199 protein-coding genes and 6 pseudogenes (1 of these 205 cut by a window edge) are annotated in these 229122 nt (G+C 71.9%); 106 read left to right on the forward strand and 99 right to left on the reverse strand.

What is annotated here, in order from left to right:
• Positions 1–846, forward strand: partial view of a multicopper oxidase family protein gene (locus tag AB0R04_RS02560; protein ID WP_363367450.1) — the 3' portion only. It extends 813 nt beyond the left edge of the window; the window shows 846 of its 1659 coding nt (coding positions 814–1659); its start codon lies off the left edge, out of view; it ends in the stop codon at positions 844–846.
• 214 nt (positions 847–1060) lie between these two features.
• Positions 1061–3436 carry a LuxR C-terminal-related transcriptional regulator gene (locus AB0R04_RS02565; RefSeq protein ID WP_363367452.1) on the forward strand — a complete coding sequence of 792 codons (2376 nt, stop codon included), beginning with the start codon at positions 1061–1063 and terminating at the stop codon, positions 3434–3436.
• Here the strand turns inward: AB0R04_RS02565 and AB0R04_RS02570 are convergent.
• Positions 3426–3590, reverse strand: coding sequence for a hypothetical protein (locus AB0R04_RS02570; RefSeq protein WP_363367454.1), 165 nt, complete (start codon positions 3588–3590; stop codon positions 3426–3428). The two genes, AB0R04_RS02565 and AB0R04_RS02570, sit on opposite strands and share 11 nt — an antisense overlap.
• Before the next feature lie 54 nt (positions 3591–3644).
• Here AB0R04_RS02570 and AB0R04_RS02575 point away from each other — a divergent pair, with 54 nt between their 5' ends.
• Entirely contained in the window at positions 3645–3776 is a 132-nt protein-coding gene (locus AB0R04_RS02575; protein WP_363367456.1) for a hypothetical protein, read from the forward strand.
• A 70-nt stretch (positions 3777–3846) separates the two neighbouring features.
• Here the strand turns inward: AB0R04_RS02575 and AB0R04_RS02580 are convergent, their stop codons facing one another.
• Positions 3847–4014, reverse strand: coding sequence for a hypothetical protein (locus tag AB0R04_RS02580; RefSeq protein WP_363367458.1), 168 nt, complete (start codon positions 4012–4014; stop codon positions 3847–3849).
• A 236-nt stretch (positions 4015–4250) separates the two neighbouring features.
• On the opposite strand from AB0R04_RS02580, the gene lxmK reads away from it, so the two are divergent.
• The 6 genes from lxmK to AB0R04_RS02610 all read left to right on the forward strand — a co-directional run bounded on the left by lxmK (position 4251) and on the right by AB0R04_RS02610 (position 11551).
• The gene (gene lxmK, locus AB0R04_RS02585; RefSeq protein WP_363367460.1) at positions 4251–5426 is read left to right on the forward strand and encodes a class V lanthionine synthetase subunit LxmK; all 1176 of its coding nucleotides are present in this window, start codon (positions 4251–4253) and stop codon (positions 5424–5426) included.
• Positions 5423–6487, forward strand: coding sequence for a T3SS effector HopA1 family protein (locus tag AB0R04_RS02590; RefSeq protein ID WP_363367462.1), 1065 nt, complete (start codon positions 5423–5425; stop codon positions 6485–6487). The genes lxmK and AB0R04_RS02590 overlap by 4 nt, the downstream gene beginning before the upstream one ends.
• A 5-nt stretch (positions 6488–6492) precedes the next feature.
• A complete protein-coding gene (locus AB0R04_RS02595; protein WP_363367463.1) occupies positions 6493–7506 on the forward strand; it encodes an LLM class flavin-dependent oxidoreductase in 1014 nt (337 codons plus the stop codon).
• Positions 7507–7830: 324 nt separating this feature from the next.
• Positions 7831–8526 carry an alpha/beta hydrolase gene (locus tag AB0R04_RS02600; protein WP_363367465.1) on the forward strand — a complete coding sequence of 232 codons (696 nt, stop codon included), beginning with the start codon at positions 7831–7833 and terminating at the stop codon, positions 8524–8526.
• A gap of 204 nt (positions 8527–8730) precedes the next feature.
• Complete coding sequence (locus AB0R04_RS02605; protein ID WP_363367467.1) at positions 8731–10125, forward strand: alpha/beta fold hydrolase; 1395 nt, start codon at positions 8731–8733, stop codon at positions 10123–10125.
• A 211-nt stretch (positions 10126–10336) separates the two neighbouring features.
• Positions 10337–11551 carry an alpha/beta hydrolase gene (locus AB0R04_RS02610; protein ID WP_363367469.1) on the forward strand — a complete coding sequence of 405 codons (1215 nt, stop codon included), beginning with the start codon at positions 10337–10339 and terminating at the stop codon, positions 11549–11551.
• Positions 11552–11605: 54 nt separating this feature from the next.
• On the opposite strand, the gene AB0R04_RS02615 is transcribed toward AB0R04_RS02610, so the two are convergent.
• The 4 genes from AB0R04_RS02615 to AB0R04_RS02630 all read right to left on the reverse strand — a co-directional run bounded on the left by AB0R04_RS02615 (position 11606) and on the right by AB0R04_RS02630 (position 16238).
• On the reverse strand, positions 11606–12841 hold the full coding sequence (locus tag AB0R04_RS02615) for an epoxide hydrolase (protein WP_363367471.1): 1236 nt from the start codon (positions 12839–12841) through the stop codon (positions 11606–11608).
• Between the two features lie 74 nt (positions 12842–12915).
• Positions 12916–13950 carry an SMI1/KNR4 family protein gene (locus AB0R04_RS02620; RefSeq protein WP_363367473.1) on the reverse strand — a complete coding sequence of 345 codons (1035 nt, stop codon included), beginning with the start codon at positions 13948–13950 and terminating at the stop codon, positions 12916–12918.
• Positions 13951–14267: 317 nt separating this feature from the next.
• Positions 14268–15095, reverse strand: coding sequence for a lipase family protein (locus AB0R04_RS02625; RefSeq protein ID WP_063352084.1), 828 nt, complete (start codon positions 15093–15095; stop codon positions 14268–14270).
• A gap of 264 nt (positions 15096–15359) precedes the next feature.
• Positions 15360–16238 carry an oxidoreductase gene (locus AB0R04_RS02630; protein ID WP_363367474.1) on the reverse strand — a complete coding sequence of 293 codons (879 nt, stop codon included), beginning with the start codon at positions 16236–16238 and terminating at the stop codon, positions 15360–15362.
• 429 nt (positions 16239–16667) lie between these two features.
• Between AB0R04_RS02630 and AB0R04_RS02635 the strand changes: the two genes are divergently transcribed.
• Positions 16668–17423 carry an SDR family oxidoreductase gene (locus tag AB0R04_RS02635; protein ID WP_363367476.1) on the forward strand — a complete coding sequence of 252 codons (756 nt, stop codon included), beginning with the start codon at positions 16668–16670 and terminating at the stop codon, positions 17421–17423.
• A 172-nt stretch (positions 17424–17595) separates the two neighbouring features.
• Here the strand turns inward: AB0R04_RS02635 and AB0R04_RS02640 are convergent, their stop codons facing one another.
• The 3 genes from AB0R04_RS02640 to AB0R04_RS02650 all read right to left on the reverse strand — a co-directional run bounded on the left by AB0R04_RS02640 (position 17596) and on the right by AB0R04_RS02650 (position 20772).
• Positions 17596–18468: a PIG-L family deacetylase gene (locus AB0R04_RS02640; protein WP_363367478.1), complete on the reverse strand. Its 873-nt coding sequence runs from the start codon at positions 18466–18468 to the stop codon at positions 17596–17598.
• Positions 18469–18645: 177 nt separating this feature from the next.
• Positions 18646–19476: a hypothetical protein gene (locus tag AB0R04_RS02645; RefSeq protein ID WP_363367480.1), complete on the reverse strand. Its 831-nt coding sequence runs from the start codon at positions 19474–19476 to the stop codon at positions 18646–18648.
• Between the two features lie 204 nt (positions 19477–19680).
• Complete coding sequence (locus AB0R04_RS02650) at positions 19681–20772, reverse strand: Lrp/AsnC family transcriptional regulator (protein ID WP_363367482.1); 1092 nt, start codon at positions 20770–20772, stop codon at positions 19681–19683.
• Between the two features lie 150 nt (positions 20773–20922).
• Here AB0R04_RS02650 and AB0R04_RS02655 point away from each other — a divergent pair, with 150 nt between their 5' ends.
• Together AB0R04_RS02655 and AB0R04_RS02660 are read left to right on the forward strand one after the other, a co-directional pair.
• Positions 20923–22107 carry a M20 family metallopeptidase gene (locus tag AB0R04_RS02655; RefSeq protein ID WP_363367484.1) on the forward strand — a complete coding sequence of 395 codons (1185 nt, stop codon included), beginning with the start codon at positions 20923–20925 and terminating at the stop codon, positions 22105–22107.
• Between the two features lie 63 nt (positions 22108–22170).
• Positions 22171–22497, forward strand: coding sequence for a nuclear transport factor 2 family protein (locus AB0R04_RS02660; protein ID WP_363367486.1), 327 nt, complete (start codon positions 22171–22173; stop codon positions 22495–22497).
• A 75-nt stretch (positions 22498–22572) separates the two neighbouring features.
• On the opposite strand, the gene AB0R04_RS02665 is transcribed toward AB0R04_RS02660, so the two are convergent.
• The 4 genes from AB0R04_RS02665 to AB0R04_RS02680 form a co-directional block, all read right to left on the reverse strand.
• Positions 22573–23259 (reverse strand): hypothetical protein, encoded by a 687-nt coding sequence (locus tag AB0R04_RS02665; protein ID WP_363367488.1) that lies wholly within the window; start codon positions 23257–23259, stop codon positions 22573–22575.
• 185 nt (positions 23260–23444) lie between these two features.
• A complete protein-coding gene (locus AB0R04_RS02670; protein ID WP_363367490.1) occupies positions 23445–24254 on the reverse strand; it encodes a hypothetical protein in 810 nt (269 codons plus the stop codon).
• Between the two features lie 366 nt (positions 24255–24620).
• Positions 24621–26033 carry a HAMP domain-containing sensor histidine kinase gene (locus AB0R04_RS02675; protein ID WP_363367491.1) on the reverse strand — a complete coding sequence of 471 codons (1413 nt, stop codon included), beginning with the start codon at positions 26031–26033 and terminating at the stop codon, positions 24621–24623.
• The gene (locus tag AB0R04_RS02680; protein WP_363367493.1) at positions 26030–26716 is read right to left on the reverse strand and encodes a response regulator transcription factor; all 687 of its coding nucleotides are present in this window, start codon (positions 26714–26716) and stop codon (positions 26030–26032) included. Before AB0R04_RS02680 ends, AB0R04_RS02675 begins: the two co-directional genes overlap by 4 nt.
• A gap of 382 nt (positions 26717–27098) precedes the next feature.
• Between AB0R04_RS02680 and AB0R04_RS02685 the strand changes: the two genes are divergently transcribed.
• The 5 genes from AB0R04_RS02685 to AB0R04_RS02705 all read left to right on the forward strand — a co-directional run bounded on the left by AB0R04_RS02685 (position 27099) and on the right by AB0R04_RS02705 (position 33624).
• Entirely contained in the window at positions 27099–28358 is a 1260-nt protein-coding gene (locus AB0R04_RS02685; RefSeq protein ID WP_363367495.1) for a hypothetical protein, read from the forward strand.
• 199 nt (positions 28359–28557) lie between these two features.
• Entirely contained in the window at positions 28558–29766 is a 1209-nt protein-coding gene (locus AB0R04_RS02690) for a UDP-N-acetylglucosamine--N-acetylmuramyl-(pentapeptide) pyrophosphoryl-undecaprenol N-acetylglucosamine transferase (protein WP_363367497.1), read from the forward strand.
• A gap of 56 nt (positions 29767–29822) precedes the next feature.
• The gene (locus AB0R04_RS02695) at positions 29823–30851 is read left to right on the forward strand and encodes an SDR family NAD(P)-dependent oxidoreductase (protein WP_363367499.1); all 1029 of its coding nucleotides are present in this window, start codon (positions 29823–29825) and stop codon (positions 30849–30851) included.
• A 176-nt stretch (positions 30852–31027) separates the two neighbouring features.
• Positions 31028–31819 (forward strand): nucleotidyltransferase domain-containing protein, encoded by a 792-nt coding sequence (locus AB0R04_RS02700; protein ID WP_363368006.1) that lies wholly within the window; start codon positions 31028–31030, stop codon positions 31817–31819.
• A 713-nt stretch (positions 31820–32532) separates the two neighbouring features.
• Positions 32533–33624, forward strand: coding sequence for a hypothetical protein (locus AB0R04_RS02705; RefSeq protein WP_363367501.1), 1092 nt, complete (start codon positions 32533–32535; stop codon positions 33622–33624).
• Positions 33625–33897: 273 nt separating this feature from the next.
• Here AB0R04_RS02705 and AB0R04_RS02710 read toward each other — a convergent pair whose 3' ends face one another.
• The 3 genes from AB0R04_RS02710 to AB0R04_RS02720 form a co-directional block, all read right to left on the reverse strand.
• Positions 33898–34437, reverse strand: a complete 540-nt coding sequence (locus tag AB0R04_RS02710; protein ID WP_363367502.1) for a hypothetical protein — start codon at positions 34435–34437, stop codon at positions 33898–33900.
• A 94-nt stretch (positions 34438–34531) separates the two neighbouring features.
• The gene (locus tag AB0R04_RS02715) at positions 34532–34912 is read right to left on the reverse strand and encodes a VOC family protein (protein WP_363367504.1); all 381 of its coding nucleotides are present in this window, start codon (positions 34910–34912) and stop codon (positions 34532–34534) included.
• Positions 34913–35103: 191 nt separating this feature from the next.
• On the reverse strand, positions 35104–36237 hold the full coding sequence (locus tag AB0R04_RS02720) for a DUF4185 domain-containing protein (protein ID WP_363367506.1): 1134 nt from the start codon (positions 36235–36237) through the stop codon (positions 35104–35106).
• 394 nt (positions 36238–36631) lie between these two features.
• Between AB0R04_RS02720 and AB0R04_RS02725 the strand changes: the two genes are divergently transcribed.
• Positions 36632–37264 (forward strand): peptidase inhibitor family I36 protein, encoded by a 633-nt coding sequence (locus tag AB0R04_RS02725; protein WP_363367508.1) that lies wholly within the window; start codon positions 36632–36634, stop codon positions 37262–37264.
• 2 nt (positions 37265–37266) lie between these two features.
• On the opposite strand, the gene AB0R04_RS02730 is transcribed toward AB0R04_RS02725, so the two are convergent.
• From AB0R04_RS02730 to AB0R04_RS02740, 3 genes are all read right to left on the reverse strand, one after another.
• Complete coding sequence (locus AB0R04_RS02730) at positions 37267–37449, reverse strand: hypothetical protein (RefSeq protein WP_063352045.1); 183 nt, start codon at positions 37447–37449, stop codon at positions 37267–37269.
• Positions 37450–37616: 167 nt separating this feature from the next.
• On the reverse strand, positions 37617–38915 hold the full coding sequence (locus AB0R04_RS02735) for a glycosyltransferase 87 family protein (protein WP_363367510.1): 1299 nt from the start codon (positions 38913–38915) through the stop codon (positions 37617–37619).
• Positions 38916–39329: 414 nt separating this feature from the next.
• Positions 39330–40643: a UDP-glucose/GDP-mannose dehydrogenase family protein gene (locus AB0R04_RS02740; RefSeq protein ID WP_363367512.1), complete on the reverse strand. Its 1314-nt coding sequence runs from the start codon at positions 40641–40643 to the stop codon at positions 39330–39332.
• A gap of 333 nt (positions 40644–40976) precedes the next feature.
• Here AB0R04_RS02740 and AB0R04_RS02745 point away from each other — a divergent pair, with 333 nt between their 5' ends.
• Positions 40977–42368 carry a sporulation protein gene (locus AB0R04_RS02745; protein ID WP_363367514.1) on the forward strand — a complete coding sequence of 464 codons (1392 nt, stop codon included), beginning with the start codon at positions 40977–40979 and terminating at the stop codon, positions 42366–42368.
• A 22-nt stretch (positions 42369–42390) separates the two neighbouring features.
• On the opposite strand, the gene AB0R04_RS02750 is transcribed toward AB0R04_RS02745, so the two are convergent.
• Positions 42391–42984 carry a helix-turn-helix domain-containing protein gene (locus tag AB0R04_RS02750; RefSeq protein WP_363367516.1) on the reverse strand — a complete coding sequence of 198 codons (594 nt, stop codon included), beginning with the start codon at positions 42982–42984 and terminating at the stop codon, positions 42391–42393.
• Positions 42985–43109: 125 nt separating this feature from the next.
• Here AB0R04_RS02750 and AB0R04_RS02755 point away from each other — a divergent pair, with 125 nt between their 5' ends.
• Entirely contained in the window at positions 43110–44237 is a 1128-nt protein-coding gene (locus AB0R04_RS02755) for an NAD(P)/FAD-dependent oxidoreductase (protein WP_363367518.1), read from the forward strand.
• Positions 44238–44480: 243 nt separating this feature from the next.
• On the opposite strand, the gene AB0R04_RS02760 is transcribed toward AB0R04_RS02755, so the two are convergent.
• Positions 44481–45212, reverse strand: a complete 732-nt coding sequence (locus AB0R04_RS02760) for an SDR family NAD(P)-dependent oxidoreductase (protein WP_363367519.1) — start codon at positions 45210–45212, stop codon at positions 44481–44483.
• 260 nt (positions 45213–45472) lie between these two features.
• On the opposite strand from AB0R04_RS02760, the gene AB0R04_RS02765 reads away from it, so the two are divergent.
• A complete protein-coding gene (locus AB0R04_RS02765) occupies positions 45473–46495 on the forward strand; it encodes a hypothetical protein (RefSeq protein WP_363367521.1) in 1023 nt (340 codons plus the stop codon).
• A 108-nt stretch (positions 46496–46603) separates the two neighbouring features.
• On the opposite strand, the gene AB0R04_RS02770 is transcribed toward AB0R04_RS02765, so the two are convergent.
• Complete coding sequence (locus tag AB0R04_RS02770) at positions 46604–47299, reverse strand: hypothetical protein (protein ID WP_363367523.1); 696 nt, start codon at positions 47297–47299, stop codon at positions 46604–46606.
• A gap of 37 nt (positions 47300–47336) precedes the next feature.
• Positions 47337–48014 (reverse strand): hypothetical protein, encoded by a 678-nt coding sequence (locus AB0R04_RS02775; RefSeq protein WP_363367524.1) that lies wholly within the window; start codon positions 48012–48014, stop codon positions 47337–47339.
• A 306-nt stretch (positions 48015–48320) separates the two neighbouring features.
• On the opposite strand from AB0R04_RS02775, the gene AB0R04_RS02780 reads away from it, so the two are divergent.
• From AB0R04_RS02780 to AB0R04_RS02810, 7 genes are read left to right on the forward strand one after another with little or no spacing between them, the layout of a single operon-like run.
• Positions 48321–49253 carry an alpha/beta fold hydrolase gene (locus AB0R04_RS02780; protein ID WP_363367526.1) on the forward strand — a complete coding sequence of 311 codons (933 nt, stop codon included), beginning with the start codon at positions 48321–48323 and terminating at the stop codon, positions 49251–49253.
• Between the two features lie 23 nt (positions 49254–49276).
• Entirely contained in the window at positions 49277–50272 is a 996-nt protein-coding gene (locus AB0R04_RS02785; RefSeq protein WP_363367528.1) for a 3-oxoacyl-[acyl-carrier-protein] synthase III C-terminal domain-containing protein, read from the forward strand.
• Positions 50269–51948: an AMP-binding protein gene (locus AB0R04_RS02790; RefSeq protein WP_363367530.1), complete on the forward strand. Its 1680-nt coding sequence runs from the start codon at positions 50269–50271 to the stop codon at positions 51946–51948. Before AB0R04_RS02785 ends, AB0R04_RS02790 begins: the two co-directional genes overlap by 4 nt.
• The gene (locus tag AB0R04_RS02795) at positions 51945–52940 is read left to right on the forward strand and encodes an NAD-dependent epimerase/dehydratase family protein (RefSeq protein ID WP_363367532.1); all 996 of its coding nucleotides are present in this window, start codon (positions 51945–51947) and stop codon (positions 52938–52940) included. The genes AB0R04_RS02790 and AB0R04_RS02795 overlap by 4 nt, the downstream gene beginning before the upstream one ends.
• A gap of 35 nt (positions 52941–52975) precedes the next feature.
• A complete protein-coding gene (locus tag AB0R04_RS02800) occupies positions 52976–53248 on the forward strand; it encodes a phosphopantetheine-binding protein (RefSeq protein WP_350876141.1) in 273 nt (90 codons plus the stop codon).
• Positions 53245–54468: a beta-ketoacyl-[acyl-carrier-protein] synthase family protein gene (locus AB0R04_RS02805; protein WP_363367534.1), complete on the forward strand. Its 1224-nt coding sequence runs from the start codon at positions 53245–53247 to the stop codon at positions 54466–54468. The genes AB0R04_RS02800 and AB0R04_RS02805 overlap by 4 nt, the downstream gene beginning before the upstream one ends.
• Positions 54440–56686 carry an MMPL family transporter gene (locus AB0R04_RS02810; protein ID WP_363367536.1) on the forward strand — a complete coding sequence of 749 codons (2247 nt, stop codon included), beginning with the start codon at positions 54440–54442 and terminating at the stop codon, positions 56684–56686. Before AB0R04_RS02805 ends, AB0R04_RS02810 begins: the two co-directional genes overlap by 29 nt.
• A gap of 66 nt (positions 56687–56752) precedes the next feature.
• Here AB0R04_RS02810 and AB0R04_RS02815 read toward each other — a convergent pair whose 3' ends face one another.
• Positions 56753–57820 (reverse strand): hypothetical protein, encoded by a 1068-nt coding sequence (locus AB0R04_RS02815; protein ID WP_363367538.1) that lies wholly within the window; start codon positions 57818–57820, stop codon positions 56753–56755.
• Between the two features lie 227 nt (positions 57821–58047).
• Positions 58048–58605, reverse strand: a complete 558-nt coding sequence (locus AB0R04_RS02820; protein ID WP_363367540.1) for a hypothetical protein — start codon at positions 58603–58605, stop codon at positions 58048–58050.
• A 294-nt stretch (positions 58606–58899) separates the two neighbouring features.
• Between AB0R04_RS02820 and AB0R04_RS02825 the strand changes: the two genes are divergently transcribed.
• Positions 58900–59817, forward strand: coding sequence for a hypothetical protein (locus AB0R04_RS02825; RefSeq protein ID WP_363367542.1), 918 nt, complete (start codon positions 58900–58902; stop codon positions 59815–59817).
• Between the two features lie 365 nt (positions 59818–60182).
• Here the strand turns inward: AB0R04_RS02825 and AB0R04_RS02830 are convergent, their stop codons facing one another.
• Positions 60183–60890: a hypothetical protein gene (locus AB0R04_RS02830; RefSeq protein WP_363367544.1), complete on the reverse strand. Its 708-nt coding sequence runs from the start codon at positions 60888–60890 to the stop codon at positions 60183–60185.
• 51 nt (positions 60891–60941) lie between these two features.
• Complete coding sequence (locus tag AB0R04_RS02835) at positions 60942–62252, reverse strand: MFS transporter (RefSeq protein WP_363367546.1); 1311 nt, start codon at positions 62250–62252, stop codon at positions 60942–60944.
• Between the two features lie 639 nt (positions 62253–62891).
• On the opposite strand from AB0R04_RS02835, the gene AB0R04_RS02840 reads away from it, so the two are divergent.
• Positions 62892–63965, forward strand: a complete 1074-nt coding sequence (locus tag AB0R04_RS02840; RefSeq protein ID WP_363367548.1) for a hypothetical protein — start codon at positions 62892–62894, stop codon at positions 63963–63965.
• 38 nt (positions 63966–64003) lie between these two features.
• Here AB0R04_RS02840 and AB0R04_RS02845 read toward each other — a convergent pair whose 3' ends face one another.
• The gene (locus tag AB0R04_RS02845; RefSeq protein WP_363367550.1) at positions 64004–65383 is read right to left on the reverse strand and encodes a hypothetical protein; all 1380 of its coding nucleotides are present in this window, start codon (positions 65381–65383) and stop codon (positions 64004–64006) included.
• Between the two features lie 375 nt (positions 65384–65758).
• Here AB0R04_RS02845 and AB0R04_RS02850 point away from each other — a divergent pair, with 375 nt between their 5' ends.
• The 13 genes from AB0R04_RS02850 (at position 65759) to tcmP (ending at position 78852) form a co-directional block, all read left to right on the forward strand.
• Positions 65759–66802, forward strand: coding sequence for an acyltransferase domain-containing protein (locus AB0R04_RS02850; RefSeq protein WP_363367552.1), 1044 nt, complete (start codon positions 65759–65761; stop codon positions 66800–66802).
• Positions 66799–68778 carry a hypothetical protein gene (locus AB0R04_RS02855; protein ID WP_363367554.1) on the forward strand — a complete coding sequence of 660 codons (1980 nt, stop codon included), beginning with the start codon at positions 66799–66801 and terminating at the stop codon, positions 68776–68778. Before AB0R04_RS02850 ends, AB0R04_RS02855 begins: the two co-directional genes overlap by 4 nt.
• Positions 68779–68795: 17 nt before the next feature.
• The gene (locus AB0R04_RS02860) at positions 68796–69893 is read left to right on the forward strand and encodes a ketoacyl-ACP synthase III (protein WP_363367556.1); all 1098 of its coding nucleotides are present in this window, start codon (positions 68796–68798) and stop codon (positions 69891–69893) included.
• Positions 69894–69921: 28 nt separating this feature from the next.
• Positions 69922–70761, forward strand: a complete 840-nt coding sequence (locus AB0R04_RS02865) for an SDR family NAD(P)-dependent oxidoreductase (protein WP_363367558.1) — start codon at positions 69922–69924, stop codon at positions 70759–70761.
• Complete coding sequence (locus AB0R04_RS02870; RefSeq protein ID WP_363367560.1) at positions 70758–71876, forward strand: beta-ketoacyl-ACP synthase 3; 1119 nt, start codon at positions 70758–70760, stop codon at positions 71874–71876. The genes AB0R04_RS02865 and AB0R04_RS02870 overlap by 4 nt, the downstream gene beginning before the upstream one ends.
• Positions 71873–72172, forward strand: a complete 300-nt coding sequence (locus AB0R04_RS02875) for an acyl carrier protein (RefSeq protein WP_363367562.1) — start codon at positions 71873–71875, stop codon at positions 72170–72172. Before AB0R04_RS02870 ends, AB0R04_RS02875 begins: the two co-directional genes overlap by 4 nt.
• Complete coding sequence (locus tag AB0R04_RS02880) at positions 72169–73413, forward strand: beta-ketoacyl-[acyl-carrier-protein] synthase family protein (protein ID WP_363367564.1); 1245 nt, start codon at positions 72169–72171, stop codon at positions 73411–73413. The genes AB0R04_RS02875 and AB0R04_RS02880 overlap by 4 nt, the downstream gene beginning before the upstream one ends.
• Before the next feature lie 81 nt (positions 73414–73494).
• Complete coding sequence (locus AB0R04_RS02885) at positions 73495–73848, forward strand: antibiotic biosynthesis monooxygenase (RefSeq protein WP_363367567.1); 354 nt, start codon at positions 73495–73497, stop codon at positions 73846–73848.
• A 128-nt stretch (positions 73849–73976) separates the two neighbouring features.
• Entirely contained in the window at positions 73977–74795 is an 819-nt protein-coding gene (locus AB0R04_RS02890) for a maleylpyruvate isomerase family mycothiol-dependent enzyme (RefSeq protein ID WP_363367569.1), read from the forward strand.
• A 141-nt stretch (positions 74796–74936) separates the two neighbouring features.
• A complete protein-coding gene (locus AB0R04_RS02895) occupies positions 74937–75503 on the forward strand; it encodes a Uma2 family endonuclease (RefSeq protein ID WP_063352015.1) in 567 nt (188 codons plus the stop codon).
• 212 nt (positions 75504–75715) lie between these two features.
• Positions 75716–76114 (forward strand): hypothetical protein, encoded by a 399-nt coding sequence (locus AB0R04_RS02900; RefSeq protein ID WP_363367571.1) that lies wholly within the window; start codon positions 75716–75718, stop codon positions 76112–76114.
• A gap of 201 nt (positions 76115–76315) precedes the next feature.
• Complete coding sequence (locus AB0R04_RS02905; protein ID WP_363367573.1) at positions 76316–77422, forward strand: hypothetical protein; 1107 nt, start codon at positions 76316–76318, stop codon at positions 77420–77422.
• A gap of 278 nt (positions 77423–77700) precedes the next feature.
• Positions 77701–78852 carry a three-Cys-motif partner protein TcmP gene (tcmP, locus tag AB0R04_RS02910; protein WP_363367575.1) on the forward strand — a complete coding sequence of 384 codons (1152 nt, stop codon included), beginning with the start codon at positions 77701–77703 and terminating at the stop codon, positions 78850–78852.
• Here tcmP and AB0R04_RS02915 read toward each other — a convergent pair.
• The 16 genes from AB0R04_RS02915 to queC all read right to left on the reverse strand — a co-directional run bounded on the left by AB0R04_RS02915 (position 78842) and on the right by queC (position 90128).
• Positions 78842–79588 carry a phage Gp37/Gp68 family protein gene (locus AB0R04_RS02915; protein WP_363367578.1) on the reverse strand — a complete coding sequence of 249 codons (747 nt, stop codon included), beginning with the start codon at positions 79586–79588 and terminating at the stop codon, positions 78842–78844. The two genes, tcmP and AB0R04_RS02915, sit on opposite strands and share 11 nt — an antisense overlap.
• Before the next feature lie 247 nt (positions 79589–79835).
• A complete protein-coding gene (locus tag AB0R04_RS02920; protein WP_363367580.1) occupies positions 79836–80087 on the reverse strand; it encodes a hypothetical protein in 252 nt (83 codons plus the stop codon).
• A gap of 10 nt (positions 80088–80097) precedes the next feature.
• Positions 80098–80520: a hypothetical protein gene (locus AB0R04_RS02925; protein ID WP_363367582.1), complete on the reverse strand. Its 423-nt coding sequence runs from the start codon at positions 80518–80520 to the stop codon at positions 80098–80100.
• A 34-nt stretch (positions 80521–80554) separates the two neighbouring features.
• The gene (gene folE, locus AB0R04_RS02930) at positions 80555–81151 is read right to left on the reverse strand and encodes a GTP cyclohydrolase I FolE (RefSeq protein WP_363367583.1); all 597 of its coding nucleotides are present in this window, start codon (positions 81149–81151) and stop codon (positions 80555–80557) included.
• Positions 81152–81204: 53 nt separating this feature from the next.
• Positions 81205–81825 carry a hypothetical protein gene (locus tag AB0R04_RS02935; protein ID WP_363367585.1) on the reverse strand — a complete coding sequence of 207 codons (621 nt, stop codon included), beginning with the start codon at positions 81823–81825 and terminating at the stop codon, positions 81205–81207.
• Positions 81819–82682 carry a 5'-3' exonuclease H3TH domain-containing protein gene (locus AB0R04_RS02940; protein ID WP_363367587.1) on the reverse strand — a complete coding sequence of 288 codons (864 nt, stop codon included), beginning with the start codon at positions 82680–82682 and terminating at the stop codon, positions 81819–81821. Before AB0R04_RS02940 ends, AB0R04_RS02935 begins: the two co-directional genes overlap by 7 nt.
• Positions 82682–83815 carry a glycosyltransferase family 4 protein gene (locus AB0R04_RS02945; protein ID WP_363367589.1) on the reverse strand — a complete coding sequence of 378 codons (1134 nt, stop codon included), beginning with the start codon at positions 83813–83815 and terminating at the stop codon, positions 82682–82684. Before AB0R04_RS02945 ends, AB0R04_RS02940 begins: the two co-directional genes overlap by 1 nt.
• Complete coding sequence (locus AB0R04_RS02950; protein WP_363367591.1) at positions 83812–84369, reverse strand: phosphoribosyltransferase family protein; 558 nt, start codon at positions 84367–84369, stop codon at positions 83812–83814. Before AB0R04_RS02950 ends, AB0R04_RS02945 begins: the two co-directional genes overlap by 4 nt.
• The gene (locus AB0R04_RS02955; protein ID WP_363367593.1) at positions 84366–85313 is read right to left on the reverse strand and encodes a radical SAM protein; all 948 of its coding nucleotides are present in this window, start codon (positions 85311–85313) and stop codon (positions 84366–84368) included. The genes AB0R04_RS02950 and AB0R04_RS02955 overlap by 4 nt, the downstream gene beginning before the upstream one ends.
• Positions 85310–86347 (reverse strand): glycosyltransferase, encoded by a 1038-nt coding sequence (locus tag AB0R04_RS02960; RefSeq protein ID WP_363368009.1) that lies wholly within the window; start codon positions 86345–86347, stop codon positions 85310–85312. Before AB0R04_RS02960 ends, AB0R04_RS02955 begins: the two co-directional genes overlap by 4 nt.
• Positions 86347–86790, reverse strand: coding sequence for a hypothetical protein (locus AB0R04_RS02965; RefSeq protein ID WP_363367595.1), 444 nt, complete (start codon positions 86788–86790; stop codon positions 86347–86349). The genes AB0R04_RS02960 and AB0R04_RS02965 overlap by 1 nt, the downstream gene beginning before the upstream one ends.
• Positions 86787–87350 (reverse strand): SUMF1/EgtB/PvdO family nonheme iron enzyme, encoded by a 564-nt coding sequence (locus AB0R04_RS02970; RefSeq protein WP_363367597.1) that lies wholly within the window; start codon positions 87348–87350, stop codon positions 86787–86789. Before AB0R04_RS02970 ends, AB0R04_RS02965 begins: the two co-directional genes overlap by 4 nt.
• A gap of 10 nt (positions 87351–87360) precedes the next feature.
• Complete coding sequence (locus AB0R04_RS02975; RefSeq protein ID WP_363367599.1) at positions 87361–88143, reverse strand: reverse transcriptase domain-containing protein; 783 nt, start codon at positions 88141–88143, stop codon at positions 87361–87363.
• 160 nt (positions 88144–88303) lie between these two features.
• The gene (locus AB0R04_RS02980) at positions 88304–89017 is read right to left on the reverse strand and encodes a 7-carboxy-7-deazaguanine synthase QueE (protein WP_363367601.1); all 714 of its coding nucleotides are present in this window, start codon (positions 89015–89017) and stop codon (positions 88304–88306) included.
• On the reverse strand, positions 89014–89415 hold the full coding sequence (locus AB0R04_RS02985; protein WP_363367603.1) for a 6-carboxytetrahydropterin synthase: 402 nt from the start codon (positions 89413–89415) through the stop codon (positions 89014–89016). The genes AB0R04_RS02980 and AB0R04_RS02985 overlap by 4 nt, the downstream gene beginning before the upstream one ends.
• Positions 89412–90128: a 7-cyano-7-deazaguanine synthase QueC gene (gene queC, locus AB0R04_RS02990; RefSeq protein WP_363367605.1), complete on the reverse strand. Its 717-nt coding sequence runs from the start codon at positions 90126–90128 to the stop codon at positions 89412–89414. Before queC ends, AB0R04_RS02985 begins: the two co-directional genes overlap by 4 nt.
• A 383-nt stretch (positions 90129–90511) precedes the next feature.
• Between queC and AB0R04_RS02995 the strand changes: the two genes are divergently transcribed.
• Positions 90512–91261, forward strand: a complete 750-nt coding sequence (locus AB0R04_RS02995; RefSeq protein ID WP_363367607.1) for a helix-turn-helix transcriptional regulator — start codon at positions 90512–90514, stop codon at positions 91259–91261.
• The gene (locus AB0R04_RS03000; RefSeq protein WP_363367609.1) at positions 91258–91728 is read left to right on the forward strand and encodes an NUDIX domain-containing protein; all 471 of its coding nucleotides are present in this window, start codon (positions 91258–91260) and stop codon (positions 91726–91728) included. Before AB0R04_RS02995 ends, AB0R04_RS03000 begins: the two co-directional genes overlap by 4 nt.
• Here AB0R04_RS03000 and AB0R04_RS03005 read toward each other — a convergent pair whose 3' ends face one another.
• The 6 genes from AB0R04_RS03005 to AB0R04_RS03030 form a co-directional block, all read right to left on the reverse strand.
• Positions 91729–92274 (reverse strand): HD domain-containing protein, encoded by a 546-nt coding sequence (locus AB0R04_RS03005; RefSeq protein ID WP_363367611.1) that lies wholly within the window; start codon positions 92272–92274, stop codon positions 91729–91731.
• 34 nt (positions 92275–92308) lie between these two features.
• Positions 92309–93183, reverse strand: a protein-coding gene (locus AB0R04_RS03010) for an IS5 family transposase (RefSeq protein WP_363367613.1) whose coding sequence is annotated in 2 segments (ribosomal slippage) — positions 92309–92836 and positions 92839–93183 — 873 coding nt in all. Because the reading frame shifts where the segments join, the coding sequence is not laid out codon by codon here.
• A gap of 268 nt (positions 93184–93451) precedes the next feature.
• Positions 93452–97801: a serine protease gene (locus tag AB0R04_RS03015; protein WP_363367615.1), complete on the reverse strand. Its 4350-nt coding sequence runs from the start codon at positions 97799–97801 to the stop codon at positions 93452–93454.
• Positions 97801–98172, reverse strand: coding sequence for a CU044_2847 family protein (locus AB0R04_RS03020; protein WP_363367617.1), 372 nt, complete (start codon positions 98170–98172; stop codon positions 97801–97803). The genes AB0R04_RS03015 and AB0R04_RS03020 overlap by 1 nt, the downstream gene beginning before the upstream one ends.
• Before the next feature lie 163 nt (positions 98173–98335).
• Positions 98336–99796, reverse strand: coding sequence for an IucA/IucC family protein (locus tag AB0R04_RS03025; protein WP_363367619.1), 1461 nt, complete (start codon positions 99794–99796; stop codon positions 98336–98338).
• 40 nt (positions 99797–99836) lie between these two features.
• On the reverse strand, positions 99837–101180 hold the full coding sequence (locus AB0R04_RS03030) for an IucA/IucC family C-terminal-domain containing protein (protein ID WP_363367621.1): 1344 nt from the start codon (positions 101178–101180) through the stop codon (positions 99837–99839).
• Between the two features lie 631 nt (positions 101181–101811).
• Between AB0R04_RS03030 and AB0R04_RS03035 the strand changes: the two genes are divergently transcribed.
• The 3 genes from AB0R04_RS03035 to AB0R04_RS03045 are packed head-to-tail and all read left to right on the forward strand — an operon-like array spanning position 101812 to position 105197.
• The gene (locus tag AB0R04_RS03035) at positions 101812–103017 is read left to right on the forward strand and encodes a phosphatidylserine decarboxylase (protein ID WP_363367623.1); all 1206 of its coding nucleotides are present in this window, start codon (positions 101812–101814) and stop codon (positions 103015–103017) included.
• 27 nt (positions 103018–103044) lie between these two features.
• Positions 103045–104457, forward strand: a complete 1413-nt coding sequence (locus AB0R04_RS03040) for a hypothetical protein (RefSeq protein WP_363367625.1) — start codon at positions 103045–103047, stop codon at positions 104455–104457.
• Positions 104454–105197, forward strand: coding sequence for a pyridoxamine 5'-phosphate oxidase family protein (locus AB0R04_RS03045; protein ID WP_363367626.1), 744 nt, complete (start codon positions 104454–104456; stop codon positions 105195–105197). The genes AB0R04_RS03040 and AB0R04_RS03045 overlap by 4 nt, the downstream gene beginning before the upstream one ends.
• Positions 105198–105419: 222 nt before the next feature.
• Here AB0R04_RS03045 and AB0R04_RS03050 read toward each other — a convergent pair.
• Both AB0R04_RS03050 and AB0R04_RS03055 read right to left on the reverse strand, forming a co-directional pair.
• A pseudogene (locus AB0R04_RS03050) lies at positions 105420–105746 on the reverse strand (phospholipase domain-containing protein); the annotation flags it as partial.
• Positions 105747–105834: 88 nt separating this feature from the next.
• Positions 105835–106353 carry a tyrosine-type recombinase/integrase gene (locus AB0R04_RS03055; RefSeq protein WP_363367628.1) on the reverse strand — a complete coding sequence of 173 codons (519 nt, stop codon included), beginning with the start codon at positions 106351–106353 and terminating at the stop codon, positions 105835–105837.
• 439 nt (positions 106354–106792) lie between these two features.
• On the opposite strand from AB0R04_RS03055, the gene AB0R04_RS03060 reads away from it, so the two are divergent.
• On the forward strand, positions 106793–107002 hold the full coding sequence (locus AB0R04_RS03060; RefSeq protein ID WP_063352004.1) for a DUF6243 family protein: 210 nt from the start codon (positions 106793–106795) through the stop codon (positions 107000–107002).
• Positions 107003–107480: 478 nt separating this feature from the next.
• Here AB0R04_RS03060 and AB0R04_RS03065 read toward each other — a convergent pair whose 3' ends face one another.
• Positions 107481–107687 carry a hypothetical protein gene (locus AB0R04_RS03065; protein WP_363367630.1) on the reverse strand — a complete coding sequence of 69 codons (207 nt, stop codon included), beginning with the start codon at positions 107685–107687 and terminating at the stop codon, positions 107481–107483.
• A gap of 312 nt (positions 107688–107999) precedes the next feature.
• On the opposite strand from AB0R04_RS03065, the gene AB0R04_RS03070 reads away from it, so the two are divergent.
• Entirely contained in the window at positions 108000–109154 is a 1155-nt protein-coding gene (locus AB0R04_RS03070; RefSeq protein ID WP_363367632.1) for an ATP-binding protein, read from the forward strand.
• Positions 109155–109468: 314 nt separating this feature from the next.
• Complete coding sequence (locus AB0R04_RS03075) at positions 109469–117070, forward strand: LamG-like jellyroll fold domain-containing protein (RefSeq protein WP_363367634.1); 7602 nt, start codon at positions 109469–109471, stop codon at positions 117068–117070.
• Between the two features lie 158 nt (positions 117071–117228).
• Here the strand turns inward: AB0R04_RS03075 and AB0R04_RS03080 are convergent, their stop codons facing one another.
• The 5 genes from AB0R04_RS03080 to AB0R04_RS03100 are packed head-to-tail and all read right to left on the reverse strand — an operon-like array spanning position 117229 to position 122254.
• A complete protein-coding gene (locus tag AB0R04_RS03080; protein ID WP_363367636.1) occupies positions 117229–118755 on the reverse strand; it encodes an MFS transporter in 1527 nt (508 codons plus the stop codon).
• Entirely contained in the window at positions 118752–120047 is a 1296-nt protein-coding gene (locus tag AB0R04_RS03085; protein WP_363367638.1) for a hypothetical protein, read from the reverse strand. Before AB0R04_RS03085 ends, AB0R04_RS03080 begins: the two co-directional genes overlap by 4 nt.
• Complete coding sequence (locus tag AB0R04_RS03090) at positions 120044–120826, reverse strand: creatininase family protein (protein ID WP_363367640.1); 783 nt, start codon at positions 120824–120826, stop codon at positions 120044–120046. The genes AB0R04_RS03085 and AB0R04_RS03090 overlap by 4 nt, the downstream gene beginning before the upstream one ends.
• On the reverse strand, positions 120823–121737 hold the full coding sequence (locus tag AB0R04_RS03095) for a dihydroorotate dehydrogenase (RefSeq protein WP_363367642.1): 915 nt from the start codon (positions 121735–121737) through the stop codon (positions 120823–120825). Before AB0R04_RS03095 ends, AB0R04_RS03090 begins: the two co-directional genes overlap by 4 nt.
• Position 121738: 1 nt before the next feature.
• The gene (locus AB0R04_RS03100; protein ID WP_363367644.1) at positions 121739–122254 is read right to left on the reverse strand and encodes a hypothetical protein; all 516 of its coding nucleotides are present in this window, start codon (positions 122252–122254) and stop codon (positions 121739–121741) included.
• A 511-nt stretch (positions 122255–122765) separates the two neighbouring features.
• Here AB0R04_RS03100 and AB0R04_RS03105 point away from each other — a divergent pair.
• Genes AB0R04_RS03105 through AB0R04_RS03140 form a run of 8 tightly spaced genes read left to right on the forward strand, consistent with a single transcriptional unit; the run spans position 122766 to position 129273 of the window.
• Positions 122766–123173, forward strand: a complete 408-nt coding sequence (locus AB0R04_RS03105; RefSeq protein WP_363367645.1) for an acyl carrier protein — start codon at positions 122766–122768, stop codon at positions 123171–123173.
• Positions 123170–124555 carry an aminotransferase class III-fold pyridoxal phosphate-dependent enzyme gene (locus AB0R04_RS03110; RefSeq protein WP_363367647.1) on the forward strand — a complete coding sequence of 462 codons (1386 nt, stop codon included), beginning with the start codon at positions 123170–123172 and terminating at the stop codon, positions 124553–124555. The genes AB0R04_RS03105 and AB0R04_RS03110 overlap by 4 nt, the downstream gene beginning before the upstream one ends.
• Positions 124552–125100, forward strand: coding sequence for a thioesterase family protein (locus AB0R04_RS03115; RefSeq protein WP_363367649.1), 549 nt, complete (start codon positions 124552–124554; stop codon positions 125098–125100). The genes AB0R04_RS03110 and AB0R04_RS03115 overlap by 4 nt, the downstream gene beginning before the upstream one ends.
• Positions 125101–125107: 7 nt before the next feature.
• A complete protein-coding gene (locus tag AB0R04_RS03120) occupies positions 125108–125491 on the forward strand; it encodes a polyketide dehydratase (protein WP_363367651.1) in 384 nt (127 codons plus the stop codon).
• A 5-nt stretch (positions 125492–125496) separates the two neighbouring features.
• Positions 125497–126594, forward strand: coding sequence for a beta-ketoacyl synthase N-terminal-like domain-containing protein (locus tag AB0R04_RS03125; RefSeq protein WP_363367653.1), 1098 nt, complete (start codon positions 125497–125499; stop codon positions 126592–126594).
• Positions 126591–127109 carry a polyketide synthase gene (locus tag AB0R04_RS03130; protein ID WP_363367655.1) on the forward strand — a complete coding sequence of 173 codons (519 nt, stop codon included), beginning with the start codon at positions 126591–126593 and terminating at the stop codon, positions 127107–127109. Before AB0R04_RS03125 ends, AB0R04_RS03130 begins: the two co-directional genes overlap by 4 nt.
• Positions 127106–128464, forward strand: a complete 1359-nt coding sequence (locus AB0R04_RS03135; RefSeq protein WP_363367656.1) for a class I adenylate-forming enzyme family protein — start codon at positions 127106–127108, stop codon at positions 128462–128464. The genes AB0R04_RS03130 and AB0R04_RS03135 overlap by 4 nt, the downstream gene beginning before the upstream one ends.
• Positions 128461–129273, forward strand: coding sequence for a TIGR03619 family F420-dependent LLM class oxidoreductase (locus tag AB0R04_RS03140; protein ID WP_363367658.1), 813 nt, complete (start codon positions 128461–128463; stop codon positions 129271–129273). Before AB0R04_RS03135 ends, AB0R04_RS03140 begins: the two co-directional genes overlap by 4 nt.
• A gap of 96 nt (positions 129274–129369) precedes the next feature.
• On the opposite strand, the pseudogene AB0R04_RS03145 reads toward AB0R04_RS03140, so the two are convergent.
• A pseudogene (locus AB0R04_RS03145) lies at positions 129370–130218 on the reverse strand (helix-turn-helix domain-containing protein); the annotation flags it as partial.
• Between the two features lie 138 nt (positions 130219–130356).
• Between AB0R04_RS03145 and stsA the strand changes: the two are divergent.
• The 6 genes from stsA (at position 130357) to AB0R04_RS03175 (ending at position 134950) form a co-directional block, all read left to right on the forward strand.
• Positions 130357–130491, forward strand: a complete 135-nt coding sequence (stsA, locus tag AB0R04_RS03150; protein ID WP_279634967.1) for a StsA family sactipeptide RiPP — start codon at positions 130357–130359, stop codon at positions 130489–130491.
• Between the two features lie 91 nt (positions 130492–130582).
• Positions 130583–132028 carry a StsB family radical SAM/SPASM domain sactipeptide maturase gene (gene stsB / locus AB0R04_RS03155; RefSeq protein WP_363367661.1) on the forward strand — a complete coding sequence of 482 codons (1446 nt, stop codon included), beginning with the start codon at positions 130583–130585 and terminating at the stop codon, positions 132026–132028.
• On the forward strand, positions 132016–132309 hold the full coding sequence (locus tag AB0R04_RS03160) for a PqqD family protein (protein WP_363367663.1): 294 nt from the start codon (positions 132016–132018) through the stop codon (positions 132307–132309). The genes stsB and AB0R04_RS03160 overlap by 13 nt, the downstream gene beginning before the upstream one ends.
• A complete protein-coding gene (locus AB0R04_RS03165; protein ID WP_363367665.1) occupies positions 132302–133147 on the forward strand; it encodes a S24/S26 family peptidase in 846 nt (281 codons plus the stop codon). Before AB0R04_RS03160 ends, AB0R04_RS03165 begins: the two co-directional genes overlap by 8 nt.
• Positions 133144–134094: an ABC transporter ATP-binding protein gene (locus AB0R04_RS03170; protein ID WP_363367667.1), complete on the forward strand. Its 951-nt coding sequence runs from the start codon at positions 133144–133146 to the stop codon at positions 134092–134094. Before AB0R04_RS03165 ends, AB0R04_RS03170 begins: the two co-directional genes overlap by 4 nt.
• Complete coding sequence (locus AB0R04_RS03175; protein WP_363367669.1) at positions 134075–134950, forward strand: ABC transporter permease; 876 nt, start codon at positions 134075–134077, stop codon at positions 134948–134950. Before AB0R04_RS03170 ends, AB0R04_RS03175 begins: the two co-directional genes overlap by 20 nt.
• A 38-nt stretch (positions 134951–134988) precedes the next feature.
• On the opposite strand, the gene AB0R04_RS03180 is transcribed toward AB0R04_RS03175, so the two are convergent.
• Positions 134989–135516 (reverse strand): GNAT family protein, encoded by a 528-nt coding sequence (locus AB0R04_RS03180; protein WP_363367671.1) that lies wholly within the window; start codon positions 135514–135516, stop codon positions 134989–134991.
• Positions 135517–135848: 332 nt separating this feature from the next.
• Between AB0R04_RS03180 and AB0R04_RS03185 the strand changes: the two are divergent.
• The 8 genes and pseudogenes from AB0R04_RS03185 to AB0R04_RS03220 all read left to right on the forward strand — a co-directional run.
• Positions 135849–136931 (forward strand): annotated as a pseudogene (locus tag AB0R04_RS03185) (M4 family metallopeptidase); the annotation flags it as partial.
• A 324-nt stretch (positions 136932–137255) separates the two neighbouring features.
• Positions 137256–137828, forward strand: coding sequence for a hypothetical protein (locus tag AB0R04_RS03190; protein ID WP_363367673.1), 573 nt, complete (start codon positions 137256–137258; stop codon positions 137826–137828).
• 279 nt (positions 137829–138107) lie between these two features.
• On the forward strand, positions 138108–139313 hold the full coding sequence (locus AB0R04_RS03195) for a serine hydrolase domain-containing protein (protein ID WP_363367675.1): 1206 nt from the start codon (positions 138108–138110) through the stop codon (positions 139311–139313).
• 326 nt (positions 139314–139639) lie between these two features.
• Positions 139640–140002, forward strand: coding sequence for a hypothetical protein (locus AB0R04_RS03200; RefSeq protein WP_363367677.1), 363 nt, complete (start codon positions 139640–139642; stop codon positions 140000–140002).
• 306 nt (positions 140003–140308) lie between these two features.
• Positions 140309–140911 carry a PadR family transcriptional regulator gene (locus AB0R04_RS03205; RefSeq protein WP_363367679.1) on the forward strand — a complete coding sequence of 201 codons (603 nt, stop codon included), beginning with the start codon at positions 140309–140311 and terminating at the stop codon, positions 140909–140911.
• On the forward strand, positions 140908–142671 hold the full coding sequence (locus AB0R04_RS03210) for a sulfatase (RefSeq protein WP_363367681.1): 1764 nt from the start codon (positions 140908–140910) through the stop codon (positions 142669–142671). Before AB0R04_RS03205 ends, AB0R04_RS03210 begins: the two co-directional genes overlap by 4 nt.
• A 128-nt stretch (positions 142672–142799) precedes the next feature.
• Positions 142800–144143, forward strand: coding sequence for an MFS transporter (locus tag AB0R04_RS03215; protein ID WP_363367683.1), 1344 nt, complete (start codon positions 142800–142802; stop codon positions 144141–144143).
• Between the two features lie 163 nt (positions 144144–144306).
• On the forward strand, positions 144307–145161 hold the full coding sequence (locus AB0R04_RS03220; RefSeq protein WP_363368011.1) for a formylglycine-generating enzyme family protein: 855 nt from the start codon (positions 144307–144309) through the stop codon (positions 145159–145161).
• A gap of 87 nt (positions 145162–145248) precedes the next feature.
• Here the strand turns inward: AB0R04_RS03220 and AB0R04_RS03225 are convergent, their stop codons facing one another.
• The 3 genes from AB0R04_RS03225 to AB0R04_RS03235 form a co-directional block, all read right to left on the reverse strand.
• Positions 145249–146565, reverse strand: a complete 1317-nt coding sequence (locus tag AB0R04_RS03225; protein ID WP_363367685.1) for a HAMP domain-containing sensor histidine kinase — start codon at positions 146563–146565, stop codon at positions 145249–145251.
• Positions 146565–147266 (reverse strand): response regulator transcription factor, encoded by a 702-nt coding sequence (locus AB0R04_RS03230; RefSeq protein WP_363367687.1) that lies wholly within the window; start codon positions 147264–147266, stop codon positions 146565–146567. The genes AB0R04_RS03225 and AB0R04_RS03230 overlap by 1 nt, the downstream gene beginning before the upstream one ends.
• An 88-nt stretch (positions 147267–147354) precedes the next feature.
• Positions 147355–148959 (reverse strand): alpha/beta hydrolase, encoded by a 1605-nt coding sequence (locus AB0R04_RS03235; protein WP_363367689.1) that lies wholly within the window; start codon positions 148957–148959, stop codon positions 147355–147357.
• A 407-nt stretch (positions 148960–149366) separates the two neighbouring features.
• Here AB0R04_RS03235 and AB0R04_RS03240 point away from each other — a divergent pair, with 407 nt between their 5' ends.
• The 4 genes from AB0R04_RS03240 to AB0R04_RS03255 are packed head-to-tail and all read left to right on the forward strand — an operon-like array spanning position 149367 to position 155259.
• Entirely contained in the window at positions 149367–151271 is a 1905-nt protein-coding gene (locus AB0R04_RS03240; RefSeq protein WP_363367691.1) for an ABC transporter substrate-binding protein, read from the forward strand.
• Between the two features lie 46 nt (positions 151272–151317).
• The gene (locus AB0R04_RS03245) at positions 151318–152262 is read left to right on the forward strand and encodes an ABC transporter permease (RefSeq protein WP_363367693.1); all 945 of its coding nucleotides are present in this window, start codon (positions 151318–151320) and stop codon (positions 152260–152262) included.
• On the forward strand, positions 152262–153179 hold the full coding sequence (locus tag AB0R04_RS03250) for an ABC transporter permease (protein WP_363367695.1): 918 nt from the start codon (positions 152262–152264) through the stop codon (positions 153177–153179). The genes AB0R04_RS03245 and AB0R04_RS03250 overlap by 1 nt, the downstream gene beginning before the upstream one ends.
• A 19-nt stretch (positions 153180–153198) precedes the next feature.
• A complete protein-coding gene (locus AB0R04_RS03255; protein ID WP_363367696.1) occupies positions 153199–155259 on the forward strand; it encodes an ABC transporter ATP-binding protein in 2061 nt (686 codons plus the stop codon).
• Positions 155260–155469: 210 nt separating this feature from the next.
• Here the strand turns inward: AB0R04_RS03255 and AB0R04_RS03260 are convergent, their stop codons facing one another.
• Positions 155470–160665, reverse strand: a complete 5196-nt coding sequence (locus tag AB0R04_RS03260) for an RICIN domain-containing protein (RefSeq protein ID WP_363367699.1) — start codon at positions 160663–160665, stop codon at positions 155470–155472.
• Between the two features lie 912 nt (positions 160666–161577).
• Between AB0R04_RS03260 and AB0R04_RS03265 the strand changes: the two genes are divergently transcribed.
• Both AB0R04_RS03265 and AB0R04_RS03270 read left to right on the forward strand, forming a co-directional pair.
• On the forward strand, positions 161578–162204 hold the full coding sequence (locus tag AB0R04_RS03265) for a YidB family protein (RefSeq protein WP_363367701.1): 627 nt from the start codon (positions 161578–161580) through the stop codon (positions 162202–162204).
• Between the two features lie 50 nt (positions 162205–162254).
• Entirely contained in the window at positions 162255–163259 is a 1005-nt protein-coding gene (locus AB0R04_RS03270; protein ID WP_363367703.1) for a flagellin, read from the forward strand.
• A 392-nt stretch (positions 163260–163651) separates the two neighbouring features.
• Here AB0R04_RS03270 and AB0R04_RS03275 read toward each other — a convergent pair whose 3' ends face one another.
• Both AB0R04_RS03275 and AB0R04_RS03280 read right to left on the reverse strand, forming a co-directional pair.
• On the reverse strand, positions 163652–163933 hold the full coding sequence (locus tag AB0R04_RS03275) for a hypothetical protein (RefSeq protein WP_363367705.1): 282 nt from the start codon (positions 163931–163933) through the stop codon (positions 163652–163654).
• Between the two features lie 220 nt (positions 163934–164153).
• Positions 164154–164975, reverse strand: coding sequence for a lipase family protein (locus tag AB0R04_RS03280; protein ID WP_363367707.1), 822 nt, complete (start codon positions 164973–164975; stop codon positions 164154–164156).
• A 316-nt stretch (positions 164976–165291) separates the two neighbouring features.
• Between AB0R04_RS03280 and AB0R04_RS03285 the strand changes: the two genes are divergently transcribed.
• The gene (locus AB0R04_RS03285) at positions 165292–165726 is read left to right on the forward strand and encodes a hypothetical protein (RefSeq protein ID WP_363367708.1); all 435 of its coding nucleotides are present in this window, start codon (positions 165292–165294) and stop codon (positions 165724–165726) included.
• Between the two features lie 50 nt (positions 165727–165776).
• Here the strand turns inward: AB0R04_RS03285 and AB0R04_RS03290 are convergent, their stop codons facing one another.
• Positions 165777–166148 carry a hypothetical protein gene (locus AB0R04_RS03290; RefSeq protein WP_363367710.1) on the reverse strand — a complete coding sequence of 124 codons (372 nt, stop codon included), beginning with the start codon at positions 166146–166148 and terminating at the stop codon, positions 165777–165779.
• An 87-nt stretch (positions 166149–166235) separates the two neighbouring features.
• A complete protein-coding gene (locus AB0R04_RS03295; RefSeq protein ID WP_363367712.1) occupies positions 166236–166760 on the reverse strand; it encodes a MepB family protein in 525 nt (174 codons plus the stop codon).
• A 230-nt stretch (positions 166761–166990) separates the two neighbouring features.
• Between AB0R04_RS03295 and AB0R04_RS03300 the strand changes: the two genes are divergently transcribed.
• Positions 166991–167440 carry a hypothetical protein gene (locus AB0R04_RS03300; protein ID WP_363367714.1) on the forward strand — a complete coding sequence of 150 codons (450 nt, stop codon included), beginning with the start codon at positions 166991–166993 and terminating at the stop codon, positions 167438–167440.
• Between the two features lie 391 nt (positions 167441–167831).
• Here AB0R04_RS03300 and AB0R04_RS03305 read toward each other — a convergent pair whose 3' ends face one another.
• The 5 genes and pseudogenes from AB0R04_RS03305 to AB0R04_RS03325 form a co-directional block, all read right to left on the reverse strand.
• Positions 167832–170159 carry a collagenase gene (locus tag AB0R04_RS03305; protein ID WP_363367716.1) on the reverse strand — a complete coding sequence of 776 codons (2328 nt, stop codon included), beginning with the start codon at positions 170157–170159 and terminating at the stop codon, positions 167832–167834.
• A 543-nt stretch (positions 170160–170702) separates the two neighbouring features.
• On the reverse strand, positions 170703–171587 hold the full coding sequence (locus AB0R04_RS03310; protein WP_363367718.1) for a hypothetical protein: 885 nt from the start codon (positions 171585–171587) through the stop codon (positions 170703–170705).
• A 471-nt stretch (positions 171588–172058) separates the two neighbouring features.
• Complete coding sequence (locus AB0R04_RS03315; RefSeq protein WP_363367720.1) at positions 172059–172445, reverse strand: SsgA family sporulation/cell division regulator; 387 nt, start codon at positions 172443–172445, stop codon at positions 172059–172061.
• Positions 172446–173001: 556 nt separating this feature from the next.
• Positions 173002–173178, reverse strand: a pseudogene (locus AB0R04_RS03320) (alpha/beta hydrolase); the annotation flags it as partial.
• A gap of 370 nt (positions 173179–173548) precedes the next feature.
• Positions 173549–174421 (reverse strand): aldo/keto reductase family oxidoreductase, encoded by an 873-nt coding sequence (locus tag AB0R04_RS03325; RefSeq protein WP_363367722.1) that lies wholly within the window; start codon positions 174419–174421, stop codon positions 173549–173551.
• A gap of 130 nt (positions 174422–174551) precedes the next feature.
• On the opposite strand from AB0R04_RS03325, the gene AB0R04_RS03330 reads away from it, so the two are divergent.
• The 5 genes from AB0R04_RS03330 (at position 174552) to AB0R04_RS03350 (ending at position 181669) form a co-directional block, all read left to right on the forward strand.
• A complete protein-coding gene (locus tag AB0R04_RS03330; RefSeq protein ID WP_063351967.1) occupies positions 174552–174995 on the forward strand; it encodes a helix-turn-helix domain-containing protein in 444 nt (147 codons plus the stop codon).
• Between the two features lie 323 nt (positions 174996–175318).
• On the forward strand, positions 175319–177775 hold the full coding sequence (locus AB0R04_RS03335; protein ID WP_363367724.1) for an FtsX-like permease family protein: 2457 nt from the start codon (positions 175319–175321) through the stop codon (positions 177773–177775).
• Between the two features lie 163 nt (positions 177776–177938).
• Positions 177939–179057, forward strand: a complete 1119-nt coding sequence (locus AB0R04_RS03340; protein WP_363367726.1) for a basic secretory protein-like protein — start codon at positions 177939–177941, stop codon at positions 179055–179057.
• A 336-nt stretch (positions 179058–179393) separates the two neighbouring features.
• On the forward strand, positions 179394–180518 hold the full coding sequence (locus AB0R04_RS03345; protein ID WP_363367727.1) for a hypothetical protein: 1125 nt from the start codon (positions 179394–179396) through the stop codon (positions 180516–180518).
• A gap of 212 nt (positions 180519–180730) precedes the next feature.
• Complete coding sequence (locus AB0R04_RS03350; protein WP_363367729.1) at positions 180731–181669, forward strand: CAP domain-containing protein; 939 nt, start codon at positions 180731–180733, stop codon at positions 181667–181669.
• 269 nt (positions 181670–181938) lie between these two features.
• Here AB0R04_RS03350 and AB0R04_RS03355 read toward each other — a convergent pair whose 3' ends face one another.
• On the reverse strand, positions 181939–182295 hold the full coding sequence (locus AB0R04_RS03355) for a beta/gamma crystallin domain-containing protein (protein ID WP_363367731.1): 357 nt from the start codon (positions 182293–182295) through the stop codon (positions 181939–181941).
• Positions 182296–182774: 479 nt separating this feature from the next.
• On the opposite strand from AB0R04_RS03355, the gene AB0R04_RS03360 reads away from it, so the two are divergent.
• On the forward strand, positions 182775–183323 hold the full coding sequence (locus AB0R04_RS03360; RefSeq protein ID WP_363367733.1) for a hypothetical protein: 549 nt from the start codon (positions 182775–182777) through the stop codon (positions 183321–183323).
• A 16-nt stretch (positions 183324–183339) separates the two neighbouring features.
• Here AB0R04_RS03360 and AB0R04_RS03365 read toward each other — a convergent pair whose 3' ends face one another.
• The 3 genes from AB0R04_RS03365 to AB0R04_RS03375 form a co-directional block, all read right to left on the reverse strand.
• Positions 183340–183513 (reverse strand): zinc-binding dehydrogenase, encoded by a 174-nt coding sequence (locus tag AB0R04_RS03365; protein WP_363368013.1) that lies wholly within the window; start codon positions 183511–183513, stop codon positions 183340–183342.
• Positions 183514–183757: 244 nt separating this feature from the next.
• A complete protein-coding gene (locus AB0R04_RS03370) occupies positions 183758–185122 on the reverse strand; it encodes a nitrate/sulfonate/bicarbonate ABC transporter ATP-binding protein (protein ID WP_363367735.1) in 1365 nt (454 codons plus the stop codon).
• Between the two features lie 30 nt (positions 185123–185152).
• Entirely contained in the window at positions 185153–186829 is a 1677-nt protein-coding gene (locus AB0R04_RS03375) for an ABC transporter permease subunit (RefSeq protein ID WP_363367737.1), read from the reverse strand.
• Between the two features lie 366 nt (positions 186830–187195).
• On the opposite strand from AB0R04_RS03375, the gene AB0R04_RS03380 reads away from it, so the two are divergent.
• Together AB0R04_RS03380 and AB0R04_RS03385 are read left to right on the forward strand one after the other, a co-directional pair.
• Positions 187196–187966, forward strand: a complete 771-nt coding sequence (locus AB0R04_RS03380; protein ID WP_363368015.1) for an XRE family transcriptional regulator — start codon at positions 187196–187198, stop codon at positions 187964–187966.
• Positions 187950–188423: an NUDIX domain-containing protein gene (locus AB0R04_RS03385; RefSeq protein WP_363367739.1), complete on the forward strand. Its 474-nt coding sequence runs from the start codon at positions 187950–187952 to the stop codon at positions 188421–188423. Before AB0R04_RS03380 ends, AB0R04_RS03385 begins: the two co-directional genes overlap by 17 nt.
• Here the strand turns inward: AB0R04_RS03385 and AB0R04_RS03390 are convergent.
• From AB0R04_RS03390 to AB0R04_RS03410, 5 genes are all read right to left on the reverse strand, one after another.
• Positions 188411–188980 (reverse strand): HD domain-containing protein, encoded by a 570-nt coding sequence (locus AB0R04_RS03390; protein ID WP_363367741.1) that lies wholly within the window; start codon positions 188978–188980, stop codon positions 188411–188413. The two genes, AB0R04_RS03385 and AB0R04_RS03390, sit on opposite strands and share 13 nt — an antisense overlap.
• A gap of 150 nt (positions 188981–189130) precedes the next feature.
• On the reverse strand, positions 189131–190429 hold the full coding sequence (serS, locus tag AB0R04_RS03395; RefSeq protein ID WP_363367743.1) for a serine--tRNA ligase: 1299 nt from the start codon (positions 190427–190429) through the stop codon (positions 189131–189133).
• A gap of 427 nt (positions 190430–190856) precedes the next feature.
• Positions 190857–191300 carry an NUDIX hydrolase gene (locus AB0R04_RS03400; RefSeq protein WP_363367745.1) on the reverse strand — a complete coding sequence of 148 codons (444 nt, stop codon included), beginning with the start codon at positions 191298–191300 and terminating at the stop codon, positions 190857–190859.
• Between the two features lie 400 nt (positions 191301–191700).
• Positions 191701–192426 carry a class I SAM-dependent methyltransferase gene (locus AB0R04_RS03405; protein WP_363367747.1) on the reverse strand — a complete coding sequence of 242 codons (726 nt, stop codon included), beginning with the start codon at positions 192424–192426 and terminating at the stop codon, positions 191701–191703.
• Positions 192427–192575: 149 nt separating this feature from the next.
• Positions 192576–193424: a hypothetical protein gene (locus AB0R04_RS03410; RefSeq protein WP_363367749.1), complete on the reverse strand. Its 849-nt coding sequence runs from the start codon at positions 193422–193424 to the stop codon at positions 192576–192578.
• A gap of 376 nt (positions 193425–193800) precedes the next feature.
• Between AB0R04_RS03410 and AB0R04_RS03415 the strand changes: the two are divergent.
• Positions 193801–194391, forward strand: a pseudogene (locus AB0R04_RS03415) (amino acid permease); the annotation flags it as partial.
• Between the two features lie 236 nt (positions 194392–194627).
• Here AB0R04_RS03415 and AB0R04_RS03420 read toward each other — a convergent pair.
• The 9 genes from AB0R04_RS03420 to AB0R04_RS03460 form a co-directional block, all read right to left on the reverse strand.
• Positions 194628–196151, reverse strand: coding sequence for a LuxR C-terminal-related transcriptional regulator (locus AB0R04_RS03420; RefSeq protein WP_363367751.1), 1524 nt, complete (start codon positions 196149–196151; stop codon positions 194628–194630).
• A gap of 220 nt (positions 196152–196371) precedes the next feature.
• Entirely contained in the window at positions 196372–196884 is a 513-nt protein-coding gene (locus AB0R04_RS03425) for a helix-turn-helix transcriptional regulator (protein ID WP_363367753.1), read from the reverse strand.
• 36 nt (positions 196885–196920) lie between these two features.
• A complete protein-coding gene (locus tag AB0R04_RS03430; RefSeq protein WP_363367755.1) occupies positions 196921–198387 on the reverse strand; it encodes a hypothetical protein in 1467 nt (488 codons plus the stop codon).
• A complete protein-coding gene (locus AB0R04_RS03435; RefSeq protein ID WP_363367757.1) occupies positions 198384–198548 on the reverse strand; it encodes a hypothetical protein in 165 nt (54 codons plus the stop codon). Before AB0R04_RS03435 ends, AB0R04_RS03430 begins: the two co-directional genes overlap by 4 nt.
• 9 nt (positions 198549–198557) lie before the next feature.
• The gene (locus tag AB0R04_RS03440) at positions 198558–198773 is read right to left on the reverse strand and encodes a roadblock/LC7 domain-containing protein (RefSeq protein ID WP_363367759.1); all 216 of its coding nucleotides are present in this window, start codon (positions 198771–198773) and stop codon (positions 198558–198560) included.
• Between the two features lie 295 nt (positions 198774–199068).
• Positions 199069–199956 (reverse strand): aminoglycoside phosphotransferase family protein, encoded by an 888-nt coding sequence (locus tag AB0R04_RS03445; RefSeq protein WP_363367761.1) that lies wholly within the window; start codon positions 199954–199956, stop codon positions 199069–199071.
• Entirely contained in the window at positions 199953–201305 is a 1353-nt protein-coding gene (locus AB0R04_RS03450; RefSeq protein ID WP_363367763.1) for a helix-turn-helix transcriptional regulator, read from the reverse strand. The genes AB0R04_RS03445 and AB0R04_RS03450 overlap by 4 nt, the downstream gene beginning before the upstream one ends.
• A 154-nt stretch (positions 201306–201459) precedes the next feature.
• Entirely contained in the window at positions 201460–201759 is a 300-nt protein-coding gene (locus AB0R04_RS03455) for a DUF397 domain-containing protein (protein ID WP_363367765.1), read from the reverse strand.
• Complete coding sequence (locus AB0R04_RS03460) at positions 201756–202613, reverse strand: helix-turn-helix transcriptional regulator (protein ID WP_363367767.1); 858 nt, start codon at positions 202611–202613, stop codon at positions 201756–201758. Before AB0R04_RS03460 ends, AB0R04_RS03455 begins: the two co-directional genes overlap by 4 nt.
• A gap of 484 nt (positions 202614–203097) precedes the next feature.
• Between AB0R04_RS03460 and AB0R04_RS03465 the strand changes: the two genes are divergently transcribed.
• Genes AB0R04_RS03465 through AB0R04_RS03495 form a run of 7 tightly spaced genes read left to right on the forward strand, consistent with a single transcriptional unit; the run spans position 203098 to position 208995 of the window.
• A complete protein-coding gene (locus tag AB0R04_RS03465; RefSeq protein WP_363367769.1) occupies positions 203098–204141 on the forward strand; it encodes a cytochrome P450 in 1044 nt (347 codons plus the stop codon).
• The gene (locus AB0R04_RS03470) at positions 204138–204641 is read left to right on the forward strand and encodes a deoxycytidine deaminase (protein ID WP_363367771.1); all 504 of its coding nucleotides are present in this window, start codon (positions 204138–204140) and stop codon (positions 204639–204641) included. Before AB0R04_RS03465 ends, AB0R04_RS03470 begins: the two co-directional genes overlap by 4 nt.
• Entirely contained in the window at positions 204638–205177 is a 540-nt protein-coding gene (gene dcd / locus AB0R04_RS03475; RefSeq protein WP_363367773.1) for a dCTP deaminase, read from the forward strand. The genes AB0R04_RS03470 and dcd overlap by 4 nt, the downstream gene beginning before the upstream one ends.
• A complete protein-coding gene (locus AB0R04_RS03480) occupies positions 205170–205823 on the forward strand; it encodes a hypothetical protein (RefSeq protein ID WP_363367775.1) in 654 nt (217 codons plus the stop codon). Before dcd ends, AB0R04_RS03480 begins: the two co-directional genes overlap by 8 nt.
• The gene (locus tag AB0R04_RS03485) at positions 205820–207586 is read left to right on the forward strand and encodes an amino acid--tRNA ligase-related protein (RefSeq protein ID WP_363367777.1); all 1767 of its coding nucleotides are present in this window, start codon (positions 205820–205822) and stop codon (positions 207584–207586) included. Before AB0R04_RS03480 ends, AB0R04_RS03485 begins: the two co-directional genes overlap by 4 nt.
• Complete coding sequence (locus AB0R04_RS03490; protein ID WP_363367779.1) at positions 207583–208428, forward strand: class I SAM-dependent methyltransferase; 846 nt, start codon at positions 207583–207585, stop codon at positions 208426–208428. Before AB0R04_RS03485 ends, AB0R04_RS03490 begins: the two co-directional genes overlap by 4 nt.
• A 27-nt stretch (positions 208429–208455) precedes the next feature.
• On the forward strand, positions 208456–208995 hold the full coding sequence (locus tag AB0R04_RS03495; protein ID WP_363367781.1) for an AAA family ATPase: 540 nt from the start codon (positions 208456–208458) through the stop codon (positions 208993–208995).
• An 87-nt stretch (positions 208996–209082) separates the two neighbouring features.
• On the opposite strand, the gene lysS is transcribed toward AB0R04_RS03495, so the two are convergent.
• From lysS to AB0R04_RS03510, 3 genes and pseudogenes are all read right to left on the reverse strand, one after another.
• Positions 209083–210744, reverse strand: coding sequence for a lysine--tRNA ligase (gene lysS, locus AB0R04_RS03500; protein WP_363367783.1), 1662 nt, complete (start codon positions 210742–210744; stop codon positions 209083–209085).
• 576 nt (positions 210745–211320) lie between these two features.
• Entirely contained in the window at positions 211321–211806 is a 486-nt protein-coding gene (locus AB0R04_RS03505) for a hypothetical protein (protein ID WP_363367785.1), read from the reverse strand.
• A 205-nt stretch (positions 211807–212011) separates the two neighbouring features.
• Positions 212012–212190 (reverse strand): annotated as a pseudogene (locus AB0R04_RS03510) (pirin family protein); the annotation flags it as partial.
• On the opposite strand from AB0R04_RS03510, the gene AB0R04_RS03515 reads away from it, so the two are divergent.
• Positions 212168–212344 carry a hypothetical protein gene (locus AB0R04_RS03515; protein WP_363368026.1) on the forward strand — a complete coding sequence of 59 codons (177 nt, stop codon included), beginning with the start codon at positions 212168–212170 and terminating at the stop codon, positions 212342–212344. The pseudogene AB0R04_RS03510 and the gene AB0R04_RS03515 sit on opposite strands and share 23 nt — an antisense overlap.
• A 49-nt stretch (positions 212345–212393) precedes the next feature.
• On the opposite strand, the gene AB0R04_RS03520 is transcribed toward AB0R04_RS03515, so the two are convergent.
• Complete coding sequence (locus tag AB0R04_RS03520; protein WP_363368017.1) at positions 212394–213281, reverse strand: serine hydrolase; 888 nt, start codon at positions 213279–213281, stop codon at positions 212394–212396.
• An 86-nt stretch (positions 213282–213367) separates the two neighbouring features.
• Positions 213368–214315 (reverse strand): LysR substrate-binding domain-containing protein, encoded by a 948-nt coding sequence (locus tag AB0R04_RS03525; protein ID WP_363367787.1) that lies wholly within the window; start codon positions 214313–214315, stop codon positions 213368–213370.
• Positions 214316–214430: 115 nt separating this feature from the next.
• Here AB0R04_RS03525 and bla point away from each other — a divergent pair, with 115 nt between their 5' ends.
• Entirely contained in the window at positions 214431–215366 is a 936-nt protein-coding gene (bla, locus tag AB0R04_RS03530) for a class A beta-lactamase (RefSeq protein WP_363367789.1), read from the forward strand.
• Between the two features lie 79 nt (positions 215367–215445).
• A complete protein-coding gene (locus AB0R04_RS03535) occupies positions 215446–216489 on the forward strand; it encodes an MBL fold metallo-hydrolase (RefSeq protein ID WP_363367791.1) in 1044 nt (347 codons plus the stop codon).
• A gap of 9 nt (positions 216490–216498) precedes the next feature.
• Here AB0R04_RS03535 and AB0R04_RS03540 read toward each other — a convergent pair whose 3' ends face one another.
• Entirely contained in the window at positions 216499–217059 is a 561-nt protein-coding gene (locus AB0R04_RS03540) for a MarR family transcriptional regulator (RefSeq protein WP_363367793.1), read from the reverse strand.
• A gap of 115 nt (positions 217060–217174) precedes the next feature.
• On the opposite strand from AB0R04_RS03540, the gene AB0R04_RS03545 reads away from it, so the two are divergent.
• Positions 217175–218671, forward strand: coding sequence for an MFS transporter (locus tag AB0R04_RS03545; RefSeq protein ID WP_363367795.1), 1497 nt, complete (start codon positions 217175–217177; stop codon positions 218669–218671).
• A 190-nt stretch (positions 218672–218861) separates the two neighbouring features.
• On the opposite strand, the gene AB0R04_RS03550 is transcribed toward AB0R04_RS03545, so the two are convergent.
• Complete coding sequence (locus AB0R04_RS03550) at positions 218862–220316, reverse strand: DUF2079 domain-containing protein (protein ID WP_363367797.1); 1455 nt, start codon at positions 220314–220316, stop codon at positions 218862–218864.
• Between the two features lie 130 nt (positions 220317–220446).
• Between AB0R04_RS03550 and AB0R04_RS03555 the strand changes: the two genes are divergently transcribed.
• The 3 genes from AB0R04_RS03555 (at position 220447) to AB0R04_RS03565 (ending at position 223584) form a co-directional block, all read left to right on the forward strand.
• Positions 220447–221121 carry a response regulator transcription factor gene (locus AB0R04_RS03555; RefSeq protein WP_363367799.1) on the forward strand — a complete coding sequence of 225 codons (675 nt, stop codon included), beginning with the start codon at positions 220447–220449 and terminating at the stop codon, positions 221119–221121.
• The gene (locus AB0R04_RS03560) at positions 221114–222610 is read left to right on the forward strand and encodes a HAMP domain-containing sensor histidine kinase (protein WP_363367801.1); all 1497 of its coding nucleotides are present in this window, start codon (positions 221114–221116) and stop codon (positions 222608–222610) included. The genes AB0R04_RS03555 and AB0R04_RS03560 overlap by 8 nt, the downstream gene beginning before the upstream one ends.
• A 521-nt stretch (positions 222611–223131) precedes the next feature.
• Positions 223132–223584, forward strand: coding sequence for a hypothetical protein (locus tag AB0R04_RS03565; protein WP_363367803.1), 453 nt, complete (start codon positions 223132–223134; stop codon positions 223582–223584).
• Between the two features lie 8 nt (positions 223585–223592).
• Here AB0R04_RS03565 and AB0R04_RS03570 read toward each other — a convergent pair whose 3' ends face one another.
• Positions 223593–226475, reverse strand: coding sequence for a BTAD domain-containing putative transcriptional regulator (locus tag AB0R04_RS03570; RefSeq protein ID WP_363367805.1), 2883 nt, complete (start codon positions 226473–226475; stop codon positions 223593–223595).
• Positions 226476–226701: 226 nt separating this feature from the next.
• Between AB0R04_RS03570 and AB0R04_RS03575 the strand changes: the two genes are divergently transcribed.
• Entirely contained in the window at positions 226702–227274 is a 573-nt protein-coding gene (locus AB0R04_RS03575) for a hypothetical protein (RefSeq protein WP_363367807.1), read from the forward strand.
• A 516-nt stretch (positions 227275–227790) separates the two neighbouring features.
• Positions 227791–229122, forward strand: a 1332-nt coding sequence (locus tag AB0R04_RS03580; protein ID WP_363367809.1) for a hypothetical protein, incomplete at its 3' end; no start/stop codon positions are given.

A 229122-nucleotide genomic window follows, 5' to 3' on the forward strand; every position in this document is an offset into this window, starting at 1 on the left:
TCGCTGCGCCTCGCCGACGGCCAGCCGTTCATCCAGATCGCCTCCGACGGCGGACTGCTCGCCGCGCCGGTGACGCTGCACGAGCTGACCCTGACCGGCGCGGAACGCGCCGAGATCGTCGTCGACTTCGCCCGCTACCCGGTCGGCGGATCGGTGGTGCTGGAGAACACGGCCGCGCTGGAGAGCGAGCGGCCCGAGGTACTGCGCTTCGACATCACCCGGACGGCCGAGGACCGGAGCCGGATCCCGGACGTCCTGGCCACCCTGCCGCCGATCCCGAAGGCGACGGTGCACCGGGAGTTCGCGCTGACGACCTTCCCGGACGCCAGGATCAACGGGCGCAAGTACGACCCGAAACGGACCGACGTGCGGACCACCGTCGGCAGCAGCGAGATCTGGACGATCCGCAACCACCTCACCCGCCAGCCGGCCGGGGTCTTCCACGCCCCCCACTCCTTCCACACCCACCTGGTGCAGTTCCGCGTGCTGGACCGTGACGGGGTGGCGGTCGGCCCGGCCGAGGCCGGGCTGAAGGACACCGTCACAGTCCACCCGGGGGAGAGCGTCCGGATCGCCATGACCTGGGGCCAGTACCCGGGCGAGTACGTCTACCACTGCCACCACATGGTGCACTCCTCGCACGGCCAGATGGGCCGGATCGACGTGCTGCCCGCGGGATCGAAGGACTCCGGTCGGGAGTCGGACGACGCCTTCGCCGACTCGTCCCGGTCCACTGGAGCGTCGGCGTCCGGGGCCTCGGCGGCAGGAGCCGGTCGACGGCGGTGGCGACGGCGCAACCGGCACCACCACCACGTGGGCCGCCGCCGGCACCGGGGGCTGAGGTGAATCCGGAACCGAACGGCAGGCCGGTCCGGACGAGGGGTTGAGCCTGGCCGCGCGCCGATGCTGAACCGGCGGTGCTGAACCGGCGGTGCTGAACCGGCGGCGTCCCAGAAGTCTGGGATACCGCCGGTCGGCGCCGCCGTCCAGGATCAGTACGGACGATCCCGCCGGCGCACCTGCGCTGTGTAGGCGGGCGGAGCCAGCTCTGGAGCCGTCCATGACCATCTTGTTCGAGTCCGGCATCCCCCGGCAGGAACCCGCGGACCACCGGGCCTTCGCGGGTGAGCTGTTCGGGCGAGCACGTGAGACGGCCGAGCTGCTGCGGCTGCTCGCCGACCCCGCCGTACCCGGCGTGCTGCTGCACGGCCTCCCGGGCAGCGGCAAGACCCGGCTGGCGCTCGCGGTCGCCGAGCAGTACCGGGCGGCGGGCGGGACGGCCGGAACTCCGGGACCAGTCGAGCTTCTGACGGCCGATCAGATCGAGCCGGACGACTACCTGGCGCTGCTGGCCCGGTGTGCCCCGCGTGGGGCGAAGCTGCTCGCCACCGGTCGGCTGCCACCCGCCGGCGCCGGCGTGGCGTACCGGGTGGACCCGCTGGCCGTTCCGGTGGACTGGTCGCCGACCGGCCTGGACGCCTTCTGTCGCACCCCCGCGGTGCAGGTCTTCACGGCCGCCCGGCGGGCCTGGAGCCCGGGCTTCACGGTGACCTCCCGGAACCAGCAGACCGTGGGCCGGATCTGCGTGGAACTCCGGGGCCTGCCAGGGGCGTTGGTGCTCGCGGCCCGGGTGGCGGCGCTGGAGGGCGTCGGCACCGTGCTGGCCGCACTCGGCGGGGCGGGGGCGGGCCGCCTGGTGGCCGCCTATGTCGAGCCGCCCGTCCGGCCTCCCGTCCCGTCGCCGGACCGGTTGTCGGGACGAGAGGCGGGGGGACCGGTGGGGCGGCCATCAGGGCGGTGCGGCCCGCTCGGCGCCGACGCGGCGCGGCTGATGTCCTGCACACCCCTGTTCGCCGGCGGGTTCGGGCCCGAGGCGCTCCGGGCGGTGTCCGGGATCGCGCCGAGCGCCTTCCCGGCGGCGCTGGAGGCCCTGCTCGATCGGCAGTCGCTGACGCTGGAGGACCGGCCGTCCGGCCGATTGGACGGTGCGGCCGAGACGCGACTGTACGTGCCGTTCGGCGACCTGCCCGAGGTCCGGCCCGCCAGCGGTCCGCTCGTCGTCCTCACGCTCCGCCATGCGCGCTACTACGCCCGGCTCGCCGCCGGGGCCGCCCGGCGGCTGGCCGCCGGCGACCATCCGGCAGCCCTGCTCGCCCTGCGCGTCGAGGAGGCCAACTTCCGGCTGGCGGTCGACACGCTGAGCCGGCACGGGTTCACTGTCGAGGCCCTCGACCTGATGGAGCAGTTGCTCGCCCACGCCCGAGTCGTCGGCCTCGGCCCGGACTGGGCCGACCGGCCCGCCGTGCCGCTCGGCACCACCAGTCCCACCAGCCCTACCAGCCCCACTGATCCTGCCGGTGTCGCCGATCCCACCGGCATCACCGGTGGGCGAGTGAGGGTCCGGCTCGCGCTGATCCGCGCCGAGGCCCGACTGCTCGACGGCGACCACGAGTTGGCGAGTGCCCTGCTGGACGAAGCCGAGGCGGCCTCATCCGTGCCCGACCGATCCCGGACCACGCCCGACGAACCCTCCACGGCGGCCCGACTCCTGCGGCTGCGGGGCCTGACCGGATGCGACCGGGACCCCGACCGAGCCCTCGCCGCACTCGCCGGGGCAGCAGCGCTCCTCCGCGCGGCCGGCGGCGAACCGGCGGCCCTGCGCGTCGAGTTGGAGGCGGCCCTGGCCGAGCTTCGGCTCGGCCGGACCGGGCCCGGTGGCGCACTGGCGGGCCGGGTGCTGACCGCGGCCCGGCGCTGGGGGGACGTGCTGCTGGCCGGAACGGCCCTGCTGCACCTGGGCCTGCTCGCCGCCGCCGGCGGCGATCCGTCCGCGTCCCGCGCCCACTACGTCGAGGGGCTGGCCCAGCTGCGCCCACTCGGCGCGGTCGCCACGCTCGGCGCGCTGGTCGGCCTGGTCGCGAGTCCCCTGCGTCCCGCACCGGCGCGGGCGACCGACGCCGCCCGGCTGCTGGGCAGCTTCCATCCGGGGCGAGCCGGCATTCCCGGCGACCCCGCGGATCCCGACCTGGCCACCGCTCGGCTGCTGCCCGGCATCCGCCGCCGGCTCGCCGAGGACGAGTTCACCCACGCGCTGGCAACCGGCGCGGCCACCGCGCTCCTGGACCTGCTCTGCTCCCTCTCCCTCGCTGAGTCGAACTCCATCAAGGCGCCACCGAAGCAGCAGCTGACCAGCCGCCAACTGGAGGTCTCGCTCCTGGTGGCCGACGGATTGACCAACCATCAGATCGCGAGCCACTTGGGCATTTCGGAGTGGACGGTGGTCAACCACCTCCGCGAGACGATGCGGCGGTTGCAGTGCTCCTCACGGGTCGGCGTCGCGGGCTGGGTGCACCGCTCCGGCCGTCGGCCGGTCCTCGCTCGCAGCGCGCGGCGGGGCTCGGACGACGCGACGCTCGACGAGTCCGTCAGCCGATGATGCTGAACGTGCCGGGCGTGACGATGATCGTGGGGATCGAGGCGAACTCCAGCTCTGCCGGGGCGCCGTCGATGCCGATGCTGGCGAGCTCCGCGATCGCGGCGTTCGGGGTGGTGTAGGCGTCGTAGCCGCCCATCAGGTCGGCGGTACTCATGTCGAACTCCCTTGAGATGGAGGGGAAATCAGGTCTACGAGCGGATCACAGCCGGTGGCGATGGAGACCACCGCCAGGGAGATCGCCTCGGTCCACGGGGTGACCGTGAGGACCGGGGTGAACTCCAGCTCGGCCGTGATGCCAGTGCTGGCGAGCTTCTCGATCGCCGCGTTCGGAGTGGTGTAGGCGGCGTAGCCGCCGGGCCTCGCTCGCAGCGCGCGGCGGGGCCCGGACGGCGTGACGCTCGACGAGTCCGTCAGCCGATGACGGTGAACGTGACGAGCGAGAGGATGACGATCGTGACGCTCGGGGAGATCTCCAGCTCTGCCGGGACGCCGGCGACGCCGGTGCTGGCGAGCTCCGCGATCGCGGCGTTCGGGGTGGTGTAGGCGGCGTAGCCGCCCATCAGGTCAGTAGTACTCATGGTTATCCTCTCGACTCGTCGGATTCGAGCTCGGATCGGGCCCGGTTTCGGCTTCGGTTTCGGCTTCGGTTTCGGATTTCGGCGAGGTGCGGGTTCCTCGACCGCCCCCAGCAGATCAGGCGTTCGATGCCAGTGCCCAGTAGCAGGAAAGTGGGGGCATCCTGCCCCTTGCCCGCTCGGGCATGACAGGATCCTGCCCGTGGTGACCGCCCGTCGGGATCCCTAGCGTGGCCGCCATGGCAGCGACAGTCTCGACCCCACCGGCAACGCCGGCAGCCGACCGGGCCGGCCCCGGCCGCACCCCGGGCCTCTTCGAGTACGCGCCCGAAGTGCCGGTGGCACTGGCCGCGTTGGGCTTCGCCCCGCTGGACCCGGACAGCCTGGTGAGCCATCTCGGCCGCAACGACTCGTGGGCGGGACGCACCACGGACGGCACCGGCGTCTTCATCAAACGGCTCGACGGCCAGGCCCCCGACGGAACCGACCGCTACGACCGCTCCTGCGCCTTCGAGTCGGCCCGGACCGGGGCCGGCGCACTCTCCTGGGAGTCGCCGGCGCTGCTCGGCGGCGACCGGAAGCGGTTGGTGCTGGTCTTCGACCTGCTGGCGGACGCCGTCACCGGGAACACCCTCGCCGACGAGGACGGCTTCGACACCGCACTCGCCCGGCGGGCCGGCCGGGCGCTCGCCGAGCTGCACGGCTTCCCGACGGCCGACGTCCGACCGAAGCCCCGCCCCGGCGCGCGCACCGGCCACCGGCTGGCCGCGCTGACCGTGGCCGAGTACACCGCGAGCAGCGGCGCCGAACTGGCCCTCTGGGGCCTGCTCCAGCAGGACCGCCGACTGCACGGCGCCCTGCGCGCGTTGGACGCCCGCTCGGCCGCCGCCGACCACCGTCCGGTCCACGGCGACCTGCGGCTGGACCAGTTCCTGCTCTGCGACGGCACGCTCCAGCTGACGGACTGGGAGGAGTTCCAGCTCGCCGACCCTGCGATCGACCTCGGCGGCTTCGTCGGGCAGTGGCTGTACCGGGCGGCGAGCCGGATGTTCACCGGCGTCGACACCGACGAGGTCGACGTGGAGGTCGACCCCATTGACGCTGAGGCCGACGGCGGCCGACCCGCCGACGCCCACGGCACCCTCATGCGCAGCGGAGAGCGCGAACTGGCCGCGGTCCTCCCCGTGATCGGCGCCTTCTGGCAGGGCTACCGGCAGCACGCCGACCGGCTCGATCCCGAACTCGCCGAGCGGGTGGTCGGGTACGCCGGCTGGCACCTCTTCGACCGCACCATGGCCACCGCGAGCGTCCGGCCCACCCTGAGCGCGGTTCAGCGGGGCATCGCCGGTGTGGGACGCGGGGCACTGCTCGCCCCGGACCGGTTCATCGAGGCGATCGGGCTGGTGGCGTCATGACACACGTGTCCGAACAGCTCGCGGCCGCGCTCACCGGCATCGATCTCACCGAGTACCCGCAGGCCATCACGGTGGACGGCCACCGCGTCAGCGCCGACTCGCCGCGCGGCCTGCGGATCGCCCTGAGCACGGCGCTCTACGAGCAGTGGCACGCCGGCCTCGACCGGTCGCGCCTGGACCGGTCCCGCACCGCCACTCGACTGCCCCGCCGTGACGTGGAGTTCGAGCGGCAGCTGATCTCGGCGACGCCGCACGCGGACACGCTCGCCCCAGCCCGCCTGCGCGCCGCCGTCCCGACCGAGGCCGGGATCGGGGCCGGGGCCGGGACCGGGGCCGTAGCTGGGGCAGGGGCAGGGGCAGGGGCAGGGGCAGGGGCTGAGCCCGGGGCCGGAACCGGGGGCGCCGCCACGGAGTTCACGGTCGAGCTGGGCGGCGTGACGGTCCGCGTCCCGGCCGCCGCCGTCCGGAGCGACGGCCCGCGACCGGCGGACAGCTCCGTGACCGTCGAGCTGCCTGCCGTCCGCCCCGCCCTGTCGCCCGGCTTCCTGCTGGTGGACGGGCCGCACGGCGGGCCGCACGAGGGCGAGTCGGTGCGGCGGCTCTACCTGCACGTCGAGGACCCCACCGCCGCGCCCGCGCTCTGGGCGGCGCTGCTCCGGGAGTCGGCCGCCCGTTCGCTGCGGTACCGGGCCAAGGTGCTGTCCCGGCCCTGGTCGTACCCGCGTCGCGACGCGGTCGTGCTCTACCTCCCCCGTTCCCACGCCGGCGAGTTGACGGCCTTGGCGGCGGCGCTGCGCGACCTGCCCGGCCTCGGCGCGCAGACCTCGGTCTTCGCCCACCCGTTGGGGCCGGGCATCGCCACCGCCGACGAGCCCGGCGACACCAGGGCCGGGTGGCGCGGCCGGAGCTTCGGCCAGCACCGGGCGGCGGCGGTGGCCGAAGGAGTACTGCGACACGCGGCCGCCCCGGACGGCCCCGTCGGATCGGCGCTCGCCGCCTCCGTCGCCCGAGCGCTGCGCGACGCGGCCACCGACCCCGCCGACCCCTCGCGGAACGGCTGAGCGGCATGCGGATCTCCGTCCTCTTCCCGCACGCCCTCCGCGACCGGGCCGACCTCACCGCGCTGACGGCGCTCGCCTCGCTGGTGAGCGCCGGCGCGGCCGACCGGCTCTGGCTCGGGCAGTCCCTGGCGGTGGAGAGCCACCAGGCGCTGGCCTGGCTGGCCGGTACGGGGCAGCGGATCCCGGTCGGACTCTCGGTCACGCTGACTGCCCTGCGGCACCCCTTCGAGGCGGCCGCCCAGGCCCAGTCCTTGGCCGTGCTCACCGGACACCGGCCGGTGATCGGCTACGGCGCGGGCGAACCCTCGCTCGTCGGCGGCCTGTTGGGCGCCCCCTACGCCCGACCGGCCGAGGCCGTGGCGGACTACATCGGGGCCGTCCGCACGCTGTTGGACGGCCGGTCGGCCGGGCCGCCCGCACCGGGCCCCGGTTCCACCGCGCCAGGGCTTCGGCTCCCGCACGGGGAGCCCCCGCCGGCGGTCGAGCTGGGCGCGGGCGTCCTGCGACCCGCCATGGCCCGCGCGGCCGGGCGGGTCGCGGACGTCGCGATCACCTGGATGACCCCGCCCCGCTACGTGGCCGAGGTCCTCGTCCCCGCCCTGGCCGAAGGCGCAGCGACGACGGGCCGGGTGGCGGCCCCGCCGAGACCAGCGGCCCCGCCGCGCGTGGTGACCGTGGTGCACGCCGCCGTCGCCCGGCCGGGCCGCCACCCGATGGTGCTGGCCCAGCACGGCGCCGGCCGGCACCTGGGCGCGCCGCACTACGCCGACATGCTCCGCCGCGCGGGCCTGCACCTGGACACTCGCGACCCGGTGGCCGGCGCCCGCGAACTCGTCGAGTCCGGCGTCTTCCTCTACGGCTCGCCCGGCCAACTGGCGACCGAGCTCGCCGCCTACGGGACGGCCGGAGTCGACGAGGTGGTCCTGAACCCCGCCGGCGTGGTGCTGGCCCACGGGTGGGACGCCGCGCTGACGGACCTCACCGAACTCCTCACCCACCTGGGACCACGGGCCGGCTGAGCTCGACGCTGTTGGCGATCCGGGACGATCGGGCCCAAGTGCCAATGGTTTTCCAGGACTTCGGCCGGGAGAAGTCGGTCTGATCCAGAGAGGTCTGGAAGGCGGTCGGTGATCTCGGCGAAGGGGCTTCCTCGGTGACCGACCGGCCGCTGAGGCGTTCGATGTCCATGGCGATGGCCGTGAGGGCGTGTTGCGGGTGAGGTCCGCGTCGTGTTCGGGATCATCGAAGTGGAAGTCGGCTCAGGTGATGGTGCGGACGCGTCTACCGTTGATCGAAAGGCAGCCCGGACAGCCCAGGCAGCCCAGGCAGACGCGGAGGCAACGATGAGGGTGGTGTTCGTGCACGGGGCGTGTGTGCGGGACGGGTCGTGGTGGTGGCACCGCACCGCCGGGCTGCTGCAGGAGCACGGGGTGCTGAGCGTGGCCCCGGCGCTACCGAGCTGCGGCGAGGCGGGCCTGCCCGCCGGTGTCGGCGGTCCGGGGCTGCCCGAGGACGTTGCCGCGGTGCGCCAGGTGCTGCAGGCCGGTGACGAGCCGACCATCGTGGTCGCACACAGCTACGGCGGTATCGTCACCGCGGAAGCCGCCGCGGGAATCGGGTCGGTGCGCCACCTGCTACTGGTCTCCAGCTACCTGCCCGAGGTCGGGCAGAGCCTGTCGGACTTCGGGGACGGCGGCCCCGCCCCGTTCCTCGACGTCGACCCCGACGCCGGCACGTTCGGGGTCCGCCCCGAACTGCTCGTGGACACGTTCCTCCAGGACTGCGCCCCCGAGATCCAGGCGCAGGCGGCGGACCACCTCGCCCGGCAGAGCGTGCGGGTGACCGGCCAGCCGGTCGGGGCGGCCGCATGGCAGCAGTCGCCGTCGACGTACCTCGTCTGCGCTCAGGACCGGGGCACCCCGCCGCGACTGCAGCGCGAGTTCGCCCGCCGGGCCGGCGGCGTCGTCGAGCTCGACGCCGGCCACCACCCGTTCCTGTCCCAGCCCGCAGCGATCCGGGACCTGCTGCTGAGCCTGTGACGGCCGTGACATTCACGGAATCGCGGCCAGTCGCCTTCAGGGAGTGTCATCACCGGGGGTTCCGGCCGCCTTTCAGGGCCATTCGGGTCCTGGCGGTCCGTTCAGGTCGAATCCCGTCCGAACGCTCCCCGTCGAAGAGCCCCGGGGCGCAGGCTGGTTCCGTGACCGCGTCAGCACGGACGCGGCGCGAGCGGAAGGACGAACATGACGAGCACGCGCGGCCGCGTCGCCGCCCTGCTGGGCACCGTCGCGGTGGTCGCCGGCACCACCCTGGCCACCCCCGCAGTCGGCTTCGCCGCCACGGCCGGACCGGCCCGCGTCGGCGGGATCACCGGCCAGGCGCCCTGCCCGGACGCACCCGAGTTCAGCTGCGGGACCCTCACCGTCCCGTTCGACCACAGCGGCGCCACCCCCGGCACCCTCGACCTTGAGGTGGCCGTCACCGGCAACACCACGGCGCCCAAGGGCGACCTGCTGTTCCTCACCGGCGGCCCCGGCCAGCCCGGCGTCCCGGCGATGAAGCGGATGGCGGGCAAGCTGGAGCCCGTCCTCAAGGACTACCGCCTGGTGATGTACGACCAGCGCGGCACCGGCCGGGGCGCGCTCCAGTGCCCGGGCCTCCAGGAGGACATGGGCTCCTCCGACCTCGCCCTGCCGCGCAAGCAGTCGATCGCCGACTGCGCCGCCGCCCTCGGCCCGAACTCCCGTCACTACAGCACGGCGGACACCGTCGCCGACATCGACCTGCTGCGCCGCGCCCTCGGCGACCGGCGCCTCACCCTGGACGGCGTCTCGTACGGCAGCTTCGTCGCCGAGCGGTACGCGCTCGCCCACCCGGCGCACGTGGCCCGGCTGGTGCTCGACTCGGTGGTGCCGCAACAGGGTTTCGACCCCCTCGACCTGGCCGCGCTGCCCGCGAGCGCCCGGGTCCTGCGGGCCGCCTGCCAGGCCACCGGCTGCACCACCGACCCGGCCGCCGACCTCGCCGCCACGGTCCGGCGGTACGGCAACGGGGCGCAGATCCTGAGTGCGCTCACCGGCTACGAGTTCATCGACCCGAACTACGGCGGGGTCCCGGAGATCCTGCACGAGGCCGCCGCCGGGCAGCCCGCGAAGCTCCAGGACTTCTTCGACCTGGTCCGCCGGCAGGTCGACGCCGCCTCGGCCGAGGAGCTCAGCCAGGGGCTGCACTCCGCCGCCCTGTGCGCCGACTCGCGCTTCCCGTGGGGCACCACCGACACCCCCGTCGCGGGCCGCGCGGCGGCGTTGGAGCGCACCCGACAGCGGCTGACCGCCGAGCAGACCTGGCCGTACGACCCGGCGACCGCGACCGGGCTCGGCAGCCTCCTGGTCTGCCTCGACTGGCCGCGCGAGCAGGTGCCGCCGGCGCCGTCGGACCACCGCAAGCTGCCGGACGTACCGGTGCTGCTGCTCGGCGGCGACCGGGACCTGTCCACGCCGTACGAAGTGCTGTACCAGCAGGCAGAGTTGGCACACGACCCGCAGATCGTGATCGTGCCCGGGGCGGCGCACTCGGTGCAGAACCGGGCGGCGAACCCGGCCGGACGGCAGGCGGTGTACGACTTCCTGCTGAAGTAGCGGGAGCGTCGGCGGGCCGTTCCGCGCGGGGGCGGAACGGCCCGCCGCCGCGGCCCGTCCGGCCTGTTGCGCCGGCCCGCCTGTTGCGTCGGCCCGTCCGCCCTCCTCCGCTGGGATGCCCGGCCCTCCTCCGCTGGGATGCCTTACCGCCCTTCCCCGTCCTCCCCTGAGGGGATGTCAACTGCTGCGCCCGCGAACTAGCGTGGCCGGCATGACCAGAATCCGTCGTGCTGCCCTGGCCGCCGTGCTCACGCTCGTCCTGCCGCTGCCGATCATCGGAGCGGGTGCGGCGTTCGCCGCGCCCGGGCCCTCCGCCACAGCTCCCTCCACGGCCCCCTCCGCGGCTCCCTCCGCAGCCTCGGACAGCTCCGGCGTCCACCTGGAGCTGCCCCGCCCGACGGGTCCGCACGCGATCGGACGCAGCACCCTGCACCTCGTCGACCAGCACCGCCAGGATCCCTGGGTGCCGGCCGCGGGCGCCCGGGAACTGATGGTGTCGACGTACTATCCGGCCCGGCCCGGGACCGGCGGTCCGGCCCCCTACATGACCACCGAGGAGGCCCGGCTGCTGCTTCAGCAGGCGGCACAGGGCGGCGCCGTCCCGGCCGAGACACTTGGCGGCACCCGCACCTACGCGCACGCCGACGCACGGCCGGAGCGCGGCAGGTTCCCCCTGCTGGTGCTCTCGCCCGGCCTCGGGCTGCCGCGTGCCACCCTCACCGGCCTCGCCGAGGACCTGGCCAGTCGCGGGCACGTCGTCGCGCTGGTCGACCACACCTACGAGTCCACCGGTGTGACCTTCCCCGACGGACGGACCCGCACCTGCGCCGTCTGCGACCAGACCCCCACCCTCGACGCTCTGGAGGCGATAGCCCGGAGCCGGGCCACGGATCTCTCCTTCGTCGTCGATCAGTTGACCGACCGTCACTCACCGTGGCGGTACGCCGGCATGATCGACCCGCAGCGGATCGGCATGGCCGGGCACTCCATCGGCGGTGACGCCGCCGCCGCGACCATGGCCGGTGACGACCGGGTACGAGCCGGGGTGAACATGGACGGCACCTTCTTCGCGCCGGTCCCCGCCACCGGCCTCCAGGGCCGCCCCTTCCTCATGTTCGGCACCCTGGCCAACCACAGCCCGGGCGGCGCGGACACCAGCTGGGACCGCGACTGGGCGCGCCTGGACGGCTGGAAGCGGTGGCTGACCATCGCCGGCTCCGACCACTCCAGCTTCACCGACATGCCCGTCCTCGCCGCACAGCTGGGCGTGACCGGCCCCGCCGTGCCGATCCCGGCACAGCGCGCGGAGGAGATCACCCGCGCCTACGTCGGGGCCTTCTTCGACCTGCACCTGCGCGGCATCCCGCAGCCACTGCTCGACGGCCCGTCACCGGCCGACCCGGAGGTCGCCTTCCAGCACCCCTGATCCCGCCGTCGACCCCGCGCGGGTCCCGCGCGGGGCAACGCCCGCCCGGCCCGTTCAGGGCCTGCGGTCGTGGAAGGTGCGGCGCAGGTCGCTGACCCAGGCGTCGGGGTTCTCCCAGGGGATGAAGTGGCCGCCGTGGTCGTGGGCGTTGACGTTGACGTGGTTGAACCAGTCGGCCTGCGGGCCGGTCCTGAACGCCCGGACGCGTTCGTCGGCGGTGTGGATGCCGGGCGGGTTCTCGTACGTGACGAGGGTGAGGCCGACCGGGGCCTGTACGACCGGGGTGCGGTCGTGGACGGGAGTCCAGGGGTAGCGGTTGGCGTTGGCGTAGTAACGCATCGACGTGGCGATGGAGTTGTTCACCCAGTAGATCGTGGCGTGGGTGAGCAGGTCGTCCTTGGTGAAGACGGATTCGACGTCTCCGCCGTTGTCGCTCCAGGCGTTCCAGCGCTCCAGCAGCCAGGCGAGCAGCCCGGCGGGCGAGTCGCTCAGCCCGTGGGCCAGGGTGGCGCCGTCGAGCGTGTGCACGGCGAGGTGGGACGCCGAGCGGTGGTCCAGCTCGATGGTGCGGGCGCGGACGTCGGCGGGCTGGTCGTCGGTGAGGGGCCGGTTCCGGGCGAAGTCCCAGGCGCGGGGGCCGGTGAAGAAGTCGAGCGGCAGCCCGGAGCCGATGTGGATGCCGTACAGCTCGTCGGCGTACTTGTGGCCGAGCTGGCTGGAGACGATCCCGCCGATGTCGCAGCCCCCGGCGGCGTACTTCCCGTATCCCAGGGTCTCGGTCATCAGGGTGTGCCAGAGGTCGGAGACCTTCCAGAAGTTGACGTCCGGAAAGCCGGTGAGCGGGCCGGGGAAGCCGAAACCGGGCAGGGAGGGCACGATGACGTCGAACGCGTCGGCGGGGTCGCCGCCGAACGCGGCCGGGTCGGCGAGCGGGTCGATCACCTTCGACCAGTGCCAGAACGTCCACGGCCAGCCGTGGGTGAGGATCAACGGGATCGGGCGGGGGCCGCGGCCGGGCTTGCGCAGGAAGTGCACCGGGACACCGCCGACGCTCACCCGGTAGTGCTCGTGGGCGTTGATGGCGGCCTCGGCCTTGCGCCAGTCGTACCCGTCCCGCCAGTAGGCGACCAGTTCACGGAGGTAGCTGTCCGGGACGCCGTAGGACCAGTCCTCGTTCCCCTCGTCCAGCGGCGGACGAGTCAGTGCGAGACGGGTGCGCAGCTCGTCGAGGACCTCGTCGGGCACATGGATCGGGGTGGGCTGCAGGGGGAAGGCGTGCGGGGCGGTCATGGCGTGGTCCCTTTCCGAGGCGGAGGAAACGGTGCCGCCGGCGTGTCGGGCATCAAGTAGCCCGGCGGATACGGCTACCCGCCCTGCCCGGCCACGGTGGCGAGTCCGTCGAGCAGCGTGGTGACGGCGGCGTCGGTCAACCGGTAGCCGTCGGCAGTCTCGACGATCCGACCCGAGGCGATACGGGAGCTCCACCAGTCTTGGAGGAAGCCGGGGGCGTATCCGCCGGTGCGGAAGCCGTACTGCTCGGACTCCAGGCCGAAGGCGATCATGAGCTCGTAGTCCGGCAGCGCGTAGGAAGGCTCGTCCTGCGCAGGCGTCCTGAGGTACCGTTCGAAGGAGTCGACCCGGTTGAAGCTGCTGAACAGCCAGAACAGGTAGTCGTACATGAGCGTGGAGCGCGCGTCGGCGTGCAGGGCGAAGAACCCCTTGTCGTGCACGAGGGCCTCGGCGAGCGCCCGCATTCGCCGGTCCGCGTCGGGCAGAACGTCCGCGACCTCGCGGAAGGCGCGCAGCAGGACGGGGGAGAAGCTGCCGTCGCGCACCGCGGCCAGGTCGGCGAGCCGGTCCTGCTCCGAGGTGTCGTAGACGGACTCGTCGACCAGGCCCGTGACGAACGCCTCGAAGTTCTCCGCGACCAAGGTGATCGCGAAGTCGGCCTCCTGGCTGACGTGCACCACGGTCGGCTCGCCGTGCCTGCCGCACGCGCGGTAGTCGAGGGCGAGCATGTCGTGGCCGCCCGAGGGCATCGCGGCGAAGTAGACACCGATGTCGGGGTACTCCCACCTGTCGATCCAGAACCGGCTGCCGAACTCGCCGCCGAGCGATTGCGGACGGGTCCGCCCGACACCCCGGATTCCGGTGATCTCGATGTAGTCGTCGGCCCAGGACGTCGCCTCGGGCATGGGGAAGCAGGTCCGGGCCGGGGTGCCGCCGTTGTGCGCGCTCATCAGCGCGATGTAGGAGTCGGGCAGACGGTATCCGCTGAGCTCCTCCTCCAAGGACGCGATCAGCTGCGGCGAGGGTGGGGCCTCCTCCACGTACTGCTCCAGCGCGTAGGCCGAGTCGTCCCAGAACCCGGTGACGTCGAAGCCCTCGAAGTGTCCCACTGCGCCCTCCCGCACTTACTCGTCCGGCGATTGTACGTTCGATGCCCGGCCGACGGCGGCTTCGGAGAAGGGCAGAGTCAGGCGGCACTGACGCGTCGCCGTACTGAGCCGTACTGATGGGCGGCGAGGTGGTCGGCCCAACGAGACATCAACCCGGCTCCGGGCGAAGCAGGACACCGTGCAGTCCCCGTGCCGGTCACGGCCGCTTCGCCCACGAAGCCCGGACTCCTCGCCGTCCGCCGCAGCCTCCCGTTGGGCTGTGGAGCGGACGTCGGGTCGGGCCCGGCCCTGTGGGGTCGGCCCCGGGTGTCCTGCGATCAGGCGGCTGTGGCGAGGTTCTTCTCGAACGCGGCGAGGTAGTTGCGCAGGTGGTGGTCCTTGATGCCGTCGGTCTCGGGGGCGAACATGTCCTGGCGGTAGCCCTTCGCCCGGTCCTTCAGCCCGGCGATGAGCGGCATGGCCTCGTGGAGCTCTCCGTCGGCGTCGAAGTAGCGGAGTGCGTTGACGTGGGTGAAGGCCGGCTCGGGCGGGAGCTGGGGGACGATGTCGTTGTTGTTGACGAAGCGGTAGCAGCGGTCCCTGAAAGCCGTGTTGTGGGCGGCGGCGAGAAGGCGTTCACAGGTGCGGGGCTGGCCGAAGGTGTAGACGCCGTCGGGGAGTTGGCGAGGCTCCTCGAAGTACCAGCAGGCGCCGGCCAGCATGGCGAGGGCGCCGCCGAGGCTGTGGCCGGTGAACCAGACGCTCTGCCCGTTGGTGCGCAGTCCCCGGATGGTGTCGCGGATCTCGGGGTAGACGGACCGCAGGGCCTGGTGGAAGCCGTAGTGGACGAAGCCCTTGTTCGCCGGTCCGGGAACGGGCGGGGTGCTGACGTCGGTGAGCCAGTCGTAGATCTTCAGGACCTCGGTGCCCCGGAAGCCGGTGACGATCATGCGGTCGCTGGCCATGGTGTAGGCCTGGGTGTCCTCGATCGGGAACGGCATCTGGTGCGTCGACTCGAAGTGCCGCACCTCGTCGAAGCCCCAGGCGTGGGCCTTGTTCTCGATGCCGACCCGGTCCAGCACGGCCAGTCCGGCGGCCTGCGCCATCCAGTAGGCGTGGGGGAGGGAATAGCGGGTCGTCGAGTGGTCCAGAGCGGGGATGGCCATCGGTGTCCTCCGGGAAGCGGGCCAGCGGGTCGCCCAGCAACCTAGTGCCGTACGCGAACGGAGGGGAGCCGGAAGCGCTGAAGGCCACCCGTACGGGCGCAACCGCGGCGGAACCCGGATCCCGGCGGGCTGTGCGGGAACCGCCGCAGGACGCGGGATCCGCGGCGTTCGCAACACCGCCCATGGGCTCGACGGCCGTGGTCCCCGATGATCGGCGTGGCGTCGGCGAAGTCGAAGTGGCAGCGCTGCCAGCCGCGTTGAGGACTACCGCGATCTCGCGGAGCCGATGGTGTCGAGTTCGGTGACGGCGTCGGCGGGCAGGACGAGGTCGGCCGCGGCGATGTTCTCGCGCAGGTGGGCGATGGAGGAGGTGCCGGGGATCAGGACGGTGGTGGTCGAGCGCTGCAACAGCCAGGCCAGCGCGACCTGTTGCGGGGAGGCGTCGAGACGGGCAGCGACATCGTTGAGCGCCTGGGACTGGAACGGGCTGAAGCCGCCCAAGGGGAAGAACGAGGCGAAGGCGATGTTCTGGTCAGCGCAGCGGTCCACGAGTGAGTCGTCCTGCCGGTTGGCCAGGTTGTAGAGGTTCTGCACGGTGACGACCGGGGCGATGGCCTGCGCCTCGGTGAGCTGGGCGTCGGAGACGCCGCTGATGCCCAGGTGGCGGATCAGCCCCTGACGGCGCAGGTCGGCCAAGGCGCCGAACTGCTCGGCGATGGGCGCATCGGAGATGTTTTCCACCGAGTCCAGGCGCAGGTTGACGACGTCCAGGGCCTCCAGGCCGAGGTGCCGGAGGTTGTCGTGGACCTGGGCCTTGAGATCTGCGGGTTCCTGCGAGGGGATCCAGTCGCCGGTCTCGTTGCGGCGGGCGCCGACCTTGGTGACGATGTGCAGTCCGGCCGGGTAGGGGTGCAGGGCTTCCTTGATGAGTTCGTTGACGACGAACGGCCCGTAGTAGTCGCTGGTGTCGATGTGGGTGATGCCCAGCTCGACGGCTTCGCGCAGGACCGCCAAGGCCTGGTCGCGGTCCTTGGGAGGGCCGAAGACGCCGGGGCCGGCCAACTGCATGGCGCCGTAGCCCATCCGGCTGAGGGTGAGGCCGGGCGCCAGGGTGAGGGTGCCGCCGGGAGCGCTGGTGGTCATGTCGTGCCTTTCGCCGGTTCCGCTGAGGCCGGGCCCGACGAATCGGATGCTCGTGGACGGCCCGGCGCGATTCCTAACTCTGGGGGAGTGGGGATGGGCGGCGCAGTACCCCGGTGTTCCTGGGCGTGGCAGGGCGTGGCCGGGACACCCATCCGTGGGAGACGTGGGCCTGGCGGCCCGATGTCACCCGTGCGGGCGATCGCCGCTCGGCGCGCGGTGGCTGTCGCCGGCCGGCCTCCGGAGGGAGGCGTCACTCCGTATGAGCTGCGCTTTCCCGGCACCAGCGCCGGAACGAGGGGAAGCGGGCGGTCCTGCCGAACGGAGCGCGATGAGCGTCGGTGGGCTACGAAGGGACGGAAGGAGCGTCCGGGCCGGCGGGCCTGCCCGACTTCCCCTCCCCTTCCCCCGGTTCCTGACGAGGAGAGTTCCATGCCCGGCCATACGCTCAAGGACAAGGTCGTCGTCATCGGAGGCGCATCGAAGAACCTCGGCAGCCTCATCGCCAAGGAGTGCGCCCGGGACGGCGCCAGGATCGTTGTGCACTACAACAGCGATTCCTCCCGCGACAAGGCCGAGCAGACGGCCGCCGACGTGAAGAAGCTCGGCGGCGACGCCATCGTCTATCAGGGCGACCTGAGCAGGGTCGCCGAGGTGGAGACGCTCTTCGACACCGCGGTGCGTGCCTTCGGCAAGGTCGATTGCATGGTCAACACGGCCGGCATGGTCATCAAGAAGCCCATGACGGAGACCACGGAGGAAGAGTTCGACAGGATGTTCGCCGTCAACACCAAGGCGGCGTACTTCATGATGCGCGAGGCGGCCAAACGCCTGGAGGACGGCGGGAAGATCATCACGATCGTGACCTCGCTGCTGGCCGCCTACACCGGCCTGTATTCCGTCTACGCGGGCAGCAAGTCACCCGTCGAGCACTTCACCCGTGCCCTGTCCAAGGAACTGTTCGGCCGCAACATCTCCGTCAACAACGTCGCCCCCGGCCCGATGGACACCTCGTTCTTCTACCCGGCCGAGACCGACGACTCCGTCGTCTACCACAAGTCGTCCTCCATGAACGGGGAGCTCACCAGGATCGAGGACATCGCCCCGCTCGTGAAGTTCCTGCTCACCGACGGCTGGTGGATCAACGGGCAGACCGTGTTCGCCAACGGCGGCTACACCACCCGCTGATCCGACGGCCCGCACCGTTCCGGTCACCGGAGCGGGCACGGGTACCGGCAGCCAGGGCTCCGGTCCAGGTCTGGATCCTCGCCAACTGCCCCCAAGCGGGAGCGATGCAGGCCACGCCCTTCCGGGCGTGGCCTGCATCGTTTAGTCCGAGGCCCCGGGCCTGCCCTGCTGCTCAGCGCAGGCCGGTGAACAGGTCCTTCTCGGGCAGCGCCGCGCCGGTGGTGTCGAGGACCCGGACGAAGGTCTCCACGCCCATCAGTTCGGTGAACCGCTCCCGGCCCATCTTCAGGAAGAAGATGTTCTCGCCCTGGCTGGCGTGCGCGAGCAGCGCGTCGTACTTCTGCCCGCCGAAGGCGGTGGCGTCCACCCAGGTGGTGATCTCCTCGTCGGGCAGCCCGATCGGGGGCAGCTCCACGGCCTCCCCGGTGGGCTCCGGGTTGTCCCCGTCAGCCCTGTCAGCCCTGTCAGCCCCGTCGCCCCCGTCGGCGCCGAACTCGCGCATGAGCTCGCCGAAGCGCTGCATCATCGAGTGCGGCGCCGTCGTCCAGTACACCTTGGGCGTCAGGGCGGCCTGGGTGAGGGCGGCCATGGTGATGCGGTTGGCCTGGATGTGGTCGGGGTGGCCGTAGAAGCCGTTCTCGTCGTAGGTCACGACGACGTCGGGCCGGTAGCGGAGCATCAGGTCGGCGAGCCGGGCGGCGCCGTCGGCGATGGGGGTGCTCCAGAACGATCCAGGAGCGTCGTTGGCGGGCCAGCCCATCATCCCGGAGTCGCCGTAGCCGAGCAGTTCGAGGTGGTCGACCCCGAGGATCCGGCAGCTGGCTTCGAGTTCCTGGCGGCGCAGTTCGGCGATGGCGGCGGGGTCGTGGCCTTCCTCGCCCGGCTTGGTGCCGCCGGGGCCGTCGCCGCAGGCGCCGTCGGTACAGGTGACGAGGACGGTGCGGATGCCTTCGGCGGCGTAGCGGGCGAGGACGCCGCCGGTCGAGGTGGCCTCGTCGTCGGGGTGGGCGTGCACTGCCATCAGCGTCAGGGGCCGGTCGGCCATGGGTGTCGTCCTCCGGTCGGTCGGTCGGGTGTTCGGCTCCCAGTCTGCGCCAGCGCCTCGGGCGGCTCGGGCCCGGGGGTGGTCGAGGCCGCCGGGCAGGTCGGCGGGGTGGTGCCGCCGGGCGGTGTGCTCGGCCTCCCGGCTGCCACGTGGAGCTTCCGGGCGTGGGCGGCGCGGTCAGCCGGTGGTGCAGTTGCTGGGCCGGCAGTCCTGCCAGGGGCCCCAGGCGCCGCCCGGGGCCTGCTCGGAGATCTGGGCGAACCACGAGGGGGCGTTCCACATGTGTGCGACCACCGTCAGCCTCCCGTCGGCCGACTCGGTGACGGAGGAGGGAGTGGCGACGGAGGACGGCAGGGGGCCGGTGCCCAGGGTGGTCCAGGGACCCCAGACACCGGGGGCGCTCTGCTCGTTGACGTACAACTGCGGGCTGCTCGAACCCTGGTAGACCTCGAAGAAGGCCAGCGTGCCGTCCGCCCGCTGGAAGGCCACCGGCGCCCCGAAGAACCTCGGCACGCCCGCCCCGGCGGGGCCGAAGGGTTCTGGCGCCGACCACGGCCCGTCCGGGCCCGCCTGGTGCATCCGTACCAGGACCGACGACTGGTACCCGATGGTGAACACCTCCAGGGCGCCGTCGGCGTCCGCGGCGGCGGTGAGCACCAGGTTCTGGAAATTGAGGTTCATGCCGTTGACCTGGCTCCAGGCGCCGAACGGGCCGCCGGGGGAGGACTGCGTCTGGTACCAGATGGTCTGGCCGGTGGCGTAGTCGGTCGAGAAGACCGCGAACCGCGCCTGGGTGCCGTCGGGACGGGTGACCGTGGTGGACTGCCCCTCGGTGCCCGGGGGCGTGGTGGTGTCCCGGGGCCGGTCCGCCGTCGACGACGCGGCTGTCGGTGCCTGTACGGAGGTTGGTGTCTGGGCCTGGGCGGATGGTGCGAGGAGGCCGACTGCGCCGATGAGTGTGGCGCAGACGGTCGCCGCCACGGTGCATCGCCGTGCGCTCTTGGGCATGGCTGGTCCCTGCCTTCCGATCGGTCTGCGGGGCCCGGCCGGGCAGCGGCGCGGGCCGTCGGCCATCCTGCCCACCGGGGCGGCCGGTTCGGGCGCCTACGCCCGGAAATGGCCGGAACACACGGGCGGGCCGCCGGGCCTGCGCGAGGCGGCCCGCAGCTCCTGGTGACGGCGCGCTGCAGCAGGGACCGACCTGAACGGCCGTCAGGAGACCGGGATCGGATCCCGCCAGATGTCCAGCGGAACGGCGCGGACCGCGCGTCCGTCCGCGTCGAGGATCCGGCCCATCCGCTTCACGGTGCGCAGCGACACGCGGCGCTCGGCCACCCGCAGGTCGGGGAACCTGCGGGCGAGAGCGGTTTCCAGCCGCTGGACGTCGGCGAGGGAGCGCTGCCAGACGGAGAGCAGGAGGTTGTGCGGGCCGGTGACGGACACGCACAGCCGGACCTCGGGGAGTCTGGCGAGCTGGGGGCCGACCTCGTCGAGCCGCTCCGGGGGGAGGTCGGCCCGGAAGGTCGCCAGGACCGGCCGGCCGGCGTCGCGGGCGGCGATCTCGCAGCGGAAGCGGATCGCGTCGGAGGCGGCCAGCCGGTCGAGGCGCCGGCGCAGCGTGGACGGGCTGAGCCCGGTGGCGGCGGCCAGCTCGGCTTGGCCGAGGCGGCCGTCGACGCCCAGTCTGATGAGCAACTCCCGGTCCTCTTCCCGAACTTCGGCTCGTACGCCGGACGGCGTCCCGTAGCCCGCCAGGTGATCGTCGTGCAGTTCCACGCGCTGGGCCGGGTCCAGCGAGTCCAGTCGCCAGCGGATCCCCTCGGCGTAGAAGCCGGTCGCCAGGTGGACGCGGACGGCGTTGACCCCGGGGAGTGGGCCGAGCCGTTCGGCGGTGTACCGGGAGACCGTCGCCAGGTCGGTGAAGGCCACGGTGACGACGAGGTCGCAGCCCTGGGCGACGTGTTCGATGCTCATCACGTGCGGGTCCTCGGCCAGTTCGTCGGCGATCTGCCGGAGCCGGCCGGGAGCGCAGTCGAGGTCGAGGTAGGCGACGCACCCGCGGTCCTCGGGGTGCGGCAGACCGTAGGCGGTCACCCAGGCGATCCCGGCCTGCGAGAGCCGGTGCCAGCGGCGGGCGGCGGTGACCGGGCTGATCCCGAGGGTCTGGCCGAGCAGTGACCAGGGTGCGCGGGGCCGCAGTTGCAGCGCGTTCACCAGGGCGAGGTCCAGCTCGTCCACCGTCACCTCGGTGCCGGTCGCCTCGGCGCCGGTCACCTCGGCACCGGTCGTCGCGGCGCCGGTCACCGTCGGCTGCCGGTGGATTCGTGCATCGAAGGGCCTCCTGGTGGCGTGATCCTGCGAAATCGCGGGCAAATCCCGCCGTGAGATCCAGAATCACGGAACAAGATCGCTCTGCACAAGTTCCCGCCACGCGCGGGATCGACGGAGGTGCCCGTGTCCCTGCACGACGACGCTCTCGCTCTGGCCCCGGACCTGGTCCGGCTGCGCCACGACCTGCACCGGTTCCCCGAGTTGGGCCTGGCCCTGCCGCGCACCCAGGAGCGGGTGCTGCGGGCCCTGGGCGGACTGCCGCTGGAGGTGAGCCAGGGCTCCGCGCTGAGTTCGGTCACCGCGGTGCTGCGCGGCGGCCGGCCGGGGCCGGCGGTGCTGCTGCGCGGCGACATGGACGGCCTGCCGGTCGCCGAGAAGGCCCCGCTGCCGTTCGCCGCCGACAACGGGGCCATGCACGCCTGCGGACACGATCTGCACACCACCATGCTCGCGGGTGCCGCACACCTGCTGGCCGCACGGCGGGAACAGCTCCACGGCGACGTGGTCTTCATGTTCCAGCCGGGCGAGGAGGGGTGGGACGGAGCCGGGGCCATGCTGGCCGAGGGCGTGCTCGACGCGGCAGGCAGGCGCCCGGTCGCCGCCTACGCCCTGCACGTGTCGTCGGCCATGCGGCACGGGGAGTTCGGCTCCCGGCGCGGGCCGATCATGGCCGCTTCCGCTGCGCTGAACGTCACCGTCCACGGTGCGGGCGGCCACGGTTCGGTACCGCACCGGGCCAAGGACCCCATCCCGGCGGCCTGCGAGATGGTCACCGCGCTGCAGACCATGGTGACCCGCCGCTTCGACGTGTTCGATCCGGTGGTGGTCACCGTCGGGCTGATCCAGGCCGGCACCCAGCGCAACATCATCCCCGAGACCGCCTACTTCGAGGCGACCGTGCGCACCTTCTCCGCCGAGGCGCAGTCCAAGGTCGCCGACACCACGGTGGAGCTGGTCAGGGCCATCGCGGCCGCCCACGGCCTGCGGGCCGAGGTCGAGTACCTTCCCCAGTACCCGGTGACCGTGACCGACGGGGCCGAGACCGACTTCCTGGCGGACACCGTCCGGGAGGTCTTCGGCGAGGAGCGCTTCCAGTCGATGCCGAACCCGATGACCGGGTCGGAGGACTTCTCCCGGGTCCTGGACGCCGTGCCGGGATCGCTCGTGTGGCTCGGCGCCGCCCCGAAGGGGACCGACCCCGACGACCTGCCGGTCAACCACTCGCCCTACGCGGAGTTCGACGACGCGGTGCTCCCCGACGGGGCCGCGCTCTACGCCGAACTCGCCACCCGCCGCCTCGCGGCCTGAACCCGTAACACGTAACCCTGCTGAACCCGCAACCCGTACACCGAGGAACGAATGAGCAACCACATGACCGAACCGCGCGACGTGGTCGAGCAGCAGCTCGCCGCCTACAACAGCCACGACATCGACGCCTTCGTCGCCACCTACGCCGAGGACATCACGATCCACCGGGCCGACGGCACCCAACTCCATGGCCGGCAGGCTCTGCGCGACAGGTACGCCGGACAGTTCGCCAAGGGCCGCTGCCGGGCGGAGATCGTGGGGCGGCTCAGCGAAGGCGACTGGGTGGTCGACCACGAAGTCGCCCACGGCCTGGCCGACGAGCCGGTTCGCGTCCTGGTGGCCTACCGGGTGCGCGAAGGTCTCATCGACCGCGTCGACTTCCTGGGCTGAACCAGCGTAGGCCCGTACGGCGGCCGTCGTCGCCGCCGTCGTACGGCCGGCCCGCGCCCCTCCGGTGAACGGCCGTCAGAGGCCGGGGACGGCGTCCTTCGCAACGGTGTGCCAGTTGGTGACGATCGGCTTGTCGACCGGCGTGGTGCCGACGGCGATGCTGGCCGGGTTGGGGTCGGCGTTGCCGATGCCCACGATGACGTCGGTGAACTGGATTGCCTGGTTGGTGTTGGTGGTCTTCGTCATGATGCCCGCGTACGCGACCTTGGCGCCGCTCAGGGTGATCGGTTCGCCGGTGGCCTGCTCGGCGTTGGCGGCCTCGATGCCGCGCGAGCCGAACGCGATGGTGGGGTGGGTCGCGGGGAGCGTGCAGGTGATGCCCGGCTTGGCCTTGGCCGTGATCAGGAGGTAGCCGCCGGCCTGGGATTCGGACTTCGCGCTGAGTGCGAGGTCGTTGGCGCCGCAGGCCTGGCCGTAGCCGGTCTTGTCGGCGGCGGGGGAGGAGGCCGCGTCGGGCGACTTCGGCGTGGAGGACGACTTCGGTGTGGAGGGCGTCGTGGGCGCGGCGGCGGCCTTCGTCGGCGAGGCCCCGGTGGGTGCGGCCCCGGTGGGTGCGCTTGCGGCCCCGTTGGTCGCGGCGGCGGTGGCCGCGGGGCTGGCGGCGGTGGAGCCCGTGTCGCTGTTGTCCGGCCCGCAGGCCGTCGCGGTGGCGGCGAGCGCCGCGACGGCGGCGGCGGTGAGGGCGAGGCGGCGCGTGCGCATGAGGTCTCCCGATGTCGTTCGGCCGGTGAGGTTCACCGGGTGTGATCACCGTAGGCGAGGGTCGTTCACAGGCAGGTGCGGGAAGTATCCCGATCCTGTCCCAGAAACCGATGGGCCTTGTCCGCCGGACAGTTGACGAGGTGTGCCCGGCCGAGGCCGGAGAGCGCTGCGTGCGGGCCGCTGCCTCAGACGCCGTCCTTGTGTCCGTTCGCGACGAGCAGTTGCTCCATGCTCGTGTGGGCGGGGGCGGCCTCGGTGTTGCTGTCGTCGTGGAACATCCTGAGGTACTGGATGAGGGCGCTCACGCACGTGTCCCGCCCGTCGTACTCCGCGTTGTCGACGAGTCGACAGTCCTTCGAGATCTCCCTCATCTGCCCGCCGGGAGCGGTGTACACGGGGTGCCAGATCAGCTTCACGTCCGGGTTCAGCCGCTGGACCAGCCGTAGTTCCGGAACCTCCAGCCTGATCAGGATGCTCTCCGGAGCGTAGGCCCGTACGAAGATGTGCACGGGGCCGGTCGCGCGGGACACGAAGGCCTTGGACAGGACGCTCCACATCGGCCCCGTCAGCTTCCAGCCCGGGTGCAGCTCCAGGACGTTGAGCACGCTGCCGATCCGGGTCCGCCCCAGGGGCGTGTGGCCTTTCCGGTACGCGTAGTCGCTGGTCTCGATGCCGCCCGCCCACAGGGCCATGGTGGGCGTCTCGATCTCCAGGTGCTCGGCCATGAGCTTGACGAACTCCTGGTACCAGGTGTTCGACGCCCGGAGCTCGCGCTGCTCCTGGCGGTCGTTCGTCTTCGCCACGGCCTCGTCGTTCAGCGCGCCCTGCGAGTCGACCCCGCCGAGCAGCAGTTGCCAGGCGGCGTCGGCCTGGGGCTGCGGAATGCCCGCGGCCTTCGTCAGCTCCTGGTACGGACCCCACTCGGGGTGCTCGGTGGGCCTCGTGGCGTAGTGCTCGTTCAGGCCGCCCTTCTGGCGCTGTACCTGGCGTGTCACCGCGGCGTTCCCCACCTGCCGCTGAAGCGCGGCCAGGCCCGTGAGGCGTGCCCCGTGCCCGGCGGCGGCCGGCGCCGTCGTCTGCCGCTCCGTGGCTCTCCGTGTCTCGCGCACGCCCTCCCCGCCCTTCCGGCTGCCCCCGCCCGCCGAGTCTACGGGCGGCGGGAGCGATCGGACGAGGGACGAAAGGGTAGACCCGGGGGCAGGGTCAGCCCCTCCGTGGTATCGGACCGGCAGCCGCCCACTCCCGGGGCGACCCGCCCGACGATCCCGCAGCCCACCGTCGCGCGCCGATCAGGCCGAACCGCCGAACCGCCGAACCGCCGAACCGCCGAACCGCCGAACCGCCGGGCCGCCGCGGCCCGCTCAGCCCGGCAGCCGCAGGCGGAACAGCGCCCCGCCGCCGGGGGCGGCCTCGGCGGTGAGGGTGGCGCCGTGCGCGTGGGCGATCTGCCGCGCCATGGCGAGCCCGAGCCCGGAGCCGGGCAGGGCGCGGGCGGCGGAGGCCCGGTAGAAGCGGTCGAAGACGTACGGCAGGTCCTCGGGCGCGATGCCGGGGCCGTGGTCGCGGACGGTCAGTTCCAGTCCGGCGGTGAGCCGGACCTCGACCGTGGCGCCCGGCGGGCTGAACTTGGCCGCGTTGTCGAGGAGGTTGGAGACCAGTCGGGCCAGCCGGGCCGGTACGCCGGGGACGGTGCGCTCGGCGGCGCCGTGGCCCGCGGCGCCGTCCGCGTAGCTGTCCGCGTCGTCGTCCAGGGTGAAGGCGATCGCCGGCCAGTGGCCGCGCGCGGTGTCGACGCAGTGCCCGACGAGCCGGCCGACCGCGACCTGTTCGAGCAGCGGCTGCGGCTCCTCGTCGCGGGCCAGCTCGATGAGGTCGTTCACCAGCCCGGTCACCTCGCGTAGCTGGCGGTGCAGCGCGGCCGCCGCCCGCTCCCGCTGGCCCTCGGTCAACCGGTCGGCGCGGGACAGCAGTTCGGCGTTGGTGCGCAGCGCGGTCAGCGGGGTGCGCAGCTCGTGCGAGGCGTCGGCGACGAGCCGGCGCTGGGCGGCCACGGACTGCTCCAGTTCGCCCAGCATGGTGTTGAAACTGCCGGCCAGCCTGGTCAGTTCGTCCTCGCGGCGCCCGGGCGGCAGGTCGATCCGCAGCCCCGCGTCCCGGGTGTCGGCGATCTGTTCGGCGGTGCGGGTCAGCCGGGCGACCGGGGCGAGGGCGGTGCGGGCCACGGTGCGCCCGAGTACGGCGGCCAGCAGCAGGCCCGCCGCCGCGACGGCCGCCATCAGCGCGCCGGCCTGCCGCACCCCCTCCTGGACGCTGTCGGCGCGCAGCGCGACCTGGACGGCCTGCCGGGCGCCGGGCGGCGCCGCGATCATCGGGGTGGTGAGCATCCGGGCCGGGTGGCCGCCGATGGTGAGGTCGGTGAAGTAGCCGGCCCGCTGCCGGTTCGCGACCTGGCGGGTGGTCTGCGTGACGGGCAGCAGGTACGGCTCGTTCGGTGGTTTGCCGGGGTCGGCGGAGACGATCTGCGCGCAGGCCGGGGCGGCCAGGTAGTTGCACTCGCCGTAGACGACCTGGGGCCCCTGGTCGCGGTGCTGCTGCTGCACCAGGGTGGCCTGCTGGGTGAGGTGCTGGTCGAGCTGGTGGTTGAGCTCGTAGCGGACGATGCTGAACGCGGCCGCGCTGATCCCGAGCGCCACCACGGCGACCGCGGCCGTGCAGGCGAGGGCCAGCCGGGTGCGCAGCGGGCGCCGGCGCCGCCAGCGCGCGTGCGCCCTCAAGCCCGGTCCAGCCGGTAGCCGACCCCGTGCACCGTGTGCACCAGCCGGGGTTCGCCGCCGGCCTCCAGCTTGCGGCGCAGGTAACCGACGTAGACGGCGAGGGAGTTGGAGTCGGGGCCGAAGTCTGCGCCCCACACCCGCTCCATGATGACCTCGCGCGGGAGTACCTGGCCGGGGTGGCGCAGCAGCACCTCCAGCAGTGCGAACTCGGTGCGCGAGAACTCCACCGGCCGCCCGGCCCTGCTCCCGGTCCGGGTGGCCGGGTCGACCTCCAGGTCGGCGAAGCGGTAGCCGGGCTCCTCGGTGGCCGGGGCGCTGCGCCGCAGCAGGGCGCGCAGCCGGGCGGTCAGCTCGTCCAGGGCGAACGGCTTGACCAGGTAGTCGTCGGCCCCCGCGTCGAGGCCGTCGACGCGGTCGCTCACCGAGTCGCGCGCGGTGAGCACCAGGATCGGGAGCCGGTCGCCCAGGGCCCGCAGCCGGCGGCAGACGGCCAGCCCGTCGAGGACGGGCATCATCAGGTCGAGGACCATCGCGTCGGGCTGCCAGCCGGCGACCTCGTTCAGCGCCGCCAGCCCGTCGGCGGCGCCGCGCACCTGGTAGCCCTCGACGGCCAGCCCGTCCTCGACGGCGGCCCGTACCTCCGGATCGTCGTCGACGACCAGCACTCTCTGCCCGTTGCTCATGCGGACAACCCTCTCAGAACGAATCTGAGAAGCCTCTTAGCTCGTCCTCGCGACGGCCGCGGGGCGCCCCCGGTCGTGTCGCTGCTGGGCCCGGTCCGGCCACGGGGCGTGCGGTGGCCGTGGGAGCCGTCCGGCCGATCGTCCGGGGCGGGGGACTGGGCTCCCGCGCACACTGTGGGTGTGCGACCGGTCGCGCTCCGGTCGGTTCGGGGGCGCCTGCCGGTGCTCCTCCGCTGGTAGGTGCGGCCCGGCTGCCCGGGGAGTCGGCCGTAAGCGGCCCGCGCCGCGCGGCACGAACCGCACGGTCGCCCGATGGCGCACCCGGCACCGTGAACGCGACCCGTTCGGACAACCCGCCCGCTCTCCGAAAGAGGCCCTCGACATGCCTGTACCGCTTCCGCCCGCGACGTCCCGGGCCTCCCTGCACGGCGCGCCGACGTCCTCGATCACCTCCCGATCGCCGGTGCGAGGTCGGACGGGCCCGCGCGGCTGGTCGCGCCTGGGCGTGTCCGTCGCGCTCGCCACCGTGCTGCTGGGCGCGGTGGTGTCCCCGACGGCGGCAGCGTCCGCAGCGGCGCCGGCCGCCGGGCGGCAGGAGTACACCACACCCGGCATCTACTACTTCGTCGTCCCCACCGGGGTGACGTCGATGACCGTCTACCTGGTCGGCGCAGGCGGCACCGGCGGGATGGGTGCCGGCGGGGGCGGTGGGGGTGGCGGAGGCGGCGGCGGGAGCTACTTCGCCGGGACCGGCGACGGGGGTGGCGGCGGAGGCGGCGCCGGCGGTGCAGGGGGCGGCGGCGGTGGCGGGGGTGGCGGCGGGGCGTTCGTCTCGTGTGTGATGCCCGTCGTCCCGGGCGAACGGCTGATCCTGGCGGTCGGTTCCGCCTCGACGCCCAAGAGCGTGGGCGCCGGCGGGAACGGCGGAGGCGGCGGGCGAGCCGATGCCCTGCTCACCCCGGGCACCGGCGGTAGCAGCGGAGGTAGCGGCACCAGCGGCACGGTGGGCCTTACCAACAGCGACGTGACCGAGGTCGGCGGGCAACTGGCCGACGCCCGGGCACTGCCCGGCGCGTTCGGCGGAGCGGGCGGCACCGGAGGCGGCGGCGGAGGCGGGGAACCCGGCGAACGCGCCGTCGGAAGCCGGGGCGGGGTCGGCGGCCTCGGCGGTTCCGGCGCACACGGCGGGGCCGGCGGTGGAGGAGCGGCGGGCGGCCTCGCCGTCACCAAGGGCCCCTTGGGCCCACCGAGGAACACGTGCGGGGGAACTGACGCCGTCGGATCCGCCGGCGCCCCCGGGACGGCCGGCAGGAGCGCCGGATCCAGCATCGACGCCTTCGCCGGCGGAACAGGCGGACAGGGCCGCGAAGGCGCCGGGGGCACCCCGACCCCGGCGACGTTCGGTGCCGGCGGCGGCACCGGCGGCGCGGCCGGGCAGGCGACCGTGCCCGTGCCCGCCGGCACCGGCCGCGGCGGCAACGGCCTGAGCGGCGGCGACGGGGGCGCGGGCGGCGAGGGCGGCCACGGCGGCGGCAACTACCCAAGCCCCTCGGACACCCCCGGCCAGGCCGGCACCAGCGGTCGGGCGCCGGCGAGCTCAGGCAACCAGGCGGGCCCCGGCTACCTCCTCCTCACCTGGTGACCCACCCGCTGGTGACCCACCGGCGCACGAGACGCCCCCGGGGCCGCACCCGGTAGCCCTCGACGACCGGCCCGTCCTCGACGGCGGCCCGCACCCCCGGGCCGCCGTCGAGGCCCAGCCCCCGCCCGCCGCCCATGCCGACGGCCCCCGCCGAACGACTCTGAGAACTCTCTTAGGCGGCCTCAGCAAGCTCGACGGCATGCGGACAGAACACGGCAACCATGCCAACCACGATCCGGCCCGCCCCCTGTCGGTGGTGATCGGCGCCGGCGGCACCGGCGGACACATCTACCCGGGCCTCGCACTGGCCGAGGCGCTGCGCAGAGCCGACCCGCGGGCCGTGATCTCCTTCGTCGGCACCGAACGCGGACTGGAGACCACCCTCATCCCGCAGGCCGGCTACCGGCTGCACACCGTCGACATGATCCCCTTCGACGCCTCCCTCGGCCCGCGCCGCTACCTGCTGCCCGCGGCGCTGCTGCGCTCCGGCCGGGACTGCCGGGAGATCTTGCGGGCCCAGGGCGCGCAGGTCGCGGTCGGCATGGGCGGCTACCCGAGCGCGCCGGTGATCGTCGGCGCCAAGATGGCCGGGCTGCCGAGCGTGGTGCACGAGTCGAACGCGGTGCCCGGGCGGGCCAACCGCTTCGCCGCCCGGCTCACCCCGCACATCGCGCTCGCCTTCGACCGCACCCGCGAGCACCTGCCCGCCGGCCGCTCGGCGCAGACCGTCGGGATGCCGCTGGTCGGCGCCGTCGCCCAGCTCGACCGGGCGGCGCTGCGCGCCGAGGCCCGTCGGCACTTCGCCGTCCCGGACGGCGTCCGGCTGCTGGTCTTCAACGGCGGCAGCCTCGGCGCCGCCCGGCTCACCGCGGCCGCCGTCGAACTGGCCGGACGCTGGCGCCACCGGACCGACCGGCGGCTGCTGATCAAGACCGGCCCGGCCGCGCTGGCACAGGTCCGGGCCGCACTGGACGGCAACCCGGTGGCGCACGCCGTCGCCTACCTGGACCGGATGGACTTCGCCTACGCGGCCGCCGACCTCATGGTGTGTCGCGCCGGCGCGGCCACCGTCGCCGAACTCTCCAGCCTCCGGATGCCCGCCGTGCTGGTGCCCTACCCGCACGCGCCGCACGACCATCAGACCCACAACGCACGCGTCCTCTCCGACGCCGGCGCCGGCCTGCTGCTGCCGGACGGCGAGTGCACCGGCGAACGGCTGGCCGCCCTGGTGGAACCGTTGCTCGCCGATCCGGCCCGGCTCGCCGCGATGGCGCAGGCCGCCGACCCGGGCGACCACGCGCGCGCCGCCGACCTGCTGGCCGCCAAGGTGCTCCGCGTCATCGGCCGGACCCCGGCGCCCGCGCCGCCCGCCGTCCCGGCCCCCGTCCCCGGCCCGTACGACCGCTGACCGCCGATCGCTGACCACTGACCACCCGACCCGCCCCGACCCACCGGAGGACCACCATGAACCGCCCCACCCACCCCAACACCCCCGCCGCCCACCAGGACTGGACCGGCCGGACCGTCCTGGTCACCGGCGCCGAAGGCTTCATCGGCAGCACCCTCGTCGACCTGCTGGTCGCCCGCGGCGCCCGCGTCCGGGCCCTGGTCCACTACAAGCCGTACGCCGAGCGCGGATACCTCGCCCACTACCTGGCCGACCCCGACAGCCCCGTCGAGATGCTCGCCGGCGACGTCCGCGACGCCGGCCGGGTCCTGGACGCCGTCGCCGGCTGCGACACCGTCTTCCACCTCGCCGCGCTCATCGGCATCCCCTACAGCTACCAGGCCCCCGAGGCCTACGTGCAGACCAACGTCGTGGGCACCCAGAACGTCGCCGCCGCCTGCCTGCGGCACGGCGCCCGCCTGGTGCACACCTCCACCAGCGAGGTGTACGGGACCGCGATCACCGCGCCCATCGACGAGCACCACCCGCTCCAGCCGCAGTCCCCGTACTCCGCCTCGAAGATCGGCGCGGACATGATGGCGCTCTCCTACTGGCACGCCTTCGAACTGCCGGTCGCCGTCGTCCGCCCGTTCAACACCTACGGCCCGCGCCAGTCCGCCCGCGCCGTCATCCCCACCATCCTGGCCCAACTCCACTCCGGCGCACGGGAGATCAGGCTCGGCTCGACCACCCCCACCCGGGACTTCACCTACGCCACCGACACCGCGGAAGGCTTCCTGGCCATCGCCCGCGCCGACCGCGCGCTCGGCGAGACCGTCAACCTCGGCACCGGCAGCGAGGTGTCCATCGGCGACCTGGCCAAGGCCCTGATCGTCGCCTCCGGTCGGGACGCCGACGTCGTCGTCGACCCGACCCGGCTGCGCCCCGGCGGCAGCGAGGTCGAACGGCTGCTCTCCGACAACCGCAAGGCACGCGACCTGGCCGGCTGGCAGCCCCAGGTCGGCCTGGACGAGGGCCTGCGCCACACCTCCGACTGGGTCGCCGAACACCTGCACCTGCTCGCCCCGGACCGCTACCAGGTCTGACGCCGCTCCTGCGGCCAACTGTCCCATCGGGCAGGGGCCTTGGTGCCGGAGCCGGCCACCGGCTCCGGCGCACACCCGCCCTCGAAGCCCCCGCATCCGGTGACCGCCGGCGGAAACGGCTGGCCCGACGCATGGGTGACTGCCAGACTCGCTCCGTGCGAGCGATCATCGAGGAGATGGCCAACCGCCTGGCCGAGGTGCCGGGCGTCGTCGGAGTCATGCTCGGCGGCAGCCGGGCCCGCGGAGAGCACCGGCCGGATTCGGACTGGGATCTCGGCGTCTACTACCGTGGCGGGCTCGATCTCGCCGCGTTGCGCGCGCTGGCCGGCCCCGAGGTGGAGGTGGCCGGCCCGGGTGGCTGGGGGCCTTGGGTGAACGGCGGCGCGTGGCTGCAGGTCGACGGCGTGGCGGTGGACTGGATCCTGCGGGACGTGGACCGGGTCGAGCAGGTGTGGGCGGACTGCCGCGAAGGCCGGTACGAAGTCGGCGTGCAGGCGGGACATCCCCTCGGCTTCTGGTCGCCCTGCTACGCGGGCGAGGTGGCACTCGGCCAGGTCCTGGCCGACCCCGCCCGCGAACTGACGAATCTTCAGCAGAAGGCCTCGACCTACCCCGAACCGTTGCGAGAGGCCTTGACGACGGGAGCCTGGGAGGCGGAATTCCTGGTCGCCGCCGCAGCAAAAGGCGCGGCACGGGCGGACACGTTGTACGTCTCGCTCTGCCTGTCCCGGGCCGTCGGCGTGCTGGTGCAAGCGATGTTCGCCGACGGCCGGCGCTGGTGCCTCAACGAGAAGGGCGCGCTGGCCGTCGCCGAGACACTTCCGGGCGCGCCAACCGGCTTCGGCCCGCGAGTCCGCGGCCTGTTGGGGGCGTCCGGAGAGAGCGCCGAACTGCTGGCGGCCACAGTGGCCGAGGCACGGGCGCTGGTAGAGGAGGCCCTCGCCGCGCTTCGGAGCCGCACCGAGTAGCAGCACACACCTTGAGCCGGGCGCTCGTTCGCTGGCGGCCTGTCAGGTCCGGTCGCGGAGCCCCTCCTGCGGCGATCCCCGCAAGCAGGCTTTCCGCGCGGGGTGGCTGGCCGACCGTCAGCGAGACTTTTCGGTTCCGGCGGCCAGGCGGGGTACCCGACTGTTCGATCGCCCGCACCGCCCGCACCGCCAGCTCCGTCGGCCCGCACCTCACCGCGAGATCCCGCAGGCGCATCTCCCCGTCGTGCGGGACCATCAACAGGACACGGGCGTCTCCCGGCAGGAGATCGGCCTGTTCGCCGAGCTGTAGCACGTCCTGTCCGACGGCTGAACATGGTCTTCCCCGTCGATGGTGACCGGACCTGCACGGGGTGCCCCTGACTGAGCTTCCAACGGCGAGCCCGCTGGACGGCGCCGTGATCGACGGCTCGCACCTCAAGGTGTCCATCGGGGCGCCGAGGTAGTCCGGGTGGGGGCACCGGGCGCTCGGAAGGAGCACCAGGGGGGGAAGGGACTGCGGGCGGGCGGTGACGATGGCCACGGAGTCGGGTGGTGCGCCGTCGGGGTGCCGCGGCCTGGTGCGTTCACTGGGAAAGGTGATGGCTGTGTCTGAGGTGGAAAGTGTGCCGTCGGCCGGGGAGCCGGGGCGGCGCCCTGGGAGGCGCGTGGTGGCCGCTGCGGGGGCTCTGGCGTTGGGCTGGACGGCCTTGGGTGTGCCGGCGTGGTCGCAGGCCGCGGTACCCGGCGACGGCCCGGTGGTGGCGGGTACGGTGCGGGCCGGTGGGACCCTGCTGCTCGACAAGCCGGGCACGCAGGAGTTCCTCTTCCCGGCGGGAGTGACGCAGATGACCGTCTCGGTATGGGGCCCGGGTGGGCCCGGTGGCGGGGGCGGCGGTGGCGGCGGCGGGGCCGGGGGCGGTGGCGGGGAGAAGAGCGGTTCGCTCGGGGCCGGGGGCGGTGGCGGGGGCTCCGGTGGCGGCGCCGGCGGCGGGGGCGGCGGGCAGGCCGGCGGCTTCGCCTCGTGTGTGGTGAACATCAGCCAGCTGGCCCGGATCGGCGCTCCCGGGTTCACCCTCACCATCGAAGCGCCCCTGGGGGCCGCCGATGGCGGCGTCGGCGGTGTGGGGGGTGTCGGCGGAGTCGGGAACAACGACGACGGCAGCGGTGGCGGCAGGGGCACCAAAGGAGGACAGGGCTCTGCCCGCATCCCCAGGTCCACCATCAGCATCGGTCCCCCTCAGGGGGCTTTTGCGCTGATCATCTCGCAGTCCTTCGCGGGCGCTGCCGGGTCCGCGGGTGGTGGCGGCACCGGGGGGACCGGCGGCGACGGCGCCGGGGCCGTGCTCGAAGGGGCCGGGTCCGGCGAGCCGGGCGGTTCGGCCGGCAGCGGCGGCAGCGGCGGTGACCAGAGCAGTTCCTCGCACAGGTGCGCAGGAACAAGCCCCCGCAACATCATGGGCGCCTTCGGTGGCGCCGGTACGGCCGGTGAGGCCGGGCGCCGGGGCCTTGACGGCAGCGAGCCGATCGGCGGCGTGACGGGCATCAGCCCCGGGGTGGGCGGTTCCGGTGTCCTGGGCGGCATCGGTGGCCAGGGCGGGACGGGCGGAGCGCCCGCCGCCTCGGGCACGTACGCGTACGGGGCCGGCGGCGCGGGCGGGAACGGCGGATACGGCGGCGGCAGCGGGCACGGCGGCGACGGCGGCCGCGACGGTGGCAGGCCTGGCAGTGGCGGACCCGGCAAGAACGGCGACACCGGAAGCCTGGGCGCGGCCGGCGGCAGCGGCGCGATCCTCCTGCAATGGTGAGCGGCACCTTCCAAACCCGACCCCGAAGGCCCCTGGCCTGTGATCACAGAGGAGCGGCGCAACGACGGTCCCTGAGGATCGAATCAGCGTGTCCAGCACCGTGGAGCGCTCGATCTGACACCCGCCGGGCAGCCGTGGAGGGCCGCTCCCCCCGGGCCGGCCTTTGGGGCTGGCCCGGGCCGCCGCCCACCAGCGGCAGGAGCACTCCGAGGTGACAGTGTGAGAAGCCGCCGAGGTGCTGCACGACGTCGTGCGGGTGGGGTTGTGGCGGGATCAGCTGGTTCGGTCCTTCGGGTTCACCGTGCAGAAGTACACGCGGTTGGTCTGCCTGTCGAAGTAGAAGCTCCCTGTGTACTGGGTCCGCGTGACCGACTTGTCGAAGGCCTCACTGTGGAGCCACGCCATCGTGTCTCCGACCTCGGCGGCGATCTCCTGCGGGACACCGCACCCGATGGAGCCCTCCCGCCACGTCCCGCTGCCCGTGATCGCCGTCAGCGTCGCCGGATCGAGCTGCGCCACCCCGTCCAGGCTCACGTCGGTCGGACCGGGGACCTCCGGCACCGAGTTCTTCGTCAGCACCCGGCCGACCCACTTCGTCGCGGACAGCTCACCCAGCTGCGGGAAGTGGCGCTTCAACGGTTCGACATCCGTCCGCACCTCCGCCGGGGTCGTCGCGACGGCGGTCGGGCGGCGGTCCTCACCTTGCCCGGCGGCGCCGCTCTCCGGTGCGGACGCACAGCCCGAGGCGAGCAGAGCCGCGGCGGGAATCAGCAGCAGAGTCCGAGCGCCGCCCGCTCGCTGCTTCACCTTCACCGGCGCACGTTTCACGGGTTCGTCCTCCCTGGCCTTCTCGGTTGAACGTCTCTGCACACGACTTTCGCCACGCCAGATTCGAGACCGATGGGCATCAGAGCGGGTCGATGCGGGCCTTGAGCAGGCAGAACTCATTGCCTTCGGGGTCGGTCAGGACATGCCACTGCTCCTGCCCGGTCTGGCCGATGTCGGCCGGGCGGGCGCCGAGCGCCAGAAGGCGTTCGAGTTCGGCGTCCTGGTCGCGGTCGGTGGCGTTCACGTCGATGTGCAGCCGGGACTTGCCCGGCTCCGGTTCGTCCCGGCGGCTGAGGAAGATCGTCGGCTGCGCACCTCCGAACCCTTCGCGCGGCCCGATCTCCATCGAGCCGTCGTCCTCGCGACCGAGCACGACGAAGTCCAGGACCTCGCACCAGAACCGCGCCAGCACCTCGGGGTCGCGGCAACCGAGCACCAGCTCACCGATACGACACGCCATGACGAATACCTGCTCTCAGCCGGGGAACCGCCGGGGAGACCCCACGTGAACCACAGGGGCTCCCGGCAGCGAAACAACCCCGCGACCGTACCGGACGAGGCGAGCACGGTCGACATGATTTCCGGGCCGACGCGAGGCCGCCGCGGGCCCGACGCGGGGCCGTCGGCATCGGGCCCGAAGCCAGCACGGGCTCAGGACAGCATGTTGATCCGGTACTGCATGATCCGGTAGTTCGTCGGGTCATACCACTGGCTGACGACGATGTGGAAGTTGCCGAACGTCGAGCCGGGGATGACGAAACCGCCGTACGGGCTGGCGACCAGGTTGGCGACCTCCTGGCCCGGGGCACAGGGGAGGATCATGGCCTGCTCCAGCGTCGTGGTCAGGTCCGAGGTCGGGAGGGCGAAGACCATCGCCCTGATCGACAACTGGTCCATGTTCAGCCACGTGAGGACGTACTTGCCGTCCATGGCGCGGAAGCACATCTCGCCCCACTTGCGGGTGCCGAAGACGGTCGTCGGGGCGGGCGCGTTCCACCGCCAGCCGCCGTCGGCGTAGCCCCACGGCTCGTAGGCGTCCGGATTGCCGAGGCTTTCCTTTCGTACCCGGTGCAGCAGCATTCCCGATTCCACGTCGCGGTTGAAGACCGTGGACAGGACGTAGCAGTAGCCGTCGTCGGCCACGGCGTACGTCTTCTGCTGGAACTGGCCGCCGTACAGGTCGCCCGGCCACTGGCACAGGTACTGCCAGGTCTCACCGTTGTCGGTGGAGCGCCAGAAGTCGGTGTGGTGGGTGTCGTAGATGACGCCGCGCATGAGGTGCATGTACATCACGCCGTCGACGACGAACACGTCGGACGGGATCGCCGTCGTGGCCTTGTCGCCGACCGGGTTGTGCGGCTCGTCGACCAGGCTGTTGGCGTGGCTGCCGCCGACGCTGCCGTCGATGCGCAGGTTGTTCAGGTCGGCGCTGCTGGAGCGCAGGCCGACCGGGGCACGCCAGTCGGCTGCGCCCACTTGGGCGCCGTCGAAGGTGTCGCCGCAGACGAAGAGCATCGTGCCGTCCGGACACAGCACCGGGATGCCGAGGTCGGTCCACGGCGAGGCGAACGGCCCGGTCTCGACCGGGCCGCTGAGGTTCTTCACCTTGGTCGCGACCGTCGGGCTCGGAGGGTCGTTCGGACCGCCGGCGATCGCCGCGGGGGCACCCGAGCCGATGGCCCCCGCCCCCACGGCGACGCCGATGCCGATCTTGAGGACCCGGCGGCGGGAGGGCCCGCCGGTCGTCGCGTCGTTCCCGCCCGATGAGCCCGATGAGAGTGTCATTTCTGCCGATGGCCTTTCCGAGTCGACGAATTCCCGTGGCACCGAACGGATCGCGCACCTCGGCGGCGACGGGTCGCCACCGAGGCTACGGCGCCCCGTCGCCCTGCCGTCGATCGGTGGGCAAACCTTCACCCAAATTGGCTATGCCACACGGAAGTTCCGCATCCGGACGTGGACCAGCCGAAGTGAGGTGAGGCCGAATGTCCGCAGCCGGGCGGCCCACCGGCCACCGGCCGCCCCGTGACCCGAGCCCGGACGAGTCCGGACGAACGCGGCGAGCAGCAGGGGCTCTCCCGGGCGCAGGTTTCGATCGATCGGCGCGTGCATGCCGTCTCACGCCCCCTGATCGAGACGCGAGCATCACATATCGTATGCATATCGCTACCGTTGGAATATGACGCACTCTCGAGTCCGCAGTCTCCTCGTTCGTGGGGTCGTGGCCTTCGTGCTCCTGGCTGCGCCCCTTGGGGCGCGGGCCGCAGCCGCACCCAGTACGGGCGAGGACGCGCGGCCCGCCATCAGAAACCTTGCCCGCGGTGACCGTGACCTGCTGCAGCAGGCGGTGGAGGTCCAACTCGCCGCGAGCAAGGACGGTAAACAGACCGCCGCCAACGAGATCACGTACCCGGACGGGGCGGTGGTGGTCCTGCCGCTGCCCGGGGAGACGCAGGCTCCGCCGTGGAGCGGGGACCACCGCCGTCGGTCCGCCAGGGGCGCGGACTGGAAGAAGTGCCCGGCCCCGACCAGCGAACCCTCCTACTACTGCTTCTACGCCGACAAGAACTGGGGTGGCAGGAGGCTGCAGTTCAACCTCTTCCACGAGGACAAGCCGGTGTACTTCGCCGACTACGGGTTCCGCGACCAGACCAGTAGCTGGGTCAACACCGCCCGCGGCCTGGAGGTGATCGTGGACAACGACCCGGGCGACGGCCAGTGGCAGATGCTCTGGAAGGAGCCGCCGGAGTCCCTGTCCGCGTCGGTCGGCTTCGACAACGCGGCCGACCGTTTCTGGGCGGTTCGTCAGTAGCCCTACCGGGCACCGGCCGAGGCGGGAGGGGAGATCGTGCCTGCGGTGACCGGCTCCGGCGTGACCGTGATGTAGGTCGGGGCCGGAGCGGTCTCCCGGGCACGGGCCGTGTACCAGCCGGCGCCGAACGCGAGGATTCCGATCAGGAGGCCTGCGAGGGCCATGGTGACGTACTGCTGCTTCATGACCGCAAGGGTAGAGGGCTCCGGGTCAACTCCCGTGCCGCCACGGCACGATGGGCCCCTCTCGCGTCAACCACGCTTGACGCGAGAGGGACCCATCATTCCGCGGGAGCCTCCGCTGGAGAGGAAGGTCGCTGCCCGAAGGCGCGTGACCGGGCGCTCCGGCGAACCTACGCGGTCAGCGCCGCCGCCTCCGGGGCCGGTTCCCGACCGCCCGGAGTCCACGAGCTCCGGAACTCCCCGATGGTGGCCCGGAGTACGACTATCAGCGCCAGCAGCATCAGCGCGCCGTGGGCCGGCATCGACAGGTACGGCGACACGCTGGGGGCGATGAACTTGAGGTAACTGCCGAAGGACGACAGCTGGACCAGGACCGGCACGTACCAGAGCCGCCGGGGCAGCTGGAAGGCGATGATCACGCTGATCACGTCCGCGACGTAGAAGTAGCGCTCGTGCATGGACGGCAGCAGGAACGGCACCGCGATCGCGAAGACGGCGGCCAGCAGCAGGATCCCCGTGTCCGTGAGCTTCGGCCGCCCCTCCCGTACCGCCGGTGCCTCCCGCCCGTCCCCGTTCTTCAGCGCCGCCGCCCCGCCGGCGCGGCGGATGGCCCAGACCGCCAGCCCGATCAGCACCAGCACCAGCGTGCCCGCGACCAGCACACCTGCGTGCCGTACGGGGTCCTGCTCCTCGAACGGCACCGAGACGAACTGGTAGACCGACGGCGCGTTGAGCGTGAGGTCCTTGTACGTGTCCGGCTGCCGGGCGTACACCGTCAGCAGCTGCCACGGGTCGGAGCCGAGCAGCATGGCGGGGATGTCGAGCGCCACGTACACCGCCGGAAGGGCCAGCAGGCTTCGCCACGGGATCCGTTGCGCCAGCACCAGGACGAGCAGGAGCGGGAACAGGAAGATCGCCTGGAGCTTGAACGCCAGCGCGATCCCGAAGAACGAGCAGGCCCACCAGGGCCGGTCGCGCAGGATGTGGTAGACGCCGCCGACCAGGAAGGTCGTGAAGATCGCGTCGGCCTGGCCCCACCAGCCGCTGTTGGTCACGACCGTGGGGAGGAAGAGGACGATCACCGCCGCGCCGAGGGCCCGCCAGGGCTGCTGCGGCGACCGCAGGGAGACGATGCGGAACGTGTAGTACGCCAGCGCCAGGTCGAACAGGATCGAGATGCACTTGATCCCCGTCAGCGCGGCCACCGGAAGGTAGGTGAGCGCGGCCATCAGGTACAGGTAGGGGACGTTGTAGTCCGAGAAACCGGTGCCGCTGAGAGCGTGGAACCCGCCGTTGTTCGCGATGTACTGGTACCAGGGCCCGAGGAAGTAGTAGAAGTCCGTCGACTCGTTGTCCAGCATCAGGATGCGGACCGAGAGCGCGGCCATCACCGCCGCCATCGCGGCCAGAATCAGGACCGTCGGGTCGGCCGTGCTCTGCCGCGGCTCCTCGGCGGTTATCTCGGACATCGGTCTCCATTCGGGTCGGCGGTGCGGTGGGCCTGCCGGGGTGCGTGCCGTGGGTCGGACGGCGAGGCCGGTACCGCGCCCTCCGTGGGGGAGCCCCGTCCGCAGGGCGGCAGCCGGACCGGAAAGCCCTCCGTGCCCCACCCCTCGATCCGCCCCCGTGGCCCGTTCCGTGATCCGTTCCCGTGGGCCGGCCCCGACGGTGGCATCCGGCGGGTGGTGCGCGAACGGGCGGATCCGCCCCCGGCCGATCATAGGCGCCCGTGTCCACCGGCACTCTGGTGGCCCCGGACCGTCAGGACACGGAGAAGGGCGGACCCGGGCGGCGCGGACGACGCCGGCCCCGGGGGCAACCGCAGGGGTGGGGCAGGCGCGGAGCCGGACGGGATCGACGTGGCTGCCGGGGCTCCGTGCGGGTCAGGGGCGGCCGAGGGCGCGGAAGGTCCAGCCGGCCGCGCGCCAGCGAGCGGCGTCGAGGGTGCCGCGGGCGTCGATGACCTGGGGGACGGCGATGTGCCGGGCGAGGTCGGCCGGGTCGGCGTCGGAGTACTGGGGCCAGTCGGTCAGGTGCAGCAGCAGTTCGGCGCCGGTGACGGCCTGGGTGGGGTCGTCGGCGTAGTCGAGCCGGGGGTAGGCCCTGCGGGCGTTGTCCACGGCGGCGGGGTCGTGGACGGTGACCTCGGCGCCGGCCCGCTGGAGGGCGTCGGCGACGGTCAGGGCCGGGGAGTCGCGGATGTCGTCGGTGTGGGCCTTGAACGCGGCGCCCCAGACCGCGATCCGCTTGCCGGTCACGGCGTTGCCGAGGGCTTCGCGGGCGAGTTCGACGGTGTGCTCGCGCCGGCGCCGGTTGATCGCCGCGACCTGGCGGAGCAGGCCGGTGTCGGCGCCGAGTTCTTCGGCGCGGTAGGTGAACCCGGCCAGGTCCTTGGGCAGGCAGCCGCCGCCGAACCCGAGGCCGGGCCGCATGCCCTCGGCGCCGATCCGGTGGTCGTGGCCCAGGGCGAGGACGATCTGCCGGACGTCGGCGCCGGTCAGCTCGCAGAGCTCGGCCATCGCGTTGATGAAGGAGATCTTGGTGGCGAGGAAGGCGTTCGCGGCGCCCTTGATCAGCTCGGCCGTCGCGATGCCGGTGACGATCAGCGGGGCGCCGGCGGCCAGGATGTCGGCGTAGACCTGCCGGAAGGCGGCTTCGCTGCCGGTGTCGCCGTCCTCGACGCCGAGCACGATCCGGTTCGGCTCCAGGGTGTCCAGGAGGGCGAACGACTCGCGCAGGAACTCCGGCGACCAGGCCAGGCCGACGCTCACCCCGGCGCGGAGGTGCTCGTCCAGGGTCTGCCGCAGCTCCGTGACCGTGCCGACCGGGACGGTCGATTTTCCGATGATCACAGCGCCGTCGCCGAGCCTGGGGGCCAGGCGCCGGACGGCGGCGTGGAGGTGGGTGAGGTCGTAGGCGCCGCTGCCGTCCCGCTGCGGGGTGCCGACGCCCAGGAAGTGGACGTCGGCGAAGTCGGCGGCCTCCGCGTAGGAGGCGGTGAAACGGAGCCGTCCGGTGGCGGTGTGCTTGGCGAGCAGGTCGTCCAGGCCGCGCTCGACGAACGGGGCCTGGCCCTTGTTCAGCGCGTCGACCTTGTCGGCGTCGGTGTCCATGCCGAGGACCTGGTGGCCGAGCTCGGCCATCGCGGCGGCGTGGGTCGCGCCGAGGTAGCCGCAGCCGATCACGGTGAGCTTCACGAACGTGTCCTTTCGAAGGGGCGGGCGGTGTCGGCGCCGGCCGGTCCTGCGATTCCGCACATCCGGTGGTCACCCTTGCGCGTGAATCGGTGGTGGCCCCGCCAGGAGGAGGTTTCCCCAGGCCCCGGCGGAGGCCCGGAACACCAGGCAACCGCCTGGCAGCCGGTGCGGGGAGGGCTCGCAAGGGGGCTCACAGCTCGTGCATCCGATTCACCGTGAGCAACGAATGTCCTACCCTCGGTGATCCGGCCTCAGGTGCCGGGCCAGCGACTTCTCGTGGCCGGTCGCGTACGACTCCCCGTGCCCGTGCGGGGACCGATCGAGGGGGACGCCGTGGCGTCGACCACCCGCCGGACCAAGCCGCCGAACGACGCGTTGGCCCGGATGATCGACAAGTGCGAGGGCGCCAGCCGCAAATCGCTGGCCCACCGGGTGAACCAGCTCGCCCACGAAGCCGGGCTGACCGCGACCTATACGCACACGTCCGTCGCGAACTGGACGGCGCGCGGCATGGTGCCGGACTGGCCCGTGCCGAAGCTGCTGGCCCGGGCGATCGGCGAGCGGCTCGGCCGGCCCGTGGAACTCGGCGAGATCGGTATGGCCGATGCCGGGACACCGGACGCCGCGATGGGGTGGGATTTCCCGAGGGACCCCGCCGAGGCCGTGCGCACGGCCACTTCGTTCTGGAGCAGCGTGAACCGCCGAGACTTCCTCACCGGTGCGGGCTTCGCCGTCTCCGCGTTCACCACCCCGGTCACCCGCTGGCTGGTCACCCCCGCCGACGACACCGCCGCCCACCGCGGCCACGGCCGGGTCGGTGCCGCCGATCTCGCCGAACTGCGGGACGCCGCCGACGACGCCCGGCGCTGGGACTCCAAGTACGGCGGTGGGAACTGGAAGGCCAACTCCGTCACCGCCTGCCTCCGGGAACGCGCCGCCCCGCTCCTGAACGGCTCCTTCGACGACGAGGTCGGCCGCCAACTGTTCTCCGCGACGGCCGAGTTGTCCCGCCTGGCGGGCTGGACGGCCTTCGACGTCGGCCGACACGACGTCGCTCAACGGCACTTCATCCAGGCCCTCCGCCTGGCCCGGGCCGGTGGCGACGTCCAGCTCGGCTGCTATGTCCTGACCACGATGGCGATGCAGACCCTGCTGAGGGGATTCGCCGGCGAGGCCGTCGACATGGCCCAGGGCGCCTTCGAGCGGGCCAGGGGCCGGGCAGCCCCCAGGGTGCTCGCGTTCACCAAGCTCATCGAGGCCCGGGCCCACGCCCGGGACGACGACGCCCGGGCCGCCTCCGCCGCGCTCGCCGCCTCCGAGAGCCTGCTCGACCAGGCCCGCGACGGCGCCGAGGAGCCGGCGTGGATCGACTTCTACCACCACGCCCGGCTCTCGGCCGACGCCGCCGAGATCTTCCGCGACCTGAAGAACCCCGAGGCCGCCCTCGCGTGGAACGCGCAGGCCGCCGCCATGCCGCCCGGGGTGTTCACCCGCTCGGTCGGGATGCGGCTGGCCATCGTCGGCACCGCCCACCTCCAGGGCAAGGACCTGGACCAGGGCCTCGCGCTCGGCCACCAGGCCGTCGACATCCTCGCCCGCGTCCAGTCCAGCCGGGCCAAGGACTACGTCCGCGAGTTCAACACCGCGCTCACCCCTTGGCGCCGCGAGCCGCAGGTCGTCGAGTTCCTCCGGCGGACCGGCAGGGAACTCGGCGTCGCGGCATAGGGCGAGAGGCGGCGCGGCCGGGTCAGGTGCCCGGGTGGGAGGCTGCCCAGCCGTGTTCGAGCAGGGCGAAGGCCTCGTCGGCGGCTCGGCGTGGTTCAGGGTGCCGCAGGATGAGGCCGCGGGCCTCAAGGGCGAAACGGGCGAGGGCGGCGCAGCTGACGTCGTCCTCGGGGGCGGCGACGGCCTCGGCGATGGCTCGTGCCAGGGCGGTTTCGTGGCGCGTCCACATGCGGTGGGTGTAGTCGCGCAGCGCGGGGGTCTCCTGCACCATGCGCGTGAAGTCGGCGAACCGCGGGTCCGCGGTGTGGACGGCGAACTGGGTCTGCGCCAGCAGGAGGTGCTCGCGCAGCGCCTGCGGGATCGACGTGCCGGGGGTGCGTTCGCGTACGGCGGCGACGAGTGCTGCTTCGATGTCGTCCTCCTGGTCGAAGACCAGGGCTTCCTTGCCGGAGAAGTGCTTGAACAGGGTGGTCACCGAGACGTCGGCGGCCTCGGCGACGTCCTTGACGCCGACCTGGTCGTAGCCGTGTTCGAGGAAGAGGTCGAGTGCGGCGTCGGCCAGGGACTGGCGGGTCTGGGCCTTCTTGCGCTCGCGGCGCCCGGTCGGTTCGGTCACGTGCCCACCATATCGGCGAAGTGCATCCGCTGCAAAAGTTTAGTCGTTGCGCTTATTTAGCGAGTGTGCTTTCTTGGTGGTGTCGGGCCTCCCAACGGCCCACCCACCTCCCGAGGGGCACTCTCATGAACTCTGCCCGCGATCCCCGTGACCCCCGCGATCCCCGCATCGCGATCGTCGGCGCCGGACTCGGCGGCCTCACCTGCGCCCGGGTCCTGCAGCAGCACGGCCGCTCCGTCACCGTCTTCGAGCGCGAGGCATCCGCCGACGCCCGCCCGCAGGGCGGCACCCTCGACCTGCACGCCGACACCGGCCAGGCCGCCCTGCGCGCGGCGGGGCTCCTCGACCGGTTCCACGCCCTCGCCCGCCCCGAAGGAGACGCGTGGCGCGTGCTCGACTTCGCCACCGCCGCGCTCCTGGCACAGCAGGGGCCTTCCGCCGACGGCGGCCGGCCGGAGATCGACCGCGGTCAACTGCGCGGCCTGCTCCTGGACTCGATCGCCGAGGGCACGGTGCGATGGGACCGCGCCGTCAGCGGGGTCACCCCGCTGACGGACGGCACCTGCCGGCTGAGCTTCGGTGACGGTACCGCCGAGGACTTCGACCTGGTGGTCGGTGCCGACGGCGCCTGGTCGCGCGTCCGCCCGGCCCTGTCGCCCGCCGTACCCGGCTACACCGGTGTCACCTTCGTCGAGACCGGATTCGACCACTGCGACATCCGCCACCCCGACCTCGCGCGGCTGGTCGGCAACGGTTCGATGCTGGTGAAGGGCGTCGGCAGGTCCCTGGTCGCCCAGCGCAACAGCAACGGCCACATCCGCGTCTACATCGCGCTGCGCGTGCCGGAGGACTGGCACGCGGCCGCCGGTGTCGACCTCGGCGACCAGCGGGCCGTGCGGACGCACCTGCTGAGGATGTTCGACGGCTGGGACGAGAGCCTGTGCTACGTCCTGCGCAACAGCGACAGCGGGTTCGTCAGCAGGCCCCTGTTCGTCCTGTCCGCCCCGCACACCTGGCAGCACGTTCCCGGCGTCACCCTGCTCGGCGATGCCGCGCACCTGATGCCCCCGGTCGGACTGGGCGCCAATCTCGCCATGCTCGACGGCTCCGACCTCGCCCACGCCCTCGCCACCGAACCCGGCGTCGACGACGCCGTCCGCGCCTACGAGAGCATCATGCTGCCGCGCGCGATCGAGGCCGCGACGGGCAGCGCACAGGGACTCGACCACCTCGTTCCCTCGACGGCCCCCTGAACCGACTCCACTCGGGCTCTGACTGTCTTCGCTCAGGGACCTGGTGATCGGGCACTCGTGGCTGGAGTCGTCCAGGGCGGGTCGAGCGACTGTCGGCTTCCACGGGCTGTCCGGGCCCTTTGGTCGCTGCGTATTTACGCAGGTCAGGGCGGTGGCAGGGACTGAAGCGACTGAGGCTGGGGATTGGGTGCACGGTGTCGCCCGGCGCGGAGAGGCCACCGTGGGCGCGGCTTGAACGTGGCGTCAGGCAACGGGCTTTCCGTCGCTGAACAGCTGTCCGGTGGGCCCGTCGGCGCCGAGGGTGGCGGCTCGGACGATGTCGCGGGCGCTTTCGGCGGCCGGGCGGTCGGTTGCGTCGTCACCGCGTTCGGGGTGGGTGGCGGTGTTGCCGGGGTCGACGGTGTTGACGAGGATCGGGGTGTGCGCCAGGTCCCGGGCGAGCACCGTGGTGAGGGCGTTGAGCATGTACTTGGCCATCGAGTAGGCCGGGGCGCGCAGCGACGCGCCGAGGTCGAGGCCGGTGGCGATCTGCTGGGCGGACAGGCTTGAGACGTTCACGATCCGGGCCGCGGGCGCGGCGGTCAGCAGTGGCAGCATCGCCTGGGTCAGGGCCCACGGGCCGATCACGGTGACTTCCAGTGCGGTGCGCACCGCATCCATGTCGGCTTCCATCGCGGACAGGACCTGGAAGTCGGGCATGGCGCTGGCGTTGTTGACCAAGACGTCGAGGTGGCCGAAGGCCTGGGTGAGGTGGTCGGCCGCTTCGCGCATGCTGACGGGGTCGGACAGGTCCAGGTGCAGGGCGGTGGCCGCGTGCCCGTCCCGGCGCAGTCGGGCGGCCAGCGGTTCTGCCGTGGAGTGGTCGCGGGCGGTGAGGATGACGTGGTAGCCCTGTTCGGCGAGCGCGCGGGCGACGGCGAAGCCGAGTCCGGCCGGGCGGCTGGTCCCGGTGACGAGTGCGGTCCTGATGGCCATGGCGGGTGTTCCCCTTTCAGGTGGCTTGAACAGCTGCTCGCCTGAGCTTGCACCGCGACGCCGGAGCCGTCACCGGGCACCTGTATGTTGATCACCCGCCGACCCCGTCGGCGTCCCGTCCCGGGGTGTCGACGTGCGGGTCCGGCCTGGGGCGCTGACCGCTTCGCGGAAATCGGGTCGCTGTCGTCGGGGGATCAGGAGATCCTTTGGCGTCGAGGCTGAACAGCCGCTCATCATCTCAAGTGCTTGAAGGATTTTGCATGACCGTTCCTGCCCCGCCCGACAGCCCGCAGCCCGCCGAGGGGCCGGCCGACACCAACGCATGGGCGGCACCGAGCCCGGGTCAGGGTCAGGGTGAGGCCACGGCGCCCGCCGCTACCGCCACCCCTGCCGCACCCCCTGTCGCGGCTCCGAACGTCCCGTACTGGCCGCCGTACGCGTACCCGATGCCGGCGCCGCAGCCTCGCAACGGCCTGGGCACCGCGGCCATGGTGCTGGGGATCGTCGGTGGCGTCCTCAGCCTGGCCGTCATCTTCTTCTGGCTGTCCTGGCTGCCGGCCCTGCTCGCCGTGGTCTTCGGCGCCATCGGGCTGGGCTACGTCCGCAAGGGTCTGGCGACCAACCGGGCGATGGCGCTCGCGGGCGTGATCCTGGGCATTTCCGGCCTGCTGGTCTCGGTCGGCGCGGGGGTGTTCGTCGTGACGCGGGTGCAGGCGGCCAACGAGGAGCGGCGGGTGGACGAGAACGCCGCGCGCGCTCGCGCCGATGCCGCGACCCGGGCCGCCAACGAGCGGGCGGCGAAGGAGCGGGAGCGGATCGAGGCCGAGCGGAAGAGGGTCGAGGCCGAGCAGGAGACGGCGGCCGCGGACGAGCGGGCCCGGCGTCTGTCGTTCGGCCAGTCCTACACGTACGGGGACGGGCTGAAGGTCACGATGGCCGCGCCGACGCCGTACGTTCCGAGCGACAGTGTGTCGGACACCCCCAAGAACGCCAAGATCATCCAGGTGCGGATCACCGTCGTCAACACGGGGTCGGAGGAAGTCTCGCTCAACGGGTCGGGGCTGCCCACCATCAGGGACGCCAACGGCAACCTCGTCTTCACGCTGATCGACGGAAGCGGACGGATGAAGATCCTCAGGGGCTCGCTGGCCCCGGGCGAGGAGGCCACCGGTCTGACGGCGTACGCCCTGCCGGGCAGCGCGGCCGACCGGTTCTCCGCCCGGTTCGACTACGGCTCCGGGCGGCTGCGCAAGGACGTCACCTGGTCCGGTTCTCCGAGCTGACCCGGGGCCGCTCCCACCGGAGATCAGGGTGGGGCGAGGTCTCCGACCCGGATCGTTCGAGGCCGGGGCGCGGCACCTGCCGCGCCCCGGCCCGGTGCCGGGGGAGTCTCAGAGGAGGCTGTTGAAACGCATGACCATTCTGCTGCCCGGGAGGCTGCTGATGGTCCCGGTGCTGCAGTCCGTGATGTCGGCCCCCGGGTAGAGGGTGCCGGTGACGGTGGCGCCGGGCAGGACGGTGCTGTTGAGGGTGACCGTGCCGTTGAGGATGTTGGAGATCTCGTTCTTCGAGGGTTCGCCCTCGACGCGTTGCATGCCCTCGGTGTTGATGGTGGAGACGCCGGCCGGGTTGCCGTTCCCGTCGGCCCAGTTGACGACGATGGTGCCGGTGAGCTGGCCGACCTGCTTGCAGGAGAGGGTCGCCGACCCGGTGAGGGAGACCGTCCCGGCGGACAGGGCGGGGCCGCCGTTCTTCGTCAGGCACCTCTCGACGACGCCGTCGTTCATGGACAGGTCGACCGCGCTGGGGGTGTCCGTGATCGGCGCGGTGCTCCGGGTCGTGCCCTTTACGCCGCACATGAGTTTGAGCGCGGGGTTGGCCCGGGTTTCGGCGACCCCGTTGGCGCCGTCGGTCGCGACCGGCGTGTCGGCGGCCGAGGCGGGGGCGGGCTGCTGGAGCAGCACGGCCGAGGTGGCGGCCACGGCGGCCAGGGCGAGCGGGAGGGCGGCCAGGCGCCACCGGCGGGGCCTGGACGGCGCTGATTCCCGCGTCGGCACGGGGTCGGAGTCCCAGGAGTGCGAAGGCATGGTGTTCCTATTCTGTGAAGTCGGGCAGCTGAGGGAGTCAGCCGAGGAGGCCGGAGAACTGGGCGTCGTGCTTCGCGGTGAGGCTGCTCAGGCCGTTGGCGCAGTGGCTGATGTCGCTGGTGGGCTCGAAGGTGGTGAGGACCGTGGCGAGCGGCAGGACCTTGCTCCCGAGGGACACCGAGCCGTCGGTCGAGTTGAGGATGTCCCCGTTCGCCGGGTCGCCTTCGACGTCCTGTGAACCGTTGGTGGTCACGGTGGAGGTTCCGACGACGCTGCCGGTCTGGTTCAGTCCGCTGTACCAGGTGATGGTCTCGGTGCCGCTGAACGTACTGGGGGAGGAACACGAGATCGAGCCGGTGCCGGCGAAGGTCAACGTCGCCGACAGGACGTTCGTGGGCCCGCCGTTCTCGGCGAAGCACTCGTCGAAGGTGCCGACCGCGGAGATGGACACGCTCGTGGCGGCGTTCGTGATCGGCGCGCTGGTGGTGCCGACGGCCTGCCCCGAGCAGGTGAGCTTGGTCAGGATCGTGTCGCGGCGGCCGGTGGACTCGCTGGCGGCGGCCGAGGTGGCGCCGGCCTGCTGGATGATCAGGCCGGCACCGGCGACCGTGGCGGCCAGGGCGAGCGGGACGGCGGCCAGGCGCCAGCGCCGGACCGAGGGGTTTCTGACGTGCGGGCCGGACGGTGTGCCCGGGGCGGCGGGTTGGGCTCCCATAATGCTCTCCTTTGTTTATGTACGAACTGCTGCTGTCAGAATCACCGCCAGTGCGGAGCTGCGCGATCCGGGTGGGGCCGGATTCGCCTTTACGGTGCGATATTGATCCGACTGTCGCAGCGCACGCTCGAACTCCTTTGAAGTCGCCTTCTTGCTACTGAAGATCGTGAACAATCTTTACTGTCGGGCAGTCGGGGGATACCGGCGCGTGCTTGCCGGGTCTTCCCCCGGCGCCGGGTTACGTTCTGCGGCAGACCTTTTCAGTTCCGGCCCGCCGGGCTGCCCGACGGACAAGGGAAGACACCGATGCCGCCCAGTCCACCCCTCCCGCCCGGCGGCCTTCGCCCCCCGGCCGCGGATCGCCTGCCCGGTTTTCCGGGTGCGGAGCACTGGCGGCGCGAGGAGAGGTCCGGACTGCACTACGTCGACCACGGATCCGGCGACGTCGTGCTCATACTGCACGGCAATCCGACATGGGGATATCTGTGGCGGCGTCTGATCACCGCGCTGGCCGGGGATTTCCGCTGTATCGTGCCGGACCAGCTGGGTATGGGGTTCTCCCAGCGCAGGACCGGCGCCGGTCCGATTCCGCTCGCGGAGCGGCTGGAGCACCTCGACGCGCTGGCGGCCCACCTGATCGAGCAGGGCCGGGCGCCGTCGGCGGGCTGGACCCTGGCGGTACACGACTGGGGAGGGCCGATCGGTCTGGCCTGGGCGAGGCGGCACCCCGGGTTGGTCGCGAAGCTGGTCGTGCTGAACAGCGTGGGTTTCCGCTGGCCCGAGGGCTACCGGCTGCCGCGCTCGCTGGCCCTGCTGCGCGACGTCCGGCCGCTCGGCGAGGCGGCGCACCTGCTGAACGTCTTCCCCCGGGCGGCGCTGCGGGCCGGGGTGGTCCGGCCGCTGCCCGCCGAAGTCCGCTCCGCCTACCTGCGGCCGTACCGCAGCGCGTGGCAGCGCCGCGCGGTGCGGGACTTCCTGCGGCAGATCCCGCGCAGCGGCGAGGACCCCGTCTGGTCCCTGGTCGATCCCGGTGGCGACAGCGCCGACCTCGCCGGGCTGCCGGCATTCATCGGCTGGGGCCTGCGCGACCCGGTGTTCACCCCGCTCGTCCTGCGGGAGTGGCGGCGCAGGCTCCCGCACGCAGAGGTGCACGCCTTCGCCGACGCGGGCCACTTCGTCCTGGAGGACGCCGGTGAGTCCCTGACCGGGCCGCTCCGGCGCTTCCTGTCCACGCGATGACGAACCATCACGGAGAGGTACCCATGCCCTCGCCCCACAGCAGGATCAGTCTCGTGCGGGTCCATGTCCCCGAGGCCCGTCAGAGTTCCCGCGAGATCGAGGAGGAGCTGCGCCGGCAGAGCCCCGGGGCCGCGCTGCCGGCGGGACTGCTGGAGCACATGTTCGGGCTGCGCGAGCGGTGCGTGGCGGCGCCGGGTGAGTTGCCCTCGGACCTGGCGGCCCGGGCGGGTGCCGCCGTCCTGCGCGACGTCGGCCTCCCGCCCGAGGCGATCGACCTGCTGGTCTACGCCGGGATCACCAAGGACCTCGACGAGCCGGCGACCGCGAATGTGGTGGCCGCCAAACTGGGCGTCACGGCACCGGTCTTCGATCTGATGAACGCCTGCAACGGCGTGCTCAGCGCGTTGGAGAGCGTGGACGCGCTGATCAGGATCGGCTCCTACCGGCGGGTGCTGGTGGTCACCGGGGAGGTGTCCAGCCGGATGACCCGCTGGCGCATTCCGGACCGCGGTCGGCTCGCATCGGCGCTGGCCAGTCTCACGGTGGGCGACATGGGAGCGGCGGTGCTGGTGGAGGCGAGCGAACAGCCGGGCATCCTCGGCAGCCGCTTCTTCGCCAAGCCGGCCGCGTGGCCGAGCGCGGTACTGCGCAACGCGTACGCCACCGGCCGGATGTGCGAGCTGGAGGTCGACGACTCCGCGTTGACGGCCTCCTTCGCGGAGCTGCGGGAACAGGCCCTCAAGGCCGCGGGCGAACTGGTCGGTTCCGTGGCCGACTGTGCGCTGTTCTGCGTCCACCAGCCCTCGGCCGCTATGACCCGCGACCTCTGCTCATCCGCGGGCATCCCCGTCGAGGCCGTGATCCCCACCTTCCCCCACTACGGCAACGTCACCACCGCCACCATCCCGCTGCAGCTGGCACTCGCGCAGGAGCAGGGCCGGCTGCGCGAGGGCGACCTGGTGGGGATCCTCGGCCTGGCCAGCGGCACCAGCCTCGGCGTCATGGCCCTGCGGTGGTGAGCGCGGTCCCCGGGGCCACCCGGGAGCAGGAGGCCTGGCCGGAGACGCTCGCCGCCCACCTGGCCGGCTGGGCCGGCCTGCAGCCGGACCGCACCGCGCTCGTCTGGCCCGCTCCGCGCGGCCGTTGGCACACCGTCGACTTCGCGACGCTGGAGGCCGCCTGCCGGGCGCGCATCCGCGACCTGCGCGAGGCGGGCGTCGGCGCCGGGCAGAAGGCCGTGGTGATGGCCCGCGACCCGTACGAGCTGGTGACCACCGTGTACGGGCTGCTCGCCCTCGGTGCGGTGCCGGTGCTGATCGACCCGGCGCTGCCCCGTCCGGCGCTGCGGGCCTGTCTGGACGAGACGCGGCCCGAGGTGTTCATCGGCGACCCGCTCGCCCAGCTGGCCCGGTTGCTGCTCGGCTGGGCCCGCCCGTACGTCACCGTCTCGCTGCTCACGGGCCGCACGTGGCGCGCGCGCCGGCCGGACCCGGAGCCGGAGCGGCCGGAGCCGTCGTGGCCGAGCCCGCCGCCCGCCGCCTCGCTCGCGATGATCGCCTTCACCTCCGGCTCCACCGGAGTGCCCAAGGGCGTGGAGTACGAGCACCGGCAGCTGGCCGCCCAGGTCCGCTCGATCGCCGGGCTGCTGGGGCTGGGCCCGGGGGAGGTGCTGCTCGCCGGGTTCCTGCCCTTCGCCCTGTTCGGGCCCGCCACCGGAGCCACCACCGTCGTCCCGGCCGTGAACCACCTCAGACCGGCCCGCACCCGGGGCGCCGACCTGGCGCGGGCCGTCACCGAACACTTCACCTCGGTGGTGTGCGCCTCCCCGGCGGTGCTGCGGGCCCTGGCCGGGGAGTGCGAGCACGGCCGACTGTCGCTCGCCCCGGTGCGGCTGGCCTGTTCCTTCGGCGCCCCGCCGTCCGAACGGCTGGTGCGTGCGCTGCGCCGGGCGCTGCCGGAGGAGGCGACGCTGCTCAGCGCGTACGGCGCCACCGAGTGCCTGCCGGTCAGCGTGATCGACAGCACCGAACTGGCCGCCGCGCACGCGGAACCGCTGCACGCCCACCGCGGGGTCTGCCTGGGCCGCCCGGTGCCCGGCATCGCGGCCCACATCCTGGTGCCGGTCGGCCCCGTGTCATACAACAGACCGGTACCACAAGGGAGTTACGGAGAGATCACGGTCGGTGGCCCGCAGGTCAGTCGGGCCTACCACGCCCGCCCGGGAGCGAACGCGGCCGCCAAGGTCGGCGCCGGCGAGGACCTGCTGCACCGCACCGGCGATCTCGGCTGGCTGGACGAGAGCGGCCGGCTGTGGTTCCTCGGGCGTTCCGCGCACCGGGTGCACGGAGCCGGGTTCGCACTCGACACCGCCGTGGTCGAGCGGATCGCCGACGCGGTGCCCGGCATCGGCCGCACCGCGCTGATCGGCCTCGGGCCCGCCGGCCGTCAACGACCGGTGCTCTGCGTGGAGTTGGCGCCGTCGGCGGCCAACTCGGCGACGGCCGTCCTCCAGGGGCTTCGGCACGCCCTGTCGGCGGTGCCGGGCGGCCACCGGATCGCCGCCGTCCTGCTCCACCGCCGGCTGCCCACCGACCCGAGGCACAACTCGCGCGTCGACCGCGACCGCCTCGCCCGCTGGGCCCGCCGCCGGCTGCGCCGACGACGCCCGGGCGGCGTGCTGGGAGGCGGGCGATGAGGGTCCTGGTCACCGGGGGCAGCGGCTTCCTCGGCTTGGAGCTGTGCCGCCGCCTCGCCGGGCGCGGCGAGGAGGTGGTCTCGCTGAACCGCCGCCGGAGTCCGGAGCTGGAGCGGCTCGGGGTCCGCCAGCACCTGGGCGACATCGCCGACCCGAGTACCGTCCGGCGGGCCCTCGCCGGGTGCGAGGCGGTGATCCACAACGCGGCCCTGGCCGGCGTCCGGGGCCCCGAGCGGCCGTACCGCGCGGTCAACGTCGACGGCACCCGGCACGTGCTGACCGCCTGCCGCGCCCTCGGCATCCGTCAACTGGTCTATACCTCCACCGCGAGCGTGGCCTTCACCCCCGAGGGCGTCACGGGAGCGGACGAGTCCCTGCCCGGGCCCCGGCACCACTCGGCCGCCTACCCCCGCACCAAGGCCGAGGCCGAGGCGGCCGTCCTCGCCGCCAACGGCCCGGACCTGGCCACCACGGTGCTGCGGCCCCACCTGATCTGGGGGCCCGGCGACCCGCACTTCCTGCCCGCCCTGCTGCGGGCGACCGAAACCGGGCGACTGCTGATGCCGGGCCGCGGCACCAACCTCGTCGACACCTGCCACCTCGCCACCGCGGCCCACGCCCACCTGCTCGCACTGGACCGGCTGAGCCCGGGCCACCCGGCGGCCGGGCAGGCCTACTTCATCGCCCAGGGCGAACCGCGACCCCTGCGCGAGGTGGTGGCCAGGCTCCTCGCCGCAGCCGGACGCCACGCGAGCTGGCGCCCGGTGCCCTACCCCGTCGCCCTGGCCGCCGCCGTACTGGCCGACGCCACCACGACGGTGCTCCGCCACCACACCCACCACGGCCTCAGCCGGTTCCTGCTCCACCAGCTCACCCGGCCGCACTGGTTCGACCTCACGGCGGCCCGGCGCGACCTCGGCTTCGAGCCGCCCACCACGTTCGACCAGGCCATGGCCGAGCTGACCCGTCACCACCGCACCACCGGCGGCTGAGCCCGCCCCCCCTCACACTCCGGAAAGGAACGACTATGGACACGACGCTCTCCGTGGACGACGTCTGCGACACCGCCCAGACCCTGCTCGTCGAGCGGTTCGGCGTATCCGCCGACGTCATCAGCCCCGACGCCACGTTCGAGGAGATGGACGTCGACTCGCTCGCGCTGGCCGAGTTCGCCTTCGTGCTCCAGGACGAGTTCGGCATCCTGATCAGCCAGGAGGACGCCGACCGGCAGAGCACGCTCATCGACGTCGCCCGGATCGTCCAGGCCCGACTCGGCGACGCGACCGAACCCGTCGCGTGAACCGCCCCGAGATCGCCGTCACCGGCCTGGGGCTCGTCACCCCGGCCGGGGTCGGCGCCGAGGAGACCTGGCAGCGGATCTGCGCCGGAACCCCCACCGCGGCACCGGACCCCGAGCTGGACAGCGCCCCGGTGACGTTCTCCTGCCGCATCCCCGCCATGGACCTGGACACGGAGGTCGGGCGCAAGAAGGCCTGGCGGATCGGACGGTTCGGCAAGCTCGCGCTGCTCGCGGCCCGGGAGGCCGTCCAGAACGCGGGACTGGCCGCCGACAGGTGGGACGGCGCCCGGGTCGCCGTCGTGCTCGGGGTGGGCTTCGGCGGCGCGCCGCACTGGGAGGACCAGCTGCGCCGACTCCATCAGCGCGGGCCGGCCCACGTCTCGCCGACACTGATCCCGATGGTCATCGGCAACATGGCCGTCGGCGAGGTGGCCCAGGAGTTCGGCGCGCGCGGCCCCACCCTCGCCTGCGCCACCGCCTGCGCCTCCGGTGCCACGGCGCTGGCCATCGCCCACGACCTGCTGGTCGCCGGGTCCTGCGACATCGTCCTGGCCGGTGGCGCCGAAGCCGCCCTCAGCCCGCTGGTGGCGACCGGCTTCCACCGGATGGGCACCCTGTCGGCGCGCGGGCACGACGTACCGGGCGCCTCCCGGCCGTTCGCCGCCGACCGGGACGGCTTCGTCCTGGCCGAGGGCGCCGCCGTGCTCGTCCTGGAGCGCGCCGCGGACGCGAAGGCGCGCGGCGCCCGGGCGCGCGCCGTGCTCGCCGGACACGGCGCCAGCAACGACGCCTACCACCCGACCGCGCCGCCCCAGGGCGCAGCCGGTGCCGAGCAGGCGCTGCGGACGGCGCTGCGCAGTGCGGGCCTGGGCGCCGGCGACATCGGCCACGTCAACGCCCACGGCACCTCCACCCCGCTCAACGACGCCGCCGAGGCCGGCCTGATCGCCCGCGCCCTGCCGCACCAGCCCAGCGTCACCGCCCCCAAGGGCGTGCTCGGCCACAGCCTCGGCGCGGCCGGTGCGATCGAGGCGGCGCTCACCGTGCTGACCATCGAACGCGGGCTGGTACCGCCGGTCGCCAACCTCACCCCCGACATCGCCGAGTTCGACATCGACTGCGTCACCGGGACGGCGCGCCGGCAGCGCATCGACGCGGCGGTCAGCCACTCCTTCGGCTTTGGAGGCCACAATGTCGTCCTCGCCCTGCGCCGGGACTGACCCCCGGGCAGGCACGGTCCGAGCCGCCCCGGCGCCGCCCGACGGCACCGGGGCCCGGCTCGGCGCACTCGTCGCCCGCCACCGCTGGGCGGTGCTGTGGACGACCGTCCTGCTGCTGGCCGTCGCCGCGGTCGTCGGGGCCGGGCTGCCCGCGCGGTTGTCCCACGGCGGCTTCACCAACCCCGGGGCCGAGTCCGGCCGGGCGATCGAAGCCATCGAGCACCACTACACCGCGGGTGGCGCCGGCACGGTCGTGGTCTTCCGCAGCGAGACCCTCGGCGTGGACGACCTGGAGTTCGGCGAAGCCGTGCGCTCCGCGCTGGCCACCGTGCCCAGGACCGTGCTGACGGGTGCCCAGCACTACTGGAACACCGGCAAGCGGGATCTCCTCTCCGACGACGGGCATGCGGCCTGCGTGGTCGTCGGACTGGCCGGAACCGGCGACCAGGCCAAGACCGCCTCCTACGAGCGGCTGCGCCAACTGCTGCACGCCGACGGGTTCACCGTCTCCTACGCCGGGCAGGTACCGCTCCAGGCCGATGTGGACCGCACCGTCGACGACGACCTCACCCGCGCCGAGCTCTACGTCTTCCCCCTGCTGTTCCTGCTGCTGCTGCTCTTCTTCGGCAGCCTCGCCGCAGCCCTGCTGCCGCTGGCCGTGGCCGGGGCGAGCCTCACGCTGTCCTTCGCGGTGCTGCGCATGCTCGCCCCCCTGGTGCCGGTCAGCTACATCACCCGCAACGTCGTCGTCATGATCGCTCTCGGGCTGTCCGTCGACTACGCCCTGTTCGTCGTCGTCCGCTTCCGGCGCGAGCTGCGCCACCGGGGCGACCCGCACCGGGCCGTCGCCGCCACCATGGCCTCCGCCGGGCACACCGTGCTCTACTCCGCGACGGCCATCTCGCTCGCCGTCCTGGGCCTGACCCTGCTCCCCTTCCCCATCACCCGCTCCCTCGGAATCGGCGCGGCCGTCACCGTCGCACTGGCCGGCGCCGCCAGCCTCACCGTGCTGCCCGCCGTGCTGGCCGTGCTCGGCCCGCGCGTCGAGGCCGGGTGCGTGCGGCTGCCGGGCTTCGGGCGGGCCGGTCTCGGACGCGCCTGGGCGGAGGGCGAGGAGACGGGATTCTGGTACCGGCTGGGCCGGAGCGCCGTCACGCACCCGTGGGCCTGGATCACCGCCGCCGTCGCGGTGATCGCCGTGCTGAGCGTCCCGGTCGCCGGCCTGCACCTCGCCGCGAGCGATCAGCGGACCCTGCCAGCCGGGGCGGCCAGCCGCAGAGCCCAGGAGCTGCTGCACGAGGACTTCCCGGCGGCCGGGCTCGACCAACTCCAGGTCGTCGCCCACCTGCGGGATGACATCGGCGGCGAGCCGGGCAAGGCCGCACTGGCCCGCTGGCAGCAGCGGCTCGCCGCACTGCCGGGCGCCCAGGACGTCCGGTTGCGCGTCAGCACCGCGCACAACGCGCTGCTGACCGTCACCACCGACGCGGCCCCGGACGCCCCCGCCGCCGAGCAACTGGTGCGCGCCGTGCGGGCGCTCGACCCGCCCGACGGCGGCCGGGTCCTGGTCGGCGGACCGGCCGCGGCCAACGCCGACGTCCTGGACACGTTGAAGGCCAGGCTCCCGGCGCTGGTCGGGTACCTGCTGGTGGTCACGTTCGGCCTGCTCTTCCTGGCCTTCCGGTCGCTGCTGGTCCCGCTCAAGGCGGTCGTCACCACGACGATGTCCCTCGGCATCGCCTTCGCGGCCGTCACCTGGACCGTCCAGGACGGCCACGGCGCCCGGCTGCTGGGCCTTCAACCCACCGGGTACGTCGGCGCGTTGGAGGCCGCCATCATGCTGATGTTCGTCTTCGCGCTCTCCGTCGACTACGAACTCTTCCTGATCGCGCAGATCCGCGAGCTCCACCGCGGCGGCATGGACAACGCGAGCGCCGTGGTGACCGGCCTCGGGCGCACCGGCGGGCTGATCTCGGCCGCGGCGGCCCTGATCGTGCTGGTCGCCGCGGCCTTCGCGACCAGCCCCGTCGTCACCGTGAAGGAGATCGCCCTCGGTGTCCTGGTGGCCGTGGCCGTCGACGCCACCGTGGTGCGCATGCTGCTCGTCCCCGCCACCATGCGCCTGCTCGGCGAACTCAACTGGTGGACACCGCGCTTGCGGCGGCCGGCGGCGCAGCTCCTCGACGTCCGCCCGGCCGGCGGGGGCGGTGGGCTCTGAGCAACGGTGTCCTGCGTCGGAGATCCGGCGCAGGACACCAGGAGCGATGCCGGTGGTCCGACCGGGCTACACAGCGGTGTTGACGACGGAGACCATGCCGAAGTGGTGGTGGGCGATGGTGAGGTCGCCCTGGGTGTCGCCGCCGGTGGGGGTGATCATGGCAGAGGAGACGGTGTACTCCCTCGGGCCGCCGCTCTGCATCAGGAAGGGGATGCCGATGGTGGTCGGGGTCTGCGGCCCGAGGGCGCCGAGACCCGGCGGGACGGAGAGCCGGTAGACGGAGGGGATGGCGGGGTCGTTGTTCTCGTACAGCGCGGTGAGGCCGGGCGGGCGGCCCGCGGTGGGGACCTCGGTGTAGAAGGGGGTGGAGAAGGTGAAGTTCGCGGGGCTCCGGGTGCCGTCGAACAGGGTGCCGGCGCCGTTGTAGAAGTGGAACGGGATCTCGGCCGGCGCACCTCCGGCGATCAGGGGGAGCTGGGGGGAGGTGAAGTAGAGGTTGGCGTTGCCGGCGGGCGGGGCGGCCAGGCTGGAGCGGACGAAGCCGAACTCCCACACGTTGCGGGTCAGATCGCTGTCCATGTCGGTGGTGTTGCTCGCGTCGGTGGTGAAGATCGCCCGGCCGATCGGGGGGATGTTGGGGGCGGCGGGCAGCAGGGTGAAGGTGACGGGCACGGTCACGGCCGTGTTCGCCGGGAAGCCGTTGAACGAGACCTGGATGACGGAGGGCACGTCGGGCGCGCTGTTCTGGTACAGCCAGCGGGAGGTGGCGCCGCTGACGGACGGCAGCGCCGCGACGTTGGCGTGGAACGGGGTGATGACCTTCAGCGACACCGGTCCGGTGGCCGCGGTGCTGCTGAAGTTGCCGATCGTGACCCGCACGGTGGCCGTCCCGCCGCCCATGTAGGTGCCCGCGTCCGCCGAGCAGTGCAGGTTCACGCTGTTCAGCACGTCCGGCCCACGGGTGGCACCTGCGGGGGTCGCGGACCGGTCCTCGGCTGCGGCTGCCGCGGGCACGGCTGCGCCCAGGCCCACCACGGCGGCACCCAGTCCTGCGGCCCTGAGGAGGCTTCGGCGTGCCACCGGTGCTGCCCCCGGCCCGCCGGACTCGTCCTCTTCGCGGATTCCGTCGACCATGTCTGCGCCTCCATCGGCACGTAGCGGTGAAGCGGGCTTCCAGCCCGACGGTTCGCACCCTGACATGCGATCATCTCGCAGCACGGTCAACGCGCTTGACGGCATCCTGTCCGTCACCGTGCCGGAGTCGACGCGGCAACGGTGCACGCCTTCCGGGCAGTGGCCACAGGAATGGCGCGCCCCCGGGCGTCGGACTGCCCGGGGGCGCGGGAGCGCGTGCTGTGCGCTCAGAGCGAGGCGAGGCTGAAGTCCACCTCGTGGTTCCCGGTCAGGGCCGTCACTCCGGTGTCACAGGAGCCGGTGATGCCGGACAGGTCGAAGCTGCCCTGGTAGCTGTTGAGGGGCAGGAGGGTGCTGGTCACGTCCGTGATGCCGGTCTCGTCGTTGGTCACCTCGTTGCCCGAGTTGCCCTTCTCCCCGCCCTTGAAGGAGACGGTGGTGTGGCCGAGGACCCTGTTGTTGACGTCGTACCAGGTGAAGGTCGTCGCTCCGGAGAAGGGGTGGTAGGACACGCAGGAGAACGTCCCGGTGCCGACCGAGGAGATCGTGCCGTGGTCGACGTTCGAGTGGGTTCCGGCGGCGCTGTAACAGTCGTTGAGATGGCCTTGGACCGTGTACGAGTTCGATGCCGCCGCGTCGGTCACCGGGTTCTCGAAGGTCAGCGTCACCGGCCCTGTGCAGGTCAGGTTGTCCAGTACCTCCGTCGCGTGCGCGGACCCGGCCGCCCCCGGGATCGCCACGGCCAGCAACCCGCCCGCGGCCGCCGCCACCATCAGACGCCTCATCGTGTGCCCTTCTTCCTGTTCATCGGTGTCGTGCCTTGGCGCCAAGAATCTCCGGTACTCGATCAACCGGTACGTGCGCGCTGCCGGCGCACTCCGTGTCTCACCTGGACAGGCGTACCCAGTAGGCCGAGAAGCCTTGTTGCCGTTCGGCTGTTCGTCTACGTGCGTGAGCCCGGGGCGCAGCGGGGCGGGCGGGCCCGGTGGCCGCGGCCGGCGCCCCGCTGCGGACGGGCCGGGTCACCCGATCCCCTCTCCGGCGTCGCGGGAGAACCGCGGCCACAGCACTGTTTGAGCATGAGCTACGACCATGGGGTGACGGCCGGAGCCCGTGTGAGGCCTGCCCGCCCCCGGAGGGTGCGCGCCGCCCTCGGTTCCGGATGCCTCGCGGGGGCGCTGGTGCTGCCCGTCGGCGTCACCGCGCCCGCCCGGGACGCGACCACCCGGGCCTTCACCGCCGACGCCACGTTCACCGTCCCGGACGGTGTCACCGGCATCACCGTCACCCTCGTCGCGGCAGGTGCGGGGGGAGGCGGCGGGGGCGGCGGAGGTGGCACCGGCCTCTTCAAGAGCGGCGGCGGGGGCGGGGCGGGAGGCGGCGGCGGGGGAGGCGCCCGGGTCACCTGCACCCTGGCCGTCACCCCCGGCGACGTGCTGACCCTCACGGTCGGCAGCGGCGGAGCCGGTGGAGCGGGAGGCGCCAGCGGTGAGGAGGCCGACCCGGGCGTCGACGGCGCCGACGGGGGCGCCGGCGGCCGGTCCACCCTCACTGGCGGCGCAGTCGTCCTGGCAGCCGTGGACGGCGGGTCACGTCCCGGGGGCGGGGGCGCGGGCAGCGTGCTCGGCGGCGCCGGGGGCGAGGGAGGCCACGGCGGAGGCATCGTCCCCGCCTCCGCCTGCGAGGGCGGAGGGCCCAGCGGCACAGGCGGATCCGACGGTGACCTCGGCGCGGGTGGTGGGGAAGGCATCGACGTGACACCGGCCACCGTCGGTCAGACCGTCCCCGGCAGCACGGGCGGAGTGGGCGGCGAAGGCGGTGCAGCGGGGGCCCATGTGCCGGCCGCCTGCCCTGTGGGCACCGGCGACGGCGGGGACGGCGGGGACGGCGGCGACGGCCAGGATTACGTCGGCAACTTCGACGACCCCCAGACCCCCGGCGAGGACGGCACCGCAGGCACAGCGGGCGGCGGAGGCTGCATCACGCTCGTCTTCTAGGGCGTGTTTCATCATTCGCGTCGGATCAGCGCGCGGCTCCCCCAGCCTTCGGCCGGGAGGTACCCCCATTACGCGCCCGGCTGGGCGTGCCGGCGAAGCGTCCTCGTACTGGGTGTACTTGGACGTTTCGCCGGTGCGGTCAGGCGGGATGCCCGGCGTCGCGCGCCCGGCGGGAATGATGAAACACGCCCTAGACCAGCGGGCTGGGCCCCGGCGCCGGGTTGATCGGCGTCGGGGCCCAGTGCTTCGTCAGGCCGCCGTGTCCGGGAGGCTCGTCCTGCCCGGCCCGAGCCTGCCGGGCACCGCCCGCTCCGCAGCGAGGGGCGGGGCTTGCGGGGGCGCGGCGGTGGGGCGCCGGTTCGGGATCAGGCGTCCTGCGCGGGGACGAAGGGGACGGGCATGGGCCTGGCCGTGGGGGTGGCCGTGGGCGTGGGGGTGGCGGTGGCGGTCGGGCTGGCGGTGGAGGTCGGTGTCGGCGTGGGGGACGGCGTGCCGGTGGGCAGCGTGATGGTGACCGTCCCGTCCAGCGTCATCGACTTCAGGCCGGTCGGGGTGCTGCAGGCCGTGAGGTCGATGTTGGACTTGACCGGGTCGAGGACCACCGTCCAGGTGGCGCCCTTGTAGCGGCCCGCGGTGATGCCGCCGCTGAGGGGGTTGCTCGACTTGAGCAGGTCCTGGATCGGCTGCATGTCCCAGGTGAAGTCGGTGGTGCCCGGGTCCTCCGTGGTGGGCTGGCCGTTCGCGGTCTCCCAGGTGACGCGCTGCAGGGTGCCGGGCGCGTTCTGGTAGCTGCCGGCCGCGCAGGTCACGCCGTTGCCGAGGCCGGTCCCCACGTAGTCGGCCTGGGTGATGGGGGCGTCACCGGTGCAGTTCAGCAGTTTGGGGTTGCCGAGGGTGGCCGTGATGTTGTCCTGGGGGACGAGGGTGAGGCCGGAGCTGAAGGTCATCGTGAAGTTGTCCTCACAGGTGATGACCTGGGGCACTCCGGCGGCGGAGGTGTCGTACACGAGCAGTCCGCCGACCAGGGTGCCGGCCGCGAGGGCGGCGGCCGCGATGCCGATGGGGTGCTTCATAGGGTCGTGCCTTTCTTGGGGTGGGGGAACCCGGTGGTGCTGCGGGCCGGCTCACCCGGGGAGTCCGGGGGCCGGGGCTGTGGGACGGCTCGACGGGGTGGGGAACCCGGAGCCCGAGGGCCCGGCCGCTGCGGGGGAGCCGTCGTCCTCGCCGTGGCGCGCGAGGGTGAGGAGCGCCGTGCCGCTGACCACCAGGACGGCGAGGACGTAGAGCGGGGTCACGGCCGGCGACTTGAACCAGTCGGTGGCCTCGGCGGTCAGGTAGGTGGCGAGGGTGCCGCCGAGGAGTCCGCCCAGTTGGTAGCCGACGGCGGTTCCGCTGAGGCGCACGCGGCTCGGGAAGAGCTCGGAGACCAGGGCCGCCTGGGGGGCGTACATCGCGGCGAAGCCCACCAGCGACAGCAGGTAGGCGAGCACCAGGACCGGGGGAGAGCCGAAGCGCAGCAGGGGCGCGAACGCGGCGGCCCAGACCGCCATGGTGATCGTCCCGGCCAGGCAGACCCGTCGTCTCCCGTAGCGGTCGGACAGCGCGCCGAAGAACGGGATCAGGGCGATCAGCGCGAGCGGGGCGAGGAGCGAGAGCGCGATCAGGGCGTTGAGCGACAGGCCGGCGACGCGCAGCAGGGTGAGGACGTAGTTGAACGAGAAGCCGAAGAGCACGACGTCGGCTCCGGCGGTGATCGCCGTGGTGATGAGCAGCTGTTTGCGGTGCTGGGCGATCAGTTCGACGACCGGCCGCCGGCTGCGGGCCCCGGTGAGGGCGAGCGCCCGGAAGGCGGGGGTCTCCTCGATCCGCGCCCGGGCCCACAGCCCCACCACCACCAGCACGGCGGAGAGCAGGAAGGGCAGTCGCCAGCCCCAGGTCATGAACTGGGCGGGGGTCAGCGCACCGGAGACCGCCGTCATGGCCCCGAACGCCAGCAGGTTGCCCGCCGGCGCGCCGATCTGGGCCCAGCTCGACACCAGCCCCCGGCGCCCCGGTTCGGCGCACTCGTGCGCGACGACGGTGGCGGCCCCCCATGCACCGCCCAGGCCGAGCCCCTGGAGCAGGCGCAGCGTGACCAGCAGGAGGGGGGAGGCGAAACCGATCTGGCCGTAGCCGGGCAGCAGCCCGACCAGGCCGGTGGAGGCTCCGGTCAGCAGCAGCGCGCCCACCAGGGCGGGGCGCCTGCCGTGGCGGTCGCCGAGATGCCCGAAGAGCGCCCCGCCGACCGGCCGTGCCACCAGCGCGGCCCCGTAGAGGCCGATGCCGGTGAGCGTCGCCGCGAAGGGCGAGAGATAGGGGAAGAACTGGTGCTTGAAGACCAGCACCGAAGCGTTGACGTAGAGGAAGAAGTCGTACCAGACGAGCGTGGTACCCATGAGGCTGACGATGACCGAGCGGCGGACATCGCGCGTCGCGAAGCGCACATCGAACTCCATTGCGTGTGACTGCCGTCACTTCTAGCAATATTCCAGCGCCGGTGGCATCGCGCCACGCAGGCCGTCGCGGGCTGGACTATTCGCGTGCGCACCGAACCTGTGCCCCGAACTCGGGAGGTTCGCCCGGGCGCCCGGCGCGGCCGGTCGTCGGTTGGTTCAACTCGGCTCCGCTGCAAGGGGATTCGCGGTTCTTGTGGTCGACTCGACCTCTTGTCCGAATGCGGCGTTCAGGTTAATCCTGTCGCTGGTGAACCATGGTGGCGTGGAGTGGATTTCGACTGTTCGGCCGCCAGGACAATGCGACTTCCATTCGTATACGGCGAACCTGCGGGTCGGATTCAGGGAGAATCCGACTTTCACATCCGGCCCGTCGGCCGCTCCGGCCCCCGCCGCCCCCGCCGAAGCGCTGCCGGCTGCGCCTGCCGGACACCCGTCGGCGACACCTCCGTTCACGGCTCCGTCCACAGCTCGCCGGCGCGGCTTCACCGGGCACACTCGGAAGATCACCAACGGCATCCGCGATCTTCGATCTTCGCCGGAGCCGAATGACGTGGCCAGCCACCCTTGGGAGGAGCCGGCATGAACCGGTCCCGGTTGACGGAGCAGTCCGACGTGGCATCGGGCCCTGACGGTCCGATCACCGTCTTGTCCGGCTACGTCCATCCGACGCGCGGACCGGTGACCTGCCCGGCGGCCCCGCTCGTGGCCGGGTGGTTCCACGAGCGCGGGTTCGCCTCCCGGATCGGCGCCGGCGGGATCCTGCCGGCTGGCCGGGGCGGGCGGCTGTTCGCCACGACCTACATCGACCTGGACGGGGCCGTGGTGGGGATCGCCGTGATCGCTCCGGCCCGCCAGGAGGCGGTGGCGGCGGAGGCCGTCCGCGTCTGGTCGGCCGCGGTGCGGACCAGGCGGCTGATCGTCTGCGCGTCGGAGCCCGCGTGCGGGCCGACCCCGGTCGTCCCGTCCCAGCCCCTGAACCGGCTCGCCCCGTCCGCAGGGGGCGCGGGGCCGGCCGAGTGTCCGCGGGCGGCCGCGACGTGGGCCGCCGTCCGGCAGTACGAGGCTCGCGGGGACACCGTCCTCGTGCTCGGCGGCGGCGGTTTCGCCCCGGCTGGTCCCGCTGCGCAGCAGGCGGGCGCGCAGCAGGCGGGGCGGGTCCGGGTGGCCGACGCGGCCGGGGCGCAGGCCCTGCGGTCCGTCGATCCCGAGCGGCTGTCCTTCGTCCAACACCCGTGCTCACCGGTCGAGGAGGTCGCGGAGATCCTCGGGGTGCTGCGCGCACGGTTCCCGCTGCTCCGAGGCCAGCACCCCGATCAGTGGTGCTACCGCTCCTCCGACCGGCGGCGCGCCGTCCGTGCGGTGGCGGAGTCCAGCGACCTGGTGCTGGTCTCCGCCGGCAGCACCGTGGCGGCGTCGATCCGCTCCGGCACGTTCGTGGCGTTCAACGGTCTGAACGCCCTGCGGCCCGAGGAGATCGCGGCGGCTGCGACCGTCGGCGTGATCGCCCCGCTGCGGGCCGCCGAGGGCGCTGGAGACGCGACGGACGCCGTGGTCGGGGCGATCGGCGGCCTGGGGCCGGTGAGCGTGGCCTACCACCGCACGGTCACGGAGGTCGCGACCGACGTCCTCGCGCGGACTCCGCGCCGCCCCTGACAGGGAGAAGGCCCGGACGGTACCGTGCGCGCGAATCGTCAGGCGCGCCCCAGGGCGGTGGCCCGCTGGATGAGGTGGTCCGCGGCCGGCCGTCGGCGGTGGGGGAGCAGGAGCCCGGGCATCCGCGCCCTGGCCAGGTGGGCTCGGCGGGAGGCCAGCAGCGGGTAGACGTCGAGGAACTCGTGCCAGGTGGCACAGGCGGCTTCGATGTGCCCGGCCGCCAGCTGGCGCTCGGCCAGCCTGCTGAGGATGACGGCACGGGAGCGGGACTCGCCCCGGGGCCTGCGGGCGGCGGACACCTCCAGGAGCTTGATCGCCCCGGCAAGGTCGCCGAGTTCGACTCCGACGAGGGCCCGCTGGTGGTCCCACGAGGCGCGGTGGTAGTCGCCGACCGGCGGTGGCGGGCCCGTGGCGTTCGTGAGAAGGTCGCGGGCGTCGCCGATGTGGCGCAGCGCGGCCGTCCGATCGCCGACGGCGGCCTCGGACAGGGCGAGTTGCCCCAGGACGGAGGCGCGCAGCCGCGGCGCCGAGGAGCTGATGTGGCAGTCGGCGGCGGCCTGCGCCAGGCGCAGGCTCTGGCGCCGGTGGCCGAGTTCGTAGGCCTGGGTGGCCATGGCGCGCAGGGTCATCGCCTGGGCGGCCGTGTCGCCGGCGTGCCGGGCCAGGTCGAGGGCGAGGCGGTAGTACTGGCCGGCGAGGCCGTTGAGGTCGTCGTCGATGTGCATGAAGGCGCACAGGTAGCACAGCCGGGCGGTGGCTCCGAGGATGCCGAAGTGCCGGACGGGCGGGGCGGGTGCGGCGAGCATGGGTGCCGCCGTGGTCGAGAGGAACGCGGCGAGTGCGGTGCGGGCCTGGCCTCCGCCGTGGACGCGGTCGATCGCGGAGAAGACGGGCAGCAGCAGGGCGAGCGCGTCCGGCTGGGGCGGGGGCGCCTTTCCTCCGGCGGGTGCCGACGGGTCGGTCAGGGCCTCGGTCAGGCCTCCGATCGCGGCTTCGGTCGGGCCTTCGGCCAGGCCGGTCGGGCTGCCGGACGGGGCGGGCGGCGGCTGGTAGGAGAGGAGGTTCCCGTGGCGATCGGGTGCGACGGCCGCCGCCGCGAGCCGCGCGAGCACCGCCGGGGAATCCGGCGCCGGGGTGTCCGGCGGCAGGGTGTCCGGCGGCGGGTCGCCGAATCCGGCGTCGGCCAGGGTGACGGGCCGTCGGAGCCGACGACCCAGCGCCGCGCAGACGAGGTGGGGGGCGGGTTTGCGGGGAACAGCTCCGGTGAGCCACTGGTGCACCGAGGCGCGCCCGTAGGCCCGGGCCCATCCGGATTCGGCGCCGATCTGATTGACGGCCCGGGCCAGTTGCTCTCCGGTCCATCGGGCTTCTTTGAGGAGTTCGCGAAGGCGGGCGTTCGGCACACGGCGGACGGCCATGTCTCTCCCGGCGGGTCGTCGACGCCGCGCTCACGGCGGCCCGGTCCGGCCTCCGCGGTACGCGGTCGCGCTGCGCACATCCCGTCATGCTATCCGCTCGCGGTGCCGCCGGGATACCCGAATGGGATTCCCAACTCGATGTAATTCCTTGAAAGTTGACGCCCGGAAAAGCTTGACGGGCCGGCCGTCGAAAAGCGCCCGCGAGGGCGGCCGCAGACTCCACCATCGGTGATGTCGGGGCGTTTCCTTCGAACGTGCCCCAGGGTGGAGGCGGAATCCGTGATGTCCGGCCCGCAGCGTCCGCAGAGTCCCACGGCCACCGGAAAGTTCGTTCACATGTTCCCCGGGCAGGGGGATTTCAGTCTGACTCCGCTGTTGCGGACGCTTCCCCGCGTCGGGTCGCTGGCACGCGCGGTCGCCGAGGTCTTCGAGGAGGCCGACGTGGTCGCCGCCGAGTTCGGGGTGGCGCCGATCGGCCCCCGTCTGACAGGCGGCTCCTGTTTGGGTGGCGGCTCCCGACTGACAGGTGGCTCCCCGCTCAGCGCCGGCGCGCTGGCCGCCGAGCCGGCCGGGACCGTACAACTCGCGCTGTTCGGTGTGTCCCTGGCGGTGCACCGCGCACTCGAAGCCGACGGCTGTCGGGCGCACCGTCTCCTGGCGGTCAGCTTCGGCGAGATCCCCGCGCTGACCGCGGCCGGATGCTGCTCGGTCGCCGACGGGGCCCGGCTGGCCTGCCGGCTCGGGCAGTTGCTGACCGGCCACGGCGGCGGCGGCATGACACTGCTGGGCGCGGGCCCGGCCACAGCCCGCCGACTGCTCGCGGCGGCCGGGCCGGGCACGGGCGTGGTGGTGGCCTGTGTCAACCACGGCGGGGAGACGGTGGTCTCCGGCCCGCTCGACGGGCTCGCCGTCGTCGAACGGTCGGCGACGGCGCACGGCGTGGGGGCGCAGCGGCTGCGGCTCCCGTTCATGAGCCACCACCCGGCTCTCGTCCACGAGGCCGGCGCGTTCGCGCACTTCGCCCGACGGCTGCGCCTGTCCCCGCCGCGCCGACCGGTGTACTCGGCGGTGGCCGGCCGGCTCTACCGCGCGGACAGCGATCTGCCGAGCGGGCTGTCCGCCTGCCTGGTCAGGCCCTTCGACCTGCCCGCGGTGTTCGGCGCGGCCCTGGCGGACGCCTCGCTGGTCGTCGAGGCGGGCACCGGCAGCACGCTGACGAACAGCGTGCGCAGGATCGACCCGCGGCAGGACGCGCTCGCGCCGGTCGCCGACGGCCCGTGGCCGACCGGCCCCCAGGCGCCGCTGCCGCCCCAGGCGTCGCTGGAGCCCCCGCGCTCCTGCCCGCCTCCCGCCGCGCCGGGGGAGGGCACGTCGCACCACCACCACCCGACCACGACGGCCGCACGGGGGGACGCATGAACACCGAACGGAGGCCCGGCGAGGAGGCCGACGCGATCGACGTCCTGACCCGCCTCTCGGCGCTGCTCCCTCCCCGGCGGGCCGCGGAGTTCGGCCAGCTCCTCGCGGACCACCGGGCCGAACACGGGGCGGCAGCCCTGCGCACGGACGTCAGCGCGCACCGGCGGCTGGCCCGCCTGGCGGCCTCGCTGCCGCCGGCGGCCGAGGTGGTCGCCGACGCGGACCTGCTGGCCGCGCTCAGCGAGGCGACGGCACTGGCGGATCCATCGCTCTATCAGACCTTCCTCTCCCACTACACCCTGTGCGTCGGCTCGCTGGTCCTCCTGGGCGGCAAGGCCGCGGACCCGGACGGCGCCCTCGCGCACGCACGCACCAAGGGCTCCTTCCTGGTCACCGAGATCGGCGACGCCGGCAGCCACCTCGGGATCCGTACCGAGGCCCGGTTCGACCCGGCCCGCCGCGCGTTCACGCTGCACACCCCGGACCACCGGGCCGCGAAGTTCTCCTCCGTCGCGGCGCTCGGCCTGCCCCAGCAGGCGGTGGTCTGCGCACGGCTGCTGACGGGCGCCCAGAACGGGGGAGTGTTCTCCTTCCTCGTCGACATCACCGGGGCCGACGGCCGCCCGGCACCGGGAGTGTCCGTCTCCGGCCCGCTCCCGGTGGGCGCGCTCCCGCTGCCCTACGGCCTCGTCCGGTTCCACGGCGCCCGAATCCCGTACGACCGCTGGCTGGCGGACGGGGCCGGGATCGACGCCACGGGCGTGCTGCACGACCCGCAGCCGAGCGCCGACGCCCGCCTCCAGCGGACCCTGAGCTGCGGCCAGGGGCTGTGGGCCACCCTGCCGTCCGCGATGGCGGGCCTGGCGGGCCGCAGCGCGGCGATGGCCTGGCGGTTCAGCGCGGGCCGCCGCTCGCACGGCCGGCTGGCGCCCGGGAGCCCGGTCCTGGAGTACCGCACCCAGCAGCACGCCGTCGTCGGAGCGCTGGCCGCCGCCTTCTCCCTGCGCTGCACCGCCCGGGCGGCCCTGTCCACGTGGGCGGGGCTGCGCGCCGCAAGGCCCTCCGACGGGCCGGGCACGGCGATGACCTTCTCCCCCTGGGCCGCGGTCGACCGCTCGCTCGCCCTCTACAAGGCGCACAGCACCCGGGCCGTGGCGGACCTCGTCGACTCCCTCCAGCACCGCTGCGGGGTGTCGGGCCTCTTCGACCACAACCGGCTGCCGGGCTACCTCGGCTTCGCCCGCGCCTTCGACAACGCCGGCGGGGACAACACCCTCATCCTGCTCGACGCCGGCCGTGCGCTCGCCGAGGAGCGGGCGCGCCCTGATCGGCGGTCGGCCGGTCCGGGCCGGTTCCCGTCAGACCAGGGCCGGTTCCCGGCCGACCCGACCGACGCCGCGTGGTGGCCCGCGGTCGTCACCGCGCTGCAGGACCGGCTCGCCGACGACCTCGCCGCCGCGGCTTCGGCCCGTACCGAGGCGCTGCGCCGTTCGCTCCACCGCTCGCCCCACCGTTCGCTCCACCGCGACCTGGACCTGTGGAACCCGCTGCTGGAGGACGCCCTGGAGCTGGGGGACGTCCAGGCCCGCCGGCTCGCGGCCGAGGCCGCGGTGGAGGGGAGCACCGCGCACCGGCGCGGGTGGCCCGTTCCGCAGGCGGCCGACCTCGCCGCGCTCGACGGCCTGCGCCAAGCCCGGTGCCTGGCCGGCCCCCTGCTGGCGACCGGCGTGCTCACCCCCTCGGCCGTCCGCGCCCTGCCCGCCGCCATGGACGCCCTGTGCGACCGACTGCGTCAGGCCCTGCCGGACATCGTGGCCGCCCTCGACCCCGGGGCGGGCCTCGCCCGCACAGCCCTCGACGAGCCCGACTACGCCGCCGCGCTCCTGGCCGCCCACGGTGCCTCCGCCGGTGCCTCCGCCGGTGCCTCCGCCGGCTCCTCCACCGGCTCCTCCGATCGCACCGGGAGCACGTCGTGAACCGAAGGAAGCCCCCCATGACCGGCGTCCTGGGCATGGGCACGTACCTGCCCGCCGAGGTCCGCGGCAATGACGAGGTCGGCCCTCCCGCCGGTGTCTCGGCCACCTGGATCACCGAGCGCACCGGCGTGCTCGAACGGCATCGGGCCGCACCCGACGAGGCCGCCTCGGACCTGGCAGCGGCCGCCGTACTGGCCGCCTGCGAGGCCGCCGGCATCCCGCCGGACCGGCTCGACCTCGTCGTCGCGGCGACCTCCACGCCCGACGAACTCGGGCCGGCCACCGCCTGCCGCGTCCAGGCCCTCACCGGCGCCGCCAACGCCGTCGCACTCGACGTCAGCGCGGCCTGCTCCGGCTGGCTGTTCGCGGCCAAGGTCGCGCACGCCTGGCTGGCCACGACCCCCGGCGCCCGGTACGCGGCGGTCGTCGGCGTCGAGGCCTACTCGAAGTTCGTCGACCCCGCCCACCGAGGCACCGCCGTCCTCTTCGCCGACGGCGCCGCCGCAGCCGTCCTGGGCCCCGTCGACGACGACGCCGGCTTCCACGGCTTCCGCCTCGGCTCGGACGGCCGCGGCGCGCACCACGTGCTGATCCCCGCCGGCGGCAGTCGGATACCCGCCGGCCCCGAGAGCCTGACCGCCGGGCTGCACCACATCCACATGGACGGCCGGGTCGTGCGCGACTTCATCACCGAGATCTTCCCCCGCCTCGTCGACCAGGCCCTCACCGACCACGGCCTCGACCTCAAGGACATCGACGCCTTCATCACCCACCAGCCCAACCCGCTGCTCCTGCGCGCCGTCGCGGACCGGATCGGCATCCCGGCCGAACGCCTGCACATCACCGGGGACCTGACGGGCAACATCGGCGCGGCCTCCGCCCCCTTCGCGCTGGCCGACGCCGCCGCCCGCGGCCTGCTGGCCGACCGGGCCCGCGTGCTCGTTTGCGTCTTCGGCGCCGGCTTGACCTGGGGCAGCGCCCTGCTCACCTGGACGGGTGCCCGCTCCCTGCGCGCGCCCGGTCGGTCCAGCAGCGCCCAGGACACCCCCGTCCTGAACTCCCCCGCCCGGGACACCGCCGTCCAGGACGGCACCGCCCGGAACACCACCGACTGACGCCCCGCCGGAACCGGAGGAACCCCCCATGACCATCCTCAACCGCTTCCGCCTCGACGGCCGCCGCGCACTGGTGACCGGCTCCTCGCGCGGCATCGGCCAGGCCGTCGCCGTCGCGCTCGCCCAGGCCGGGGCCCGGCTCGCCCTCTCCGCCCGTACCGGGCCCGCGCTGAAGCACACCGCCGACCAGGTGGCCCGCTACGGGGGCACCCCCGTCCTGGTCCCCGGCGACCTCGCCGACACCGGGCAGGCCGCCATCGTCGACCAGGCCGCCCAGGCCCTGGGCGGCCTCGACATCGTCGTCCACAACGCCGGCATCCTGCCCACCAACCCCGACGGCAGCACCCTCCTCGCACCGCTGCAGCACCTCCCGCAGCACGTCTGGGACGAGGTAGTCGCGGTCAACCTCAACGCCACCGCCGCGATCTGCCGGCACGCCCACCCGTACCTGGCGCAGTCGGACGGTGCCAGCCTGGTGCTGATGTCCTCGGTCGCTGGTCTGGTCGGCACGCCCATGATGGAGGTCTACGCCGCGACCAAGGCCGCCCAGGTCTCCCTCGCCCGCAGCCTCGCGGCCGGCTGGGCCCGCAGCGGGATCCGGGTCAACGCGCTGTGCCCCGGCTGGGTGCGCACCGACATGACGGCCGCCGTCCACACCAATGCCGCGCTCACCGACTGGCTGCTGGCCCACGTGCCGATGGGGCGTTGGGCCGAACTGGAGGAGGTCGCCGCGGCGGCGCTGTTCCTGGCCTCGCCCGCCTCCGCCTTCCTCACCGGGCAGGCGATCGCCCTGGACGGCGGCCTCTCGGTCCCCGACGGCGGTCTGGCGGGCACGCCCAAGCCGCCCTCCCCGTTCGCCGCGGCATGACCTCGCCACCCTCCGCCCCCTTCCCCGGCCGCCGTGCCACGGCGGTGATCGCCGGCCTCGGCTCCAGCCTCCCGCCCCGGGAGGTGACCAACACCCAGGTCATCGCCCGGGGCGGCCTGGACACCACCGACGAGTGGATCACCGGCCGGACGGGCATCCACCGTCGGCGGCTGGCCGGACCCGGCGTCAGCACCGGGGACCTGGCCACGGCCGCCGCGCGCGCCGCGATCGACTCCACCGGCTCCCCGGGCCTGCGCCCGGACCTGCTCCTGCTGGCCACCACCACGCCGGACCGCCCCTGCCCGGCCACCGCACCGGAGGTGGCCCACCGCCTCGGCCTCGGACCGGTCCCCGCGTTCGACCTCGCAGCCGTCTGCTCGGGCTTCCTCTACGGCCTGGCCACGGCCTCCGCCCTGCTCCGTAGCGGCGCCTGCCGCACCCCCCTGGTGGTCGCGGCCGAGAAGTACTCGGCCATCGTCGACCCCTTCGACCGCGACACCGCACCGCTCTTCGGCGACGCCGCCGCCGCGGTGGTGCTCCGCCCCGGGGACACCACCGAACCCGGGGCCCTGCTGGAGACCGACTGGGGCAGCGACGGCGGCGAGAGCGACCTGATCACCGTGGCCGCCGGCGGCTCGCGACTCCCCGCCACCGAAGCCCCCGGGCGCGGCGACCGCTACTTCCGGATGCGCGGGCGCCAGGTCTACGCCCACGCCGTACGCCGCATGGCCGCCTCCGCCGGGGCCGCCCTGGCCGCGACCGGCTGGCAGGCCCGCGAGGTCCAGGCCTTCATCGGGCACCAGGCCAACCAGCGGATCCTGGACGCCGTCGCCGACCGCCTCGGCATACCGCCGCGGCACCGCTTCGGCAACATCCGCGACGTCGGCAACACGGCGGGCGCCTCCGTACCGCTCGCCCTCGCCGATGCCGCCGCCCGAGGGGCCTGCCGCCCGGGCGCCCCGACCCTGCTCACCGCCTTCGGCGGCGGCCTCACCTGGGCCTCCGCCACCCTGCTGTGGCCGGACGCACCCGTACGGACGGCTGCCCCGGAACCCCGGCCCCCGCGCCCCGACCATGACCACGACCACGACCACGAGGAGGTCAGCCCACCGTGAACCCCGTCCGCGAGCACCTGGTCACCCTGCTCACCGAGAAGTTCGACACCCCCTCCGACACGATCGGCGACGACGCCGCCCTCGACGAGCTCGACCTCGACTCCCTCGCCCGGATCGAACTCGTCGTCACCCTCCAGGAACACTGGGGCGTCGCCCTGGACGACGACCTCGACTCCGCCGCCGACGTGACGGTGGGCCAACTCGTCGACCGCATCCACGCCCTGCTCGCGCAGCCCGTCCAGACCGTCCAGCCCGAGTCCGTCGACCCCGAGCAGCCGCCCGGCCCAGCCGCATGAGTGCGGCCCGCCCACCGCTCGCCGTCACCGGGATCGGCCTGGTCACCCCGGCCGGTCACGGGGCGGAGCCGACCTGGCGAGGCGTCCTCGACACCCGCAGCACGGCCGCACCCGACCCGGCGCTCGCCGGGCTCCCCGTCGTCCTCTCCTGCCGGGTCCCCGGCGACTCCGCCGCGCTGGTCGGCGGCCGCCAGTCCTGGCGGCTGGACCGCGCCACCCGCTTCGCCATCGCCGCCGCGCGGGAGGCCGTCGCCGACGCGGGCCTCGAACCCGCGCGCTGGGACGGCGCCCGGGTCGCCCTGGTCCTCGGCTCCGCCGCCGGAGGAGTGGGCAGCTACGAACACGCGGCGGAACGACTCCGCACCCTGGGCCCCTCCGCCGTGTCCGCACTGGCGCTCCCCGCCTTTCTGCCGAACATGGCAGCAGCTCAACTCGCCATCGAGCTCGGCGCGACGGGCCCGGTGCTGCACACCGCCACCGCCTGCGCCTCCGGGGCCGCCGCCATCCACACCGCGGCCCTGCTGCTCCACACTGGAGCCTGCGACATCGCCCTGGCCGGCGGCACCGACGCCATGATCACTCCGGTCTGCGTCGCCGGATTCGCCCGGATGAAGGCGCTCTCCCGCAACACCGACCCCGCCCGCGCCTCCCGCCCGTTCGACGCGGACCGCGACGGCTTCGTCATCGGCGAGGGCTCGGGCTTCCTCGTCCTGGAACGCCGGTCGGACGCGGCGTCGCGGCAGGCCACGCCCAGAGCCCTGCTGGTCGGCACCGGAACCGCCACCGACGCCTACCACCCCGTTGCACCGCACCCGGAAGCCCGCGGGCTCGAAGCGGCCGCCCGGCTGGCCCTCGCCGAGGCCGGCGCCGGCCCCGACGACGTCGACCACGTCAACGCCCACGGCACGAGCACTCCGCTCAACGACTCCGCGGAAGCCCGCCTGGTCGGCCGGCTCTTCGCCCGGCGCCCCCCGTCCGTCACCTCCGCCAAGGGCGTGCTCGGCCACACGATGGGCGCCGCCGGTGCCATCGAAGCCGCCCTGACGGTGCTCACCGTGCAGCACCAACTCGTCCCCGCCACCGCGGGTTTTGCCGTCCCCGACCGGGAAACCGGCGCGATCGACCTGGTCCACGGCGGCCCCCGCCGCCAGCGCCTCCACCTCGCACTGAGCACCTCGGTCGGATTCGGCGGCCACAACACCGCCCTCGCCTTCGCCCCCGCCGCCACCTCCGGGAGCTGACACCGGAACGAGGACGCAAGGCGCATCAGCCGTTCAGGAAAGAACTGGATCATTCGGCGCGTCCCGCCTTACGGTGGCGCCATGAGCGATCACCCCGAAGCACCTGTCGCGCCCGTCGAGGCCTATGAACCCCCCTACTACCTGGCCGTCTTCACGACAGTGCGAACCCAGGACCAGAGCGGTTACAGCGAGACCAGCGCACGCATGGAAGACCTGGTGAAGGACATCCCCGGGTACCTGGGGATGGACCACGCCCAGACCCCTGGCGGCCTGGGCATCACCGTCGGGTACTTCCGCGACGCCGACGCCCTCACGGAGTGGCGGAGCAACGCCGAGCACCGCGCGGCGCAGAAGCGCGGGCAGGCGGAGTGGTACCAGAACTACACGCTGCACGTGGCGAAGGTGGAGCGCAGCCACGGGTTCAGCCGAGCGTAGGGGCCTGCGGGGCCCGATAGCGGGCTGACCGGCTCTCGTCGTCCGGGCGGGCCGCGATGGTCAGGGGCGGGACCGGACCGTGTCGCGGGTCTGGACAGCGGTGCGGGGGTCGGCCAGTCTTCACCAGCATGACCCTCCCGCTCCCCGAGCACGTCCCCGGTGCCGCGCGCACCGCGCTTTTCGAAGCCGTCACCGCCGTCGGCGACGAGGCCGTCGCCCTGCTCGCCGGCGGCCGCGGCGACACCCCGATACCCGGCGCCGAGTGGACGGTCGGCGAGGCCGCCGCCCACCTGGCGATGGCCAACGAGCTGATGGCCGCACTGGCCGCCGGCGAGGAACGGCCGTACGGGGACGGCACTCCGGGTTCGCTGGCTGCCGCGAACGAGGCCTCGCTGGCCAGGCGGCCGGAGCGGGACCTGACCGTGCTCGCCGGGGAGATCGCCCGGCAGGCAAGGGAGTTCACGGCGGCGGCCGACTCGCGCGCCGGTACCGAGCCGGTGCTGACCCCGCTCGGCCCGATGGACCTGGACACCCTCGGCGCCTACCTGCTGACCCACATGCTGGGCCACCTCTACGACATCGCCGTCGCGCTCGGGCGGCCGCACCCGATCGACCGGCACCGCGTCGGGCTGACGATGCCCTTCCTGCGGACGGCGATGCCCCGGGTGCTGGACGCGCGCACTGCGGCCGGCCACAGCGCCTGCTACCGGCTGCGGGTGCGCGGCCTGGGCGGGTTCACGGTGACCTTCACGGACGGTGCCGCCGTGGTGAGCCAGGAGCCGCCGCGCCGCCCGGACTGCACGATCCTCACCGGCCCGGTGGCGTTCTTCCTCATCGCGCTGGGCCGCTACACCGCCACCGGTGCCCTCGCCCGGGGCAAGGTGCTCGCCTGGGGCCGCCGGCCGTGGCTGGCCCCGGGCTTCCCCCGGCTGTTCGCGGCTCCCTGAACCCGCCCGCCGGCCGGGCGGCGGCCGCCGCCCGTGTCACACCGACGCATCGTGACGTCATGTGGTGGCGCCCAGGGGCGGACACGTCAGACTGTCACTGGTCCGTTCTGCGGGTTGAGATCCCGGACAGGAGAGCAGCACGTGAGTACAGCGCACGCCGGCCCAGGTGACTACAGCCAGGTGCCGAATCCGGAGCAGGCCCTGAAGTATGCAATTCGGCATATTGCGGGTGACCGTGTCGAGATCGTAGAGGGAGTCATCACCCCGGTGTCACCGTCCTGGGCCCACGAGAGCGCTGTCGACCTGATCCGTGAGCAGATCGGCCCTCGCATGCGCGAGCTCGACCTCCGTGCCGGTTCCGGGAACCTCGACCTGCCCGGCACGGAGAACTTCTACGTGCCGGACCTGGCCGTCGTGCCCGCCGAGCTGGCGAAGACGGAGGGAGCGCTCCTCCCGGACCAGACCGTGCTCGTCGTCGAAGTGACATCACCGTCGAACGGTGAAACCGACAGGACCGCCAAGCGCCGGCGCTACTCGCAGTTCGGCGCTCCCGTGTACCTCTTGGTCGACCGGCAGGAACGCACCTGCACGCTGCTCTCCCAGCCGGGCCGGCTCGGCTACACCCGGGTGGAAGGTCCGCACCCCTTCGGCACCCCCCTGCAGCTACCGCCTCCGCTGAGCCTTGAACTCGATACGGCGGGTTTCTGAGTCGGGGAGTCGGGGAGTCGGCCGGGCGGTGGGTCGGCTCCGTGGCCTGACCGGGGTTCGGTGAGCAGATTGCCCTGCGGTGACGGCCCGTCAATCCTGGGTGAATTGGGTGAAATATTATCGAGTTTTACGATTTAACCGCCCTGTCGTGCGGTGGTGGCATGCGTGGATTCCGCAGCATGAAGCGAAGTCACCAACCAAGAGGTGGAGAGATGATCAAGAAATTCGCTGTCGTTGCAGCTGCTGCCAGTGCTCTCGTTCTTGCCGACGCGAGCTGGGCCGTCGCCGGCTCGGGCGGCCATGGCGGCACGGACAGGCGCGGCGGAGACGTCGGCATCGCCTGCGTGGTCGGCCAGGACGCGGGCTTCTCGAACAACTGCGGCAACACGTACATCTACAAGCCCAACATTCTGGGCGACCTGCTCAACCTGCTCTCCCCGCCTCCCACCACCGGCGGTGGTGGCAACAACGGGGGTGGTGGCAACAACGGCGGCGGTACCGGCAACGGCGGTGGCGGTAACAACGGCGGTGGTAACAACGGCGGCGGTAACAACGGCGGTGGTAGCGGCAACAACGGCGGCGGTGGCAGCGGCAGCGGCGGCAACAGCTGATCCGTTCGACACCGGCGTGTTCTCCTCCTTGACCACGCCGGCGGGGCCGGGGACGCGCCGGGCACAGCACGGGTGCGTACCCCGGCCGTTGCGTGCCCTTTGGAGCACAGAACGGTGCCCGATCGTCCGTTGTGCTGCGCGGCGACAGTCCGGCCGGATATGTCAGAGGGAACACCTGTCGCGCCTCCGGAGGGGTTCCCCATGCACGCGAAAGACCCCGGCAAGCCGTCGGAGCCGCAGCGGCGCCGTGACCTGCCCCGCAAGGCCGCTCCGGCGGCCGACGGGCTGGGGCTGAACCTCGGGGGCGTGTCTGCGCAGACGGTCCTCGCCTTGCAGCGCGGCATCGGCAACGCCGCGGTCTCGCGGGTGATCGAGCGGTCCAGGCACCAGCACGGTGCGGGGTGCGGTCACCCGCAGTCCGCCGTCGGGGCGAGCGCACCGGTACAGCGGTCCACCGTCCAGCGGAGGACGGGGGACGAAACAGCGGCCCGCCCCGGTGAGCCGGTCGTGCAGCGCGCCATCACCTACGCCAAGGCCGACTGGTCACGGCAGCACCTCTCGCCGGACCGTTTCGCGGAACTGCTCCAACAGGCGTCCGGCGAGCAGGACGGTGACGGATTCAGCGTCCCCTACCGGGAGTTGTTCAAGGCCCTGGAGGAGTCCGCCATCACCATCGAGATCGACGAGCAGACGGACATCAGGGGTGCGCGCGCGTTGTTCGCGCTCAGCAACGAAGGAGAGGGCGGCGCGCTGCGGATCACCCCGCCCAAGGACCAGGCCTCACCGCTCGGACTGCGGGAATTCGCCGCGACCGTGACCCATGAGATGCAGCACGCGCTCGACTCGGTCACCGGTCGTTTCAAGTCACAGGAGAAGCCGCAGACGATGGCGCAGCGGAAGATCTCCACCGAGTTGCGCGCGTTCGGCGAAGAGGCGGCCGCGGCGCTCAAACTCGCCATGGGTGACAGCTACAGCAAGAGCCAGGGGAAACTCTCCGCGATCCTGAAGACGATCCCCGGGGACCGGCTCACGCCCGAGCGCAGTCGACTCGCCGGCGAGTTCCACACGATGGACAGCTACCGGGCCGCCGGCCGGGATCCCCTCGACGCCTTCGGGGCGGCGATCCCGATCCCCAACAGCGTGCTCCTGGAACGCGTGGCGGGCTACCTGTCCTTCTACAAGCTGGTCGCCGACACCCCGACCAGTGCGGAGGCACTCCAGTGGCTGCGCGCCACCCCGGCGGTGGTGGAGAAGGGCCTGGTGGAGGGGACTGTCCTGTTCCACAACCACCGCCCGCAGCCGGAGTGAGGCGGCGGGGGATCGGGGTCTGAACGGTGGATCTCGTCCACCGCACGGGGCCAGGTTACGACCGCAGATGGTGTGGAGGTCACCGGCCATCGCCCCAGGCTCCATCTACTGAGTGCTGCTCTGTGATCCCTACCAGCGATGCCATCGACGTGTAGGGGAGCGCTGCCCAACTCGGGTGAGATCAGTATGGCCTGCACGTGCTCTTTACGTGTGGGCCATGCCTCGCCCACTCTGTAACGGTCGATGACTGGTGCGGGTGTCGGGCCGGGAGGGGACGGATGTCGAAGGGCACCTCGGGGGAGTACTGGGACGAGCCGGCGTTGCCGAGCGTCTTCAAGCACGACCTGCTGAGCCGGTACATACCGAAGTTCGGTGGCATGACCGGCTCGCAGGGTGGCGAAGTGGTCTACCTGGACGGGTACGCGGGGGAGGGTCGCTACCTCAACGGCGACTCCGGGTCGGCCGACCGGGTGCTCAAGGTGGCGGCTGACCATCAGTCGAAGGGGCTGGTCCGGTGGACGTGCTTCTTCGCGGAGCGTTCCGCGGAGTCGTTCACCCAACTCGAAGCGCTGGTGGGGGAGTACCGGTCCCGCGGCGTGGACGCCCGGGCCTTCCACGGCGACGTGCTCGGCTTGTTCGACCAGGTGCTCGCCGCTGCGGCAGCCCAGCCGCTGTTTCTGTTCCTCGACCCGTGCGGGCTCGCGCTGCCGTTCGACCGTCTGGTTGACGTTCTCGCCCGTCGGCGTACCACCGGGGCCTGGCCGCCCACCGAACTGCTGCTCAACTTCAGCATGATGGCGGTGCGCCGGATAGGTGGCAACTCGCATTCCCCGAAGGGTAACGAACGTACCAACAAACGCCTCGACGCGGTGTGCGGTGGTACCTGGTGGCGGCGGTACTTCGCCGACGGGTACAGGCGCGACGCCGATGAGAAGGTGGCCGCCGAGTACAGCCTGCGATTGGGAAAAGCGACCGGCATGCGCATGGTGTCAGTGCCGGTCACCAAGGGGCCGGGCCAGAAGGCTGTCTACAACCTGGTGTTCGGCACTCGCAGCAACCATGGCCTGTGGGTCTTCGGCGACGCGCACGCTCGTGCCCGTGACACCTGGTGGAAGGAGGTCGAACTGAAGGAGGAGGCCAACGACAACGCCTTGTTCACCGTGGCGACGATGCAAAGGCCGGACCCGGCGAAGGTGCAGCAGGAGGCAGTGCCGGCTATCGCCGAGAACATCCGGACCCTTCTGCAACGGGGACGGCCGTTCAAGCTGGTCGACCACACGGTCCAGGTGTTCGGCGACTACTACGGCCAGGTGCCGGAAACCGTGGTGGGCAAGGCGGTTCGGCAGCTGTACGCGGCAGGCCTCATCGCGAACGGCGGGAAGGTGTCGAGGATCAAGAACCTGGAGGTGAGTCCGTCGGTCAGGCGCTGACGAGCAGGGGCAGCTGGTCCCAGGTGCGGCCGTCGAGCAGGCGGCCGCCGGCCTTGGGGGTGTGACCGCCCCACTGCTTGAAGAAGAAAGCGACCTCCTTCTGGAGACAGGCGTCGCGGACGTCCCGGACCCAGGACGCCTCCATGGGTCGGTGTCCGGGACCGGACTCGCCGCCCGCGATGACCCAGCGGATGCCGTCCAGCTCCAGCCCGTTCAGCGGGCCCAACAGCGGCTCACAGGACAGGAAACGGACGGCGGCAGGGACCGCACGGAGGTCCTCGACCCGGCCGAGTTCCTCCGTGCTCTCCACGGACACGCCCATCCATACGTTGGGCGGCCATTCCAGCCGGTCCGCCACGCGCCGTACTCGGCGGGCCCGCTTCGTGAGTACCTGGTACGTGTGCTGTGGGGTATCGGCCATCACCGCGAAGACCCGGCGCACGAAGTCGAGCGGAACACGGGCGTGGAAGAGGTCGGACATCGAGTCGACGAAGACCGTCCGCGGACTGCGCCAGCCGTAAGGCGTCCGCAGGACGTCCGGGTGGAGCGTGAGGTCGAAGCCGGGCCCGGACGTCCGCGAATCACCGTCGTTCTGGTACTTTGCGGCGCCCATCGCCTTCAACCGCTTCGCCAGCGTGAGCGCATAGCAGTTGTCGCACCCGGCCGACACCCGGTCACACCCCGTCGTGGGGTTCCACGTTGCCTCCGTCCACTCGATTCCACTGCGTTCGCCCACTGCTACTCCCGATCTCCGTCGCGTCTTACGGTCTTCGATCCCGCAGCCGCCCGCGTCCCATGTCCGGGACCACACTCCTCCGCGGACCGGAGCCCTGTCGAACCCGGCAGGTCACAGGACCGCCCTCGCCTCAGGGTGCGGGCGTCTCGGGCCAGGCGGCCCGAGACGGTGACACTCGGCTGTCCCACCGTTCGGAGGATGCGGACTGCCGCCCGATCAAGAGTTGACGGCCTACTGGCCTACTGGCCTACCGGCCGACCCGCGTCGGCTCGGGCTGGAGGGCGATCCCGGTCGCGCTCTTCACCTGGAAGAGAGCCCGGGCCGCCGTGGACGAGCGGTCGAGCATTGTCTCGCGGAAGCCGCAGTCGGCGAGCAGGTGGGCGGCCTGGTGCTGCCTGCGAGGGCGGCCGGTGGCGAGGCTGGCCAGCAGGATGACCGTTCTTGCGCCGAGGGCAGGTAGGCGGGGTGCCTTGAGGTGTCGCTGCGTTGGTATGCCCATGACCTGGTGATCAGGTGGCGCGAGGGCTGCCGAGGACCTGGTCCGTGAACCTCGCGATGTCGTTGGCGTCGTGGCCGAGACGCCGGATCCGGTCGATCGCCAGGAGCAGGGCTTGCGCGGCGGTGTCGGCTGCGTGGATCGTGGTGGGGCTGTCGGGCCGGTCCGCGCCTTTGCAGATCCACTCGGAGAGCTTCTCCACTCCCAGGTCGTCGAGGAGGAGGCTGTGGGTGATGTGGACCTCGCCGACGACGGCGAAGACGGCCTCCAGCCGGGTGGGTGCCTCACGTTCGCAGCGCAGTCCGGGGGTCTGGGTGAAGACCTCGGGGTCGTAGGTGCAGCCGACGGGCGGAGAGGCCTTCAGCTGCTGCCAGACTTCGGCCGCAGCCGCGTCGGTGCCCAGTGAGGCCGTGAGGGTGAAGGTGTGGACAGGCAAGATCGGTTCCTGGTGCGTTGAGGGTGGGAGGCGGTTACGCGCGGACGGGGAGCGCGAGGCGTTCGATTCGGGTGGCCAGGTCGGGGTCGCTCTCGGTGCGGCCGAGCCGGCACATGGTGGTGGTGCGGATTGAGGTGGCCTTGACACCGCGCATGCTCAGGCACAGGTGCTCGCCGGTGGTGAAGACGGCGACGTCGTCGGTGCCGGCGGCCTTGGCGAGGTCGTGAGCGACGTCGTGGGTGATGCGCTCCTGGAGCTGGAGGGCGTGAGTGTGGGCTTCCAGGTGCCGCACCAGTTTGGACAGGCCGAGGACGGCGGTGTCCGGCACGTAGGCGATGGAGACGTCGAGGCGGAAGGGGAGCAGGTGGTGCTCGCAGACGCTCCACGCCTCGATGCCGGTCAGCAGGACGAAGTCGCCGAACCGGCCCTCCTGGGCGAAGCTGGTGTCGAGCCTGCCGGGGTCGTGGTCGAGGAACTCGCCCCACCAGTCGGCGAACCGGCGGGGTGTGTCCTTGAGGCCGTCGCGGTCGGGGTCTTCGCCGAGGGCGAGCAGCAGCTCGCGGGTCAGCTCCTGGACGCGCGGGCGGTTGACGGGGCGGCGGCGCTGGGCTTGCATGGGTATGGACGTCATGGTCATCCCTTGGGGGTGAGTTGACGGGGGGTGGGCCGCTGGAGTGCGGCAGCTCAGAGGTGGGTGGCGCCGGGCAGGCAGCCGAGGATTGGTACGGCGGTGAACGCCTCCGCGTACCGGGTGCCGATGCGGGCGCCCCAGAGCCGGCCGAGGGTGTCGGCCATGGGGCTGAAGTGCTGCTCGATCGGCTGGCTCGTGTGCTCGCGCAGCGCGGCCATCTTCCTGTCAAAGGTCGCGGTGGCGTCCACGATGACGTCGGCGCGCACCGGGCCGTCGAGAGTGAGCGAGTTGTAGGTGTCGCAGGTGTAGAAGCGGTTCGGCCGGCCGGTGGCGATCCGAGGCTCGGGCACGGCCGCGAGCACGGCGGCGGCGACGGCCCGGTGCTCAGGGTGAACGTCGTTGAGCGGGTGGGTGATGACGACGTCCGGCTCTGCCTCCAGCAGCACTTGCTGCATGGTGGCGTGGTCGAGCCGGGGCACTTGGCGTAGTTCGGCCCCGAGGACGGCGGCGCCCTTGCGGGCCTCGGCGTCGCGGAGTTCGTCGCGGTACGGGACGACGATGGTGACGGCGGCGCACCGGGAGTGGAGGGCGAGGGTGGCGCCGGCCCACAGTTCGGCGTCGTCGGGGTGTGCGAAGGCGGCCAGGACCGAGCCCGGGCCGGCACTGCTCACCACAGCCCGAGCTTCTCGACGACGTCGGCGGGCTTCGGTAGCTGCGGGCTGGCCTCGCCGCGGAGGGCGACGGGCACGTCCAGGTCGCGGCGCACCGTGATCATCGCCTCCCACCGCAGTACGTCGGCCCAGGCGCTGGTGATCGCCGTGCCCTTGGCGCCGGTCAGCCGCCCGGAGCCGGGCAGGTCGCGAAGCGGCATGCCGTCGCGCAGCAGGGTGGCGGCGACCTTCGGCCCGATGCCGCGGACGCCGGGGATGTTGTCGGACTTGTCGCCGGTCAGGGCGCGGAAGGCCGGCCACTGGGCGGGGGTGACGCCGTAGCGGGCGAGGACCTGGTCGGCGGTGATGATCCGCTGGGAGGACTTCCGGGAGCGGTTGAGGATGCGCACGCGGTCGTCGAGGAGCTGGTAGAAGTCCATGTCCCGCGACATGATCAGGACCGGCCGGGAGGCGGCGGCCCGGGTGGCGAGCGTGGCGATGACGTCGTCGGCCTCGGCATCGCCGACCTCGACCCACCGGACCTCGTACGCGTCCAGGCCGTCCTTCACCGGGGCGAGGAACTGCAGCGGCTTGAGCGCCTCCGGTGTCGCCTCCCGGTTCGCCTTGTACTCCCGGTCGGCGGCGACGCGCTCGGACGTACCGTGCTCGCCGTCGAAGACGACCAGGACCTCGGGCTGCTCGACGTCGAGGTCGTCGCGGACCGTGGCGCGCAGCAGGGCGAAGAAGGCGAACAGACCGGTTAGTTCGCGGGTCTTGTCGCGGGAGAAGATCGGGGCAGGGAAGCCGAAGGTGCCGGCCCACAGGAGGTTGAATCCGTCGACGAGCAGCAACGGCGCAGGGGATACGGGGTTTTCGGGCATCACGACACCGCCTCTAGGAAGAAGTCAGCGATTCGGCGGGGCTTGAACTGGGCCGCTCGCCGATACACGGTCTGTGTAGTCGCGGCGTACAGTATGTCATCTTCCAGCAGTGTTTGTGCCGCCTTGTGGAGAGCAGCCGGACCATCGCCGCGGTCGACGAGGAGGTGGTCGCCGTCGCCGGTCGGGCTGATCAGGGCGGGCAGGTTGCCGACCCGGTAGGCGACGACCGGGGTGCCGACGCTCATCGCCTCCAGCGCCACCAGGCCGAAGGTCTCCTGGTGGCTGGGCACGATGACCACCGCCGCGCCGGCGAGCCAGGGAAGCACCTTGTCCCAGGCCAGCGCCCCGTGCAGACGGACGTTCGGAGTTCGGGCGGCTGCTTTCCTGCAGGCGTGGAGGAGTGCGGACTGGGATCCCGTACTGTCCTCGAACCCCGCTTCGGCGAGGGCTACTTCGAGGGGCCGGTCCCAGCCGGAGGCGGCCTCCAGCAGGTCGAGTGCGCCCTTCTCCGGCCCGAGCCGCGCAAGGACGCGCACCGGGCCGCTGCGGCGCAGCTGCTCGCGGAGCTCCGGTGCTGGTGGGGCCACGGTGGGGTTGGGCATGAGTGCGTTGGGGACGACGCGGAGGTTGCGCGGGCCCCAGCCGGCCAGCTCGTCGCGCACGACGGCGGAGGGCACGAGGACGCGGGTGGCGCGGGCGAGGGCCGGCCCGGCGTCGAGGGTGTGCGGTTTGACGTGGGCGGCGAGGGCCCGGCGAACGTGGCCGGGGATGTCACCGCGAAGGCGGCCGAGGCCCCACAGCGCGTCGGTGAACAGGACGGTGTCGATGCGGTGTTCGGTGATCAGGTCTCGGATCTGGCGGGTCAGCCTGGTGTCCTGGTAGGTGACGGCGCGGCGCAGCACGTCGTCGTCGCACGGGAACTGGACGTCGTCGAGGCGCAATCGGGCGATGATGACGCCGGGGAGGCCGGGGCCTTCGGGCTGGGGTGCGGCGGTGGCGATGACGGGCCGGTGGCCGTTGCGGGCGAGCCCGAGGGCCAGTGCGGCCGTCGCGCGTTCGATGCCGGCCGGGGCGTCCGGGGTCCAGGAGACGAGGACCAGCAGAACGCCGCGGGAGGAGGGGCGGGTGATCACCGGGCGCTCACCCACTTCAGGGCGGGGACGGGCTGGGTCTGGCCGCTGTGCGGCCTCTCCCAGGGGAAGACGACCCAGTCGTCGACGCTCCAGGCCCACCGGTCGGGGGTCTGCGCGCACCCGCGGTTGCGGAAGAGTGCCGCCGTCATGATCTCGGCGGAGTAGTCGAGCCGGTCTTTCAGCGCATCGGTCACGGCGGTGAACGTCGCTCCGGTGCCGGCGATGTCGTCCACGAGGAGCACTGTCCCGGACAGGCGCCCGGGCAGGGAGTTGGCGAGCTGGACCTCGACGTCGCCGGTGGCCTGCTGGAACGGGGCGTCGCTCTTGTTGTGCCTGGCGGCGACGGTGTGGAAGGGCACTTTGAGGTAGTCGGCCATGAGGCGGGCCGGTTTGATCCCGCCGGAGGCGACGCCGATCACGCAGGTCACGTCCGGGTCGATCCCGACGACGGACTCGGCGATCAGGCGGGCCGCGTCGAAGCACTGGTAGTGCGTCGGCGCGTACGGGACGCGCTGTGCGAAGACCCGCCTGCCGGTGCGCGAGGAGTTGGTCACGAGGTGCTCCCGGACGTGGGCAGGCGCAGGTCGGCCGGGCTGGTGACGGGGACGGACGCGGAGATACCGGTGGCGCCGTGGGTGTTGCGCCAGGCGTAGCCGTCGGCGCGCAGGACGGTGAAGCCGTGCGCGCTCGTGCGGGTACGCAGCCGGATGCGGACGCCGTCGGGGATGGCGAGCGGGCCGACGATGTCCTGGGCCTGCTCGTCGGTGAGCATCTGCTCGGCCGCGAGGGCGGCGCCGTCGCCGATGGGGAGCATCTGGAGGAACGTCACCCCGCCGGCACCGAGTTGGGCGGCGCGGTCCAGCAGTTCCTGGGCCTCGTGCTGGTTGGACTGCATGAGGACCATCTGGAGCTGCACGAACAGGCCTTCGTCGACGGCGGCGCGGATGCCCGTGACGGCGCGCCGGTAGCTGTCCTGGCCGCGCCAGCGGTCGTGGGTGGCCTCGGTGGCGCCGTCGAGGGAGACCCGGATCGCGTCGAGGGAGTCGGCGAGTTCCTCGGCACGGCGGGTGAGGTGCCACCCGTTGGTGGTGCAGCTGACCACGTTGGTGCCCTGGTGGCGGATGGCGCGGGCGAGTTCGGGCAGGTCGCGCAGCAGCAGCGGCTCGCCGCCGGAGATGTCCACGCCCAGAACCCCCGAGGCGGCGATGTGGCCGGCGAGGACGCGCCGCTCGGCCGCGGTGGACTCGCGCACGCTCTTGTCGTCGAGGCACTGCGGGCAGGCGAGGTTGCAGCGCACGATCGGGGACCAGCACATGCTCAGCGGGAAGTCGAGCGGCAGGACGGAGGGGTCGGCCTCGGGCCAGGCGGCCACCTGCCGGTCGTCCAGGGGGAAGCAGCCGGCGGGCAACGGCTGGGGCGGCAGGTGGTTGGTGCCGACCGCGGGGTCGTGCACGACGGTGGTGCCGCCGAACGTGGCAGCGGCGAAGGCGCGGATCATCGGGTGATCACCTCGGCGTCGGTCAGGTGCTTGTCGGCGGCGGTGACAAAGGCGTCGCCGCGGTCGACGGGGGCGGGGAGGGACAGCAGGTGGCGGTAGTGGGCGAGCGTCGCGGGCCAGGAGGCGAGCTTGGCCTGCCACTGGGCGGCGGCGTCCGGCGGGTCGAGGTGGAAGCCCACGGCCTGACGCAGCGGGACCACGAGGCAGCCGGAGGCGATCAGGGCCGCGCCGAGGTGGGTGTCCTCCATGCCCCAGCCCAGCACCCCGAACTCCTCGTCGAAGCCGCCGACGTCGACCAGCTGCTCGCGCGGAACGGCCAGCAGCGCGGTGACGACCATCCGCGGCAGGTCCCAGTCGTAGTAGGACCGGCCGTACCCGAGGGTCTGGAAGTCGTTGGTGGCATCCAGCGGGCGCCCATCCAGCGCGTCGGTGAGCGTGAGGCCGGAGTACGGCAGGACCTTGCCCACCGGGGGTTTCCAGGTGACGCGGTGGTCGGCACCGAGGAGCGGGGGCGCCTTGGGCAGCAGCGGCTCACCGCAGGGCGACGCACGATAGGCGACGTTGTGCCGGAACCCGGTCAGCACGGTGTCGGCCTCGGCGCGCACGGCGACATCGGCGAACACGTGCGGGGGTAGCACCATGTCCGCGTCGACGAACAGGACGGTCGGTGCCTGGGCGAGGCGGGCACCGGCGTTGCGCGCCGCCGCCGAGCCGCGTCGCTCGGCCAGGCGTACCGCGGTGGTGACCACGGGGTGCCGGCGGGCGATCTCGAACGTCGCGTCCGTGGAGGCATCGTCCACGAGGATCACCTCCACGTCGGCCGCGTGCTGCTGTGCGCCGAGCGCGTTCAGCACCGTCGGCAGGGCGTAGGCGGTGTTGCGGGCCGGGATCACGACCGACATCGTCCGGCCGGCGGCGGCTTGCGCAGGGGTGGGCTGGTGCCAGTTCAGGCCGGTGCGCTCGGTGAACCCGGTGGTGAAGTACCGGTGGGCATTGGCCTGGGTCTTGAGCGCGCCCGCGAGGCTGATGTGCATCACGGCCACCTCCATTCGTCGAGCACGGCGGCGGCCTGGGGCCAGCCGCGGGGGTCGGGGATCCAGTGCAGGACCGGTCGCTCCGGCAGGGCCAGGAGGTCGGCGAGCAGGACCAGGTAGTCGGGTTCGAGGACCAGCAGCACCCGCTGTGGAACGCCGTGGGCGGCGAAGTCGCGTCGCAGCTGCCCGTTCACGATCAGGCGCAGCCCCTCGACCCGGTCGGAGTCGAGGCGCTGGTCGTACGAGGCGATCAAGTCGTCCGCACGCACCAGGCCGAAGGCCGCGGACAGGAAGCGGATCCGACTGCGGGCGTGCGGGTGATCGGCGAAGCGGGCGTGCAGTTGCGGGGCGATGCCTCCTGCGTAGCGCTCCAGGGCGGGCAGGAGGCCGGCCTCCAGCGCCTTGCGACGGGAGCAGCCCGCGATCACCAGGTCGCCGATCACGCCGCCCTCACCACCCGGAAGCCGATGCCCGGCGAGCCGAGCTCGGCCGGCGCGGCGTTCAGGAACGTGCACCGGGCGTACAGCGGAAGGGAGTTGTAGGAACCGCCCCGGATCACGAAGCCGCCGCCGATCGTCTTCGAGGCGGTCCACTCCCAGCAGTTGCCCGCCATGTCCCACAGCCCGGTCGGCGTCCGGCCCCGGGGGTGGGAGCTGACCGGGGTGAGCCTTCCGCAGAGGTCGCGGAGGTTGGCTCGTCCCTCGGCCGGCTCCTCGTCTCCCCACGGGTACCGTCGGCGCTCGGGCCCGGAGGCCGCCCACTCCCACTCCTTCGACAGCGGCAGCCGGCCGCCCAGGTCTGCCGCGATCCGGGCCGCCTGCGCCTGGGCTACCCCGATCAGCGGCCGGTGGTCCGGAGCGAGGCCGAGCTGGGCCGGGGTGACCGGGGTCGCCGTCCACTCCAGGTCGACCACCTTCACCGGCTTCTTCCGGTCGCCGAACAGGCAGACACCGCCCGGCACCGGCACCCAGGCGAGCCTGTGGCCGATGAGGTTCATCATCATCGCTGCCCCTTCATCCGGCGATCAGGAACAGGTCTTCGGTGTTCACGCCGGCCCAGACCTTGGACTTGGCGAGGTTGGGACGCAGCCCACAGCGCGCCAGTGCGCCGGTGATGGCTTCGAGGGCCTCTCCGGCCTGCTCGGCGCCGTCGCAGAAGACGCAGTAGTTGTCCGCGAACCGCACCGTGCGCAGCCCTGCGAGCCTCGCGTCCGCCCGCGACAGCCGCAGGTTGATCAGCAGCGGCGCGAGCGCCGTGCCCGGGACGAGCGGACACGGCAACGGCTCCAGCACCCGCTCGAACAACCGTAGGAACGAGCCGTCCGCCACGTGCTCGGCCAGCCAGTCGGTGACCTCAGCCGCGGACGACCCCTCGGAGACCCGTCGCACGTCCACGTCCGCCACCCACCGGAAGCCCTCCCGTAGGTGCCGGTCGGAGTCGCGCACAGCGGTGACCCGGTTCCGCCCGGCCCGGTAGCCCGAGACCCAGTCGGCGAACGCCCGCTGCTCCAGCACCGGCTCGATCGCAGACCGCATCGCCCGCTGGACGACCCGGTCCGCCACCGTCGGGATCACCGAGGGCATCGCCTTGCCGGTGTAGGTGGTGATCGCCACCTCGCGCAGCGGACTGGGTCGCCAGGAGCCCGTCCGAAGCTCCTCGGCCAGGGCCTCCAGCCGGCCGTCCATGCCCTGCCGGAACTGCGCCCAGCTCATCCCGTCGGCGCCCGGCGACCCCGCGCGGCGCATGCAGGCCCGTGCGGCGGCCTTCAGGTGCCGGGGTTCGACGAGGAAGGACATCAGCGAATGTGCGCGCACAGGACGGGAGTTGGCTATAGTGGGTCGTGCCTGGACGGCATGCAGGATCCCGCTCCCCACTGCACCGCATACTTGGCCGCTACCCAACACGCGCGGCCTAGGGAAGTCGGAACGACCGCGCCGTTCAGGCGCTTCGCTGTTCTCACCGGCCACGTTCGGTCTCCCAGAGCAGCGTGTGCAGCCGCGGCGTCAGGTTCCAGCCCCGCTCCAGTACCTCGTCCGCCAGCTCCCGCATCCTGCGCAGGACCACCCGGCTGTTCGCCCCCTCCGGCATGACCCACACGTCGGAAAGCGAGAACTCCTCCACCAGAGAGGCGACTTCGTCGAGCTGGCTGGCCTCGTGCACGACGAACTTGAACCGGGCCTTCCCGCAGGCCGCCAACGCCTCCAGCGCCTCCGGGACGATCCGCCGGTCTCCGGGCGCGGCGAAGGCCTCCAACTTCGGCGACACGTTGAACCCCGAGACCGACTTGACCAGCTCCGGCATCGGGACGATGGTGCCGTTCGTCTCCACCTCCACCCTGCGGCCCGACAGCAACTGCATCAGGTCGACGAGCCGGGGCTGCTGGAGCAGCGGCTCACCGCCGGTGACCACCACCAGCCGGGGCGAGCGGGCCATCACCCACGCCGCCAGATCCTCGACGCCGTGCCGCGTGGACACCTCGCGCGGGTTGAACCGGGACCAGTCCCACGTCTCCGGGGTGTCGCACCCCGGGCAGTGGAGGTTGCACCGCGACAGCCGGACGAACAGCGACTGCTGCCCGACGCTCGGACCCTCGCCCTGGAACGTCGGCCCGAAGCATTCCGCCACCAACAGGCCTTTGCCGCCGGCGACCTCACCCCCGGACACGCTCATCGCTCCTCCAGCACGAACTCGGCCCAGCTGCTGACCGTTTCCGACACCCGCACCGACGCCAGCCGGCCCGGCAGCGACGGCTCCACGTGCTCCACGAACCAGGCGGCCAGCCAGGCGGCGAGGTTCTCCGACGTCGGCGCGACCGGCACGACGTCGTTCAGCACCCGGTGGTCGAGCGTGCTGTCGATCAGCTTCTTCACCGGGGCGAGCTCGCCGAAGTCGGTGACGAACCCGGGCGGCACCAGCCGGTCGGCGGTGAGAACGAACTCCACCGCGTAGGAGTGACCGTGCATCCGTGCGCACTGGTGCCCCTCCGGCAGATCGGGCAGGGAGTGGGCCGCCTCGAACCGGAAGGTCTTCCCGATCCGGTGCCGGCCGGTCGCGGCGATCCCGTTCATCGGGCCGCCCCGGTGGGCGCGACGGCATACTCGGTCGGGTCCTCGACCTCGGCGAGCACGAACGCCTCGATCCGCTCGGTGCATGTCCCGCACGTCCCGCAGTGCAGCTCGCCGCCGCGGTAGCACGACCAGGTGTCCGCGAACGGCACACCGACCTGACCGGCGACCTTCACGATGTCGGCCTTCGTCTGGTCGATGAACGGCGCCAGCAGCTGGAAGCCCTCGTGGATGAACCCCTCGTTGCCGACCCGGGCCACGTCGCCGAACACGTCGAAGAACTCGGCGCGGCAGTCCGGGTAGACGGTGTGGTCGCCGGCATGGGCGCCGAACGCCACCGCATCCGCTCCCGCGGCGACCGCCGCGCCCACGGCGATCGAGAGCATGATCGCGTTCCGGTTCGGTACCACGGTGCTGCGCATACTCACGGCGGTGTAGTGGCCGTCGGGCACTTTGACAGCGGGGTCCGTCAGCGCCGAGCCCGCCAGCAGGCGGCCGAGCCTGCTCAGGTCGACCACCTCGTGGCGTGCACTGAGGCGGCCGGCTGCCCGCTGTGCGAAGTCGAGTTCTTTCCGATGGCGCTGCCCGTAGTCGAAGGAGAGCAGTGTGAGCCGGCTGCCAGCGTCGGCGAGCCAGTAGGCGACGGTGGTGCTGTCCAGTCCACCGGAGGCGATCACCACCGTGTGCTGCGGGGGAGCGTGTTCAGTCATCTCCATACGTCTTCCTCGTAGTCCTCCGCTGTCGGAGATCGGAGTGAGTCCGGTTGTCGTACGTCCGCGTTGGGCCCGGCAAGTGGGCCGGCAACGCACGGACGGATCCAGACCGGTGTGGATACGCGCACCTCGCCCCTGACGATCTGGGGCGGAGCCGCTGTCGGACGGGTGGGGCAGTGGAGCCGAGCGGCTTCGGACGTGAGGCACGTACGGCGTACGTGCAGAAGTCGTACGGCGGGAGAGCCGATTCGACCAGCTGAGCCGGCTGGGAATCAGAATGCCTGGAGGGATCGGGACATGATCAGAGCTGAGCTGGACGTCTTGGGACGTCATCTGTATCGTCCAGAGGCCTCAGTACGTCCCAAGACGTCCCACCCGGGAGTGTGATGGCGAACGAACGTCTCCGGTCGGCTCTCGTCATCCGCGGGGTCACCGAGAAGGAACTGGCGGAGCACTGCGGAGTGGACGCCAAGACCGTGGAGCGCTGGATCCTCAAGAACCGCGAACCATACCGGCGACACCGGCAGGCGGCAGCGGCCAAGCTGCAGATCGATGAGGACTACCTCTGGCCGGACGCGAAATCCGAGACACAGCGCCTGGACGAGGCCGACGCTGAGATCGTCCACGTCTACCCCCACCGTTCGTCCGTGCCACCGGACTTGTGGCTGCAGTTCGCCGAGCGCGCCACGATCGAGATCGGGGTTCTCGTCCATGCCGGCGTGCACCTCGCTGAGAACCCGCGATGGCATCGAATGCTCGCCGAGCGGGCGCGATCGGGAGTTCGCGTCCGTATGCTCCTGGGTGACCCGGACAGCCCAGAGATCGCCCGGCGGGGAGACGAGGAGGAGATCGGCGCGGGCGTCGCCTACAAGGTGCGCGAGGTGATGAAGCTCTACCGGCCGCTCTACGGGACGCCCGGCATCGAGTTCCGGGCCCACCGGTCCACGCTACATAACTCCCTGTACAGGTTCGACGACGAGATGCTCGTCAACACCCAGATCTACGGGGTGAGTGCCCCCCTCACTCCGGTGCTCCATCTGAGGCGTGTTGCCGGTGCCCAGCTGGCCTTGACCTACCAGCACAGCTTCGAAAAGGTCTGGGCCAGTGCTGTTCCCCTACCAAGGCAGGCGTCGTGAGCCGTACCGACTACTTCGACGACCCCAACGCCCCGAAGGCCCATCGGATCGTGCCCGCCGTCACCGCGTTCGTCATGAGCGACCGGGGCGAACTCCTGCTGGAGCGGCGCTCCGACAACGGCCGGTGGGGGATGCCGGGTGGAGTTCTTGAGGTCGGTGAGGACCTTCCGGGGGCCGTTGTCCGGGAGGTGTGGGAGGAGACGGGTATCAAGGTTGAGGTCACCGGCCTCGTCGGTACGTACAGTGACCCCGGCCACGTCATCGAGTTCTCCGACGGGGAGGTCCGGCAGGAGTTCTCCCTGTGCTTCCGGGCGAGGCCGGTCGGTGGCGAACTGAGCGCCAGCTCCGAGTCGTTCGAGGTCCGGTGGGTGCCGCGTGAGGATCTGGAAGTGCTCGACATCGCCCCGACGACCAGGCTTCGGCTCGCCCACGGCTTTCGGAACGAGGCGTCCCCCTACCTCGGTTGATCAGTGTCGGCTGGACTTGGCAAGCAGTTCCTCCATACGGTCGACCATGGTCAGCAGCGTCGGCCGGGCCGCTGACACGGCGCGGTGGACGACGTGGTCCGTACCGTACCGGCGAAGTACCTCGTCGATCCTGGAGACGGGGTCGACCACGGTCCCGTCGGGTCCGCTGGTGAGATCGCAGTAGGTGAGGGCGTCCAACAACCCCGACGGCGGTCGGCGGAACGCTGAGAGCTCGGCAGACAAGCCCAGTTCGGCAGCCTCCCATTCCGACGACGAGTGGTAGGCGACGAGCGAGCAGACCGTCGGATCAACGCCCGAGCGGCTCAGGTACCGTGCGCCGTCGATCATGTGCTGGCCGGTGTCGACCGCAGGGGAGGCATAGCCGACATCGTGGAGAATCGCTGCCACCGCGACCAACTCGCCGTCCGCACCGAGCACCGGCGCGAGAAGCTGGGCCTGCTCAAGGACCTGACGGGAGTGTGCCCAGCGCAGGGGGATCTCCGCGAGCAGCAGTTCGGCGGTCCGGTGCGCGCGGCTCAGATGCATTGCTCCAGGCTAGGGCCTGTTTCGAAAGTGCTGGTCACAGCCACTCGTTGATGGCTGCGACCAGTACGGTCGCCTCGTAGCGGACAGCGAGTTTGTCGTACCTCGTGGCGACAGCGCGGTGGCGCTTGAGGCGGTTGATCCCGCACTCCACGGCGTGGCGCTCCTTGTAGTCGTCCTTGTCGAACTTCGGTGGCCGGCCGCCGTGCGAGCCTCGTTTCCTGCGGTTGGCGATCTGGTCGCGCTTCTCCGGGATCGTGCAGCCGACGCGGCGTCTGCGCAGGTAGACGCGGTTCGCGCGGGAGCCGTACGCCTTGTCGGCGCGGACCTTGTCCGGCCGGGTGCGCGGCCGTCCCGGGCCGGGACGCGGCACACGAATACGGTCCAGGACGACCTGGAACTGTGGGGAGTCGCCGCGCTGTCCGGCGGTGATCACGAGCGACATCAGCTTCTGTGCCTGCTCGACCGCCAGGTGGATCTTGGTGGTCAGCCCACCGCGGGAACGTCCGAGTCCGTGGTCGTCGGGCTCGGTGAAGACGCCGCCGGGCGGCTCGATTTGCAGGTCCCCCTTTTGCGCGCGCCGGCCGCGTGTTGGTGCGCGCGAGCGATCGTGGAGTCCACGGAGATGTCCCAGGTGATCAGGCCCTTCGCGTCGGCGCGGGCCTGAAGCTGCTCGAGAATCCGGTGCCACGTGCCGTCGCGCTGCCAGCGGCGGAACAGCCCGTACACCGTTTCCCACGGCCCATAGCGTTCGGGCAGATCCCGCCACGGTATGCCCGAGCGGGTGCGGAACCGTATGCCGTTGATCAGCTGCCGCTTGGTGTGCACCGGCGGCCGACCGGCCTTGATGCCCTGCGGCAGCAGCGGTTCCAGCACTGTCCACTGGGTATCCGTCAGATCTCCCCGAGCCATGGAACATGATCATCGCATGACCTTGATCCACTTCTGAAACAGGCCCTAGGCGACGACATGTCGTGCGTCGGCAGCTCTCCCCGCTCTCCCCGGCCACCTGGCACCGTATCAGCAACGAGCTGCGCGCCCTGCTGATCTCGCCCGAAGGCCCGGCCTGGCCGGACGCACGCCCGAGAACGCCGGCTACCGTCCGGAGCGGTTGCGGGTGGCAGCTCGGATCTGCGCGTTCACTGTGTAGTCGGCGTCTCTTCCGGTGCCGTCCGCAGCTTCAGGGCTTGGTGGGAGGGCAGAGGGGACGGTCGGGTACCCGGACTGGCAGGGTGCGTCGTTCATCGGTGGTGAAGGAGCGGTAGTTGATGATGCGGCACAGGCTCCGCTGCCAAGCGTCGGGGTCGAGGACGATCCGGTGGACGAAGTCGTTCTCGGCGCGGATGAGGAGGGTCTTTCCGTCGTTGGTGGCGTCCAGGAACGTGAGCGGCTCCTGCAGACTGTTGTCGGTCACGTTGCGGAAGTCGTAGGAGTCGACGGAAGGTTGGCCGCCGACCTGGTAGATCCGGATGGAGTTGTCGGCCGCGATCATGAAACGGCCTTGGGCGTCGACGAATCGGGTGATGGCCGCGTTCTGGCCCGGTGTGCTGGTGGTGGGGAGGGGGCCGATTTCCCTCTGCAGGGGGTCGAGCCGCCACAGGTCGATGACGCTGTTGCGGCGGAGAACGGCCAGGTAGCGGCCGCTCTCGTCGAACCGGGCCGCGATCAGGTCGGTGATGCCCGGGTTCAGCGACGTGACGGTGTGGCCGGTGCCGACGGTGGCGCCGGTGCCGGTGCCGGTGCCCATGTCGACGACACGGATCACGGGGTCGTCGTGCACGACCACGGTCAGCTTTCCCTCCTGCCAGTGCGGGCCGACGTACATCTGTGGCGTGCCGGGCTTGTCGGCCCGGGGATGGAACGCGGACGCGTCGAACTGTGCCAACCGGACGCCGGTTCTGGCCTCCCACTGCTGGATCTGGGTGCCGGAGACCGTCACCAGGCGGTCGGCCCCGTCGAAGAAGTAGCTGAAGCCGTCGGCTGCCGAGTCGCCCTGGGGTGGTGGTGCCGCGGTGATGCGGGCGACCGCTCGTAGCGTGGAGGCATCTCGGACGGAGACGGTGTTCGGGCCGTCCCGGAGCGCGATGAGCGTGTCGTCCCGGTTGGACAGGAGGCGGTCGCCTTTGCCCTTCCAGGCCGGCTGTGGCAGGGCTGTTCTGGTCAGGAGCCTTCCGATGTCGAGCCCGGGCTCGTGGAGTTCGAGGTCGGTGCCGCCCGTCAGGCGGATGGTGATCTTTCTGCCGTCCCGACTGAGGTGGACGGTGTCGGCCGCGGCCGTGTCCTCCCCGCCCGCGGGGATCTCGGTGTAGGAGATGGAGCTCCGTCCCTGACCGGCGAGATACTCCTTCCCGCCGGTGGAGAGGAGAGCGGATGCGTGCTCGTACAGGCGGCCCGGTTCGTCCACCAACGCGACGGCTTTTCCCCGGTCGAGGTCCAGGAGCGTCAGTTTGGCGGCTTCGTTGATCACGATCCGGTGGCCGTCGGCGTTCGCCGCGATCAGTTCGGTCGCCGGGGCGATCGTCTCCGTGGTTTCGTACGGTTTCCCCACCACGGATCCGTCGGACACCCGGATCAGTCGTACGGTGCTCTTCGTGCCACTGCCCTGTCCGGGTTCGTGGGTCTGGACGACGGCGACGGTGGTCCGGTCCCCGGAGGGCAGGACCCCTTGGTGATCAGCAGGCATCACCACGTTCCGCGCGGCGCCGCCGGCCATGTCCACGGAGGCCAGTCCGGTACTACCGTTGCTGGTTTTCACGAGCAGGGAATGCCCGTCGGAGCCGAACCACAGCCCGCTTCCCATGTTCTGAGGTGCGGGAACGCGGCCGGCGATCGTCCCCGCGTCCAGATCCCACCAGACCAGGCTGTCGCGGGTCGGAACCGCGATGTAGCGCCCGTCGGGTGACATCGCGGTCGCGTCGGCAGGAGCCGCGGAGATCTGCATCGCCCCGTCCACCCGGGGCAGTTGGTGCACCTGGCCGATGGGCGAGGTGCTCTCCTTGTCGACGTCGAACCAGCCTCCCGTCCCGTCGTCGGTCACGAATCCGGCTCGGCGTCCGTCCGGGGAGACCATCAGGTAGAAGGCGTACCCCGCCGGGACCGGCCAGCTGTGGACGGTGCTGTCCCGGCCGCGGACGAACAGGACGACGTGGGCCATGGCGTCGCGGGAGAGGACGACGTCACCGTCTCGGCTGGTGCTGAACGTCCCGCCGGTTCCGGACATGCCGGAGAACAGGGAGTCCGCGCCGGCCCGGAGGAGGTACTGCCGCATCAGCTGGTTCCGGGCCTCCGGCGTGGGCTTCGTCCGGTACGCGGCGAGGGCCATCATCACGGCCCGTACCGGGTCGTAGGCCATGTCGTCCTGGGAGGCCTGGACGAGGGCGCGGGAGTCGGAGTCGGCCTGGCGCTCCGCGGCGTCGCGGCGGGCCGTGGCGAACAGTACGCCCAGGGCGAGGGAGACGGTGATCACCGCGACGAGGACGGTCCGGAAGGTGCGGCGCCGGCGGCCGCGGGCCCGGTCGTGCCGCCTGGCGAGTTCGAGGTAGGTGCGTTCGGCTTCGGACAGCTCGGCACCGCGCTCGCGCTGCCAGGTGCGGGCGGTGGCGAGGGTGGGCCCGGTGGGGAGCAGGTCGGCGGGTTGACCGGCGTGGTCCCAGCGCCGGCGGTCGTGCCGGACGGATTCCCGCCACTCCAGGAACGCACGGTCCTCGCCCACCCAGTCGCGCAGCCGGGACCACGCGGTGATCAGGGCCTCGTGGGCCAGCTCAACGGTCTCGACGCCCTCGGCACTGTGATCGATGACCAGGAGCCGGGTGCCGGCCAGCCGTTGGGCGATGTGCCATTCGTCCTCGGCGAGCTCCTGGCGGGGAACCGTCCGGCGGGTGGCACCGGGTGCGCCGAGGGGGACGCGGACGAGGCGGGTGAAGAGCCGGCGGGCGGCCGACTCCTCCCCGGCGGAGACATGTCTGTCCCAGGCCTGCTCGGCGTACTCCCCGAGGGCTCCGCTGACGTGACCGATCTCCTCGTACGCACGGTGGCTGAGAACCCCGGCCGCCTGACGCTTCCACAACAGGTCGAGGGTGAAGCCGAGGAGCGGCAGGGCACCCGCCTCACCGCCCGCATCGGTCAGGATGCGGTCCACCAGGTGGGCCTCGTAGCGAACCGAGGGAATCGCCGCCACCGGTGCGGTGACGATCTCCCGGAGCTGGTCACCGGTCATCGGCCCCAGCGCGTAGACCTGTCGGCTGCAGGCCCGGCCAAGACTCGGATGGGCCAGCGCGGCCTCCAGGTAGTCGGCCCGGAGCGTGGTGAGCACGTGCACGGTCCCAGGGAGCGACGGGCCGAACAGCACGGCCGCCAACTCATCGACAGCCGCCGGGTCGGTTCCGGTGAGCATCTCCTCGAACTGGTCGACCACGACGATCAGTTGATCGGTGCCGAGGCGGGCCAGCAGGAGAGCTGCGAGATCTCCGAGCCCCTGGGCGCGCAGCAGGCCGACCAGCGCCGGAAGGCGTTCGAGGCGTTCGAGTTCGGTCAGATCCGGTTCCAGCAGCGGAGACAGCGCGGCGGCGAGCGCGGACAGCGGGGTGGTGCCGGCGTTGGGCCGGATCACCACGGCGGTCATGCCCTGGGAGCGCAGGCGGGGTATGACGCCGGCCATCGCGAGGGAGGACTTGCCCGAACCGGAGGGGCCGACGAGAGTGGTCCACCGTTCCCGGGCGACCAGGGCGGTGACCTCCGCCGTCTCCGCCCGACGGCCGTGGAAGACCGGGGCGTCGGATTCCTGAAGCGGGCGCAGACTGCGAAACGGTGACGGCGGCAGCGCCAGTTCGCGAAGCTCCGGCCATACGGCGGCGAGGCCCTCGGCGGGGATCAGGTAGCCGGACGGAGGGTCGCCGGTCTCCGCGACCGCCATCATGCCGACGACACCGTCGAGCTGCTCGTCCCACACCGGGCCGCCGCTGAACCCCGGGGAGACCCGGTAGCCGTTGGCGGCCAGGTCGGCCTGGATCCACCCGTTGGCCTGCCGGGCCCTCAGGACACCGGAGTGCCAGACACCGCCCGGGCGGCCGCTCGGCAGGCCGTACGCCCGCACCGTGTGCCCCCAGACGTCGGAGGACTCCACCAGGCGGATCGGCCGGGCGCCCGGAAGCGGAGCGGACAGGTGCAGCACGGCCACGTCCCCGGCGCCGTGCGGGTGGGCGGGCGCCCACCGTTCGACAGCCGTGGGAACGCGCGTACCGCCTGAGCCGCCTGTGCCGCCTGTGCCGTCGGCTGCGGCGAGCGGGTCGGTGAGCAGCGGGTCGGTGAGCAGCGGGAGGTCGACGTCGACGCGGGCGTCGGCGTCCGGCTCGGCTCCCGGAGGGAGGCCGAGCGCGGCGGACACCACGTGCGCACACGTCAGTATCCGATCGGCGGTCACCAGGAAGCCGAGGCCGACCGGGACGCCTCGACGGTCATGGATGCGGACGACGGCGGAGGCCAGCGCATCGGGCCCGGCCCCGTCGACGGCGTCGGCGCGGGACGTGGACACTAGGCCGGGTCCGAAGCCGCCGGAGGCGCCGATGCCTCGGCGGGCTGCCGGTTCCAGGTGAGCGAGACCTTGAAGTTGGCCTCTGCGGCGGTACTGGAGATCACCACGTCGGCCTCGGCAGACAAGGACAGGCCGAACTCGATGCTGATCTCGTCCGGGGCGTGCGCCAGGCCCCGGAACCCCTCGATGAAGTCCTGCGCGACCGGACGCACCCCGGCCAGCATGTCCCCGAGCGAGCGGGTCGCCCGAGCCACCACCTGTCCGGGCCGGGCGACCTGCACCAGCCCCTCCCCGACCTGCTCGATCTCCACCCGGACCACGTCCTCGCCCTCGCTCACCGAGCCGACGGGCAGTTCCACGAAGTACGCCATGATCCCCCCGGATCTGGTCAAAGTCCCCGAACAGAGCACCGCTTGTGAGGTGTCGCCTGCTCACCGTAAAGGCCTGCCGGCCTCCGCGTCCCGGAATCATGACTGTCAGTCAGCTCGGGCCTCCCGTCGCCGGCCGTTTGTCAGCGGTGGAGCGCGCTGCTCGTCACCGGTGGCCGACGAGCGGGTTGGGGGTCCACCCCCAGACGTCGGTTCGGGCGTCGTCGGCCAGCCGCATCGTGGTGTAGGCCTTCACGGGCAGGGCCGGGGCGAAGAACAGGGCTCGGTGCTGACGGTTCCAGCTGTCGGCGGGCAGTTCGGCGTAGGTGGCATCGATGGTGCGGGCCACGTGGTGCCACAGCGTCTCGTCCCCGGTTCGGTGGATGAGTTCCGCCAGGAGCATGACCAGCGCGCCGGCGAGCTTGGTGTGCAGGGCGACCGGATCATCGGTCGTCAGGCCGCCGAGGAGAGCGGGGCAGTTCGCGAAGCGGCGGGGGCTGATCCGGACGCCACCCAGGTCGCGGTAGAGGAGCCGGACCGGCCGGGCGTCCCGGTCCAGGACCAGCAAGGTGTTCTGCCCGTGCGCTTCGAGGGCGATGCCGCGGTCGAGCATCCGCAGCAGCGGCGGCACGGCGACGGCCACCACCGCCGCGATGTCGGGGCCGGCGGTGGCGAGGGCTGAGAAGGGAACCGCCACCTCACCGGGTCGAAGATGGCGCTCCGGGGGTTCTCTGAGGACGGCGGACAGGTGGGAGTCGATCCGCGCGCTGTGCACCTCGCGCAGGAACGTCAGCCCGGGGAGGTCGGGCAGTACGCGCGACAGCGCCGGTCCGTTGTCCACGGCGGCCTGGGACAAGCCGCGGACCGCCGCGGTCAGTTGCACGTCGATGGAGGTCTTGACCTGCCATCGTGCGGTGGCGAGCGATCGCAGCGACATCAGGGGCCGTGCCGGCCATGAGGTCGCGGGGGTCAGCCCGTAGCGCGGCAGGACATGGTCACGCTGCCAGGGATGGACGGGGAGGAGGAAGGCTTCGCCGTCAACGAGCGGCCAGTCGGAGGTGGCCCGCAGGCGCTCGCGTGGGACCGCCACCAAGGGGAGGTCGATGACGGGACGGTACTCGGGCGCGTACCTGATCAGCTCGGCGATGGACATGCCCGGCCGGTTGCGACAGCACGGATGGAGCGGGTGACCGTCGACGACGCTCTGCTCGTACCAGGAGCTGTCGCGTGTCCCGCTGTCTTCTGCCGGCCTGTGCGCGCGGGCGAGCGCGAGTCCGTCGACACTGCCCGAGACCTCCGAGGCGAGGCGGTCCCCGGCCGGTCCGTGCCACAGGGCGCGGACCAGGGCGGCCGGGTCGGTGACGGTTCGCCGCCCGACCGTCAGTCCGGGCAGGGCCGGGGAGATGATTCCGGCGGCCGCCGCAGGGCCGGTGACCCGGTATCCGTTGTCGAAGGCCACCGTCAGCGATGAGTCGTCGCCCTTTCGCCACAGGAGCCCGGGCAGCGGCTCGCGGACCAGCGCACCCCACAGCCGCCCCAGCACCGCCGCCTGCGCGGCCGGCCGGACGGCGTCGTATCGGGTGACGAGCTCGGGCAGGGTCGCCAGCAGTTCGGCGCGGTACTCCACAATGTGCTCCCATCTCGGTCCGTACGGCCGCCGAGCAGCTTCAGGACGCCCGCCGCGGGCCCGCAGCCATGCGCCACGCGGGAGGTACGCCGGTGTCCCTCAACTGCCAGCCGTCGTCGCGGCGGAGTCGGTCCTGATAGCTGAAGACGGTGTCGGGAAGGGGAACGGCCGGGCCGCCGTACGCGGCGAAGGCCTCGCGGGCGGCCCGGTGGAGGCGGTGCGTCGCGACCCCCAGCGCCCGGGCCGCGACGTCGGCGAGGCGGGCCAGTGCGTGGTGCGCCATGAAACTGTCGTAGGTGAGACCGAACATGTGGGCCGGGGGCTGGTGAACGTCGCGGGAGATGACGTTGGCCGGCGGCAGATCGCGGTTCATCCCCCGGGCCCGGCGGATCCCCGGGTCGATGTAGACATCACAGTCCCGGTAGAGGACGGCGGTGTGCCGGCCGTCCCGGTCGAAGGCGAACAGGGTGTTCTGGCCGTGCAGTTCGAGCGCGCATCCCGTCTGCCGTGCGGCGCTCAGCCAGAGCCGGACCATCGGCGTCACCACCCGCCGCACCAGCCAGTCCGCCGCGTCCTCGGCACTGCGGGCGATGAGCTGCTCCATCAGCGTCGGGTCGCCGGGACGCCGGACGTCATGCCCGTAGAGGGCGAAGAGCGGCACGGTGTGGTGCGGCGGCCTGGCGACGATGTCACCGTCCCCCGAGGCCGCGCTGTCGGGGCCGACGGTGCTCCCGGCGCGCGGGCGGATCTCGCGGACCAGGAAGCCCCAAGCGGTGTCGGGCTCCGTGCCGAGAACCCCGCCGGCCGTCTCCGGCAGCACGGGCAGCCCGGCGGCCGCCAGTTCCTCGCACGCCCACAACTGGGCCGAGATGATCGGCTGCCGCAAGTACCTGATGAAACGTGACAGACGCCTGGGGTAGTGCAGTTTGACGAAGTGCGGGTCGACGGGCGTGCCGTCCATGCGTTCGACGAAGACCGTCCTGGCGTTGGCCGAAGGCACCACCAGCAGGTCGGGCCCGCGCTCGCCGGAGCGCAGGACGCCCCTCCCCGGCAGGGGGCCGTGGGTCAGCGTCGCGGGGTGTACGGGCAGGAGGAAGGCGTCGCCGTCGCGGTAGAGCCCGGCGACAGCGGACTCCAGGCGGCTCCGGAGGAACACGCCGAGCCCGGGAGGCACCACGAAGGTGGGAACCGTGAAGCGATGGCTTCCGCGCTGGGGGTGGTACCGGTCGGGAATGTCCATGTCCGCGGAGAAGGCGCTGTAACTGCGGGTTCCGCCGCCGAGATAGCGCTCCGCGTACTGCCATGTGCCGAGCAGGTCTTGTGCGTCGTCGAGGATCACAGGTACCGCCCAGGAATCAGGACCGTGGCCGATCGAGTGGGACACGAATGCGGTTCCGACCCACCAGCTGTACCAGTCATTCCCCGGCTGCGGTGCGCATGCGCGGCAACCTCTACGGCGGACGCTGTAGACAGCGTGGCCCCGGATGGGGGGCCGGTCCATGGCACAGATGCGGACGTACCCACCGGAGAGGCATGGCCGACAAGGGACGGCGACTGCCGGCACCGGACGCCGCCCAGCATCGTCCTCCTCGGCACCGGAAGTCGTCGCCGGCGTCGCCGAGCTGGCACGACGTCGTGGTGATCCCGGCTTCGTGGCCGCGGGCGATCTTTGATCGGGGATGCTGAGGAAGGTGCACAGGAAGTCGGCCCGGCCGACTTCGTGTGCACCTGGGGCACGCCTTTCGGATCACGCCGGGTGGTCGCCACCGGGGCGGTCGCAGGTGCCCGAGACCGCCCGGCGCGTCCACCACCGGTATCGGCCTCTCGCGCCGAAGTGCCCCTGCGGATCTGCTACTTCAGGGCGATCCACAGCCGGGAGCGATGCGGGGTGTACCGCCGGGCGGAGGTGGTTTTTAGACGAACGGAGTAGCCGCAGGTGCGGTTCCTCATGGAGCGGGACGTACTGGTGAGAGGGCAGCGCCCAGGGGATCCCGTCGAACGGAAGGACGCAGGACATGGAGTCGCAGAACATCAAGGAGTTCAAGAAGAAGGTCGAGGCGCTCTACGACGACGAGAAAAGCGATTTCAGGCGCAAGTTCGATGCGGCGATCAGGGGTTTGACGCCGCCCACGGTGTACCCGGACTCGGATGTCTACAAGGACTGGCGAGGGGCGACCGGAAAGACCCTGGCAGAATTCTTCGTCGAATGGTACGACTGGGGTTGGAAGCAGCCCATCTCCGACGGACTGAAGTACATCCGCAAATTCAGCTGGATCAGCTACGAGAACGCCGCGGGACTCGCGTTCGTGACCAGCGAATCAGGGCGCGATGTGCTGGCGGACTTCACGCAGCTGCAGGGCCGGCAGATGGACTCCGAGGATTCCGAGAAACTGGTTCAGCAGTGGATCGACGAACTCGGCGAGAAGCGGATGGAGGACTTCAAGAAGGGGGACTGGTCGACCCTCAACAAGTTCTTCATCAGGGAACTGAAGCCCGGCAAGCGGCCGATCGACCACCCCGACGACCCCAGCGTCGTGACCGCCCCGACCGACTGCGTCATCAACATGATCGTCGACAATCTGGCGCCCGACACGCCGCTCCCGATCAAGGCGGCCGTGACCATGAGTGTCAGCAGGCTGCTCGACGGCTCCGAGTACGCCGAGAAGTTCATCGGCGGCACGGCCGTGTCGTGCATCCTCATGCCTGACACCTACCACCGCTACCACGCCCCGGTCGGCGGCGAGGTGGTCGAAGCCCGCGACGACGTCGGCGGCGTCTACTACGGGATTCGGGACTTCCCCGACCTGCTCAACAAGGGGAACGTCGGCTACGGGTACGACTACAGCCTGTTCGAGGACTTCCGCCGCGGATACGCCATCATCAAGACGCCCTACGTGGACCACCTCGGGGAACCGGACGGCGAAGGCTATGTCGCCCTGGTGCCCGTCGGCCTCAACTCGATCGGCTCCGTGAGGTTCCTCGATCCGTTCCGCGACATCACGGCGGAGTCGGACCCGGTCGAGGTGAAGAAGGGCGACGAGATCGGCTACTTCCAGTACGGCGGTTCACTGAACATCCTGCTGTTCGAGGAGAAGCGGTTCCCCGCGCTCCAGCTCCTCATGGGCCAGCGGATCGGGGTCCTCCAAGAGGTCGCGCACACCGAGCGCCACTTCGAGCGCTACGTCCGCCCGCTGCCCGGGCGCGTCACGCCGACGTCCTGACCTCCCTCCCGAAACGGAAAGTGAACCATGCTTCGTCAGCCCGTTTACTCGATCCCGGCGAACGCCTTCGACACCCAGACGATCCACTTCTGTCCCGACCCCGAGAAGAAGGACGACGAAGGAGTCCCGAAGACGGTCCGTTCCTACGCCGGGTACGCGGACGTCGACGGCCCCGGCACCGAAAGCAGCCGCTTGTTCTACTGGTTCTTCGAGAGCCAGACCTGCGACCCCCACGTCGACGCCGACAAGCAGAAGGACCTGATCGAGAAGGCCCCTCTGCTGATCTGGCTCAACGGCGGTCCCGGCGCATCGTCGCTCCTGGGGCTGTTCCTGGAGAACGGGCCGCTGCGCATCGGTGACGACGCTGCCGGGACCATTTCGGTCAGCCCCGACTCCTGGAACCAGGAAGCCCACGTCATCTACTGGGACCAGCCGGTCGGCGCGGGATACAGCTACTGCAAGAAGTCGAAAACGTACGTCCAGGACGAGGACGAACTCAGCGAGATGTTCCACCGGGCGCTGGTTCAGTTCCTCGAAACGTACCCGGAGTACCAGCAGTGCCCCCTCTACGTCTGCGGTGAGAGCTACGCGGGCAAGTACGTGCCGTACATCGCCCAGAAGATCCAGCAGAAGAACCTCGCGAAGACCGGAACGCGCGTCAATCTGAAGGGGATCTCCGTAGGCAACGGCTGGATCACCCCGGAACTCTCGATCCGCGTCATGATCGACTACGCCTACGCGTCCGGATTCCTCGGCAAGGGCCAGAAAGACATCCTGGAATCCTCGTACAAGCACTTCCAAGAGGCCATCAGCAGCGGCAGGATGAAGGAGGCCACCGACCTCGGAAACGGCCTGGTCAACGCGATCCTGGCCTACGGAGGCGACTTCGACGTCTACGACGTACGGCGCTGGGAGGACCTGTCCGCGGGCGCACTGGGCTCCTACCTCAACAGCACCGCCGTCAAGGAGGCCCTGCACGTCGACCACGAGTGGAAGTCCGAGGACAACTCCGGTCCGGTGGCCATCGCACTGAAGGCCGACAACATGGCGGATGCCTCGCCGCTGTACACCGAACTCATCCACGCGAAGGAGAAGTACAAGGTCCTGCTCTACACCGGGGACTTCGACACCGCCTGCGGGTACCAGAGCACCGAGGAGATCCTCGACGAGATCATGAAGGACGGCTGGCAGAAGGCCCCGCGGTTGATCTGGAAGCAGGCGCAGGGCCACCCGAAGGGCTTCGTCCGCACCCTGAACAACGTCACCCAGGTCGCGGTGCCCGACTCCGGGCACGAAGTGCCGGCCTACCAGCCGCAGATCTGCCGGGAGATGCTCTACAACTGGCTGTTCGACCGCCCCTTCCACGGCCAGGACCCCGAGAGCGCAGCCCAGGCCATCCTGGCCAAGGCCCAGGAGGACGCCGAGAAGGAGACCGGATGAGCGGTCACCTCAAGCGGACGAAGGAGACGGCCGACCTGGCGGCGGCCACAGCCGTCCTCAAGCAGGCCTACGTCTGCACCCTCGCCCACGTCGACCCCGAAACGGGCGGGCCGAGGTGCGTGCCCATGGTCTACGCCTACCACGAGGAGGGGGACGAGCGGCGCCTCTATCTGCACGGCTCCGTCTACTGGCCGCCGCAGACCGGGCTGGCGCCCTCACTTCGGCAGCTGTGGAACGACGCCGGGGTCCACGTCTGCCTGGCCGTCACCGTGCTCGACGGCCTGCTCGTCGGGCGGGCGGCGATCAGCACCTCCCTCAACTACCGCTCCGTGGTGGTGGACGGCATCGCCCGGACGGTCGATCCGGCGGACCGGGCGAAGGCGTTCGAGGCGCTCAGCAATCAGGTCATCCCGGGCCGGTGGCCCGAGCTGCGCCCGATCAAGGACGGCAAGGGCGGCAAGGTCAGCGAACTGGACTCGGACAAGCAGCACACCCCCACCGTCGGGGTCCTCTCCATCAGCCTGACGGAGAACACGACGGTGGTGCGCCTCAAGCGGCACCACGCCGCCGAGCCGGAGCACGAGACCCAGGAGGACTGGGACTGGGACCACGGCAACGCCTGGGGCGGTGTGCTCCCGATGCGCCAGGTCTACGGGCCGGCGATCCCCGACTCCCATGTCAAGGACAAGGACGCCGCCCCGCCGGACTCCGTCCAGCGGCTCATCGGCAGGACCACCTAGAGGTCGGCGGGCCCGGTCCTGGACGACCGGGGGGGGGCGGTGATCCCCGACCAGGCGGACACGGTGCACTGACCCCGTCGGCACGGCCGATCGGTCCCCTCTCCGGCTGTCCGGGAGGGGACCGATCCCCGAAGGTCGGTCCAGCTCGGTGCACCGGGACCAGAGGTTTCGCGGCGGGCCCATGGCGATGCTCTCCTTGCCGTCCTCCAGATGCCCGGCGAGGCGGCGACTGTAGGAGGGCACGCCGTCGACGGTGAGGGTGAGGTCGTACCAGCCGTGGGCGGCGTCGGTGTCGTGCTGGAGAGTGAGTGTCCTGCCCGCGTCCACGGTGTGGGTTTCCCCGCGGGTGGGGTCGAGTCGGTCGTCGATGTCGGCGGTCACGGGGGTGTCTGCGTGGTTGGTCAGGATGATGCCGAGGGTGTGCGTGGACTCGGCGATGGCCGTGGTGACGACGAGGGCGGCACCCGGCCCGTGGCGCGGTCCGGAGAACTCACGGCGGAAGCCGTTGGGCCCGGACCTTGAGGAAGACGAGCTCCCTGCCGCTGACACGAGGCTTGGGCGTCTCTGACCGGCGCTCCGGCCAGAGACGCCCCGCGCTCGGTTCCAAGCCGTAGTGCCGAAGTCGTTCGACGCGTGGCTACGCCGCCCGCTGGAAGACTTCGCCAGGCCCGGGGGCCGGACTCCGCCCGACGGCGGCCCGGTCGAGAGCTTGGGTCAACGCGAGCACGGCCTGGTCGGCGGAGTCCTTGAGGAGGTGGCCGTAGAGGTTGATCGTGGTCGCCAGGGTGGCGTGGCGCAGGGTCTTGGAGATGACGGCGATGGGGATGCCCTCGGCGATCATGATGTTGGCCGCGGTGTGGCGCAGGTCGTGCAGGCCGATCCGGGGCAGGCCGAGTTCGGCGGTGCGTTTGCGGAGCTGGTCGAGGACCCACTGGGGCCGCAGGGGCGATCCATCCGAGTTGGCGAAGACCAGGCCCTCCAGCCGGCCCGCTGGATGGGCGGCCATCTGGATCGCGGCCTGGCGGTGGAGGGCGGTCATGACTCTGGGGGAGAGGCTGATCCAGGCGCGGCTGGCCTCGGTCTTCGGCTGGTTGAAGTGGAGGTCTCCGTTGTCCACGGCGGACAGGGTCCAGCGGACGAACAACTTGCGGCCCATGAGGGAAATCGGCAGGTGAATCGCCGCTGCCCGAGCCAAGGGTTGTCCCGCAACGGCGGGACGCAAGTGAGATGACCTCTCATGCCATCAGTGTGCTCGCGACCACTGGCAACGCCCCCGTGGCCCAGCAACGCCCATCTGGACACGGCGGGCGGCGACGACCGGCGGGTGCTGGCGGGTGCTGGCGGTGTGGGGATTCCGAAGGAACCGGCCGGCCCAGGGCGCTCGCCGAAGGCCCGGCCGACGAGGGGGCGGCGAGAAGGTTGGTGTGCAGGGCCGACGGAACCAGGTAACGTCTTTGCCATGTTCTTCCAGACCCCGATTTACGAGTGAGCGCGTGATGGGCCCCTGCTGACGTCCTTCGACGTCGCCGCCCGTCCCCCACCGATGAATCCGTAGATCACTTCACTTCACTTCACCACCGGGAGAACCCACGACCGTGAGCAAGAACATCAACAACCCCGTGGGCATGGGCGGCGGCCAGCGCAAGAGGCAGTCCCGCGCCGAACGGCAGAACAACGGTCCGCACCGCAACCTCGACCGCCAGGGTGCAGCCGACCAGAAGGCGGAGCTGGTGCGCAAGATGCGCGAGAAGGCAGGAACGGCTGAGGGCGCCGGGCAGGCGGGCGGCGACACCGTACAGGGCTGACGCACCGCCGCCGCAGCGCGGCACCGCACGGGGCAGGGCTCGGACCGCGACGCGCGGTCCGAGCCTTGCTGCCGTACCGGGCGCGGCCGGTCCCGCTCAGCTCTCGGCCGACCACCCGCGTCTCAGCTCAGCTGACCACCCGGGGCAGCCGCAGGATCGGCAGCCCCGTCACTGCCACCACCCCGAGCTGCACCAGCAGCTCAGCACGTCCCCGTGCCCAGCCCGGGCAACACCGCAGCCGGCGGCGGCAGAGGAAGTGGACGCGGCCGCAGGACAACACTGGTGGACACCTCGGTGGGACAACCGCGAAACCCGCTGGCCAGAACGACTCCGGCGGACAGGCCGATGCGGAACCCACAGGCGGGCCCTGCTGAAGGGTCGACAGATTGTCGTCACCCGCAGTGACCGGGGCCCTGGGGACCAGTTTGGGACCACGACTGGTGAGCGCCTATGAGCGCCCGTGGGCGATAACAGACATCTATGCGTAGGCCTCGCCGCGGCCGCCGAAGTTCATCGCTGTGGCGTGGTCCCGTCCTTCCTTGAGCTGGACGACGAGCATCGGTCCGCCGCAGGTGGCGCACTGCGGCCAGGTAGTACCGGCGGGGGCCAGCGGCACGCCGCCGGTGCGGGTGGTCGGCGCGTCGGGCCCCGTGGTGCCCGCGTACGCCATCAGGGTCGTTGTCACAGGTGGCGACTGTACGACAGGCCGCTGACACCATCGCGGTGTCCCGTCCGACAGCGGCAGATGCTGCACGCCCGGGGCGACGTGAAAATTCTTGGAACTCGTGGCCCCGCAGCCGCCCGGAACGGTGCCTCAGACGCCCCTCAGGGGGCCGTGGCCGGATCGCGGCGGCAGTGCGCAGCCGTCCCGGCCGGGCGCTCGCGATTGCCCCTCAGGGGCCCGTCCGTGACCTCGCAAAACTGGCTCTGACCTGGTGTTTTCTCGGAAATCTCCTAGGCTGGGGGAGCTTTGTCGGGCACCTTCGGAGGGGGCATCATGGGCGAGGAATCAGAGGCGTACGGCGCCAGCAAGATCGTGGTTCTTGAGGGCCTGGAGGCCGTTCGGAAGCGGCCCGGGATGTACATCGGATCGGTCGGTGAGCGCGGCCTGCACTGCCTGGTGTTCGAGGCCGCCGAGTGGGCGCTGGACGAGACCCTCGGCGGCACCGCCAGCCGTGTGGAGATCACCCTCACCGCCGATGGTGGCGTCCGCGTCGCCGACGACGGCATGGGCCTCCCGGTCGAGCACGCAGCCCACAGCGACGGCCCTGCGCTGGAGACCCGGTTGACCGTGCTCTGCTGGGGGGCGCAGCCTGCCAACCGGCGCTCGCTGCTCGGCGGTTACTTCGGCGTGGGACTGGCCGTAGTCAACGCACTGTCGGGCCGCCTGACGGCCGAGGTGCGGCGCGACGGCGCCCGCTGGGTGCTGGAGTACGAGCGAGGCGTGGCTGTCGCGACGCCCGCCCACGCTGGACCGGCCGACGGCAGCGGGACCGCGATCACTTTCCGGCCGGATGCCGAGATCTTCGAGACGCTGGAGTTCTCGTTCGACGCGCTGGCCGAGCGTTTCAGGGAACTGGCCTTCCTGAACCGGGGCTTGGACGTCACTCTGACCGATGACCGCGACCCCGCGGCGCCCCGGGCCGTCCGCTTCCGGTTCCCGGGCGGACCGAGGGACCGCATCGTTGAGCAGGGCGCCGCCCCCCTCCACCCGGATGTGATCGGCTTCGAGCGCGAGTGCTCCGAAATGGAGGGGACTGTCGAGGTGGCTTTCCGTTGGTGCGACTCGCGCGAGGAGCGGGTTGCAAGCTACGTCAACAGCCGGCCGACCACCAACGGCGGCACGCACGAGCTCGGCTTCCGCGACGGCCTGGCGGCCGCGCTCAACGCCCATGCCCGCGAGCAGCAGTTGCTCATGCCGTCCGACCCCGACCTCACTCCCGCCCAGTTCGGCGCGGGCCTGACGGCGGTCGTGTCGGTGAAGCTCGATCTCCCCGAGTTCGAGGGGGCCACCCGCGACCGACTGGGCAGCGGGCCCGTCCGCGCCTGCGTCGCCGAGGCCGTCCGAGAGCACCTGGCCGCCTGGCTTCGCGCCAACCCGGCGCAGGCGACCGCCGTCCTCGCCCGGATCTCGATGACCACCCGCCGCTGACAGCACGCCGAAGACACCGAAGCCCAGGTCGGGGTTGGTCCCCGGCCTGGGCTTTTCGGTGGGCGCGGACGATCCCAACGACCCCACCAGCCACAGGGCGCGGCCGATCTCAAAACCCCGCAGGGCCGTGACCTACCGGCGACCGCCCCCCGCCCGGAGCGCCCGGGTGCTCCGGGGCGGATGGCGTGATCGGCCATGTTCCATGGCCCGAAAGTATCTTGATGATCAGTCACATCGGGTGAAAGCGTGGACACGTTCTGTGTTGATCGCGTGGCCGTCGGTAGCCCTTCGGCCACCCGGCATGAGGTGGAAGCTTGACGGAGACGCAGCACCTGGCGAAGGTCTACAGCGATCGCGCCTACGTGCACACCACGACCGTGCGGCACCAAGGCAGTACGGTCGCGTTCGCGATGGACGACCAACGGCGGATCGTCTACAGCGTTCTGGACCTGTCGCAGCACGACGAGGCGAAGGGCGAGGCGGACGCGGCGTACTGGTCGGAGGATCCGCTGGCGTTGCGCTTCCCGACGGAGGTGGCGAGGGTCGGCTACGCGGTGGCGGGCGCGGTGCGGATGCCCGTCGTCAAGCGCGGCGGCCGGGTCGAGGCGGACGCGGCGGAGCGGCTGGAGGACCAGGAGCTGGACCGGTTCCTGTCCAGCACCGCCCGGCTGGGAGCCGCCGCCCCCTTCCACGTCCTGTCCGACGGCACCCACGTGTACGTGCTGCGCCAGTCGGTGCGCGCCGACCACCCGGACGCGGTGTTCCGGCTCGCCGACGGCGCCGGTTCCTCGGGCGACCCGGCGCGCACCGACTACCTGGCCAAGGGCGGCGAGGGCAAGGTCGCGGCGGTCGACGCCACCTTGCTGTGCGACCGCTTCGTGCTGGCCGGCGGCGAGTTGAAGCCGGTGCTGGAGGTCCGCTACCGGCGCAGCCGGCACAAGGGCCGCCCGGACTCCGCCAAGGACAGCCTCGGCACGCAGGACATGGAGGGGCGGCCGTTCGTCGAACCGACCCAGGAGCTGTCCTTCGTCCACAACCTCTCCGAGGGCCGGTTCACCGCCCTGCTGGTGCCCACCGCCGTGCACGGCCGGGAGCGCTGGCAGCTCTTCGCGCACAACGACACCACGGGCCGGATCGACGGCTTCAGCGTCGAGCGCGGCCGGGACGGCCTGTTCAGCACCCAGGGCACCCAGGCCTGGACCAGCCCCGACCCGCGCCACCGGGACGCCGTCTACGAGAGCGCGCCCGGCACCTGCCCGTTCACCGGCCGTCCGCTGGTCCCCGCGGCGGGCGGGGGCGGCCGGGCCGGGACGGCGCTGCGCTTCGACGGCGTCGACGACGCGGCGGAGCTGCCGAGCAGCGCCCTCGAACTGGCCGACTCCGACTTCACGGTGGAGTTCTGGGCCCGGCGCACCGCCACCGGCGGCCGCGAGGACTTCCTGATCGGCCACGGCGCCTCCAAGGGCGTCCCACTGCGTACCCTGCACATCGGCTTCCGCCCGGACGACACCTTCACCTTCGCCTTCTTCCACGACGACCTGGACATCCCGCAGCGCACCACGGACACCGACTGGCACCACTGGGCCTGCGTCTTCGCCCGGGACACCCGCGAGCAGATCGTCTACCGCGACGGCGTCGAAGTCGGCCGCCGCACCACGGACATGCCGTACGCCGGCCTCGGCGGGCTCACGCTGGGGCGCGGCGCCCGCTCGTTCGGGCGCGGCGAGCTGGACGAGGTGCGGATCTGGCTCCGCCCTCGCAGCGGTCAGGAGATCGCCGCCGACCGCGGCCGCCGTCTGATCGGCAACGAACCCGGGCTGGCCGTCTACTACCGCTTCGACGAGGGCACCGGCACCACGCTGCACGACCAGACCGACCACGGCCGACACGCGAAGCTGAGCGGCGGCCCCGTCTGGGTCACCTCCGAGGCCCCCGTCGGCGAGGACTCCGGGGTGAGCCGCAGCAGCTTTACCTTCACCGGGCGCCGGGTGGTCTCCGGCCTGTCCGCGATGCTGCACCACCAGCAGGAGGCCGCGCCCGCCGGCTACGACCAGACGTCCAAGCCGGTCAAGCGCCAGGCCAGGGTGCTGCTGGCCTGCACCACCGGCGGCCCCGACCCGGTGACCGGCCAGGCCACCGACGAGGCCTACGTCGCCACCCTGGACCTGGGCGTGGGCCGGGACGGCCGGCTGGCTCAGGTCCCGGAGGAACTGGCCCTGCCGGTGCTGGCCGCGCCGGAGTCCAGCGGGAACGTGGACGCGGCCGGGGAGGTGGACGCCCAGGTGGCCCGGCTGACCCGGGACATCGCCGCCACCGAGGCCGAGATCACCCGCCTCCAGCTGGAGACCGCCGAGGTCCCCGACGTCGAGCGCCAACGCGCCGAGGCGCGCACCGAGTTGGAGAGCGACGTCACCTACTGGCGCTACCGGCTGCGGTTCAAGCTGCAGAAGGACGGCAAGGAGCAGTACCTCGCGGTGCAGGGCGACCGAAAGGACAGCGTCGCCCCGCTGGTGCGCACCGCCGACAGGCAGGCCGCGTCGACGGTCTGGACCTTCGAGCCGACCGGCACCACGCTCAACGGTTACCCCTGCTGCTTCGTCAGGAACGCCAACTCCGGACTCGACATGAACGTCGACAACCGGAGGACCGGCGACGACATCCCCCTGATCCAGTACCCCCGGGAGGCCGACAACGCCGCCACCCACTTCGCGCTCGACGGCTGGAACGGCAACAGCCTGGTGGCCCGGCACAGTTACAAGCTGATCGCGGCCCGGGACAGCCAGGGCGACCGCATCGTCCAGTACGACTACGCGGCGGCGAAGGCCTCCGGCGAGGGCGTCCTGATCCTGGAGCGGATCGGCAACTCGCTGAAGTCCAACCCCACCACCGACCGGCTGAGCCGGCAGATCTCCGAGCTCACCGAGCGCCTGGAACTCCTCGCCACCAAGCAGGACCGGCTCACCCAGCTGCGCCGCGACCTGACCGCCCAGCAGGCCGGCCTCGCTGCCAAGCAGGACGAACTGGGCCGGCTCACCGGCGGCGTGCGCGGCTCCGACGACATCGCCCTGCCGGTGCCGCAGCTCGCCGTCGACCGCACCGGGCTGAGCGGCTCCGGCGCGCTGCTGGGCTTCGCCCGCGCCGGCGACCGCCCGTTCCTGCTGGACAGTGCCACCGGCAACGTCGTGCTCTACTTCCGGGGCGGCAACGGGCAGTTCTTCGCCGCGTACTACGACAGCCAGGTGCTGCGCTCCTCCCGGCAGCTGGCCGCCGGCGGGCGGACGGTCTCCTTCATGGCCCGGGACGCGAACACCGACCTCACCGGGACCGCGATCACCGTCGAGGCCGGGGACGGCCCGACGCAGGTCACCCTCACCGTCCGGCACGACGGCCAGATCGAGAAGTGGTCGCACCTGCCCCGCCGGGCCGAGGACTTCGCCGCCGTGGTCAACGGCGCGGCCGAGCAGCCCGTGACGATCGCCACCGTGCTGCGGATCGACGGCGACGTGGTGCAGTTCACCGAGGGCACCCTCGCCCCGCTGTCCGGCCCCGGCTTCGTGACCGTCGGCGGCCACGGCTTCCGCTTCGAGGGCAGCCACCCCGCCGGATCGAAGTCCCTGCGCCTGGGCGCGGGCGCGGACCAGACCCTGCTGAAGCCCGGGATGAGCGTGCAGCGGGTGCGCTACGACCACCGCTGGTCCGAGTCCTCGCAGCCCGGCAGCGCCCTCGCGGAGGGCTCCCGGCTGATCACCGTCGACCCCGGGGGCCTGGCCGAACTGCCGCTGGGCAGCGCGGACGGCCTGGTGCGCGGCCACGGCGGGCGCTGGCGGGCCGACATGCCGGGCCGGGCCTACGCCTTCGACGGCAAGGGCCGCTTCCTGGCCCTGCCCGCCGGGCAGCTGCCCCGGGCGGCGACCCCGGGCGACCTCACCCTGGAGGCCTGGGTCAACCCGGAGCGGGTCGAGGGGCCGGTGCGGCTGCTGCACGCCAACGCCGGGGACACCCCGTACGGCCTCGGCCTGCTCGGCACCCAGGCGACCTCCGGGCTGGTCTTCGACGGCACGGACGACGCCGCCGTGGTGCCCGACGCCTTCGGCTTCGGCGACGGCGACTTCACGGTGGAGTTCTGGGCCCAGCGCACCAAGGTCGACAGTCGGCCGCACATGCTGCTCGGACACAGCGGCACCGAGGGACGCGCCAACGAGACCCTGCAGATCGGCTTCCGCAAGAACGGCTTCTTCACGTTCGCCTTCTACGACGACGACCTGGACACCACCAAGCGGTTCTCCGACACCAAGTGGCACCACTGGGCCTGCGTCTTCCAGCGGGAGACCCGCCAGCAGGTGATCTACCTGGACGGCCAGGAGATCGCCCGGCGCACCGCCAACGCCCCGTACCGCGGGCAGGGCCGGCTCTCGCTGGGCACCGTGCTGTGCTGGCCCGGCGACTTCGCCGCCGTCCGGCTGGACGAGGTCCGGCTCTGGTCCAAGGCGCGTGGCGGCGACGAGCTGCGGGCCGACCAGGGGCGGCGGCTGAGCGGCAACGAGGCAGGGCTGCTCGGCTACTGGACGTACACGGCGCCCGCTCCCGGCACCCCGGCCGTCCTGACCGACCGCTCCGGAAACAACCGGCACGCCGAACTGCGCGGCATGCCGAAGCCCGTCCCGGCCCGCTCGCCGATCGCCGACGCCGGCTGCCGGGCCGTCGCGGCCGTCGGCGACCGCCGGGTGGTCAGCCGGGAGACCTTCCCGCTGCGCGAGTGGAGCCACCTCGCCCTGGCCTACCAGCAGTCCTGGGCGGTCGAGTTGACCGGCGACGCCCACCTGGAGGTGCCGGACGACGACGCGCTGGACATCGCCGACGACCTCACCCTGGAGGTGTTCGCCCGCGTCGACCGCCTCGGCGAGACCCAGGGCCTGCTCTCCAAGGGCCGCACCGCCGACGGCATCGGCGGCAGCGTGCCCTACCGCCTGGCCGTCCTCCCGGACGGGCGGCTGGAGTTCGCCTTCGAGGAGCCCGACGGCCGGGCCGTGCGCTTCACCTCCACCGAGGGCGTGCGGGCCGGGCAGTTCCACCGCATCGCCGTGGTCCGCAAGGGCGGCCGCTCGATGCAGGAGCAGAAGGGCACCCGGCAGATCACCGCCACCGGCGTCGACGGCAAGCCCGTCACCCAGAGCGTCGAGCTGGTCGAGTCGCTCGCCGTGCGCGAGTGGCAGGACATCCGCTTCCACCTGGACGGCCGCGAGATCGGCGCCGGCCGCTACGAGGGCCCCGGGCCGCGCGGCAACGACGCGCCGCTGGAGCTCGGCCGGGCGCGCGAGGGCGCCACCGTCCAGCAGCTGACCGGGGTGCTCGCCGAAGTCCGGATCTGGGGCGCCGCCCGGGATGCCGCCCGGCTCGGCACCGCCGTCACCGCCCGCGACCGCGGCCTGGTCGCGCACTGGCGCTTCGAGGAGAACACGGGCAGCACCACGGCCGACGCCACCGGCTCGCACCCGGCCCGGCTGCGCGGCGCCCGCTGGGTCCGCAACCCCGACCCGCGCGGCAGCGTCTTCCGGCTGTACCGCAACGGCGTCGCCGTGGCCTGCGACCCGGCCGGCACCCCGGGCCTGCCCGACACCGCGGGCCTGCCCGCCACCCCGGGCCTGCCCGACACCGCCGCCTTCGCCGAGAACGGCGACCCGCAGCTCACCCTGGGCGCGGTGCTCAAGCGCGGCAAGCCCGCCCAGGCGTTCGAGGGCATGCTGGAGGAAGTGCGGATCTGGCGCACCGCCCGCACCCACGAGCAGCTGCTGGACAACCTGTTCACCCGGCTCAAGGGCGAGAAGGAGGAGCTGGTCGCCTACTGGCCGTTCGACCGGGACTCCACCGAGGCCCGCACCGCCCAGGTCCGCGACGAGGGCCTGCGCGGCAACCACCTGGAGTTCGGCCCGGAAGCCAGCCGCCCGCGCACGGTGCTGTCCAGCGCACCGGTCTCCAACGACGCCGCCCAGGTCCGATCGGCCCTGGCCGGCCTGCGCACCCCGTTCCACCAGAGCATCTCGGCCGCCCCGGCGGTCGCCGAGTACGCCGACATGCAGTACGGCTCGCGCGGCGAGGCGTTCGGCGTCCTCAAGCGCGCCTACAGCTACCTCCAGGACGGCCGCTGGCACCTGATCACCGGCTACAAGGTCGGCGAACTGGTCAGCGAGTGGGTCAGCCAGATCCAGTTCGACCCGCAGCTGATCGGCTACGTCGAGGGTGCCCCGCCGATCCCCTCGGAGAACCTCACCGCCGGCCTGACCGACCCGGGCAGCGACACCTTCGAGGGCGCCTCCACGGTCAAACTCACCGAGGCCGAACAGGTCGTCCGCTCGCTGTCCTCCGCCAAGGAGCGCAGCGTGGACGCCGCCTTCGGCTTCGCGCTCTCCAACGAGGTGGACGTCGACGTCTGGATGATCACCGCCCCGCTCGGCTTCGGCATCGCCAAGTCCATCGCCAAGGGCGGGGTCTCGGCGAGCGTGCGCGGCAACCTGGAGTTCTCCAACAGCTGGGCCGAGGACACCTCCGTCTCCCAGGGCGAGAACACCGCCCGGACCACCAAGGTCTCGCTCACCGGCCACTGGGAGGACCCGGGCAGGGTGCTCAACCCCACCGCCGGGCGGCGGTACGTCCCGGCCAACACCGGCTTCGCCGTCGTCCAGTCGCAGACCGCCGACGTCTTCGCGCTGCGCCTGGCGCACAGCGGCGCGCTGGTCGCCTACCGCATCCAGCCCAACCCGGACATCCCCAAGGACTGGAACGTCGTCCCCTTCCCGATCAACCCGCGCTACACCAAGCAGGGCACCCTGGACGGCACCGTCGGATTCGACGCCCGCGGCAAGGTCGCCGACCCCGACTACCAGGGGGCCCGCGACCGGGGCGAGTACAGCTACTTCAAGCCCCGCGAGGCGTACGCGCTCAAGCGCCGCATCCAGCGCGACCAGCAGCGCCTGCACAGCTACTACGACAGCGTCTCCACCGAGACCCACGCCCCCGACCCGCTCGCCCAGCGGGCCGGCCGGGTGCTCGGCGGCGCGATCGGCGCGGACGCCTCGCCGGCCCGCGGCCGGGACGCCACCGACAGCGCGACCGGGCAGGGCTTCTCCCGCCGCGACCTGGTCAACACCTACGTGTGGACGGCCGCCGGGGGCTTCTTCGCCGAAACCACCGAGACCACCGACGTGGTCAGCGAGACCACGGCCGGCTCGTACTCGCTCTCCGGCTCGGTGGGCACCTCGATCGGCACCTCCTTCCAGATCGCCGGCATCGGCATCGGCGCCCAGCTCGACGCCTCCGTCGGCGGCGGGATGACCACCACCCGGGCCCGCGGCAAGGAGGCCACCCGCTCCTTCGGCCTGGAGGTCGAGGTCGCGCCCAGCAGCAACCTCCAGAGCTACGACGGCGACCGCAACCCGGTCTTCGACCGCGACGGACAGCCCGTCAAGGTGCCCGGCAAGGTCGACGCCTACCGCTTCCTCAGCTTCTACCTCGGGGAGGACAGCGAGCACTTCGACAGCTTCTTCCACAAGGTCGTCGACCCCCTCTGGCTGGAGAACGGGCACGACCCCAACGCGGCGGCGCTGCGCCAGGCCCGCCAGTCGGACCGCAAGCCGCCGTGCTGGCGGGTCCTGCACCGGGTCACCTTCGTCAGCCGGGTCCTGCCCGACATCCCGCCGGCCGACGCGCCCCCGCTGGAGAAGGCGATGCGGCAGCTGGACGTGGAGAGCAACTACGAACTCGTCCGCCGCCTCGACCCGTACGTGAAGGGCGCGGCCACCGGCCTGGCCGAACTGGCCGAGGCCACCCGCACCACGCTGGCCCGGGAACTGCCGGAGCTGCTCCCGCACGCCGACGACGTGATCGGCTTCCTCGCGCAGTACTACGGCGTGGAGGCCTGAGCCCCGGGCCCTGGGACCTGGCACCTGGGCCCTGCACACGACCTGCCCGCTGATCGCCCCGGGGACGCGCCAGTCCCCGGGGCCAGGAGGTGTCGAGGAACTGGTGGTTGGTCAGCCTCATCGGTGAGGCGGCCGGGCGGTCCGGTCGACGACGCCTGTCAAGCCCGTTCGTTCGGCTGTCTCCTGCTCGGTGTGCTGCTCGTTCCCGAACCCGACGGGGCCGAGGACGTCGAGGCGTTTGCGGCTGCGCCGGGTGTTCCGGACCGCGTCGACGTCCTCGTCGGGGTGGCCAGGAGGATCGTGGCCAGGGTGAGGGCGGCGGCCAGCCAGGTGGTGGAGTGGAAGGCGTCGGTGAAGGCCTGGGCGGTTTGCGGGGAGGCGCCCGCGTCCAGCGGGGACGATGACGTGCCCGGGGGGAGGAGCAGCCGGTAGGCCACCGTGGTGACCGTGCCGAAGACGGCGATCCCCAGGCCGGCGCCGGCCTCGTAGGCGACGGACTCGATGCCCGCCGCCGCGCCTGCCTGGGAGGACGGCGCGGTGGTCATGATCAGGTTCGAGGCGACCATCTGGACCAGGCCGTGGCCGAACCCGATCAGGGCCAGTCCGAGCGGGACCACCGTGCCGGAGGCGACCAGGACGTATCCGGTCGCCGCGAGCAGCAGGCCGGCGGGCACGCCCGCGCGCGGTTGTCCCAGGCGGGAGAGGAGCAGTCCGCCCACCGGCCCCGCCACCGTCGCGGCCAACGGCATCGGGATCAGGTACAGCGCGGCGGCCTCCGCCGACAGCCCCTCGGCGATCTGCAGGTACTGCACCAGTTGGAGTTCGAAGCCGACCATCACCAGCACCGGCAGCACCGAGGCCACCACTCCGGCGCGCAGCCCGGGCAGCCGGAACAGGGACAGGTCCAGCATCGGGTGCGGCATCCGCTGCTGCCGTCGCACGAACAGCACCAGCGCGGTCAGGCCCGCCGCCGCCGGCAGTACCACTTCCGGGATGCCGACGCCGTCGTGGGTGAAGGCGATGATGGCGTAGGCGCAGCCCAGGAACCCCACCATCGAGAGCAGGGGCGAGGTGGCCTCCCACGGTTGCCGCTCGGACTCGACCTCGTTGCGCAGCAGCAGCGCCACGGCGGGCACGGCCAGTGCCACGACCGGCAGGTTGACCAGGAAGATCGAGCCCCACCAGAAGTGCTGGAGCAGGAAGCCGCCGGCCACCGGTCCCAGCGCCGAGGCGCCGGCGGCGACCGCGCTCCACGCCCCGATGGCCACCGCGTGGTCGCGGCCGTCGCCGAAGGCCTGCCGGATCAACGCCAGCGTGGCCGGGATGATCATCGACGCGCCGATCGCCAGCAGGGCCCGGGCACCGATCAGGGCCGGCGGACCGGGTGCCAGCGCGCACAGCGCCGAGGCCGCGCCGAAGACGGCCAACCCGGCCAGCAGCAGCCGCTTGTGCCCGATCCGGTCGCCCAACGGCCCGCTGACCAGCACCAGTCCGACCATCAGGAGCGAGTACACGTCGACCGCCCACAGCAGTTCGGTCGGGGACGCCCGCAGTTCGTGGGCGAGGGTCGGGACGGTGATGGTGAGGATGGTGACGTCCACGGCGGCGGGCAGGAAGCACAGCAGCACCACGGTCAGCACCAGCCAGCGCCGGGCCGTCCCGACCACGGGCAGCGGGCTGCTCACCGGTCGAGGTCCAGAGCCGTCCTGGCTCTGTCGATCAGGTCGTGCAGCTCGGCGAGGCTGGGGGCGTAGAACATGCAGCTCAGTCTGCCAGTTTGAAGGTCCGTCAGTTCGGTCGGGACCACGCCCCGGTCGGCGTGTCGGGGCGAGGCCACGAGCGGTCCGAGCAGGCGCAGCACTTCCGGCAGGTACAGCCCGGTCGGAAGGCCGTAGAAGTCGTAGTTGCCGACCGCGTGGGTGTCGAGGTAGCCGGGGCCGATGAGGTGCTCGCCGAATTCGTGCACGTGGCTCGACCCGGTACGGCGGGCGTTGAGGTCGTGCAGGTAGACGACGCCGTCGCGGGCGATCGCGTCGATGCCGAAGCGCCCGCGGTAGCCGCGCCGTTGCATCTCCTCGGCCAGCCGGAGTCCGCCCTCGGTCAGCGGGCGGTACCACCATGCGCGGCGCAGCTCGCGCGCGGTGACGTTGCCGCGCAGGTGCGTGGCGCCCTCGAACAGCATGTCGGTCGTGTAGCAGAGGTGGGGCGGGGCGTCCGCGGGCACCATGTACTCCACGGACGGGAAGGTGATGTCGCCGTGGAGGAACTCCTCGACGACCACCGGGTCCTCGTCGTAGAAGGTGCTCCCGGCCAGGCGTTCGGCGATGTCGTCGTCGCCGGGCCGGAAGATCAGCAGGCCGAGGCTCGCCTCGCCGCGGTCCGCCTTGACGATGCACGGTGTGCCGGTCGCGAGCATGTCCCGGACGGCGGCTGGCACGTCCTGCTTCCCGGCGCAGTGCGTACCGGGCGGGATGCGGCAGGGTCCGTCGGCCATGCCGAGGTCGGTGGCCAGGTCGCGCAGGCCGGTCTTGGTGTCCAGCAGGTCGCGCAGGGCCTGCTGCGGCGGGCTCTCCGGCAGCTCGGTCACCACGTCGTACCGGGTGCGCAGGGCCTCGGTGAACCGCCACAGGTCGGCGGTGGTGGTGTGCGGGATCAGCCGGAGTCTGCGGCCCGGCCCGGCGTGGGCGGCCACGGCGGCCATCAGCTCGGGATCGGCGAGCATGTCGGCGAACAGCGAGCCGGTGCGGCCCGCCGGGCTGAGGTTCACCACACCGTCGATCTCCAGGAACTTCCGCTGCCAGTCCAGGTCTCCGATCGGCTCGTAGGTGATGAGCATCTTGTCCAGTGGCCCCCAGAACAGGGCCTGGTCCTGTTGGGCGTAGCACTCCGACAGCAGCTCGTCGACGTCGTCGGCGCGGACGGCGAAGTCGCGCAGGGTGTCGACGGCGTTGCTCACGCAGAGGGTGGGCACGGTCATGTCTTCTCCTCGTGCAGCAGTCCGTTGTTCTGTGACACCAGGTCGACCGCGGCCGAGACCACGTGCCAGAAGAGCTCCTTGCCCAGGCCGGCGGTGGCGCCCGAAGTGCTCGACAGGACACCCTGGTTGGTCGTGCGGCTCACGTCGGCGGGGTGCAGGTAGATCCCCGGGCGGGGCGGGTCGGCGTGGTCGGGCCGTGCGGCCGAGACCAGGTCCGGGCGGAGGTAGAGCATCAGGCTGGTCTCGGTGATCCCCGCGTGCTCGGCGTGCCACCCCGGAAAGAGCGGCACCCGCCCGGCCAGCCAGTTGGTGTCGACCAGGCTCCACCAGCTCAGCGCGATGAACTCCTTGCCCGCGGCCGCCGGTCGTCGGCCCACCTCGTCGAGGGCCTCGAAGAGGAACGGCTCGTTCTCGAAGTGGCCGTTGACGACCAGCAGTCGGCGCCACGGCAGGGCGCACAACGACTCCAGCGCGTCCTCCAGGAAGGCCAGCAGGGACCGACCGCGCACGTAGACGGTGCCGGGGAAGGCCAGGCCGCCGCCGCTCTGCGGCAGCGACCGCGCCGCGATGGACTGCGCCGGCAGGGTCAGGGCGTTCAGCTCGTAGGCGATCTGCCGGGCGAACGCTTCGGCCAGCACGGTGTCCACGGACAGCGGCAGGTGCGGACCGTGCTGTTCGGTGGCTCCCACCGGCCACACCACGGTCCGCCCGGTGGTGGCCGCCAGGACGTCGGCGCTGCTCAGGTCGCACAGCTGCGGCCCGGCGCTGCGGGGGGTCATGGCTGCACCCGGCCGGATCGGTCCGCGCCGGTGACGGGTTCGAGGCCCCGGCCGGTGTTCCCCGCGCCGGTGGTCCCCGTTCCGGTGGTCTCGGCCACGATCCGGGCGAGCGTGGGGTACATGTCGGTGTGCAGCGCGGTGTACACCTGGGCCGCCACCGCGCCGACCGCCAGGTAGTCGTGCACGTCCCGGCCCGACTGCACGCCGCCGGAGGCCAGCACGGGCAGGGTGAACCCGGCCCGGCGCAGCTTCCACAGGGAGGCCAGCACGAGCGGCTTGATGCCCGGTCCGGAGTAGCCGAACACGCCGCCGAGTTGGAGGTCACCGGTCTGCGGGTGCACGGCGGCGGCGGGCAGGGTGTCGCTGATGGTCACCGCGTCGGCGCCGGCTCGGGCGGCGGCGAACGCCCGGGCGTGCAGGCCCTCCCCGCTGGCCAGCTTGACCGAGAACGGCACCCGCGTCGCAGCGCGGGTGGCCGCGGTGTAGGCGTGCACTCGCTCGGGGGTGTCGTCGAGGCCGTCCTCCTCATTGAGGCAGGAGATGCCCAGTTCCAGCGTCCGGCAGCCCGCCGCCTCCACGCGGGCCGCCAGCTCGGCGAGTTCCGCCGGGCTGTCGGCGTGCAGCGACGCGATGACCGGCAGCCCGTCCCGGGTCAGGTCGCGCAGGATGCGCACCCAGTGGTCGACGGACCGTTTGGAGTAGGTGGTGCTGTTGATCATTCCGGTGGGCAGTCTGACGAGGCGCTCGTCCAGGCCGATCGGCGGGTTGGGGTGGATGGTCTTGGTGACCACCGCGCCCGCGCCGGCGTCCAGCAGCCTGCGGATGTTGCGCTCCTGGTCGGTGAGCAGGCCGGAGCCGACCACGACCGGATTGGCCAGGTGCATTCCCAGCAGGTGGGTCGGGGCCGCCATGTCAGGCCGCCGCCCTGGTCCGGCCCAGCGCCGCGAGCACGCCGTCGACCAGCAGTGCCGGGTCCTTGGCGATCTCCTTGGCGGACAGGAACGTTGCGGCGGCGACCTGGGCGAGTCCCTTGAGCAGGTGGCTGGCCGACTCGGCGAAGGGCTGGTCGGTGATGCCCACGATGGGGCGGCCCAGCGCGCTGGCCCACCCCAGTTCGATGTGCGTGCCGTCCGTGCGCAGCAAGGTGCCGTCGAGCACCGGCAGGACCGGCACGAACACATCGCATTCGCGCATCCACGCGTAGTCGCGCACGGACACCTCCTCGGGGGTGAACGAAGCGGTGTCGGCACCGAATCGTTCGGCCACGTGTGCGGACAGCACGGTGGCGCCGGCCTGCCGCGACTGGTCGATGGTCAGTCTCAGGAAATCGTGGACCGGTGCCGCCATCCCGCCGGGCACCAAGGCGTGCTGGATCGGGCCGCCGACGAAAACGGTGACGCCGCGCAGGGCGTCCGGGGTGACTTTCATGAGGTTTCGAGGCTCCTTCGAAGGAGTCTGCCGACGGCCGTGCAAGGGGGCGGACTTCGGTCGGCAGGAACAGGAAGCAGAAGTGGTCAGCGCCATCAGCTGGTGCGCTTGCAGTGAACCGGGAGGGAGCCGGGTGCGAGGCCTGACGCTGCCGCCGGGGAGCCCGATGGCGTACCCGTTCCCGCGCTCTGCGTCCATCCAGACAAATGGACGACCTCAGGCTAGTTCGGGATGATTCACCAGGACAAGAAGCATATGCGCCAGACGGAGATGCGTCTCAAATCGCATAAAAGGTGCATAACTGCCGCTCGGCTGTCGATCCCGGCCCGCTCGGGAAGCGCGTTGCGGGCCGGTTTTCGCAGGTGTACGGACCATGTGCTCGGCAATGGCCGAATCGCCGTCGAACTAATGTGCAAAAGAATCGTCGATTCCGGCGCTCGAAGGTGCGTGGCGGGTAAATCGGCGACCATTGACAGGTGATAAAGCCTCGGCTAGCTTCGATAAAGCGTGGATGGCTGACGCCGGCCTGTATTCGATCAGCGTCGGCCCGCTTTCGGCCCGACCGTTTCCGCGATCTCACTCGCTTTCCCGCGCGCCGGATTCACGGTCGCCGCCTGTTCGAATGAACCCACCCAGAGGGGAAGTTCTGGTGAATCCTTTGCAGACCATCAAACGAATTCTGCACTCCGAGGTGCTGGTGGAGGTGCCGATCGACCGGATGCGACTCGACGACAGGCTCCGCGAGAATTACGGCATGGACTCGCTCGGTTTCGTGGAACTGCGCGTGCAGTGTGAAGAGGCGTTCGACATCAGCATCCCCGACGAGGCCGTCGCGGCGGGGGAGTTGTCCACCCTCGCCGATGTGCTGGCACTGGTCGAGCGGCTGTCGGGGGCCGACCGCCCCCCGGCCACCGCGTGAGCACGGCCCCGGTCGCCGGTGACGACCACGCCGGGGACCGGACCGGTGTGCTGTTGCGCGGCACGGACCTGCACCTCAACCACTACGGGTCGGCCCGGCTCCCGTTCGCCTGCGTGGGCGGCAGCGGCCTGCACCTCGACGTGGTCGACCTGAGCCGGGAACGCCGGGGCAGGCGGCTGCGGTTGCTGGACGCCAGCGGCGGCTACGCCAGCGCCACCCTGGGCGGCGACCACCCCGTCGTACGAGCGGCGCTGGCGCGCAGCACCGGAGTCGGCAACGTCACCGACGAACTGGGCTCGCTGGAACGGGCGGAGCTCCTCGACCGGCTCTTCGGCCCCGGCGGGTTGTGGACCGACTACTTCCCCGCAGGGCGATACCACGTCAGCGGACGCAACTCCGGCTCGGAGGGCAACGAGTTGGCGCTGCGGCTGGTGCTGGAGTCCCGCTTCGACGGCCGGCGGCTGTGCCACCGCCCGGGCAAGGAGCGGCGCGACACCATCCTCGCCTTCCATGGCGCCTGGCACGGCTGGACCAGTGGGCTGGTGCAGCTGCTCAACCGCAGGTACTACCGGGCCGGGCTGCCCGGCGCGGACACCGCCGGCCCGTACGGCGTCCGGGTCCACCACATCCCGTTCGGCGACCTCGACGCCCTGACGGAGTACTTCGCCGCGTCCGCCGACCGGCTGCTGGCCGTCGTGGTCGAACCGATCCAGGGCGACGCGGGCATCCTCGCGCCTCCGCCCGGATACCTGCGCGAACTCGCTCGGCGGTGCGCGGCCGACGGTGTACTGCTGGTGGCCGACGAGGTGCTGACGTTCGCCAAGACCGGCAGCTGGTTCGCCATGCGCGACGCGGACGGACCGGTGCCCACCGACATCACCGTCATCGGCAAGTTCCTGGGCATGGGCACGGTGTCCACCTCGATGGTGATCGCCCGCAAGGAGCTGGCCGTCCGCTCCTCCGGCGCCGTGACCACCTCCGACCTGCGGCCACCGAACTGTGCGGTGATCCGCGACGGCATCGAGCACATCGAGACCGAAGGGCTGCTGCGACGCTCGGCCGACGTCGGCGTGGACCTGGCCAAGCGTCTCGACGACGCCCTGGTGGGCCGCCACCCGGACGTGTTCACCGAGGTCCGCGGGAGCGGGGTCATGCTCGGCGTGGAACTGACCGCCGCGGCGGCGGACCGGATCGGCGCGCTGCGCCGGGAGTTGATCGAAGCGGGCGTGTACGCGGAGTTCATGGCGGGCGCGGGCAGACGCTCCGGCGGCCGGCGCTACGTCCATCCCACCCTGCGGATCGTGCTGCCGCTGATCACCACCGGGACGCAGGCCGACGAGATCGTGGACCGGGTGGCGGCCGGCGCCCGGGCCCTGTGGTGAGCGCGGGGTTCCGCACCCGGGTCGAGCACGTCGACACCGACGCGACCGGGATCGTGCACTTCTCCCGCTACACCTCGCTGATGGAGACCGCGGGCACCGAACACCTCGAAGCGCACGACGCGGGCCTGACCGCCTTCGGCGCGGCCGACGTCGACCTGGTGGTCGCCGATCTGCGGGTGACCTACCTCAACAGCGCCGTGTACCGCGACGTGATCATCGGGGACACCCGGGTCGACCACGTCGGCGCGGCCTGGTTCGCCCTCGCGGTACGTCTGCTGCGGGAGGAGCAGGACGGCACCCGCACCCCGCTGGTGGCCGGCGACCTCGTCTTCGCCGCCGTCGCCCCCGACACCCGGCGCGCGGTGCCCCTACCGGCACCGCTGCGACAGGCCCTGAGAGGAATCGTCCCGGATGCGACACCCGAACGAGTCGGCACCCCCGCCCACCCCGGTCCGCGAGGCACGTCCGCTGGGCACCTCGGCCATCGCCGCCCTGGTGCGCGGACGCCACCCCCGCCTGTTCATCGACCGGGTTCTGGACCATGAGCCCGGCGTGTTCCTGCGCAGCATGTTCGCCGTCTCGGCGGAGATGGGCGCGTTGTCCGGGCACCTGCCCGAGCGCGGCCTGACCCCGGGGCTGATCCTGCCCGGCAGCCACACCATGCAGGCCTTCGCCCAGTCCGGCGTCCTGCTCTACCAGTTGAGCAGCGATCCGCTCGCCGACGACGAGGTCACCCTGGTCGGCACGGTCAAGTCCCGATTCCTCGCCCCGGTCGTGCCCGGCGACCAGGTCGTGCTCGACGTCCGCGCGGACCGGCTGTCCGGCCCCACCTTCGCCTTCTCCGCGGTGGTGACCGTGGAGGGCCGGTCGGTCGCCGGGTTCCGCGGCGCGATGAGCCGGGCGAAGGTCGATCCCGTGGCGGCCCGGCCGTGGTGACCCCGGTGATCACCGGACTGGCCTGGGACACTCCGCTGGGCCGGGACCAGGAGGCGGTGTGGGAACGGTTGTGCGCGGGCGATTCGGCGCTGGCACCCGTCCACTCGCCGCACCCCTTGCGCAACACCGCCGCCGCCGTCATCGCGTCGGTGCCGTACGGGACCGGGGCGGGCGAGCGCCAGCGCGCGCTCGCCGGGCGGACGCTGTCCGCGGCGTTCGCGGACGCCGGTCTGTCCACCACCGACCCCGAGGTCGGCCTGGTCCTGGGCACCAGCTTCGGCGCCTGCCTGGACGAGGCGGAGCCGACGCTGCACGCGTGGGCCGACGACGCGGCGGCGGGCATCGGGCACCCGGGCACCCCGGTCTGCGTCATGACCGCCTGTTCCGCCGGATCGGACGCGATCGCCGTCGCGCACGCCCTGGTGCGCTCGGGCGAGCGGCGGGTCTGCGTGGCGGGCGGGGTGGACGTGGTCACCGAGGCCAAGCGGCTCGGGCACTCCGCGCTGGGCACGATGAGCCCCACCGGACTGCGGGCCTTCGACCGGGCGCGCGACGGGATGCTGCTCGGCGAGGGCGCGGCCTTCGTGGTGGTCGAGCACCCCGACTCCGCCCGGGAGCGCGGCGCCCGGGTGCACGCCCGGCTGCGCGGGGCCGGCGCGGCCAACGACGCCGCCGGGCTCACCGCACCGGACCCGTCCGGGCGCGCCGTGCTGCGCGCCGTCGAACGCTGCCTGGCCTCCGCGGGCCTGGCACCCGCGGACATCGCGGTGGTCAACGCCCACGGGACCGGCACACCGCTCAACGACGAGGTCGAGGCGCGCAGCCTGCTGGAACTGTTCGGGGCCGACGGCCCGTTGGTGTTCGCCACCAAGGGGGCGTTCGGGCACAGCCTGGGCGCGACCGGGGCCGTCGAGGCCGTGGCGACGGTCCTGGCACTGCGCCACCGACGAGTCCCACCGGTCCTCGGGCTGCGCGATCCGGCGGCCCCGCTGCGGCTGGCCGCGGGATCGGCGCAACCCGTCGGCCCCGGCGCCGGACTGAGCCTGACGCTGGGGTTCGGCGGGTTCAACACGTGCCTGCTGTTCGAAGGGGTGAGGGCGTGACACACGTGCCGACGGGCATACGGGTGCTGGGTTCGGCGACGGTGGTCGCCGACGACCCGGACGAGTACACGGTGAACAAACCGTCCTTCTACGCCGACCCGGCGGCCTGGCTGGTCGCCGAGACCGTGGACCGGGCACTGGCGGACTGCGCCGAACCCGTGCTCGACGACGCCGCCGACACCGGGATCCTGGTCATGAGCGCGACCGGGAGCGAACGGACGATGCGCCGCATCGCCGCCTCGGTGCCGAAGTCCCGGGTGTCGCCGCTGCGCTTCGCCGGAGCGAACCCGGGCGTGCTGGCCGGGCTGCCCGCCCTGCGCCACGAGTTGCGCGGGCCGTCCCTGCTGCTGGCGGCGCACCCCGACCGGGCCACCCCCGTCGCGTTCACGGTGATCGGCGGCTGGCTCGCGGACGGCCACGCCCGGTACGCGCTCCTGGTCGGCCTGCAACCCGCCGCGGGAGAAGGGCAGTTGTGTCGCTGCCTGGTCCTGACCGGCGCCCGGGAAGACCGGTGAACAGCCTCACCCGGTCCGAGGTGGCCGACTTCCTGACCCGGGTCGAGGCAACCCCGGCCAGTACGGGCGGCGGCGCCCCGGCCGGGGTGGACGACGTGCTGGCGGACCTGGCCGGGCTGGGCCTGGCACCGGGCGACGCGGTCGTGCTCTGCCTCACCAACGGAGTCGAACTGCTGCGCGTGCTGCTCTCGTCGCTGCTGCTGGGCCTGGTGCCGCTGGCCGTGCCGCCGAGCACGCCGTGGCAGCGGGTGCGCGCGCTCGCCGGGCACGTCGGGGCCGGCGTCGTGGTGACCACCCGGCTGGCCGGCGCGGGGCCGCAACTGCCGGTGGGCGGCGCGCTCGCCGTGCCGACCGGGCACCCCACCACCCCGTACCGGCCGGGCGAGATCCTGCTGTCCACCTCCGGCACCTCCGGGATGTTCAGCGCGTGCGTGCACCGGGTGGCCTCGCTCCTGCACAACGCCCGCCTGCACGCCGGGGCCACGGGCATCACCTCGGCCGACACCCTGCTGGTGAACCTGCCGCTGTACTACTCCTACGCCCTCGTGGCGCAGGCGCTCGCCGCGTACGTGACCAAGGCGCGACTGGTGCTCGACGGGCCGCCGTTCTCGCCGGCCGCCTACCGCGACGCGGTCACCGCGCGCGGGGTCACCCACTCGGCGGTGACCCCGACGATCGCCCGCCAACTGCTGGCCGACCCCGGGCTCGTGCCACGTGGCCTGCGGGCACTGGCGGTCGGCGGGGACCGGCTCGCACCCGCGGAGGTGGCCCGCCTGCTGGCCGCGCGGCCCGCCGCGGAGCTGTACCTGACCTACGGGCTCACCGAGGCCGGACCACGCGTGTCGACCCTGGCCGCGCACGCCGAGCCCGCGCACCGGTACGGCTCCGTCGGCCGCCCGCTGCCGGGAGTGCGCGCGTCACTGCGCGGGGTGCAGGGCGACGTGGGCGAACTGCTGGTCGAATCCGGCACCGTACTGCTGCGCCGGGTCGGGCAGCACAGCGGCAGAGTCCTGCTGGGGCCGCGGACCATCGCCACCGGGGACGCCTTCTCGATCGACGACGGCTATCTGACCTTCCACGGACGACTGTCGGACTTCGTGGTCCTGCGCGGCGAGAAGGTCTCGCTGAACACCGTCCGGCAGGCCGCGCACGCCATCCCGGGGGTCGTGCACTGCGTGCCCGAGGTGGTGGACGAGGACGGCACGCAAGTCCTCCACGTCCACCTGTCCGTCACCGGCACCCTCCCCGGCGGCGAGAAGGCACTGCGCCACCTCCTCAACTCCCAGCTGCTGCCCGCCGAACGCCCGCGCGCGGTGTTCGTCTCCACCGCCGACCCGGAGGCCTTCCGCAAATGACCCTCCGCCTCGGCTGGACCGTCCCGACGGCCCTCTCACCCGCCGGACTCCGCGCGTTCGCGGTGACCGCGGAGAACCTCGGGTACGACCACCTGTCCGTCCCCGAACACCTGGTGTCCGGTGTTCCCGCCTACGAGAGCCTGACGCTGGTGGCGTTCCTGGCAGCCGTCACCACCCGGATCGAGCTGGCGACCGCGATGACGATCCTGCCGCACCGCCCGGTGGTGCTCGCCGCCAAGCAGACCGCGCAACTGGCCCACCTCAGCGGCGACCGACTGCGGCTGGGCGTCGCCATCGGATCCGACCCCGCCGAGTCCGCCGCCCTCGGCGTCGCCCCGGGCACCCGTGCGGCACTGTTCGAGGAACAGGTCCATGCGCTGCGTCTGCTGTGGACGCGGCCGGACGCGGACTTCGCCGGCGAGCACGTCGCGTTCTCCGGCGTCACCCTCACCCCCCGGCCGCGTCCCGTACCCCTCTGGATGGGCGGCGGCACCCTGCGCACCGGAGGAAGACCCGGCTCACTGCGCCGGATCGCCACCCTCGCCGACGGCTTCACCATGTCCGGCCTGCTCGCCGACCGGGTCAACCGCGGTGCCGCACTCATCGCCGAACTGCGGACGGCGGTGACCGAAGCCGGCCGCGACTGGAGCGCCTTCGGCATCGAGGCCCGCCTGCGCCCCGCCCCCGGCCGGCCGGACACCTGGCGCTCCCTCGCCGACGCCTGGCGGACCGCCGGCGCCACCCACCTCACCGTCACCACCGACGACCTCTCCCTGCTGGCCCCACTGCACGCGGCGCTGACCGGGTAGCACGCCGGCCGGCACGCCCCTTTCGCCTTCCTCACCGGCTCGCAGGCTTGCCGAGATGTCGCCGCCGTCGACCGGCTCGGCCTCCAGGCGGGCGAGGGTGTCTGCCGCGGCGGGGGTGGCCGGGGTGTAGACGACGATGAACTCGTGGGCGTCGTCGGCCATCTGGAAGGCGTCCCAGGACAGCTCGACCGTTCCGGCGCGGGTGCGCAGGCGCGTGATGTCGTGGGTGAGTTCCATGATCGAGTGCCGATCCCACAGGTCCGCGAACTCGGGGCTCTCCTGGCGGAGTCGGGCGATCTGCCGGGCGAACTCCGGGTCGTGCGGGCGCGCGGCGGCCTCGGTGCGCAGGTAGGCGACCGTCTCGCGGGCCTTGGTCGGCCAGTCCACGTAGATGTCGCGCGCCCTGGGGTCGGTGAAGACGAGCAGGCCGAGCGTGCGCCGGGCTTCGGGGACGTCGGCGAAGTCGAGGAAGGTGCGGGCGGCGAGGGGGTTCCAGGCGAGGATGGCGCCGCAGTGGCCGACCAGGTAGGCGGGGGTGCAGCGCATCGAGTCGAGGAAGAGCTGGACGCTGGGGCGCACCGGGCCCCGGCGACCGGCCGCCTGCCGGGGTGGCGCGGCCGGGCGGGCGAGCGTGCGGAGGTAGCGGTGCTCGTTGGCGGTCAGGCGCAGCGCGGCGGCGACCGCGTCGATGACGGCGTCCGAGACCCGGGAGGCCTGGCCGCGCTCCAGGCGGACGTACTGGTCGACGCTGACGTTCGCCAGCGCGGCGACCTCCTCCCGGCGCAGGCCCTCGACCCGGCGGACGCCTTGCCAGGGGGGTACGCCGACGTCCTGGGGGTGTAGTCGCGTGCGACGGGAGACGAGGAACTCGCGTATCGCGGCCTTGGTGTCCACGCATGCATCGTGCGCGATCCCCGTGCCGTCGCACAGACACCAACCGGCCATGTTCCTTCACGCCTCCTGCACACGGCAACGGCCGGACCCAGGGCAAGTCTTGCCCTCCCCAGGCGCACTGACTGAGCGTCATGCTCATTCCACCCGCACCGCCAGGGCGGGTCCCGCCAACGGAAGGGATCACGAACCATGACTGAGAGCGCCTGGGTCAAGCCGGAGATGAGGTCCGACGAGTTCGAGGCCGGCATGAGCTGTTCCTGCAGCTGCGGCGCCTTCTCCGGCGCCGGCAGCGGCCACGGGATCGAGGACCCCGCGGCCGAGTGACGGCCCTGCCGAGATCGGCACCGCTCATCACGTAGCCGGTCGGTGCCCGGCCTCCGGGCCGGGCACCCACCCCTGACGGCCGAGGTGGAGAATGAAACTGCTCGAACTCTGGGACGACCTGGTGGTTCCCGACGACCTGGTCTACTTCACGAACGGCGGGGACCGTCTGGTCACCAATCCGGAGCTGGCGGCCTGGTGCCTGATGACCGCCCTGGAAGCCGACGTGCTCCGGGCGCTCGCCGCCCCGGGCCGCCCGAGGGGCACGCTGCCCACGGACGCGGGCACCGTCGAGCGGGCGCTGGCGAAGGCGGTCCTGAACTGGCTGGTCTACCTGCCCGGCCGGCGCCCCGTGGTCCGGGCCCCGGAACCGCAGTTGTCGATGGTCTACTACGCGATCACGGACGGCTGCAACCTGCGCTGCCCCTACTGCTACGCCTCGTCGGAGAAGGCCCTGCCCGGCGAGCTCGACACCGCCGAGTCGCTCGACCTCGTCGACCAGGCCGCCGACCTGGGGGCCCGGGTCATCGTCTTCACCGGCGGTGAACCCATGCTCCGCAAGGACCTGTTCACCGTCGCCGGGCACGCCCGGGAACGCGGGCTCGCCGCCAACATCATCACCAACGGCACCACCATCCGGCGGCTCGAAACCGCGCAGCGGATGGCCGAGATCTTCAACCAGGTCACGGTCAGCCTGGACGGCGGCACCGTCGAGACGCACGAACGGACCCGCGGCAAGGGCACCTTCGCCCGGACGGCCCAGGGCCTGCGCCTGCTGAACCAGGCGGGCGTCACCCCGGTCATCAACCACGTGGTGACCCCCGAGAACGTCGACGTCCTCGACCGGCTGGCCGAGTTCGTCGCCGACCTCGACATCTCCCGGGTCCGGATGATGAACCACACCGACCTGGGCCGCGGTGCGACCGACGGCTTCGACTACGGCTGGGCGGACTACCAGAAGGTGCTGGACTTCTGCTGGACCCACCCGCTGGCCGGCAAGCTCCTGCCGGAGGGCCCGAAGGCGAGCAAACCCTGTTCGGTGAAGGGCAACTGCGGCATGGGCGGCAACGAGGTCTACGTCAACTCGCTCGGCACGGTCTACCCCTGCAAGCTCGTCACCGAGCAGGTCCACATCGCGGGCAACGTCCGCCGACAGCCGCTGGCGGAGATCTTCGCCGCCCCGGTCCTCGCCGACCTGCGGACCAACAACGTCTTCACCGGGGAGAACCTCCAGGACTGCCGCCGCTGCTACATCCGCGGTGCCTGCGGCGGCGGCTGCCGGGCCTACCACCTGGCCGAGACCGGCGACGTGCACCGCAACGGCCGCCACCTCTGCCGCATCCTGCGCCAGTCGATGATCGCCAGCCTGTGGAGCGCGAACGGCGTCCCGGGGGCCCGGCTCAAGGCCGGACGGGACGAGCTGTTCCGCCCGTTGCTCGTCCGGGACGACTCCCTCCACCCGGCGTACGAGGACTGGAAGACCCCCGAGCGCCGCCTGCTGCCGCTCGCCGACCGAGAGGACCGCCGATGCACTACCTGATCGACTCCGAAGTGGTCTGGACCCCGTCCCTGAACGAGGTGCGGCTCTACTCGGCCCGCAGCGGGGAGTTCCGCACCCTCAACCACACCGCCGCCGAGATCTGGCTGGAACTGGCCGAGAACCGGTCCGTCCCGGACGTGATCGCCGAACTCGCCCGGCGCCACGGCGCGGAGAGCCCCGCGCAGCGGGCACTGATCGCCAAGGACGTCCAGGAGTTCGTGGAACGGCTGCTGGCACAGGACCTGCTGATGGCGGCGGACCCGGGTGACGCCCGTGTCTGAGGAACCGTCGGAGGTCCGACTGCTGCGCAGCGCCCTGGCCGCCGTGGGGAAGGCACGGCTGAAGACCACCGGGCGAAGCATGCTGCCCACGATCGAACCCGGGACCGTGATCACGGTCCAGGCCCGGCCCTTCGACGAGGTGGAACCGGGAGACGTGGCGGTCGTCCTGGTCGACCGAAAGGTGATCGTGCACCGCGTGGTCGACCGGGCGGGCACCCGGCTGCTCACCCGGGGGGACAACCTCCCGCTGGTCGACCCGGCGGTCGGGCCCGGGGCGTACCTCGGGGCGGTGCCCGGGTACCGCCGGCCGGTCCCGCTCCCCGGCCTGGACCTGGCACGGCTCGCCGCCCACCCCGACCGGGGGGCGGGCCGGACCCGGATCTGGCTCCCCGGCCCGGCCCCGGCCTACGCGTGGTGGCATCCGACGATGCGCCGTGGCGACACGCCCGGCCTGTCGAGAGGCGACGCCCGACTGGTGATCAGCGTCTCCCCGTACGGCGCGCTCCCGGGGACCGCCCTCGACCAACTGCTCGCCGCCGCCGGCCGGCGCGACGTCGACATCCTGCTCGGCCGGGCCACCGGCTGCCCCTCGGGCGACCGGACGACCGGCCCCTCGGGCGATCGGGCGACCGGGCCTTCGGAGGGCTGGGGCGGACGGCCGCCGCTGCGGCCCGGGACGGCGGACTTCCACGTCGGCCACGGCACCCTGTTGGAACCGCCGCGACTGGCCGACACCGCCGAGTTCGTCCGCGCACGCGTCGAAGCCGTCCGGGGCGCCCTCCCCGTCCGGCCGGCCCAGGCCCCGGGCCGGCCGGACCTCGCGGGGTGGCGCGGATGACAACCCCGCTGCACGTCGAGAACCTGGTCAAGCGCTACACCGGCATGACCCGTAACGCCGTCGACGGTATCTCCTTCGACCTCGCCGACGGCGCCGTCGTCGGACTGCTCGGGCCGAACGGCGCGGGGAAGACCACGCTCACCAAGCTGATCTGCGGCGTGGCCGCGCCCACCACGGGCCGGGTCACCGTGTTCGACGAGGAGCCGACGGCGGGCAGCGAGGTGAAGCACCGCCTCGGCGTCGTCCACCAGTCGGCGCCCTTCGACATGATGCTGTCCCTCCTGGACAACCTGCGCATCGCCGCTGCCTTCAAGGACCTGCGCTGGCACGAAGTCCGGCCGACGGTCGACGAGTTGTTGGACACGTTCGGTCTCGGCGCGGCCACCGGCCAACTGGTGTTCACCCTCTCCGGCGGCGAGCGGCGCCGCCTCCAGATCGTCCGGGCGCTGCTCGGCCGCCCCCGGCTGCTGCTGCTCGACGAGCCCTCCGCCGGCATGGATGTGAGCGGCCGCCGAAGGATGTGGGAGCTGCTGCGGGACCTGCGCAACCAGTACGGCACCACCATGCTGTGGACCAGCCACTACGTCGAGGAACTGGAACGCAACTGCGGCCGGGTGCTGATCGTCGACCGGGGCCGGCTCCTCCAGGACGGCACCCCGCGCGAACTCGCCGAGCGCTTCGGCCCACAGGCCGCACGCGTCCGGCCGACCGACGCGACGCAGCCCGAGGCGCTCGCCGACCTGGCCCGCTCGGCCGGGCTGCAGGCCGTCGTCACGGACGGACTGGTGCAGTTGTCCGGCCGCGATGTGAGCACCCGGCTGCCCGCCCTTCTCACCCGCCTGCGCTCCGACGGCCCGGACACGGCGTCCGTGGAGTACCTCCCGCCGTCGCTGGAGGACGCGTTCATCGACCTCGTGGAGAACCACCGTGACCACTGCGACCGCTGACTCCTCCGGCACCGCTGACTCCGCCGGTACCGCTGACTCCGCCGAGACCGACGGCACCGCGCCCGCCCCGTCCATCGCCCGGCGCGGACGGTGGAGGCAGGACGCCGTCGCCACCCTGTACCGCGAGTACTGCCTGCTCACCCGCAACCGGACCAACCTCCTGCTGGCCATCACCCCGAGCGCGGTCTACCTGCTGCTGTTCGCGACCTCGCTCTCCCACCTGGTGGGCGACGTCCGCTACCACGGACGCGCGGTCGGCTACGCCGAGTTCACCGTGCCCGCGCTGATGCTCTCCTCCATGCTGGCGGCGGCCACCGCGGCGGGCACGTCGCTGTTCCAGGAACGGCTCGGTCAGATGGAACTCGAACTCTGGTCGTACCCGCTACGGCGCAGCAGCTACGTGCTGGGCAAGCTGGCCGCCGGCGCAGGGCTCGTCCTGGCGCAGACCCTGCTGGCGCTCGCCATCGCGCTCGCCGTCTTCGACTTCCGCTGGCCGGCGGGGCACTGGACCGCCCTGATCGCCTCGACGGTGCTGGCCTCCTTCGCCTGCAACGGCCTCTACCTGCTGCTGGCCACGCTGTTCACCGACTTCCAGCGCTTCACGGTGACGGTCAACGTCCTGGCCCCGGTCCTGCTCTTCGCCGCCCCGTCCTTCTACCCGGTCGAGCAGATGGCCCCGGTGCTGCGCCTGCTGTCCTGGGCGGATCCGGTCACCTACGTGGTCCGCTGCCTACGGGACTCCGCCCTGCTGGGCTTCGACGCGGCCTGGCCGCAGATGCTGCTCCTGGCCGGCATCGCCGCCGTCACCAGTGCGCTGACCGCCCGCTCGCTGCTGGTGCGCGCCGCGAAGCTGTGACGGATCGTCCGGCGTCCGTTGCCGGAGGGGAGGTGCGTTCAGTCGCCGAGGATCCGTTCCCACAGCAGCCCGTCCCGCCAGCTCCCGTCGAGAAGGATCGAGGAGTGCGCGACACCGTACGGGCTGAAGCCGTGGCGGCGCAGCACCCGGTGCGATGCCACATTCTCCAGGCTGGTGGACGCCTCGGCGCGGTGCAGCCCGAGTTCGTCCGTCATCACCCGGAGCGCGAGTTCGACGGCACGCCCGGCGTGCCCCTGATTCTGGGCGACACTGGCGATCCAGTATCCGACGGAGCCGCGGCGCAGGTGCGGCTGCGGCAGGATGCCCGAGACGGTGATCTGCCCGATCACCTGGTCGTCGGCGAGCACGACGCCCGGCCAGACCGTGCCGGCCCGGTATCCGGCCAACAGCCCGTCGATCCGCTCCGCCTGGCCCTCCGGGGTGAAGAACTCGGCCGGCTGGGCCGGTTCCCACGGCCGGAAGGCCTCGACGTCCCGCACCCGATGCGCGGCTATCGGGGCGGCGTCGGCGGTCTCGATCAGACGGATACCGGTACGGCTGCGCATGGGCTGGTCCTTGTCACGGTGGGCCGGATGAGACGGCAGCCTATGCGAACCCTTCCGCCTGGCCGCACTCCGCGACCACAAACGCATCTACGAAGCACGCTAGGAGTTTCGCTCCGTACGTCGGGTCCGTCCCTCGAAACCGTCTCAGGGAGGCAGAGCCGGCCAGGTCGCATAGATCGGCTGAGCTGATGAGTTATCGCCATCAGCCTTTCGGGCCTTATGGCCGCGGGTGGTGTTTCCTTGCCTGTCGGTCGGGCGAGAGTGGCCGAGACTGGCGGGGAACTGCGCCGGATGCCACCGATCGAATGGCATGACGGAGGAAGCATGCTCGGGTGCTGGAGGGAACGCAGGACGACGGCACCCCGAGCGAGCGGCACGTCGTGACCGACGCGGTCTCGGGCGGGCAGCTGTACGCCTACGAGGCCGTGCACACCGGCATCGGCCAGGGCCAGTACAACGGCACGGTGCCCCTGGGCACCACGCACACCCTGCTCGGGTACGAGATGAACGACACCGCGCGCGGCGGCCACCGGACCTACGACATGCACCACGCGGCGAAGGGCCGAGGAGACCTGTTCACCGACCAGGACGACCGGTGGGGCAACGGCGACCAGAGCAACGACGAGACCGCCGGCGTCGACGCCCACTACGGTGCCGCCCAGACCTGGGACTACCTCCGGGACGTCCACGGACGCACCGGCATCCGCGGTGACGGCGTCGGCACCTACAGCCGGGTCCACGCCGGCTCCAACTACACGAACGCCTTCTGGAGCGACAAGTGCTCCTGCATGACCTACGGTGACGGGCCCGGCAACGCCAGGCCCCTGACCGAACTGGACGTGGCCGCCCACGAGATGATCCACGGACTCACCTCCGCCACCGCGGGCCTGGAGTACACGGGGGAGTCCGGTGGCCTCAACGAAGCCACCAGCGACATCTTCGGCACCGGGGTCTCCTTCCACGCCGACAACCCGAAGGACGTCCCCGGCTACCTGATGGGAAAGCACCTCGACCTCGACGGCAAGGGAACCCCGCTGCGCTACCTGGACCGGCCCTCCAGGGACGGCCACTCCCCGGACTACTGGTACGACGGCATCGCCGACCTCGGCGTCCACTACTCCTCGGGCCCCGCCAACCACTTCTTCTACCTGCTGGCCGAGGGCAGCGGCCCCAAGACGATCAACGGCTACGACTACGACAGCCCCACCGTCGACGGCCGGGCCGTCACCGGAATCGGCCGGGTGGACGCCGAGCGGATCTGGTACCGCGCGCTGACCACCTACATGACCTCCACCACCGACTACTCCGGTGCCCGCGCCGCCACCCTCCAGGCCGCCGCCGACCTCTTCGGCCCCGACAGCACCGCCTCCACTACCGTCGCCTCCACCTGGTCCGCGGTGAACGTCGACAGCTGACCCCACCGGCCGGGCGACCCCTGCCTCCGCCCGTGGGGCGCTTCACCTGGATGCCGAAGGATGTCCCGGCCTTCAGCCCGGGGAGGAATCCGGTTTCCCGCGTGGCGGGTCAGGGGCGGCCGTTTTGCCGCCAGGCGGACCGGTGTATACCAATCCGAGTGCGAACACTTTTTTGTCAGACCGTCAGGCTATGGTGCCGGGCATGGAGATCACAGCGCAGAACACCGGCCCGGCATCCGGCCTCCGTCCCGTGACGGACAGCCGCCGACCGCACTCTGCACGGTGATCGTCAAATACTCACACGCGAGATTCAGGGGCGAGAACATGTCACGGACCGAACTCCACCGACGACGTGCCGTCATCGGGCTCATAGCCGGCGCGACGCTGATATCCCTCGCCGGATGCGGATCGTCGAGCCCGGCCAAGAGCGCCACCGCACCGGGGGCCGCGGTCTCGACGTCCGCGGGTGCGGCGCCGGCTGACGCGGCAGCGCCCCCGGCGGCGGGCGCCCCCACCGGCCCGCCGGCGAAGGCCGGCAAGGGCAGCGCCGACGTGACCTTCAGCGGCGTGGAGTCCGGCTCCATCAAGGCCACCGACAGCACCTGCACCGTCATCAACGGTGAGCTGACGTCCTTCCAGGCGCCGTCGGACCAGAACGCCGGCGGCCCGAACGTCGGCGGCGTCCAGTCGGGCACCGGCTGGATGATGCCGGTGAGCACCGCCGCCCACGTCGGCGGCTACGTGAAGAACAACGCGACCGGCGTCAAGGCGACCAAGACCGGCGATGGTTGGACGGTCACGCTGACGGACACGGAGGTGGCCGCCACCTACGACCTCGGTCAGACGATCACGCTCAACGGAACGGTCATCTGCGGCACGGTCGTCAGCGCCGGCTGACCGGCTGACCGGCCGAAGAGCGGGACCTTGTGCCGAACGCCGGCGGGAGCCACCAGACCGGAGGCTCCCCCCGGCCACAACTCCACCGAGCGTGCGGGTGCATCACCGGATGCGACCGCCGGAGGACCCCTCACGTACCTCTTTGGTGTCCCAAGGTGCAGATTTCGTAAGCCTGTTGAAGGATGGACGGGTCCTCATTCGGAGTGACGCTCCCTCGGTGGGGGCGCTGACAGGCTGGCTCGTGGCGAACTCCTGTTCGCCCGAGTGAAGGGAAGATCCATGTCTCGTCGTCTGGCCAGTGCCCTGATCGCAGCCTTCTGTCTGGCGGTGTCCGCGTCACCCGCCTCCGCCGCTGTGGCGGGGGCCGAGGACTCCGCAGCTTCGTCGGCCCGCCCGCGTGGCGGTCCGCTGCAACTCGCCCTCAACGGGCTGACCGACGCCAAGGCGGTGTCCGCGATCGCCGAGGTGCGTGACGGTGACCAGCGGTGGCGCGGCACCACGGGGGTGACCGACCTGGTCGGTCAGGCGCCCGTCCGCGGTGACGGCCGGTTCCGGATCGGCAGCGTCACCAAGACGTTCGTCGCCACCACGGTGCTGCAACTGGTCGGCGAGCACCGGCTCGGCCTGGAGGACCCGGTGTCGAGCCACCTGCCGGGGCTGGTCCCCAACGGGCAGAACATCACCGTCCGCCAGCTGCTCAACCAGCGCACGGGCCTGTTCGATGCCACCAACGAGGGCACCGACGTCTTTCCCAACCTCAACGACCCGGCCGTCTTCCGGACGTGGCTGGCCCAGGGCGGGTTGAACCGTACGTTCACCGCGCGCCAGTTGGTGACCGCCTCCGTCTCCCACGCCCCGTACTTCGCGCCCGGCACCCAATGGGGCTACTCCAACACCAACTTCGACATCCTCGGCCTGATCATCGAGCAGGTCACCGGGCACCCCTACGGACAGGAGGTCGGTCAGCGCATCCTGCGCCCGCTCGGGATGACGAAGACCACGGTCCCCGGCCGCTCCACCACGATCCCCGGCCCGCACGCCCACAGCTACTGGACCACCGTGGACGGCGCCGGCACCGGAAACGTCAAGAAGACGGACATCGACGTCACCGACCACAACCCCTCCTGGGCGGGCGCCGCCGGCGAGATCATCTCCACCACCGATGACCTGATCCGCTTCCAGCAGGCCCTGCTGAACGGGAAGTTGCTGCGCCCGGCGGAGCAGCGCGAGATGACCACGACGTTTGAGACCGTGCCGGGCTCGCACGAAATCGACTACGGGATGGGGCTGGCGCGGGTGCAGCTCTCCTGCACCACCGTGCTGGGCCACAACGGTGGCACCTTCGGCTTCACCACCCAGCTGTGGGGCACCGCCGACCGCCAGGTCGCGCTCTCCTACACCCCGCGGGGCGATGACGCCGAGCAGACGGCGCAGAACGAGGCGGGCAACAAGTTCCTCGACGCCGTCTTCTGCGGCACCCGCTGAACGCCCGCCGGGGGCGGGCCGGGCGTGTCGACGACCTGTTCCTGATTCTTCGTCAATTACCACTACAGTAAGCACATTTGGATGGCGTGGGTGCGACAGCGAGCCGGGCACCCCCGTGGCGAACCTCTACGCCGTCCTCATCGCCGGACATAACGAAAGCCCCCAGGGGGGCGCGCGGACGGCGGGTGCGGACGGTGTTCGTGTGGATAGCGCGGCGACGCGCCGGGGGTTCACTCGCACGAGTGATTGTGACGCTGTGCACATTGCCGGACACTCAAAGTATTCGGGGAGCTCATAGGGGCTCTCCCGGCGCGAGGGGAGCCGTCATGGCCGCAGCCGAATCTTCCTCCATCGAGGTGCCGCGGATCGCGAGCAGTTCGCAGCCCGCCGACCGGGACCAGGGCCTCGCGGCGATCGGCGGCAACGTCGGCGCCGTGTGGCGGGGGTGGTGGACGTGGACCCCGGGGAACGGGACGTTCAACCTCCAGATCGCCTGGAACGTCATCGGGATCGACTCGACGGTCGTCATCACGGCCTCCGAGATCGACGGCAACGGGCACCGGTTCGTCGGCGCGGCGCCCTTCCAGGTGTCGAGCATCGCCCCCGCCAACGGACTGGTGACGTTCAAGATCAACATCGGCTGGAACAGCCCGCTGCCGATGCGCACCGACGTCCTGGTCTTCAACTGAGCATCGCTCTTCGGTCGGCACGGTCGCGCAGGTTGGCGACCGTGCCGATCCGGTGAAGACAAGCATGGCCCGCCCCGTGGCGGTTCCGGGTTCGCCCGAACCGCCACGGGGCGCCCGTTTTCCCGGGAGGAGTCGGCTCCGTCGCGACCGCACCGGGCATCCCCGCCGGCGGCGCAGGTGCTGTGCACTGTGAATCACCGTGAACTCATATGAACGGTCGGATAATTCGCCGCCCGCCGCGTTGACGGCCCCCCTGTCGCGGATAGAACACTGAGCACATAAGTGATTCCGCACATAGGGGGCTCGATGCAGTTCGAGTATGTCCTGCTCGCCCTGCTGGCCGGCCGGCCGTTCAGCGGGTACGACCTGCGCAAGTGGGTCGAGACGGAGGGCCAGTTCCTCCGTTCGCGGGCTCACCACAGCCAGATCTACCGCCTGTTGGGGCGGATGGTGGCGGACGGCTGGGTGGCGTTCGAGGTCGACCCGCGCGAGGGGCGTCCCGACGCGAAGGTGTACCGGCTCACGCCCGTGGGGCGGGAGGCGCTGATGGAGTGGGTGCGCTCCCCGTACGAGCCGCCCAGCCGGTTCCAGGACGCGGACTTCCTCTCCCGCTTCGCCTTCGCCGCGGTCCTGGACCGCGAGGCGGCGATCCGGCTGATCCGCACCGAACTGGACCACCGGCGCGAGCAGATCGCCCGCAACCGGCCCCGCGACCGTACGGTCCGCTTCGAGGATCCGCTGCCCGAACTGGACCAGGAACTGGCACGCGAGGTCTACGAGGAACTTCACCAGTACGGCGCCGGCGCGATGGACGCGTGGGTGGCCTGGCTGGAGCGCATGCTCCGGCGTCTCGAACAGTGGCAGCCGGGGCGGCAGACGCCACCGGCCGGAGAGGGGAGCGCCGCATGAAGGCGATCATGGTGATGTTCGACAGCCTCAACCGGCACATGCTGCCGCCCTACGGCGGGGACTGGACGCACGCGCCGAACTTCGCACGGCTGGCCGAGCGGTCCGTCACCTTCGACCACGCCTACGCGGGGTCGATGCCGTGCATGCCGGCCCGCCGCGAGATCCACACCGGCCGGTACAACTTCCTGCACCGCAGCTGGGGCCCGCTGGAGCCGTTCGACGACTCCATGCCCGAACTCCTCAAGCAGAACGGGGTGTACACCCACCTGGTCAGCGACCACCCGCACTACTGGGAGGACGGCGGCGCCACCTACCACGGCCGGTACAACACCTGGGAGTTCTTCCGCGGCCAGGAGGGCGACCCGTGGAAGGGCCAGGTGGCCGACCCGGAGATCCCCGAGGACCTGAAGAAGCTTCGCTTCGAGTCCTACCGGCAGGACTGGGTGAACCGCCCGCACCTGGCGACCGAGGACCGCCACCCGCAAACACTGACCTTCGACGCGGGCCTGGAGTTCGTCCGCACCAATCGGGAGGCGGACCGGTGGTTCGTGCAGATCGAGACCTTCGACCCGCACGAGCCGTTCTTCAGCCACCAGCGCTTCAAGGACCTCTACCCGCACGACTACGAAGGCCCGCACTTCGACTGGCCCGACTACAAGCGCGTGGTGGAGACCCCCGGCCAGGTCGAGCACGCCCGGCTGGAGTACGCGGCGCTGCTGTCGATGTGCGACCACTCCCTCGGGCGGGTGCTGGACCTGATGGACGAGCAGAACCTGTGGGACGACACCCTGCTGATCGTCAACACCGACCACGGCCTGCTGCTGGGGGAGAAGGGCTGGTGGGGTAAGACCGTCCAGCCCTGGTACAACGAACTGGTCCACCTGCCGCTGTTCGTGTGGGACCCGCGGGCCGGCAGGGCCGGGGAACGGCGCCGGGCCCTGGTGCAGACGATCGACCTCGCACCGACGCTGCTGGAGTACTTCGGCATCGAGCGCCCCGCGGACGTGCAGGGCCGCCCGCTGCCGGTGGCCGAGGACACCCCGGTACGGGAGGTGGCCCTGTTCGGAATCCACGGCGGCCACGTCAACGTCACCGACGGCCGCTACGTCTACATGCGCGCCCCCGCCACGGCGCAGAACGCGCCGCTGCTGGAGCACACGCTGATGCCCACCCACATGCGCGGGCGGTTCTCCCCGGCCGAGCTGGCGGACCTCCAGCTGGCGGAGCCGTTCACCTTCACCAAGGGCGTGCGCACCCTGCGCGTCCCCGGCCGCACCTTCATCAACCCCTACCAGCACGGCACCCTGCTGTTCGACCTGGAGGGCGACCCCGAGCAGCGCACCCCCCTCGTCGACGACGCGGCCGAGCTGCGGATGGCGACCCTGCTGGTGGAGCTGATGCGCGCGGGCGACGCGCCGCCGAGCCAGTACGAGCGCCTCGGCCTGCCCGCCGAGGGCCCGGTCGGCGCGGAGCACCTGCTGGTCCGCGCCCAGCGCGAGCAGGCCGACCGGACCGCCGAGCCGCTGCCCCGCCCGGAGGACTACCCCTCGGGACGCTTCTCGCTCCGGACCCCGGTGTTCGCCCTGATCTCCGACCCGGTCGCCGTGGAGGTGATGCGCAGGCACCTGCCCGGCATCGTCGACTCCGAGTTCCTGCAGTTCCTCGGCCCGACGCCGCTGATCGACGTCGCCGCCCTGGCCGGCGGCCTCACCGACGTGTCGGCCCTGCGCCGGGTGGCCGAGGAACTCGCCGCTCTCTGACCAGCCGGCGCACGACCCAGCCGGCGCACGAGGTACCGGTGACGGGGTTGCAGCCCCGTCACCGGCGAGCACGCCCCCTTTCCCCCGCACTGCCCCTGTGACGAACGATGCGAAGAGCGGAGTCGCGCATGTCCGACCTTATCGAGGGCACCTCCGGGCCCGCCACGAGGACCGGCCCACCCCCGGTCAAAGGCCGGTGGGCCCAGCTCTCGGTCCTCGGCGGCGCCATGCTGGTCGACGGCACCGAGGCCGGCCTGGTCACCGGCCTGTTCCCGGTCATCAGGAACGCGCTGGGCCTGACCCTCGGCTCGCTCGGCGTCCTGACCGCCGCCGGCAAGCTGATCGGCGTGCTCGCGGCCCCCCTGTGGGTGTGGGCGGCACGCCGCTGGTCGCGCAAGAGCGTCCTGGTCCTGTCCACCGGCCTGTGGGGGGTGTGGGGCGTGGCCGCCGGATTCTCCCGGAACTTCACCGAGCTGCTGGTCTTCCTCACGGTCCTCGCGGCCGGCTACGCGGCCGCCCAGCCGCTGGTCTCCGAGATCATCGGCGACCTGTTCGACTCGGCGTCGCGCGGCCGCGCCGTCGGCGCCCTCTACGGTGCGCTCGCACTGGCCGGCTCGGTGCTCGGCCCGCTCATCGGGCAGCTGGCGGGAGTCCACGACGGCTGGCGCTGGGGACTGTGGGGCGTCGGCGTCCTGAACATCCTCTTCGGCGTGGTGCTGCTGCTGTGCTTCCGCGACCCTGGCCGCGGCGCGGCCGAGCGGCAACTCGCCGACCTCGACCGGGCCGCCCGCGAGTCCCGGACGAAGGTCGACCTGGCCACCGTCGTCTCGCTGTTCAGGATTCCAAGCTTCGCGATCCTCCTGGTGTCGCGGCTGCTCTCGGGACACCTGCTGCTCTCCTCGTTCGCCGTCGTCTACCTGGTGGACGTGTTCGGCTTCACCACCCAGCGAGCCGCCGTCGTCCTGATGCCGCTGGGCATCGGATACCTGCTGGGCACCCTGCTGGGCGGCTTCCTCGCCGACTGGGCTACCCGCCGCAGCCCCCGCCACGGGCTTCCCGGCGCGCTCCAGGTCGCCCAGGTCGCCTTCGCCGTCCTCGCCTTCCTGGGCACCCAGGTCCACTACCGCGGCATCGGCGCGTACGCCCTGCTCTTCTGCCTGATGGGTGTCGCCCAGGGCGTCAATCCCAGCCTCAACCGGCCGATGGTCATGGCGGTCACCCCGCCCGAGCTGCGGGCCACCGCCTTCACGATCTACGTTTCGGTCTTCGAAGCCCTCGCGTGGGCCGCCTTCGGCCTGGGCGCCGGCTTCCTCGGCCAGGCGGTCGGACTCCGCCCGGTGTTCCTGGCGGTCCTGGTGGTCCTCATGCTCGTCAACGGCGCCTTCCTGACGCTCCTCCACCTGCCCTACGCGAAGGACGTGGAGCGGGTGCAGCGGGAGCTCGACCTCAGGCGCCAGGCAGCCCTGGCCTGACCCGGCCCGCCTTGCACAGCTCGCCGTAAACGGCCGGCTGAACCCACTCCCGGAGGAACCCGTGAACCTGCCCCCGGCGCCCTGCTGCACGCCCTCGCGAGGCCCCGGCGCGCTCCGCCCGCTCCAGCTCACGGCCCCGCGTCCCGCCGGGCCCGCGGACGGCATGGTCCTCCTGCCCGGCGGCGAGTTCCTGATGGGCACCGACGACTCCGAAGGCTTCCCCGACGACGGCGAAGGCCCCGTGCGGCAGGTCCGGCTGGACCCGTTCCTCCTCGACGCCCGCGCCGTCACCAACGAGCAGTTCACCGCGTTCGCCGCCGACACCGGCTACCGCACCGACGCCGAACGCCTGGGCTGGTCCTACGTCTTCGCCGGCTTCCTCCCGGCCGCCGTGCGGCGCACCGCCGCGCGGGTGGAGCGGACCCCCTGGTGGTGCGCGGTCACCGGAGCCGCCTGGGACCGGCCCGAGGGCGCGGGCAGCACGGTCGCCGACCGCGGCGACCACCCCGTCGTCCACGTCTCCTGGAACGACGCGCACGCCTACGCCTCCTGGGCCGGCAAGCGCCTGCCCACCGAAGCGGAGTGGGAGTACGCGGCTCGCGGCGGACTCGAACAGGCCCGCTACCCGTGGGGCGACGAACTCGATCCCGACGGCACCCACCGCTGCAACATCTGGCGCGGCACCTTCCCGGCGAAGAACACGGCCGCGGACGGCCACCGCGCCACCGCCCCCGCCGGCTCCTTCGCACCGAACGGCTTCGGCCTGTACAACATGTCCGGCAACGTGTGGGAGTGGTGCGCCGACTGGTGGACCACCGACCACCCCGCATCCCCGACCCCGGCCAACCCCGCCGGCCCCGCCACCGGAACCGCCAAGGTCATCCGCGGCGGCTCCCACCTGTGCCACAAGTCCTACTGCAACCGCTACCGCGTCGCCGCCCGCAGCTCCAACACCCCCGACAGCTCCAGCGGCCACGCCGGCTTCCGCTGCGCCCGCGACGCCGAACGGCCCGACTGACGCGCCGGCGGCCCGTCCGCGACGGGCCACGCCGTTCAGCCGGGGCTCGCCGATCACCGAGCGGACGTGCTGGACCCGGGCGGGCCGTCAGCCCTCCGGTGCGGGCGGCAGGTGGAAGCCGACCTCGGCGCCGCCGGAGGGGGCGGCGGTGGCGAAGACGGTGCCGTGGTCGGCGGCGACGAGGTCGTGGACGATGGCCAGGCCCAGCCCCGAGCCCGGGGTGGACTGGGTGGCGGCGGCGCGGTGGAAGCGCTCGAAGACGGCCTGCCGGTCGCCGGGGGCGATGCCGGGCCCGTGGTCGCGCACGGCCAGGCGGGTGCCGGTGACGTGGACCTCCACCGGGGCGCCGTCCGGGCTGAACTTGACGGCGTTGCCGACCAGGTTGTCCACGCAGCGCTGCAGCGCGCGCGGGCGGGCCTGCACCGGCACGGGCCGTTCGGAGGTGACGGTGATCTCGCGGCCGGTGCGGCGCCGGAAGCGCCGGGCGCTGTCCTCGGCGGCGGCCGTCAGGTCCACCGGTTCCGGGTCCTCCACGGTCTGCTGGTCGGTGGCCAACTCGACCAGCTCGCGGACGAGTTCGTCGAGTGCGACGGTTTCGGTGACCAGGGTGGCGAGGATCTGCTCCTCGTCCGCGGGGGCGAGCCGGCCGCGGGCGCGCTGGAGGAGTTCGGCGCAGCCGCGTACCGAGGTCAGCGGGGTGCGCAGCTCGTGGCTGGCGTCCTGGACCAGGCGCTGCTGCTGGTCGCGGGAGCGGCGCAGGGCGCCGACCATCGCCTCGAAGGCGCGGGTGAGGCGGCCGACTTCGTCGCGGCCGGCGGCGGGCAGCGGGGTGGCCAGGTCGCGGGTGGTGGTGATGTGTTCGGCGGCGCGGGCCAGGCGTCGCACCGGGCGCAGGATCCGGCCGAGGACGAGCCAGCTGAGCAGCGCGGAGGCGGCCGCGGCCGCGGCGCTGGTCCAGGTGATGCGGCGCAGGAACGCGTCGTCGACGGTCTGCGCCCCGGCGTAGGTCTGGCCGATCATCACCGCGCCCTGCCCGTCGGGGCGGGCCTTGGTGAGGATGCCGTAGGGGGTGCCGTCGACGGTGGCGTCCTCCTGGTGGGCGCCCTGTGCGGTACGGGCCACCTCCCGGGCCCGGGCCGAGACCGGCAGCGCCGGGCCGCCCGGGGCCCCCAGCGGCCGGGTGGTGCCGTCGGGCAGCAGCAGCTGTTCGACGGTGTCGGGCCGTGCGGGCGGGGGGCGGTCGAGGTCCAGGGCGGCGAGCACGGTGTGGGCCCGGTCCTCCAGGCTGCGGTCGAGCTGGTCGGCGACCAGGGTGCTGACACCGCGGTAGGCGGCGGTGACGGGTACGGCGATGGCCAGTAGGACGGAGGCGAGGACCACGAGGCCGATCCTGGTGCGCAGCATCAGGCGGTCCTGGCGGTGTAGCCGACGTTGCGCACGGTGTGGATCAGCCGGGGCGCGCCGCCGTCCTCGGTCTTGCGGCGCAGGTAGCCGATGTAGACGTCGAGCGAGCGCGAGTCGGTGTCGAAGTCGTAGCCCCAGATGCGTTCGTAGATCTGGTGGCGGGTCAGGACGGTGCCCTGGTTGCGCAGGAGCAGTTCCAGCAGGTCGAACTCGGTCTTGGTCAGGTCGAGCCGGCGCCCGCCGCGGTGGGCCTGGCGGGCGCCCGGGTCCAGGGCGAGGTCGTCGAGGCCGAGTTCGGCGCTCTCGCCGCCGAGCGGCTCGGTGCGGCGCAGCAGGGCGCGTATGCGGGCCAGGAGTTCCTCGGTGGCGAAGGGCTTGGCCAGGTAGTCGTCGGCGCCGGCGTCGAGCCCGGCGACCCGGTCGCCGAGCTGGTGGCGGGCGGTGAGGACCAGGACGGGCAGGCGGTCGCCGCGTCGGCGCAGCATCCGGCACAGCGCGAGGCCGTCGAGGCGGGGCATGACCACGTCCACCACGGCGAGGTCGGGGCGCCGGTGCTCCAGGAGCTCCAGGGCCTTCTGTCCGTCGGTGGTGGTGAGTACCCGGTAGCCCTCGAAGCGCAGCAGGTGGTCGAGGGTGTTGCGGACGCCGGGGTCGTCCTCGACGACCAGGACGGTGCGCCGGGCGGCGGTGGGATCTGTCATGGTGTCATCTTCGCTGGTGGCGGGCGTGGTCATGCCGGTCGGGGGCGGTCGGTCGGCGGGTCGGGCGGCCGGTCAGGCGGCCGGCAGGTCAGCGGGGGACCGGGACGACGGGGACCGGGGGGATGTGCGCGAGGCAGGAGGTGTCGCCGACCGCGCCGGTGCGGATGAAGTGGGTGGAGATGCCCACCGCGCAGCCGGTGGACTCCATCTCCGGGACGTGCCCGCTGTTGGGCACGGAGACGAAGGCGCTGCGGTGGAACTGGGCGGCGGAGAGACGGGAGTTGGCCTCGGGGGTGTTGGTGTCGAGGTCCCCGGAGAGCACCAGGACGGGCACGTCGGGCACGTTCTTCAGGTCGGTCGGCTGCGGGTCGGCGGTGCCGCGGCGCGGCCAGGACAGGCAGTTGTCGCCGCCGTCGGTCTGCCCCTCGGTCCAGCCCTTGACGCTGAACGCCCCGAAGTCGGCCGGGTCGGCGGTGGCCAGGGCGGCCCGGTACTGGCGGCGGCGCTCGGCGGGCGGGGCGGCCGGGTCCCAGGCGCGGGCGTAGTCGTTGCAGGTGACGGCCAGGAAGGAGGCCTGGTCCTCGGTGCCGGTGTGCTCGACCTCGGCGCGTACCAGGGCGGTCAGCGGTGCGTCGTCGCCCGCGGCGAGGGCGTGCAGGGCGGCCGGCAGCGCGCCGAGCAGACCGGGCTCCTCGGGGTGCAGGCCGATGCCCCGGGTGGCGGGTTCGTACATCAGGTCGGCGAGCTTGTCCTCGCTGAAGACCACGGTGCGCGGCCTGCCGCCGAGGGAGGCGGTCAGCACCAGCGGGCGGGTGCGCAGCCGCTCGGTGGCGGCGGCGAGGTCGCGGACGGCGCTTTCCGGGTCGCAGGCCCCGCTGCGCTCGCAGATCCGGCGCAGCGTCAGGGAGACCTGCTGGGCGCCGGGCCGGGCCAGGGAGTCGAAGGCGAGCGGGTAGGCGCCGGACAGCACCATCGACTCGACCCGCTGGGGGTGGCGGTCGGCGTAGACCGGCATCAGGTAGGTGCCGTACGACAGGCCGTACAGGACCAGCTTCGGGGCGCCCAGGCGCGCGCGGGCGGCATCGAGGTCGTCGGCGGTGGCGGCGCTGGTGTAGCCGCGGGCGCGCGGGCCGAGTTCCCCGGCGCAGTCGGCGACGAGCTCGCGCTGGGCGGGGCGCGGGGCGAAACGGTAGTCGGCCTCGGTGACGTCGCAGGGCAGTCGGCCGGAGCGGCCGGTGCCGCGCGGGTCCAGCAGGAGCAGGTCGTAGTCGTCCAGCACCCCCTGCAGTGCCCCGGCCACCTGGTCGGCGCGGTCGATGAGGGTCTCGCCGGGGCCGCCGGGGTTGAGCGCGATGGTGCCCCGGGCGGGGCCGGGGCGGCTGTGGCGCACCACCGCGTAGCTCACGCCGATGCCGCCCAGGCGCGGCTCGTCCGCCACCAGCGGGCGGCGCATGGTCGTGCAGTCGACCTGGTGCCCGGGGACGGTCGGGCACCACGCGGGCCAGCCCGCCGCCCCGGTGGGGGCGGCCTGCGCGGGCGAGGCGGTGGTGACCGGCAGCACCGCCGCCAGCACCGCCAGCGCGGCGGCGGCCAGCCCGCCCCGGCGGGGCGGCTCCTTCGCCCGGCTCGCGGTCGTCTCAGCCGCCGTGCCGGTCGTCTCTGCCGTCATGCCCGTCGCCGTGTTCGTCGTCATCGTCGTGCCCTCCGTACGTCCTGCGGTCGGTGTGGGCACGACCCTGCCGGGTGCCGGTCAGCGGTTCGGCAGAGCGACGGCAAAGACAGGTAAGAACTCCGGCCGGCCCCTCCGCCGGAACCATGCGACGCAGCGTCAAGATCCTTTCCTTGATGGAAACTTGACGAACACGAGTCGTCCCCAAGGCTTCTCTCTGTTCGAAAAATCGGTCTAACTATTAGCACCGGACGGGGCAGGGCCAGCACGCGGCAAGCGGCTGAAGCCCGCGGACGCCGGTGCCTTCCCGCCGTCGGGAAAGCCGCTCACCTTGCCCGGCCACGGCATCGCCATGCCCGCGTCGGCGAACCGTCAGGTCGCGCAAGGAAAGAACTCGTGGTGTTCACGTGGGGGAGAGGGGCAAGTCAAGGATGACGAAGTCCGCAGGAGCGCGCAGATTCGCGCAGGTGGTGGCGCTGGTCACGGTGGTGGCAACCGCCGCGGCCTGCAGTGGCGGTGGTGGGGGCGGCGGCAGCGGTAACCCGGGGCCGGCCGGAGCGGCGGTGCAGGGGGGTGTGGTGCGGGTCGCCGAGGCGCCGTCCACCTTCCCGGACGCCATCTGGCCGTTCGATTCCCCGGCCCAGGTCAGCACGGTGAACACCAGTCAGTTCCAGGAGCTGTTCTACCGCCCCCTGTACTACTGGGGCCTGAACGACAAGGTCACCCTCGACCCGGAGGTGTCCCTGGGCGAGGTGCCCACCTGGAGCGCGGACGGCACGACCGTCACCGTCCAGGTCAAGCCGTGGAAGTGGTCCAACGGCGAGGACGTCAACGCCCAGGACGTGCTGTTCTGGATCAACATGGCCAAGGCCGAGTCGTCGAACAGCGGCTACTACACCCCGCCGAACCCGGCGATCGGCGCCAAGTACTTTCCGGACAACGTGGCTTCGGCGACCGCCTCGGGACAGACCCTGACGCTGACCCTCAACACCCCGGTCAACCAGACCTGGTTCACCGACGACGAGCTCAGCCAGATCACCCCGATGCCGCTCGCCTGGGACCTCACCGGCCAGGGGCAGAAGGGCAGTTGCGCGAGCGACGCGTTCGGCTCGGACGCCGCCGCGAAGGACTGCGCGGCCGACTACGCCTACCTCAGCGCGCAGTCGACCAAGGGCGGCGACTTCGCGGGCAGCCCGCTGTGGTCGGTGGTCGACGGCCCGTGGAAGCTCAAGAACTACAACGGCACTTCCGGCGCGTACGGGATCGTGCCGAACACCGCCTACTCGGGCCCGCAGAAGCCGCACCTCGACGAGGTGGACTTCGTCCCGTACACCTCGGCCACCACCGAGTACGCGGACCTGAAGGCCGGCAGCGGCGGCGCCAACGCCATCGACGTCGGCTACCTGCCGGCCGAGAACTCCCCGACCTTCAACGCCAAGAACCCGGACGCGGGCAACCCGTTGAGCAGCGCGGGCTACTACATCCCGGCCCCGACCTACCTGGACGAGATCTCGTACTACCAGATCAACTTCGCCAACCCGGCCGTGGGCCCGCTGTTCAAGCAGCCCTACTTCACCAAGGCCGTCCAGGACACCGTGGACCAGCAGGGCATCATCAACGGCATCTGGAAGGGCTGGGGCTACCCGAGCACCGGCGCCGTGCCCAGCCTCCCGGCCGGCAACCCGCTCTCCCCCAAGAGCCAGTCCGAGCGCGCCACCTACGACCCGGCGGCCGCCAAACAGCTGCTGAGCAGCCACGGCTGGAACACCGACAGCGTCCCGGCCACCTGCACCGACCCGGGCACCGGCCCGAACCAGTGCGGCGCCGGCATCGCGGCGGGCACCAAGGCCGCGTTCACGCTCGACTACCCCTCCGGCCAGGCCGCGCTGGACACCATGGCGGCGGACATGCGCTCGGACGCGGCCAAGGCGGGCATCGGCATCACCATGGTCAGCCAGACCCAGAACACCATCGGCAACGAGGGCGTGGCCTGCAGCGACGCACAGCCGGCCGGCTGCCAGTGGCAGGGCCTGCTCTACGGCGGCTGGGTCTACGCCCCCGACTACTACCCGACCGGCGACGCGCTGTTCGCCACCGGAGCCGGGCCGAACGTCTGGAGCTTCTCCGATCCGAAGCTGGACCAGCTGATCGTCAAGACCACCACCGGCAGCGACGTCAACGACCTGTACGCCTACGAGGACTACATCGCGGGCGTCCAGCCGGTCATCTACACCCCCAACACGCTCGCGATCAGCGAGGTCACCAAGAAGCTGCACCTCGACGCCGGTGACCCCTTCCAGGGCTACGAGCCGGAGTACTGGTACTACACGAAATGACGGCCATCCGTAACGGCGTCGCCGCCGCCCCCCTCGGGGGGCGGCGGTGACGGCCTACCTGATCCGACGGCTGTTCCAGGCCCTCCTGACGGTGCTGATGGTCACCGTCATCTCCTTCGGCCTGATGCAGCTCATGCCGGGCGGCCCGGTCCGGGCGATCCTCGGCTCCCACGCCACCCCGGCCAACATCGCCCACCTGACCCAGCAGATGGGTCTGGACCGCCCCGTCTACGTGCAGTACTGGACCTGGCTGGACGGGCTGCTGCACGGCAACCTGGGCTTCGACTACATCCAGCAGCGCCCGATCTCCGACCTGCTGTTCAACGCCCTCGGCGCCTCCGCCTACATCGTCGGCGCCTCGCTGCTGCTCGCGCTGCTGATCGCGGTGCCGGCGGGCCTGCTCCAGGCGACCCGCCGCAACAGCGTGCTGGACCACGCCTTCACGGTGTTCTCCTTCGTCGCCTACGGCGTGCCGACGTTCTTCATCGGCTTCCTGATCCAGCAGTGGTTCGAGGACGACCTGCACTGGGTCTCGGTGCAGAACCAGGTGGCCACCTTCGGTGACGCGCTGACCCACCCCGGGGCCGTCTGCTTGCCCGTCCTGACCCTGACCGTCACCACCGTGGCCGGCTACAGCCGCTACATGCGCTCCGGGGTGCTGGACCAGATCACCCAGGACTACGTACGGTCCGCCCAGGCCAAGGGCGCCTCCCGGCGCCGCACCCTGTACGGCCACGTGCTGCGCAACGCCCTGATCCCGATGGTCACCCTGGTCGGCCTCTCGCTGCCCGCGCTGGTCGGCGGCGCGCTGATCGTCGAGTACGTCTTCAACATCCAGGGCATCGGCCTGCTGACCACCCGTGCCGCGCTGCAGAACGACTACGGCATCACCCTGGCGGCCACCCTGCTCACCGCGGTGACCACCGTGGTCGGCTCGCTGCTGGCCGACCTCGGCTACGCCGTGCTGGACCCACGAGTGAGGCTCACCTGATGGCCCTGACACACGATTCGACGGAAGGTCGGCCCGCCTCCGCCCCGGGCGGGGAGCCGGCCGGGCGGCCCCGCTCGATGCTCCGGCGCGGCGCGGAGGTCTTCGCCGAGAACAGGCTGGCCCTGGTCGCCGTCGTCGTCCTGGTCTCGATCATCGCCTTCTGCTTCCTCGGCCCGCTGTTCTACCACGCCGACACCTCGGTGGTGAACCTCTCCGCCGTCACCCTGCCGCCGGGCGCCGGGCACCCGCTCGGCACGGACAACGACGGCATCGACGAGCTCGGCAAGGTGATGGTCGGCGGGCAGACCAGCCTGGAGATCGGCCTCGCCGCCGGTCTGATCGCCGCCGTCCTCGGCGCGCTGTACGGCGCGGTCGCGGGCTACCTGGGCGGCTGGATCGACGCGTTGATGATGCGGGTGATCGACTCCTTCATGTCCTTCCCGCTGATCTTCCTGCTGATCTACCTCAGCAGCGTCTACGGGAAGAGCAAGACCATGCTGATCCTGGAGGTCGGCCTGACCTCCTGGTTCGGCATCACCCGCCTGGTCCGCGGCGAGGCCCTGGCGATCAAGGTCCGCGAGTACGTGGCCGCGTCCCGGATGATGGGCGCGGGCGGCCGGCGGATCGTGCTGAAGCACATCCTGCCCAACACCATCGGGACGACGATCGTCAACACCACGTTCTCGATCGCCGACGCGGTCTTCGCCCTGTCCACGCTCAGCTACATCGGCCTGGGCCTCCAGGCCCCCAACAACGACCTGGGGGGCATGCTCGACGTCGGCACCACCTTCGCCGGCCAGGGCTGCTGGTGGATGATCTATCCGCCCGCCGCCGTGATCATCCTGGTCATCCTGTGCTTCAACGTGATCGGCGACGCCCTGCGCGACGCCTTCGAAACCCGGCTGCAGAAGCGGTGAACCCGACGGAGGATCAGCAGTGGCGCTCCTCGAAGTGACCGGCCTGCGCACCGAGATCCGGCTGAAGCGCTCGGTGGTGCACGCCCTGGACGGCGTCGACCTCGCGGTGGACGTCGGCGAGACCCTCGGCATCGTCGGCGAGTCGGGCTGCGGCAAGACCATGACCGCCATGTCGATCATGCAGCTGCTGCCGAACGGCGGCAGCGTCGTCGACGGCCGGGTCCTGCTCGACGGCCGCGACCTGCTCGCGCTCGGCCCCGAGAAGATGGACCGGGTGCGCGGCAACGACATCGGGATGATCTTCCAGGACCCGACCACCTCGCTCAACCCGACGATGACCATCGGCCGGCAGATCTCCGAGTCCGTGCGCATCCACCGCCGGGCCTCCCGGAAGGAGGCGCACGAGCGCGCCGTCGAGGTGCTGTCCCTGGTGGGGATGCCCAGCCCGGCCCGGCGGGCCCTGGTCTACCCGCACGAACTGTCCGGCGGGATGCGCCAACGGGCCATGATCGCCATGGCCCTGGCCAACGAGCCCAAACTGCTCATCGCCGACGAGCCGACCACCGCCCTCGACGTCACCGTCCAGAAGCAGATCCTCGAACTCATCGACCACCTCAAGCAGCAGCTCGGCATGGCCGTCATCCTCGTCACCCACGACCTCGGCGTCATCGCCGGACGGGCCGACCGGATCGCCGTCATGTACGCCGGGAAGGTCGTCGAGACCACCGGCACCGAGGAGCTCTACACCCACCCCCGCCACCCGTACACCGAGGCGCTGTTCGAATCGCTGCCGGAACGTTTCGCCGAGTCCGGCGGCCGGCTCTACTCGATCCCCGGCCTGCCGCCGGACCTGACCACCCCACCGCCCGGCTGCCGGTTCGCCGCGCGCTGCCGCTACGCCACCGAGCAGTGCCACACGCAGGAGCCGCCGCTGTCCGGGGAGGTCCCGGAACACCGCTACGCGTGCTACTTCCCGGTCGGCGAGGCCGAGCCGGGCGGCCGTCCGGCGGCCGTGGCACCTTCCCCGGCGACGGCCGTACGGGCCCCGGCGGTACGGGCGACGGCGGTGCCCGAGGAGGCGCCGGCCGAGCCGCTGCTGCGCATCGACAACCTGGTCAAGGAGTACGCGGTGACCAGCGGCCTGATCCTGCGCCGGGCCGTGGGCGCGGTCAGCGCCGTGGCCGACATCTCCCTGACGGTCCGCCGGGGAGAGACGCTCGGCCTGGTCGGCGAGTCCGGCTGCGGCAAGACCACCGTCGGCAAGCTCATCGTCGGCCTGGAGCGGCCCACCAGCGGCAGCCTGGTGTTCGAGGGCCGGGACCTGGCCCTGGCGCCACGGGCCGAGCGGCGCCGACTGCGCCGGGACGTCCAGCTGATGTTCCAGGACTCCTACGCGGCGATGAACCCGCGGATGCCCGTCCACTCGATCATGCGCGAGCCGCTGGACATCCACCGGGTCGACGGCCAGGCCGAGCGCGACCGGCGGATCAGGGAGATCTTCGACCTGGTCGGCCTGCCGCTCACCGCCCTGGACCGCTACCCGCACGAGTTCTCCGGCGGTCAGCGCCAGCGCATCGGACTGGCCCGCGCGCTGGCCCTGAGCCCCAAGCTCATCGTCGCGGACGAGCCCGTCTCGGCCCTGGACGTGTCGATCCAGTCGCAGGTGCTCAACCTGATGAGCGACCTTCAGGGCGAACTCGGACTGTCGTACCTGTTCATCTCGCACGACCTGTCCGTGGTCCGGTACCTGTCCGACCGGATCGGCGTGATGTACCTGGGCAAGCTGGTCGAGATCGGCCCCGCGCCATCGGTGTACGCCCGGCCGGTGCACCACTACACCCGCGGCCTGCTGGACACCATCCCCGTGGCCGACCCGGTGGTGGAGAAGGCCAAGAGCAGCCGGGGCGTCGCCGGGGAGCTCCCGTCCGCGATCGACCCGCCGTCCGGCTGCCGCTTCCGCACCCGCTGCGCGGCGGCGCAGCAGATCTGCGCGGAGGTCGAGCCACCGCTGACCGCCTTCGGCCCCGACGACCACCTGGCCGCCTGCCACTTCCCCCTGCGGGCCGCCCCGATCCGCTGAATCGCGCCCCTGGCCATGCCCCCTCCGGGAGCGGGCCGGCGAGGCCGTCGGCGGTGGGCACATGGCGATGGGCACCTGGCGGTGGGCACATGGCGGTGGCCTCCACCCCGAGAGCGGGGTGGAGGCCACCGGGCCGGCTTCCGAGAGGCCGGCGAGTCCGGACGCACCCGGCGGGCGCCGCGCGCACGCGGGCCGCCCGTGGGAGGAAGGTCAGGTGCAGGGGATGACCCGGCCTCCTGTCACGACGCACTTGGGCGGCACCAGGCGCGGGTGTCCGGTGTTCGTCTGCCACTGCACCTTCGGGACGGCCCTGATGATCGCCTGCAGCGCGTAGATGAAGGCCTCCAGGAAGTCGCCCTTTCCTGCGGCGGCCACCGCGCGGGCCCCGTCGATGGCGGCGCCGGTGGCGTCGCCGGCCTGCAGGATCTGGATGTTGCCCAGGGGGCTGACCATCAGCCAGGCGCCGTTGCGGCCATTGGTTCCCGATGCCCAGCAGACCCGCCCGTCGGCGGCGGTGACGACGAGGTTCCCGTCGTCCTGCATGACGGCCTTGACCCCGCAGCCCACGGTCTTCGACTCCCATACGGCCCAGGTGTGGTCGCCGATGGCGTCGCCCTGCGTGTAGTAGGCGACGAGGTTGCCGTCCTGCTGCATGACGAGCCGGGTGGATTGCTCCGCCGCCCTGGACTGCAGGCTCTGCCCCGGGCACAGGGTGTCCCCGTGCCACATCCACGAGTCGGAGGACTGCCGCCCGTTGCAGACCGGGGGGAGCTGGATGCCGTCCGGGAAGCGCGGGTCCCTTCCGCCGCCGCCTCCGGGGTTCCCGCCTCCGCCTCCGCCGGTACCACCACCGCCGCCGGTACCACTACCACCACCGCCGCCGCCGCCGGGGTTCCCCCCGCCGCCTCCGGTGAACGTCGAGTCGTCGAGCTCCCACCACTGGGCGGTGGAGGAGGTGCAGGCCCAGACGGCGAGGTCCTCGTTGCCGTTGACGGCGGTGAGGCAGCCGTTGTCGGTTGCGGAGATGATCCGGTACCAGCCGGGCAAGGACTGGCTCTCCTGGAAGCGCCAGAGCTGGTTGGCGTTGCCCTCCTGGGCGCTGGTGAGGTGGGTGCGGTGGGTGCTGGGGTTGTGGTCCATCACCATCGCCCCGGCGAACTTCGTCTCGATCAGCCACTGGTTGTTGGGCTTCTGCCACAGCATCCACTGCTGTGCGGCGCTGCCGTTGCGGCCCTGCGCCTTGATCCGGGTGCCGCCGGCGGTGTTGGCGCCGTCGAGGTCCGCGACCAGCTCGCTGTTGCCGGAGCGCAGGACGGTGGTGACGCCGTGGCGCACCCCGCTGCCCCCGGGCGCCTGCGGGGTTCCGCCGCTGCCGGCGTTCCCGCCGCCGGTCGAACCTCCGCCCGTCGAGCCGCCGTTGTTCCCGCCGGTGTTCCCGCCGCCACTGCTACCGCCGCCGCCGGACGAGCCGCCGGTGTTCCCACCGGCGCCGCCTCCGCCGGAGCCGCCGCCAGGGGTGGGTCCGTTCTGGATGTTGTCGAGCCGCCAGCGCTGGCGGTCCGAGCCGTCGCAGGCCCAGATGCCCAACTGCTCACCGGCGTTGTTGGCGGTCAGACACCCGTTGTCGGCGTCGCTGGTGATCCAGAACCAGCCGCCTCCGGCGTCGTGGAACGCCCAGTGCTGGTTGGCGTTGCCGTCCATCGTCCGGATCAGGTGGGCGCGGTGGGTGCCCGGGTCGTGGTCCATGACCATGCCCTGGCCGGCGGCGGCCTTGCCGTCGGTCAGCAGCGTCTCGATGATCCAGCGCCCGTTCGCGGTGGGCCAGAACGCCCAGCGCTGCGCGTTGTTGCCGTTCGCGCCGAGCGCCTTGATCGAGGTGCCGGAGGCGGTGTTCGCGCCGTCGAGGTCCGCGACCATGGTGTTGTTCGCCGAGCGAAGGGTGGCGACCTGCGACGAACCGAGGCCGGGGCTCACCACCGGGGTGGTGCCGGGCTGCTGCGCGGGCCGCTGCGGGGCGCGCGGCGGGACGGTGCCCAGACCCCAGCGCTGCGCGTCGCTGGCGTTGCAGTCCCAGATCTGCAGTGCGGTGCCGTTCGCGGAGTTGCCCGCCACGACGTCCAGGCACTTGCCCGAGTTCGGGTTGACCAGGGAGGAGTCCGCGCCCTGGCGCCAGTTCTGCGCCGCGCTGGCGTTGCAGTCGTACAGGCCCACCCGGGTGCCGCCGGCGGTGTTGCCGGCGGCGACGTCCAGGCACTTGCCGAACGCCTTCAGGACGAGCCCGCCGCTGGTCGCGGTCGGGGTCCACTGCTGGGAGGCGGTGTTGTTGCAGTCGTAGAGGTCGATCGGGGTGTTGTTCGCGGTGTTGCCGGCGGTGACGTCCAGGCACTTGGACGGCAGCGCCGAGTAGACCGGCACCGCGGCCGCGTCGCCGGAGTTCCCGCCACCGCCACCGCTACCGCTGTTGCCACCGGTGCCGCCGCCGGTCGACGGGTTGTCGACGGCCTCGGTCAGGCGCCACTTCTGGGCGTTGGTGCCGTCACAGCCGAGGATCGCCAGCTCCGCACCGTCGGCCGCCGCCGTGAGGCAGCCGTTGCCGGCGGCGCTGACGACCGTGAACCAGCCGCCCCCGGCGTCGGCGAACCGCCACAGCTGGTTGGCGTTGCCCTCCTGCGCACCGATGAGGTGGGTGCGGTGGGTGCTGGGGTTGTGGTCCATCACCATGCCGCCGCCGAGCTTCGTCTCGATCAGCCACTGGCTGTCCGGCTTCTGCCACAGCGTCCACTTCTGCGCGTCGTTGCCGTTGCGGCCCTGCGCCTTGATACGCGTCCCGGCGGCGGTGTTGGCGCCGTCGAGGTCCGCGAGCAGGCCGCCGTTGCCCGACTGCAGCACCACCGTCCGGTTGTGCGCGGGCTGCGTACCACCGGCGCCCAGCGGCGGCTGGCCGCCGGTGCCGCCACCGCCCGTGTTGCCACCGCCCGTGCTGCCGCCGTTGTTGCCGTTGCCGCCCCCGGTCGTCGGCACGGTGCCGGAGAGCTTCCACTTCTGCTGCGCGCTGCCGTCGCAGTCGCGGACGGCCAGTACCTCGTGCGCGCCGCGCTGGGTCAGGCAGCCGCCGGCCGCGCTGACGACGTTCGTCCAGCCGCCCCCGGCGTCCTTGAACTGCCACAGCTGGCCGGGCTGCCCGTCCGCGGCGGCCGGTGCGAGCACGCTCTCGTGTCGACCGGTGTCGTGGGCCAGCAGCATGCGCTCGGCGGCGGAGGCGCGGTTGTAGGTGAGCCGGGTCTCGATCGACCAGTTCCCGTTGCCGCGGTCCCAGAACACCCACTTCTGCGCATCCGTGCCGTTCGGCTCGTAGGCCTGGACGGCGTTGCCCGCCACGGTGCTGGAGCCGCGGACGTCGGGTACGAGGGCGTCCCCGGTGCCCGGCTGGAGGTAGGCGCCGGCCCCGGCATCGTTGCCACTGCCGCCGTTGGGGCCGGTACCGCTGTTGGGCCCAGTGCCGCCGTTGGGGCCGCTGGGAGTCGACGGGCCGCCGAAGATCGGCGGGAACATGGGCAGCACGGGGAACCCGGGCTGCGGGATCCCCGGAGGCGCGGGCACCGGCGGACGGCCGCCGGTGGAACCGTTGTCACCGCCCGGGGTCTTGCCGTCCGGCGGGTCCTTCCGCTTGCACTTGGGAGGCTCCTCCGGCGACTTGGGCGGGTTCGACCAGGCGACGGGGTCGTTCGGGAAGCCGGTGGTCGCGGGCCACGGGACGTCCGGCAGCCCCGGCAGCGAGGGCCACGGGACGGTGGGGAACCCGGGGACGGACGGCCAGCGCCAGAGCGGGCTGCCCGGGAGCGTCGGCCAGGTGACGTCCGGAAGCGAGGGCCCGCCCGTCCCCGGCGCGTCCGGCAGGTCGGGGTGGCCCGGCCACGGCACGTTCGGCGAGCCGGGCACCGAGGGCCACTTCACCTGCGGGAAGCCCGGCACGGTGGGCCAGGCCAGGTCCGGGTGCCCCGGGATCGCCGGGTCGGCGGCGCTCGGCAGTCCGGGGATCAGGGCCTTGCCGTCGTCGTTGCCGTTGCCGGGCAGCGGCAGCACCGGCCACGGGACGCCGGGGTGGCCCGGCATGGCGGGCCACGGGACGGTCGGGGAGCCGGGGACGGCCGGCCAGGTCGCCTCGGGGTGGCCGGAGATGGCGGGCCACGCCGTGGTGGGCAGAGTGGGGAAGCCGGGCCAGCGCAGCTCGGGCAGGTCGGGGTGGCCGGGCATCGGGACGCCCGGGAAGCCCGGGACGGACGGCCACGGGATCGCCGGGTGCCCTGGCAGCGACGGCCAGGTCACCTCGGGGCGGTCCGCGACGGTCGGCCACGACAGGTCGGGGAAGCCGGGGACGGTGTGGCCGGCGCCGGAGCACGGCACGGACAGGTGCCAGCCCTGCCGGTTGGAGCCGTCGCACGGCGCCACCGTCAGCGCGTTGCCGTCCAGGGTGAGGCAACGGCCGTCGGTGGCCGTGGTGATGCGGTAGCCGCCCGCGCCGTCGGCGACGAAGCGCCAGCGCTGGCCGGGGCTGCCGTCGGGCTTGCCGCTCGTCGCGTCGTTCTCGATCGGCCGCACGGCCAGCCGGTCACCGTACGCGGGGACGCTGAGCACGCTGCCCTGTCCGGCCGGGGTGGTGCCGTTGGTCCGGCCGGTCTCGATCACCCAGGTGTCGTCCGCCTTCTGCCAGGTCGCCCAGCTCTGCCCGGCGGAGCAGTCGGGGGCGGCGGCCCGTACCGGGCTGCCCGGAGCGGGCGAGGCGTCCGGCACGTCGGCGACCAGGCCGGTGGCTCCGGAGGTCAGGACGGAGACCTTCCCGTGCTGCGGCTCCCGGGCTGTGGCGGCGGAAGCGGAGGCCGTCGACGGCGCACTGTCGGCCGGGACGCCGACCGGGACGTCAGCCGGGACGCCGGCCGCCGCGAGAGAGATCATGGACGCGGCCGCCGCGCGGGGCCGGGCCGGCGCGATCGGCCGACAGGTCTCGTCCTTGCGACGCAGCGGGTCCTTGCTGAACATCACCGCAAAGTGGTCCGATTCCTCCACGTAGCTGAGGCGACGCGCCGTGTACTGGTGGTCGGCCGGCAGCCCCCGGGCGATCATGTAGTCGAGTTCGGAGGTCGGGCGGTTCCTGGAGTAGGTCATCATGCCGGAGCTGACGAGCCGACGGCCGTCGTTGAACACCTGCGCCATCGACAGCGACCCGGGCTCGCGGTTGAAGTCGCCCATCAGGGCCCAGTTCGCGTCGCCCGTCGCCGTGACCGCCTGGATGGCGGCCGGCACGTTGTTCTGCTCCTGGATGCCTGCCCTGTTGGTGGCGTGCATGGAGTAGTACCACGTGCCATCCGCGAGCTTGACGCCCAGGATGGGCTTGGCATCGTCAGCCACCTGGCCGTTGTGCTCCGGCTGAGGCGGGATGACTCTCACCACGGGCGCCGCAGCGTTGTCGACGTTCCGCGACACCACGAGGGCCAGCGAGCGCTCTCTATTGTCTGACCTGACCCGGTAGATGGTGCGAGTGCCGCCCATCCAGTCGGGAAAGGCGTCCCATCGGTACCTCTGGACCTCGAAGCCGTTCGTGTTAATCGATGCTTCGGGCACGATGTCCGGAAAATCCGGATCCACGTCCCGGATTTCCTGCAGCGCGAGAACGTCAACCTGTTGGGCGAGATTGAAGATCTCACTCTGCCATCTGGTGCCGTACTGATTGTTGTAGGTCGCGGCCGAGTGTTCCTGAACGGTCGCCGGTACGGCCTGCGGCGGAGCGACGGGGCCCGCCGCGTGCGCGGGTATCGGGAACGCGCCGATGAGCCCCGCCAGGAGGGCGAACAGCGGCACGACCGCCGTGTACGCCCATTGTGGTCGCCACGGTATTCGCCGTTCGGTCGGTGAGGTGGCCGTGCCCGGGTGTGCCATTGGGAAACTCCTTGAAACTTCACAGCTGTACCGGGGCACGTTGACAGCAGGTGGTAGACAAACGATGAACGGGCGGCCTGGCGGCGTTTATCTCGCTGCGGTACCAGCTGTGAACCCGCGACAGGTCCGATGCCCCGCCAGTTGCCCGCGCCGGATGGCGCGTGAACTCGCCGTTGAATGAACGGCGAAAAGGAGGCGGGCGCGAGGGGGGTTTCGCCCGCCGAGGGTTCATCCAGGGCCGGGAGCGGGATTCGCAGGCATCTGCGTGCTCCGCTCCGATCCGGTCACCCGGCAGGATCTGCTGGCTGGAATCACCCCTGGTGTCGCGCCGAGCACCTTCAGTAGCGTCGCCCCCGCAAGATCGATCGAATACGGAGGGGCACGATGAGCGAGAAGACGGACACGGGGCCGGTGTTGGGCACGCTGTTGGCGGCACTGGCCAAGGCGCCGGAGACTGCCGGCAAGTTCGACTCCTGGGCCGGTGAGGGCACCAACGAGTCCGTCAGCGGCGAGGAGGTGGCCGCGCACCTGCCGTCCGGCGTGCTGACCGCCCTGGCGGAGCGCGCCGGAGTGAGCGAGGCCGAGGCGGCGGCGGCCCTGGCCGAGGAGATCCCGCCCCTGGTGGCCGCCATCCCGGCCGAGGAGATCGCGCTGTTCAGGGCGGTGGGCCGGATCGCGGACCTGACCCCGGACCAGCTGGCCGCGGCCCGGCAGATCGCCGCCGACACCAAGGAGTTGACGGCCCGCCTCCCTCAGGCCGCCTCCTGGCTGGGCGAGGGCCCCAACGAGCCGGTCACCGGCGAGGACCTGGACCGGGCCCTCGGGCACGACACCGTCATCCGGATCGCCCGGGCGACGGGCCAGGACGAGAGCGAGGCGGCGAAGGGCCTGGCCGCCTTCCTGCCCGAGTTCGTCGACGCGATCTCCCCGGGCGGCGAGGTCGACCTGCTCGCCCTGTGGATGGTGCTGGCGCAGGAAGCCCCCGGCGCCGCCGCCGGCCCGTCCGCCTGACCCGCCCACCGCCTCGCCGACCGACCGGCCCCCTCGCAAAGGAAGACCACATGGAGTCCCCCGCCACCAACACCGCGTCGCTCTACGCCGCCAGCTACCTGGCGGTCAACGGCACGAAGCAGACCGACCTCGCGAAGAAACTGTCCTCCGGGTACAGGATCAACTCCGCCGCGGACGACGCCGCAGGTATGGCCGTCGCCTCGAACATGACCCTGACCATCGTCAACTCCGGACAGGCGGCCCGAAACGCCAACGACGGCATCTCCCTCACCCAGGTCACCGAAGGCGCGCTGGCCGAGGTGGAGAAGCTCATCGACCGCATCAGCCTGCTGGCGACCGAGGCCCTCAACGGCACGTACAGCCAGGCCAACCGCCAGGCCGTCCAGCAGGAAATCCAGCAGTGCCTCGACGGGATCGACACGATCGGGCAGCAGACCCAGTTCAACGGAAACCACGTGCTGGGCAAGGACCGGTCCTACAGTTTTCAGATCGGTCCGATGGACGGCAACGTCGTCCTCGTCGACATGCAGAGGATGAGCACCTCGACTCTGGGCCTGACCGGCCTCGATGTCACCAGGACGGTCGTGACCACCGTGCCCGAAGGCACACCGCTCCCCGCGGACGTCCCGTGGCCGCGACCCGAAGCAGGAACCCTGGTCTCGTACATCGGCGACGGCGACGGCGCGCTCCACTACGCCCTGCTGAAGGACGGTGTGTACACCGGCTACCCGGACCGCTCGGAGCCCGTGGACGTGCTCGACAACGGCAAGGTGTACCTCAACCCTCTCGCCGCGGCCGCCGGCGCCCTCGACACGCTCAACTCCCTGCGCGGGGACCTCGGCTCCTCACCGGACCGGTTCCAGTCCGACATCAACACCCTCAACGCCACGGTGACCAACCTGGGCGCCGCGCGCTCCCGCATCACGGACACCGACTACGCGGCGGCCACCGCCCAGTACATCCAGGCCAACATCCTCGTGAACGCCGGTCAGAACGTCCTCGCCAAGGTCAACCAGCAGCCCCAGATGATCCTGATCCTCGTGCGGGACCTGTAAACAGGCCGGGCTGCTCATCCGTTCGGGTGAGGCGAGGTTGGACGGGGGCCGGGGGTGGCAGAACGGCGGGCATGACGACTTCCTCCACCAGGCGCCTCCGGGGCCGCCCTGGCAAGCCGGCCTTCGCACCCGGGCCCATCCGCCAGGCCGTCGGTTCCGCGGTGCCGTCCAGGCCGCGCCGACCTGCCGCCGGGTGCTGCCGGACCTGGAACAGCGAGCACAGGCTGCCCGGCGGTCAAGTGGTCCGGACGACCTGGCACCAGCCCGCCTGCCCGGCCTGGGCCGACCGGTGACCACGCACCAGGCGCCGGACGGTCTGTCCCGGTCCGGGTAGGCGGCTGCCCCGGGGGCGGGGTGCTCCCGGGGCAGCCGTGGTGCGGGTGCGGGTGGGGTCAGCCCTGCCCGCCGATGCCGATGCCGGTCTCGGTGGCGTTGCCCGCGACGCCGCCCGGGCCGACCGCGACGGCGCCGGTGAGGAAGGTGGAGCCACAGGGGCCGAACTGGGCGTCGGTGACCTGAAGGGCGCTGCCGTTCGGGCCGACGACGAACGCGCCGCTGTCGAAGTTGAGGGAGGGGATGTTGTCGGGCGCGGCGGCGGAGGCGGTGGTCGCCGCGCCGATGACGAGCGGGAGGCTGAGGACGGAGACGGCCAGGATGCGGTGCGCGGTACGCATGGGTGGAACCCTTCGAGGTGCGTGGTGAGGGTGGATCGGACGGCCGCGGTGTGGCGGTCCGTCACCATCCACACACGTTCGTGTGCCCATCGCTACCGGGGGAGGCTGTTCGTACCATCGGTTCACTCGGCTCTCGGCCCGGGCCTGCCGGCCGGGCGCGGACTGCCGGCCGTGGACCCACCGGCGCCCGCCCCACCCCGCCCCGCAGGGCCTGACTCCGTCAGGCGAGGTTCTGTTCCAGGGCCGCGAGGTAACGCTTCATCGCGTGGTCGCGCACACCGGCCGTGGCCGGAGCGAACGCGTCGGCGGTCAGGCCCTTGGCGCGGTCGGCGAGCCCGGCGACCAGGCCCATGGAGTCGTGGAGCCGGCCCGAGGAGTCGATGTACTTCAGCGCCTCGACGTGGGTGTAGGCCGGCTCCGGCGGCAGCTGGGGCACGATGTCGTTGTTGTTGACGAACCGGTACAGGCGCCCCTTGAAGCCCTCGTTGCAGGCGGCGGCGAGCAGCCGGTCACAGGTGCGGGGCTGCCCGAACGTGACGATGCCGTCGGCCTGGAGGCGCGGGTCCTCCAGGTACAACCGGGCGCCGGCCAGCATGGCCAGGGCTCCGCCGAGGCTGTGGCCGGTGAACCACACGGTCTGGCCGTTGGTGCGCAGCTGGGCGTGGGCGTCCCGGACGTCCGGGAAGACCGACTCCAGCGCTTCGGCGAAGCCGTAGTGGACGTAGCCGGTGCGGGCGGGGCCCGGCCAGGGCGGCGTGGAGGAGTCGGAGAGCCAGTCGCGGATCTCGGTCGGTTGGGTGCCGCGGAACGCCGTGACGATCATGTGGTCGCTGGCCATGGTGTAGGCCTGGGTGTCCTCCAGCGGGAAGGGCGGAGTGAACCGGGTCTGGTGGTGACGCACCCGGTCGAAGCCCCACTCGCGGGCCTGCTGTTCGATGGCGGCCTCGTCCTGGTAGGCGAGTTCGGACGCCTTCGCCAGCCAGTAGGCATGCGGGACGCTGTAGTTCTTCGCATGGTGGTCGAAGGTGGTGGGCACGGGCACGGCGATCTCTCCTCCGGGACGGCCGGCGGACGGGGGAACGCACCGCCGGCGCGGACATCAGACCCCGTCGTACCAGAGCGCGGACCGCCGCCCCGGGCGGGCCGCGCCCGGATGTCACCCCGACAGACGAGCCGGTGCACGGGGCGTACCGACGCGGGCGGCCGTGACGCCGGGTAGGCGGTCGACGGCGAGTCGAGGCGATGAGCTGGGTGACGGTGAACGCCTTGACTGCCCGGCTCCGAAGCGGAGATCCTCCACACGGCATCGGCCAAGCCGAGGCCGGACAGGGGAGTCGGAAGACGAGGGAGCGGGAGACATGGCGGCCATCGAAGTGCCGGGACCCGAGGCGGACTGGGAGACGGCTCCGGAGTACCAGGGCGGCAAGCGCAACCCCGCTCTCCAGCACAGCGCGTGGGAGATCGCGAGCGGCTCGTACCGCGTCGTCGCCGGTCTGCAGCCGCCGCTCGGCGCGCTCGCGGCGCGTCTGCGGCTGGTCGTGGAGCGGACTTGGGAGGACCTCGGTTGCGTGGACGTGGCCATGTTCCGTATCGACCGGACCGACTTCGCGCTGAGCCAGTTCGAGGGCGGGATTCCCCGGTACACGACGGTGTGGTTGGACCGGGCCTCGCAGGACGTGGAAGCGGCGATCGACACCCTGCTCGGCGCCCTCGGCATCGGGCGCGAGGCACTGGCGTTCACCGGCACCACGGACACCGGCTTCGAGAACCTCAACGGCTGGACCGGGGCGTAGCTCCGGCCACATCGACCCGGCGTCCCTGCGGTCCCCGGTTCGGCCGCGGCTCAGGCCGTGCCCGGCTCGTCCGCGGGTCGGCCGGCTTCCAGGGCGCCGGCCTGCCGCTTGAGGTCATCCGCGATGTCGTCCCAGTCCGGACCGTGCAGCCACAGGCTATCGGCAGCCTCCCGCATCAGTGCCGACTCGTCCGGCCGCTGCAGGAGCACCAGCCGATAGGCCAGGTTCCGGATCCAGACCGGCAGGTAGCCGTCGACCATGTGCGGGCAGAGCTCACGCAGCATGCTGAGGATCGCATCCGCGCTGGCGAAGGTCAGCTCCTCGACGAAGTAGTGCTCCCGGTGTTCCCGCTCGCATGTCGGTGTGGGGCGGTATTCGTCTCCGTAGAGGCATCGGGCATGCTCGGTCAGGGTGCTGTGCATGCCCCGGAGCCTACGACGTGATGATCCGCCGGAGAGGACCTGGATCCCTGTCGACCAGTCGGCGGACGGTGGGACTGAAGGATGCGGCTACGGGTGGTAGAGGGTGCGGGCGTGCGTCAGGTCGGTGGGCCCGGTCTGGCCGATGTGGAGGAAGTGGTTCACCTGCCAGGCCTGCGTGCTGCGCGCTTGCCGGTTGGCCGTGGTCACCCATGGCGGGTAGACGCGGAACCCCCGTTTCCCGCCGGAGCCGTTGCGGGAGACGATGTCGCGCTCGCACAGCACCTCGCGGGGGAGGACGAACTGCCCGAAGCCGTTGTCGTCGCGGCAGCTGATGACGAAGAGGTCCACCCCGTCGTCGGTGTCGAAGGGCCGGATCGGTCCCTCCTCGGAGCGCAACCACACGGTGACGAACTGGCCCACCTTCGTCGGGGTGGTCTTGGCCGCGCGGAACCGGACCGAGCGGCCGTCGATGGTGAACCGGCAGGCCGCGTATTCGGCGCTCTCCGGTTCGGCCACCGGGGGCGAACAGGCGAAACCGCTCGGGTCGTACACCAATGCCTTCGCCGCCAGCAGGTCACCGTGAAGCCCTGCCCACGGCTGATTCGTCACCATCCCGTCATCCTGCCATCGAGACTGCCACCCCTTGAACCGGAAGTGCCTTCCTCGGGCAGACCCACGATCGGCGGTCCTGTGCGCCCCAACGAAGTTCCTAGCTAGGGTCTGTCGTCAGGCTCCCGGCGTCGGTGCGCAGGCGGGAGTCTGACGACAGGCCCCTGCATCCCGACAGACCGTCCGACCCGCCGGGCCCCGTACGGGCCCCGGCCCTTTCCCGATGGGATCAGATGAAAGCTGTCCGCTGGGTGATGACCGGGCTCGCCGTCCTCGCGGCGCTGGCGGTCGCGGCCGTTGTGGTGATGGTCCACCGCGACCGGGTCGAGACCGAGGAGCGCCGGGTAGGGGCGGCGGCCGGGGCGGAGGCGAGCGCCCGGACGTACGCGGCCAGGCTCGCCCCGGCCTTCGAATCCGGGCCGCAGACCGTCGATTCGCTGGAGGTGCTCGCCAAGGGCACGGCGGTGCACGTCGTCACCGCGGCCAGGAAGGAAGCCTCCGTCCAGGTCGGTGTGATGGCGGACGTGCTGTACCCGGGCGGGTGGAGTACCGCCCAGGAGACGGTCTGTCTGCTGGCCGAGCTCTCCCGCAACGGCGGCCCGGTCATGGCGCAGGTGTCCGTCGTCCCGTGCGCGTGGATCCCCGCCGTCACGACCCGCGCCGAGACCTTCAGCGTGGGCTGAACCCGCCGCTGCCGGGGGCCTCCGCGTCCGCCTCCCTCACCCGACGGGGTGCCGGGTCGACGTGCTTGTGGGTCGCCGCCCGCGGACCCCGTTGTCGTCGGCGTTTCCGAACCGGTGTGCCAGGCAGTCACACGCGAGGGTGACCGGGCCGGACTCCGCCGCCGCGACTGCGAAAAACCGCGAAAGCAGGGCCTCCTGGATCGCTCGTTGGCGTAGACGCCCTCCGAGCTACCACGAGGCCCTGCTGCCATGCCCGCTACCGACCGCGATCACCCGATCGAGACTCCCGTTCGATCGGCAGGCCCCTTGATCGGTACGACAACGGCTACTTGCATAGGAACCCTTACACGTCCGGGCCCTTCACCGCTCGCCCGAGGTCGTGGGTGCGCGGTTACTGGTACTGCGTGGTGACGCTGACGCCGGTGAAGTCCTGCTGGGCGGCGAGGCTGAAGTAGACCCAGCCGGACGGCGGGTTGTTGATGGTCAGGGTCTCGTTGTCGCCAGCGTTGGTGGACTTCGCCTGGTAGCTGCTGGTGGTGGCCCAGCTGCTGCCGCCGTAGTACAGGTCGGCGTTGCCGGTGCCGCCGCTGCTGGTGATGGTCAGTTGCTTGACGCCGGCCGGCAGGTACAGGAAGTGGAAGCTGTAGTTGCCGGTGGTGGCCGCGAGGTTGTCGCGGCGGCAGTTCTTGTCGAACTGGCGCGGGTCGGCGATGGTGCAGAGCGGTGCGGCCGGGGCCGGGGCCTCCGGCAGGGGACCGCAGTCGTTGGTCGCGCAGGTGGTCTTCAGCCAGGTGGCGAAGCCGGCGTCGTAGCTGGTGCCGATGGTCTGCTTCAGGAAGGTGCGGGCACCGTTCCAGTCGCCGGCGCGGTACTTGGTGAGCACGGTCTCGATGTCCGCGCGGTGTTCCTGGAGCATGTAGCGGACCGCCAGCCAGCCCCACCGGTAGACCCGGTTCGAGTTGACGTCGGCGTCCGCCTCCTGGCCGTAGACGGTGTCGAACAGCTCGCTGAGCTTGTAGGTGTTCTTACTGGCCTCGTTGATCGCGGCGGTGTTGCGCTCGTTGCGGTAGCCGTACGAGATGTTCTCGGCGATGCCTTCGACCCACCAGATGGTCGGGGTGGTCTGGCTGGCCTCGAAGTCGCCGTACATGTTGTAGCGGCCGTCGAGGTAGTGGGTGTACTCGTGGTTGAGGTTCCAGATCTGGAAGTCGGGGCGCAGCCAGCTGGCCTCGTGGGCGATGAAGCGGGCCTGGTTGCCGGGCTTGGCCGGGTCGCCCTCCTCGTACATGCCGCCGTTGTCCACGTCGATGTCGTAGAAGGCCCAGGCGTACAGCGAGTACTGGGTGTAGTCGTCGAAGACGACGACCTCCAGGTTGGTGTTCACGTCACCGGGGATCGCGCCCTTGTCGCCGATCACCTTGTGGAAGTAGGCGTCCTGGTTGATCAGGCTGGTGCAGGTGGTGGCCAGCTGCCCGGGGGACATGTCCTGGGCGCGGATCTTCAGCCCCGGGTTGCAGATCCGCTGGATCGGCAGGATCACCGGGAGCAGACGGTCGCTCAGGTCGCAGATGGCGTAGGCCGCGCAGTTGCCCTTGTCGAACTGGCGGGTGGCCCAGCCCAGGTTCATGGTGATCGGGGCGGTGGGGCCGACGTTCGGGTAGCGGTTGATCAAGTCCTTGAGCAGTGGCCGCAGCCGGTCCTTGAGCTCGGGGACGTCGAGGGCGTAACCGAGGTAGCGGCCGATGTTGCTGACGATGTCCAGGCGGTTCAGCTGGGAGTCGTTGCGGGTGATGAATCCGGCCCAGGTGTCGAGGATGCTGGGGTCGGTCTTGAGGGCGGCCTTCCAGCCCTGGCTGTCGGTCTTGGAGTCGAAGCCGTCCTTGATGACCCACTCGAAGTGGTCCAGGGAGAGGGTCATCGACTGGGGCCAGGTGCCGTTGTAGTTGGCGAGCACCCACTTGACGACGCTGGCGTACCGGCCGAGCGTGTGGGTCTGGCCGATCACCGTGACGACCTCGTTGAGGGTGTCGCCGTTGGCGTCGGTGACGTCCTTGCTGTGCGGGGCGGCGAAGAAGGCGTCCAGCGCGCCGCGGGCCGCGGTGTCCAGGGTGGCGCCGTAGCTGCCGACCTCGTTCGGGCGGGTCTCCTGCACGTAGTAGCCGGCGCGCAGGAACATCACCAGCTGCCCGATGGACGTGCTGTTGTCGCCCGAGTAGGTGGCGGAGGTGTCGCGCAGTGCGTTGGCGACGGTCACCATCTGGGACTCGCGGAAGGCCTTCCCGGCGTCGGCGCCGGTGAGGTTGAACAGCGGGTAGGCGCAGGGGACGTTCGGCAGTGCCTTGAGCTGCTGGACCAACGCGCTGCCCGTGGCGTTGATCACTCCGGACAGGTTCGGGCAGGGCTCCCCGGCGGTGGCCGAGAACTGCTTGGCCGCCTTGGCGGGCTCGCTGACCGGGGCGCCCGGTGCGGTGGCCTCCTCTGCGTGGTCCTGGGCGAAGAGCTTGAAGGAGCTGTTGTTCCTGGCGTCGGGTGACTTGGGGACCGGGATGGACCGCGGCGCCTGGGTGGCGGGTCCGGCGGCGTTCGCGCCAGCCGGGGTCGTGGCGCCGACGGGGGCGGCCTGGCTCTGCGGGGTGAACAGGCCGAGCGCGATGAAGAGGGCCGCGCCGAGCGCGGGGAGTCTGCGCGCGTTGACCTTCGATATCCGGGAGAGACGCATCTGTGGGGGCCTCCGGGGCCGTTGTGACCGCGTGTTGGGGCACGCGACCGCTCGATGTGTGACATGTAAAATGTCACGTGTCGCATAGGCCCGGGAAGACTCGGGACCGGATTGCCGTCCACCGCAACCGAAACGTTGTCAGATCGGGCGGCTCCGGACCTGCTCCTGGCGAAAACGCCATCCGCCCTGTTGAGGCCGCGTGTTGGTACTCGTGGAGTGTGCCGCCGAGGACGGCGCGGTCGGTGGCGGTGGACGTGGGCCTGCCGACCTGTCGCTGAAGTGCGAGTGGTTGGTGGCACAGGGCGAGGATCTCGATGTCCTTCTCTCAGCTGCTCATCGGCAGGAGTGGTTCAGCACGATTCACCCGGTCGTCGGTCAGAGCCGGAGCCATGGCGCTTCGACGTCCACAAGACGCCCTCGGCCCGGACACCCGCCCGGACTCACCGTCCGGGGGCCGACCGCAGCCGTCCGCGGGTGAACGGTGCTCCCGGCCCGACGGGCCGGGAGCACCGGCACACGATCATCCCGGCAGGGAGCGAGGGGCTACGGACGGGGGTCCGGCGCGGCCTTGGGAGAGCGGTCCGCGCGGTCGAGGTCGACGAGTAGACGTTCGACGTCGGTCATCAGCGACCCGTACACGTGCCAGGCGCCCGGCTCGGTCAGCGCGCCTCGCTCGATCTCGCCGGTCATCATCCCGTGCCAGGCCGTGGCCTCCTCGATGGCCCGGCGCAGCCTCTCCCGGGGCCCGTCCCCCTCCGGGCCGGCGGGGATCCCGGAACCGGTGAACGATCCCACCGCTCGCCCTGCGGCCTCCAGAGTGGCCGCGTACCGGTCGAGGAAGAGCTGGCCCAGACGGTGGCCGGTATGCCGGTCGTCGACGGTGTCGGCCAGCGTCCGGGCGATTCCGCGAACCTGGAAGGAGATCCGGTGCAGGGCGCGCAGTGCCTCGCCGTGGGCCGACGGCGCCCGCCTGCCGCGCACGACGCACCGCGTGTTCCACCGCAGGCTCTCCTGGCCTCGGCGCACGTCCTCCTGTGCCTCCACCGCCAACTCCTCCAGATGTCGGCCCCGCTCCAGCCACTCCTGTGCCCGGTCGGCGTGTCGGCGCTCCCTCAGCCCGCTGCCCATGTCGCCCAGCAGCTCGCCCATGGCCGCGGCGAGGCCGCGTACCGAGGCGTCGGAGGCCCCTAGGTGCAGAGGAGGCAGGATGAGGGCGTTCACCACGATCCCCACTGCGGCGCCGGTCAGCGTCGCCAGGGTCAGTGCGACCAGGTGGCCCGCGGGCACGGCCGTCGCCGCCGCCAGGGTGAGCACCGCGGTCGAGGCGATCTGCAGCCGGTCCTCGGAGCCCCGGCGGCCGCTGGCGACCAGCGCGATCGCCGGGAGGGCCGCGACGCTTCCCGCGGCCGAGCCGAGCCGAGCAGCCACACCACGGCCACGGCCAGCGACAGGCCCGCCGCCCGGGCGGCCACGCTGCGCAGCGCCTGTGTCACCGACCGGTAGATGGTCGGGGCGTTGACCATGGCGAGTGCGGTGGCCGTAGCGAGGTACTGCTGCTGGCCGGGGAGCCACCATGAGGCGGCCTCCCAGGCCAGAACGGCCGCGGTCAGGCTCTTGGCGCTCCGGGCGGGCACCGAGGCTATCCGGCCCGGGGGTGTCGGCCGGGAGGTGCGCGGCAGCCGTAGGGCTCGGCCTGCCGTCTCCCGCCACCGCGCGGCGGTGAGGGGCAGTCGCACGAAGGCGTGGGCTGTCATGACTCTGCTCCTGCTCCGTCTGTTGCGGCGGGGTGGCCCGCACCGGGGTTCGGCGTGTCGGCGAGGGACCGCGGTCGCGGTCGCGGACCCGGTCGACCGGTGGAGAGCCGGGCGGACGGCGTCGGGGGCCCGCGTCCGGCGAGCCTCAGGCGGCTCCGGGCAGCAGCCGCGACAGTTCGGCGTCCAGGTCGAATCCGTCGGTCTCCCGGCCGGCGGGCACCAGCCGGTACGTACGCTCCAGCCACCCGGCCACCACCGCGAGCGGGGCCCTGAGCCAGGCGGTCCCGTCCGGCGAGGACAGGGCCAGGTTCAGTACCGCCTCGGGCCCGGCACCACCCGGCCACACCTGCACGTCCCCCTGCCCACTCGGCCTGAGCAGGCCCTGCGCCAGCAGGTCGCGGGCGAAGGCCCACGGGACCAGGTCGTCCGCATCGGTGCGAAGGAGCGCGTGTACGGCGAGCGGGTCGCGCGAGCGGTACGACAGGTGGGTTCGCAGCGCGACGGCTTCTCCCGACGCGAGCACGAGCTCCATGTCAAGCGTTTGATCTACACGGCCGGTCACGGCTCTCCTGCCTGGTCGATTCGGGCCCGCGCGGGCAGGTGCCTCGTCGCGGCCGTCGTCCGGCCGGGCACCGTCGGCCCTCGCTGTGGTGGGGCATGAGACGACGCTACCTCCAGATATGTTGAATGTTGTACTTTATTGGTGTGGGGTGCGTCATGCCGGCCGAAGCGGCGGAAGGGGAATAGCGGCGCGACGGGCACCCCCTCGTCCCCGCCGGAGGGCATTTGGCCCCGCCCCCGCTCGCGCGGGGTGTCCGTCCGGCGGAACGCGGCCCCTTCGGGGGTGGCGCCGACCTGCCTGGCGGTGGTCCCGGTGGCGGGGTCTCCACCTGACCGGCGCCCCACTCGGACCCGCCCGGCGGTCCCGCAGGGCGGGCCCCACCGCCGTCCGCACCATCCCGGCCGTCGTAGGGCCTGCCTGACAATTCCCGCCGCGCGCTGATGCGACGCGAGTTGTCAGACAAGCCCTAGTTTCCGCAGGTCAGGTCCTTGGCGGGCAGCCGACCGGTGGTCAGGTAGCGGTTGACGTCGGCGTGGGCGATCAGGTCCCAGTACGCCTTCCGGACCTCCGCCGCAGTCGCGCCCAGCAGGTACGTGCTGTTGCGGGCGGCGGCCCACTCCGTCCACCGGGTGAAGGCGAGTTCGGCCCCCGCCGACCACCCCCGGAACATCCCCCGCCACGCGAGCGCCGGATCGAGCGCGCTGGGGTTGCCGTAGTCCAGAGGCACCTTGACCTTCGCGCACTCGAACCCCGCCGGCCCGCTCGCGTCGCAGCGCTCCCAACGGAGCTCCTGCTGCGCGTACTGCTGGAGCGGATCGCCTCCAGTCTTCGTTCAGGCGCACTCGCCCCCCGTACGGCGCAGGAATGGGTTCATGATCAGACTTGCGGCGTACGGGGGACGGGCTGACGTAAGGCCAGAGTCCCACCTCCCGCCGCCCGTCGGTCAGGGTCGACGGCCTGTCGCCCGCCTGCCGGCGCTCACGCTGCGCACTCCTCGGCCCGCGGCACGGCGGAGGCATGCTCGGTCGTGGTACGGACGGCGCGGCCGATCGCCTCGATGTCAAACGAACTGCCTAGCGGCCGATGTCGTCCAGCGCGGCGAGATCGTCGTCGGAGAGCTGGAGTCCCGCGCCTGCGACGTTCTCTCGCAGGTGTGCCACCGACGAGGTGCCGGGGATCAGCAGGATGTTCGGGGACCGCCGCAGCAGCCAGGCCAGGGCGACCGACATCGGTGTCGCGTCCAGCCGGGAGGCCATCGCCGTGAGCGCGGCGGACTGCAGCGGACTGAAGCCGCCGAGGGGGAAGAAGGGCACGTAGGCGACGCCCTGTTCGGCGAGTTCGTCGATCAGCTCGTCGTCGTGGCGGTGGGCGAGGTTGTACATGTTCTGGACGCACACGATCGGCGCGATCGAGAGTGCCTCGGTGACCTGTTCCGCCGTCGCGTTGCTCACGCCGAGGTGCCGGATCAAGCCCTGCTGCTGGAGTTCGACGAGTGTTTCGAAGGCCTCGGCGAGCGAGCCCGGCTGGGGACCCTGGGCGTCGCCGAGCCGGAGGTTGACCACGTCCAGCGTGTCGAGGCCGAGGTTCTCCAGGTTCTCCTGGACGGCCCTGCGCAGGTCTTCGGGCTTGCGGGCCGGGGGCCAGCCTCCCTCCTGGTCCCGGGTCGCGCCGACCTTGGTCACGATGTGCAGCGAGTCGCGGTACGGGTGGAGGGCTTCGCGGATCAGCTGGTTGGTGATGTGCGGGCCGTAGGCGTCGGCGGTGTCGATGTGGGTGATCCCGAGGCCGACGGCCTCGCGCAGAACAGCGAGCGCGCCGTCGTGGTCGGCGGGCGGGCCCATGACCCAGGGGCCGGTGAGCTGCATGGCGCCATAGCCGAACCGGGTGACGGTCAGGTCGCCCAGGTTCCAGGTGCCGCCGGGAAGCATCGCGGGGAACGTGCCCATTCTCTTGCCTTTCGTGTCAGCGAGGTGGTGGTGCCTGTCGGCGCCCTGCACCATCATTGGTGAGTAGCTTCCTGACAGGAAGTAGGTACTTCGGAGTGCGTAAGGCACCCGTGGGTGAGAGGAGCAGCCGATGGCGACGGTGACGGCGGCCCAGCAGAGGGCACAGGCCAAGGTGGAGTACGACGCATTCCTGGCGGTCTGCCCCAGCCGCAAACTGCTCGACCGGATCTCCGACAAATGGGTCGCACTGATCCTGGCCGGGCTCGGCAGCGACGCCCCTCACCGGCCGGGCGCCGACTGCGCCGGCGAGCCCCGGGCGTTGCGCTACTCGGAGCTGCTGCGCCTGCTGGCCGGTGTCAGCCAGAAGATGCTCACCCAGACGCTGCGCTCCCTGGAGCGCGACGGCCTGGTGTCCCGCACCGTGGTGCCGACCGTGCCCGTCACCGTCTCCTACGAGCTGACCGATCTCGGCCTGTCGTTGTACGGGATGATGCGCGGCCTCAAGGCCTGGGCCGAGGTGCACATGGACGATGTGCTGGCCAACCGCGAGACCTACGACACCCGCGGCGCCTGACCCGCGGCGTCTGAAAGCCGCAAGGGCAGGACGAGGCCGGGTGCCCGCTTCGGGCACTGGCCCGGTTCCTCAGGGGCGATATCAGGGGTGATATCAGGGGCAGTCCGGAGGTGCCGATCCCGCGTGGGGCCGTAGCGTCGGCGCGGCGGGTGGCCGATGCGCCCGACCGACCCCCACGGAGAAGGCGAGCGCGTGTTCCGGAGCAAGGTTCCAGCAGCGGCCCCGTCTCCTGGCGAGGGGCGGGCCCCGGGCCAGCCGTACGTCGTCGAGCAACACGGGATGCGGATGGCCGCGCTGGAGCCCGGCGGGAGTGGGACGAAGCCGTGCTGAAGATCGCCGCAGCCACCCTGCGCCACCGCCTGACGGGCTTCGCGGGCGCCTTCCTCGCCCTCACGCTCGGCACCACGATGATCGGCATGATGACGCTGACCCTCGCCGCCACCTTCGGCACGCCGCACCCGGGTCCGCAGCGCTTCAAGGAGGCCTCGGCCGTCCTGGCACCGCAGGGCTTCGACGGGCGCCCGATGAAGGCCCCCGCCGTCCTGCCGCCCGACGTCGTCGCGAAGGCGGCCGCGACCGGGCACGCCACGCCGGACCGCAGCTTTTCCGTGCAACTCGCCTCCGGCTCCGGGGAGATGACGGGCCACCCCTGGTCCTCGGCCGCCTTCGCGGGCTACCGCCTGGCGGCCGGGCGCGCGCCGCAGGCCGCGGACGAGATCGTCGTCGGCGGCGGCTCCCGGGAGCTGATCGGACGCCAGACCGACGTCACGACGGGCGACGGCGCCGGCCACTACCGGGTGGTCGGCGTCACCGACGCGCTCTGGTTCGAGAACGCGGTCTTCTTCAGCGCCGCCGAGGCGCAGCGCCTGTCACCCGGAGTGAACGCGCTCGTCACCGACCAGGACGCGAAGCAGCTGGCCGCGCTCGCGGGCGACCGGGCCGTGGTCCTCACCGGCGACGGCCTGACCCGGCTGGACCCCGACTCCACCGGCGGCGCCCAGGCACTGGCCAACGCCCAGGCCATGGCGGGCAGTACGACCGGACTCGCCGTGTGCGTCGCGGTGTTCGTCGTCGCCGCGACCTTCGCCTTCGCCGCCGAGCAGCGCCGCCGCGAACTGGCGCTGCTGCGCCTGGTGGGCGCGGCCCCCGGGCAGGTGCGGCGCATGGTGCTCTGGGAGGCCCTGCTGATCGGCCTGGCCGCGGCGGCGGCCGGCTGCCTGCTCGCACCGCTGTGCACCGTGCCGCTGCGTTCCTGGATGCTCGACCACCACGTGGCCCCGTCGTGGTTCACCATCCCCGTCACCGTCCTGCCGCTGCTGGTCGCCGCCGTCATCGGCGTCGCCGCCGCGCTGGCCGGCTCGGCCGCGACCCTGGTGCGCGTCTCGCTGATCCGCCCGATCGAGGTGCTGCGCGAGAGCGTGCTGGAGCGCAGCGCGATGACGCCGGCCCGCTGGCTGCTGGGCGTCGGGATGCTGGCCGGCGCGGTCGTCGCGGGCATCGTCATCTCCCGCACCGAGCCGTACCTCGCGGCCAGCGCCCGCAAGTACGAGGTGGTGCCGGTGCTCTACGTCGGCGCGGTCACCCTGTTGGCCCCGGCCCTGCTGCGCCCGGTGACGAGGTTGCTGCTCCGCCCGCTGCGCAGCTGCGCCACGGCCGGCCCGCTGCTGGTGCGGGAGAACATCCTCACCTCCCGGCGCCGTACGGCCGCCACCGTGGCGCCGATCGTGGTGGCCGTCGGGCTGGTCGCCGCGATGCTGACGATGCAGGAGTCCGGCGACGCGGCACTGCTGGCCCGGCAGCAGCAGGAGATCCGCGCGGCGGACGTGGTCGTGCCCGGCGGCTCGGGGATCGACGGTCCGACGCTCGCCCGCCTGGCGGCCGTGCCCGGGATCCGGGTCACCCCGGTCACCTCGATGAACCTCCGGATCGGTACCGCCGCCGGTGAGCAGATCGACTCGCTGAGCGCGAAGGCCGTCCCGGCGGCGGCGCTGGGCGTCACCGTCACGCCGCCGGTGCTCTCCGGCTCCCTCACCTCGCTGCCCGAGGACTTCCTGGTCATCGACGAGCACGCGGCCGAGTCCGACGGCCTGGCGGTGGGGGACCGCGTGGTCATGCTGCTGCCGACCGGCGCGAGGGCCTCGACCGTCGTCGCGGCGGTGGTCGCGCGCGGCCTGAACGGGGATGACACGTACCTGTCCTCGGCGCTGACCGGCGCGCTGATGCCGAGCCGGGTCTACCTCGACTCCTCGGCGGGCGCCGGCGCGGCGCTCGATCCGCGGCAGACGGCCGCGGTGAACCAGGCGCTGGCGGGTTCCGGCGCGCACGTCGTGACCTACGACGCCTACCTTGAGGCCGAGCGCGCGCATGCCGCGCAGCAGACGGACAACGCGGCGGTGATCATCCTGGGGATCGCGCTGGCCTACGCGCTGATCGCGGTCGCCAACACCCTGATCATGGCGATGGCGGGGAGGCGGCGGGAGTTCGCCCTGCTCGCTCTCACCGGCGCGGTGCGCGGCCAGATCGTGAGGGTGGCCGCGGCCGAGTCGGCCGTGGCGGTGGTCGTCGGCACCCTGCTCGCCGCCGTGGCGACCGCGCTCGCCGCACTGACCCAGCACGTCTCGTTGGGCAAGCTCGTGGCCGACGCGCCGACGGTGGTCCCGTGGGCGCGGATCTGGGAGACCGTCGCGCTCTGCGCCCTCGTCACCCTGGCCACCGCGGCCGGCGCGGCCGTGCGTGCGACCCGTGGGCGGGCGGTCGAGAGCGCGGGCATGCGCGAGTGAGGAGCCACCTGGCAGGAGGCCTGGACCTTCGGGTGAACACTACCGAGTCGACGGCCTGTCAACGCACCCGTTGACGGGAGCGTTGACGCCGCGTCTACCGCGGCCCGGTGGCATGAGCGCAGGCCGGTTCCAGGGGGGAACCGCCCGAGAGGAGAGCCCCGAGATGTTCACCCGTCGTACGGCCGCCGCCGTCGTCCTGTCCGCCGCGACCGTCGTGTCCGGGATGGCCTTCGGCGCCGGGACCGCAAGTGCGGCCGAGTCGCTCCCGTCCAGCGGCGCCGACTACCGCATCTCCAGTTACGCGGGCGGCGCCCTTCAGTGGGACAGCCGCAACAACGCCTCCAACGTGGTGGTCCGCGACTGGAACGAGTCCTCCGCCCAGCAGGTCTGGACGGTCAGGGACGAGGGCAACGGCGCCTGGTCGGTCAAGGTGCCCGGTACCAACAACGCCGTCGACCGGGACCGGGGCAAGAACACCGTCGGTGCCTGGAACTACGTCGGCGCGGACAACCAGAAGTGGTGGCTGGAGAACACCTCGATGGGCAGCGGCCGGGCCTGGCTGCTGCACAGCGTCTCGGACAGCAGTCTCTGCCTGGCCCGTGGCGCGGACCTGAACGCCAAGGTGGCCGCCTGCAACGCTGGGGACCAGGCGCAGTCCTGGAACCTCGACCGCAACGGGGCCACCACCCCGCCGACCGCCGGCCGCCCGACCATCGACCTCGACTACTCGCAGGCCCCGGACCTCGGGCCGTGGCTGGAGCAGCAGAAGAGGACCGTCGCGGACTACTACCCGACGATCTCCAACCTGATCACCAAGGGAGCCTTCGCCGCCCCCAGCTACTTCAAGATCATCTTTGACCCGAAGCTGACCGACAACCCCGCGTTCACCACGGTGAACCCCAGCAACGGCGTCAAGGAGGTCCACGTCAACATCGGCTACACCCGGGGCAACCAGGGTGACACCGGCTTCCTGGTGCACGAGGCCGTGCACGTCGCGGTCTGGGACAGCCCGTTCTCCGGCAAGTGGTGGCTGGGCGAGGGCCTGGCGGACTGGGTGCGCGACTACAACTTCCAGCCGGGCACCGGCGCCCAGCACTTCGGCCCGGACTCCAACTACGACAGCGGCTACCAGGCCACCGCCCGGTTCATCGACTACGTCTCGAAGGCCTACAACAAGCCCGACCTGGCACACCTGCTGAACACCACGAACTACAACGAGCAGATCTGGGTCCAGCTCACCGGCAAGAGCGCCCAGCAGCTCTGGAACGAGATGCCCAAGTAACCCGCCCCCCCACACCCCACCCGACGGCCCGGCACCCACGAGGTGTCGGGCCGTCGGGTCGTCGTCAAGAGCGCCGCCAAGGGGCGCGGGTGCGCAGCGCGAGACGGCCCGGCGTGCCCGGAGACGCCGGAAGGTCGCCTGTTCGAGTGAAGGTCGAGATCGGGGTCCCCGAGTTCTGATCGGTCGTCACCGATGATGCGTCCGAGAGCTTGCGGCGAGGGCCGGGCAAGAGCGGCCCGTCGGGAGGCAACGCCGCCGCGTCCTCGTGGCAGCCTCCGCGACCGCGCCCGGCGCGGCCGCATTCCCGCATGACAGCGCACCCGATGAGGAGATGAAGTGCAGGAGAAGCGGCTCAAGTCCTGGGGCAACAACCGCGCAGGCCAGCTCGGCGACGGCACCTGGACGGACATCCGTACGACGGCCACCACCGTGCTGGGGCTGACGAGCGCCGAGGTGGTGAAGATCGCCGCCGGGGGAAGTGGCCCCGCCACAGGTTTCGGGCTGGCCCTGTTGACGGACCGCACGGTGCAGACGTGGGGTGCCAACGGGTCGGGGCAGCTCGGCGACGGCTCGGTGTTCAGCCACAACGCGCCCGGCCAGGTCGTCAACCTTTCCGATGCCGCCGACGTCGCCGCGGGCGGAGTGCACAGCCTGGCACTGCTCGCCGACCAGACCGTGGTCGCCTGGGGGCGCAACAACCACGGCCAGCTCGGCAACGGCACCAACGCCGACAGCAGCGTCCCGGTCCGGGTCGAGGGACTCAACAAGGTGATCGCGATCGCCGCCGGACTCAACCACAGCCTGGCGCTGCGCGCGGACGGCACCGTGTGGGCCTGGGGCCACAACATCAACGGCCAGCTCGGGGACGGCACTTCGGCGAGCCGTAACGTGCCGTCCTTGGTGAACAACCTGACCGGTGTGACCCGGATCGCCGCCGGCGCCGACCACAACCTGGCCCTGATCGGCCCGCCGAGCAGCTCCACCAAGCCCACCAGTGGCAACGCGGTGAAGGCGTGGGGCTACAACGCCACCGGCCAGCTCGGCGACAACACCACCATCAGCCGCTTCACCCCGGTCGACACCCAGGGCAGCTGGCTCGGAGGGGTCTCCGGGATCGCGGCCGGAGCCCACCACAGCCTGGCCGTCACCGACAGCGGCAACAAGCTCAAGGCCTGGGGCCGGAACACCTCCGGCCAGATCGGCGACGGCACCACCGACTACCGGAGCACCCCCGTCCCGGTCCCCGGCCTCACCGGCATCCAGCTGATCGCCGGCGGCCGCGAACACACCATCGCCCTGCTCGGCGACAACACCGTCCGCTCCTGGGGCAACAACGGCTCCGGTCAACTCGGCAACGGCACCACCACCGACAGCAGCACCCCCGTCACCTCGCTCACCGCGCTGACCGGCGTCGACAAGATCGCCGCACCCCTCGGCGGCGACTTCAGCCTGGCCAACTGAACCCGGCGCGCGGCCCCGGCTCCCCGCCGAGGCCGCGCACGGCAGCACGATCCGGCTGACACACGTGTGGGCCTGAGGTCCGCGCCGCCTCCGTGGACGACGCACATCCTGTTCGTCAACGCGCTGCTGATCAATTGTCAATCCAGTCCTGGTGTCCTGACCGCGTTCCGCAGTCTCATCCGCACGCGGTCCATCGACAACAGGAGATTCCCGTGTCTCACCCGTCCACCCCCACTCCCACCCCCACCCTCCGCCTCCGCCCGAGCACCGGCACCCGCCGCCGCACCCGGCTGGCAGGCCTGGCGCTCGCCGTCTCCGCGATATCCGCGAGCAGCATCACGCTGCTCGCCGCGCCGGCGAACGCCGCCGTGGTCGAGCAGATGATCACGATCCAGGACCACCAGAACCACAACTCGCTGGCCAGCTCCGACGGCGAGGGCTCCCGGATCGTCGCCCGCAACTACCAGAACGCCTCCACCTCGTTCTGGATCTCCAACAAGCCCGGCGACCGGGTCGACTTCGCCCGCAACGTCAACGGCACCGAGCGGGTGCTGGAGATGGACACCAACGACGGCCGGTCCACCCAGTTCATCCACTGGTGGGCGGGCGACAACCAGCAGTGGACCATGGAGCCCGCCGCCGGCGGCGGCACCTACCTCCACAACGCCCGCGACAACCGCTGTCTGACCTACCACGGCCTCGACCGGGAGGTCACCGTCGAGAACTGCGACGGCAGCATGTCCCAGCGGTTCGATCTGATCGGGTCGGGCACCGGCCCGGGCCCGGGCCCGGGTACCTCCGTCGAGCAGCGCTTCCTGGACCGGCTCAACACCGTGCGCGCCCAGAACGGCAAGCCGGCGGTGCGCCTCAACCAGACGCTCTCCCAGGCCGCCAAGTGCAACGCCGACCAGATGGACCAGCGCCGCGTCTCCGGCCACTTCTGCGACTCGGGCAGCATCGCGCGGGGCCTCGGCTACACCGGGAGGGGATTCGGCGAGATCGCCTTCTACGGCCCCACCGACATCGACGCCGCCGTCGACGGCTGGATCAAGTCGCCCGGCCACCTGGGGATCATGCTCGGCGACTACAACGAGGTCGGCCTGGCCCGCACCGGCAACGCCTCCTGGAACGCGGACTTCAGCACCCGCTGACCCTCGCCGCGACCGCTCCGCCGGGGCCGCGGCCGACGGTGGTGCCCGGCTGGGGCGGGCGAGCACACTCCGGCGACCGTTGGGGCTCTGCGGGCAGCCGTGACACCACATGCCGGCGCCGGCCAGCCCCTGGAGGGCATGGCCGGCGCCGGTGGACCGGAATTGAGCGAATTCACGTCACAGAAAATTCGACGGCGATCAAAGTGCTGCGGGGACTTTCGGTGATGCGGCCGGGCGAATTTCCGTTCGGGTCCCGCTCCGCCGGTTCGTCAGAGGATTTGGATGGAGTTGACCCTCGGCGGGCGGTTCGGGTACGTGATGTCGGTCCAGCGGTTGACCCTCACCGAGTCGCCGTTGGCGTCGGAGTAGACCAGGTCGTTGTTCCCCGTGGAGATCCGGTCGATCCACCACCCGCCGAAGCCGATCGTCCCCCCGTTCGCGTAGCAGTCGACGCTGTCACGGCCGTCGAGGTGCGACCAGATCTTCAGGAAGTCATTGCGGCTCCCGTCACACTGGATGTGGTCGATGGCGAAGGCGTTGCCGGACGGCACGGCCACGGTGAGCGTGGCCGCCGCGGCGAAGGCCATCGCCAACGAGCTCACGACCTTCTTCGCTTTCGAGATCATGGATTCTCCTCAACCGGATGAAATTTCGAATCGGAGTCCGCTTCGCAACGAGTTTCGGTTGCGTCGTGCTCGATCAGTATCCAGACCGCCTTTGTGAGGGTCAATCGAACAAGCCTCGACCTTACGTGTTCTCGGTCATTTCCATCCGGACTTTCGGCGAGGCGTGGGGTGTGTTGTTCTGGTGTGTCGCGAGTGGTTCCGGGGCCGGGCGGACGGGTCGTCGACCGAGATCGCCTAGCGGCTGCTCTGACGTGGGGTGATGGTCCGACCACAGACCGCGCGCGACAGGTGCTGGGGGCACCTGGCTGGGAGAGGGGGGTGGGGCTGGCGAGTTCGACGCATGACGTGTCGGGTGTTGCCGGGTGAGAGCGGGGTGGCCGGTGCGCGCCCCCTTGAGTCGCGGGCCGCACCAGTTGTCGCGCAGCCTTGACAGTGAGTCACAGGCTGAGAACCCTGGTGCCGTACTCGAGGGACACGGCATGCCATGGGTTGACGAGAGCGGGCGCCACCAGGGTTTCCCGGCGGCGGTGTTGGCGGACGGCAGTGAGCCGACGCCGTTGCCGCACGGGCGCACCACCTGGTGGCTCTACAACGGTGCGGACGGTCCTCGGGCCGCTGCGGTGCGTGGTGGTTGCACCTGTGGCTGGCGGGGTGAGCGGGTGCATCTGTTGGACTTCGGTGACGACGCGGCGACCGAGGCGGTGGGCGAGGCCACCGGGCCGTTCGCGGACTGGGAGTGGCATGTCGACCTGGCCGAGGGTGTGGTGCCGCGCGAGGTCGAGGAGCTGGTCGCGGCGCTGGTGGACCGGATCTGCGATCTGACGGACAGCGCGCCGTACGCCGCTGCCCGTGCGGCCGCCCGGTTCGAGCGCGCCGCAGGCGCGACCGCGCTGCTGGCAGGCCGCAAGGCCCGCAGCAACCTGATGACCTGGGAGTACATCGGCCGCGCCTTCGGCTGCAGGCCGGAGGAGGCGCTGGAGCGGTTCGGCGAGACGTTGCCCGACCTCGACCGGGGCGATGAGGCGTAGGCCGTCAGCACTCACATCACCTCGCCTCGGACGACGGCGCACCCAGCTCGACGGCGGCGCGCCGGTTCTCCTCATTGGAGGCCATGGCGATGACCTCCGCGCCCGCGTGCTTGGCGAGCTGGACGGCGAGCGAGCCGACACCGCCGGGGGCGGCCGGGACGAGGGCGGTGTCCCCGGCGGTGACGCGCAGGTCGGTGGAGAGGAGGTGTCATGGGCGCGGGGTACGAGCCTTCGCGCAGGTGGATGTCGGCGTAGTTGACGCCGGCCAGCCGGGTGCGGAGCCGAAGGTGGCGGGGTCGCTTGTCCGGTTCGGGCAGCTCGGTCGGCTCCAGGACCTCCGGGCCGCCGGACTCCCGGACGGCTGTTCCCGCCGACGTGGTCCGCCTGCTCGCCGACGCGGCGGCCCGCCGGAAGGACTGAGGCACGCACCCCGCCTACAGGGCGTCCTGCGCGCCGGGTTCCAGAGTGAGTTCGCCGTCGCCGGAGTCGTAGTCGAACAGCTCGGCGTAGCGGCCCCAGTCGATGGCGGTGTCCAGCTGGCGGCGCGCGTCCTCGGCGGAAAAACCGCGCCGCAGCAGGTCGAGGAACAACCCTTCGCGCAGGGTGTGATCGTCGGTGGCGGCCAGGGCCTGGACGATGGCCCGCACGAGCGGGGCGCGGCTGGCGGCGTGGTGTGCGAAGAGCTGCTTGCTGGTGAGGATGTCGGCGGCGGCGAACTCGCGGCCGGCGTCGGTGACGCGGATGCGGGGGCCGTCCGTGCGCGCGAGGTCGAGCAGTTCGGCGGCGTCGACCAGGGGCAGGAGGTCGTCGATCTCGAAGTTGAGTTCGTCGGCGATCTCCGCCAGGCCGTCCTCGCCGCCGCGGGCGACGAGGATTTCCAGCAGGCCCGCCAGCCCGCCGACGCTGACCTCCGGCAGCGGCGCGCTGGTCGGGGTCGGGGCGGGCCGCTCAGCACCACCGGTCGTCGCAGGCTCTACTGCGGCGACGGCAGCTTCCTCCCGGCCGGTGAGGATGCCGTAGACGGTGTCGACGATGGATTCGAAGTGCTGGTCCTGGCGGTTGCGGGGGCGGGGCAGGTCGACGCGCAGTTCGGCCTGGATGCGGCCGGGGTTGGCGGCCAGCACGAGGATGCGGTCGGCCAACAGGACGGCTTCCTCGATGTTGTGGGTGACGATCAGGATCGACTTGACCGGCGCCTCATGCCCTTCCCACAGGCCGACCAGCTCGTTGCGCAGGTTCTCGGCGGTCAGCACGTCCAGGGCGGAGAACGGCTCGTCCATCAGCAGCGCGTCCGGTTCGACGACCAGGGCGCGGGCGAAGCCGACGCGCTGGCGCATGCCACCGGACAGTTCCTTGGGGTAGGCGGACTCGAAGCCGTCCAGACCGATCAGGTCGATCGCCTTCAGCGCCCGCTCGCGCCGCTCCTGTTCACCGACGCCCTGGGCGTGCAGGCCCAGCTCGACGTTCTGCTGCACGGTGAGCCAGGGCAGCAGAGCGAAGGACTGGAAGACCATCGACACACCCGGGTTGGCACCGGTCAGCGGCTCGCCCCGGTAGGCGACGGTGCCCGAGGACGGGGCGATCAGCCCGGCGATGCACCGCAGCAGGGTCGACTTGCCGGAGCCGGACTTGCCCAGCAGCGCGACGATCTCGCCCTCCGCCAGGTGGAAGCCGATGTCGTCCAGGACCGGCAGCTCCCGGCCGTCGGGGGTGGTGAACGTCTTGGTCACCCGCTCGGCCCGCACGATCGTGGCGCCGGTCGGGAGGGGGCCGGGGGTGCGCGGGTGGTCGGTGGTCACGGGTCCTGCCTCGCTCGCTGGTACGAAAGGTCAGAGGGAGTAGCGGGTCTCGGCGATGCGGTAGAGGCGGCGCCAGAACAGCCGGTTGAGGGCGACGACGTACAGGCTCATCACCACGATGCCGACCAGGATCTTCGGGAAGTCCCCGGTGGCGGTGGCCTGGGTGATGTAGGAGCCGAGGCCGGTGGCGGTCAGCGTGTGGGAGCCGTAGGTCACGACCTCCGCGACGATGGAGGCGTTCCACGCTCCGCCGGCCGCCGTGATCCCGCCGGTGACGTAGGAGGGGAAGATCGCGGGCAGGATGAAGGTGCGCCACTTCAGTCTCCCGCCGACGTGGAAGGTGGTCATCGCCTCGCGCAGGTCGGTGGGGATGGCCGAGGCGCCGGCGATCACGTTGAACAGGATGTACCACTGCGCGCCCAGCGCCATCAGCAGAATCGCGCCGACGTTCAGCGAGATGCCCAGCGCGACGAACGCGGCGGTGGCGAACGGGAAGACGAAGTTCGCCGGGAAACTCGCCAGGACCTGCACCACGGGCTGGGCGAAGCGGGTCACCCGCGGGTTCATGCCGATCCACACGCCGATCGGCACCCACACCACCGTCGCGAACGCGATCAGGATGATGACCCGGCTGAAGGTCGCCGCTCCCAGGGCCAGCGCGTGTCCGAACTCCGCGAGCCCCACCGTGGATCTGACGTAGGCGAACGCCTTCCACGCCCCGAGGAGCACCAGCACGCTGACCGCACCGGCGAAGAACACGTCCCCCGTCCGCTCGCGCGCCGCCGACCCGCCGATCGGGTGCTCGGCCAGCCCGAACGGCCGGCTCGCCCGGTCCAGCGCGCGGCCGATCGGCAGCAACGGGCGCCCGAGCCGTTCGGGGACGCTTGAGCGGCGCAACAGGTCGAGCATCAGACTGCGGGGGCGCTCGGCGGCTTCCGACTCCTCCACCCGGAACCGCTCCGACCAGGCGACCATGGGCCGCCAGAACAGCACGTTCACGCCCATCACCATGACCACCATCACGGCGATCGCGATGCCGACCTGGCCCAGGTTGCCGGCGGCGATGGCCGCCGCGGCGTATGACCCCATGCCGGGCAGCGCGTAGCGGTGGTTGAGGACGCTGATGGTCTCGGAGGCGGCGAGGAAGAACCAGGCGCCGCCGAAGCTCATCATGCCGTTCCACACCAGCGGGATCATCCCGGAGGGCACGTCGAGCTGCCAGAACCGCTGCCACTTCGTCAGCCGCATCACCCGCGCGGCCTCGTCCAGCTCCTTGGGCTGGGAGACGAGGGAGTAGTAGAAGGCGAAGGTCATGTTCCAGGCCATCGCGGTGAAGATCGCGAAGATCGAGGCGCACTCCAGGCCCAGGATCGAGCCGGGGAACAGGGCGATGAACGCGGTCACCGTCACCGACAGGAAGCCCAGCACCGGCACGGACTGCAGGATGTCCAGCACTGGCAGCAGCACTTTGTCCGCCCGCCGAAGCCGTGCCGCGGCGGTGGCGTACACGAAGGTGAACACCACCGACGCCACCAGCGCCGCGAACATCCGCACCAGCGAGCGCACCGCGTAGTACGGCAGGTTCGCCGGGTCCGTCGACACCGTGTCAGGAGCCGTGCTGGGCAGGAACGGCGCGTTCAGTGACGGGGCGAGCCGCAGCAGACCGTACAGGAACGCGACCAGTGCCACGACCACCAGCACGTCCACCCACCGGAATGCCGGCCGCCGCCACACCCCCCGCGAGGGGAACCCGCCCGGACCCGCCACCTGGCCTCCCGTGTCACCGTCGGCTCGCTGCCTCGGCCAGGAAACCATGCCCGGGAAACTCCGGACGAGTCCCCGCCGAGCGACACGCGAACACTCACCGACAGAAGATCCAGAGCAGCCGAGGCGTTCCTCACCCGGCGCCCACGTCCTCCTGGCCGAGTTGCCCGCTGCTCTCCACCCGCTGGGCGACCGGGCCGGCCGCAGCCGCGAGCATGGTACCGGTGATTTGTTAAACCGGGGAGTAGAGATCAAGGGCGTGGCCGGTGCCAACGGCGTCGATCAGGGCTTGGAGTTCGGGTGGTGGGGGTGCGTTGGTCCAGGCTCGCCAGCAGCGTCGGCGGCGTGCCCCCTGCGGCACTCGCGACGGTCTGCGAGGTGGACCCCAAGACTGTCACCCGTTGGTTAGGCGGTCGGGTACCCCATGCCCGTCACCGGTGGACTGTTGCGCATCACCTCCGGGTGGACGAGACCTTCCTCTGGCCGGATCCCCATCCTCGGGCCGCACAGGTCACCGGTCCCGGTGCCGGCCTCGTGGCCACCTACCCCGACCGTGCCAGCGTCCCGCGGGAGATGTGGCTCTCCCTGCTGCTGGAGGCTGAGCAGGTCATCGACGTGCTGGTGTTCTCGGGGACGTTCTTCGCCCAGTCGAACCCGCGCATCGCCACGATGCTGGCGCAGGGCGCGGTTGCCGGGGTGAAGGTCAGGCTGTGCTTCGGTGACCCGCAGGGCCGCGCGGTGGCGATCCGCGGACGTGAGGAGGGCATCGGCGACGCCCTCGCAGCGAAGATCGGCGCCTCGCTGACCTACTACCGGCCGCTGCTGGGCACGCACGGCTGCGAGATCCGCCTGCACGACACCACGTTGTACAACTCACTGTTCCGCTATGACGACGACCTGCTGGTCAACCCGCACGTCTGGGGCCAGCCGGCGTCCGCGAACCCGCTGTTGCACCTTCAGAAGGGCGGCGGGCTGGGCTGGTTCGACAGCTATGCTTCGAGCTTCGACGTGGTCTGGGACTCCGCCCGGCCGTGGACCGACGACGCACAGGAGAGCCAGTCCCATGGCCGGCAGGACTGAGTACTACGGCGATCCGGACGCACCGGCCGCGAACTCGCTGGTCCCTGCGAGCAACCTGCTCGTGCAGAACGAGGCTGGCGAGATCCTGCTGCAACGCCGACGTGACACCGGACAGTGGGCGCTGCCCGGCGGGAAGCAGGACATCGGCGAGTCCGCCGCCGATTGCGCGGTGCGTGAGTGCGAGGAGGAGACCGGGATCAAGGCGGAGATCACCGGTCTCCTCGGGGTCTACTCCAATCCGGAGCACATCGTCGTCTACAGCAGCAACGGTGAGGCTCGCCAGCAGTTCGAGGTGGCGTACATCGGCCGCCCGGTCGGTGGTACTCCGACGATCAACGATGAGGCCGACGGTGTGCGCTGGGTGCCTCCGGGCGACCTGGACGAGTACGACATCCACCCGAGCATGCGCCAGCAGATCGGCCACTACCTCAGCGGTCGGTACCCCTACCTCGGCTGACTCGCGGCAGCAAGCCGGTGTTCGGTGCGGGCTACCGCCGCCTCGATCTCCGGTTGTGCGCGCTGGATGAACCGTCCCACCAGCGTGCCGGCTCCATACCGGGTGAGGATCTCCGCTACGCGGCCACGGGCGCTGGTCGGCGTTCCATCGGGGGTGGTGGTCATGTCGCAGAGGATCAGGGCGTCAACCAGCACCTGGTCAGCGAGCATCGGGAACTCGTGCTCCAGGGTCTGGCGGAGCCCGCGTTCCTCAGCTTCCAGCAGGGCGAGCGAGTGGTTGGCCACCAGCTGCACAAGCCGCGCGTCTGCGCCGAGCTGGTCCCGCAGGAACCTCGCACCGTCGAGTGGATGAAAGCCAGTCAAGGCCAGGCGAGGTGCGTAGCCGACATCGTGGAGCACCGCGGCGGCGACCAGCAGGCCATCATCCGGCCCGGCGACCGCGGCCAGTTGCTCGGCTTGGCGTGCAACCCCCTGGGAGTGCGACCACCGCCTCGGCAGGGTGTCCGCCAGCTCCTGCTCGGCGATCCGCCGCGCCCACTGTGGCAAGGTCTCCGTCACGGTGTCAGCCTCCCCGTCTGGCGCCTTGTCCATGCACTGCTGCAAGAGGGCACGCACTGCCTGGGCCACCGCCGATAGCGGCGGCCCAGGCAGTGGCCTCTCCTACGCGGCAGGCCCGGATGTGCTGTTCCAGGCCTGCCGCCGGTACGACTACCTGGGTGCTGCTGGGGTCAGGGACTTGCAGCCGAGCCAGCGCTGCAGCACCGCCGGCACCGCGACGGTGCCGTCCGGCTGCTGGTGCTGTTCCAGCAGGGCCGGCACCAGGCGGCTGGTGGCCAGCCCTGAGCCGTTGAGGGTGTGCACGTAGGCGGCCTTTCCTGCCGCGGGGCGGTAGCGGATGTTGCCGCGCCGGGCCTGGTAGTCCCGGGCGTTCGATACCGAGCTCACCTCGACGTAGCCGTCGATGCTGGGCAGCCAGACCTCGACGTCGAAGGTCTTGGCCATCGACGCGCTGGTGTCCTCGGCAGCCAGCCGGGTGATTCGGTGGTGAAGGCCGAGTGCCTCGACCAAGTTGGCTGCCTTGGTCAGGAGTTCCTGGTGGGCAGCATCAGAGTGGTCAGGGTGTGCGAACTGGAACATCTCGACCTTGTTGAACTGGTGGCCGCGAAGGGTTCCCCGGTCGGCGGCGCGGTAGCTGCCGGCCTCGCGCCGGTAGCAGGGAGAGTAGGCGACGTACTTGCGCGGGAGTTCGGCCTCCGTCAGGACCTCGTCGCGGTGGAGGTTGACCAGGGCGGTCTCCGAGGTCGGCAGCAGGAACCGCTGCGGCCCAGCCGGACCCTGTTCGAGGGCGAAGACGTCCTCGGCGAACTTGGGGAACTGGCCTGCGGTGTAGCTGGCCTGATAGGTCAGCAGGTGGGGCGGCAGGATCAGCTCGTAGCCGTCCTGAACGTGGGTCTCGATGAAGAAGTTGAGCAGCGCCCATTCGAGGAGCGCGCCGTTGCCGCGGTAGACCCAGTTGCCGGTGCCACCGAGCTTGACGCCGCGCTCGTAGTCGATCAGCCCGAGCCGGCGGGCCAGATCGACGTGGTTCTGAGGCTCGAAGTCGAAGTCCGGCCGGGCACCGTGCTCGCGGACGACCTGGTTCTGCTCCTTGCCGCCGGTCGGCACGTCCTCGTCGGGCAGGTTGGGCAGCTGGTCGAGGAACGCCTGGCGTTCGCCGGCCAGGGCTGTGAGCTGCTCCTCCAAGGCGGCAAGGCGGGTGCCGAGTTCGGTTGCCGCGGTGCGTTTGGCGACGGCGGCTGGGTCCGCCGGGTTGAGCCGCGCGATCTCGCGAGAGATCTGCTTGCGCTCGGCGCGTAGCGTCTCGACCTCGGTCGTGCCGTGCCGGTACTTCTCGTCCAGGGCGAGGAAGGCGGTGAGGTCGATGTGAATGGCTCGCTTCGCCAATGCGCGTTCGACGCGCTGGGGGTGCTCGCGGATCACGGTGATGTCCAGCATTTCGGGTCCCATCGATCAGTCGGAGTCCGACGTGATCCCTTGGGGGCGTGGGCGAGAAGGGAACTCGCGGTGCCACCACGCCTTCGCCGTCACCCAGAGATGACGGCCTCGACAGCTCGATGACGGGAGCGAACCGGCGGGGCATTGGGCCGCAGCCGACCGTTCCTCCCCGCACTCAGGAGGGGATTCACCACTGGACGCGAGGCTGCCTTCCCAGCTGCCGGCAGCTCTCTCGGCTCGCGTGCCCTGCGGCTACTTGTCTCCGTCAGCGCGTTGCCCAGAGGATAGAACGCCCGGGGCGCCGCGAGCAACGCAGAATCGCCGTCCAGATTCGGCCGATCACCCTGAGCGACGTCACGGTGATGGGTGCGGATCGTTGTCGTGCCAGCTCAGCAGCCCCCTGCCGCCCGTTCTCGTGAGGGCCGGCTGCCGAAGCGGATCAGCGCTGCTCGGCCAGCGCGATCAGCCCGCGCACCGCGTCCGAGACGTTCGGCAGGGCGTCCGGCCTTGCCCAGACGAAGTCGTCGTGCTCGCTCAGGATGATGGGCTCGGCGCTTGGCGCGGTGGCGGTGAAGGCGTACTGCCGGCCTCGCTGCCCCGTGCGGTTGGTGTAGTCGACGGAGCCGAGGTAGCTAGTGATCGTTACCGCCAGGCCGCACTCCTCCAGGGTCTCCCGTAGAGCGGCCTCCTCCACGCTCTCACCGGGTTCCACGCCTCCGGACGGAAGCTCGTACGGGCCCGCCATGCAGTCGCCCTGCTTCCGCCGAAGGAGCAGGACCCGGCCACGGTCGCGGATCAGGCACCCGGCGCCGAAGCGCTCGATGCCGTCACGAGCAGCATCCTCCACGGGGGCCAGGACGGATGGCGGGATGCTGCGGCACATGCGCTGCTCCTCAGGTCCGGACCGCTCAGGGCGAGCAGGGCTGTTACGGGCTGGGCTGCCGGGCCTATCCCGCGTGGGTGGCAGCGCGGAGCCGGGTCCCACCCCACTGCGAACGGTGGCGGGACCGGATCGAGGGACCCAGCGAGGGAGGTGCATGCTGTCCGTGCTGCCCATTGGTAGGAGCCCCCAAGGCGCGATGACGTTACGCCCAAGGGCCCAACCGCCGTATTCACGAAGACGGCGAGTTCGAAGCTGACGATGGGCCAGGCTCTGGCCTCCGTGCCATCGCTACGCGCGATGGCTGGCTGTTCGCCGACGGTGCCGGCCTGCCGAGAAGAACACGCTGTCTATCAGGGCGCCGGACGTCCCGTGCCCCCGATGTCGGCAGCGAAACGCTTACTCAAGCGTTGGCCAGCCATAGACCCTTGTACTGGATCTTGGGGTGCCGGTGGTCTCTTGTGGTGGTACCGGCCGGGGTGTAGCCGCAAGACCGCAGTAGGTCCGCCGTTGTGACTTGGTGCCGTTCCTCGTTGTAGACGCCGATGATCAGTCGGCCGCCCGGGGCGACGACATGGTCCAGCAGATGGGCCACGTACGCTCCACGCAGGTCCGTCGGCACGTAGTCCAGGCCGGTGCGGACGGCGTCGAAGCGATGTGGAGGCTTCCAGCCCATCGCGTTGGCGGTCCAGATTCGACGCGCCCACTGCGGGCAGCGGGTTCGGGCGAGGTCAGCGAGGGTGGTGGAGATCTCCACTCCGTAGGGCTCGATGATGATCCCTGCTTCAGCCGCCCAGTCGGTCAGGCTCTCCATCAGGTGTCCGTTGGCGCACCCGACGTCGAGGAACGTCCCACCGTGGGGCGGGAGCAGGTCGACGAGCAGGCTGCGGGCTTCTCGCCAGTGGGTCTCGTCGCCGCTGTGGCCGGACTGGGCCCGCGGGTTGTCGCCGTTGAGGTAGGCCGGCTCGATGACGTCCAGGACAGCGGAGTGCCACTCGGTGGCCGTGATCTCGCCTGCCTGGTATGTCTCATCGATGGGTGCCAGATCGATCCAACCCCGCTCCTTCGCGCTCGCGATGTCCTCGGTGTCGGCGTCGTGACGGCCCGGAGGAAGCGTGGTGGGGTCCATGTCTAGTCCTTCCCAGTTCGGTGACGATGGTGCGGTAGCAGCACGGCTAACGTTCAGCGCACCACTCTGCACCAGTCCAACCTCGTGCCGATGCGCTGCTCCGCCTGCTCCAGCATGTGATGGACGGGCCCCTGCCGGAGGTCCATGGCCTACCGGACGAGGCCGGGGTCCGTGCCCTGCGGCGGGGTAACCCCAGTCAGCTCACATGCCCGGTCAGCGAGGAGAGGCGCAAGTTCTGGGTAGTACCCCCGATCGACAGCCTGGAGCATCTCTGCGAGAGCGATCAGCTGACCGACACGTCCGGCGGGAGTGTCGAGGATGTCGGAGAACTCCGCACGGATTCGGTCCGCGACCTCGGGGACGAGGAGGCTGCTGACCCACAGGACGGCGGGATCGTAGCCGACTGGGACCAGTCCCCAGCGTTCCCAGTCCAGGATCTTGAGCGGTTGGGCGGTCAGGTTTGCCCACTGCAGGTCTCCGTGGCCGGTGACCCGTTCGACGCTCGCGGGGGCCGGGATGCCGAGGTACTTCGGGAAGACCTCATCGATCCAGGTCGGCCGCAAGGTGATCTTCGCGCCGGGTGCTTCCGCGATGTCGGCCAACGCGCCCTTAAGGGCGATCCACCAGCCGTCATCCAGGCCGTGGTCGTCGCGAAGGTCGGGGGTGGAGGAGACCGCGGGACCTACCAGGTCGAAAACGTCGGCCTGGTAGAACCAGCCGGTCTCGGTCGAGTCCGCGGTGTTGTGGAGCCGGGGTCGCGGGACGGATGCGGGGATGAGCTGTTCCGCGCCGAGGGCTCCCTGACCGGTCGATCGGGGCGCCCGGTGATGGCTGCTTCTGGAGACGCGGAGCCAGATGCTCTCGGCTCGCCGGCCGATGGTGGTTCCGGAGGTGCCGAAGACCGCCGGTCCGGTGCACACGAGACCGAGGAAGGCCGCTGCCTTGTCGTGCGCTGCCATCAGGTTGCGCCGGGTGTCATCATCCGGCTGAAAGGACATCGAGCACCGTCCTGAGTCGCTTTTCGGGGACCGGTTCGGCGAGCGCCGCTCTCGCATCCTCCCAGTGCCGGCGGGTGCTGGTCGAGGTGAGGACAACATCGAGCGCCGGGCACGCTCCAACGACCTGGAACGCGGCGGCGTGCGGCGTCGATCCTGGCGCGATGAGATTCACCAGCTCAGGTGTCATCAGGACCGGCAGTCCACCGCCGTGAAGTGGGGCGGACGCGAACGTGGTGATTCCGGCGTCGCGCGCATGGATCAACGGCCCGTCACCGCCGAGGGTCATGACAAGCGGTTCGGCTATGACAAGGCTGACCGGCATCTGCACGCCGGCGAGGTGGTGATCCGTCGACCCGGCGGCCTCATGGGCCAATCCGGCCAGCTCAGGACCACCGGGGCGAAGGCCCTGCTGCCGATCGTGATCGGTGCCCAGTTTTTCTGCGGATCCGCCGAGGTCACCGCGTGCTCGCGGATGGTCTACGCGTTCTCCCGGGACAACGCGCTGCCGGGCTCGGCGACTTGGCGCCGGGTGTCGTCGCGCAGGGTTCCGGTACCGGCGGTGTGGCTGTCGGTGGCGGTGGCGTTCGTCGTGGCGGTGCCGTCGATGTGGAACGCGGCGGCGTACGGGGCGGTCACCGCCGTCAACGTCATCGGGATGACGCCGTCGTACATCGTGCCCGTCTACCTGCGGCTGCGGCAGCGGGACCATTTCGTCCCGGGGCCGTGGAACCTGGGCCGGTGCAGCCGGCCAGTCGGGATCGCCGCGGTGGCGTGGGTGGTCGTGCTCACGGTGCTGGTGTGCCTGCCGCAGCGCTACCCGGTGACCATGGAGACGTTCAACTACGCCCCCATCACCCTGCTGGTGGTCCTGGCGCTGGCGGCGCTGTGGCGGCTGGCCGGCAAGCGGTTCTCCGTGCCGGTCGTCCAGGATCCGCAGCTGGCCGCGGTCGAGAAGCGGATCGTATGAGGCCACGGACGTGCGCCCGGTGAGCCCCGAGGCCCCGTCCGCCGACACCACCGCGCCGGTCGGCCGGCTGCCGGAGCTGGTGGAGGTTTTCGGCCTGGACACCGTGATGCTGGCCACCGTCGGGAGGCCGGGCGCCTGAATGTGGCGCACAGAGGTGGCGGTGGGGGTCACCGGGCGCAGGTTCGTGGCCCGGTGGGGCCGGGTGCGGCGGGTGCGGCGGGTGTGCACAGCGGGGGTCAGCGCGCGGGTTGAGGGCACTTCGGTTCCAAGTGGACGGGGACGGCGGGAGGTTCGGCCAGGGCGACGGTGCCGGTGGCCAGGGCGATGGCGGCGGCGTGGGTACGGCTTCGGCGCGGGGAGAGCGCCCGTACCACGTGCGCCTCGGCGGCGCGGGCCTCCCGCAGGCTCAGACCGACACCGCGCGCCCCGGCTGCGCTGAGCGTGCCGGTGCAGATCAGGGCGAGGACGGCCCGCCCCGCTTGGTCCAGTTCGGGTAGACGCTCAGGTGCGTCGATCCGCCCGGGGTCGATCAGCGAGGCCGAGATCAGCCGGGCGACCAGGTGGGCGTCGTCCACCACGGCCCACCGGCGGCGTAGGCAGGCCAGGCTGTTCTGGACGAAGTACTCCCCGGTGTGGAACCGCCGGGCGATCTCGGGGACGGTCAGCCCCTGAGCGGCCAGTTCGGCGATCTGCCGCTCCCGCTCGGTGATCTCGGGCACCGGGGCACGCCGGGGCTCCGCCCTTGGGATGACGGTCGCGGTGGTCAGGACCTGGCGGGGCCCGGCCGCCGCTGCCACGGGAGCCTGATCGACTGTGCACACCACCAAGACCTCGTCCATGGTCACACCGAGTTGGTGGGCGGCTGCCACGTAGGCGGCGGTGCCGTCACCCGCGCCCTGACGTACGGCGGACGACCAGGCGCAGGCAAGGCCCACCACCGAGACGGCGCCAACCGGATCAGCGGCCGCACGCGGCATCACCAGGGCACATGGGATGCCGAGCGCCAATGCCTGGTGCGCCAGACGAACGACAGGCGGCGCGGCTTCTCGGGGCGCTGCCCCGGCGAGGACCTCCAGCAGAGGCGGAGTCGATGGGAGCCCGGCCAGAACCCCCAGATGGACGACGAGGCCGCGTACGGACCGCAGGGCGTCGCCGAGCCGTAGCACCTGGCCGGAGTCATGCCCGGGATTGGGCGGGGCATCGCCTACGGGTCGGACGGTACGGCGCATGGATATACGGCCCGTTGCTGCTTTCTCTCGCGAATCGGTGTGGCCCTGGCCCGAAACAGCCGCCGTGGGTGTGGTGAGGCTGGTGAGGGTGTCGCCAGCGGGGTCGATCAGTTGGTGTGCAAACGCCTGTCGAACGGCAACGACGCGTTGTTGGACGGCCAGGGCATTCAACACGTTCTCCTCGTAGTGCTCCGCCGCGCTCTCAGAGACGTCCAGCGCGCGGGCGACGTCGAGTCGGATCCCGCCGACCGCCCATATGCGCAGGACCAGCACCTGCTCGTCCGTCAGAACCGGCGGCTCTCCCTCCGGTCTGGTGAGGGTGAGCTGGCCGGACTGCCAGGCCCGTACGAAGGCGTGAAGCCGGCCCGCCGCGCCCAGGCGGTCGTACGACTGGGACAGGTACCGCTTGACGGTCTCGACGCTCATTTGCAAGGCCTTGGCGATCTCGGCGTTCCTCATCCCCTCACCGACCAGCTCCAGAACCGCGACATGGTGCGCGGTCAACGTCGTGGACGGACCGATGACCTTCATCGGTCCGCCCCCGTGTCTCCGATGGGGACGAGCAGGAGGGGGTCTGCGAGCGCCAGGACCAGGCCGCCGACAAGGATCACGCTCAGCAGGACCGTCGGTCCCTGCAGCACCGCCTGGCCGTTGCGGAACTCCGCTGTGGTCGCCACCCCGGTCGCGAGCACGAGCAGAAGGCCGGATGCCCCCAGGAGCGCACCCGAGAGCCGACTCGCGCCGCGCGGCATCAGTGCGCCCCAGCCGGTTGCGGAACCTCGCTGAGCCTCATGTCCGGCCAGCTGTCGCCGAGGGCCCGCAACGACACCAGGTCGTCGAGCACAGCCACCGCCGCCGCCTGCTCGCGGCTCCGGACCCCGAGCGTGGTCAGGATGGTCTGGGTGTAGGTCCGAACCGTGTTTGCGGTCAGGCCCAGCCGCTTCGCCGTGGCCACCACATCCTCACCGGCGGCGAGGCCGGCCAGGATCTCCATGTGGCGAGGCGGCAGCGTCTTGCCGGTGGGGTTCCTCACGTGCGTGTCCTCGCGCCGCACCAACCCCCAGCTCGCGCCCAGGGCGGCGGCGTGGAAACGCTTCGTCGTGCCGATCTTGGTCAGCAGCATGCTGATAGCGGCTCCGACGCCGCCTTCATGGATCCCGGTGGCGCGGCCGATCGCGGGGTGCAGGCCGCCGCCGGCCACCTGTCGCAAGAGAAGGACGTCGGCGTCGGAAAGGGCCGGCTTGATGGGAAGGGAAATAGGCATGGTAGAACTCCGGGAGAACGGGGTTGGAGGAGGCGGTTACTGAGCTGGCCGCAGACGGTCGAGAGCGGCGAGCAGCGCGGGGCCGATCTGCTGGGCGGCGTGGGGGCCGATGGTCAGGATCAGGTCGCCGCTCTGAACGAGGGAGGTGACCAAGGCCTCGGGGCCGGGTTGGTGAGGGCCGGACTCGTAGCGGATGACCGAGCCCGTGGAACTGGCGCCGAGGATGGTCTCGATCCCGTCGGCGTGGTCCTGGCGGCGGGGGAACGTCGAGTGGACGGGCAGCAGAACGGTCTGGTCCGCGGCGGTCAGGGCGTCGGCGATCAGACCTGCGAGGGCGTTCGACCGCAGGTGGCCGGAAGGCTCGTACACGGCGACCACCGTGCCCTCGGTGAGCATCCGGGCACCCTGGAGGTCCGCGGCGATCTCCTTCGGGTGCACAGCCCTGGACTCCACGACATCGACGCCGCATTTCGAACCGAGCCGGGTCAGCGACCGTTCGACGCCGGCGAACGTACCCAACCCGTCGATCAGTTCGGCACCGGGAACGCCAAGTGCCCAGCCTGCGGCGAACGCCGCCGTCACGGCCATGGCGGAGTTCGTCCCGGCGACCGGCACGGTGAAAGTGTGGCGCTCGCCCCCGGCCTGAACGGTGACTCGGTGGTCCTCCCCGGTCCAGAGCCTCCCGAGGGCCTGCACGTCCACATCAGTGCCTCGGCCGACGGTCACTACCCTCGGCCCCGGTCGACGGCGGAGCCGGTCCGCGAGCTCCTGGCAGCCGGGCTGGGCGGCCCACAGCACTACTGCCGCGCTCCGTCGGGCGAGGACCTCCATCTGGTCCATCGCCTCCGCCTGGTTCCAGAAGCACGGTGGTGCCGCGTCCACGGCAGTCACCAGCGTCACGGTCGGACTCAGGCCCTCGCCCAAGGTGCGCCAGCGCCATCCAGGTGGCGAGGTCTCATGGCAGGAGCTGTCCGGGCACAGGTCCACCACCAAGACCTCCCCGGCACCGTCGTGGCCGATGAAGTCGCCCACCGGCGCCTCGGTGAGGATCCACCCGGGATCGAGGCTGGTGAGCGCACGGGTGAGCGCGGCGGCGGCCATGGTCGTGGAGTGGCTGCCCGCGACGGCTACGGTGGTCGGTGCCGTGCCGGCCACCAACTCGACCGCCCGCGCGTAGCCCATGACGGGAAGGCCACGACCAAGGGCGTGGTCCAGCACGTCGCGGACCGCAGCATTGTCCCCGCCCCAGATCATCGAGGCCGTGCCCGGGTTCGCCGTTCGCAGCCCGGCACCAGCGCGTCCGAGGCGCTGCAGCAGCTCTGAGCGAGGGCCGGCGTGTGACGGCGAGGCCGTCACCTTCGCGTGCCGCCGGGCGAGGTAGGAGGTCAACCCGGCCATGCCGGGACTGTGCGGGTCGGGGAAGTGGACGGCCGAGAGGACGGTGGGCAGCGGCAAGGGGCGTGCCGGCGTCTCGGAGGTGACCGCCGTCGAAGTCGCGCTCATGCTGCGACCGCCACGGCGAGTCCGTCGTCCGCCAGTTGGACGAGGCGGAAGGCGATCTCTCCCAAGTGGCTGTTGTCCGTCGTAGCGCACACCACGGCGAGCATCGAGCCGTCGCTGGCGCCGACCAGAATCAGCGTGCGGCCGAAGCGGTCCTCGACCACGGCGTGGCCCTAGGGGCTGGAGTCGCCGGTGCGGTGACCGATGATGTCGGAGCTGTGCCTGCTCGCGGCGTTGAGGGCTGCCATCACCGCCGCCCAGTGGTCGGCCTCGCTGGTGTCGATCCCGGGCGAGGTGCCGAGCACCAGGCCTTCGGGGCTGACGTGGATGGCGGCGACGACACCGGCGGTGCCGGTGACCAGGTCGTTCAGGAACTGGGGGCGGAACACAGTGAACCTCCGGGCGGTGAGGATCGAGGCCGACAGGACGGGCCTGACCCGGCAGGCGCCGATTCACGGGTTGGCGACGAGACAAGGAGCCCGCGCCAAACCCGAGTTCGGGCAGGACACGACCAGAGTGACGACGAAGGTGGTGTGAGCGCGAGGGGGCGGATGGGGACGCGTCGGCTGTCCCCATCGGTGACGGCAGCGCCCTCGAAAGGCCGTACGGGCGCGAGCCGGTGTAACGCCCCTCGGCGAGTTCAGGGGACGATCGGAGCGCGACGCGGGCTCGCGCCCGGCGAGATCAGATGGCCGTCCAGCCCCACGGGCGGTTGCCCTCGCGTCCTTGGATACAGGCGAGGCGGTAGTGCGCCTGAGCGCGGTGCCGCGTCGGGTCTGCGGTAGCGAGCTGGAGAGCGAAGCAGGTGACCCGTAGCTCGCGGAGGTTGCGCAGGAGCGGGTAGCCCGGCCAGGTGGTGACGTCGGCGCCGTAGGCGGTGCAGATGGCGTCGTACTGCTTCGCGGTCACGCTGCCGAACGAGGTGAAGCCGGTCGCTATCGTCGCCAGGTCCCACTCAGGCGGGCCGACGGAGGTCCGTTCGAAGTCGAGGAGGTAGGTGGTGGTCTTGGCGACCGCGGTGTTGCCGCCCCAGGCGTCCCCGTGGATCACTCGGTGTGAAGCCTCAGCAGGAATCTCGTCCCAGGCAGCCTGGAGGTCCGCGAGATGCCCCTGGAGCCAGTCACGCTGCTGCGGTTCGAGCGTCACTGCTTCGTCTATCCGTTCGGCGATCCGGACAAGGGGGTCGAGGACACCGAGGTTGATGTGCCCGGGTACCGGCAGCTCGTGCAGTCGGCGCAGGAGCGGCGCCATGTCGACGCCGGTCCCCGGCCGGTGGAGCGGCAGCTCGTACCAGAAGGTGACAGGGTGACCGTCGACGCAGACGATGGGCTCGGCCAGTTCCTCCACCGGCCGAACGACCGGCATGCCGTTCTCGTGGAGCCAGCGGGCCACCGCGATCTCCCGCACCGCCACCGGCCACTGGCCGCTCCGGGCGACACGGGCCACGACGCCCGCACGGAGCCGCCACAGCGCGTTCTCGCCCAGCCGGATCAGCCCCGCGCCCTCGGCGGACAGGCCGACGGCGGCGCATGCCTTGAGCAGGACGGCATGGGAGCTGCTGGTTGTGGTCACCCGTCCACCGTAGCGGCGATCTGGGCACGCAAGCCCTGGAGGCCGGCGTTCCGGCCGTACCGGCTGGCGAGGACCGCCAGGTCGTGCAGGTCCTGCACGGCCCGCTGTGAACGGAGCTGGGCGACCTCGGCCACGGCCTGCTCGGCTTCCGGCAGCGCGGTCTCGGGGTTGCCGATGGTCAGCAGCAGGCCCGCCAGCTTGGTTCGGCTGAACGTGCGAGATCGGGCGAAGGACTGCGCGTGACCGTCAACAGCGGCCCTGAGCCTGGTGATTGCGTCGTCGACCTGGTAGCCGGCGAGTGCGAGGTCGTAGGCGGCGTGGCCGGTGTCGCCGTGGTGCTGGGCACTGTCGTAGTAGGCCATCCACGACACTTCCTGGTCCGTGCGGAGTCGGGTGTATTCCTCATCGGACATCCCGATGGCCGTGAGCGCGGCCTGGCGGTTCCCCATTTTGGCGTGTGCGCGGGCGGCCGCGTTGTGCAGCATGGCGCGCTCGGCCGCGGAGAGGCGGTCAGATCGAACCAGGCCCATCTCCGCCAAAGTGACGCCGTCGTCGTGCCGCTCGCACCAACTGGCCAGGCGGGACCGCAGGTTGTAGGAGACGGCTCGCGCGGACCAGTCTCCTACTTCCTCTGCCAGCTCGGTCGCCCAATGAAGGCACCGGCGAGAGTCGTCGTGTTCGCCAGCGTCCAGCAGGACGGCCCCGGTGGCGGAGGCGAGGCGGCTGGCCGCGGTGAGTAACTGGGCTCGCAATGCCTCGGCGCAGGGCGCCGACGTCAGGCTGCGGGCCCAGTGGAGCTGCGCGATGGCGGTTGCCCGCACGAGGCCGCCTCCGCCGTACAGGTTGTCCGAACCGCGCAGGGCCACGGCAGCTGACTGGACATGGGCCACGTCCCCCGGACGCACTGGCGTCCCCGCCTCCAGTAGAGGGAGCACGGCTGAGGCGGTGATCGGGGTCAAGGCTTCGGCTACCAGCCCGCCTGCGGCTACGAACGCGCGTCGCTCCATGGGTTCCAGCGTGCTGACCGGCGGGGGCAGTTGGGGAGTCTGCGCGACCTCGGCGGCAAAACTGTCCCCATCACGCCGCTTGTCCAACCGCATCTGCACCAGCACCAGGCTGCGAGTCAACGCCCCGCCGGTATCCAGTGCGACGTCGAGCGCCTCGGCGTGCTCCGGTAGACAGGTGCGTTCTCCGCGCTCCATCTTGCCGATCAAATCGCCGCTGAGGTGCACCAACGCACCCAGCTGGTCCTGTCCGTACCCGCGCAGCATGCGCCACTGCCGGATCTCGTTGCCCAGCCACTCCTCAGGCGAACGCTCCGGATGCAGTGCGTTGGGCCGTGCCGCCATCTCGTCCCCTTCGGCCTGCCGAAGAGGACGACCGCGGTGTCCCCATCGGCAGGGATGGACTTACCCGTAGACCGGGCATTGATAATGGTTTCACTCCGTGGCAGTCCGAGGGCAAGCTGCGACGGCGCTGCGTGACGGGCGACGCGGCCCGAGGTTAGGCGGTGGGGGCTGTGGTGCGATCGAACCGGCCGGCCTTCGCTCCGACGAGGAAGTCAGCCCACTCACCCCATGCCAGGATCAGCGGGTCCTTGTCGGGATTCAGGGAGTCGCGGAAGCTGACGATCCCGCGATCCAGGAACGCAACTTCGAGGCAGTTGCTTCCGCCGGTACTGGCCGTCATCCACTCCGCTCGTTCCAGCTGGTCCTTGACCCACGTTGGATCGAGGTGGTTCTTCTCGTCGGCGGTGACGATGCTGCTGTAGTCGGCAGAGGAGGTGTGGGCGTCGTGGGTCACGAGAGATCCTTGGCGATTTGAGCGAGAAGTTCGAGCGATTCCTTCGGCGGAAGGGCGTCCGTTTTCAGGTGATCGCTTGTGGTGCGGTAGTCCGCGACCGTTGCGGGGTCGTTGAGGTGGAGGGCGGTTTTCATGCCCTCGATGGTGACCGAATCGTGGCCGGTCGGGAACGTCCAGGCCATGAACGGACCGTCACAGCCGGCGTGCGCGCCGTGCGACAGCGGGATGACTTGGATGACGATGTTCCGGTGGGTGCCGGCGAGTTCGATCAGGTGCAGTACCTGCGCGCGTACCGTTGCCCGGCCGCCAACCTCCTGCCGCAGTTGGGCCTCTGTGAGTACCGCCCAGATCGGGAGCGGGGTCTTGCGGGAGAGCGCGGCACGGCGGCTGTTCCGGCGTACGGTGATGAAGCGCTGGATGTCGGCGTCGCTTTTCCAGGCACGGCCGGCGATGATCACGGCCAACTCGTAGTCATCATCCTGGAGTAGGCCGTGGACGGCCACCGGGGACCAGATGAACAGGCCGTCGGCGATCTCCAGGTTGGCGAGGTAGTCGCCGAGGGGGTCGTCCGCGACGCCTGGGTACTGCTGGTGCCAGGTGCGGTCGCGTGCGTTGCGGACCATCTCGCGCCAGGCTTCCTGGACGACAGGGTTTGTGATCTCCAATACAGCGAAAAAATGCGGCAGTTGTTGCAGCTTGATGCCCTGCGTGCCGTTCTCGATCTTCGAGATGGTGGACGCGGAGCTGTACCCCAGCTCGGTGGCGGCCTCCTCGACGCTCCAGCCGCGATGCAGCCGGGCGAGTCGAACCTCCATGCCGAGTCGGCGTCGCCGCGGTGTGGGTTCGACGGCCACCTGCACACCTCCCCTTTCCGAGGACAGGCTAGCGCTTGGGCAGTAGCACGCATATGCCGATTCAGCGAAAAGGACAGAGATTCCTTTTCGACCCTCTTGCCGTTCGCCTGACTGAGCGTCGTCATCGGTTCACGGTCGGGAACGGGTCTGAGCGCCACCCAACGCAGAGCAGGCGCCCCCGTCGGCCATCCAACCTCGTGACACCACAGCCCGATTGCCGCTCGTCGGGTCCGCTACCTGGCGCTACAGCCGTCCGCTCTGCGACGGGCCAGGACGGGCCTGCGCGGACGTCCGGGTGGACGGGAGGCAACTCATGGACCAGAGCATCGTTTTGACGGCACTCTCCACAGACCCGGAGCGCGAGCCCGCGCTCGCGACCTTGGCCGAGGGACCTCGGGCCATCGATTGTCCGGACCTGGGCAGCGGGAGGCTCGTCTTCCCACGTCATCGGGAGGTTCGCCACCTGCTTCGGCATCCGGGCTTCGTGTGCGCGCCGACCGCCGCCGGCCTGCTGGACGAGATCAGCCCGGTGCTCCGCCCGGTGCTCGAACCGGTCGCATCGTGGGTGCTCTACGCGGACGCGCCGCAGCACCTGCGGTTGCGGGGCCTGCTGGCGAAGGCGTTCGCGCCGCGCCGGATCGCCTTCCTGGAGTCGCAGATTACGACGGTGGCGGACGCGTTCGTGTCCCGGTTCGTGGCGGCCGGCGGCGGCGACGCGGTGCGCAGTATCGCTGAACCCCTGCCGGTCCACACGATCTGCGCGCTGCTGGGTATCCCGGACAGCGACCGGGACCTCGTCAAGAGATGGTCCGACGACGTCATCCTGCTCACCGAACCCGCCCTCACCGGCGACCAGGAGAATCGGCTCGCCGCCGCCTGGGCCGGTCTATGGGACTACTTCACCGGCCTCATCGGGCACCGCCGCGCCCGAGCGGTCGACGACATCGTCTCGGCCCTGGTCGAGGTGGAGGAGCAGGGGAAGCGCCTCACTCTGGAGGAGGCGGTGGCCAACCTGATGGCCCTGCTGATCGGCGGCCACGAGACGACGACCGGGCTGATCGGCGCGCTGCTCACCGCGGTTGCGGACCACCCGGAACTGGCGCAGGCAGCGGCTGGGTCGGCGGAGTCCGTCGCCGGGTTCGTCGAGGAGGTTCTGCGCCTGGACGGGCCGGCGCTGATCACCGCCCGGACGGCGGCCGAGGACTGCGAGGTCTTCGGAGTTCCGGTGTCGGCGGGCCGACGGCTTGTGCTGCTCCAAGCATCGGCGAACCGCGACCCCGAGGTGTTCGAGGAACCGCAGGAGTTCCGGCCTGGCCGCCGCCCGAACCCGCACGTCGGCTTCGGCCACGGCCCGCACGCCTGCTTCGGAGCGGCACTGGCCCGCATGGAGGCGGCCGCCGTGATGCGCTCCGTCCTGCGGTGGGACTGCCGGCTTCACGTGGAGGACGGGGTGACCTGGAAGGCATCGCAGGTGATCCGCTCCGCGACCTTCCTGCCGGTGCACGTCGAGCGGGAGGCGAAACGGTGATCCTCACCAGCGAGGCCATCCGGCGGTTCATCGCCCAGGGCGACATCGTCTTCTCCCCTTACGATCCGGCCGGCGTCAACCCCAACTCCATCAACTACCACCTGGGCCGCGGGCTGAAGGTCTTCCAGGACCGCACCGGCACGTTTGTGGAGACAGAGCTGTCGGACGAGGGCTTCGTACTGGAGCCGCACCGGATGTACCTCGGGCACACCGAGGAGGAGATCGGCAGCAGCCTGTTCGCGATGCGGCTGATCGGATGCAGCAGCAACGGGCGGCGCGGGCTGTTCCTCCAGCTTTCGGCCGATCTGGGCCACACAACGTCCTGCCACCGCTGGACGCTGGAGATCGTTGCGGCACTGCCGATCCGGATCTACCCCGGCATGGTCGCCGGCCAGGTCTCCTTCTGGTGCAACACCGGGCTCATCCGGCCGACCTCGGCGACCTACGCCCGCTTCAACCACGCCTGCGAGTCCCAGCCGCTGATCGGAGCACCATCGTGATCCTCACCGGACCCCAGATCGCCCGAGAGGTCGAACAAGGCCGCATCAAGATCGACCCGTTCAACCCCCGCCGCTGCACCACCAACAGCTACGACCTGACGCTGGGCAGCCGCGTGGGCGTCTACCTGGACGACATCCTCGACCCGACGCGCGAGCCCGAGGTCGAGTACCGCGAGATCCCGTCGACCGGGTACCTCCTCGAACGCGGCGACTTCGTCCTGGGCCACACCGTCGAACGCTTCGGCAGCGACGCGCTCGTCCCCATCGTGCACGCCAAGTCCGGGTTCGCCCGCCTCGGTACGTTCGTCCACTGCACCGCTGACCTCATCGACCTCGGCTTCTACGGCTGCTCCACCCTGCAGCTGTACGCCACCCTCCCCACGGTCCTCTACCCCGGCACGCTGGTGGCGCAGGTCAGCTGGTGGGAGACCTTCGGCGAGATCGACCAGCTGTACAGCGGCAAGTACCAGGGGGCGGACGGCCCGATGCCCTCGCGCAGCCACCTCGACGCCTGGGCGGTGGCCGCCCGTGGCTGACGGCGGCTTCGCCCCCATCCGGCGCGGATCCGCATGTCCGTTCGCCGCCCGGGCCCGCATCGAGGCCGTCCCCGCCTGCCCGGGGGCCGAACCGTACGAGGCCGGCCTGGAGGCAGGGCCCGTCCTGACCGATTTCGCGCGCCGCGTCGAAGACGAGGAACCCGACGGTCTGGTCCTTCAGCTCACCGACCCCGGTCTCGGCGCCACCCTCGACGCCGTCGCCACCACCGTCCGGAAAACCGTCACCGGCCTACTGGCCTCGACCAGCGCCGACCCGGCCGCCGAACTCGCGCACGCGGGTGCCGATGGCTGGTGGCTGCGGCTGGCCGACATCCGCTGGTTCCTCGTCGTCTTCGCCCCCTGCTACCCCGACACCTCCCCCCGCTCCACCCGCGGCTCGGACTCGACCTTCCTCCTCTTCCAGCCCGTCCACTCCTTCGACCGGCACGCCACCCCCAAGGGCACAGTCATCGCGCCCGCCATCCGGGAGCGCATCCGCGACGCCCATCGCGCCGCCGGCACCCCCTACGACTCCGACCTTGCCCAAGGGACCACCGAGGCGGCCAAGTTCGTCGCCGCACTCAACCCTGGTGACCCGCCCGTCGCCTGGTGGCGTCCCGACCCGACCGAACCGGAGACGACATGACCACCACCGGCCTCGCCACCCTGGCCGACGCCATCGCCGCCACGCACAACTCCACCGCACCCACGACGTGGGACGCGCCCACCGAACTGCTCGGCGCCGCCGCCGTGCTGTTCACCACCCACCCCGCCGACGGCGCGGATGAACTCCTGGCAGGCATCGCCCGCCTTCTCGACCACGGCCCCCACCCTGCCGTCACCCTCCACGCCAGCCCGCCCACCCGGGGCCCGCGCGAGCTCGACATCCTCCACCACGTCCTCGCGACCGCCGCCGAACCCGAACGACCGCCCTGGCCCCACGGCCCCGCCGATCCTGCCCGGCTGGCCGCCGCCACCCACGCGCTCACCGCCACCATCCCCTGCCGCCTGACCGCCCTGCGCACCGCCGCGGTCCTCCACCTCCTGCACCTGCTTCCCGACACCGACGGCCACCTGCACCGCGACCTGATCCGCCGCACCACCTGGCTCCTCGACCCCCGCACCGACGACCCGGTCACCCTGCTGCTGACCCTCACCGCCCCCGACGACCCGCTCGCCCCGGCCCCTCGAAGCCGCACCCGCACCCGCAAACGCCACCCCGAACCGCTCCCACTCGCCGACTGGGACCTCTGGCCGGCCCCCGACCAAGTCCTCACCCTGTCCGGGCGTATCACCGTGGTCCGCACTCACCGCCACATCGCCTTCGCCGACCTCGACTGGGACCACCACGACGCCCAGCTCGCCTTCGACCCCACCATCGCCACCGACCTGCACGCCGGCGACCTCGTCACCGCCCGGGGCACCTGCTCCACCAGCCGCACCGGCCGGCCGACCCTGTTCGTCCGCCACCTGGAGCACCACGAGCCCGGAGTCCCACCGCCGCTACCTGGCAGCGCCCTCCTCACCCCGCTCCTCGGCCCGCTGCGCGCGCACCTCGCCGCGGGCGGCTTCCGCGAGGCGATCGGCCCCGTCCTCACCGACGGCTACTTCGGCGGCGCCGCACGGCCGTTCACCACCTGGGCGCACGCCGCCGGACGCCGCCAGTACCTGCGCGTCACCACCGAACTCGACCTGCTCGCGGTCATCGCGGCCGGCACCGCCCGCTGCTACGAGATCGGACCGAGTTTCCGCAACGAGGGCCAACGAGGCCGTCCCGCCGTCGAGTTCGTGATGCTGGAGGCGTACGCCGCTGACCTCACCCTCGACCAGGCCACCGCCTACCTCGCCGACCTCGTCGCCGCCACCACCGGCCTCACCGCCCCGCTGACCCACCAGAGCTTCGACGACGCCTTCCACGAGATCACCGGCATCGACTCGACCGACGCCACCGCCGTCCGGGCCCTGGCCGCCGAGCGCACCCCGTACACCGCCGAGCACACCGACGACCCCGACCGCCTCGCCCGGCGCCTGTGGCGCCACAGCGTCCGCCAGCAACTGCGCGGCCTGACCGCGATCACCGACATCCCCGGCCCGGCCTCACCCCTGATCGCCGGCACCGGCCGCCAGGCCCAGCGCATCTGGCTCTACTCCGACGGCCTCGAACTCGCCGAGATCGCCGCCAACGAACGCGACCCCCATCGACTGGCCGACGCCTTCGCCGCCCAGTTCGCCGCTGACCGCCACCCCGCCCACCGCACGTACCAGCAGGTCATCGACCTGTACGACAACGGACTTCCCCCGTGCGTCGGTTTCGGCATGAGCGTTACCCGCCTGGCCGGCCTCCGCCCCACCCCCGTACCGGCCCAGGGCCGAACTCCCGCGCTGTGCGCCACAGAGAGGACTCCATGACCACCACGCCCACCTGGCCCCTGCCTGCGGTGCCCAGGTCCGCCGACGCCGTCCGGGCCACCAGCTACCCCGACTTCGTCGCCATGATCAACCAGACCAACGTGATGCCCGGCGCCCACGCCACGCTCAACACCTGGGCCCTGCACTCCCGCCTCGGCCCGCACCACCGCCTCCTCGACGTCGCCTGCACCACCGGCTTCACCTCGCGCGAACTCGCCCGCCTCACCGGCTGCACCGCCACCGGCTTCGACCTCAGCCACGACTCGGTCAACCTCGCCCGCTACAACCACCACATCCTCGACGCCACCCTGCACCTCACCTACCACCAGGCCGACGGCACCACCTACCGGCCCGACCACACCTACAGCCACGTCGCCGTCGGCGCGGCCCTCGGCTTCTTCCCCGACCCGCCCGCCATGGCGAACCGGCTGCTCGGCTTCCTCGACAACGGCGGATACGTCCTCGCCGCACCGTTCTGGGCCCCCGAGCCCCTGCCCGACCACGCCGCCGCCGTCCGCCGCGACGTCTTCGGCATCACCAGCCCCATGGAAACCCGCCACCAGGCCCTCGGACTCTTCGGCGGCCTCGACGTCCTCCACCAGGCCGACCACACCCTCACCCCCGAGCCCGACGACGCCATCGAGCACTACTGCCAGTCCACCGTCGACCGAGCCTGCGCCCAGAGCGGCAATACCGACCCCGCCGTCCGCACCGCAATGACCGATCGCCTGCGCGAGATCAAGCACGCCACGAACGTCCTTCGTGCCCACCAGCGCTACACCGTGCTCGTTCTGCGCTACGACGCCAGCGCCCACCCGAACCGCTACGTCGAACTCTTCTGACCGCCCAGCGGAAGGCACCACACCCGAGTGATCGTCTTCGTCAACGGCCCGTTCGGCATCGGCAAGAGCACCACCACCGGCCTGCTCGCCGAGCGCCTGCCCCAGGCCCTGGTCATCGACCCCGAGGCCATCGGCCACATGCTCTGGGCCCAACTCCCGGAACCCCTGCGTACCGAGGAGTTCGAGCTGGAACCGGTTTGGCCGCCGCTCACCCACTGCATGCTCGACCACGCCGCCCGCGCCTACGGGCGCCCGATCATCGTCCCCATGACCATCGCCCGCCGCAAAGTCTTCGACCGGATCGTCCAGCCCCTGCGCGACGCCGGCCACGACGTCCGGCACTTCACCCTGCTCGCCACGGCCGCCACCATCCGCGAACGCCTGCGCGAACGCGGCGAAGGCCCCGACAAGTGGGGACCGCTCAGCTGGGAGGGCAACCAGGTCGAACGCTGCCTCGAAGCCCTGGGGCAGCCCGCGTTCGCCGACCACATCGACACCGAACACCGCCCGGCCGCCGAGATCGCCGACGAGATCCTCACCCGCACCGGACTCCGGCCTGCAGTCTGACCGCACACCGAGGGCCGGGACAGAGCAACAGGCTCCGTCCCGGCCCTCGACCTCTTCAGCCACGAGGCTGGCGCCATCCGCCCCCGGCTACGCGACGGTCAGCAGCGAGCGAATCCGGTCCGCCCCGAGTGCCAGCAGCAAGGTGGGCAACCGTGGACCGGTGTCCCGGCCCACCAGCAGCTCGTACAGCAGCACGAACAACTCCCGCTGGGCCACCTTCAGCTCCGGCGAGGCCGGAGCATCCAACGGCAACCCGGCCTGCAGCTTCGGCACGCCGTACACCAGGGACGTCAGCCCGGTGAGCGACCAGTGCTCGTCCAAACCGTCCAACAGCAGCTTCAACGCCTCCCGCTGGACCGGAGCCAGCTGCTCAAGCCGCTCCCGGTCCGGGTCGGTGCGCACCTGGGTGCGTTCCTCGGCCGGAACGTAGGTGGTTACCCACGCCTGCGCGCGGTCGAGCCTGGGCCGGGCCTCCTCCAAATTCGCCAGCGGTTCCTCGATGGTGAAGTCCCGCAGGATACGCAGGGTCTGTTCCGGATCGCCGGCCGCCACGTCCGCCACCGACGCGAGCGTGCGGAACGGCAGCGGACGGGGGGTGGACGGCAGCGGCCCGGCCGCCGGACCGACCGAACGGGCCCGCACCGCCGACTCGAGATCCGTGGCGGTGCCCGCTTCTACCTTGCGTCCGAGCGCGTCCCACTCGTCGTAGAGCCGCAGAATCTCGCCGTCCAGGGCGATCTGGAACGACTGCCTCGGCTGACGGCGGTTGTAGAGCCACCGCAGCACCGGGGGCTCCACGACTTCCAGGATGTCGATCGGGGTGGGCACACCGCCCTTCGAGCTGCTCATCTTCGCCATGCCGCTGATACCGACGAAGGAGTACCCGAGGTAGGACGGCGGGAGACCGTCGAACACCTCGCGCACCAGCTGCGAGCCGACGGTGAAGCTCGACCCGGGGGATGAATGGTCGACGCCGCCTGCCTCGAAGGTCACGCCCTCGAACGCCCAGCGCATCGGCCAGTCGACCTTCCAGACCAGCTTCCCGCTGTCGGTCCCGGACAGGGCGAAGCCGCCATCGTGGCCACACTCGCACCGGTACCGGATCTCTGTGCTGGCATCGTCGAAGTCGGTGGCCGTGGTGGAGTCCCGGCCGCAGACCTGGCAGTAGGGCCGGTAGGGGTAGTAGCCCCCGGCGCTGGTAGGGGCCAGGTCCTCCTCGTCCTGCTCCACCTTGGCCTCGGCGGCGGCCTTCTTCGTGCGGTACCGGCAGAGGACGCCGTCGATCAGTTGCCGGTGGCGCATCGCGTGAACGATCTGCTCGCGGTAGGCGCCAGAGGTGTACATCTGCGTCTGGCTGATCTCGTCGACCTCGACACCCAGCTTGGCCAGCGCCGCGCGGAGCGGAGCCTTGAAGTGCTCCGCCCAGTTCTCGTGTTCTCCACACGGGTCGGGCACCGCGGTCAGCGGGCGGCCGATGTGTTCGGCGAAGTTCGCGGGAACACCGGCCGGCACCTTCCGGAGCCGGTCGTAGTCGTCCCAGGACAGCACATGGCGGCACTCCAGTCCCCGGCGCCGAAGTTCGTCCGCCACGAAGTGCGGCACCATGATCTCGCGCAGGTTCCCGAGATGAACTGGGCCGGACGGGCTGATCCCGGACGCGCATACCAGTGGAGCCCCGCCACGGCGTTTGCCCTCGGCGATCACCTGGTCCGCAGCTGCGGCCACCCAATCACCTTGCTTCACGCTCATGTCAAGATCCTCCAGCTGATGGGCGTTCAGTTGCTAATAGGGTAGAGGTGGTTTAACCCGGCTAGGACCGCGCCGCGACAGGGCGTGAGAGTTCCCCGGCTACGACCAGGGAGCAATAGTCAAGAGTTGGACGACGTCCATGCAGCTGGGGAGTCGGCCGGCGAGGGTGGTGGAGGAGCGTACGGCGATGGCGGCTTCGTCCTCGTAGACGCCTCCGGGGACGTGGGCGTAGGTGAGGATGACGCGGCGTCAGTAGCAGTCGTCGCGGGCCGGAGGCGAAGAACCACTTGGTGCCGTGGGCCGGGCGGGGGCTGGTGTCGCCATTCTCGTAGTGGAGGCGTGCGGCGGGGTTGGCGCGGTGGCGTCGCAGAAGTCCGGTGGTGGGGCCGAGGGTGGTGGGGTGCTCGGCTTTGGAGGGGGCTTTGGGGACGGTGGCATCGCCCACGATGAGCTGGCGGTGCTGGGGGCGGGCCCAGGTGCGGGGGCGCAGGGAGGGAAGAGGCCGTGGGCGAGGGCCTGGCGTACGGCATGGTGTTCGAAGGTGTCGGCGAGAGGAGGGGGTTGCCGAAGGTGTCGTCAGGCACCGGGTTCCTCCTCTTGCTCGGTGGGGTCGGGGTGCCAGGTGAGATGGATGACGGTGGCGGTGCGGGCGGTGATGGAGGCGGGTTTGACGCCGCTCTCGCCGGCGAGGCCGGTGCGCTGCAGGAGTTCGGTGAGGGCGACGTAGGCGCGTGCTTGCAGGGCCGCGTCGCTGGCGTGGCGGTTGGAGACCACGAGGCGCGCTGCGGGGACGGCGGCGGGGCGCAGTTGGCGGGCGGCGACGAAGCGGGCGCGGGTGGTGAGGACCGTCAGGGCCCAGTCGTCGAGGGGGCACCAGCGGGGGTCGGTCTTGGTAGAGCCGTGCATCCACACCTGCCGCCGAGCGGAGTCGGGGTCCTGGATGCGGGTGTGGCCGCTCTCGCCGCTGTGGCCGCCGGCCAGGGCGAGGGCGGCGGCCACAGCGTGGCGGGTCTGGCGGTCGATGAAGGAGGCTTGGTGGTGTCGGTCCGCCGTCGAGACCATATGGCCAGGCGTCAGCAAATTCAGCATCGAGTCAGCATCGGTCCGGGCAAACACTGTCACGGATAGTCGAACCCTGCGATGCGCCAGCCGCGGGAGCGAGTGTCGGCAAGGCAGGTTCGAAGGTTCGCGCAAGCATGCCGAGCTTGCTGCGGGTGGGGAGCACCGCTGTCGGGTTGTAGTGCTCCCCGTCCGTCGAATGCGCAGGTCAGCGGGTGCGGCCTCGGGGCTTCAGGGGATCCCGGGGAGTTCGGGGGCGGGGAGACGGTCGCCCGGGTAGCCCTGGACCTCGCAGAAGCGGTCGAGGTTCGCGGAGCTCATCCATTCCTCGCGCGCTTGGGTAATGTCTTGGTGAGACCGCCCGATGAAGTTCCACCACAAGGCGATCCTGCGCCTGGTCGGCGGGGAAGTGCACGTGAGCACCATGCACGAACGGACCGTCCCCAACCCCGGAAAGCAGTTCCCGGTGGCGATCGTCGGCGGCACCGGGAACACCACTTCCGACGACACCACCGGCGTTCTGAACTACAGCGTTCAGTAGGGCGCCGGGAGTTGAACCGCGAGTCGAGCTTGTCGTGTGACCTCGCAGGTCACCGGAACTGCTGATCTGCTTGCGGGCCGCCGCCCGTCCCGGTCGCCATCGCCCGTAGGGCGTCGACGGCGAGGCGGGCGGTGGTACCGATGGCGGCGTCGGCGGCGGGGAGGGTGATGGTGGTGGCGGCGGCGCGGGTGAAGATGGCGAGGGCGTAGCGGCCGCCGTCGGGGTATTCGACGACGCCGACCTCGTGGCGCAGGGTCGGGAGGGTGCCGGTCTTGCCGTGGACGCGGACGTCGTCGTAGGGGAAGCCGGAGGCGAGGCGGTGCGGCCAGACCTGGAGTCCGAGCAGGCGGCGGAGGGCGGCGCCGTGTTCGCCGGGGCAGGCGTCGCCGTGCCAGAGGGCGGCGAGCAGGGTGGTCATGTCGCGGGCGGTGCTGCGGTTGGTGAAGGTGGGGTCGAGGACTCTGAGGCGGGCGACGACGGCGGGGTCGACCGGGGAGTCCCGGCCGGTGTCCTCGGCGAGGGCGGCGATGAGGTCGCGGAGCTTGTGGACGGCGACGGTGCGGGTCAGGCCGAGGTCGGCCATGGTGCGGTTGACGGTGTCGAGGCCGATCTCGTCCCAGAGGACGTCCGCGGCGGCGTTGTCGCTGACGGCGACGGTCAGGTAGGCGAGGTCGCGCAGGGAGAGCCGGGCGGCGTCGAGCATGGCGGCCAGGCCGGTGCCTCCGGAGGTGCGGCCGGTGGCGGGGACGTCCACCTGCCGGGTGAGGTCGATCCGTCCGGCGGCGGCCTCGCGGAAGAGCGTGACCAGGAGGCAGAGCTTGTGAACGCTGGAGGTGCTGACCGGGGTGTCGGCGTCGAGGGCGATCTCGGTGCCGGTGTCGAGGTCGCGGACGTGCAGCCGGCCGCTGACGCCGGCGTCGGCGAAGGCGGCGGCGATGCGGGCGCGCGCGGTGCGGGCGCCGGCGGGGCGGTCGCCGGATCCGCGGTCGCCGGATGCGCGGTTGCCGAAGGCGCGGTCGCTGGTCACAGCGGGAACTCCATTGCGGGCCGGGGGAAGAGCGGGGGGTTGGGCGGCTGGGGCAGGAGGCCGCCGTGTTCGGTCAGCGCCTCGTGGGCGGCTTCGGCGAACAGCCGGACGGCGGGCCCGCCGCTCCCGGTCGGCCAGGCCGTGGAGGTGCGCCAGGCCAGCGGGGTGCCGGTCAGCGGACGCCAGACTGTACCCGGTGGCGGTGCGGTGCGTGGCACCAGGGCGACGGCGCTGCCGGTGAGCACGAGTGCGCCCGCGACGTCCGGGCCGGGCGGGTCGACGACGGCCTCGGGAGTGCAGCCGTGCCGGGTCAGGGTGGTGAGCATCTCGTCGTAGAGCGCGGGGGCGGTGGCGCGGGGGAAGAACACCAGGCGCCGGCCGGTCAGTTCGGCCACCGCCAGCTCCGGGCGGTCGGCGTCCGGGCTCCCGGCGGCGAGCAGGACGCCGAGCGGCTGGTGCAGGACCGGCCCGAACGCCAGCCCGGCGGCCGGACACGGGTGGCGGACGACGGCGACGTCCACCGTGTGCTGGGCGAGTTCGCGCGCCATGACCGCGACCGGCAGTTCCCGCAGTTCGAGCCGGGTGCCGGGGGAGGCGCTCTCGAAGCCGGTGAGCAGCGCGGCCAGGACGGCCGGCCCCAGCTCGGGCGGCACGGCCGCGCGCAGGGTGCCCGCCCGGCCGGTGCGCAGGTCGGCGGCGGTGGCGAGGAGGCGGGCGGTGCTCTCCAGCACCTCCTTCGCCTCCGCGAGTAGCAGCAGGCCCGCCGGGGTGAGCTCGACTCCGCGCGGGCCGCGGTCGAACAGGGTCACGCCGAGCTCGCGCTCCAGACGCTTGATCCGCTGGGAGAGCGAGGGCTGGGCGATCCGCAGGCGTTCGGCGGCGCGGCCGAAGTGCCGGTCCTCGGCGACAGCGCGGAAGTGGCGTAGGTGCCCCAACAGGTCCATGGCCAGCAATCATAGGCATTCTTATATCGATCTCTTCACCATAGTCGTCTTGGACTGATGGCCCGACGGCCTGTTTAGCTGAGGGTGACGACACGAACCACCTGGGAGACCACCGATGACGACTGCCCTCCGCCGCCCCCGTACCGTGCTGCCCGCCGTGGCCCTGCTCGCGGCCACCCTGCTGAGCGGGTGCGGTTCTGCGGGACTCAGTAGCCATGCGGGTGCCGGCACGCCCGCCGCGGTATCCAGCGCGATGCCTGCGGCAGACACGACGAGCGCTTCCTTCAAGGGACTTGAGCAGCAGTTCGGCGCCCGCCTCGGCGTGTACGCGGTGGACACCGGCAGCGGCCGGGAGATCTCCTACCGGTCCGACGAGCGGTTCGCGTTCGCGTCCACGATCAAGTCGCTCGCCGCCGGCGCCCTCCTGCGCAAGGCCTCCGACGCGGAGCTGGACAAGGTGGTCGCGTACCGCCAGGAGGACGTGCTGTCGTGGGCGCCGATCACCTCGCAGCACGTCGCCACCGGCATGAAGGTGCGTGATCTGGCCGCCGCCGCGATCCAGTACAGCGACAACACCGCCGCCAACCTGGTCATGGCCGAGCTCGGCGGCCCGGCGGCCGTCCAGCAGTCGCTGCGCGACCTCGGGGACCAGACCACCAGCGTCGACCGCAACGAGCCCACCCTCAACGAGGCGACCCCGGGCGACACCCGCGACACCAGCACCCCCAGCGCCTTCGCCGCCGACCTGCGCCGCTATGCCCTCGGCGACGTCCTCGCGGAGGACCGGCGCCGACTGCTGACCGACTGGCTCGTCGGCAACACCACCGGCGCCCCTTACATCCGCGCGGGCGTGCCCACCGACTGGAAGGTCGGCGACAAGACCGGCAACGGCGGCTACGGCACTCGCAACGACGCGGCCGTCGCGTGGCCCTCCGGCGGCCGGAGCCCGGTCGTGATCGTCGTCCTGTCCGACCGCGGCAAGGCCGACGCCACCTCCGACGACGCGCTGATCGCCCAGGCCACGAAGACCGTCGTCGGCGCCCTCGGCTGAACACCCCCGAGCAGCAGGAGCCCCGAGCACCAAGAGCCCTGACCGCCAAGAGCGCCGACCACCAGGAGCCCCGACCGCCGTGATCCACCCCACCCGCCGGACCGCCACGGACGCCGACTTCACCAGACGCCGCTTCGCCCAGCTCGCCGCCCTGGGCATCGCCGCCGGAGCCGCACCGATCGCCGCCTCGGCCCCGGCCTCCGCCTCGACCCCGGCCTCCACCTCCACGGGTACGCCGTCCGCCTCCCGCCCGCACTACGACCGCGCCCGCCGCCTCGCCGGCGACGACCCCGTGCTGCGCGCCCTGGTGACGGCGCTGACCTCCGGCTCCGACCTTCCTGACCTGCCCGCGCCGGCGCCCGTCAAGCTGTTCGACAACCTCGTGCTCCTGAGCGCGGGCTGGGTCTCCGCGATGGCGGTGCTGACGGACGACGGCATCGTGCTGATCGACGCACTCACCTCCCCGGCCGACGCCGACGGCATCATCGTCCCCGGGCTGCGCGCGGTCGGAGCCGATCCGGCGGCGATCAAGCACGTCGTCCTCACCCACGGCCATTCGGACCACTTCGGTGGCGCGCAAACCCTCGCCGACCGCTACGGCGCCCGCGTGCACATGTCCCCGGCCGACTGGGACCTCCTCGCCCGCACCCGCCCGGCCGACGCCCCCGCCCGGGACCTCGACATCGCGGACAGCGGGCAGCTCACGCTCGGCGGCACGACGATCGAGCTGCACCACACCCCGGGCCACACCCCCGGCACCGTCTCCCCGGTCATCCCCGTCCGGGCCGGCCGCCGGCACCACAGCGCGATGCTGTGGGGCGGCCTCAACCCGCCCTCGACGGTGGAGGAGCTGCGCACCTTCCTCGCGTCCGTCCAGGCCTTCCGGGGTGTCATGCGCCGGGCGAACGTGGAGGTCGAGCTCTCCAACCACCCGAACGACCACGGCCTCGAACGCGCCGAACAACTGCGCCACCAGCCGCCCGGTGCCGCGAACCCCTTCCTCCTCGGCGGCCCCCGGACGCAGCGGTACATGGCGGTCATCGACGCGATGCTGCGCGGCCGGATCGCCGACGCCGAGGCGCCGACGGCCCGGGCCGTCGCGGCACCGCTCGCCTGCTGCTGACCGTCCGGATCATTCCCGACCGGGGGCGGACGTGCCGGGGGCGGACGTGTCGGGGGAGTGCGGCGCCTTGGAGTCCTGTTCCCCGAGGTGGGTGTCCAAAGTGGTGTTCAGGTCGGCCATGAACGCTTCGAACTGCTCCAGGAGCCGGGGCGGGTAGTTCGACATCGCGGCGTCGAGGCGGTGGGCGACCGGGTCGAAGAACTCCTCCGCCCGTTCCCGGATGTGCCCTCCGCCGCGCAGGGTGACGATGCGCCGGTCGGTGTGTTCACGGGCGCGGGTGATGTGTCCCGCGGCTTCGAGGCGGTTCAGGAGTGCGGTGGTCGCTCCCGTGGACAGGGAGATCCGCTCGCTGAGCCGGGCCGGTGACAGGGGGGTTCCGCGCTCCTCGGCGGCGGTGATCTGGAGCAGCGCGATGGCGTCGGTGGAGTGCAGGCCGAGCCAGGCGGCGAAGCGGCGGCCGAGCTCCGTGTAGTGGGTGCCGTAGATCCTCAGCGCTTCCGTCAGCCGCTCGCGCTGTTCCGCGACCTTGTTGCGCTGTTCCGCGACCTTGTCGCGCTTGGCCTCTTCCACGGGACCCTCCACCCTCGTCGTCCGCCGCGCGGTCACATCGGCATTCCAGGTTGACAACCTATCTCCATCATTTTACCTTCACTGTGAAATTACTTCACCATGGAGGTATCTGCTCGTGTCCGCCCCTGCCCCCACCCTCGGCACCACCACCGAGCCCTACCGATGGCGGTGGCTGATCCTGGCGGTCATGATCACGGCCGAGATCATGGACCTCCTGGACGCTTCGATCGTCAACGTCGCCGGCCCGGACCTGGGGGAATCCCTCGGCTCCGGCCCCGTCGGACTGCAATGGGTCATCGGCGGCTACGCCCTCACCCTGGGCGCCGGCCTGGTCCTCGGCGGCCGCCTCGGCGACCGGTACGGCCGGCGCCGGATGTTCCTGGTCGGCCTGGCCGCCTTCACCGTGAGCTCGCTGCTGTGCGCGCTCGCGCCGAACATCGAGTCGTTGATCGCCTTCCGTCTGCTGCAGGGCACCGCCGGGGCGCTGCTGCTGCCCCAGGGCCTGGGCCTGCTGCGGGAGAACTTCTCCGGGCCCGAGCTCACCAAGGTCTTCGCGATCTTCGGGCCCGTGCTCGGTCTGGGCGGCATCATCGGCCCGGTCCTGGGCGGCTTCCTCATCGAGGGCGACTTCTTCGGCCTCGGCTGGAGATCGGTGTTCCTGATCAACCTGCCCATCGGACTCGCGGCCCTGATCGTCGCCGCGAAGTTCGTCCCCGACAGGGCGGGCAGTCGCACGGTACGGGTCGACATCACCGGCGCGGCCCTGATCGTGGCCTCGTGCGCCCTGCTCGTGTTGCCGCTGAACCAGGGAGAGGAGGACGGCTGGCCGCTGTGGACCTGGCTGAGCATGGCCGCCTCCGCGATCGGCTTCGCCCTGTTCGCCCTTCAGCAGCGCCGAACGGCCGCCGCGGGCCGCGAACCGCTGGTGACCCCCGCCCTGCTCCGCAAGCCCGCCTTCACCGTCGGGCTCGGCGGCATTGCCCTGTTCTTCGGCGGGATGATCGGCACCCAGCTCGTCCTGACCCTCTACCTCCAGATCGGCAGGCACTTCACCGCAGGTGAGGCGGGACTGGGCAACCTGCCCCTCGCGGTGGGCACCGCGATCGGCGGCGCCGTCAGCGGCGCTTTCCTCGTGAACAGGATCGGCCGTGGCGTGCTCCAGATCGGACCGCTGGTCCAGCTCGCCGGTGCGGCCGCGCTGTGGTTCGAACTCGACGGCCTCGACACCGCCACCTTCTCCATCTGGGACATCGTTCCCGGCACCGTCGTGGCGGGCATCGGCGCCGGCATGGTGATCGCCGCCCTGTTCAGCTTCATCCTCGCGGCCGTCGACGACCACGAGATCGGCTCCGCATCCGGAGTCCTGACCGCGGTCCAGGCCGTCGGCGGCTCCATCGGCGTCGCCGTCTTCGGCTCGGTCTTCTTCGGCCAGGTCAAGGCCGGCGACTTCACCACCGGCTTCCACCACGCGCTGATCGTCCAGGCATGCCTGCTGGTGGTGTTCCTCGCCATCACCTTCCTCCTGCCCAGGGAGGCCCGCCCCGACGAGGAGCAGCACGGCACCACCCCCGAGGCCGCCACCGACCCCGGCACCAGGCACCTCACCGTCTGACGCCGGGGCGGGAGACCGCGCCGCACCGGCGACCTGAGCGGCCAGGTCGGTGCCGAGACCCACGTGCACAACGACTACGTCACCGGCGGCCTGGAGCCGGCCCGGGTGGCCGGGGCCGGCTACCTGGTGCCTGCCGCAGCGCACGTGTCCCGCGCCCGCACCCCGGTGGCCGACGTTCCCGCGGAGGCCGTCATTCCCGCGCGCCGAGGTGGTAGACGGTGACGCCGCCGGCGCTCGCGACGGGACGGTAGCCGGCGGCGGGGAGGGCGCGAAGGGCTTCGGCCTCCTGGCCGGCGGGGAAGAGGCCGTCCCGCGGGTGGTCGTGGGCCGCGACCCAGTCGGGCTTCGCGCCGGGGCCTCCGGGGTAGTACGGGAAGAGGAAAACCCGGGTGCGGTCGGTGAGTTGGGGCGCGATGCCGTTGGCGGCCGCGACCTGCGCACCGTCCGGGATCACCCGCAGCACCCCGCGCACGGCGTCGGCCGTCGCGTCGCGCTGCCAGGTGGCGGGCCGGGCCAGCTCGGCGAGGGGGCGGAAGGGCAGGGCGGCAACCGTCACCGCGAGCCCGACGGCCACGAGGCCGCAGGCCGTCCACCGCCGCAGGCCGTGCCGCGCGCGGAGCCGGGCCAGGGCGTCGGCGAAGGCGACGAAGATGATCGGCATCAGGACGGCGCCGTAGTGGAAGCCCGTCCCCCAGTAGGCGGGGTTGGTGGACCAGAACCGCCAGGCCAGGGTGGGGAGCGCGAGCAGGATCAGTGGCGAACGCAGGGCCAGGAACGCGGTGGGGGCCAGCAGCACGGCGACGGTCCCCCACTTCTGGGCGGGCAGGAGCAGCCTGGTCACGGGGTCGCCGGACGGACCGTCCACGTTGGACAGGTAGGTGTAGACGCCGTCGGGATTGAGGGCCGGGATGACGACCAGCACCACCAGCGCCACGGTGGCGGTGGCGAGCGCGACGACGGCCACGCCGAGTCGGCGGCGGCCGTGCCAGAACAGGTAGCAGCCGACGGCCACGACCGTCGCCGCCTGGTCCTCCTTCACGAGCAGCAACGGCAGCACGCACCACGCGGCCGCGCGCCACCTCCGCAGCGTCAGCCGCTCCAGGGCGAAGGCCAACAGCGGTACGGCGAAGGCGATTTCATGGAAGTCGAAGGCCACCGCCTGCTGCAGGCCGACCGACAGCCCGTACCCGACGCCGATGCCCGCGCCCGCCCACGGACCGGCCGCCCGCGCCGCCACCCTGGTCACCGGGACGGCGGACACGGCGAGCAGCGCCGCCTGGGCGACCAGCAGGGTCAGCGGGGAGGGGAACGCCCGGTAGAACGGTGCGAGGGTGGCCAGAATCGGGTGGAAGTGGTCCCCGAGCAGGTGGAACCCCGGCCCCTTCAGCTCGGAGACCGGCGCGCGGCCCTCGGCGTAGCCGCGGACGGCCTGCTCGAAGATTCCCAGGTCGAAGCCGGACGTCCGCAGGTGCAGATGGCGGGAGACGGACAGCGCGCCGTAGGCGGCGAACAGCACGGCGGCGAGCGCCCAGGGCAGCAGGGCGGTCCGGCCCGGCCGGGCCTGGGGCTGGGACTGGAGCTGGGACTGGGCCTGGAGCTGGGGTTCGACCGTGGCGCGGGGTGCGCGGGTCAGGGTCAGAGTCACGGGGCTCACCTCGCGGTAGGGCGGACGTGGGGCGACCCCCGAAGCGTCCGACCCGCCCTCTGAAGATCCGCTGAAAGAGCCTGAAAGCACCTTCAGGAACCGCGACACCCCCCGTGACATGCTGAGACGCATGCGCGTACTGGTGGTGGAGGACGAGACCCGGATGGCCGATGCCCTCCGGGACGGGCTCGAAGCGGAGGGCTACACCGTGGACGTCGTCCACGACGGCCGCTCCGGCCTCTGGTACGCGCGCACCGGCGACTACCGGGCGATCCTGCTGGACGTCATGCTCCCCGGCCTCAACGGCTACCGGGTCTGCGCCCAACTGCGGCAGGAAGGCGTCACCACCCCGATCCTGATGCTCACCGCCAAGGACGGCGAGTACGACGAGATCGAGGCCCTGGACACCGGCGCCGACGACTACCTCGCCAAGCCCTTCTCCTACCCGGTCCTGGTCGCCCGGCTGCGGGCCCTGGTCCGCCGCGGCGGCGCCGAACGCCCGCCCGCGCTGACCGTCGGCGACCTGGTCCTCGACCCCGCCGACCGCTCCTGCCGCCGCGCCGGCACCCCGGTCGCCCTCACGCCCCGCGAGTACGCCGTCCTGGAGTGCCTGGCCGAACGCCCCGGCGAGGTCGTCGCCAAAACCACCGTCCTCGACCAGGTCTGGGGGAGCGGCTACGAGGGCGACCCGAACATCGTCGAGGTGTACGTCAGCGCGCTGCGCCGCAAGATCGACGTCCCGTTCGGCCGGAACTCCATCGTCACCGTGCGCGGTACCGGCTACCGGCTGGACTCCCGTGGCTAGGCCGCCGCGGCTGCCCCGGCTGCTGCGCTCACTGCACTCACTGCGCTCGCTGCGGGCCCGTTCCGCGGCGGCGGCCGGCCTGGCCGCTGCCGCCGCCTTCACCACGGGCGCGTTCTGGCTCAGCCACAGCCTCTACGACTCCCAGTTGGACGACGCGAAGGTCGCCGCACAGGCCCGCCTCGACGTGGCGGTCGCGGACATGCGCACCGGCCACGTCCCGGCGAGCGGCCTGCTGCTCGGCGACCGCGTCTACGCCCTCGTCCTGGACTCCGGCCGGCTCCTGGAGGTCAGCCCCGACCTCGAACCTTTCCGTGCCCAGGTCGCCGCCCAGCTCACGCCGCTGCCCGAAGGCGGGCAGGTCTCCCGCACCCTCACGCTCGACGCCCCCGTCCCCGCCACCGGCACCGGCACCGCGAACCGTCTGGCCCACCGCACCCTCCCCCTGTACGGGCAGAGCGCCGGCGGCATTGACGGCCGCGCCCTGCTGTCCGGCTTCGGCGAACCCGACCGGGGCGAGCGCACCGTCACCGCCTACCTGCTCGTACCGCCCTGGGACGCCGAACGCGTCCAGGAGTCCGTCCAACGGCTGCTGCTGGTCGCCGGGCCCTTCGCCGTCCTGCTGGTGGCCGCCATCGCCTGGGCGGTCACCGCCCGGGCGATGCGCCGGGTCGAGGCGATCCGCGCCCAGATGGCCTCCATCACCGCCCAGCACCTCGACCGGCGCGTCCCCGTCCCGCCCACCGCCGACGAGATCACCCACCTCGCCACCACCACCAACCAGACCCTCGAGAAGCTCGACCACGCCGTCACCGCCCAGCGCCGCTTCGTCGCCGACGCCTCCCACGAACTGCGCAGTCCCCTCGCCGGACTGCGCACCTCCCTGGAGGTCGCCCTCACCCACCCCGACCGCACCGACTGGCCCACCGTCGTCCGCGCCGCCCGCGCCGACACCGTCCGCCTCCAGCACCTCGCCGACGACCTGCTCCTGCTCGCCCGCCCACCCCTCGCCGCACCGGCCCACCACACCCGGGTCGAACTCACCGACCTCGCCCGCGACGTCGCCGCCGAACTCCCGCACGGCACCAGCCGGATCACCGTCCACGCCGACCGCCCGCTGGAAGTCCCCGGCAACGCCGCCCAACTCCACCGCCTGCTCCGCAACCTGCTGGAGAACGCGCTGCGCCACGCCGCCGACCACGTCACCGTCACCCTCACCGAGGACCCCGGCCCCGACGGCCACTGGGCCGTCCTCGAAGTCCTGGACGACGGCCCCGGCATCCCCGCCCCCGACCGCGAACGCGTCTTCGCCCCCTTCACCCGCCTCGACGAGGCCCGCACCCGCGACACCGGCGGCGCCGGACTCGGCCTCGCCATCGCCCGCGACCTGGCAACCCGCCACCACGGCACCCTCACCCTCGCCGATTCCCCCGCCGGCGCCCGCTTCCTCCTCCGCCTCCCCCTGCCACCCCACCCCGCCCGCACTCCGTGAGCCCGCCCGGCCCAGCGCTTGACCAGGTCGTCAACCGACTGCTGCGGCTGAGTGACAAAAGGAGGGCTCCCCAGGGAGGCTCACGATGTGACGAGTCGACTCCTCTTAACTTCTCCTGAGATTCGGACGCGTCGCCCAGCAGGCGGTCCAGCGCGTTCGCCACCCATGGAGGTCGTTGGATGAATCGCCGTCCCCGGGTCGCAGCGTCGCTGGCGGGCGCGGTCATCGCCCTCGCGTCTCCGTCGGCGGACGTCGCAGCGCAGGCGTCCGCGCGGCATGCGTTCGGCTCCCTGTGGATTCAGGACGGGGACGGGGTGGGGGAGGGAGGACACCACGACCACAATCCCCCGCGTGACTGCCACAGTGCCCGCCGTGTCATCCTCATCGACCAGAGCTTCCGAATCATCCTGAAGAACGGCCGGCACGGGCCGGAGGCTCTCGTTCTCCAGGGGTCCACGTCATCCCCGCCCTCGTCGCCGGCAGCACCATGGGACAACTTCGCTCCTTCAACGTATTTGGACGTGAACTATCCCACCCAGACCAGCAACCAGTACGAGTGGCAGATCCGTGACTTCTTCAGGGAGCACCCGCTCTTCGTGGTGAAGGCGTTCGACCGCCACGAACGGGTCTTCTCCTTCCCGGCCACCCACTGCATCGACAAGCGCGACGGCGGTGAGCGCGGTGAGGGCGACCGGGGTGACGGCGCTCTTCTGTACGGGGGCGGACCTGCCGACGGGAGCGACCCGTCCGGCTCCCCGTCGCCCCAGGCGACGGACAGTCCTCAGGACGGCCAGTCTGCGTCGGAAACCCCCAGCTCCGGGGCCACCATCCCCCCTCCTCCGCGCTCCGCCGCGGCCGAGGGCAGGCACAGCCGTCTGCTGAGTGCGAAGCACGTCGGGATCGCGATCGGCGGTCTGCTGGTGGTTCTGGGAGTGCTGGCCACGGCCCGGCTCCGACGTCGTTCCGACACGTGACAGAACACCTAGGGTCGCCGGTCGGTCGTGGCGGGCGGAGTGAAACCCAGTGCGGCCAGGATCGGCAGGTTCGAGGTCAGCTGGTGCGCCGGCAGCTCCGCGTAGATCTCGTGCGCGGCGTCCCAGGCCTGACGGCAGCGCTGTTCGCGCCCCAGTGCCCGGTGGGCGGCGGCCAGTCCTGCCAAGGCGTGGGCCCGCTGGGCGGGATAGCCTGTCAGGCGGCTGCTCACGGCGAGGGACCGTTCGTAGTGCCCGACCGCCTCCTCCGGCCGCCCGAGGGCGTGCTGCGCCGCGGCCAGGGTGTTGAGCAGAGAGCAGTCCATCGGCCCGTTCCGCTGGGCCCTGGGCCGGGCGAGCACACGGCTCGCGTGGTCCGATGCTTCCTGGTAGCGGCCCAGGAGCAGGTAGGTCGGGGCCAGGCTGGTACGGCAGAGGTCGGCCGTCCAGTCATCGGTCTCCGGGCCGTCGGCCGTCAGCAGGTCGAGGGCCTGCTCGTAGTACTCCCCGGCGTCGGCGTAGCGGCCCGTGAAGTAGTGGTAAGCGCCGAGGTTGGCCAGGGCCCGGCCTTCGGCGCACCGGTCGCCGGCGTTGTGGGCGAGGCCCCTGGCCCGCTGGAATGTCCGCCGGGACAGGGTGAGTTCGCCCAGGGCGCCCCAGACGTGGCCCAGGTCGTTGAGGCTGTGCGCCTGGGCGCTCAGGTCGCCCAGGCGGCGGGCGGCGGCCACGGCCGTCCGGCCCAGGGCCACCCCTTCGGTCTGCGGCGAAGCGCGGTGGAGGTAGCTCCACAGCAGCGCGGGCAGTTTCCAGGCCGTTTCGTCGTCCCCGCGCTCGTGAGCGTGGCGGACGGTGGCGAGCAGGTTCGCCCGCTGGTCGTCGCACCATCGGGTGGCCTGTTCGGGGCCGGTGAGGTCGGCCACCCGCAGGCCGTCGGGCGGCGGGCCGAGGGGGACCCGCCGCCGCCCGGGGGTCAGCACCCGGGCAGCGGCGTGCGCGTGGTGCAGGCACCACGCGTGCCAGCGCTCGTGTAGTTCCCGCTGTTCCTCCGGGCTCTCCTCGCGGGCGCCCAGCTCGGCCGCGAAGAGCTTCAGCAGGTCGTGGAAGCGGTAGCGGCCCCGTGATGGCTCGGCGAGCAGGTGGGCGGTGGTCAGGCGGCCGAGGAGCCGTTCGCACTCGTCGACGGCGTACGCGGACAGGGTTGCGGCGACGGGGGCGCTGATGTCCACCCCCGGGAACAGGCCGAGCCGGCGGAACAGGCGTCGGGCGGCGGGGTCGAGCGCCTGGTAGGAGAGGCCGAAGGCCGATCGCAGGGAGGAGCGGTCGTCACCGTCGGCCTCCAGGGCGCCCAGGCGGTCGGTGGAGGAGGCCAGCTCGTCGGCGAAGGCGACGAGATCACGCTGCGGCCGATCGCGTAGCTGGGCCGCGGCGATGCCGAGCGCCAGCGGGAGGTGCCCGCAGGCGTCGAGCAGCCGGGCGCCGGCCTGCCGTTGCGCCTCGGCGGTGTCGGCGGTGTCGGCGCCCAGGATGCGGGCGAGCAGCGCCTGCCCCTCGGCGGGGGTGAAGCCGTCGAGCGCGACCCGGTGGGCGCCCTCGCGGGCGACGAGTCCGGTGAGACGGTCCCGGCTGGTGATCACGACGGCGCAGCCGCTGCCGCCCGGTAGCAGTGGCCTGACGTGCTCCGGGCCGGCGGCGTCGTCGAGGACGACGAGCATCCGCCGCCCGGCCAGCAGCGACCGGTAGAGCGCGGACGCCTCGTCCAACTGGGCCGGTATGGACTCGGCCGGCACACCCAGTGCGCGCAGGAACGCCGCCAGCACCCCGTGCGGGGGGCGGGGGCCGGCGGCGGACCAGCCCCGCAGGTCCGCGAACAGCCGTCCGTCGGGGAACCGCTCCCGCGTGAGGTGGGCCCAGTGCAGCGCCAGCACGGACTTCCCGACTCCGGCGGCACCCGTGATCACGGCGCACGGTGCCGCCGCCTGGCGGGCGCCGGGCTCCCCGGTGGCCAGCACCCGGTCCAGTACGAGCAGTTCGGGGGCGCGGCCGACGAACACGGAGAGGCCGGAAGGGAGTTGCTCGGGTCGTGGGTCCGCCGGGGGCGCCGCAGGGGCGACGCCGGTGGTCGGGGCGGTCTGGTCCGGACGGGCGGTCGGTGCCGGATGGGTGGTCGGTGCCGGACAGGGGAGGAGGAGGGCCCGTTGGAGGGCCTGGGCCTCAGGTGTCGGGTCCAGCCCGAGGTCCTCGGAGAGTCGGGAGGCATGGCGCCGGTAGGCCTCCAGCCCGTCGCCGTGTCGGCCCGAGCGGTGCAGGGCAGTCAGCAGCTGCCGCACCAGGCGGTCACGGAGCGGGAAATCGGCGACCAGGCCGGTCAGTTCCGCGGCGACCTCGCGGTGCCGCCCCGCCTCCAACTCCAGTTCGTAGAGCCGCTCCAGCACGGCCATCCGCTGCTCCTCCAGGCCGGCCGCGAGAGCGGCGAAGACCAGGCCGGGCAACCCGTCCAGCGCGGGGCCGCGCCACAGCTCCAGGGCTTCGCGCAACCGGGGGACGGCCTGCGTCGCGTCCAGGTCCGCTGCCGCCGCGACCCGGGAGGCGAACAGGCGGTGGTCCACCCGGGCGTCGTCCGCCACCAGCCGGTAGCCCGCGCCGTCGGTCACGATGGGGGAGGCCGCCCCCGTGCCGAGCATGCGGCGCAGCAGGCCGACCATGTTGCGGATCTGGCGGTCCGCCGTGGCCGGAGGGTCCTGGTCCCAGACCGTGTCGACCAGTCGGGCGACCGGGACGGTCCGGTTCGAGTGCGCCACGAGCATCGCCAGCAGACTCCGCTGACGGCGTCCGCCCAACCGTACGGGAGCGGCCCCGGCCCACACCTCCAGGGACCCCAGGATCCTGAACTCCATGCCCCCCCCACCGGCGATACCGAGGCACCCCCCTTGGGGGGCGCCGGTGTTGACGAAGCGTCACCCCGCGCCCGGGTGTGTCACCTGAGCTGTCACGTGCCGGCACGCGGCAGCGTGCGTCACGACAAAGCAGTGATCAGATCATGCCAGAATCGTGCAGCCGATTGAGAGGGTTGCCGTGCACCGGCCGAAAGGCGCCGGTCTTCGACCCAGGAGTTGATCAACCATGGCACGCTCCCTCAAGCGCATCGGAGCCGTCCTTGCGGCGACGGCGATCGCACTGTCCCTGTCCGGCGCGGCCACGGCCGTCGCTCAACCCACGACGGCCGGAGACTCGACCCGACACTGCGTGGTGAACGCGCAGGGCGGCCAGGCGCAGTGCTTCGGCACCTACCGGGAGGCCATCGGCTATGCCACCGGCGGGCGGGTCGCCGACGCTCCGCCGACCGCCGCCGAGGCCGCCCGCGACAGCGCGTTCGCCGAGGAGCTGAACAGCCCGGCCGGCCTCTCCGACCTGGTGGTCCTGGGGACGATCTACCAGGACTTCTTCTTCGGGGGCCAATCGGTGACCTTCACCGGCCCGCACGCGTGCTACAACGGGAACGCCGCCGACTACTCCTTCGACATCCCCGCCCCGCTCCAGGACCACGTCTACTCGGTGCGCCCGTACGCCAACTGCTGGTTCAACCTGTTCACCGGATTCCAGGCCACCGGCTACGAGAGCCCCAGTTACAAGGGTGAGACCGTCTCGGTGGACGAGGCCTGGCGGACCCACGCCAAGTCGTTGACGCTCGGCTGAGCCACGGTCCCGACGTCCTTCCCCGGCAACCTCGGCAACCCCCCGTAGCCGCAGGGGCAAGGCCGGGGCAGGGGCGCATGACCTGCCAGCGATACCTGTCCCGCATCGCCACCAGCGATGACGGGACAGAGCCGTTGGTGCAGAACTGGTCACCAGGTGATCAGGACGTAGCCGTCGCCCCGCGGGCTCCGGAGGCGTTCTGGGCGTTGGCGCCAGCGGCGCCGCTGGCGCTGTCGAGGTGGGGCTGCTGGCGGGGTCGAGTTCGGCGAGGGAGAGCGCCGGAACGTCCGGGCTGGCCGGAACGGGCCTGGGCCGATTCAGGCCAGCCGAAGGCCCTTTCGAGGCTCCTGACCTGTGGTGAGACTGGTGACTGCCGCCAGGGAGCACCTGCCCGGGGCAGCACACCGGACCAGGTGTCACCGACCGCTGCTCCTGGAGGACGGCCGTCACGGCCCGGTGTGTGCCGAGCACCACGCACGGCCGATCCCACCCCTCTCTCCCCGCTGGAGCACCGTCATGCCTTCGAAGACGTCCAAGCTGCTGCGCGTCACGCTCGCCGCCGCCATCGCCGCCTCCGGTGCCGTGGTCGTCACGGCCGTCACCGCCGGGAGTTCGTACGCGGCGACGACCTCCTCGGTCGGCGGCCAGATCACCCGCTCGGAGATCCTTGCCCGCGCCCAGTTCTGGTACGGCAAGAACATCAACTACGACCAGGGCGGCTCGTACCCGGACTCCTCCGGCCGCGGCTACCGCACGGACTGCTCGGGCTACGTCTCGATGGCCTGGCACCTCGGCACCAGCGCCAACACGCAGGGCCTCGCGGACAGCTTCACCTACCAGATCAGCCGCAGCGACCTGATGCCGGGCGACATCCTGAACTCGTACTACGACCACGTCATCCTCTTCGAGAAGTGGGACGACGCCGCCCACACCACCTTCTCGTACTACTCCTTCGGCAGCACACCGGTGAAGCACCGGACCGGCGTCTCGATCAACGCCGCGTCCCTCGACTCGCACCCGAACGGCGACTACAAGGCGCTGCGCTACAAGAACGTCGTCGACGACCCGGCGCCGGGTTCGGCGTGGGTGCCGGCGTTGGGTGACGGTGGTTCGGTGAGTGGTGCTGATGGTACGGCTTACACCTTCACTCGTAGCGTTGACGGTCATCTTCAGGGGACTGCCAGGTATCCGACCGACAAGTGGGCGACCGTTGACCTCACGAATGTCGTGGGCACTCCGATTTCGGCGGGTGGTGCGCCCAGTGCCTTCGCGATGAAGAACGGTGTCACCGGTGTGGCCAGTGCCAACGCCGCCAACGGGCACCTGCAGATCACGTATCGCGATGCCGCCGACAAGTGGGTGACCAGCGACCTCACCAACCAGGTCGGTACGCCGGTCACCGGAGGTGCGGTCCGTGCAACGACGGACCCCGATGGCACGCTTGCCATCTACTCGCGTGGTTCGACGGACGGCGGGCATCTGAGTCTCACTGCTCTTCAGCCGAACGGGAGTTGGGCGACCGTCGACCTGACGAACATCGTCGGCACCCCGGTTTCGGCGGGTGGGGTGCCTGCGACCTTCACCCAGAAGAACGGGACCGTCGGCGTGGCCAGCGCGAATGCTGCCAACGGTCATCTCCAGATCACCTACAAGGATGCCGCCGGCCAGTGGGCGACCACGGACCTCGCCAACCAGGCCGGCACACCCGCCACCGACGGCGCCGTGAGTGCCACCACCGACTCCGATGGCACGCTCATGATCTACTCCCGCAGCACGGACGGCCATCTCCAGGGGACCGCCAGGTATGCGAACGGCCAGTGGGCGACGGTCGACCTGACGAACGTCGTC

The sequence above is a fragment of the Kitasatospora sp. NPDC056731 genome (genome assembly GCF_040687675.1).
Taxonomy (GTDB): Bacteria; Actinomycetota; Actinomycetes; order Streptomycetales; family Streptomycetaceae; genus Kitasatospora.

Excerpts from the sequence above, each read along its gene's own strand:
- AB0R04_RS02765 (WP_363367521.1), top strand. The coding sequence starts at position 45,473 with ATGACCGTTCCTGCCCCGCCCGACAGCCCGCAGCCCGCCGAGGGGCCG.
- AB0R04_RS02600 (WP_363367465.1), top strand. The coding sequence starts at position 7,831 with ATGAGGGTGGTGTTCGTGCACGGGGCGTGTGTGCGGGACGGGTCGTGG.
- AB0R04_RS02660 (WP_363367486.1), top strand. The coding sequence starts at position 22,171 with ATGACCGAACCGCGCGACGTGGTCGAGCAGCAGCTCGCCGCCTACAAC.
- AB0R04_RS03240 (WP_363367691.1), top strand. The coding sequence starts at position 149,367 with ATGACGAAGTCCGCAGGAGCGCGCAGATTCGCGCAGGTGGTGGCGCTG.
- AB0R04_RS02840 (WP_363367548.1), top strand. The coding sequence starts at position 62,892 with ATGAACCGGTCCCGGTTGACGGAGCAGTCCGACGTGGCATCGGGCCCT.
- AB0R04_RS02685 (WP_363367495.1), top strand. The coding sequence starts at position 27,099 with ATGCCTGTACCGCTTCCGCCCGCGACGTCCCGGGCCTCCCTGCACGGC.
- AB0R04_RS03275 (WP_363367705.1), bottom strand. The coding sequence starts at position 163,933 with ATGCGTACCGCGCACCGCATCCTGGCCGTCTCCGTCCTCAGCCTCCCG.
- AB0R04_RS03450 (WP_363367763.1), bottom strand. The coding sequence starts at position 201,305 with ATGGCGGCACGGCCCAACGCACTGCATCCGGAGCGTTCGCCTGAGGAG.
- AB0R04_RS03195 (WP_363367675.1), top strand. The coding sequence starts at position 138,108 with ATGTCTCGTCGTCTGGCCAGTGCCCTGATCGCAGCCTTCTGTCTGGCG.
- AB0R04_RS02970 (WP_363367597.1), bottom strand. The coding sequence starts at position 87,350 with ATGATGATGAACCTCATCGGCCACAGGCTCGCCTGGGTGCCGGTGCCG.
- AB0R04_RS03180 (WP_363367671.1), bottom strand. The coding sequence starts at position 135,516 with ATGCGCAGCCGTACCGGTATCCGTCTGATCGAGACCGCCGACGCCGCC.
- AB0R04_RS02890 (WP_363367569.1), top strand. The coding sequence starts at position 73,977 with ATGACCCTCCCGCTCCCCGAGCACGTCCCCGGTGCCGCGCGCACCGCG.
- AB0R04_RS03225 (WP_363367685.1), bottom strand. The coding sequence starts at position 146,565 with ATGCTGCGCACCAGGATCGGCCTCGTGGTCCTCGCCTCCGTCCTACTG.
- AB0R04_RS03200 (WP_363367677.1), top strand. The coding sequence starts at position 139,640 with ATGGCCGCAGCCGAATCTTCCTCCATCGAGGTGCCGCGGATCGCGAGC.
- AB0R04_RS02565 (WP_363367452.1), top strand. The coding sequence starts at position 1,061 with ATGACCATCTTGTTCGAGTCCGGCATCCCCCGGCAGGAACCCGCGGAC.
- AB0R04_RS03230 (WP_363367687.1), bottom strand. The coding sequence starts at position 147,266 with ATGACAGATCCCACCGCCGCCCGGCGCACCGTCCTGGTCGTCGAGGAC.
- AB0R04_RS03405 (WP_363367747.1), bottom strand. The coding sequence starts at position 192,426 with ATGGACCCCACCACGCTTCCTCCGGGCCGTCACGACGCCGACACCGAG.
- AB0R04_RS02975 (WP_363367599.1), bottom strand. The coding sequence starts at position 88,143 with ATGTCCTTCCTCGTCGAACCCCGGCACCTGAAGGCCGCCGCACGGGCC.
- lxmK (WP_363367460.1), top strand. The coding sequence starts at position 4,251 with ATGGCAGCGACAGTCTCGACCCCACCGGCAACGCCGGCAGCCGACCGG.
- AB0R04_RS03210 (WP_363367681.1), top strand. The coding sequence starts at position 140,908 with ATGAAGGCGATCATGGTGATGTTCGACAGCCTCAACCGGCACATGCTG.
- AB0R04_RS02955 (WP_363367593.1), bottom strand. The coding sequence starts at position 85,313 with ATGATCCGCGCCTTCGCCGCTGCCACGTTCGGCGGCACCACCGTCGTG.
- AB0R04_RS03250 (WP_363367695.1), top strand. The coding sequence starts at position 152,262 with ATGGCCCTGACACACGATTCGACGGAAGGTCGGCCCGCCTCCGCCCCG.
- AB0R04_RS02920 (WP_363367580.1), bottom strand. The coding sequence starts at position 80,087 with ATGGGCATACCAACGCAGCGACACCTCAAGGCACCCCGCCTACCTGCC.
- AB0R04_RS03425 (WP_363367753.1), bottom strand. The coding sequence starts at position 196,884 with ATGCCTATTTCCCTTCCCATCAAGCCGGCCCTTTCCGACGCCGACGTC.
- AB0R04_RS03190 (WP_363367673.1), top strand. The coding sequence starts at position 137,256 with ATGTCACGGACCGAACTCCACCGACGACGTGCCGTCATCGGGCTCATA.
- AB0R04_RS02615 (WP_363367471.1), bottom strand. The coding sequence starts at position 12,841 with ATGACCGCCCCGCACGCCTTCCCCCTGCAGCCCACCCCGATCCATGTG.
- AB0R04_RS03265 (WP_363367701.1), top strand. The coding sequence starts at position 161,578 with ATGAGCGAGAAGACGGACACGGGGCCGGTGTTGGGCACGCTGTTGGCG.
- lysS (WP_363367783.1), bottom strand. The coding sequence starts at position 210,744 with ATGAGCGTGAAGCAAGGTGATTGGGTGGCCGCAGCTGCGGACCAGGTG.
- tcmP (WP_363367575.1), top strand. The coding sequence starts at position 77,701 with ATGTCGAAGGGCACCTCGGGGGAGTACTGGGACGAGCCGGCGTTGCCG.
- AB0R04_RS03515 (WP_363368026.1), top strand. The coding sequence starts at position 212,168 with ATGAAGTTCCACCACAAGGCGATCCTGCGCCTGGTCGGCGGGGAAGTG.
- AB0R04_RS03045 (WP_363367626.1), top strand. The coding sequence starts at position 104,454 with ATGAGCGGTCACCTCAAGCGGACGAAGGAGACGGCCGACCTGGCGGCG.
- AB0R04_RS02870 (WP_363367560.1), top strand. The coding sequence starts at position 70,758 with ATGACCTCGCCACCCTCCGCCCCCTTCCCCGGCCGCCGTGCCACGGCG.
- AB0R04_RS03270 (WP_363367703.1), top strand. The coding sequence starts at position 162,255 with ATGGAGTCCCCCGCCACCAACACCGCGTCGCTCTACGCCGCCAGCTAC.
- AB0R04_RS02730 (WP_063352045.1), bottom strand. The coding sequence starts at position 37,449 with ATGAAGCAGCAGTACGTCACCATGGCCCTCGCAGGCCTCCTGATCGGA.
- AB0R04_RS02880 (WP_363367564.1), top strand. The coding sequence starts at position 72,169 with ATGAGTGCGGCCCGCCCACCGCTCGCCGTCACCGGGATCGGCCTGGTC.
- AB0R04_RS03505 (WP_363367785.1), bottom strand. The coding sequence starts at position 211,806 with ATGGTCTCGACGGCGGACCGACACCACCAAGCCTCCTTCATCGACCGC.
- AB0R04_RS03020 (WP_363367617.1), bottom strand. The coding sequence starts at position 98,172 with ATGGCGTACTTCGTGGAACTGCCCGTCGGCTCGGTGAGCGAGGGCGAG.
- AB0R04_RS02900 (WP_363367571.1), top strand. The coding sequence starts at position 75,716 with ATGATCAAGAAATTCGCTGTCGTTGCAGCTGCTGCCAGTGCTCTCGTT.
- folE (WP_363367583.1), bottom strand. The coding sequence starts at position 81,151 with ATGACGTCCATACCCATGCAAGCCCAGCGCCGCCGCCCCGTCAACCGC.
- AB0R04_RS02860 (WP_363367556.1), top strand. The coding sequence starts at position 68,796 with ATGACCGGCGTCCTGGGCATGGGCACGTACCTGCCCGCCGAGGTCCGC.
- AB0R04_RS03005 (WP_363367611.1), bottom strand. The coding sequence starts at position 92,274 with ATGCATCTGAGCCGCGCGCACCGGACCGCCGAACTGCTGCTCGCGGAG.
- AB0R04_RS02940 (WP_363367587.1), bottom strand. The coding sequence starts at position 82,682 with ATGCCCGAAAACCCCGTATCCCCTGCGCCGTTGCTGCTCGTCGACGGA.
- AB0R04_RS03040 (WP_363367625.1), top strand. The coding sequence starts at position 103,045 with ATGCTTCGTCAGCCCGTTTACTCGATCCCGGCGAACGCCTTCGACACC.
- AB0R04_RS03330 (WP_063351967.1), top strand. The coding sequence starts at position 174,552 with ATGGCGACGGTGACGGCGGCCCAGCAGAGGGCACAGGCCAAGGTGGAG.
- AB0R04_RS02695 (WP_363367499.1), top strand. The coding sequence starts at position 29,823 with ATGAACCGCCCCACCCACCCCAACACCCCCGCCGCCCACCAGGACTGG.
- AB0R04_RS03305 (WP_363367716.1), bottom strand. The coding sequence starts at position 170,159 with ATGCGTCTCTCCCGGATATCGAAGGTCAACGCGCGCAGACTCCCCGCG.
- AB0R04_RS03035 (WP_363367623.1), top strand. The coding sequence starts at position 101,812 with ATGGAGTCGCAGAACATCAAGGAGTTCAAGAAGAAGGTCGAGGCGCTC.
- stsA (WP_279634967.1), top strand. The coding sequence starts at position 130,357 with ATGACTGAGAGCGCCTGGGTCAAGCCGGAGATGAGGTCCGACGAGTTC.
- AB0R04_RS02845 (WP_363367550.1), bottom strand. The coding sequence starts at position 65,383 with ATGGCCGTCCGCCGTGTGCCGAACGCCCGCCTTCGCGAACTCCTCAAA.
- AB0R04_RS02865 (WP_363367558.1), top strand. The coding sequence starts at position 69,922 with ATGACCATCCTCAACCGCTTCCGCCTCGACGGCCGCCGCGCACTGGTG.
- AB0R04_RS03295 (WP_363367712.1), bottom strand. The coding sequence starts at position 166,760 with ATGGTGACGAATCAGCCGTGGGCAGGGCTTCACGGTGACCTGCTGGCG.
- AB0R04_RS03315 (WP_363367720.1), bottom strand. The coding sequence starts at position 172,445 with ATGGAGCTCGTGCTCGCGTCGGGAGAAGCCGTCGCGCTGCGAACCCAC.
- AB0R04_RS03360 (WP_363367733.1), top strand. The coding sequence starts at position 182,775 with ATGCCATGGGTTGACGAGAGCGGGCGCCACCAGGGTTTCCCGGCGGCG.
- AB0R04_RS03055 (WP_363367628.1), bottom strand. The coding sequence starts at position 106,353 with ATGGGCCGCAAGTTGTTCGTCCGCTGGACCCTGTCCGCCGTGGACAAC.
- AB0R04_RS02825 (WP_363367542.1), top strand. The coding sequence starts at position 58,900 with ATGAGCTACGACCATGGGGTGACGGCCGGAGCCCGTGTGAGGCCTGCC.
- AB0R04_RS02855 (WP_363367554.1), top strand. The coding sequence starts at position 66,799 with ATGAACACCGAACGGAGGCCCGGCGAGGAGGCCGACGCGATCGACGTC.
- AB0R04_RS03400 (WP_363367745.1), bottom strand. The coding sequence starts at position 191,300 with ATGTGCCGCAGCATCCCGCCATCCGTCCTGGCCCCCGTGGAGGATGCT.
- AB0R04_RS02700 (WP_363368006.1), top strand. The coding sequence starts at position 31,028 with ATGGCCAACCGCCTGGCCGAGGTGCCGGGCGTCGTCGGAGTCATGCTC.
- AB0R04_RS03525 (WP_363367787.1), bottom strand. The coding sequence starts at position 214,315 with ATGGACCTGTTGGGGCACCTACGCCACTTCCGCGCTGTCGCCGAGGAC.
- AB0R04_RS02680 (WP_363367493.1), bottom strand. The coding sequence starts at position 26,716 with ATGAGCAACGGGCAGAGAGTGCTGGTCGTCGACGACGATCCGGAGGTA.
- AB0R04_RS03430 (WP_363367755.1), bottom strand. The coding sequence starts at position 198,387 with ATGAGCGCGACTTCGACGGCGGTCACCTCCGAGACGCCGGCACGCCCC.
- AB0R04_RS03490 (WP_363367779.1), top strand. The coding sequence starts at position 207,583 with ATGACCACCACGCCCACCTGGCCCCTGCCTGCGGTGCCCAGGTCCGCC.
- AB0R04_RS02780 (WP_363367526.1), top strand. The coding sequence starts at position 48,321 with ATGCCGCCCAGTCCACCCCTCCCGCCCGGCGGCCTTCGCCCCCCGGCC.
- AB0R04_RS02755 (WP_363367518.1), top strand. The coding sequence starts at position 43,110 with ATGAACTCTGCCCGCGATCCCCGTGACCCCCGCGATCCCCGCATCGCG.
- AB0R04_RS03070 (WP_363367632.1), top strand. The coding sequence starts at position 108,000 with ATGGGCGAGGAATCAGAGGCGTACGGCGCCAGCAAGATCGTGGTTCTT.
- AB0R04_RS02735 (WP_363367510.1), bottom strand. The coding sequence starts at position 38,915 with ATGTCCGAGATAACCGCCGAGGAGCCGCGGCAGAGCACGGCCGACCCG.
- AB0R04_RS02800 (WP_350876141.1), top strand. The coding sequence starts at position 52,976 with ATGGACACGACGCTCTCCGTGGACGACGTCTGCGACACCGCCCAGACC.
- AB0R04_RS03290 (WP_363367710.1), bottom strand. The coding sequence starts at position 166,148 with ATGCACAGCACCCTGACCGAGCATGCCCGATGCCTCTACGGAGACGAA.
- AB0R04_RS03105 (WP_363367645.1), top strand. The coding sequence starts at position 122,766 with ATGGCTGACGCCGGCCTGTATTCGATCAGCGTCGGCCCGCTTTCGGCC.
- AB0R04_RS03340 (WP_363367726.1), top strand. The coding sequence starts at position 177,939 with ATGTTCACCCGTCGTACGGCCGCCGCCGTCGTCCTGTCCGCCGCGACC.
- AB0R04_RS02645 (WP_363367480.1), bottom strand. The coding sequence starts at position 19,476 with ATGCCCAAGAGCGCACGGCGATGCACCGTGGCGGCGACCGTCTGCGCC.
- AB0R04_RS02760 (WP_363367519.1), bottom strand. The coding sequence starts at position 45,212 with ATGGCCATCAGGACCGCACTCGTCACCGGGACCAGCCGCCCGGCCGGA.
- AB0R04_RS02715 (WP_363367504.1), bottom strand. The coding sequence starts at position 34,912 with ATGGCGTGTCGTATCGGTGAGCTGGTGCTCGGTTGCCGCGACCCCGAG.
- AB0R04_RS02775 (WP_363367524.1), bottom strand. The coding sequence starts at position 48,014 with ATGGGAGCCCAACCCGCCGCCCCGGGCACACCGTCCGGCCCGCACGTC.
- AB0R04_RS03355 (WP_363367731.1), bottom strand. The coding sequence starts at position 182,295 with ATGATCTCGAAAGCGAAGAAGGTCGTGAGCTCGTTGGCGATGGCCTTC.
- AB0R04_RS02770 (WP_363367523.1), bottom strand. The coding sequence starts at position 47,299 with ATGCCTTCGCACTCCTGGGACTCCGACCCCGTGCCGACGCGGGAATCA.
- AB0R04_RS02720 (WP_363367506.1), bottom strand. The coding sequence starts at position 36,237 with ATGACACTCTCATCGGGCTCATCGGGCGGGAACGACGCGACGACCGGC.
- AB0R04_RS03555 (WP_363367799.1), top strand. The coding sequence starts at position 220,447 with ATGCGCGTACTGGTGGTGGAGGACGAGACCCGGATGGCCGATGCCCTC.
- AB0R04_RS03085 (WP_363367638.1), bottom strand. The coding sequence starts at position 120,047 with ATGACCGTGCCCACCCTCTGCGTGAGCAACGCCGTCGACACCCTGCGC.
- AB0R04_RS02610 (WP_363367469.1), top strand. The coding sequence starts at position 10,337 with ATGACCAGAATCCGTCGTGCTGCCCTGGCCGCCGTGCTCACGCTCGTC.
- AB0R04_RS03300 (WP_363367714.1), top strand. The coding sequence starts at position 166,991 with ATGAAAGCTGTCCGCTGGGTGATGACCGGGCTCGCCGTCCTCGCGGCG.
- AB0R04_RS02640 (WP_363367478.1), bottom strand. The coding sequence starts at position 18,468 with ATGGCCGACCGGCCCCTGACGCTGATGGCAGTGCACGCCCACCCCGAC.
- AB0R04_RS02625 (WP_063352084.1), bottom strand. The coding sequence starts at position 15,095 with ATGGCCATCCCCGCTCTGGACCACTCGACGACCCGCTATTCCCTCCCC.
- AB0R04_RS02835 (WP_363367546.1), bottom strand. The coding sequence starts at position 62,252 with ATGGGTACCACGCTCGTCTGGTACGACTTCTTCCTCTACGTCAACGCT.
- AB0R04_RS03385 (WP_363367739.1), top strand. The coding sequence starts at position 187,950 with ATGGCCGGCAGGACTGAGTACTACGGCGATCCGGACGCACCGGCCGCG.
- AB0R04_RS02985 (WP_363367603.1), bottom strand. The coding sequence starts at position 89,415 with ATGAACGGGATCGCCGCGACCGGCCGGCACCGGATCGGGAAGACCTTC.
- AB0R04_RS02725 (WP_363367508.1), top strand. The coding sequence starts at position 36,632 with ATGACGCACTCTCGAGTCCGCAGTCTCCTCGTTCGTGGGGTCGTGGCC.
- AB0R04_RS03170 (WP_363367667.1), top strand. The coding sequence starts at position 133,144 with ATGACAACCCCGCTGCACGTCGAGAACCTGGTCAAGCGCTACACCGGC.
- stsB (WP_363367661.1), top strand. The coding sequence starts at position 130,583 with ATGAAACTGCTCGAACTCTGGGACGACCTGGTGGTTCCCGACGACCTG.
- AB0R04_RS02995 (WP_363367607.1), top strand. The coding sequence starts at position 90,512 with ATGGCGAACGAACGTCTCCGGTCGGCTCTCGTCATCCGCGGGGTCACC.
- AB0R04_RS03285 (WP_363367708.1), top strand. The coding sequence starts at position 165,292 with ATGGCGGCCATCGAAGTGCCGGGACCCGAGGCGGACTGGGAGACGGCT.
- AB0R04_RS03090 (WP_363367640.1), bottom strand. The coding sequence starts at position 120,826 with ATGACCCCCCGCAGCGCCGGGCCGCAGCTGTGCGACCTGAGCAGCGCC.
- AB0R04_RS02590 (WP_363367462.1), top strand. The coding sequence starts at position 5,423 with ATGACACACGTGTCCGAACAGCTCGCGGCCGCGCTCACCGGCATCGAT.
- AB0R04_RS02905 (WP_363367573.1), top strand. The coding sequence starts at position 76,316 with ATGCACGCGAAAGACCCCGGCAAGCCGTCGGAGCCGCAGCGGCGCCGT.
- AB0R04_RS02885 (WP_363367567.1), top strand. The coding sequence starts at position 73,495 with ATGAGCGATCACCCCGAAGCACCTGTCGCGCCCGTCGAGGCCTATGAA.
- AB0R04_RS03410 (WP_363367749.1), bottom strand. The coding sequence starts at position 193,424 with ATGTCCTTTCAGCCGGATGATGACACCCGGCGCAACCTGATGGCAGCG.
- AB0R04_RS03095 (WP_363367642.1), bottom strand. The coding sequence starts at position 121,737 with ATGGCGGCCCCGACCCACCTGCTGGGAATGCACCTGGCCAATCCGGTC.
- AB0R04_RS02815 (WP_363367538.1), bottom strand. The coding sequence starts at position 57,820 with ATGGTCGACGGAATCCGCGAAGAGGACGAGTCCGGCGGGCCGGGGGCA.
- AB0R04_RS02980 (WP_363367601.1), bottom strand. The coding sequence starts at position 89,017 with ATGAGCGTGTCCGGGGGTGAGGTCGCCGGCGGCAAAGGCCTGTTGGTG.
- AB0R04_RS02665 (WP_363367488.1), bottom strand. The coding sequence starts at position 23,259 with ATGCGCACGCGCCGCCTCGCCCTCACCGCCGCCGCCGTCGCGGCGCTC.
- AB0R04_RS02605 (WP_363367467.1), top strand. The coding sequence starts at position 8,731 with ATGACGAGCACGCGCGGCCGCGTCGCCGCCCTGCTGGGCACCGTCGCG.
- AB0R04_RS03140 (WP_363367658.1), top strand. The coding sequence starts at position 128,461 with ATGACCCTCCGCCTCGGCTGGACCGTCCCGACGGCCCTCTCACCCGCC.
- AB0R04_RS02830 (WP_363367544.1), bottom strand. The coding sequence starts at position 60,890 with ATGAAGCACCCCATCGGCATCGCGGCCGCCGCCCTCGCGGCCGGCACC.
- AB0R04_RS02630 (WP_363367474.1), bottom strand. The coding sequence starts at position 16,238 with ATGACCACCAGCGCTCCCGGCGGCACCCTCACCCTGGCGCCCGGCCTC.
- AB0R04_RS03215 (WP_363367683.1), top strand. The coding sequence starts at position 142,800 with ATGTCCGACCTTATCGAGGGCACCTCCGGGCCCGCCACGAGGACCGGC.
- AB0R04_RS03420 (WP_363367751.1), bottom strand. The coding sequence starts at position 196,151 with ATGAAGGTCATCGGTCCGTCCACGACGTTGACCGCGCACCATGTCGCG.
- AB0R04_RS02635 (WP_363367476.1), top strand. The coding sequence starts at position 16,668 with ATGCCCGGCCATACGCTCAAGGACAAGGTCGTCGTCATCGGAGGCGCA.
- AB0R04_RS03235 (WP_363367689.1), bottom strand. The coding sequence starts at position 148,959 with ATGACGACGAACACGGCGACGGGCATGACGGCAGAGACGACCGGCACG.
- AB0R04_RS02810 (WP_363367536.1), top strand. The coding sequence starts at position 54,440 with ATGTCGTCCTCGCCCTGCGCCGGGACTGACCCCCGGGCAGGCACGGTC.
- AB0R04_RS02580 (WP_363367458.1), bottom strand. The coding sequence starts at position 4,014 with ATGAGTACTACTGACCTGATGGGCGGCTACGCCGCCTACACCACCCCG.
- AB0R04_RS03575 (WP_363367807.1), top strand. The coding sequence starts at position 226,702 with ATGGCACGCTCCCTCAAGCGCATCGGAGCCGTCCTTGCGGCGACGGCG.
- AB0R04_RS02690 (WP_363367497.1), top strand. The coding sequence starts at position 28,558 with ATGCGGACAGAACACGGCAACCATGCCAACCACGATCCGGCCCGCCCC.
- bla (WP_363367789.1), top strand. The coding sequence starts at position 214,431 with ATGACGACTGCCCTCCGCCGCCCCCGTACCGTGCTGCCCGCCGTGGCC.
- AB0R04_RS03220 (WP_363368011.1), top strand. The coding sequence starts at position 144,307 with ATGGTCCTCCTGCCCGGCGGCGAGTTCCTGATGGGCACCGACGACTCC.
- serS (WP_363367743.1), bottom strand. The coding sequence starts at position 190,429 with ATGGGACCCGAAATGCTGGACATCACCGTGATCCGCGAGCACCCCCAG.
- AB0R04_RS03100 (WP_363367644.1), bottom strand. The coding sequence starts at position 122,254 with ATGAAAGTCACCCCGGACGCCCTGCGCGGCGTCACCGTTTTCGTCGGC.
- AB0R04_RS02570 (WP_363367454.1), bottom strand. The coding sequence starts at position 3,590 with ATGAGTACCGCCGACCTGATGGGCGGCTACGACGCCTACACCACCCCG.
- AB0R04_RS02820 (WP_363367540.1), bottom strand. The coding sequence starts at position 58,605 with ATGAGGCGTCTGATGGTGGCGGCGGCCGCGGGCGGGTTGCTGGCCGTG.
- AB0R04_RS02795 (WP_363367532.1), top strand. The coding sequence starts at position 51,945 with ATGAGGGTCCTGGTCACCGGGGGCAGCGGCTTCCTCGGCTTGGAGCTG.
- AB0R04_RS03325 (WP_363367722.1), bottom strand. The coding sequence starts at position 174,421 with ATGGGCACGTTCCCCGCGATGCTTCCCGGCGGCACCTGGAACCTGGGC.
- queC (WP_363367605.1), bottom strand. The coding sequence starts at position 90,128 with ATGGAGATGACTGAACACGCTCCCCCGCAGCACACGGTGGTGATCGCC.
- AB0R04_RS02785 (WP_363367528.1), top strand. The coding sequence starts at position 49,277 with ATGCCCTCGCCCCACAGCAGGATCAGTCTCGTGCGGGTCCATGTCCCC.
- AB0R04_RS02960 (WP_363368009.1), bottom strand. The coding sequence starts at position 86,347 with ATGCACATCAGCCTCGCGGGCGCGCTCAAGACCCAGGCCAATGCCCAC.
- AB0R04_RS03205 (WP_363367679.1), top strand. The coding sequence starts at position 140,309 with ATGCAGTTCGAGTATGTCCTGCTCGCCCTGCTGGCCGGCCGGCCGTTC.
- AB0R04_RS02595 (WP_363367463.1), top strand. The coding sequence starts at position 6,493 with ATGCGGATCTCCGTCCTCTTCCCGCACGCCCTCCGCGACCGGGCCGAC.
- AB0R04_RS03485 (WP_363367777.1), top strand. The coding sequence starts at position 205,820 with ATGACCACCACCGGCCTCGCCACCCTGGCCGACGCCATCGCCGCCACG.
- AB0R04_RS03570 (WP_363367805.1), bottom strand. The coding sequence starts at position 226,475 with ATGGAGTTCAGGATCCTGGGGTCCCTGGAGGTGTGGGCCGGGGCCGCT.
- AB0R04_RS03160 (WP_363367663.1), top strand. The coding sequence starts at position 132,016 with ATGCACTACCTGATCGACTCCGAAGTGGTCTGGACCCCGTCCCTGAAC.